We start from the raw sequence: 191,731 nt of genomic DNA on the forward strand, positions 1-191,731 counted from the left end.
TGGCCGGCAATCGTGGCGATAGCGCCTGCTCCAACGCACTCCACGGCAGCCGATGGCTTAGTTGAACCAGTGGATGGCGCAGGTCGATCTGGTTTTCCAGACGCGAACGAAACAACTCATCGGCAGGTAAGTGATCGGCAGCGGGACGGCGTGTGCGCATGGGCGAAAACTGCCAGAAACCAGTGCGTACATTAACGAAAACTGGCAGTTCCAGCACGCCGAAAACGCGGGGGACGCCCTGCAATGGATGTGGTTTGGGGGTTTTTCAGGGGCGACTAAAGACTGAGAGCAGCTAACGAAACATCGCGAGCGGTTGTCAGGTGGGTGCGGACGGCGCGCTCAGGACCGGAGTGGACACGTGTGGTACATGCCGATTCCGAGCCCCGACCGCGCGCGCCTGGCAGCTGAGTAGGCGTTTCTGTTAGCTGCTCTGAAGTCGCCTCGTCCGGGTGACGGATTGCCGTCGCCCGGACGAAAAGGTCTAGCGCTTCTCGAACACCGCAACGCTTTCCACGTGCGCGGTGTGCGGGAACATGTCCATCGCGCCGGCCGATACCAGCGTAAAGCCCTGCTCGTTGACCAGATAGCCGGCGTCGCGCGCCAACGAGCCCGGGTGGCAACTCACATAGACGATGCGCTCGAACGTTTTCAGCGGCAGTTGTTGCAGCACTTCCAGGGCGCCGGAACGCGGCGGATCCAGCAGCAACTTGTCGAAGCCCTGGCGCATCCAGGAAGCGTTGCGCTGATCCTGGGTCAGATCGGCAGCGTAGAACTGCGCATTGTCCAGACCATTGCGCCGGGCATTCTCTTTCGCCCGCGCCACCAGCCCGGCGTCGCCTTCCACCCCCACCACCTCGCGCACCACGCGCGCCAGCGGCAGGGTGAAGTTGCCCAGGCCACAGAACAGATCCAGCACACGGTCGTCGGGTTTGGTATCGAGCAAGGCCAGCGCGTGCGCGATCATCTTCTGATTGAGCGAGGCGTTGACCTGGATGAAGTCCAGCGGCCGGAACGCCAGCTCCACATCCCATTGCGGCAGGCGGAACGACAACGGCACGTCCTGCGGCCATAGCGGATGCACGCTGTCCACCCCGCCGGGCTGCAGAAAGATCGCAAACCCGTGCTCCTGGGCAAAGGCGATCCAGGCCTGTTGGTCGCGCTCGCTCAGCGGCTGCATGTGACGAATGGTCAACGCTACCGTTTCGTCGCCGGCGATGAATTCGATCTGCGGAATGTCGCGCTTGCCATCCATGCTCTCGACCAGCGCGGCCAGCAACGGAATCTTGTCGCCGATCTGCGGGATCACCGTGTAGCAGACCGACAGATCGGCCACGAAGCGCGGATCGAGTTCGCGGAAACCGACCAGCGTCTTGTCCTTCTTCTCAACCCGCCGCACCGAGAAGCGACCCTTGCGGCGATAGCCCCAGTTGTCGCCACTGAGCGCAGGCAGCACGGCCTGCGGGGTGACGTGCCCGATGCGCTCGAGGTTGTCCATCAGCACGCGCTGTTTGGCCACGATCTGCTGCGACTCGTCCAGATGCTGCAGCACGCAGCCGGCGCAGACGCCGAAATGCGGGCAGCGCGGGGTGACCCGTTGTGGGGATGCCTCCAGCACCTCCACCGTCTTGGCTTCATCGAAATGTCGGCTGCGGGCAGTGGGTTCGGCACGCACCAGCTCACCGGGCAGGGCGCCGCTGATGAAGGTGACCTTGCCGCCCTCGCCGTCGCGGCGCGCCACACCGCGGCCGTCATGGCTCAGGTCGGTAATCGCGGTCTGGAAGGGAGTACGGTCGAAACGGTTTCTGGTTCTGGCCACGTGGCGACAAGCTGCGGGCAAAAAGGGTGCGTATTGTCGCAGATGCGATCGACCGAGGCCGCGCCAGGCAGCGCAGCAATTGTCGCGCCCCACAAACCCAGGCAAACTCCGGGTGTGCGCGGCGAATCAGGACGCAGCATCGCTGACAAGGAGGCAGCATGAACATGGCCACACGCCAGGAATCCAACCCACGCATCTTGCTGGTGGAAGACGACCCGATCAGCCGAGGCTTCCTGCAGGCTGTGCTGGAAGGCCTCCCCGCGACGGTGGACTGCGCCGACTCTCTGTCTTCCGCACTCGACCGCGCGCGCGAACGTCGCCACGACCTGTGGCTGATCGACGTCAATCTTCCCGATGGCACCGGCAGCGGGTTGCTGCGTGCATTGCGCCTGCTGCACCCGGACGTGCCGGCCCTGGCGCACACCGCCGACATCACCATGGCGATGCAACGCGGCCTGCAGTCCGACGGATTTCTGGAAACCCTGGTCAAACCGCTGACCTCCGAACGCCTGCTGCAGGCAGTGCGGCGCGGCCTGGCGCGGGGCCGCTACAGCGTGGCGCCGGTGAGCGTGCTGGACATCGCCGCCAGCGATTGGGACGAGGCGGCCGCGCTCAGCGCGCTCAACGGCCAGCAGCACCATCTCAACGCGTTGCGCGAGCTGTTCCTGGCCGAACTCCCGGGCAGCCGCGATGCGGTGGATTCGGCCCTGCAGATCAGCGACGAGCAGGCACTGCGCAACCATCTGCATCGGCTGCAGGCCAGCTGCGGCTTCGTCGGCGCGGCGCGGCTCGCCGGTGCGGTACGCCTGCTGCGCGGCGACCCGCAATCGCGCACCGCGCGCACCCAGTTCCATGCAGCGGTGGCTGCGTTGCTGCATTGAAAGCACTACATCGGTGTTATTCGGGCTTGGCACAGCGTTCGATGCCGTGCATCGCAGTTGTTCGGATCGAGAGGTTTGCGGCTGGCAGCGCTGACGGCACTGGCGCACTCACAGCAGCATCGCGTGCATGCCCAAGGCTGATCCGATCAGCGCCGGCGTGCCAGGTCCTCAAGCATTTCCCAGGACTTCAGCCCGCGCCCGCCCAGATGATGCAGCAGCACACTGCGCATGCTACGCCGTAGACCAGGCATGTCGTCTGCGGCCGGCATGACATCCTCGCCCAGCGCCAGCAGCGCCGAACCGGTGACGGTTTCGCGGCGATCCTGCGCCAGGCGTTCGCTCAACACGCGCAATGCGCCTTCCTGCGGATCCAGGCGATACCGCGCTGCCGGATCGATCGGCTGCCCGTCGCTGTCGTGCTGCAGATCGAAGGCGAACCCCAGCCCTTCCAGCACATCGCGCTCGAACCGACGCAGCCCCCAGGCCAACGGCAGATCGGACGCGAGGTGCGCCCGCGCCTGCGCGTAGCAGGCATACAGTTCGGGCACCGGATCGTTACGCGGGGCGAGCCGCAGCAGCAACTCGCTGATGTAGAAACCGGCCAGCATGGTCTCGCCGATTAGACGCGGCGCAGTATCCAGCGCCTCGGCCTGGCGCAACTGGGCCAACTCGCCGCGCTGCACGGCGCTGAACTGAATCAGCTGCAATGGCTGCAAGGCAGCGCGCAACGCCTGCTTGCGCGGGCCATGCACACCGCGCGCCAATAGTCCCACCCGTCCGTGCTGCTCGGTCAGCACTTCCACCAGCAGACTGGTCTCGCGCCAGGCACGCACGTGCAGGACGAAGCCATGTTCGTGCTCGATCAGCATGTCCTGGGGAGCCGGAACCGGGGAACGGGGACCCGGGATCCTGGACAAGCCAGGACGAGCAGTGGCGGCTCACCACACCAGTGAAGATGCGCCACACCATCGCATCCGCCAAATCCGCGCGCCAGGCCGTCAGCATGGGGGGCGCCCCATAACGATGTTCCCCGCCTAGCTTGGGCGACCGGTCCAGCGCTCTTACCGGGTCCCCGGTCCCCGGCCCCCGGCCCCCGGTCCAGGATCCCCGGTCCCGCCCTCATTCGTACCCGAACGCCTTCAGCGCGGCCTCGTCGTCCGACCAGCCTTCGCGCACGCGCACCCAGGTTTCCAGGAACACCTTGGCACCGAACAGCCGCTCCATCTGCAGGCGCGCCTTGCCGCCGATTTCCTTCAGGCGGGTGCCGCCCTTGCCGATCACGATCGCCTTCTGGCCTTCGCGTTCGACCCAGATCACCGCACCAATGCGCAGCAACGCGCCGTCTTCGGCAAAGCGCTCGATCTCCACCGTGGTGGCGTACGGCAGTTCTTCGCCGAGCTGGCGCATCAACTGCTCGCGCACCAGTTCACCGGCCAGGAAGCGCTGGCTGCGGTCGGTGATCTCGTCTTCGCCGAACATTGCCTCGGCTTCGGGCACCAGCTTGAGCAGGTCACCGACCAGCGCTTCCAGGCCCTTGCGCTTGAGCGCCGACACCGGGTGCACGGCGGCAAACGTGCGGCCCTCGCTGACCTGGGCCAGAAACGGGAACAGTGCGGTCTTGTCCTTGAGCCGGTCGACCTTGTTGACCACCAGCACCACCGGCACGGCGGCATCGCTGAGCACGCGGAACGCCAGCGTGTCTTCCTCGTCCCAACGGCCAGCTTCGATCACCAGCACTGCCGCATCCACGCCTTCGAGCGAGCCGCGCGCGGCGCGATTCATCACCCGATTCATCGCGCGCTTCTGCTCGCGGTGCAAGCCGGGCGTATCGACCAGCACCAGCTGGCCTTCCGGGAAGGTGGCGATGCCCAGCAATCGATGACGCGTGGTCTGCGGCCGGTTGGACACGATGCTGACCTTCGCGCCCACCAGGGCGTTGGTCAGGGTGGACTTGCCGACGTTGGGCCGGCCGATCACCGCAACGCTACCGCTGCGGTGGGGAGAAGATGTTTCGCTCACGTGTTTGAATCCAGTTGTGCGATGACAAGAGTCGCCGCCTGTTGCTCGGCGAGGCGACGCGAGGTGCCCTGGCCCTCGGCGCGGGCGGTGGGCTGCTCCAGAATGCAGGCGACGTGGAACTGCTTGGCATGTTCGTCGCCGCTTTCGCTGATCAGAGCATAGTTGGGCAGCGGCAGCTGGCGCGCCTGCAGCCATTCCTGCAGCCGGGTCTTGGGATCTTTTTCTGCCTTGCCCACCGGCAATGCTGCCAGCGAGGCTTCGAACCAGGGCAGCACCACCGCACGGCAGCGCTCGAACCCACAGTCCAGGTAAATGGCTGCAACGATCGCTTCGACCGCATCGGCCAGGATCGAATCGCGCCTGTGACCACCGGACTTCAATTCGCCTGGCCCAAGCGTGAGGCGCTCGCCCAGACTGAGGGTACGCCCGATCACCGCCAGCGCCCCTTCGCGCACCAGCTCGGCGCGCGCGCGGGTCAATGCGCCTTCATCGGCCTTGGGCCAGCGCTGATACAGCGCCTCGGCAATCAGCAGATTGACAATGCCGTCGCCAAGAAACTCAAGCCGCTCGTTATGCGGTGTCCCGGCGCTGCGATGCCGTAGCGCCTGGGCGAGCAGAGCCGGATCGGCAAAGGCATGCCCGATCGGATCACCGCGCTGGAAGGTTCTATTCGACACCACGTCCAGTCATATCCTGCGACGTTTCGAATTTACCGACAATATCCAGATTGCCGATCAATTCGCGGCGCACTTCGTAGTTCACCTTCATGCGCCAGCCGCCATCGACACGCTCGAACTTGACGTCTTCTTTTTTGACGTTTTCCGAGTAGTTGATATAGAGCCGACGAAAGAACAGATCCTGCAACTTGGACGGATCCATGGTTGCGCTGCCGGGCTCCTTGGCCAGGCCCTTCATGGCAGTACGCACGGAGTAATACTCCTGATACATCGGGAACAGCTTCATCCCGATATACAGACCGAACCCCACCACCGCCAGCACCACCACGAACGACGTCAACGTCATACCGCTTTGCTTGCGCTTCATTGTGCTTCCCCTGGCACGCCGTGCGTGCATTTACTGGATTCCAGTCCCGATCCGCGATGGATCGAAACTCCCCCTGCAGAACCACCCTTCGCAATTGAGCCAGATCAAGAACGCCTTGCCGCGCAGATTGGCTTCCGGCAGGAAGTGCGTCTGGGTCCAGAACCGGCTGTCTTCGCTGTTGTCGCGATTATCCCCCATCACGAAATAGCTGGCGGCCGGCACGGTCCAGTCGCCCTGCCCGGCCGGCATGTTGCGGTCCACCCATTCCAGCACGGTGTGCGTGCGGCCCGGCAGGTCCTCGACCAGCAGCGTGGTGCCGGTCATCTCGGCGCCCTTGCCCTTGCCGATGTACTCGCCCTTGACCGTGTAGCGCATGGGCTTGTCGTTGATGTACAGCGTATCGCCGTGGAAGCCGATCTTGTCGCCCGGCAGGCCCACCACGCGCTTGATCCAGTTCTGGTCCGGCGCATGCGGCGGCTTGAACACCACCACGTCGCCGCGCTTGGGCTCGCCGGTGGGAATGAACTTGGTATTGGTGATCGGCAGGCGGAAGCCGTACGCGAACTTGTTGACCAGGATGAAATCGCCGATCAACAGATTGGGCATCATCGAACTGGACGGAATCTTGTACGGCTCGGCCACGAAGCTGCGCAGGATCAGCACCACCGCCAGCACCGGGAAAAAGGCGCGCGAGTAGTCGATGATCGCCGGCTCGCTGTCCAGCAACCCGGCACGCGCCGCTCGACGCCTGGCCAGGAACAGCTTGTCCAGCAGCCAGATGAAGCCGGAACCCAGCGTCAGGACAACCAGGATGATTTCAAACCATTTCATTGATGTTCCTTCGGAACGGGATTCGGGATTGGAGATCGGGGATTCGCAAAAACTCGGGAGCCGGCATGCTTTTACCAATCCCTAATCACGAATCCCGAATCCCTGCTACTTATCCATCTGCAGGACAGCCAGGAAGGCCTCCTGCGGAATCTCCACGCGGCCGACCTGCTTCATGCGCTTCTTGCCTTCTTTCTGCTTTTCCAGCAGCTTTTTCTTGCGCGAAACATCGCCACCATAGCACTTGGCCAACACGTTCTTGCGCATCGCCTTGACCGTGGAACGGGAGATGATCTGCGAGCCGACGGCGGCCTGGATCGCCACGTCGAACATCTGCCGCGGGATCAATTCCTTCATCTTTTCGCACAGTTCGCGGCCGCGCCTGTCAGCGTAGCTGCGGTGCACGATGATGCTCAACGCATCGACCTTGTCGCCGTTGATCAGCGTGTCCACGCGCACGAACGGGCCGGCATCGAAACGCAGGAAGTGATAGTCCAGCGAGGCGTAACCGCGCGAGACCGACTTGAGCTTGTCGAAGAAATCCAGCACCACTTCGGCCATCGGCAGCTCGTAGCTGATCTGCACCTGGCTGCCCAGGTAGTTGATGCCGATCTGGCTGCCGCGCTTTTCTTCGCACAAGGTGATGATGTTGCCGACGTAATCGGGCGGGGTGAGGATGTTGGCGCGAATGATCGGTTCGCGAATCTCTTCCACGTTGTTGAGCGGCGGCAGCTTGGACGGGTTGTCCATCGGGATAACGCTGCCGTCGGTCTTGAGCACCTCATAGACCACGGTGGGCGCGGTCGAGATCAGGTTGAGGTTGTACTCGCGCTCCAGCCGCTCCTGCACGATCTCCATGTGCAGCATGCCCAGGAAGCCGCAGCGGAAGCCGAAGCCCATCGCCTCGGAGCTTTCCGGCTCGAAGCGCAGCGCCGCGTCGTTCAAACGCAGCTTGTCCAGCGCTTCGCGCAGGTCCGGATAGTCTTCGGCATCGACCGGGAACAGGCCGGCGAACACGCGCGGCTGCATTTCCTGGAAGCCGGGCAGCGCATGCGGTGCCGGGTCGGCGGCCAGGGTCAGGGTGTCGCCGACCGGCGCGCCGTGCACGTCCTTGATCGAGGCGTTGATCCAGCCCACTTCGCCGGCACCCAGCGCAGGCAATTCCTTGCGCTTGGGCGTGAACACGCCGACCTTGTCGACCAGATGCGTGCGGCCGGTGGACATCACCAGGATCTTGCTGCCCGGCTTGATCTCGCCCTGCATCACGCGCACCAGCGAGACCACGCCCAGGTAGTTGTCGAACCAGGAATCGATGATCAGCGCCTGCAGCTTGTCGGTGTCGCGCGGCTTGGGCGGCGGGATGCGATGCACGATCGCCTCCAGCACCAGATCGATGTTCAGACCGGTCTTGGCGCTGACCGCCACCGCGTCTTCGGCGTCGATGCCGATCACCGCTTCGATCTCGGCCTTGGCGCGATCGACATCGGCGGTGGGCAGGTCGATCTTGTTGAGCACCGGCACCACTTCCAGCCCCTGCTCCACCGCGGTGTAGCAGTTGGCCACCGATTGCGCTTCCACGCCCTGGGCGGCATCCACCACCAGCAACGCGCCTTCGCACGCGGCCAGCGAGCGGCTGACTTCATACGAGAAGTCCACGTGCCCGGGGGTGTCGATGAAATTCAGGTGGTAGACCTGCCCGTCCTTTGCCGTGTACGGCAAGGACACCGACTGCGCCTTGATGGTGATGCCGCGTTCGCGCTCGATCGGGTTGGAGTCGAGCACCTGGGCCTCCATCTCGCGCGCCTGCAGGCCGCCGCACAGTTGGATGATCCGGTCGGCCAGGGTGGATTTCCCGTGGTCAACGTGGGCAATGATGGAGAAGTTGCGGATGTTCCGCATTGAATCAGAGGACATTGAGGTGGGCGCCGGCGGTGCCGTCGTCAGGGTAACGCAGCATTATCGCACGGCCGGCCCCCTTGGGGCCGGGGGATTGGGGAATCGGGATTCGGGAATCGCAAAAGCCAGGCGGGCTATCGCCTCGCGGAGCCGCTCTTGCCATTCCCGATTCCCGATTCCCTCCGTTAGCCGCCGGCCTTCAAGGCCACATAACTGGTCGCCTTGCCGTCGGTGACCAGCAGCATGACCACGTCGCCCTTCTTGTAGCTGGACAGGGCGCGGTTGAGCTCGGCGACGCTGCCGACCTTGGTACGGCCGACGCGGGCGATGATCAGGCCCGGCGACAGCGGCGGCTGGGTGCTGCGTGCTGCCGCACCGGTGACCGCGACAATTCGCACGCCCTCGCCCGCTTCCAGGCCCAGGCGGCTGCGTTCGGCAGCAGTCAGGTCGGCCACCTGCAGGCCGAGCAATTCCACGCTGGCCGGGGCGCTGGGCTTGGCCTCATCGGCGGCGGTGCGCGGCGCGGCGCTGCCGTCCGGAGTGTCCAGCGTTGCCAGGGTGACCGTCACCTTGCGCGGTTTGCCGTCGCGCAGGACATCCAGGCTCACCTTGGTGCCCGGCGCCATCAACCCGATCATCGGCGGCAGATCGCTGGCCACATCGATCGGCTTGCCGTTGACCGCGCGGATCACATCGCCCACTTCGATACCGGCCTTGGCTGCCGGGCTGTTGGCGGGAATATCGTTGACCAGCGCGCCGCGGGTATCCGGCAAGCCCAGGCCCTGCGCCTTCAGCGAGTCGATCGCACCAACCTGCACGCCCAGCATGCCGCGACGCACATGGCCGGTGGCCTTGATCTGCTCGGCGGCGCTGAAGGCCAGGTCGATCGGGATCGCAAAGCTAATGCCCATGTAGCCGCCGGAGGCGGAGAAGATCTGCGAATTGATGCCAACCACTTCGCCGCGCGTATTGAGCAGCGGGCCGCCGGAGTTGCCCTGGTTGATCGCCACGTCGGTCTGGATGAAGGGCACATAGCGCTGATCGGCATACGGATTGCTGCGCCCGGTGGCGCTGACGATGCCGGCGGTCACCGAGTGGTCCAGGCCGAACGGTGAACCGATCGCCACTACCCACTGGCCCGGCTTGAGCGTGTTGGAGTCGCCCAGGCGTACTGTCGGCAGACCCTTGGCCTCGATCTTCAGCAGCGCCACGTCGAATTGCTCGTCGCTGCCCACCACCTTGGCCTTGAACTCGCGGCGGTCGGTCAGCTTGACGGTGACTTCGCTGGCGCCATCGACCACGTGATGGTTGGTCAGCACATAGCCATCGGCCGAAATGATGAAGCCCGAACCCATCGACTTGCCGGCAATGCCGCCGTCGTCATCGCCCTGCCCCGGACCACCCGGCCCCTGACGCGGCCCACCCGGCATCTGGAAATCCGGACCGAAGAAACGCTTGAAGAATTCCGGCATCTCATCGTCGGGCATCGCACCGCCGCCACGCCCACCTGGGCCACTGCGCTGCTGACGCGCCATGGCGTCCTTGCGGGTGATGGTGGTTTCGATATTGACCACGCCCGGCCCAACCTGTTCGACCAGGTTGGTGAAGTCCGGCAGCCCCGCCACCAACTGCGGCGCCGGCGTGGCGCTACGGTTGGCCGCGATCGGCGCAACGTCTTTGGCAGCAGGTGCCGGCTGCTGCGCGCAGGCGGCCAGCGGCAGGGTCATGGCGATCAGGCCGAACATCTGGGTGCGGATGCGTTGGTTCATCAGGTTGCCTCCGATGGCAGGGCGACAGGAGCCGCAACCCGCGTCGCAACGCGGGCTTGGCACGATAACGAAAGGAAGGGGGCCGAAAGGATGAAGGTCGGCCGCCGGATCAGTCTTGCGGAACCTGCACCGGCAACGGCCGGTTCGGCGCCGGGCTGGCGACCGTCTGCGGCGCAGGCTCGAACGGATAGAACGTCGTGCCCGGGCGGCTCTGGCGGAAACTGGCATTGAGCGGACTGTCGCCAGCCCCGGACAAGGCCGCACGCGGCCACGGGCGGGCCTGCAGTGTGGTGTCCGGATGCGTGAACGGGTTGGACGGCGCTACCGCCACTGCGGCTGCAGCCGCCGCTGGCAACGGTGCCGGTGGTGCCGTGGCGACCATGCGGGTCGGCGCCTGTTGCTGGCGCGCGGCGGCGCTGCGTGCGACTTGCTGATGACGCGTTGCCGCGCCGCGGCGGGTGGAGGCCAGCGCAGCGGCAGGAACAGCGGCAGCCAGTGCAACGACCTCGTCAGGCGTGCCCGGAACCGGGGCGGCCGGCGCCTTCGGCGCAACGGGAGCCTGCGGTTGCTGCGAGGCCGGCGGACGCTGCGCCGCGCTGGCGTACACCGGCGCGTCGGCAGCAGGTGCGGGGGTTTCGGGTAGACGCTCGCGCGCCATGAACAATGCGATCGCCGCGACCGAGGCAGCAATCGCCGCGCCCCCCCCCCAGCGCCAGCGTGCGCCCGGGCGGGCCGCGGGCTGCGCTTGCGGAGCGGGCTCATCGGCAATCGCGCTGCGCACACGCGCCGCGAAATCCAGCGGTGCCGGCGCACTGGCCGCACCGCGCAGCACGTCGCCGCACAGCTGCCAGCGCTCGTGGCAGCCAGCCAGTTCTTCATCGTGGGCCAGACGGCGCAACAGGAAGCGCGACTCGTCTGCGCTCAATTCGCCGTCGACCAACGCAGACAGCTGCTGGCGATAGTGAAGTTCGAACTTGTCGGTGGTGGACATGGCAGGGTTATGGCTCATACACGGTGTCGCTCACGGGTGGCGCTTTCGGTCTCCAGCAGAGGCCGCAGCTCGATGTCGATGGCCTCGCGCGCCCGGAAGATGCGCGAGCGCACCGTTCCGACCGGACAATCCATCTTTCGCGCGATGTCCTCGTAACTCAGCCCCTCCACCTCGCGCAGGGTGATGGCCGACCGTAGTTCTTCCGGCAGGGCTTGGACCGCGCGCATCACCGTTTGTTCCAGCTCCTGTCGCATCAATTCGCGCTCCGGGGTGTCGTTGTCGCGCAAACGGGTCGCTCCATCGAACTGTTCGGCATCGCTGATCTCGATGTCGTCGGTGGGCGGGCGGCGGTTGTGCGCAACCAGATGGTTCTTGGCAGTGTTGACGGCAATACGGTGCAGCCACGTATAGAACTGGGAGTCGCCGCGGAAACTGTTGATCGCGCGGTACGCGCGCACAAAGGTGTCCTGGGCCACGTCCTGACATTCGCTCCAGTCGGCGATGTAGCGCCCGATCAACGCGACGATCCGGTGCTGGTATTTGCGCACCAGCACATCGAACGACGCGCTCTCGCCGCGCTGCACACGCCGGACCAGTTCCAGGTCCAGCTCCTGAGGTGTATCGACTTCGGCCATGTCGGGCCGCACTCCTGTCAGCCCACCGAAGTCGGGCAATGAGACCGCCATTGAAAAGAAAAGTTCATACCGATCCGCACGACCGTCACGCATCAGGGTAGCGGCACCGATGCGCCGCCGGCGAGGCCGCGCGCAAGGCGCGTATCCCCCTGTCGACAGGTATGGGTATTTGACGTGATGGAAACAACCTCTGGATGATAACGACCTTTCCTTCTATCGCCGGACGGCCAGACGCATGCTTCCAGGTTTCGACGGGCTCCGATTCAGCCATTGGCAGGCCGATGCGCGCGAGGACGGCGTGGTCGTGCTCAGCCTTGATCGCCAGGGCGCATCGGTCAACGCATTTTCGCAGGAGGTGCTGCTGGAGCTGGGCGCACTGGTCGAGCGGCTGGCGCTGGACCCGCCCAAGGGCGTGGTGCTGCGCTCGGCCAAGCCCAACGGCTTCATCGCCGGTGCCGACCTGAAGGAATTCCAGGAATTCGACCGCAAGGGCACGGTCAACGATGCGATCCATCGCGGCCAGCAGGTCTTCCAGAAACTGGCCGAACTGCCCTGCCCCACGGTGGCGGCGATCCACGGTTTCTGCATGGGCGGCGGCACCGAGATTGCCCTGGCATGCCGGTACCGCGTGGCGTCCGACGACGCCAGCACGCGCATCGGCCTGCCGGAAACCAAGCTCGGCATCTTCCCCGGCTGGGGCGGCAGCGCCCGCTTGCCGCGCCTGATCGGTGCGCCGGCAGCGATGGATCTGATGCTCACCGGCCGCACCGTTTCGGCCAAGGCCGCGCGGGCGATGGGGCTGATCGACAAGGTCGCCGCGGCGGCGGTACTGGTCGATGTCGCCGCTGCATTGGCCTTGAACGGCACCATGCGCCCGTTCAAGCAACGTGCGACCGCGTGGGCCACCAATACGCTACTGGCCCGCAAGCTGCTGGCGCCGCAGATGCGCAAACAGGTTGCACGCAAGGCGCGCAAGGAGCACTACCCGGCGCCATACGCCTTGATCAACGTGTGGGAACGTGCTGGCGGCAGCGGCATCCAGGCGCGCCTTGCGGCCGAGCGCAAGGCGGTGGTCAAACTCGCCAGTACACCGACCGCACGCAACCTGATCCGCATCTTCTTCCTCACCGAACGTTTGAAAGCGCTGGGCGGCAAGGATGCGGGCGCGAACGCTGCCCCGCCGATTCGCCATGTGCATGTGATCGGCGCCGGCGTGATGGGCGGTGACATCGCGGCGTGGGCGGCCTACAAGGGCTTTGAGGTCACCTTGCAGGATCGCGAGCAGCGCTTTATCGAGACCGCGCTCACGCGCGGCGGCGAGCTGTTCGCCAAGCGCGTCAAGGACGACGCCAAGCGGCCAGCGGTGGCGGCACGCTTGCGTGGCGATCTGCCCGGCGCGGGCGTGGCGCAGGCCGATCTGGTGATCGAGGCGATCATCGAGAACCCGCAGGCCAAGCGCGATCTGTATCAATCGATCGAGCCGCAGCTCAAGCCCGATGCATTGCTGACGACCAATACGTCTTCGATTCCGCTGACCGAGCTACGCGGGCATATCCAGCGCCCGGCGCAGTTCGCCGGCCTGCATTACTTCAACCCGGTGGCGATGATGCCGCTGGTGGAAATCGTGCAGCACGACGGCCTGGATGCGGCCAACGTGGCGCGCCTGGCGGCGTTCTGCAAGGCGCTGGACAAGTTCCCGGTCCCGGTGGCGGGCACGCCCGGGTTCCTGGTCAACCGCGTGCTGTTCCCTTACCTGCTCGAAGCGGCCACCGCGTATGCCGAAGGCATCCCCGGCCCGGTGCTGGACAAGACGGCGGTGAAGTTCGGCATGCCGATGGGGCCGATCGAGTTGATCGACACCGTTGGCCTGGATGTCGCCGCCGGTGTGGGCGCAGAGCTCGCACCGTTTCTGCACTTGCCGATTCCTGCCGCGTTGGCAACGGTGGAGCCCGGCAAGCGCGGCAAGAAAGACGGCCAGGGCCTGTACAAATGGGAGAATGGCCGCGCGGTCAAACCCGAGGTGGCCAGTGGCTACACCGCACCTGCGGATCTGGAAGACCGCCTGATCCTGCCGTTACTCAACGAAGCGGTGGCATGCCTGCACGACGGCGTGGTGGCCGACGCGGACCTGCTCGATGCCGGCGTGATCTTCGGCACCGGCTTTGCGCCCTTCCGTGGCGGCCCGATCCAGCACATCCGCAGCGTCGGCGCCGACGCGCTGCTGGAACGTCTGCAGGCGCTGCACGCACGCTACGGCGAGCGCTTCGCACCGCGCCCGGGCTGGGATTCACCGCTGTTGCGGGAAGCGGCGGTGTAAGGCGGCGGCTCCCGCACCCGGCAGCGTTTCGATCTCAGCAAAGACGCCGTTGGCAGCCTTCTTTTTGGATCAAGGCCCCAGCGTGCAGACGCCGGGAATCATCACTACGTCATTGCCAGCAGTCGCATCACTGCTGCGTGCGGACGCGGCCATCTTCATCGGTCGGTCCTGCAAGGCGAAGCCAAGTCAACCGATCACTTGCACCGAGAGACGTTAGTGGTGGGCATGCCCACCATGCGTATGCGCATGCCCGTGGTGGGTGTCATGTGCAGCCGCTGCAGTGGGCGTTGGGGTGCCGCAGGGCACGGTGCCACAGTCACCGCTTTCCACCTGCAGGGTGACGTGGGCGATGTCGAAGCGGTCGTGCAGCAAGGTGCCGAGCGCGTCGCGCAGGCGGTCGCGGTCGGTGGTTTCGTTGACCACGACGTGCGCGGTGAGCGCGGGTGTGCTGGAGGCCAATGCCCATACGTGCAGGTCGTGCACGTCTTCGACGCCTGGATGGCTGGCGAGTGCCTGCTGCACCTGGGCCAGGTCGATGCCTTTGGGGACGCCTTCGAGCAACACGTTGATCGCTTCGCGCAGCAGCACCCAGGTGCGCGGCAGCACCCACAGGCCGATCAGCACGGCCAGCACCGGGTCGATCCATTGCCAGCCTGTCCAGCGGATCAGCAGCGCGCCGATGATCACCGCCACCGAGCCGAGCATGTCGCTCCAGACTTCCAGATAGGCGCCCTTGACGTTGAGGCTTTCGCCGCTGCCGGCATGCAGCAGCTTCATCGCGATCAGATTGATCACCAGGCCGAAGCCGGCGATCAGCAGCATGCCGCTGGACGAAATATCCTGCGGTGCGCGGAAGCGCTGCGCGGCTTCCCACAGGATGTAGGCGCCAACCGCGAACAACAGCGCGCCATTGGCCAGCGCGCCAAGCGCTTCAAGCCGCACGTAGCCATAGGTGCGGCGCGCATCGGCCGGGCGCCGGCTCAGGCGCACCGCGACCAGCGCGATCATCAGGCCCACGGTGTCGGTAGCCATATGCGCGGCGTCGGACAGCAGCGCCAGGCTGTTGGTCACGAACGCGCCGATGACTTCCGCCAGCAGGAATGTCGCGGTCAAGCCGAGCGCCCACCACAACGGGGCTTCGTGGCGGATTTCGCTGGGTGCGTGGTTGTGATCGTGTCCCATGGATGTCGTGGTCTGCTGCGATGCGCGCACCTTATGCGCCCGCGATGGCGGAGACTATTACACCTGTGCGTGATGACATCACATCACGCGCGCCGTGCCATTGGCCGGAGACGCGCAGCGCTTGCGCGATTTGCGGGAAAAATGCCTACAGGCGCACCACTGGCCGACAACCAGCTACTTATGCATGGGGGGCTCGTTCCGGTGTTGATGAAGGCGCAGGCATAACGTGATCCGGCGCCTCTCACCATGCGCAACGCCGAACTCTGGATAAGCGGCGCGGCCCGGTTCGCCGCTCAGACCTTGGCGACCAGCTTGACCACGCTGGAAAAATCCAGTGCGCCATTGCCAGCGTGGCTGTTCATCGCATACAGGTTGCGCGCCAGTTCACCGAGCGGAATCGACACGCCGGCCTGCACCGCCGACTCGGCAACCAGACCCAGGTCCTTGAGCATCAGATCGTTACCGAAGCCACCGCTGTAGCCGCGCGATGCCGGGGCATTCGGCAGCACGCCGGGCCATGGGTTGCACACTTCCGTCGCCCAGCTGCGCCCGGTGCTGACCGCCATCATCTGCGACAACACCGCCGGGTCCAATCCCTGTGCGACGCCCAGCGCCAACGCTTCGCCGGTGGCGGCCATGATCACGCCCAAGGCCATGTTGTTGCACAGTTTGGCAACCTGCCCGGCGCCGTTGTCGCCGACATGAAAGATATTCTTGCCCATTGCCTGCAGCACCGGACGCGCGCGCTCCAATGCATCGGCGCCGCCACCGACGATGAAGGTCAGCGTGCCGGCGGCGGCGCCGGCGGTGCCGCCGGACACCGGGGCGTCCAGCATCGCCAGGCCGCGCGCCCTGGCCGCATCGGCCACCTTGCGCGCAGACAGCGGCGCGATGGTGCTGCAGTCGATGACCAGCGCACCGTGCGGAATCTGCGCCAGGATGCCGGATTCGCCCAGGTACAAGCCTTCGACGTGGCGACTCGCAGGCAGCATCGAAATGACGATCTCGGCATCGGCCAGGGTGTCGTGCGCGGCGCTGGCGGCGTGTGCGCCGGCAGCTGCGGCAGCGTCCAGCGCTGCGTGCGTTAGATCGAACACCCGCAGCTGATGCCCGGCCTTGATCAGGTTGGCGGCCATGGGCCCACCCATATTGCCCAGGCCGATAAATGCGATGTTGCTCATGGTGTCGGTTTCCAGGTTGGAACGATCAATAACAGGGTGTTGCGGTCACCACGGGCTGCTCAAGCGCATCGCTGTGGCCGCACATGTCAGCCGTGGCGACGTCGGCGTGTACATGGCAATCGCCGAGCAGGGTGCGCCAGCACTTGCCCGATCCCGCACCTTGCCACCACTCAGCGCGCCGCTCGCCCATCTGCCGCCAGATCGGCAAGCGGGTGCTGTGCCGGCGGCCAGGGCGCAACGAAATAGTCTGCAGCCCACTGCGCATCGGCCGCTTCCAGCGACGCTGGCTGCCACTGCGGTTGGCGATCCTTGTCGACCAACAGCGCGCGGATGCCTTCGGCAAAGTCACCGTGCGCCGCGACGTGCAGCGCAACCACATACTCGGTACGGAAGGCGTCGGCCAGCGTCGTGGTGCCCGGATGGCGCTGCAGCTCCCAGGCCAGCCGCGCCGAGCCCGGAGCGCCGGCCGCCAGGGTCGCGCGCGCGGCCTGCAGCCAGTTGTCTCCGCTGTGCAGGGCAGAAATCGCAGCAACCACTTGCTCCAGCGTGTCGCCGGATACCAGTTGCGCAATCAAAGCCGCATGCAGCTGCAGCGGGCCCGGCTCCAGCGGTTGCGCGATGCCATGCAGGAACGCACTGAATTGATGACGATCGTCTTCGGCATTGCCTGTCCAGGCGTGCGCGCTCAGCGCATCCAGCACGGCTGCATAGTGCGCGTGCTCCAGGCGCACGTCCGCCAGCCCTGCGTAGATCGCATCGCTGGCATCCAGCGACGCGCCAGTGAGCGCCAGAAACAGGCCGGCGCCATGCGGGACGCGACGCAGCAACCAACTACCGCCCACATCGGGAAACAAGCCGACGCTGATTTCCGGCATGGCCAGGCGCGAGCGCTCGGTGACCACGCGATGGCTGGCACCGGACATCAGGCCGATGCCACCGCCCATCACGATGCCGTGGCCCCAGCACAGCAGCGGCCTGGGGTAGGTGTGGATGCGGTGGTCGAGCCGGTATTCCTCTTCGAAGAACGCGCCAGCATGTGCATTGGCCTGCGGCTGGGCACGTCGCGTTGCAGCGTCGGGCACCGCATCGCGATGCGCACGCATGCTCTGGTACAGGCCATGCAAATCGCCACCGGCGCAGAATGCCTTGTCGCCGGCACCCCGCAACACCACGCAGGCGATATGCGCATCCTCGGCCCAGGTGCGCAGCTGCGCATCCAGCAGCCGCACCATCTGCAGCGACAGGCCATTGAGCGTCTTGGGCGCATTCAAAGTGGCGATGCCGATGCGATGCCCGTCGGCGCAATCGCGCTGCTCGAACAGCACCGGCGCCTCGTCGAAAGCGTTGACGTCCGCCATCAGCGATTGCTCCATTGCGGTGCGCGCTTTTCCAGAAATGCAGCCACGCCTTCGGCCTGATCGGCCTGATCGGCCTGCTCGAACAGGTCGACGAACGCTTCGCGCTCTGCAATCAGCGCAGCGGCATGGGTGCCGTGGCGCGTGGACTGCACCAGCCGTTTGCAGGCCGCCACACTGGCCGGGCTTTGCTTGCCGGCACGCTGCGCCCAGGCAACCGCCAGCGCACGCGATTCGCCCTTGCCGACCACCTCTTCCACCAGACCAATGCGCTGCGCGGTGGCGGCATCGACACGCTCGCCGAGCAGGATCATGCGCTTGGCCCAGCCCTCGCCAACCAGGCGCGGCAGGTTCTGGGTACCGCCCGCACACGGCAGCAGGCCGACGCTGGCCTCGGGCAAGGCGAGCTGTGCGTGTTGCTCGGCGATGCGCAGATCGCAGGCCAGGGCGCACTCCAACCCGCCGCCCATCGCATAGCCGTTGATGGCGGCGATCGAGACGCCGCGGAAGGCGCTCAAGGCTTCGAAGGCTTCGCCGAAGCGGCGCGCAGCTTCACGCGCGTTGGCCTTGTCGCCATCGGCAAATTGCTTGAGGTCGGCACCGGCGCTGAAGAATTTCTCGCCTTCGCCGGTGATCACCAGTGCGTAGATGCTGCGGTCGGCATCCAGTGCGCGCACCAGGTCGCGCAGGGCTGCCAGGCTGTGCACGGTCCAGGTGTTGGCCGGCGGGTTGCTCAAGGTGACGATGGCAACGTGGCCATCGCGCTCCACATGCAGGCCGGTATGCAGGCGGCCTTCCCAAGTGCCGGTTGCAGCGTGGCTCATCGCAGTTCCTCCTCGCCGTTGAGCAGGTGACGCGCCACGATCATGCGCATCACTTCGTTCGTGCCTTCCAGGATGCGATGCACGCGGCTGTCGCGCAGCAGGCGCTCGATCGGATATTCGCGGATGTAGCCGTAGCCACCATGGATCTGCAAGGCGTCGTCGCAAATGGCAAAGCCGGCGTCAGTGGCGAAGCGCTTGGCCATTGCGCACCACACCGTGGCATCGTGACTGCCGGCATCGAGCTTGCGTGCGGCGGTATGCACCATCTGTCGCGCGGCCACCAGTTGCGTGGCCATGTCGGCCAGCTTGAACTGCAGCGCCTGGAAATCGGCCAGTTTCTTGCCGAACTGGCGGCGCTCGCCCATGTAGCGCCGTGCAGCGTCCAGCGCGCCCTGGGCTGCGCCCAGCGAGCAGGCAGCGATATTGATACGGCCACCGTCCAGCGCCTTCATCGCCATCTTGAAGCCTTCGCCTTCCTTGCCGAGCAGATTTTCGGCCGGAATGCGCACATCGGTGAAGGTCACACCGCGCGTGGGCTGGCTGTTCCAGCCCATCTTTTCTTCCTTGCGGCCGTAGCTGATGCCGGGCGCATCGGCCGGCACCACGAAGGCACTGATGCCGCGCGCGCCGTCGTCGCCGGTGCGCGCCATCACCACCAGCACATCGGTGGCACCGGCGCCGGAAATGAAGGCCTTGCTGCCGTTGAGCACATAGCTGTCGCCATCGCGCTGCGCGCGCGATTTCAGCGATGCCGCGTCCGAGCCGCTGCCCGGCTCGGTCAGGCAGTACGAACCCAGCTTGGCGCCGCTGGTCATCGCCTCGCCCCACTGCGCGCGCACCGCATCGGTGCCGTAGCTGGCAATCAGCCAGGTGGCCATGTTGTGGATGCTGATGAAGGCCGAGGTGGACGGATCGACCGTGGCGAGCTCTTCGAACACCACCGCTGCATCGAGCCGGCGCATGCCCAGGCCGCCCACACCTTCATCGGTGTACAACCCGCAGAAACCGAGCTCTGCGGCCTTGGCGATCGCCTCGCGCGGGAAGTGGCTTTCTGCGTCCCATTGCGCCGCGTGCGGGGCAAGCTCCTTATCGGCGAAGTCGCGGGCGGCCGCGCGGAAGGCTTCCTGCTCGTCGTTCAGATCGGCCGCGTTGGGGTGTAGCTGGATGGCTGCATTCATGGCGATCGGGTCACTTGAGAGAAATGGTGGTGTTGACGCCGTGGCCCAGCGTTTCGTCGTCGAACCAGCGCGCGGTCACGGTCTTGGTCTGGGTGTAGAACATCACCACCTGCTTGCCGTACGGGCCCAGGTCACCGAGCTTGGACGCACGCGAACCGGTGAACGAAAACAGCGGCACCGGCACCGGAATCGGCACGTTGATGCCGACCTGGCCCACGTCGATGTCTTCCTGGAAACGCCGCGCGGCCGCACCGGATTGGGTGAACAACGCCGTGCCGTTGCCGTTGGGATTGGCGTTGACCAACGCGATGGCTTCGTCCAGCGTGGCGGCTTCCAGAATCACCAGCACCGGCCCGAAGATTTCTTCGTCATAGATGCGCATGCCGGGTTTGACGCCGGAGAAGATGGTCGGGCCGACAAAGTTGCCCTGCTCGAACCCCGGCACCTGTGGGGCGCGGCCGTCCAGCTCCAGTGTGGCGCCCTGCTCCACGCCGGAGGCGATCAAGCCTTCCACCCGCTCACGCGCAGCGCAGGAAATCAGCGGGCCAACCTCGGTGCCCGGCGCATTGCCGGCGCCGATCTTCAAGCCCTTGGCCTTGGCCACCAGCTGCGGAATCCACGCGCGCGCTTCACCCACCAGCACCAGCGTGGACGCGGCCATGCAGCGCTGGCCGGCAGCACCGAACGCGGCGCCGACCATCGCATTGAGGGTCTGCTCCTGGTTGGCGTCCGGCAGCACCACAGCATGATTCTTGGCGCCCATCATGCATTGCACGCGCTTGCCGGCCAGCGAGGCGCGGCGATAGACATGCGTGCCCACCTTGGTGGAGCCGACGAACGACAGCGCCTTGATGTCGGGGTGATCGCACAGCGCATTGACCACATCTTCGCCGCCATGCACGACGTTGAGCACCCCCTTGGGGATGCCCGCTTCCAGCGCAAGTTCCACCAAGCGCATGGTCACCATCGGGTCCTGCTCGGACGGCTTGAGCACGAAGGTGTTGCCGGTGGCGATGGCCATCGGGAACATCCACAGCGGAATCATCGCCGGGAAGTTGAACGGGGTGATGCCTGCGCACACGCCCAACGGCTGCACCAGGCTGTAGGTGTCCACGCCATTGGCGACGTTGTTGGCCAACTCGCCCAGCTGCAGGTTGCCGATCGCCGCGGCATGCTCCACCACTTCCAGCCCGCGGAATACATCGCCTTCGGCATCGGCCAGGGTCTTGCCCTGCTCGGCGCTCAGCAGCGCGGCCAGCTCGGGCAGGTGCTCGCGAATCAGCTGCTGGTACTTCAGAAAGATGCGCGCACGCGTGCCGATCGGCGTCTTGCGCCAGCTGACGAAGGCGCGGCTGGCCGCAGCCACTGCCGCGTCCACTTCGGCGGTGGTGGCGAACGGCACCTGCGCCAGCACCGATTGATCGGCCGGGTTGACCACGTCCTGCCACTGCGTGCTGGCGGACACCACCAACTCGCCATCGATCAACAGGCAGACGCGGGGGACGGATTCGCTCATTGCAGGGCTCGCTGATAGGAAGGACATCGGCCGTTGCAGGCCGGTACTTCGCATTGTTCGCATGGAACCTGAGCATTCCCAGCCTCGATTCGCTTAATTGCGCTAAGCTGGCGGCACAATTTTGCGAATCTTGCGAATGCCCCAGTCGCATCCCCTGCTCCGCCACCAGCTTGGCCTGCGCCTGCAGCGGCTGCGTCAGCGCCACGGCCTGACCCAGGCCGAACTGGCGCGCCGGCTTGGGCTCTCGCCCAGCTATCTCAACCAGATCGAGCGCAACCAGCGCCCGCTGACGCTGGCGATCCAGCAGCGGATCAAGGCCACGCTGGGCGATCTGGACGGCCTGCTGGAGCTGGACGACCCGGCCGCGCTGGTCGAGCCGCTGGACGAAGCGCTGCGCAGCCTGGGCCACACCCTGCTGCCGGCCGAGCTGCGTGCGCTCACCGGCAATCTGCCGCAGGTGGCGCAGGCGCTGCTGGACCTGCACCGCGCCCATCGGCACCTGCTCGAACGCAATGCCGCGCTGGAGCTGCAGATCGGGGTCGAGCACGCGGCGATACCGTCGCTATCGCCCGGCGAGCAGGTGCGCGACTACTTCAACCGCGCGCACAACTATCTGCCCGAACTGGACGAGCGCGCCGAAGCGCTCTACGCCGAACTCGGCCTGACCCCGGAAAACCTGCCGCTGCGGCTGCGCCAGCGCCTGGCCGACCGCCACGGCCTGCTGGTGCAGGAGGCCGCCGACCTGCACAGCGACAAACGCAGCGTGGACACCCAGGCGCGTGTGCTGTGGCTGCCCGCCCATCTGCGGCCCGGCCAGCAGGCGTTCCAGATGGCCGCGCATTTGGCCTTGCTGGAATGCGCCCCGCTGCTGGAGGCGCGCATCGCCGATGCCGGGTTCGAAGATGCCGAGCGCATCGCGCTGTCGCGCATTGGCCTGTCGAACTATTTCGCCGGCGCGCTGGTGATGCCGTACAGCGCGTTCCTGCACAGCGCGCAGGCCTCGCGCTACGACATCGAATGGCTGGCGGACCGCTTCGGGGTGGGCTTCGAGGCGGTGTGCCATCGCTTGAGCACCCTGCAGCGACGCGGTGCAGCCGGGTTGCCGATCTTCTTCATGCGGGTGGACCGCGCCGGCAATGTCTCCAAGCGCCACTCGGCCACCGATTTCCACTTTTCGCATGTCGGCGGCGCCTGCCCGCTGTGGATCGTGTACGAAGCGTTCAACCAGCCCGACCGCATCCTGACCCAGATCGCGCGCATGCCCGATGGCCGGCGCTATTTCTGGCTGGCCCGCCAGGTCAGCAGCGGCGCTCCCGGCTACGGCCGCCCGCGCAAGACCTTTGCGCTGGCGATGGGTTGCGACCTGCGCCATGCCAACCAGCTGGTGTATGCACGCGGCTGGGATCTGAATGCGGTGGACGATGCAGTGCCGATCGGCCCGGGCTGCCTGACCTGCGAGCGCAGCGACTGCGTGCAGCGCGCGTTTCCGGCGTTGCCGCGTCTGCCGGCGAGTGCGGGTTAGGTTGTTGGGGAATCGGGAATCGAGAGTCGGCGGTGCGCCGACCGACAATAGAAGCGACATACACGAGTGCTTCTTGCACATACTTGCACATACCAGTAGCCGATCTAACGCGCCCTCTCCGTGGGCACCGACGACACCAGTGACAACCGCTTCCGCCGAACCCAACCGTTCGCCAGCCCCAGCGCTACAACTCTCCGCGCGTGCGTCACCACTCACTCAACCACTGTGAACAAGCAGGCGCTATCGCTGCACCGCAGCATTCCAAGCCGAGATAGCTCCCGCAAAATGCTTCATTGGAATGGAATGGCTTGCGCTTCTACCCTGAAGCGGACACATGCAGGACAGGGGGACGCCAGCGCGCTCCATCGCGTTGCCAGCGCCACGCAAACGAACACACATCGCCTATAACGCCGCACCGCACCGCACCACCCGCCACGCCCGCGCGGAGGCGCCAGACCCGCTCCATGCCGGCTGGCCGCACCAGCAGCCACCACCTTATTCGGTCATTTTGTCCTGGGAGGGATCAACCGATGCCTGTTCACCACACCGGCCAACCGGCCAGCCGGCGCCTGCGCCGCACGCCTGTTCGCGACATCCTCTGCACCACCATTGCCTGCGTGCTGGCCACCGCGTTCAGCGCCCACGCCCAGGACAGCGCTCCCGCCGCGCCGCCGGCCGGCGACAGCAACACCGCTGCCACCAACGCGCCGGCACCGGTGACGCTGGACAACATCACCGTGATCGGCCAGCGCGCCAGCCTGAATCAGGCCGTGCAAGCCAAGCAGATGTCCGACCACGTCATGGAAGTGATTTCCGCAGACAACATGGGCCAGATGCCCAATGTCACCGTGGCCGAAGCGCTGGTGCGCCTGCCCGGCGTCAACGGCACCCGCGACCGCGGCAACGAGAGCCTGGCCACCGTGCGCGGCCTGGGCCCGCGCATGACCATGGGCACCGTCAACGGTCGCGAAATCGCCTCCTCCGAGCCCAATCGTGCGGTGCGCTGGGAAGTGTTCCCCACCGAGATCGTCTCCACCGTCAAGGTCTACAAGACCCAGTCGGCGGATCTGGTCGCCGGCGGTCTTGCTGCCACCGTGGACATCTCCACCATCAGCCCGCTCGACTACACCGGGCCGGGCTTTGTCGGCACTGCCGGCCCGGTGTTCTACGACCACGCCAAGGATGTGGACGGCTACACGCCGTGGGGCAGCCGCTTCGGCGCCAGCTGGGTGCACAAGATCAACGACAACCTCGCCGTTGCGCTGGGCGCCACCTACCAGAAGCAGAAGAACGCCAGTTCCTCGATCGGCAGCTGGGGCTATACCGATGCCACCACCTCGCGCGATGTGGATGGCGACGGCACCGTGGACCCGACCCCGTTCGGCGCGGCCGACCAGCTCAAGCTGATCGATCAGACCCGCACCGGCGCGATGGGCACCGTGCAGTGGCGCTCGGGCAATTTCGAACTGAAATTCGACGGCCTGTATTCGCGCATCGAAATCGACGAAGACCAGCTGCAGAACTGGTTCAACGACCTGGCCTTCAGCACGTTCTCTGGCAGCACCAACCCCTACACCACGCCCGGCTCGTCCTACACCATCGTCGATGGCGATGTGGTGGCCGGCACCCTGGCCAACTCGAACCTGCAGGTCGACCATGTGGTCAGCCACTACAACGAGGTCAAGACGCTGACCGCCGGCGGATTGAATGCCAAGTGGAACGGCGATGTGTGGACCCTGGGCAGCGACCTGTCGTTCTCGCAGGCCAAGCGCGACAACACCTGGCAGGCGGTGCGTTTCGGCAGCAATCCGGACACGGTGTCGTTCGATTTCCGTCGCAGCGTCACGCCCACCATCAGCACCAGCTCGGACACGCCCGAATACGGCATTGCCGGGCAGAACGAGCCGCAGGCACTGCGCGACAAGATCGCCGCGCTGGCACTCAATGCCAGCCGTGCGGTGGACGCCGGCCCGTTTACCTCGCTGGAATTGGGCGCACGCGCTGCGCGTCGCGAAAAGCAGAACCGTCGCTTCCTCAGCAACCAGTCCGGCTACGATCAGCCGATCTCGGCGTACCAGGGCCTGATCTACCCGGTCACCATGCCGGACTTGAACGTGCCCACGCTGACCGGCGGCAACATGGCCGAGATCGCGCGGGTTGGATTTGGCGGTTTCGATCCACGCACGCTCGACGAGCAACTGCTCGACCATTGGAACGTCAAGGAAGACGTGCGCGAAGCCTTCGCCAAAGCGGTCTTCAGCTCGCAGCTGTTCGGTACCGATGTCACCGGTAATGTCGGCGTACGCCTGGTCAACACCAAGACCACCAGCGACGGGTTCGATTCGATCGGCAACACCATCCAGGCCAGCACCGACAGCAAGGAATACACCGACGTCCTGCCCAGCGCCACGCTCAATTTCCTGATCGACGATCAGCGGATCTTGCGTTTCGCCGTGGCCAAGGTCATCGCGCGTCCGCCGCTGGACGAGCTGCGCACCGGCCGCCGCCTGGACGACCCCACCGTCACCGTCGGCCAGCTCACCGGCAGCGGCGGCAACCCGCAGCTGGACCCGTTCAAGGCCACCCAGGTCGACGTCTCTTACGAGTGGTACTTCCATAAGGAAGCGCTCGCCGCGCTGGCCGTGTACCGCAAGGAAGTGGATTCGAGCATCGGCTACCGCACCGACCGCGAAGTGATCAACGGCCTGGATTACCTGGTCAGCGCGCCGTTCAACGGCGGCGGCGGGCATATCAATGGCGTGGAGCTCACCTTCCAGACGCCGTTCTTCTTCATCCCGCACATGGAAAACTTCGGCGTCTACTCGAACTATTCGCTGGTGGATTCCAACCTCAAGGAATTCTCCCCGGAAGACAACCCGCTGCCGCTCAGCGGCCTGGCACGCAAGACCGGCACCTTCGACCTGTGGTACAGCAACGGCACCTTCGAAGCGCGCGTGGGCTACAAGTACCACAGCCCCTACACGGTGGTGTACGGCTGGAATGCCGCGCGTCTGGCACGCCTGCAGAGCGAAGGCACGGTGGATCTGAGCCTGAACTGGCAGTACAGCAAGCAGCTCGGCTTCCGCTTCCAGGCCGGCAACCTCACCAACGAGCCGCTGCGCGCCTACACCGACAACAAGCCCAACCGCCTGGCCAATCAGGACGATGGCGGCTACCAGCTGTTCGGCCGCCGTTACCAGCTGGAAGCCACCTACCGGTTCTAAGCGCAGCCAGCAAAACACCTGCACAACACCGCGGCCGCTGTGTGGAATCCAATCTGCAACCTAGGTTTGGATTCTGCACAGCCCCGCGCAGCAGCACGGCCGCCTGCGGCATGCTGTCACCCGCTCCACGTTTGATTTGTCGAGGAATTGCATGCGCTCACCAGGCCGTCTCTGGACGCCCGCGCTACTGGCGCTGGCCATCTCCACCTTCGCACACGCCGCGCCCGCTCCCGCCACGCTGTATCTCGGCGCGGACCTGTCCTACGTCAACGAGATGGAGGAATGCGGCGTGCACTACCGCGAGAACGGCGTGGTCACCGATCCGTTCGAACTCTTCCACGCACACGGCGCCAACCTGGTGCGTGTGCGCTTGTGGAACGATGCACGCTGGACCAAGTACAGCGACCTGTCCGACGTCAAGAAAACCATTGCGCGTGCACGCGCGCAAGGCATGCAGGTGCTGCTGGACCTGCACTACTCCGACGATTGGGCCGACGGCGAAAAACAGCTGATTCCCAAGGCCTGGGCCAGCATCACCGACACCGACGAGCTGGCGCGCACGCTCTACGGCTTCACCTACGACACGCTCAGCGCGCTCGACCGCGCCGGCCTGATGCCGGAGCTGGTGCAGGTGGGCAACGAAAGCAATTCCGACCTGATGGACAGCACGCCCTGGGACAAGAAGCGCCCGATCAACTGGCAGCGCAACGCCAAGCTGTTCAACGCCGGCATCAAGGCGGTGCGCGACATCGGCGCGCGCTCCGCGATCAAGCCGCGGGTGATGCTGCATATCGCCCAACCGGAAAATGTGGAGCCGTGGTTCGCCGCCGCCACCAAGGCCGGCGTCACCGATTTCGATCTGATCGGCATCAGCTACTACCGCAAGTGGTCCACGCACTCGATGGCCGAACTGGGCAAGACCATCAAGCGCCTGCGTGGCCGCTACGATGCAGACGTGGTGGTGGTGGAAACCGCGTATCCGTGGACGCTGGAATCCGGCGATACCTCGCTCAACCTGCTTGGCGAAGACTCGCTGATTGCCGGCTACCCGGCCACGCCGCAAGGGCAGTCCAAGTACATGATCGACCTGACCCAACTGGTCATCGATACCGGCGGTGCCGGCGTGGTGTATTGGGAGCCGGCATGGACCAGCAGCAGCTGCAAGACGCGCTGGGGCACTGGTTCGTCGTGGGAAAACGCCAGCTTCTTCGACTTCAAACACGGCAACGAGGTGTTGCCGGCAATCGACTTCATGCGCCACCCGTACACAGGTGTACCTGCGTCGCATAAATCCGACGCGAGCACGCGTGATGCGAGCACACCAGGCAGTTCTGCAGAGACCGGAAAGAGGACGCAGCCATGAGCGGCATCAATCGGCGCGAGTTACTGCGCGGCATGCTGGCCAGTGGCGTGAGCGCTGCATTGCCGGTGGGCGCAGCCGGCGCATTGGTCTCGGCGGGCGCTACAGCTGCCCCCGCTTCGGCGAAAAACAACTCAACGACAGCAGCACTGGGCGATGCAGCACTGGCGCCGCGTGAGCGCCTGCTGTTCGACTTCGGTTGGCGGTTCCATTTCGGCCACGCCAGCGACGCATCGCGCGACTTTGAGTTCGGCACCTTCCAGCGCACCTTCGCCAAGGCCGGCAAGGACACCGCAACTGCTGCGCAACTGGCGTTCGACGACAGTGCCTGGCAGCAGGTGGACTTGCCGCACGACTGGGCCGTCAGCCTGCCGTTTCGGCAGGAGCCGATCTCCGCCTTGATGACGGAGGAAGACCCGGCCGCCGCACACGGCTACAAGCCACTGGGCACCAGTTTCCCGGAGAACAGCGTGGGCTGGTACCGGCGCACGCTGCAGATTCCGGCAAGCGATCTGGGTAAGCGCATTTGCCTGGTGTTCGATGGCGTGTTCCGCGAGTGCGTTGTGTTCTGCAACGGCCATATCGTGGGCCGTAACGCGAGCGGCTACTGCGGCTTCGAGGTCGACCTCAGCGAAGTGCTCGACTACGGCAAGCCCAACCTCATCGCCCTTCGCGTGGATGCCACGCTGGGCGAAGGCTGGTTTTACGAAGGTGCCGGCATCTATCGGCATCTGTGGCTGCAGAAGACCGACCCGCTGCATCTGCCACAAGATGGCGTGTTCGTGCGCAGCACCGTGCAGGACGGCAATGCCACTGCGCAACTTTCCACCGAAGTGCGCAACGACGGCACCGCGCCGCGCCAGTGTGTGGTGCAGGCGCGCATCACCGCACCGGACGGACGCACCGTGGCGCAGGCGGCCAGCGCGGCAATCACGGTTGCGCCCGGCCAGGTGCAGGTGGTCGAACAGACCCTGCCACTTGGGCAGGCCGCACTGTGGTCGATCGACACCCCGCAGCTCTACAGCCTGACCACCAGCGTGCACAGCGACGGCAAGGCGGTCGATGCGCTGGTCACGCCATTCGGCGTGCGCAGCATCGCCTTCGATGCACAGCGTGGCTTTTTGTTGAATGGCGCACCGCTCAAGCTGCACGGCACCAACAATCACCAGGATCATGCCGGAGTCGGCACCGCCATTCCGGACGCCTTGCACGAATGGCGCCTGCGCCAGCTCAAGTCGATGGGCTGCAACGCCTATCGCAGTTCGCACAATCCCGCCACGCCGGAACTGCTCGCGCTGTGCGACCAACTGGGCATGTTCGTCATCGAAGAAACCCGGCGCATGTCCACCGACCCGGAGGCCATGGGCGAACTGGAGACGATGGTGCGGCGCGGCCGCAACCATCCCAGCGTCATCCTGTGGTCGCTGGGCAATGAAGAGCCGCAGCAGGTCACCGAGCGCGGCGCACGTATCGTCGCCCGCATGCAACAACGCGTGCGCCAGCTCGACCCCACCCGCCCCACCACCTTTGCCATGGATAAAGGCTTCGGCGATGGCGTGGGCCAGGTAGTCGATGTGGTCGGCTTCAATTACCGCACCAGCCAGATGGACGGCTTCCACGCGCAGTACCCCAACATTCCGATCTACGGCAGCGAAACCGGCAGCACCGTGTCGGTACGCGGCAACTATCAGCGCGACGAGAAGCGCGGCTACACCCGCGCCTACGACCTCGACCACCCCTGGTGGGCCAGCACCGCCGAAGCCTGGTGGAGCTATGTCGCGCAGCGCCCGTACATCGCCGGCGGCTTTATCTGGACCGGCTTCGACTACCGCGGCGAACCCACGCCGTATAACCGCTGGCCGAATGTCGCCTCGCAATTCGGCGTGCTCGACAGCTGCGGCTTTCCCAAGGACAACTACTGGTACTACCGCGCGCAATGGACCAGCGAACCGGTGCTGCACCTGTTCCCGCACTGGAACTGGGACGGTCTGCTGCAACCCGACGACAATGGCCGGATCGACGTCTGGTGCCACAGCAATCTCGAGGCGGTGGAACTGCTGGTCAACGGCGTCAGCCAGGGCCTGCAGCAGGTACCGGCCTACGGCCATGTCGAATGGCGCGTGGTCTATGCACCGGGCGTGATCGAAGCGCGCGGGTATCGCGGCGGCAAGCTGGTGCGTACCGAACGCCGTGAAACTGTCGGCAAGCCGGCGGCGCTCCGCTTGAGCTGCGACCGCAACGCGCTGCGTGCCGATGCCGAAGATGTCGCCGTGGTGAAGGTGGAGATTGTCGATGCACAAGGCCGCCTGGTACCAACCGCCGACAACCAGGTGCAGTTCACCCTACGCGGCCCCGCGCGGCTGATCGGCGTCGGCAACGGCGACCCCAGCAGCCACGAGGACGACAAGGTGCCACAACGCAAGGCGTTCAATGGCTTGTGTGCGGCTCTGTTGCAGACCACGCGCAACAGCGGCGACATCGTGTTTCAGGCAAGCGTGCCCGGACTGACCTCGGCCACGCTGCGCCTGCACGCGGATGCTGTGAAAGCACGTGCGGCGGTGGTTTAAAGACGCGGCAATTGTTACGCAATGCGATGGAAGCTATGGCATTGCCGGGGCCAGCCGCGGCATCGGCAGTGCGCTGACTTCAGACCTTGACCGAGCTCTTGCATCGGCATGTCGGCAATGCCTCTGCATCATCGAGTAGGTCACCCAGGTATAAGGATCGTGCGCAGAGTTTCATCTGCGTACGACATCCCTGGCATCCTCAAACAAACCCACTTACTCGATGCTCTTGCCACGCGGCACAGGGCCGCGCGGGAGTGCACTCTTTCATCGCAAGCGCGAGAAAGCACCGATCCCCGCAATCGCCAGCCGCTCGGCGGGCACTGCGGTTTCCGCGAACGACAGCCGCAGGTAGCGGATCTGGCGGACCTCGGGGAAATTCAGCCGCTGGGTAGAGAGCGCATAGGCGATATTGGACAGCTCGCCGGCGCCGGCCGGCTGCCAGTGCTGGCCATCTTCGCTGGTTTCGGCGCGATAGCCCTTCGGTGGCGCAGCACCGGTCATCACCGCGCGCGAGGGCGTGAGGCTGAAACCGGCAACCTGACGCAGCGCGCCGAGGTCGATGGTCGCCTGCACAGGATGACCAGGCGTAGGCGCGGGCGTGACCCAGATCGTGCTGGCATCGTCGTCGAGCAACTTGTCCGCTCCTGGCGCGCTGGCCTCGACGATGCGCCAGCCAGCGCTGGACAGCACGTCCGGCGCGGTCGCCGTCGGCCGCGCGACCGGCACTGGTGCCACGGCACGGAAGAGCGCGAATTCGCTGATCGCCGGGCACACCGGTGCATCCAGCACGACCAGGCGCACCCGGCGCGCGGCGATCGGTCGATCCAGCCGCAAGATGCGCTGCGCACCGATGCACTGCGCTTCTGCCAGCCGCCGCCATTGTCCATCGAGCTCGGCTTCGACCGCAAAGCGAGTGACGCGCAAGCCCAGCGGCAGGTGCTCGCGTAGCCGGATCAAGTCGAAGCTGTGCACCGCCGACAGCTCCAGCGTCAGCGTCGGCGTAGTGACCGCGTCCGGCGTGGACCAATAGCTGTCCGGCTGGCGGTCGAGCACGCGCGCCGGCTCGAACCCGGCACCACGCGACGCACTGGCGCTGGCCTTGGCACCCTTGGCCAGATCGATGGCGAAGCTGGCGCGGATCGCATCGCCAAAACTCTGCAGTACCGCCACATCGTGATCGGGAATGCGGCCGCGTCGGTCGGGCGGAAGATTGAGGTTCATGTTGGTGCCGCGCGCGACCGAGGTGTCGAAATAGCGCACCAGGTTTTCCGGGCTGCGCACCTTGCCGTCTTCGTCAGCATGGTAGAACCAGCCCGGGCGGATCGACGTATTGGTTTCGGCCGGCCACCACAGCGCCCCGCCGCGCACGCCCGAATTGCCGTTTTCCTGGGTGTACGGGGCATTGGGCATGGTCGGCCAGCTCGGATCGCCGGCGATGCCGTCCTCGTTGCCGCCCCAGCGGATATCGGCGCCGAGCGGGTCGAAGGTGCAGGACATCGGTTGGTGCTGGTGCACCAGCTCGATCATCCGTGGCCAGTTGTAGTAAGCGGGCGCGTCGATCTTGCGCGATTCGCGTGCGCCACCGTAGTAGCCGTCGCCGCCATTGGCGCCGTCGAACCAGAACTCGAACAGATCGCCATAGCCGGTGCAGAGTTCGACGATCTGCTTGCGGAAATAGTCGATATAGCCGGGGCGCCCGTACTCGGCGTGGTTACGATCCCAGGGGGAAAGATAGAGGCCGAACGCCAGGCCAGCGCGTCGACATGCCGCTGCCATCTCCCCGACGATGTCGCCCTTGCCGTTCTTGTAGGGCGAGTTGCGAATGCAATGCTCGGTCAAGCGGGTCGGCCACAGGCAGAACCCATCGTGGTGTTTGGCCGTGAAAATAAGCCCCTTCAAATTGCCGGCTTTGGCCGCGGCGACGATTTGATCGGGCGAAAAATCGCTGGGATCGAACTTGCGCGGATCCTCGTCGCCGTAGCCCCATTCCTTGTCGGTGAAGGTGTTCATCGCAAAATGCACGAAGGCGTATTGCTCCCACCGATGCCAGCGCAGCTGGCGCGCGCTGGGCAGCGCACCCCACGGCGCCGGCCCATTGGCGCGCGGCGTCTGCACGATCCGAGCCGCCGATGCACTGAAGCTGGCGGTAGCGGCAGCCACACCCGTGGCAAGAAAGGTACGACGATCGATCATTAGCGCTTCCCACTTTGCACAGACTTCGATCTTAGCTTTTCCAACAGCGAAAGAGTCCTAACTCCGAAGCAACGCATGGGTGTGCAATGCACTGCACGCACAAAGAGCCTGCGCGGCTGGCGTCGAACAGCGAGCGAAGTGAGCCGCCCGCATTCGTTAATGTATGGCTGATTGCCCCGTCCTACGCTGCGATGTAGCACCTGCATGGCGGTGCATCTTCCGCACGCGAAGTGAGCTTCGCGAGCAGGACAAAACAAGGGCTGGGTGACGACAACCAACATAGTCGGCACGACACTGTGGGCGGGCCACCACCAGCCAAGTCTTGGCATCACTATTGTCCGCAGACTCCTTATTTTGTCTGTCACTGACTTGATTCTGTCCACGGGTGGCTACGTCGCAGCAGTGCATTGACCGACGAGCCACACGCTCCGGTATCGAAACGCCCTGACCGGCAACCGTACGCGGTAGCGAGGCTGTTGCAGATTCATCTGCTGCAGCAGCGGTCTACGTTGAGCGATTCAAACAATGGAAGAAACACTGCACGAGATCCGCCTGCTGTGGCGTGCCCCCAAGCTCAAGGCCACTACGCGCGTTGTCCCGGCGGTGTCGATGAACCTCAAGAATCGTGGCCGCTTCTTCGTGCACCGCGTGCATCATCGGAACAAGCACGCACGCGTCGAGCAAATGCACTGCGCACCCTCGCTTGCTGTATTTTTTTTAACGACGGCGACAACGCTCGTTCGCGCACCTATCGCAGGTCCACATCGCGCGGAAAGTAGCGGCGGAACTTCTCTTCCCATGCCTGGAATTGTTCCAGCGTGTATTCGTCCATTGGCCGTTCCACCGCGGCGACTGCCTTGTTCTGTGCCACCACTGCGATGCGCTGGGACGACAGTTCGTCCCAGGCCTTTCTCAAGGCGACCGGGTCGGGATGCGAGACCAGCATGGCTTCCAGCAGCGTGGCTTGCGCAACGCGTGCAGCCAGCAGATCGCTGAGCGCATCGGTGACGGCGTGCATCCATTCCTGATTACGGTTATCCATGTGCGGCGTGTCGTAGCTACTGTGTGACCGGCGACTTTAGCGTGGCGGCCGCAACGACGCCGTGTAGCAGTCGGCGGCCTTGGTGAGCGCACCCGAGCCGCTCGTTTTCGCAGTCTGCGCGTGTTCGTGCAGCACGCGCCAGTCGGGCGATTCCCGACTGCTGCCGTTCACAACCTGGGCCTAAATCCGAGCGGTACCGTAGGGTCAAGTTTCCTATCGGTGCGTCGTTATCCACGGTGCCGGCCCGACACTCATGCGTTCTTCACGCAACTGCCCCGACGGCACCCTTCGACTTCGTATCCGGGATTGCCGCATGACTGCCTTACTCCAACGCTATTCCGTCGGCCATCGCCTGGGCGCCGCGTTCGGCTTGATGATTCTCCTGTCGGGTCTGCTTGTTGCCATCGGGCTGAGCTCGATGGTCAGCGCCAGAAAGCAGCTGGACTTCATCGTGCTGGACCGCATGGCCAAGATCCAGCTCGGCAACGGCATGCTGGATGCCAACTCCTCGATCATGATCGCGTTGGGCACCTACGCCATGGCCACCAGCGCCGAACTTGACGCACAGGCGTTGGCAGCGATCAAGGCGCAACGCCAGCGCTACAAGGAACTGCGCGAAAAGCTCGATACGCTGCCCAGCTCCGAAGAAGGCCGCAAGATTCGCGCAGAGATGGATGCGCGACGCGCCATTTCCGGCAAGATCAACGATGAAGTAATGGCACTCGCCGCCCATGACGACAACGGCCCGGCGCAGGCATTGCTCAACGAGAAGGGGAGCCAAGCCAACGCAGCCTGGCAGGACAAGATCCGTCAGCTGGTCAGCCGGCAGGAAGAACAGAGCCGGCAGGCCTACACCGAAGCAGTGCAGTCCATGACCCGCGCCAAGTTGGTGCTGCTGATCGGCGGCGTGGCCGTGGTCACCATCAGCGTCCTGCTCGCCTGGCTGATCACGCGCAGCCTGACCCACCCGCTCGCGCGCGCCACCAAGGCCGCCGAGGCCATCGCCAATGGCCAGCTGGATAACCAGGTGCAAACCGACGCGCAGGATGAAACCGGTCGCCTGCTGCGTGCCATGAGCGGCATGCAGACACAGTTGCAGTCGCTGTTGCGCGCGCAGGCCGACATGGCCAAGCGACATGACGAAGGGCAGACCAGTTTCCGGATCGACGCCAATGCATTCCCCGGCGACTACGGCCGCATGGCGCAGGACACCAACACGCTGGTCGCCTCACATCTTGAAGTGCAGACCACGCTGGCCCGCATCATGGGCCGCTACGCCATCGGCGATTTGAGCGTCAGCATGGACGTGTTGCCTGGCGAAAAGGCCGTGCTCACGCAGACCATGCACGAAGTCAAGGCCAATCTTTCGGCGATGAATGCGGAAATCAAGCAGCTGGCGCTGTCCGCAGCCAACGGCGACTTCAGCGCGCGTGGCGATGCCGACCGCTTCCAGTACGACTTCCACCTCATGGTCGACAGCCTCAACCAGCTGATGGCCACTGCAGACGGCAACCTGCAATCGCTGTCGGCACTGCTGCAGTCCATCGCCGCGGGCGACCTGACCGCGCGGATGACCGGCGACTTCAAGGGTGTGTTCGCGCAGATGCGCGACGACGCCAATGCCACCGCCACGCAGCTGGCCGAAATCGTCGGGCGCATCCAGCATTCGGCGGTATCGATCAATACCGCCGCCAGCGAGATTGCTGCCGGCAATCAGGACCTGTCGCAGCGCACCGAACAGCAGGCCGCCAACCTGGAAGAAACCGCCGCATCGATGGAAGAACTCACCTCCACCGTGCGCCAGAATGCCGAACACGCACGCCAGGCCAATCAACTGGCGATCGGTGCCGCCAGCGTGGCCTCGCAGGGCGGCGATATCGTCAGCAAGGTCGTGGGCACCATGAGCGGCATCGAGGCATCGTCGAAAAAGATCGCCGACATCATCAGCGTCATCGACGGCATCTCCTTCCAGACCAACATCCTGGCGCTCAACGCGGCGGTGGAAGCGGCGCGCGCGGGCGAGCAAGGCCGCGGCTTTGCCGTGGTGGCCAGCGAAGTACGCACGCTTGCGCAGCGCTCCACGGCAGCGGCCAAGGAGATCAAGCGCCTGATCGACGATTCGGTACAGCGTGTGACCGAAGGCTCCACCCTGGTGCACACCGCCGGCACCACCATGGCGGAAATCGTCGCCAGCGTGCAGCGCGTCACCGACATCATGGGCGAGATTTCCGCTGCCTCGCAGGAACAGTCGGCCGGCATCGAACAGGTCAACCTCACCGTCACCCAGATGGACGAAGCCACCCAGCAAAATGCCGCACTGGTGGAAGAAGCCACCGCCGCCGCACGTTCGATGGAAGAACAGGCCGGGGAACTCACGCAGGCGGTGTCGATCTTCAAGATCGAAGCCGAACGCCCTGCTGCCGTACGCACCGCAGCGCCGACCGTGCTGCGCCCCAAAGCCGCGCCTGCTGCAACGCCAACCCGCAGCGCGGCGAGCCCGTCCCGGCGCACTACCCGGCCGGCGGCCGCGGTAGCCACCGCAGCGAGCGACGGCGCGGACTGGCAAGAATTCTAAAAAATAGAAGGTGCAGCAGCAGCCGTTCCAGAACATCAGAACGCATGCTCACAAGGCCGGCTGTGCGAACAGCCGGCCTTCTTCGTGCACGGCTTACCATCCGGCCGCCCGGCTCAACGAACGGCGACGGCCAGCTGCAAGGTCGCTCGACAGCGCAGGCGCGGCCTGTTGCCCGCAGCGTTGCCTCCAAGGCACGACCATGCGACACCACGCCGGCGCGACGATTGGGGATTGAGCGCCGCTCGGCTTAAACTTGCCCTCCACCGCCATGCCCGCGCCGGTCATTGCGGCAATCCGGCCCATCCAGCCTGCGCGGCCGCTGCCGCAACCGCCGCATGCATGGGTCGCAGACCTGGCACACCAACACCCCCGCCACCGCAGTGCGCCACGCACCTGCGCAGCAGTCAGATTCCGGAAGGACGTTGCTTGCACACCGCCGACAGCAAAGACAAGACCAAGATCAGCACCGGTGCTCCCGAGCACACACCGCTCATGAAGCAATTCTTCGCGGCCAAGTCGGACTACCCCGACCTGCTGCTGTTCTTTCGTATGGGCGATTTCTACGAGCTGTTCTACGACGATGCGCGCAAGGCGGCGCGCCTGCTCGATATCACCCTGACCCAGCGCGGCAGCTCCGGCGGTGCGCCGATTCCGATGGCGGGCGTGCCGGTACACGCCTACGAAGGCTATCTGGCGCGACTGGTGGCATTGGGCGAGTCGGTGGCGATCTGCGAGCAAATCGGCGACCCGGCGCTGGCCAAGGGCCTGGTCGAGCGCAAGGTGGTACGCATCGTCACGCCGGGCACGGTCACCGACGAGGCATTGCTGGACGAGCGCCGCGACACCTTGCTGATGGCAATTTCGCGCAGCAAGCAAGGTTACGGCCTGGCCTGGGCCGATCTGGCCGGCGGGCGCTTCCTGGTCAACGAAGTGGACAGCGTGGATGCGCTGGAAGCGGAGATCGCGCGTCTGGAGCCGGCCGAGCTGCTGGTGCCCGACGAGGACAACTGGCCGGAATTCCTGCGCGGGCGCATCGGTGTGCGGCGTCGGCCGCCGTGGTTGTTCGATGCCGATAGCGGTCGTCGGCAGCTGCTGGCGTTCTTCAAACTGCACGATCTGTCCGGCTTCGGCATCGACGACAAACCCTGCGCCACCGCAGCGGCCGGCGCATTGCTTGGGTATGTCGAAGAGACCCAGAAACAACGTCTGCCGCACCTGACTTCCATTGCGATGGAAGTGGCCAGCGAGGCGATCTCGATGAACGCGGCCACGCGCCGGCATCTGGAGCTGGATACGCGCGTCGATGGCGACACGCGCAATACCTTGCTTGGCGTGTTGGACAGCACCGTCACGCCGATGGGCGGACGCCTGCTGCGGCGTTGGCTGCACCGCCCGCTGCGCCTGCGCGAGGTGCTGGTGCAACGCCACCATGCGGTCGGCACCTTGATCGACGCGGGCGCCGATGCCGACGTGCGCGAAGCCTTCCGCGCACTTGGCGATCTGGAACGCATTCTTACCCGCGTGGCATTGCGTTCGGCGCGCCCGCGCGACTTTTCCACCCTGCGCGACGGCCTGGCGCTGTTGCCGAAGGTGCGCGCGATCCTGGCACCGCTGGATTCGCCGCGACTGCAGACCTTGTTTGCCGAACTCGGCGAACACGATGCCACCGCGCATCTGTTGATCAGCGCCGTGGCCGAGCAACCGCCGCTCAAACTCAGCGACGGCGGCGTCATCGCCACCGGCTACGACGCCGATCTGGACGAGCTGCGCCGCCTGTCCACCAATGCCGATCAATTTTTGATCGACCTGGAACAACGCGAACGCGCCAGCAGTGGCATCGCCACGCTCAAGGTCGGCTACAACCGCGTGCACGGTTACTACATCGAGATCAGCAAGGGCCAGGCCGAGAAAGCCCCGTTGCACTACAGCCGCCGGCAGACGCTGACCAACGCCGAGCGCTACATCACCGAAGAACTCAAGAGTTTCGAAGACAAGGTGCTGTCGGCGCGCGAGCGTTCGCTATCGCGCGAAAAACTGTTGTACGAAGGCCTGCTGGATGCGCTAGGCACCGAACTGGAAGGCCTCAAGCGCTGCGCCGGCGCGCTCAGCGAACTGGACGTGCTGGCCGGCTTTGCCGAACGCGCGCAGGCGCTGGATTGGTCGCAGCCGGAACTCGGTAGCGCGCCGTGCCTGCGCATCGAACGCGGCCGTCACCCGGTCGTGGAAGCAGTACGCGACCAACCGTTCGAGCCCAACGATCTGGATCTGCACAGCGACCGCCGCATGCTGGTGATCACCGGCCCGAACATGGGCGGTAAGTCGACCTATATGCGCCAGAACGCCTTGATCGTGCTGTTGGCGCATATCGGCAGCTACGTGCCGGCCAGCCGCGCGGTGATCGGGCCGATTGACCGCATCCTCACCCGCATCGGCGCCGGCGACGACCTGGCGCGCGGGCAATCCACCTTCATGGTGGAAATGGCCGAAACCAGCTACATCCTGCATCACGCCACGCCGCACTCGCTGGTGCTGATGGACGAGATCGGCCGCGGCACCTCCACCTACGATGGCCTGGCACTGGCCGATGCGGTGGCGCGCCATCTGGCGCACACCAATCGCTGCTACACGCTGTTTGCCACGCATTATTTCGAACTCACCGCGCTGGCCGACGAGTCGCATGGCGGCGGCGCCAGCGGCATTGCGAATGTGCATCTGGATGCGGTCGAACACGGCGAGCGCCTGGTGTTCATGCATGCAGTGAAGGATGGCCCGGCCAATCGCAGCTTCGGCCTGCAGGTGGCCGCGTTGGCCGGCCTGCCGAAGGCGGCAGTGACCCAGGCGCGACGTCGCCTGGCGGAGCTGGAACAGCGCGGCGGCGAAAGCCATAGCGCGCAGATGGCCCCGGCCGCGCTGGATGCGCCGCAACAGTTCGGGCTGTTCACCGCGCCCTCTTCCGCCGCGCAGGAAGCGCTGCAGGCCCTGGATCCGGACGAGCTCACGCCCAAGCAGGCGCTGGAGGCGCTGTATCGGTTGAAGGCGTTGCTTTGAGGTGCCGGGATTGGGGAGTCGGGATTTGGGATTCGTAAGAGCGTAGTTGCCGTGATTGACGTTTGCTGCGCGTGCGGACGCATTGCGCTGCAGGAATCGGCGGCCGCAGAAGTGCAGTGCGTAACGGCTGACCTGCCGCAATGCCGCATGGATTGCTCTGTCGGCGCGACGGGCGCACCCTGCGGCAACGCTTCATCCAACAGGAAACCTTCCGATGACCACGTCCGCCTCATTGACCGATCAACTCGCCGCGCAATTGCAGGGCCCGCAGCTGCAGCAACTCGCCGGCCGCCTGGGCATTGCGCCCGAGCAGGCGCAATCGGCCGTGCAGACCGCGCTGCCGCTGTTGATGGGCGCGCTGGGCCGCAATAGCCCGCAGGCCGGCGGCACCGATGCCTTGCTGGGCGCCCTGCAACGCGACCACGCTGCCAGCCCGGACATCGGTAGCCTGCTGGGCTCGCTGCTCGGCGGCTCAGCCAGCGGTGCACAGGGCAACGGTGCCGGAATCGTCGGACACCTGTTCGGCGACAAGGCGCCGCAGGCCGCTGCCGGGCTGGGCCAGGCCACCGGGCTGGAAACCAGCAAGGCCAGCCAGCTGCTGCAGCTGCTCGCTCCTATCGTAATGGCGTATCTGGCCAAGCGCTTTCTGGGCGGCGAGACCGCAGCCAGCAGCCAGCTCGGCTCCGCGCTGGCGCAGGAACATCAGCAAGTGCGCAGCAACCCCGGCGCCGGTGGCCTGCTGACCAGCGTGCTGGATCAGGACGGCGACGGGCAGTTGGGCCTGGGCGATGTCATGAAGCTGGGCGGCAGCCTGTTCGGCAAGCGCTGAGCCGGCAGACCGTTCAACCGGTAACGCTGTTGCAGGCGCTCGGTGGCCGCCTGCAACCCCGACGCAATAGCGGGACGGCAGGCTGGTCGGGCACCAGCGTGCTATCCATAGCAACATCCTATCGATATGGTTGGATAATTCGAATTCACAAATCGATCGATGTTTTTTATCGTGTGCGCACGCCACCCTGATGCGTCCGCCTGATGCGCCTGCTCGCAATCCCCGCCAACCGCCCGTCGACCTATTCCGGGCCATCCTGGCAGGCGCTAGCATCGGCGAACCTTGTGAGCGCTCCAGATCGGCGTCGCTCGCAATCACCCTCATTCCCGCTGACCCAGCCGTAAGCACTGCCCGCCACGTCGATTCCACCAGCACGTGCCCGCAGCGTCGGCACGCAGCTCCCCAAGTGCACTCGCACACAGGTAAACGCCATGACCACCGAAGCAAAGTGCCCGTTCAACCACGCCGTCGTCGGTACCGGAACCACCAACCGCGATTGGTGGCCCAAGCAATTGCGCGTGGATCTGCTCAGCCAGCATTCGAGCAAATCCAATCCGTTGGGCCAGTCGTTCAACTATGCGGAAGCGTTCAAGCGCATCGATCTGCAAGCGCTCAAGCAGGAACTGCGCGCGTTGATGACCGATTCGCAGGACTGGTGGCCGGCCGACTTCGGTCACTACGGCCCGCTGTTCGTGCGCATGGCCTGGCATAGCGCCGGCACCTACCGCATCGGCGACGGACGTGGCGGCGGCGGCCGCGGGCAGCAGCGCTTCGCACCGCTCAACAGCTGGCCGGACAACGTCAGCCTGGACAAGGCGCGCCGCCTGCTGTGGCCGATCAAGCAGAAGTACGGCCAGGCGATTTCCTGGGCCGACCTGATGATCCTCACCGGCAATGTCGCGCTGGAGTCGATGGGCTTCAAGACCTTCGGCTTTGCCGGCGGCCGCGAAGACACCTGGGAACCGGATCAGGATCTGTACTGGGGCCGCGAAACCAAGTGGCTGGGGGGCGACGACCGCTATTCGCGCGGCTCGCCTGGCGTGGACGAAGCGCACGGCGTGCTGGTGAAGGACGACGACAGCCAGGTGCCGCATACCCGCGACCTGGAAAACCCGCTGGCGGCCGTGCAAATGGGCCTGATCTACGTCAATCCGGAAGGCCCGGACGGCAATCCCGACCCGATCGCCTCCGCGCGCGATATCCGCGACACCTTCGCGCGTATGGCCATGAACGATGAAGAGACCGTGGCGCTGATCGCCGGTGGCCACACCTTCGGCAAGACCCACGGTGCCGGCCCGGCCGACAACGTCGGCGCCGAACCGGAAGCCGGCGAGCTGGAAAGCCAGGGCTTTGGCTGGCACAACCGCTACGGTAGCGGCAAGGGCGCCGACACCATCACCAGCGGCCTGGAAGTCACCTGGACCACCACGCCGGCGCAGTGGAGCAACGACTACTTCGACCATCTGTTCGGCTTCGAGTGGGAGCTGAGCAAGAGCCCGGCCGGCGCGCACCAGTGGGTGGCCAAGAATGCCGACGCCATCATTCCCGATGCGCACGATGCGTCGAAGAAGCATCGCCCGACCATGCTGACCACCGATCTGGCGCTGCGCTTCGACCCGGCGTACGAAGCCATTTCGCGTCGCTTCCACCAACACCCCGAGCAGTTCGCCGATGCCTTCGCCCGCGCCTGGTTCAAGCTCACCCACCGCGACATGGGCCCGCGCTCGCGCTACCTGGGCACCGAGGTACCAAGCGAAGAACTGCTGTGGCAGGACCCGGTACCGGCGGTGGACCATGCACTGGTCGATGCGCAGGACGCGGCCGCACTGAAGCAGACCATCTTGGCCTCGGGCTTGAGCGTGGCGCAGCTGGTGTCCACCGCGTGGGCCTCGGCATCCACCTTCCGCGGCTCTGACAAGCGCGGCGGCGCCAACGGTGCACGCATCCGCTTGGCACCGCAAAAAGACTGGCAGGCCAACCAGCCCGAGCAGCTGGCCAAGGTGCTCGCCACGCTGGAGCGCATCCAGGCCGATTTCAACGCCGCGCAGTCGGGTGGCAAGAAGATTTCGCTGGCCGACCTGATCGTGCTGGCCGGTAACGCCGCGGTGGAACAGGCCGCGCAGGCCGCCGGCCACAGCGTCACCGTGCCGTTCGCGCCGGGCCGCACCGATGCCTCGCAGGAACAGACCGATGTCGAATCGTTCGCCGTGCTGGAACCGGTAGCCGATGGTTTCCGCAATTTCGCCAAGCGCAGCTATGCCGTGCCTGCCGAAGCGCTGTTGATCGACAAGGCCCAGTTGCTGACGTTGACCGCGCCCGAACTCACCGTCCTGGTCGGCGGCCTGCGCGTGCTGGGCGCCAATGTCGGCGGCACCCAGCATGGCGTGTTCACCACCCGGCCCGGCGTGCTGAGCAACGATTTCTTCGCCAACCTGCTCGACATGCGCACCGAATGGAAGGCCACGTCGGAGGCGAAGGAGACCTACGAAGGCCGCGACCGCAGCAGCGGCGAACTGCGCTGGACCGGCACGCGCGTGGATCTGGTGTTCGGCTCCAACTCCATCCTGCGTGCTGTTGCCGAGGTCTATGCCAGCAGCGATGCACAAGAGAAGTTCGTGCACGACTTCGTCGCCGCCTGGACCAAGGTGATGCAGCTGGATCGGTTCGACTTGGCGTAAGCGCCTTCACCCACGTGCATCCGCCGCCACCCATGTGAGCGAGCACCGCAACGCAAACGCCCCGGGTCACCGGGGCGTTTGCGTTTACAAGATTGCTGCACAGCGCCCTTCCGCGGCAATGCCTTACAACGCGTCGATATCGCCCAGCGCATTGATCAGCCGGCGCGCACGCTTGTCCGGTTTTCCTTCCGGCGCCCGATAGCCGGTGCGTTCGGCGGCGCGCTGCAGCCGCCATTGCGCACGCGCCTCACGCGAGGCATCGCTTTCTGCGTACAGCGCCTGGGCGACCGGTGCCGGGCCGCGCACATCGCTCAATGCAGCGACGGTGACCTCAAAAATTTCGCCGCCACGGTCGATGCGTAGGTGCTCGCCACTGCGCAGCGTGCGCGAGGGCTTGGGCCGCTGCCCAGCGACATCCACCTTGCCGTTGTCCACCGCCGTCTTGGCCAGGCTGCGCGTTTTGAAAAAGCGTGCTGCCCACAGCCAGACATCCAGCCTGACCGTTGCCGCTTGTTCCAGCTCAAGATTCATGCGTCTTGCGGTCTCGTGTGGTGCGTTGGCTCGCGCCCACATCGTGGATGCGCGCAAACACTGCGATCTCGGGAACGCCGGCGTGGCTGCCGGCGTGGTCGGCGACGATGGTTTGCGCCAAGCCCGATATTTGGGCAGTGGCTGCGGAACTCAAGCGGCCAGAACCAGGCGCGTCGCCGGGAAAGGCGCGGCAACACTGCGCTGCCCAGCTTCAGCCACAACATCCAGGCGAGCCGATCCTGACGCCGGTCCTCTCGCATCGCAGCCGCATGCAGCTTGCATCCGGGCTCACCCGCGCAATGCTAGTGTGCGCACCTTCTGCGCGACGATACGACTGCGATGCCCAAATCCGCTGTCCTGACCGAAGGCCCGATCGGCAAGAACCTGCTGTTGTTCGCACTGCCGATCATGGCCGGCAACATCGCCCAGTCGCTCAACGGCTCGGTCAACGCAATCTGGATCGGCCGCTATCTCGGCGAAGAAGCGCTGACCGCTGCGGCCAACGCCAACAGCATCATGTTCTTCCTGATCGGCTCGGTGTTCGGCATCGGCATGGCTTCCACCATCCTGATCGGCCAGGCCATGGGCGCGCGCGATATTGCCCAGGCACGCAAGGTGATGGGCACCAGCGCAAGCTTCTTCGGCGGGCTGTCGGCGCTGATTGCCGTGCTGGGCTGGTTCCTGGCACCGCATCTGCTCACCGCAATGGGCACGCCCGCTGCCTCGCAGACGCTGGCCGAAGACTATTTGCGCGTGATCTTCCTGGCGATGCCGACGCTGTACCTGTTCGCCTTTCTATCGGCAGCGCTGCGCGGTACCGGCGATGCGCGCACGCCGTTCCGTTTTCTACTGCTGTCGGTGCTGCTGGATATCGTGTTCAACCCGCTGCTGCTGTTCGGCATCGGCCCGTTCCCGGCGCTGGGCATTGCCGGTGCGGCCTGGGCCACGCTGATTGCACAGGTGGTTGCACTGGCCGGCCTGCTGATCTATCTGCGGCACAAAAAACATGTGCTGTGGCTGGGGCGACGCGACCTGCATCTGTTCCGCATCGATGCCGCCATCCTGCGCGCGCTCGTCGTCAAGGGCGTGCCGATGGGCTTGCAGATGGTGATGATCTCGCTGGCGATGATCGCGATGCTGTCGCTGGTCAATGGCTTCGGCACCGACACCGCCGCCGCGTTTGGTGCCGGGCTGCAGCTGTGGAACTACGTACAGATGCCGGCAATGGCGGTTGGTGCTGCCTGTTCGACCATGGCTGCCCAGAACGTGGGTGCCGGCCTGTGGTCGCGCGTGGATGCCGTTGCCCGCACCGGCATCGCCGCCAACTTCCTGATGACCGGCCTGCTGATCGTGCTGTTGATCCTGTTCGATCGCTGGACCCTGGCCCTGTTCCTGCCCGAAGGCAGCGCCACCCTGGAAATCGCGCGGCATCTCAACCACATCGCGATCTGGTCGTTCCTGTTGTTCGGCGTCAGCTTTGTGGTGTCTGGCGTGGTGCGCTCCACCGGTGCCGTGATCCCGCCGCTGTTGATTCTGGCGTTTTCGCTCTGGGGCGTGCGCGTGCCTCTCGCAAACATCCTGCTGCCGCATATGGGCGCAGACGCAGTGTGGTGGAGCTTTCCGATCAGTTCCACCTGCTCGATGCTGCTGTCGCTGGCGTATTACCGCTGGGGCGGCTGGCGCAAGGCGCGCATGCTGACCACACCGAACCACCCTTCCGCACTGGCGGCGGCAGCCGAGGTACCCGCACATCCTGCATCGCCGGTCGCCGATCCCGCCCCCATTGCCGAGCCGATCACCGAGCCAACCCGGACACGCTCGCGCTGATTCGTGCACGCTGATTCGTGCATGCCGGCCGCAGTCAAGCTACGAGATCGATGCAGATGCGCTGCATCAATCGGACTCAAGCTGCTACGTAAGACGGCTAACAAAACAAGGCGCGCGGTTGTCAGGTGGTTACGGGCATCGCGCCCAGAACCGCAGTGCGGGAGTGGCACATGCCGATTTCGAGCGCCGCCGCTATTCCCGTTCCACAAACGCAAACGACCGCCCAAGGGCGGCCGTCTGGCAGTGGCAGATCGATCAGACCTGCCAGCAGCGTGGCTTACTCGGCCTTGGCAGCAGCCTGGCGAGCGGCCTTGGCCTGTGCAGCGGCGGCCAGATCTTCCTTGATGCGGGCAGCCTTGCCTTCCAGGCCACGCAGGTAGTACAGCTTACCGGCGCGGACCTTACCGCGGCGCTTCACTTCGACCGAGTCGATGATGGCGCTGTGGGTCTGGAACACGCGCTCGACGCCGAAGCCGTGCGAGATCTTGCGCACGGTGAATGCGGAGTTCAGGCCGGCATTCTTGGTACCGATCACGACGCCCTCATAGGCCTGTACGCGCTCGCGGTTGCCTTCCTTCACCTTGACGTTCACCACGACGGTGTCGCCCTGGTTGAATTCCGGCAGCTGGCGCTGAATCTGGGCGGCTTCGAAGTCAGCCAGGATGGTCTTGTTGAGTTTGCTCATGATGGGCACCGCGTGTCTGGTGATATTGGACCGGCAGTCGCCGCACGGCGATTGCTCGAGGTTCGTAAGAGGGCCAGACGCAAGGCTGGCCAGCAAGCCGCACATTGTACCCCAACTCATCTTGCTAGAGCTAGGGGTGAGCCCTTATTTCTCGTCACCGGGTTTATCGTCGCCTGGGGCGCGTTCGCGGCGAAACTCGTCCAGCAGACGGCGATCGTGCTTCTCCAACCCGGCTTCGTCGAGCAGATCCGGACGACGTAGCCAGGTCCGGCCCAGCGACTGCTGCCGGCGCCAGCGCGCAATGGCGGCGTGGTTGCCCGAACGCAGCACATCCGGCACATCGCCCCATGCGTGGGTGGCCGGGTGGCTGTAATGCGGGCAATCGAGCAGCCCTTGCGGACCTTCGAAACTGTCCTGGGCGGCAGATTCGGCGTCGTTCAACACGCCGTCCTGCAACCGCGTCACCACATCCACCACCACCGCTGCGCCCAACTCGCCGCCGGACAACACGTAGTCGCCGATGGAGATTTCCATATCCACCGCCTGGGCCAGGAAGCGCTCGTCCACACCTTCATAGCGGCCGCACAACAACACCATGCGCGGCAGCTGTGCCAGCTCGCGGGCAAGCACCTGGGTGAGCGGGCGCCCCTGCGGGCTGAGGTAGATCACCGGTGCCGGCCGCGGATCGGCGGCTTGCACCGCGTCCAGACAGGCCCGCAGCGGCTCGATCAGCATCACCATGCCGGGCCCGCCACCGAATGGACGGTCGTCCACGCGGCGATAGTTGCCCTGCGCATGCTCGCGCGGATTCCAGCCCTGCAATTCCAGCAGGCCGCGCTCCTGCGAGCGCCCGACCACACCGAACGCCGCGCATTGCGCGATGAACTCCGGGAACAGGCTGATGACGTCGATGCGCACTGGAGAATCGGGAATCGGGAGTGGGGAATGGTGTAGAGCAAGAGCGAAGCCGAAGCACCGCCTTGATCAGAAATCCGGGTCCCAGTCGACCACGATCATATTGGCCTCGAAGTCCACCGATTTGACGAACTCCGGAAACACGAACGGGATCATCCGCTCGCGATCGCCGCGCACCACGACCACATCGTTGGAACCGGTAGAAAACAGATGCGACACCGTGCCGAGCTTGACGCCCCCGACGGTTTCCACCTGCAATTCTTCCAGATCCACCCAGTAGTATTCGTCGGGCTTGGGCGGCGGCAACGCGCTCCGGGCGACATAAATCTCGGTCCCGTGCATGGCCTCGACCGTATCGCGGTCGGTCACGTCCGGGAACACCGCAATCAGGTTCTTGCCCTGGTCGCGCCCACGTACGCCGCTCAGCACGGTTTCCTGCCCCGATGGCGAGCGCACGATCCACGGTTGATACCGGAAGATTGCGCTGCGCGGCTCGGTCCAGGATTCGAGCTTGAGCTCGCCCTTGACACCAAAAGCGCCGACAACCCTGCCTAACAGGATGCGGCGCTCGGTCTGCTTCATCTGCGTCGACTCTGGGCCAGGTGGCGACACCCGGCCCTCAAGATCAGGCCGCGACGGCCTGGGACTTGGCTTCGCGATACAGGTTGCGCACCTTGTCGGTCAGCTGCGCACCGTTGCCGACCCAATGGTCGACGCGTGCGGTGTCCAGCACGATGCGCGGCTCTGCGCCCTGGGCAACCGGGTTGTAGTAACCCAGACGCTCGATGTTGCGGCCGTCGCGCGCGCTGCGCACGTCGGTCACGATGATGTGGTAGAACGGACGCTTCTTGGCGCCGCCGCGGGTCAGTCGAATCTTGACCATGGTGTCGTTTTCCTGAGTTGCCCAGTCGCCAGAGTGGCGCGGTAAGCCGGCGATTATAGCGGGCTGCGGCGGCGAAGCCAAGTCAGCCGGCGCGGCAGCGCCAGAATGCTCAAATCGCTTGCCAGGCATGGGTTTGCAGGGCCCGCTCCAGCAGCGGCAGCTGCGCGGCATGCGCGCCCCAGCGGGCCGGCCCCAGCGCCACGATGGCCTGCTGACCACGCGCATTGCAGGCGAATGCCCCCTCGAACCGGTCCAGCTCGGTCAACTCCACCGGCCGACTGACCTGGGCAACGCCCAGCGTGTTCAGGCCTGACTGCAGCAACTGCTGCCGGGTTCCCCGCAGCGCCGGCCCCTGCGGCCAGACCACCCCGCCGCGCTCCCATAACCCCAGATTCCAGAACGCCCCCTCCAGTACCCTGCCCTGCCGGTCCTGCAACACCACATCGTCGTGGTCGGCCTGCATGGCCTGCCGGCGCAGATGCAGCAGCGGAAACGTGCCCACATGCTTGAGTTCCGGCCGCTCGCGCACGTAATCGGTCACCTGCACGCGCAGCCCGGTCTCGGGCATGTTGGCCGGCGGCGAAATGGCGACCAGTACGGCCAGTGCGACCTCGCGCAAGGGGTTTCGGAAATCGAAATCGGGCGCGAACACGGTGACCCGCAGGCTGGCATCGGCCATGGCCGATGCAGCCAGCGCAGCACGCAACTGCGCGCGTAGCTGGTCCGCGTCCAGTTCCTGGCCGAACAGCGCGCGACTGCCTTCCTGCAGGCGCTGCAGATGCAGGTCCAGCCCCAGCGCTGCGCCGTTGCGCACCTGCAGCGTGGTGAAGTGGCCGTAGTTGATCAGCGCAGCAGCGCCGAGCTGTTGCGCGCTTGCCGGCGCGCCATTGCAGAAGATCAGCGACACAGCAGTGCCTGCGCTTGATTCCACCACTGCGTTATGACGTGCGCGGCCGGTTGCGCCGGCGCCATCCAGGCGGACTGGCCGGCCCAGGCCTGCATCGCCGCCAGACGGTTGTCGCGCGCTGCCGCCTGGCGCATCGGTGCGGTGAGCCCGCGTTGCACCGGATAAGCCGCGGGCGGCGGCGCATCTGCAGCGCTTGCCGCATGCACGTAGGACGTGGCCAGCGCACGCCCCAGCCGACCGGAAAACGCACGGGTTGGCTGGGTGTGCTCCGGCTCGGCGGCGGCCAGCGCATCGGCCCAGGCGCTTGGGAGCGCCGCTTCGGGCGTGCGCAGCAACCCGGTGCCGATCTGCACCGCGCTTGCGCCCAAGGTCAGCGCTGCCGCAATGCCGCGCGCGTCGGCGATGCCGCCGGCAGCGATGACCGGGACATCAAGACGATCGACCAGGCGCGGCAACAGCGCGAACAACCCGGTCATCTGCTGCGCCGCGCGGCCGGCATCGAACGCGCCGCGATGGCCGCCGGCTTCGGCACCTTGCGCGACCACTGCATCGGCACCAGCTGCCTGCGCCGCAAGCGCTTCATCCAGGGTGGTGGCGCAGGCGAACCAGGCGATGCCCGCATGCTTGAGGCGCGCAACCTGATCGGGCCGGAACACGCCCATGATCGATGAGGCCACCGCCGGGCGCGCGTCCAGCAAGGCAGCGAATTGCGCGTCGAAATCGGCTGGTGTGGCATCGCCTGCCGCTTCCGGCACTGGCGGCCCCCACTGCGCAAGAAACACCCGCAGGCGCGCTTCGGCAGCGGCATCGCGCACAGGCGCCGGATCGGGAATCCACAGATTGATTTGCGCGGGCCCGGCACTTGCCTCACGCAATGCGGCCACCCACGTCACGATGTCCTGCGGCTGCGACAGCACCGCACCCATCGCGCCCATGCCACCGGCATTGGCGACCGCCGCCGACAGCGGCACCGGGCAGGCGCCGGCCATGGGGCTGAGCAGGATCGGCAGACGCAGGCCGAAGCGTCGCTGGAAGGCATCGACGTTGGAGAATCCGGTCATCCACCACCTCAGCGGCCATGAAACAACGCATGGTAACCGCGATGGACGGATGCCGATGCCGGCACGCGCGACACGGTCAGTCGCGTATGCACTGCATGCCGCACGTTGCGTTTGGAGTGGCCATCAACACGTGGCAACCGGGATCAGGTGAACATGAAGTTGCCGGTGGATACCGCTGCTACAGGCCGCACCGAACTCCGGCCGCGCCCATGTGGCGTGGAGCACAGTGGTTCGTTCGCCACTCTCTCAGTGCACCGGCATCACTTGCTGGTACCAGTCTTCGACCCAGACATCCTGCAACGCGAACGCACGCAAGCTCTGCGGACGCTGCAGGTAAGCGCCCCACAGGCGCAAATCGACAAACGACGAGACGGGCTGCGTGCGCCACGCCGGTGGCCCGAACAGCCGTAACTCCAGGCAGTAATCGCCATCGGCGGGACAGGTGAGCTGGGTGCAATCGGCCGGCGCTGCGCTCGCCCACACATGCGCCAGATCCGGCCCGCGTACCAGCTTGAACAAACGCACCTTGCGTGCGACCGATGCACTGGTCGGCCAATGGCAACGGGCAGTCGAAGTGCGTGCTGGCCCAGGCCAGCTCCAGCGTCAGTACATCGCCCTGGCTCAGATGCAGAAAGTAGCGATGCAGATGGGTATTTTCCGCGCGCCACGTCGTTGCGGGGTCGGCGCATGCGGACACGTCCCAGACATCGTCGGCACTGGCGAACAACAGCCGGCGTGGCGTGCACAGGCGAGCTGTCGAGACATGCGTGCGACGCCACATGCGCTTCGTTTTCGATATGCACGACCGCCGCACCTTCATCGCGACGTGCGTAGCGCAGGCTCGACCCGAACGCCGGCTTCAGCGACAACGCCAGACGGTCCGGCTCGGGCACGCGCAGCCACACCCCGATCACACCCGGGCAGTGCCCGTCGGCCTGGCCGATGCCGATCGAATACACCCCGGCATGCATCACCGGCACGTCCGCCTCACCCCTTGCGGGCACCTCCAGCCACTGCGATTGCGTGGCGCCTGGCGGCCACAGATCGCAGCGCCATGCGTGTGCATGGCGTACTGCCATGCGCGTCGGGATGAAACGCCAACACAAGCTGGTCGCCGGCGCGCAGGAACAACTCGACCGTGGTGCAGATGCCCTGCCGCGGATAGCGCTCTTCTTCGTAAGGCACCACGTCGGCGATGTGGCGCCGCCACTGCCGCACCGACGTGGCGCGGGCGCGGTTCTCGATGCCCCGCCTTGCTGCTGCCTCGAGCTTCGGCAGGCGAGGAAGCTCATGCGCCGAACCGGTGCTGTCCTTGGTGTTTTAAGCGGCGGGCGGTGCCGCCGGCACCTCCACCGGAGGCGAGGTAAACAGGCGATCGATGCCTGCAGCGACCAGTGCGATGCACAGCCAGACTACAAAGCCTGCCGGTGCGAGCGCCCACCCCGATGTGACCTGCCACGCCAGCACGAAAGGCCTGCGCCAGATGCACGCAGTGCGCGCCTGCCGATGCCCTCACGGCGTGCGCGGCCTGCGCAGGTGGTTCGCAGGTTGCTCAGCGGAACGGCATGCCGCCGCGGCCGCCCATGGCGCCCATCATGCCCTTCATGTTGCGCATCAGGCCCTTCATGCCGCCGCCGGCCAGCTTGCCCATCATCTTTTCCATCTGCTGGTACTGCTTCATCAGCTTGTTGACGTCGGCCGGCAGCATGCCCGAACCGCGGGCGATGCGGGCGCGGCGCGAGCCGTTGAGCAAAGCCGGGTTGCGGCGCTCTTTCTTGGTCATCGAATTGATGATCGCGATCATGCGCGGCACTTCCTTGCCGGTGACCTGCTGCTTGACGTTGTCCGGGATCTGCCCCATGCCCGGCAGCTTGTCCATCAGCCCATGGATGCCGCCCATGTTCTGCATCTGCTCGAGCTGCTCTTTCATGTCGTTGAGGTCGAACTTCTTGCCCTTGGCGACTTTGGCGGCCAGCTTGGCGGCCTTTTCCTGGTCGACGCTGTGCTCGACCTGCTCCACCAGCGACAGCACATCACCCATGTCCAGGATGCGGCTGGCGACGCGATCGGGATGGAATACATCCAGGCCGTCGGTCTTTTCGCCGGTACCGACGAACTTGATCGGCTTGCCGGTGATGTAGCGCACGCTCAGCGCGGCACCGCCGCGGGCGTCGCCGTCGGTCTTGGTCAGCACCACACCGGTCAGCGGCAGCGCCTCGCCGAACGCCTTGGCCGTGTTGGCCGCGTCCTGGCCGGTCATCGCATCGACCACGAACAGGGTTTCGGTGGGATTGACCGCGGCGTGCAGCGCCTTGATCTCGTCCATCATCGCCGCATCGATCGCCAGGCGACCGGCGGTGTCGACCAGCAGCACGTCGGCGAACGACTTGCGCGCATCGCTGATGGCCGCGCGCACGATGTCGACCGGCTTCTGCGAGGCGTCGGAGGGGAAGAACAGCACGCCGACCTGTTCGGCCAGGGTCTTGAGCTGCTCGATCGCGGCCGGGCGGTAGACGTCGGCCGAGACCACCATGACCTTTTTCTTGCGCTTTTCCTTCAGGTGCTTGGCAAGCTTGCCAACCGTGGTGGTCTTGCCCGCGCCCTGCAGGCCGGCCATCAGGATGATCGCCGGCGCCGGCACGTTGAGATTGAGGTCGGTGGCGGCCGCGCCCATCACGGCGGTGAGCTCGTCGCGCACGATCTTGATCAGCGCCTGGCCCGGCGTCAGCGACTTGAGCACTTCCTGGCCCACCGCGCGCACCTTGATGCGTTCGATCAGCGCCTGCACCACCGGCAACGCGACGTCGGCTTCGAGCAGCGCGATACGCACTTCACGGGTGGCTTCGCGGATGTTTTCCTCGGTCAGGCGGCCGCGGCCGCGCAGGCGCTCCATGGTGCCGGAGAGACGTTGGGTAAGGGACTCGAACATGCGCAAAGGACCGCGTGAGGGGAAACGGGTGCCGATTATAGCGGCACCGGCCAACGCCCCGACCCCGACCCGTCTAGCGCCTGAGAGGCGAACCGGCCCAGGGGGAGCTGAACCGGCGCGCGGCACCACGCGCGATCATCCAGGACAGCAGCGCTGCAACAGCCAGGAGGCATCACACCCAAGCCGGCAGGGATGTCCAGCCCTGCCCTGCTCGCAGGCATGCCCAGGTGCACTGCCTGCCCGCGCACTGCCTGCCCACCCCGAGCCCTGTAGCCCGAGCCCCTGCTTTCCCGATTCCCGATTCCCGATTCCCGATTCCCGATTCCCGATTCCCGAATCCCAAATCCCCGCCCCACCATGCGAAACTTCTACGATGACAATCGTTCTCATCGCGTTCGCCTTGTATCTATTGGCCACCGCGCTGCTCACCCGGGCGGTGCTGCGCGATGGCAACCAGGCGCCAGCACGCTGGTTGGCACCTGCGCTGGCAGCCGTAGCCTTGCATGCCGGTTACCACGTGCTGGTGGCCTTGCGGACCGCCGGCGGCCCGGACATGCATTTCTTCGCGGCGCTGTCGCTGTGCGGGCTGGGCATGGCCGCACTGACGGCGGTGTTCGGTGGCCGCGGGCGGATGGCGGCGGTGGGTGTGGTGGTGTTCCCGCTCTCGGCGATCCTGCTGGCCAGCTATCACGCTTACGGCCACGAGCCGAGCTCGGATCTGGGCTGGCGCCTGGAACTGCACGCGTGGATGGCACTGCTGGCCTATGCCACGTTGGGTATCGCCGCGCTACTGGCGATCATGCTGTGGCTGCAGGAGCGCGCACTGCGTCGGCGCGATTTCCATACCTGGTTGCGCGCACTACCGCCGTTGACCGAGCTGGAAACGCTGCTGTTCCGCACGATCACGGTGGGCTTTGTGCTGTTGAGCCTGACCCTGCTGACCGGCCTGCTGTTCGTGCAGGACTTTCTGGCACAGCGCCTGTTGCACAAGACCGTGCTCAGCATCCTGTCGTGGGTCGTGTTCGGCGCGCTGTTGATCGGCCGCTGGCGCAACGGTTGGCGCGGCAGCAAGGCGGTGCACTGGACGTTGACCGCGATGGCGCTGCTGGTGCTGTCGTTCTTCGGCAGCAAGTTCGTGATCGAACTGGTGCTGGGGCCACGCTGAGCGCGGTGTCAGCAAGCGATGCGGACACAGCAGATTCTGCTCGGCCTATCAGCCACGGTCGCAACATCGCGCCGCGGCATCGCGCGTTGCTACGGCAAGGCCCCTTGCTAGCCCGCACCTACCGCCGGCGCCAGCGCGCAACCCGCTGATGCGCGAAATCGCGAAGTTTGCATCGCCATCAACACAGCGCTGCGCGCCCTCACTGCATGGCCGCAGCCGGCGCCATGCCTGCAACGACACTCAGGCATCCAGCGCCGCTTGCACCGCTTCCCACGGCTGATCCGGGCCCACGCTGGCGAAGCGATAGCTGATGCGGCGGCGGTAGATCTCGCCGGGCCGCAGGATGGTCGACGGAAAGTTGGCGTGATTGGGCGCGTCCGGGTAGTCCTGCGGTTCCAGGCACACGCCGCGGCCCAGGCCGGGATGGTGGGCGTCCAGATGCTGGCCTTCGTACAGCTGCACCGCCGGTGCGTCGCTGCCGATGCGCAGCGCCACGCCACTGTGCGGCGAATACAGCTCGGCAATGCAATCCGCGTCGGCGGCCAGCACCAGACACTGGTCGTAGCCCTTGCCGAGCACCACCTGCGGATGCGCCGGGTCGGTGTTGTCGGCGAGCGCGGCAGGCTGGCGGAAATCGAATGGCGTGCCGGCGACCGGGGCGATCTCGCCGGTCGGAATCGATTCGGCATCCACCGGCAAATAGCGATCGGCCGGCACGCGCAGCACCTGCGCGGCGGCGCAGTGATGCGGGTCGCCGGAGAGATTGAAGTACGGGTGATGGGTGAGGTTCAACACAGTCGCGGCGTCGCACTTCGCCTCCAACTCCAGCTGCAGGCTCAGCCCCTGGAGTTGCAGGCGCGCACGCACCTGCAGATTGCCGGGGTAGCCTTCTTCACCATCCGGCGAGTCGTAGCCCAGCAGCACCTGATCCGGCGCCTGCTCCAGCACGCTCCACACGCGTCGCCCGAAGCCGCGCAGACCACCGTGCAACTGGTTGCGCCCTTCATTGGCCGCCAGCACGTGAGTGACACCATCCAGCGTGTAGCGCGCACCGGCGATGCGGTTGCCGAAGCGGCCCACCAGGATGTTGAGACTGTCGCCATCGGCGGCGTATGCATCCAGGTCCGGCAACGCCAGCAGCACTGGCACCACGCCTTGCGCCGTGGTCAAGCGCAGCGCGTGCAGGATGCCGCCGTAGGTGAGCACTTCCGCCTCGAGACCGGCCTCGCTGCGCAGCGTAAGCGCGTGAATCTCGACACCGTCTGGCAACTGCCCGAATACGCGCTGCATGGATCGTCCTGCCGATGAGGGAAGCCCGCGAGCATAGCCGCCTGACGTGGCCACCGACCATGCCGTTGCGCACATCCTGGCCTGCGAAGCGGCTGCCGCGTCGGCGAGGCGCTGCCGCGCTCGTCTGCGTTGGTCGCGCTGCAGCAATACAAACCGCTGCTGCGCGCACTACGCTAGCCCACGCTTTTTCCCTGGCAACGACGCCCACCCGACAGCCGACCGGCACAGGAGTACCAGCCCGATTACGCCGCCGATGTGTATCGGCGTTCCAGACATTCGACAAGGCGCCGGCCAACCAGAACATCCTGAAAATCGCGCCCGGTCCCAACAACGACGATCACCACTTGACCGAGGTGATGATGCGCGAGGCCGGTACGCTGATGGACGGCCTGAGCCTGCACTACTACACCGTGCCCGGTGGCTGGCCGCCACGCGCCTCGTCCACCAACTTCGATGAAGCCGCCTGGATCGATACGCTGTCGCGCACGCTGGTGATGGACGAGCTGATCAGCAAGCACAGCGCCATCATGGACAAGTACGACCCCAGCAAGAAAGTCGCGCTGGTGGTGGACGAATGGGGCACCTGGTGCGCCGGCCTGCCTGGCGCAAACCCGGGCTTTCTGCAGCTTCAAAACAGCCTGCGCGATGCGCTGGTCGCATCGTGAAATATCGCTATTTTCAGCAACCATGCCGAGCGCGTGCGCATGGCCAACATCGCGCAGATGGTCAACGTGCTGCAGGCGATGATCCTGACCGATGGCGACAAGATGGTGCTGCCGCCGACCTATCACGTGTTCGCGCTGTACAAGCCCTATCAGGACGCCACCCACCTGCCGCTGCACTTGCAGACCCCGGAGTACCGGCATGACGCTACGCATGTGCCGGCAGGCGGTCAGGGCCAAAGACGGCCACGTGTATGTCGCGCTGACCAATCTGGACGCGATCGTGCCGGCAACCGTCAGCGTGCAGGTGGAAGGGCTGCCGCTACGCACGGTGCAGGGACAGATCCTGACCGCACCGGCGATCACCACGCACAACACCTACGCGCAGCCACATGCGGTGGCACCGGAGGTATTCAAGGGCGCGCGCGTGCAGGGCAAGGCCTTGCAGGTGGCGTTGCCGGCGCACTCGATCGTGATGCTCGAACTGCAGTGAGTGGCCGCCTGCGGCAGTGGTGCGCGCCCGCAGACGCATCAATGGTCAAACAGACAATGGCGTTGTCTCGACGCTGCGCCACTGCGCGGGCAGGCGTTCGAGTACGTGGTCCATGAAGGCGCGCACCTTCGGGGTAAAGTCGCGGCGGTCGGAAACGCACAGGTAGAGCCGCAGCGGTTCCGGCGCGGCCCGGGCGGTGTCGTGCGCATCGGCCGCGAATAACGATTGCAACGCGCCGCGTTGCAGATAGGGCTGTACGACGAACGCTGCCAGCCGCGCGATGCCGCCACCGGCGGCCGCCATGCTGGCAAGTGCGTCGACGTCGTCGCTGACCATCGCCTGGCCGAGTTGCGGCTGGAAGCGCACCCCGTCGCGCACGAAGTTCCAGCGCAGGAAACGGCCGTCCACCGGATAGCGCAGCAACAGGCAATCGTGATATTTCAATTCATCCGGGCTCTGCGGGGTACCGCAACGGGCCAGATAGTCTGGCGCAGCGCACACCACGAACGGCACCTGCGCGATACAGCGCGCCACCAGCCCATCTTCCAGCTGCGCTTCGATGCGCAGGCTGACATCCACGCTTTCCTGCGCGTGCTGCACCACCCGGTCGGTGCACAACAATTCGATGTCCAGTTGCGGATACCGCTGGCGCAGCGCAGGCAGCATCGGTGCGAGCACATGCCGGGCGAACGCGGCGGTGCTGGCCACGCGCAAGCGCCCGGCAGGCGCCTGCTGCGGGCCGGCCACCAATTGCCGCGCGCGTTCCAGGTCGCGCTCCAGTTGTCGCACGTGTTCGAAGTACAGCGCGCCGCGCTCGGTCAGCGCCAGACTGCGGGTGGTCCGGTGCAGCAGGCGCACGCCCAGATGCTGCTCCAGGCGCGCGATGTTCTGGCTCACCGCGGCCGGACTGACCCCCAGCGACTTGGCCCCGCCGGCAATGCTGCCGGCATCGACGGTACTGACAAAGCTGCGAATCGACTGAATAATATTCATTTATTGAGCACATATTCCCGAGCGATTCGTAAGATTTACTTACGTAAGCCGCAAGGCTACGCGATCTACCGGGCCGGCGCAGGCGTGACTACAGTGCCGGCCATGTCGCTGTTTCGCGGCAGCCTCGAGACCTCCCCATGTCGTCACCACCCTCCTCCGCCTTGGCACGTTCGCGCTGGAAACTCGGCACGCGCGCCACCCCGTTCGTGTTCGCGTTCTACATGGCTGCGATCATGGCGTTGCTGATGTGCCTGGTCATCACCGGCGCCAACACCGGCCTGGCGCCGGGATATCTCTGGCGCGTACTGGATGCCTATCGCATTGCGATGCCGACCGCGTTCTGTTGCGTGCTGGTGGTGCGACCGTTGGTGATCCGGCTGGTAGCGTGGACGGTGCATGCGGCGCAGTGAGCACCGCCTGCGTGGGGATGCGGGTTGACGCTGGCAGCCCTGTGCGCATCGCTGCGCGCAGCAATGGTGATTTTTAGCGGTAATTGCCGCTGACACGGCCACAACCCAGCGCGCGTGGGCAGCCTGTGTCGCCGCTCCCATCCATGCGCAACCGATGCGCTTGCGTTTTGAACCGCGCACCGCAGCAGCACGCCACCGGCTGCTGCCGCGCAACATGCAGGCCGCGTCATTTGCGACCGGCGTCATGCCATTGATTGCTTATTCCGGAATGAACACCACGGATTTGAAACAGGGCCGACATTTGCTTTGACACTGAAGTTGCTGCTGCGCAGCGTCACGTCTCCATGGACGTTGGTCCACTTTTTGGAGAAGCACACAATGAACACGCTACGCAGTGTCTCGGTGCAGTTCGCCCTGCTATGCGCAGTGGCGATGCCACCAGGCGCGCACGCGCAAACCCTGGTCTGGGAAGACAACTTCAATGGCCCCGGCATCGATGGCAACAAGTGGACCTATGACGTCGGCAACGGCTGCCAGATCGGCCTGTGCGGCTGGGGCAACGGCGAGATGCAGTACTACACCAGCCGCGCCGAAAACGCGCGCATCGATAACGGCCGGCTGGTGATCGAAGCACGGCGCGAAGCGTTCCAGGGCATGCCGTTTACCTCGGCGCGTCTCAAGACCGAAGGCCGCATGCATTTCAAGTACGGCACGCTGGAAGCGCGCATCAAGACGCCGGTGGTGGGCAATGGGCTGTGGCCGGCGTACTGGATGCTGGGCACCATCGGCGTGTGGCCAGGTCGCGGCGAGATCGACCTGATGGAAGCCGGCATGGCCGCGGCGATCGCCAATGGCACCGCCAATCGCCGTATCGGCGCCGCGGTGCACTGGGACTACAACGGCCAGCAGGCCGACTACGACACCAGCTATACCAGCCCGGTGGATCTGCATGCCGACTTCCATGTGTACCGCATGACCTGGGACCCGCAGTTCATCCGCGTGTCGATCGACGGCCAGCAATACTTCGAGTTTGCGATCTCCAATATCGAAGGCGCCTCGCTGCACGAATTCCATCAGCAGCAGTATCTGCTGCTCAATCTCGCCGTGGGCGGCACCTATACCGGTATCACCTCACCCGCGGCGGTGACCGCGCCGTTGCCGGGCAGGATGGAGATCGATTACATCCGCCTGTATCAAAACCCCGGTTCGCAGCTGTACGTTGGCGCGCAACACGCAGCGCCCGCAGGGCGCTTTGGCGTGTTCACCGAGCAGGCCGATACCAGCGGGCGACTCAACTTCGGCCAGGATGCCGAGCTGTATCTGTGGAACAACCTCACCCCGATTGCACAGGCGCCGTTCGAAGGCAGCAACGTGATGGCCTACCGCGCCAACGCCGGTGCCTGGTATGGCCTGGGCATCCAGACCGACTATCGCAACATGGCCGCCTATGCCGGCGGCACGCTGAAGCTGCACCTGAAAACCACCACGCCGTCGACCTTCAAGATCGGCATCAACACCAGCTTCGGCGATAGTTGGGTGGATTTTGCCGCTGGCGGCAATCAATACGGGCTGGTGCGGGATGGCGCCTGGCACCAGGTCAGCATCCCGTTCAGTGCGTTCCACGACCTGGATCTGCAGGCGGTCAAACAGCCCTTCATGCTGGTGGCCGATCCGCCGGCCGCGCCGGTGGAGATCGCCATCGACAAGGTGTACTACCAGAGCCGTTGATGCGGCATGCGCCGCCATCGTCTAGGCGTTGGCGGCGGTGCTCTTGAGCATGTCGATAAGCTGGCGCAGACGATACGGCTTGGGCAGGAAATCGACATGCGCCGGCAGCGGCGGCAGCTGCGCCTTGGCAAAACCCGAGGCCAGAATGACGCGCGCCTGCGGCAACAGTTGCGCCACCTGCTCGCTCAATTCGATGCCCGACATGCCGTTGGGCATGCGGACATCGCTGAACACCACATCGTAGGGGCCGCTGTCGCGCAGCATGCGTAACGCGCTGTGGCCGTCGTCGGCGGTGTCGACGCTGATGCCTGCATCGCGCAGCGCTTCGCCGATCAATTCGCGCAGTTCTGCCTGGTCTTCCACCATCAACAGGCGCAGGGATTCAGTCATGCTCGGCTTCCTCGATGGCCGGGAGAAACAGGGTGACGGTGGTGCCGCGTCCGGGTGCGGTCTCAAGCTCGACGAAGCCGCCGGACTGGGAGGCAAAGCCGAACACCTGGCTCAACCCCAGGCCGGCGCCCTTGCCGACATCCTTGGTGGTAAAAAACGGTTCGCTGGCGCGTTGCGCGACATGCGCCGACATGCCGGGGCCATCATCGCGCACGGTCACGGTGACGTACTGGCGCCGCGCACCCTGCGGGGCAGACGGCGCAGCCCGATGCAGCGCGCCAGTGGTCAGCACAATCGCGCCGCCAGCAGGCATTGCATCGCAACTGTTGAAGACCAGATTGAGCAGCGCCGCCTCCAGTTGGCCCGGATCCACGCGCACATCCGGCAACACATCGGCGAACTGCAGCGATAACCCTACCGCTGGCGGGCAAGCGCGCCGCAACAGTTCCAGCGAACGCGTCACGACGGCAGTGACGGCGTGGCGCTCGGGGTTCAGGCGCTGCCCACGGGCAAATGCGAGCAGTTGCCGCGTCAACGAGGTACCGCGATCCACTGCGGTTTGCGCCGATTCGATCAGCATGCGGGTGCGTGCGTCCTCGCCTGCGCGCAGGGCGATCAGATCCAGGCTGGTCACCATCACGGTGAGCAGGTTGTTGAAGTCGTGTGCCATGCCCAGCGTCAGCCGCCCCAGCGCTTCGAGCTTCTGCGACTGCAACAAGGCGTGCTGTGCCTGCTCCAGCAGATGCTGCGCTTGCTGGCGCTCGGTCAGATCGCGGGTCACCTTGGCGAACCCCACCAGCACGCCGAATTCCAGCACCGGTTCGATCACCACACTGGCCCAGAACCGGCTGCCGTCCTTGCGCAGGCGCCAGCCTTCGACAGCGAAGCGCCCCTCGCGCTTGGCGATCTCCAGATTGCGGCCGGGTTCGTCGCGCTGCGCATCCTCGGGCAGGTAGAACCGCGAGAAATGCGTACCCAACACCTCGCTTGCGCGATAACCCTTGAGACGTTCGCCGCCGGGGTTCCAGCTGCAGATATGCCCAGCGATATCGAGCATGCAAATCGCACAATCGGACACGCTCTGCACCAACAGCTGACACTGCCGGCTGTCGTAAGAAAGCGGCCCTGCACTGTCGACGGCCGTTTCCGCATCCATCGCGCGGTGTTTCCCCCGGAAAAGCGCGCGACCTTAGTGAGGGTTGCGTGAAGGCTGCGTGCAAGCCAACCCGGCTGCAAAATGCGTCAAATTTCCGGCGATTTGCGCGTGAAACTTATCGGCTACCATGACCGCCCCCAGTTCGGTCCACGCTTCCTATGCACAGCATCTCGACCACACGCGACCGCTGGATCTGGGTGATCGCGGGGGCCTTGATGGCTGGCACGCTGGGCGTGGAGTTGGTCACCCCGCTCGGGTATGCGGTGTGGCTGACCTACTTCGTGGCGGTGGGCGTGACGGTGTTTCAGAACCGCCCGCAGGTGCCGCTGCTCGTGGGCGCGCTGTCGTGCGTCTTGCTGGCAATCGGCTTTCAGCTTGCGCCACCGAGCACCAATTCGAGTTTTTCGTCGGTCAACCGCGGCATCGGCGGCGTGTCGTTTCTGGCGATGGCGCTGGTGGTGATGCAGGCGATCCGCGCACGCCGCCAGGCCGAATTCGCACTGTGGCTGCAGCAGGCAGAAAACACCGTTGAAGCCAGTTTGCGCGGCGATCAGGCGCCCCAGGAGCTGGCCGACGCCGCAGTGCGCGCACTGTGCGAGACCTTGGATGCGCAGGTGGGCGCGCTCTATCGCATCGAAGGCGATCGCCTGCGGCTCACCGGTGGCGCGGCGTTGTCGCCCGATCTGCCACAGACGCTGCCAACCACTGCCGGGCAACTGGGCGAAGTGCTGCAACGTGGCACGGTGCGGCGCGTGCGCGGCGTGGACGCCGGGCACCTGCAGATTGCCTCGGGGCTTGGCAGCAGCGGTTGCCAGGAACTGCTGCTGGCGCCGGTCACTGCCGATGGCCGGGTGATCGGCATCATCGAACTTGGCCGCGTGACCGACCCACGCACTGCCGGATCGCGCGAAGAAGAACTGCTGGCGCGCTGCGGCGAAAACATCGGCCTGGCCCTGCGCACCGCATTGCTACGCGCGCAGCTGGTGGCCTTGCTGGAAGAAACCCAGCGCCAGAGCGAAGAACTGCAGACCCAGCAGGAAGAACTGCGCGTCGCCAACGAAGAACTGGAAGAACAGAGCCGCAGCCTGCAGCAATCGCAAAGCGATCTGGAGTTGCAGCAGGCAGAGCTGGAGCAGACCAACGTGCAACTGGAAGAACGCACCCAGGCCCTGGAAGCGCAGAAACAGGCATTGCTGGTGGCGCAAGATCAGCTGGTGCGCAACAGCAACGAGTTGTCCACCGCCTCGCGCTACAAGTCGGAATTTCTCGCGAACATGTCGCACGAGCTGCGCACCCCGCTCAACAGCGCGTTGATCCTGGCCAAGCTGCTGGCCGACAACAAGGACGGCACGCTCAGCGCCGAGCAGGTGAAGTACGCGCAGGCGATCCTGTCGTCCAACAACGACCTGCTGACGCTGATCAACGACATCCTGGACCTGTCCAAGATCGAAGCCGGGCACGTGGAGCTGGCCGACGAAACCGTCGCCACTACATCGGTGTTGCAACGCCTGCGCGAAACCTTCGAACCGCTGGCGCGGCAAAAAGGCCTGGCACTGGAGATTGCCGCCGATGCAGACGCGCCGACGCAGCTGGTGGTCGATAACCAGCGCCTGCAGCAAATCCTCAAGAACCTGCTGGCCAACGCAATCAAGTTCACCGAACACGGCAAGGTCAGCTTGTCGGTCCACGCGTATGCGCCAGGCCGCGTGCGCTTTGCAGTGACCGACACCGGCATCGGCATCGCGCGCGAACAGAACGAGGTGATCTTCGAAGCGTTCCGTCAGGCCGACGGCAGCACGCGTCGCCGCTATGGCGGCACCGGGCTGGGCTTGTCGATTTCGCGCGATCTGGCGCAGCGCATGGGCGGCAGCATCGGTGTCGACAGCGAACCCGGACGCGGCAGTTGCTTCACGCTGGAATTGCCCACCGACGGCGCACCGGCGGAAGCGATCCCCGCCGCCGCTGCCACTGCGCACGCCGCCGCGGCATCGGCCCCGGCTGCAGCCATCGCCGCGCAGCAACGCAATGGCACTGCGCTGGCTGTGCAACCCGGTGCGCATGGGCGCGCGGCCGCCCAGACAGCGCCGCTGCCGATTGCCTCACCGAGCGCAGCGCCGATCCCGCGTGCCGACGACGACCGCGACCAACGCAGCCGCCCGGGCCGCCTGATTCTGGCGGTGGAAGACGACACCCGGTTCGCGCAGGCGCTGGTGGACCTGGCACACGAGCTGGATTTCGATTGCGTGGTGGCTCCCAATGCCGAAGAAGCCTTGCGCCTGGCAGCCGAGCTACGTCCCAGCGGCATCCTGCTCGACATCGGCCTGCCGGATGCCTCCGGCCTGAGCGTGCTTGAGCGCCTCAAGCGCGACCCGGCCACACGCCACATCCCGGTGCACGTAGTGTCGGCGCTGGAGCGCAGCCAGATTGCGCTGGAACTGGGTGCGGTCGGTTACCTGATCAAGCCGGCCACGCGCGAGTTGCTGGCCGGCGCGATCCGCCAACTGGAAGAAACCAACGCGCGTGCGGTGCGGCGCCTGCTGATCGTCGAAGACGACAGTGCCTTGCGCGCCAATCTGGAACTGCTGCTGGCGCGCGACCAGCTGGAGATCGTCGCGGTGGGCAGCATTGCCGAGGCGATGCAGCAACTGGCCGGCTCCACCTTCGATTGCATGGTTACCGACCTGGCCTTGCCAGACGGTAGCGGCTACGACCTGCTCGAACGCATGGCCGGCAACGACGCGGTCGCGTTCCCGCCGGTGATCGTCTACACCGGGCGTGCGCTCACCCGCGATGAAGAACAGCGCCTGCGCCGGTATTCCAAGAGCATCATCATCAAGGGCGTGCGTTCGCCGGAGCGCCTGCTCGACGAAGTGACGCTGTTCCTGCACAGCGTGGAAGCCTCGCTGCCCAGCGACCAGCAACGCCTGCTGCGCGAAGCGCGCCGCCGCGATGCGGTGCTGGACGGCGCAACGGTGCTGCTGGCCGAAGACGATGTGCGCAACATCTTCGCGCTCTCCAGCGTGCTCGAACCGCTGGGCGTCACGCTGCAGATCGCACGCAATGGCCGCGAGGCATTGGAGCATCTGGCCAAGCACGACGTGGACCTGGTGCTGATGGACATCATGATGCCGGAGATGGACGGCATCACCGCGATGCGGCAGATCCGTGCCAACCGTCAGTGGCAGGATCTGCCCATCATCGCGCTGACCGCCAAGGCCATGGCCGACGACCGCGAACGCTGCCTGGAAGCCGGTGCCAACGACTACATCGCCAAGCCCATCGATGTGGACAAGCTGGTGTCGCTGTGCCGCGTGTGGTGCACGCGGCAATGAACCCGGTGGAGCTGTTCGACCTGGAACTGCGCGTGCTGCTGGAAGCGGTGTACCAGCGCTATCACTACGACTTCCGCGACTACGCGGTGTCGTCGTTGCGGCGGCGCATGCGCCACGCGATGGCGCGGTTCGAGTGCGCGCACGTGGCCGATCTGCAGCACCGCCTGCTGCACGAGCCCGACACCTTTGCGCAGGCGATGCAGTTCTTCACCGTGCAGGTCTCGGAGATGTTCCGCGACCCGGCGTATTTCCGGGTGCTGCGCGAACATGCAGTACCGGTGTTGCGCACCTATCCCTCGATCAAGCTGTGGGTAGCAGGCTGCAGCACCGGCGAAGAAGTCTGGTCGCTGGCCATCCTGCTGCACGAAGAAGGCCTGCTGGAAAAGGCGGTGATCTATGCCACCGACATCAATCCCGAAGCGCTGCACCTGGCCGAAGCCGGCGCCTACGGCATCGATCGCATTGCGCAGTTCAGCCGCAATTATCTGGACGCCGGCGGCCGCGCATCGCTGTCGGATTACTACACCACCGCCTACGACGGTGCGGTGTTCAACCGCCGCCTGAAGCGCAACATCGTGTTCGCCGACCACAGCCTGGCCACCGACACGGTGTTCTCCGAAGTGCACCTGGTGTCGTGCCGCAACGTGCTGATCTATTTCAACCGCACCTTGCAGGACCGTGCAGTGGGATTGTTCTTCGATGCGTTGGTGCATCGCGGGTTTCTTGGGCTGGGCAGCAAGGAATCGTTGCAGTTCGGCGCGCACGCACAGGCATTTGAAGCCTGCGCACGCGAGCAACGCTTATATCGGAAGGCTGCATGAGCGGCGTCTGCGCAGCGCAGGATTTCGACGCGATCGTGATCGGCGCCTCGGCCGGCGGCGTGATGGCCTTGCAGGCGTTGTTGTCCGGGCTGGCGGCAGATTTGCCGATGCCGGTGCTGGTCGTGCTGCATCTGCCGCGCGACCGCCCCAGCCAGATCGCCGAGCTGCTGGATGCGCGCTGCGCGTTGCCGGTACGCGAGGCCGAAGACAAGCAACCGCTGCTGGCCGGCAGCGTCACCGTCGCCCCACCCGATTACCACCTGCTGGTGGAAACCCGCGACAGCCTGGCGTTGTCGATGGATGCGCCGGTGCTGTTTTCGCGCCCGGCCATCGACCCGCTGTTCGAATCGGCTGCCGATGTTTTCGGCGCACGCCTGCTGGCGATCCTGCTCACCGGAGCCAGCAGCGACGGCAGTGCCGGCGTGGCGGCGGTGCGCACGGTGGGTGGCACCGCGTGGATCCAGCGCCCCGACGATGCTGCATCCCCCTTGATGCCGGCCTCTGCCCTCGCCCATGCCGGTGCGGATGCGGTGCTTACCCTGCAGGCAATCTGCACACGACTGGAAGCTTTTCACGCATGAACCTCACCGCGACCGGCCCGGCGACAAGCAGCGACAGCACCGAACCGGCCAAGATCCTGATCGTGGACGATGTGCCGCAGAATCTGGTGGCGATGGAAGCACTGCTGCAACGCGACGGCATCCGCGTGCTATGCGCCAACTCCGGTGCGCAGGCGCTGGAACTGCTGCTCGAACACGACGTGGCACTGGCGCTGCTGGACGTGCACATGCCGGAAATGGACGGTTTTTCGCTGGCCGAATTGATGCGCGGCTCGCAGCGCACCCGGCATGTGCCGATCATTTTCCTGACCGCCTCGCCGAACGATCCGGTGCGTGCCTTCCAGGGCTACGAAACCGGCGCGGTGGATTTTCTGCACAAGCCCATCGAGCCGCACGTGATCCTGAGCAAGGTCACCGTCTTCATCGAGTTGTACCAGCAACGGCGGCTGCTCAAGGCGCGTAACGCGTCGCTGGAGCGTGCGCTCACGCTCAACGAAACCATGATGGCGGTGCTGACCCACGACCTGCGCACACCGCTGTCGGTGATCCTGCTCTGCGCCGACAAACTCGGCCTGGATGTCGATGCCGGCAGCTCGGCCGCGCGCACGCTGGAACATCTGGAAAACAGCGCGCGCCGCATGGCACGCATGGTGGAGCAACTGCTGGATTTTTCGCGCCTGCGCAGCGATGGTCTGCCGATGCAGTTCGGCCCGTGCAACCTCGGCGAGGTGGTGCACAGCGTGGTGGGCGAAGTGGCGCAGGCCAATCCGCACACCACCATCGACCTGCGTACCGAAGGCGACCTGGATGGCGACGGCGATGGCGACCGGTTGGCGCAGGTCGTCTCCAATCTGGTTGGCAACGCCGTGCTGCACGGCGGCCGCCATCCGGTGCAGGTGCATCTGGACGGCCGCGAGCAGGATGCGTTGCGCCTGTCGGTGCGCAACGCCGGGCACATCCCGGACAGTTTGATGCCGCGTTTGTTCGAACCGTTCAAGGCCAGCTTCCACGCCAGCCAGGGGCTGGGGCTCGGGTTGTTCATTGCCGACCAGTTCGTCAAGGCGCACGGCGGCACGCTGCAGGCGCGCAACGAAGATGGCGACGTGGTGTTCGAAGCACGACTGCGCCGGCGCAACCTGGCGGCGTGACGACAGCGGGCATTGCGCTGAGCTAAGACGCACTCGCCTGCGCTATCGCACTGGCCAAAAACCGGGCCGCGCTCATGGCATTCCTGCGACAGCAACGCTGGCGGCCTGGCTGCCTGCTGCGTGGCTGTGCGCCGCCGCTAGCGGCCTGATCCCTGGCGCTTTTTTTGGCAGTGATTCGCAGGCAATCGCCCGCCCGGCGAGCTCAACGGCCGACATGCCTTATGCGAGCGCGAGCAGTGCTTGGCAGCGCAATGCACCGTATGCTCGCCGGCAGCGCAGCGGCGACTACAGCGGCTGCCCACTGTTTCATCAGCAGATCTGTTCGTCATCATCAGGCGCACGCCGTGCGCCATGTCATCAGCGGAGTTGTCATGTCGTATGTCGATGGTTTTGTGCTGGCAGTCCCCAGGGCAAACAAGGACGCATTCATCGAGCACGCCCACACGGGCGATGCAATCATCATGGAATACGGTGCACTGCGCGTGGTGGAGTGTTGGGGCGACGATGTGCAGCAGGGGCAATGGACCGACTTCCAGCGTGCGGTGGATGCCACCGACGACGAAACCGTGGTGTTTTCGTGGGTCGAATGGCCGGACAAGGCCACCCGCGATGCCGGCATGCGCAAGATGATGGACGACCCGCGCATGGACCCGGACGTCAACCCGATGCCGTTCGATGGCAAGCGCATGATCTATAGCGGCTTCGTGCCGGTGGTCGCCTTGGGCCACATGGCCTGAGCGATGCTGCGGAATGGCCTGCATGCCGCTATCCGCAGCGCGGGCTCGCTTGCGGTCTTCGGCACAAGCACTTGCAGCGTGATCGGTACACTGGCAGTGCGCAGCTGCGCTCGCCGCGATGGCGGCGCAGCTGCATTGCCCGACCACCGGAGATCACCGCATGACCGACGCACCGCTCCTGATCGCCTGCCCCAGTTGCGCTGCGATGAACCGCATCGCGTCCACCCGCCTGCACGATGCGCCCAACTGCGGCAGCTGCCACAGGCCACTGTTTCCGGGCACGCCGGTGGCGTTGTCGGCCGCCGATTTCGACAAGCACGCAGTGCGCAGCGCGTTGCCGCTGGTGGTGGATTTCTGGGCACCATGGTGCGGGCCTTGCCTGAGCATGGCGCCGCAATTTGCCGCCGCCGCCGCGGCACTGGAACCGCAGGTGCGCTTGGCCAAAGTCGATACCGACCTGCATCCGGCGCTGGGCACGCGCTTTGGCATCCGCAGCATTCCCACGTTGCTGGTCATCCAGGGCGGGCATGAGATCGGCCGGCATTCCGGGGCGGTGAGCAGTGCACAGATCGTCAGCTGGGTACGGTCGGTCTTGAGCAACCGGTGATGCAACAGAAAGGCCAGCTGCGCATGCACGCAGCTGGCCTACAAACACACGGCAAGCTTCACTGCGGTATATCCCCCGCAGTGACTGCACTCAACGCATCACCCCATTACTGCCAGTTGACGTTGACCGACACACCCACAATGCGCGGCTCGTTGTAGACCGCGGCCATGTAGTTTTCGATCACGCCCTTGACGTTCTTTTCGTTGATGATGTTGCGTGCGAATGCCGCCACTTCCCACGCACCGTAGCCACCGGTATAGCCCAGCTTGAGGCCGCCGTCGAAGTTGCCGTCGGCGCGAAACTCGGTGGAGTCGTACAGCACGAAGCTGGTCTGGCCCTGCTTGTTCCAGTCGGTGGAGACGAAGAACGCGCCATCGTTGCCCACCGAAATGTCGTAGCGCGCAGCCAGGTTGAGGTTGTACTTGGGCGCGTTGGGCAGCGGGTTGCCGTCGATCTGCGCGAAGGTGTTGGCCCCCACCCGGGTAGTCGGGTCGAACACATCGAAGGCCCGCATCTGTTCCGCCGCGATGGCTATTACTACCTCACCGCAGCCGAAGGCGGCACCGGCGAGCAGCACGCGCAGATGATCTACCGCAGCTGCCAGATCACCGGGCCCTACGAAACCTGGAGCGGCAATCCGGTGCTGACCCAGCGCGACCTGGATCCGTCTCGCAGTGCGCCGATCACCTCGGCCGGGCACGCGCAGTTCGTCGAACTCAAGGACGGCACATGGTGGGCGGTGTTCCTGGCCACGCGCCCGTACCAGGGCAACCACTACGCCCTGGACCGCGAAACCTTTCTGCTGCCGGTGCAGTGGCGCGATGGTTGGCCGGTGGTGCTGCCGCATGGCATCGCAGTGCCGGCAGTAGCCGCGCGCCCGCCCTTGCCGGCAGGCACGCAGACCATGCCGACAAGTGGGCCGATGCAGTGGAGCGAGCGCTTCGGGGATGCGCGTGTGCCGATGCAATGGATGACCATCCTCCACCCGCCGACGACGCCGTGGTATCTGCCCGGTGCGCAGGGCTTGCGCATGACGCCGGCGAAGCTTGCGCTGGGCGAAATCGGCCGTGGCCAGCCGGCCTATCTGGGCCACCGCCTGCAACATCACCACGCCACCTTGGTGGCCAGCGTGGACGGCAGTGCGCTGGCCACCGGCGAACAGGCGGGCCTGGCGATCGTGGCCAAGGAGAGCCACTTCCTGGCGGCCATGCTGGTGCGCGAGGACAGCGGCACCGCGATGGTGCTGTATCGCCGTGCGGGAACCCAGCAGCCGAGCACCGGCACCGAGCTGGCGCGCGCGCCGCTGCCCGATGCCACGCAACCGGTGAAACTGCGTTTCGCGCTGGACGCTGCGCGCGTGCATGTGGATTACGCCATCGGCGACGGGCAGTGGCAAACGCTGCTCGACCAGGGCGATGCTCGTGTGCTCAGCACCGAGTCGGCCGGCGGTTTTCTGGGCGCCACATTCGGGCCGTATGCGTATGCGCGCTGAGCGCCAGTAGCTGCATGGCTGCGCTGCGCTGCAGTCGAGCAAGGCAGCGGAGGCACGCGTTGCGATTCACCGCGGTGCGCGCAATCCTGAACCCTATGTCCGCGCCAGCACGCTGCTATCGAGCATCTGCCCTACCGTATTGAGCAGATCGTTGAGGCTGAAGGGCTTGGGCAGCAAGGCCATGCCTTCGGCCAGGAATTCCTGCCGCGTGGCCGCGTTTTCGGCGTAGCCGGTAATGAACAGAATCGGCAGCCCCGGGCGCAGCGTGCGCGCCACATCGGCCATGTCGCGCCCGTTCATGCCCGGCAGGCCGACATCGGACACCACCAGATCGATCTGCACCTCGGTGCGCAATTGCTCCAGCGCGCCGTTGGCATCTTCGGCTTCGATCACGTGGTAGCCGGCATCGCCGAGCACCTCGCTCACCATCATGCGCACCACATCGGTGTCGTCCACCAGCAGGATGCGCTCGTTACGCGCGCGCGGTGCGCTCGGCGCCGGTGCCGGCAGCACCTCGTTGGCCGAGAGCCCACGCGGCAACAGCAACGCCACCGTGGTGCCAAGGCCCACGGTACTGGTGATGCGCGCAGTGCCGCCGGATTGACGTGCAAACCCGTAGGTCATCGACAAGCCCAGGCCGGTGCCTTCGCCAATGGGCTTGGTCGTAAAAAACGGTTCGAACACCTGGTCGAGAATGGCCGGCGCGATGCCACTGCCGTTGTCGATCACCTTCACCGCGACGTAGTCGCCGTCATCCAGTTCCGGGTCGTTGTGCGCGGTGTAGGCCGCGCTCTGGATACGGATGGTGCCCTGCCCCTTCAATGCATCGCGCGCATTGATCACCAGGTTGAGCACCACGTTTTCGAGTTGGTTGGCATCGGCAATGGCCACCAACGGCATCGATGCAAGATCCAGTTCCAGCGCGATGTTTTCGCCGATCGACCGGTGCAGCATGTCTTCCAGCGAACGCACGCGGGTGTTGACGTCGAACGGTTGCGCGTCCAGCGACTGCTTGCGTGCGAACGCCAGCATGCGCTGGGTCAGCGCGGCAGCGCGGTGCGCCGAGCCGGTGGCGATCTCGGCCAGGCGCGGCACGCGTTCGATGCGATTGGATTCCACCGCCAGTTGGATCATGTCCAAGCCGGAAATGATGCTGGTCAGCAGGTTGTTGAAATCGTGCGCGATACCGCCGGTGAGCTTGCCCAGCGCGTCCATCTTTTGCGCCTGCAGCAGCTGGATTTCGGTGTGCTGGCGCTGCGCGATCTGGTGCGCCAGCTCGCTGGTGGCGGTGTCCAGCTCCTGGCGCTGCTCGCGCTCGCGCAGGCGCCGCTCGGTGACGTCTTCCACCATCAGCAAGCCCAGATCCGGCTCGCGGTACGGCGACACCCGCCATTCGGTTTCGCACAGCTTGCCATCGCGCAGCAGCGACAACGCACCGCTCCAACGCTCGCGCTGCGCCAGCGCAGTGGTCAGTGCGTGCACGGTAGCTGCCTGATCCAGCCCGGCGGCGTGGATTGCAGCGCCGGGCGTGGCACTGCCGATCAGGCGCTGAAACGCGGCATTGGCCTCGTGCGTGTGCAGATTGGCATCCACCACCGCGATCGGCGCGCTGATGTGTTCGAAGATCTCGCGGAAGCGCGCCTCGCTGACCCGCAATGCCTCTTCGGCATTGCGCGCACGCAACAGCGTGCGCAGCGTGGCGACCAGCACATTGGGATCGACCGGATGGATCAGGTACGCATCGGCGCCGGCTTCCAGCCCGGTGATCATGTCGCCGGTGGCAATCGAGGCGGCCGAGACATGCACCACCGGCAGCAGCGCGGTGCGCGGCTCGGCACGCAGTGCGCGCACGATGTCGAAGCCGCTCATGTCCGGCAGGTTGACGTCCAGCACCACCGCCGCAAACGTCTCGGTGGCCAGCCTGGCAAGACCCTCGGTGCCGGTGCCGGCCTCTTCGACCACGAACTGGTGATGTTCGAGCACGCGCCGCACCGAATAACGCGTCACCGCGTTGTCGTCGACGACCAGAATGTGCTGCTTACTGCCCACGTGCATCCTCCGCTGCCAGCGTTACCGGCAGCACCACGTAAAATTCCGAGCCCTGCCCGACCACGCTGTTGACCCCCACCCGGCCGCCCAACAGCTCGGCGAACCGCTTGCAGATCGACAACCCCAGGCCGGTGCCGGTCAGGCGTTTTTGCAGCGGCGAATCCACCTGTACAAAATCCTCGAACAAGGCTCCGTGAAGCTCGGCCGGAATGCCGATGCCGGTGTCCTGCACGCCAAAGCGCACGTGGGTGTCGCCTTCCAGCTGCGCGAACACGCGCACATGCCCGTGTGGGGTGAATTTGAGCGCATTGGAAATGAAGTTGCGCAGGATCTGCGCCAGCTTCTTGTCGTCGGTATAGAGCATCGGCAGCACCGGCGGATCGTCGAAGATCAACATGGTCTTGCCGGTATCGGTGAGCGGGCGGAACATGCCGCGCAAGGCGGCGAACAGGTCCATCAGGTCGAACCAGCCCGGCGAAATGGTGATGCGCCCGGCCTCGATCTTGGCCAGATCCAGCAGGTCGTCCACCATCTCGGTGAGCTCGCGCGCCGAGGCGCTGACAAAGCGCACCTGCCTGAGCTGCTCATCGTTGAGCGGCCCGTCCATGCCGTCCTCCAGCAGCCGGGTGATGCTCAGGATCGAACCCAGCGGGGTGCGGAACTCATGGCTCATGTACGACAGGAAACGGCTCTTGAGTTCGGAAACGTCGCGCAGCTGTTCGGCCTGCTGGTCGAGCTCGGCATACAGCGCCAGCACGCCCTGATTGGTTTCTTCCAACTCCTCGCGCAAGGCCTGATTCTGCTGGCGCAAACTTTCCAGCTCGGCCATCGCATCGACGGCCGGCACATCGGCGGTTGAATTCATTGCATGCCTCCTAGCCGCATGACGAACACACAACAATCGTCGCGGCCGCGCGCGTGATCGCGCAACAGCAGCGCCGCCACGATGCGCGGGTGGCGCGACAGAAGACCGGGATGATCGCGCAGGTTCCAGCGCGATTGCAGGCCATCGCTATGCATCACCAGCAACTTGCCGGCCGCATGCGGGAAGTCGAACGGCTGCGCCTTGCGAAACTGCACCCCGACGATGCCCGGGTGCGATGGCATGCCGCGCACGCCATCGCCATCGCAGAGCGAGGCGACGATATTGCCCACGCCGGCAAAGCGTACCTGGCAGGTGGTGCTGTCGAACTGCATCACCGCCGCCGCGCCGCCGCGCGTACCACTCATACCGGCGTGCAGGCGCGCGATGCGTTCGCCGGGTTCGCCGCTGGCAACCGCGGCTGCCCGCGTGCCGGCGTCGGCCGCGTCGGCCGCGCCCGGCCCGTGGCCCAGGCCGTCGATCATGCTGACAGTCACCCGTTGCGCATCGATCGCCAGGTGCCAGCCATCGCCGCATACCACTTCGTTGTGCAGCGGCACACGCAGCGCGCCGTAGGGCAGATCCAGCTCGACGCAAGACTGGGCGAACACACGTGCCAGCACGATCGCGCCCTTGGCATCGGAATACGCATCCAGCAGCTGCGCCTGGCGCTTGATCGCGCCCAGCCCGGTGCCCGGCGTGCCGGCGGTGGAATAACCATCGCGCACACCGTCTGCAAGCGCAAAGCCCGGGCCGTCATCGATAGCGCACAGCTCCACGCCCGTGCCGCCGTCGCGCGCAGCCACCGTGGACAGCTGCAGCCAGCCGCCACGCCCGTGCTTGACCATGTTGGTCGCCAGTTCGGTGGCCACCAGGGCCACCCGGCCACAGCCCGCCTCGTCGAAGGCCAGCGTCTGCGCCAACGCAGTTGCTTCGCGGCGCGCCTGCCCAACCTGGCTCGCCTCCTCGACACGCAACGCACGGGTCACCGCACCGGTGACAGTCACTTCCATTTGGTGATGGTGATACGCGTTCCTTGGCCGGGCGTGGTGTCGAGCACGAAGTCATCCACCAGCCGCCGGCTGCCGGACAGGCCCAACCCCAATCCGCCGCCGGAGGTCCAGCCGTCGGTCAGCGCCAGATCCAGATCGGGAATGCCGGGGCCTTCGTCGCGAAAGGTCAGCTGCACGCCCTTGCGGATGCCGCTTTCCACCAGCGCCCAGTCCATCTCGCCGCCGCCGCCGTAAATCACGGTGTTGCGCGCCAGTTCGCTGGCGGCAGTGACCAGCTTGGTCTGGTCGACCAGGCGCAGGCCGCACTGCACCACCAGCTTGCGCACCGTCTGCCGGGCCAGCACCACATCCTGTTCGGTGCGTACCGGTTGCGAACCGGCCGTCATGACTCGTTTTCGGGTTGCTGCAACAGGCGCATGCCGCGTTCGACGTTGAGTGCGGTGCGTACCGAGGGCAAGGTCAGTCCCAGCTCGACCAGGGTGATCGCCACGGCCGGCTGCATGCCCACCACCACGGTCTTGGCGTCCATGATCGCGGCCAGCCCGGAGATGGTGCTGATCATGCGGCCGATGAACGAATCGACGATATCCAGTGCGGAAATGTCGATCAGCACGCCACGCGCGGAGGTGGCGCTGATCTTTTCCGACAGGTCTTCCTGCAGCTGCAGCGCGAGCTGGTCGTGCATGTCTACCTGGATGGTGACCAGCAGCAGATCGCCCATCCGCAGGATCGGGATGCGCTCCATGTCAGCTCGCCTTGCTCACGCTCACGCCGGTGCGCTTGAGCGCCAGCGCCAGCGCATCGGCCAGGTTGGCCTTGGTCACGATGCCCTGCAGATCCAGCCCCAGGTGCACGATGGTCTGCGCAATCTGCGGGCGCACGCCGCTGATGATGGCATCGGCGCCCATCAGCCGGATGGCGGTGACGGTCTTGAGCAGGTGTTGCGCCACCAGCGTGTCCACGGTGGGCACGCCGGTGATGTCGATGATGGCGATTTCCGAACCGGTGTCGACGATCCGCTGCAACAGCGATTCCATCACCACCTGCGTGCGCTGCGAGTCCAGCGTGCCGATCATCGGCAGCGCCAGCACGCCATCCCACAATTTCACCACCGGCGTGGACAGCTCCAGCATCTCTTCCTGCTGGCGCACGATGATGTCTTCGCGCGTCTTCTGGAACGCCTTGACGGTGTACAGGCCCAGGCGGTCGAGCAGCTCGGACAGCGCCCACAACTGCTCGCCCAGGTCTTCCGGCGTGCTGGCGTATTCGCGCTGTACCATCGCAAACAGCACACGCTTGAGCGAGAAGATGAAGTTGGCGGTTTCCTGCGAATCGAAGCCGCGGGTGGCGCGGTCGCGCGAAAGGTTTTCCAGGAAGCGGCGCACTTCGCTCCACTCGGCGCTGTCCAGACTGCTGCCGTCGTCCTTCAACGAAGCGACCAGCAAGCGCAGGAATTCGGAACTTTGCGTTTCGAGTTCCTGCCGCGAAATCCGTCCATCATTGCTCAGGCTGGAACCCAGCCATGCACCCAACAACGCACTTTCCTGGCCACGAATCGCATCGATCGAGCGCTGCTGCAATGCCACCATGAGATCACCCACCGGAAAAAGAAAAGAGGCTGGGCATGCGGGCTGGACTGCGCCCTGACTGACGCGGCGCCCCCACGCCGATGCGCAGCAGAGTAAAGCAATTCAGATTCGGCAACCAGCAAGCCAACCTGTAGCAGTCATCGGACCACACCCGCTGCAGTTTGACATTGCAGCGCACACGTCGAACGTGCGCCTGTCCACGCCTGCGGACATGCGGTGGGCTGAAGCAATGCCGCTGGACGACATCGCACGCGTACGCGGTGATGTGGTCGCCGCCGTGCAGCGCGCCCGCGATGCCGGTTTCAGATGGCTGGAACTGCCTTGCGCGCACGGGTCTCTCGCGCAGAGCGTCTTCTCGGTGCACGTCAACCAGCGCCAGGACCAATACGGCGGCGACGCAAAGGGCCGCGCACCACACTTGAACCACGCCTGCCAATACCGAATTCCCGATCTCCAATCCCGGCGGCGGCCGCATCAACAACCGCCGCCAGGCAGCTTCGATCGCCACCTACAATCCGTAACGCTCCACCGCGGCCAGATGCGGCTGCGGATCCTGGTCGCAGGCCTCGGCCAGGCGCAGCCAGCACATCGGATGCGGCCACTGCGCTGTTGCGGCAAGCAAGGCGCGATGCAGCTCCAGCGGCGCGACCGCTTCCGGCAATGCCACGGTGAACAGCACGCCCGGCAACCCCGAACCTTCCTGTTCCGGATCGAAACCGTCCGGGTCTTCCGGGTCGATCAACCGATAGTCGTCGCGGCTGTGCAGCCACAACTTCCAACCGCGCGCTTCGATGTCTTCGCGCAACGCATCGATCGCCGCTTCGCCAGGATGCACGCCGTCCACCAGCCAGCTGTCCGTATAGCCGCCCGCCTGCAGCACATGCACCTGCGCATAGGTCGGCACGAAACGCTCGCGTTCGGCCTCGTCTTCCGGCGGCGGATACAGCAGTTCTGCGTCGAACACCACCCAGTCGCCGACATGCTGGCGCCGGTGCGCAGGTGCGTTTTCGACGATGCGCGCAGTCACCGGGCCGGTGCGGCGCGCGTAACAGTCGGCCACCTCGCCGTCGTCGATGCAGCGCACGATCACCCAGCCCCAGGTTTCTTCGACCACACCGCTGGTGCTGCTCAGTTCCATGCCGATCGCCTGCGCGGACGCACGCACCGCCTCCCAGTCCTGCGCCGCACTGGCCGCGGTCATATGGTCCCAATGCGCAGAACGCGGTTCTTCCAGCAACGCGGTGAGTTGCCGGTAGACCGCGGCAGCCTCGGCAAAACGGCCCGTGTTGAGATACATGCGCGCCAGCAGGCCGCGTGCGCCGTGCGAGCCCGGCGACAGCTCCAGCAGCGCGGTGCAGGCCTGTTCCAGCGCCGGCCAGTCGGCCAGCCGCTGGGCAAGCTGCGCCTCGCACCACAACGCGGCCACCGGCACCTGCGGGCGATACAGCTGCGCCAGCCGCCGCACGCCGGCTTCATCGCCACGGCCCAGCAACAGATTCATCAGCCGGAACGTTGGGCTGGTTTCGCGGTCGGCGTGCCGCTGCACGAACGACCACAGCAGTGTGATCGCTTCCTCGTCGGCCGCACAGGCGTTCAACGCCGACGCCGTGGCATCGACAAGCTCGGCATCGTCCGGGCACTCGGCCACCGCCTGCAGCAACCATTGCGCTTCGCGCTCGGGGTTGCGCACGACATCGTCGCCTTGCGCGTTCAACCATTCCAGCAAGTGCGCGGCCGCAACCGGCGCGGCCGCGCCCGTAGGCGCCGCATCGATACGTGCGGCCAAACCATCCAGCAACTGCGTAGCGCCACGGTCCTGGCGCAGCTTGGGCAGGCGCGTGCGCGCAAGCGCCAGATGCCGGCGCGCGGTCCATACCGCACCGCGCTGCAGTGCAAGCTCGATCGCCAACTCGGCCGCTTCGATCAGGATGCGATGCGCGCCGACCTGCGCGTAATGATCGAGCATCACCTGCAGGCGGCTACCCAGATCCCAACTGTTACGCTGGGGCGTGCGCGGCACCAGCACCGCCACTGCGCGCAACCAGTGCAGGCGGTAACGCGGCGCAACCTCGCGCCACGGCAGCAGCGCGTCCACCGCTTCGTCGTCGCGCTGCAACAGCGCCAGCGCGCGCGCTTTTTGCAAGCGCCGCGGCTGACTGCAGTTGGCCCACTCGGCGCCCTCGCGGGAGGCTTCGCGTTCGCGTTGTTCCACCAGTGCCAGCGCTTCCTGCGCACGGCCTAGCGCAAGCAGGATCGAGATGCGCATGTCCGGCACGCCGTCGTAGATGTCGCCGCCGTGCGCCAGGATGATCTGCGATTGCTGCTCCAGATAATCCAGTGCCGCCTCGCCGCGCCCGTCGTCGAGCAAGGCATCGGCCTTCTCGCAGCTCAGGCACTGGTAACACGACCAGCTCGGGTCGATGCGGCCCAGCGTTTCTTCGCACACCTCGATACGCTCTTCCACCCAGCCCGGGCCATCGATATTAGCGTAGCACGCAGCCAGATCCTGCGTCACGCACACCGATTGCGGGCACTCCACTGCGTCGGCGCGATGCGCACGTTCGAACAGTGCCACCGCATCGCCCAGCGCGCGTTCGCCCTCGCACAGATTGCCGACCCGGTTACGCATTTCCCAATGCCCGACGAACACCTCCAGCCACGGGTTTGCCAGCGTCTTGCCCAGCGCACGCGCCTCCGGCAGCAAGGCCTCGGCGCGGTCGATCTGCAGATCGCAGATATGGTCGGTCAGCCGCGTCAGCAGCTGCGCATTCTGCGGCTGGCCGGCTTCGCCCAGATCGTCCTGCAGTTTTTCCACCCAGCTCCAGATTTCCATCGTGTCGCTCCTGCGATGTGGCGGCGTTCAGCGCGCCAGCAATTGGGTCACGGCCTCGGCAAGATCGCCGAAGGCCTTGTTGAGATCGGAAACGCCCGATTCGCCATTGCCGGGCTGCGGCTGCGTGCGCCCCTGCGCCGAGACGATCACCTTGAGCGAGCGCAGCAAACGCGCTGCCACGGCTGCCTGCGGGTTGCGCGCACGTTGTGCGGCCAACAAGGCCTGCAGCGCGGGATTATCGAGATTCAGATACAACCGCTGGGTCTGCCGCGTTTCGATACGCGCAGTGAACTGCCGCGCCAGCCGCAACGCGGCAGTGGACACCCGCTTGTCGTTCTCGTCCTGCTCCAGGCGGCGTTTGAGTTCGGCCTCGCGATCAGGCACCACCACCAGCGGCAACTCCTGCGGTGCGAAACGCGCAGGCACCAGCGCTTCGCCATCGCCCAGATGCTGTTCCAGCCAGGTCAGTTCGTCGGCCGGCAACGTGTCCAGATGGAACAACTGGCGGTTGCCCTGTTCGGTGCCCAGCTCGACCAGGCGCACACCCTTTGCCTGCGCCCAGCGCCGCAGAAACGGCACCACCGCATAGCGGTTGCCGTAAGCCACCGGCACGCCCATCGCGCGGAACAGCATCTCTTCGAAACCGCTGTCGCTATCCAGGATCACATGCACCGCACCGCGCGCGGGCAATTGCTGCGCCGGCAGATCGCCTTGCGAAGTCGGCACCCGCACATGTTCCAGCAGCAAGTCGAACAGGCGCTCGTCGCACAGCGCCGCGCCCAGCAACGCTTCGTTGTGCCGCAGCAGGATGCGTCGCCAGGCCTCCGGCTGCTGGCGTGCGACATCGGCCAGGCCCTGCACCAAGGCCTCGGACAAGGCGTGCTGTACCGCGCTGTAGACCGTATCGCGCTGCAGATCCTCGCGGCTTGCGGTAGGCGTCAACCGGTTGGACTCGATCACCCCACCGATAAAACCTGCCCACGGCGGCAGCAGTTCGCGCGCGTTGTCGTCCAGCAACATGCCGCGCAGGAACACCGACAGATTGCGGTTGTCGCTGGTGCCGTAGGTCGCACCGTCCTGCACCCATAACAGGCCGACGGCATCGCTGCCCTCCTCCGCACGCACCGGCATGCAGCACAGCGGTTCGAAGTTGCGCTCGAAACGCGCGGCAAACTCGCGCTGACGGCGCCATGCCTGCACCGGATGCAGCGGCACCGCATCGTGCGTGCGCCACGGTGGCGGCTCGGGGTTGATCGGCCGCGTGTCGGCACCGATCCAGATCGGCTCGCGCAACAGCGCGCAGTAGCGCGACAGGATCTCGCGCAGCCGCCCTTCCTGTGCCAACGACAGATAATCGGCATGCAGTTCCAGCACCACCTCGGTGCCCACCTGCGCGCACGCCGGGATCGGGCTCACCGTGTACTGCTCGGCATTGCTGGAGACATAGCAATGTCCCAGCGTGGGGGTCTGGTACGAAGTGGTGCGCACGGTCACCCGCCGCGCCAGCACGAAGGCCGACAGAAAGCCCAACCCGAACATGCCGATCAGGCCGCTGTCCTCGTGCCCGCCCTGGCGCAACCCACGCGTATAGCCCACGCCCACGGTGGCCAGGTAATCATGAATTTCCTGCTGGGTCAGGCCGGCACCGGTATCGATGATGCGCACGATGCCCTGGGCAGGATCGGCGTGTACTTCGATGCGCGATCCGCCTTGCCAATCCGGTTGTTCCAGGCGGCGACGCAGGATGGAGTCGTGCGCGTTCTGCACCAGCTCGCGCAGTGCGACCATCGGTGTGGAATACAGATGCTTGCTCAGGACGGACATCAGTCCATTGAGATCGACGCCTGCGCGGCGGATCTGCGAGGCGTCGGTGGCCTCGGGGGTGTGATCTTGCATGATCGGTCGTCGTTTCCTTGGCGGCCGCGCCCATCCTCGGACGCGCCTCATGGGTGCCAGTGCCAGCCGGAAAGGATAGCCGCAAGCCACCTTGCACGCACGTCTCGGTTAGGCTCCTGCCCTCCGTTGCGTACAGCGACAACCGCCGCATCACCTACTGGAAACGACCGCCACGGCCTGATAGCGCTGCCAGGCCGTGGCGTGCAGAGATTAGCGCTGCAAGGTCTCCATCGGCGCCTCGTTGAAGTGCTGGCGATAGCCCTTGGCCAGCGCAGAGCGGCTGCCCACGCCCCAGCGGCTGGCCGCCTGCAATACGCTGCCGCAGCCGCCCTCGGCCAACAGTTCGTCGCGGATGCTCTGCATGCGGTAACGGCGCAGCACCTGGGTCGGCGACAACCCGGTGGCGGACTTGAACGCCTGCTGCAGCGCCCGCCCGGTGACCCCGATCTGTGCGGCCACCTCATTGATCGACAGATCCGAACGGTGCGCATTGGTGATCATGTAGCTGTAGGCACGCCGGTATTTGGCCGGCAACCGGGCGGAAATGTCGTCGCTCACATGCGCCGGCGTGCCGCTTTCCAGTAACCGTGGTGCCTGCACCTCGCTGCGCAGGCATTGCACCGCGCCCAGCGCATAGCGGTTGTAGAGCAGTAACGCTTGTTCGGTGCGCCCCAGCGCCTGGCTGATCTTGGCCTGGCAATACTCGAACTCCAGGTTCCAGCGCGGCGCATGATGACGGCCGGCACCGGCCAGCGCACGCTCGGCCAGATCGGCACGCCCCACCGCCAAGGCGGCCAGCGCCAGCTCCACCTGTGCGTCCTGACGGGCGCACGGCGGGCAGCCGGTGGCCGCGGCCGGCAACGCATCGATCTGCGCATCGAAGCCGAAGGTATCGCCGCCGGCGATCCGCAGCAGGTTGCGCACATGCCGCATGCGCTGTGCCAGCACCGGCATGCTTTCGGCCAGATCGGCGATGCACGCGCGCAGGTCGCCGGGCTCGAAGGCATGCGCGGCATCTTCCTGGCGCAGCGTGGCCTGCCAGAACACATGGTCACCCATGCGGTCGGAGCGGCGGATGCGCAGCTGCGCAATCATGTCCAGACGCAGCGCCGTGGCGATGCGCACCCAATCGGACGCACCCACCTCCAGCTCGGCCAGCACCTCGTTGGCGCGCTCCAGGGTCTGCAAGGCCAGTGTGCTCTGGCCCAGGTGGAAGTGGGTCAGCGCCTTGCCCAGCAGGCTCTCTCCGCACAGGGCAGGTGGCGTTTCGCGGTCCATCGCCAGCTGTGCAAAGCAGTTCAACGCCGCACTCAGGCGCCGCTGGCTCAGCATCAGCCAGGCCGTGTTCCGGCACGACAACAACCGCAACTGGCGCTGATGCCCGCGCATCGCCTTCAGCGCCTGCCGATAGGCGTCTTCGGCCTCTTCTTGATATTCCAGGATCAGCAGCGCATCGCCGCTGGCACCGAACAGACTGACTTCATCGTCGGTGCCATCGGCTGCACCCTGTCCGTCGCGTCGTTGCTGGAGATGTTGCAGTCCCTGTGGCCAAGCACCAACCAGCATCCTGCTCGTATAGATAGGAAGACGTTCTGCGTAAGACAACGCAGAGATCGCTGCGAAGTAGGTGGAAAGGATCATGCCGGTCTCTCTCATGGGGGGGCGGAGCAAAAGACAACAAAACGCCGGGCTCGCTGGCGCAAATGATTGTATGCAGCGGATCCAATGGAATTTCTCACCTGAAGACACTGAAAAAATCAAAAAATCTCACTCTGTAGTCAAACGTGTACGTCGTGCATTTCGCGAGATACGGTGACTTTTTGCATACCTGTAGCGTTGTCGTGCGCGGGACATTTGACGCCATTCGGCAGGGTATTGAGGGGGTTTGTCTGCGCCGATGCTGCGGCGCATTCTGGCAACGTCTGCGAACGGGTTGCTTCCACGCACATTGATCGATGTCGGCCGTTGTCATGCCGATGACCGTCCACTGCGTGCGCACGTGCGCCAACGTTTCTGTAAAGCGATGGCAGCAGGCATAGCGCGCTGCTGAATCGCTCCCGACATATTCCAGGCGGGCCAGTTCCTACGACGAATCGCAATACCTTGGTCTAGACCTTTGCAAACCAGACCGTGGGATCGAGCGCATCGGCTCATTGCTGCGCCGTCGTGCCGCTGCAACACGCAACGCGCGGCCCGGACTCAGACATGCCCTAGATGTAAGAGCTCCGTTACGTCTAGATGAGCGCAGGTTAAAGCTGCCCCCTACAAACCCGAAGAAACGTGCGCAACAGTGAAACTTTCTGCCTTTGCAATGGTACATACCATTCGTCCGGCCTCGGCTGGACCCTCCCCCCTGGCAGCCGAATGGTCCGACGATGCATCCATCTCTCCATCTGGGTTTTGCAGTGCCACCGGTCGCGCGGCATCGGCATCCGACCGGCTATGGGTCTGCGTGCCGGCATCGGACATCCGGCTAATGCATGACCATTCTTCTCACGCGCACGGATCGGCGTTCCTGTTGACGCAGGATGCGCGTCTGGCCTCCCAGGTCAACGCCAGTTTGGCGCCGCTTTCGTCCAATTTTTCGGTGTTTTCCGACGAATTGGAACTTTTGCGGTCGCTGCGGCATTCGCCCTGCGAGTTGCTGATCTTCGATGCCAGCTGCGTTACCTCCGACGACAGCTCGCTGCTGGCATGGCAGCGCTGCCACAGCGGTCATCCCACACCGCTGATCGTGGTGGGACGTTTCGATAGCGCCAACGACATTCTGGGCTGGTATCGCGCAGGCGCGCAGGACGTGCTCGCGCTGCCGTTCAATTCGCACGAATTACACGTCCGTGCGGCGCTGGCGATGTCGCCGGTGACCCAGGAATGCCCGGAAACGCAGCAACTCAGCGTTGGGCCATACCAGTTGATCCGCGACGAAAATACCGTGTATCTGCATGGCAAGCCGGTTGTGCTGACCGCACGCGAGTTCTCGATTGCCTGGCTGTTGTTTTCCAGCCCCGGTGTGTGTTTCCGGCGTTGCCAGTTAGCCAAGGCGGTCTGGGGCAGCCACACCGAATTCACCGACCGCACCATGGAGCAGCACATCTACAAGCTGCGCAAGAAACTGCAGCTGTGCAACCACAGCGGTGCAGTGCGCATCCGAACCGTGTATTCGCACGGCTACAAGCTGGAACTTGCGCTGCACGACAAGGATGCAACGACGATGAGCAAGGCGGTCAGCCCCAGTCTCAGCCCGGCCCATCGCGCCGCCGCCTGCTGAGCGAATGCGCGATGCAGTGCGCGGTCTGCAGTGCGCTGATCGCGCACTGCTGCAGAAGGTTTGATGATGCTGCGTGCCGCGGCACGCGATATTGATCGCAATGCTCGTTGCGCTGCATCTCAACCGCATCGACGCTGTGAATCAGCCAGTGCATCCGCAGTCGAGCGCTTGCAGATTCCAGCGTCCGTTGTCCAACGCGCTGCGCGCCTGGCCGGCATCGCGCGAAATCGATGCCTCATTGGACGCGTTGATCTGATCAAGGCACGCCACAAACGACAACGGCGCAGGGAGATCCCTGCGCCGTTGCCTGGTTCCAGCGAGTGCGTGAGTTACTGCTTGGGATTCTCGCCGTACTCGTTCGGGTTTGGCACGCCTTCAATGCACATGAAAACCAGCAGCACGAAAGCGCCCAAGTACGGCACCAGGCAAATCAGATAAAACCAGCCGGACTTACCCTGGTCGTGCAGACGGCGCACCGTCACCGCAATGCCCGGCACGATCAAAGCCAGCACAAAGATCACCATCACCGCGACAATCAGCCAGGCCACCGGGCCTGGATTATTCTCGCTGCCCATCACCGCCGCAGCCACGGCAAACAGGCCAGTCAGCACGATCAGCACCAAGGTCTGCATCAGCGCGAACATCCAATATTCCTTGCGACGCGAGCGACCATTGAAGTCGGCATAGCGCTTGAGCGGCAATAAAATCCATTCCATCGTGATTCTCCTGAAAGCGGCAGTGAGCGGTGTCTGTGATCCGGAGCACAGTGCAACGGGCCGCGCCTGTTGCCATAGCTGCAATCTTTCTGAAAACGCTTTCTCGAAAAGCAAATGCAATAATGGCGCTCGTCCGACAAACGGTTTGCAGGGGGTGCAGGCACAGCGCGATGAGCGCAGCCCACCGACTTGCTGCGCCTCGCAAGGCGCGCGACGGGCTTGCGCGTCTCTCGCATCCGAGCGTCGAGTCGATATCGCTGATCGGCGCCAAGCTGATCGCTCACCGGTGACCAGACGGCAATCGGCAGAAGCGATGGCAGCACCCAGCCGCCACCACGGCCGAGGCCGCGCATCCGGCGACGCACAACAACGTCGCCGCATGCACAGATCACTCCACCGGCAGGCCATGCGTAGACCTCAGTCGGCGGCCGCTTCCAGTGCCTGGCTCAATCGCTCCACCGCGATGATTTCCATGCCTTTGATGCTGGTCGTCTTGGGCGCGTTGGCGCGGGGCACGATCGCGCGCTTGAAGCCATGCGTGGCGGCTTCCTTCAGGCGGTCTTCGCCATTGGGCACCGGGCGGATTTCACCGGACAGTCCCACTTCGCCGAACGCGATGGTCTTTTCGGCCAACGGCCGGTCGCGTAGCGACGACAGCACTGCCAGCAGCACCGGCAAATCCGCCGCAGTTTCCTGCACGCGGATGCCGCCGACCACATTGACGAACACGTCCTGATCGCCCACCACGATGCCGCCGTGCCGATGCAGCACCGCCAGCAACATCGCCAGCCGGTTCTGCTCCAGCCCCACCGCAACCCGACGCGGGTTGGACAACGGCGAGGCATCCACCAATGCCTGCACCTCCACCATCAGCGGGCGGGTCCCTTCGCGGGTGACCATCACGCAACTGCCCGGCTGCTGGGTGCTGCCGCCGGACAGGAAGATGGCCGACGGATTGGAGACCTCCTTGAGGCCCTTCTCACCCATCGCGAACACGCCCAGCTCGTTGACCGCACCGAAGCGGTTCTTGAACGCGCGCAGCAAACGGAACCGGCTGCCGCTCTCGCCTTCGAAATACAGCACCGCATCGACCATGTGCTCGAGCACGCGCGGGCCGGCAATGCCGCCTTCCTTGGTCACATGGCCGACCAGAAACACGGCGGTGCCGGTTTCCTTGGCGTAACGCACCAGCCGCGCCGCGCTCTCGCGCACCTGGCTCACCGAGCCTGGTGCTGCGGTCAGCGATTCGGTCCACAAGGTCTGCACCGAATCGGCCACGATCAGCTTGGGCCGCGCCACGCTGGCGTGCTGCAGGATGTTTTCGATACCGGTTTCGGCCAGGGCGTTCAGGCCTTCCAGCGGCAGATCCAGCCGCACCGCGCGCCCGGCGACCTGCGCCAGAGACTCTTCGCCGGTGACATACAGCACCGGCAGCGTGGTAGCCATGCTGGCCAGCGCCTGCAGCAGCAACGTCGACTTGCCGATACCCGGGTCGCCGCCGATCAACACCACCGCTCCTTCCACCAGCCCGCCGCCCAGCACCCGGTCGAACTCGCCGATGCCGGTGGACACGCGCGCCTGCTCGGACTGCTGCACGTCCTTGAGCGCGGTGATCTTGGGCGCCTCGGCCTTGCCGGCCCAGCCGCTGCGCCGCGATGCCGCAGGCGAGGCCTTGCCGCCCGGCGTGGCGCTTTCGAGCACGATTTCGCTCAGCGTGTTCCAGACACCGCAGTCGGTGCACTGCCCCTGCCACTTGTTGTACTCGGCGCCGCACTCGCCGCAGACATAGGCCGTTTTCGCCTTCGCCATCGTTCCTGTCCGTCGTTGCTGAAGCATCAGGATAGTGGCTGACGGTCTCAACGTGCGCGACGCGAGCCTTGCGGGATTCGGGATTCGGGATTCGGGATTCGGGATTCGGGATTCGGGATTCGGGATTCGGGATGCGGGATGCGGGATGCGGGATGCGGGAATCGTCAGAGTCGAAGACGATCTGTTGCGCTATGCAATGACTTGCGTGCAGACGATGCACATGCGCTCGCCGATGTCTCGTTGCCGCCGGTCTCGGATCACATCGATGCGCCGAGGCATTGATGCATTGATGCACCTACAAAAAAGCTGCCTGACCGGCACGACCAGTCAGGCAGCTTTGGCTCCACCTCCCACGTTACGCAATGCCGTGGGAGTGCATCGCTTAGCGCGCCTTGTACAACTCGCTCAGGCGATCCGGTTTGCCGGCGATGCGTTCCAGATGCGGGTACAACAGGCCGCCGTGATAATCGATGCGCACGGTGTCGTAGCGGTCCAGGCGCTTGACCAGCAGTTCGATCGGCGCGGTGGCGCCCTTGGCCGCCTTGATGGCGTCCTTGATCACGTCTGCGCTGAAAGCGCGGCCATTGACCGCAATGATGGTGTTGCCGGTAATCAGGCCCGCATTGAACGCAGGGCCGTCCCACAGCACATCGCTGATTTCGCCCGAGGCTTTCAGGGACAGGCCAAGCGAATAAGTCAGGCTGGCGTCCTTGTCATCGCTCTCGTCGGCCTTTGTGGCCAGGTTCGGCTCTTCGGTGTAGACCAGCTTCCAGCCATTGGCTTCGATGCCGCCATTCAACGAGCCGTGCCCGTTCATGCGCTCGCGCAACAGGCTCGCCCAGTCGTACGCCGCCACGCCGTTGAGCGTGCTCACGATGTCGTCGAAGGTGTATGGGTTGACGTCCCAATCGCCGTTCTTCATACCGAAGAACGCCTTGCCGAAATCGTCGATGGAGCGCTTGTTGTTGGTCAACGCGCGCAGCTTGCTGTCCACTTCCAGCCACATCATCTGGCCGCCGGAATAGTAATCCTCGCTCATCTGATAGTTGCGGTACGCCTTCGGGCGGCGCATCGACATGGTCGGGTCGTTGGTGGTGTCCTGCACCGTGCGCCAGGCCATGCCGGGGCGACCACGCTCGTACTGGGCCGCCACGCCGGCCAGCATGTCGCGGGCCTGATCCTGCGTCCACAACCCGGACCGCGCAGCCATCACCTCGCCCCAGAACTGGGTCTGGCCTTCGTACAACCACAGCAGGCTGTCGCCCATCGGCACGTTGAAATTGGGCGTGGCCAGATCGGCGCCACGGCGATACTTGCCGTTCCAGGAATGGTTGAATTCGTGCGCGAGCAGGTCGCGCCCGGTCCAGCTCTTGTCCCACTCGGTGAAGTAGGTCGGCACGCCGCTGTTTTCGCTGGAACGGTGATGCTCCAGGCCGATGCCGCCCAACTTCTTGGTCAGCGCCAGCAGGAATTCGTAGTGATCGAAATGGCGCGCGCCATAGAGCTTGTCCATCTGCTGGACCAGCGCGGCATGCGCCTTGATCTGCTCCGGCTTGGCCTCCAGCGACTTGGCCTCGTCGGCAAACACATTGAGGTAAATCGGCTGCTTCCCGGTACTCAGCTCCAGGCGCTTGTAATACTTGCCGGCGAACATCGGTGAATCGACCAGATCGTCGAAATCGATCGGCTTGAAGCTCACCGTGTCGCCGACGCGGCGATCGGTTTCCAGCGCGGTGGCATAGCTCCAGCCGGCCGGCAGGGTGACGCTGGCCTGCGCCTTGATGTTGCGCGCGAAGTAACCGGCCGGATACAGCGCCGTAGTGTTCCATTGCAGGTTGAGCATTTCCGGGGTCATCATCACCCGGCCCTGGCTAGGGGCCTGCGGCGAGAGGAACTTGAACTCGGCGGTCAGCTCGGTGGCGCCCTGCGGCACGTCCACCTTGAACGCGTAGACGTCGAATTGATCGCGCGTCCATGGCACCACCTTCCCATCAACCTTGATCACCAGACCGGCCAGTTTGTCGATCGGGCCGGTCGGCGAGTGGTTGCCGGGGATCCACTGCGGATACAGCAGCGTCATTGGGCCCGGCTTGGCCGGCATGGTGGTCTTGACCTTGAAGATGCGGTGCGCCAGGTCGGTGGCATCCACGTCGATCTTCAAGGTGCCCTCGAACGGCACGTCCTGCGGCGGCGCGGTTTGCGCGGCAGCGGGCAACGACAGCGCTGCCAGCAGCGACACGAACAACAGGGTGGGCATTTTCATCGCAACTCCGCAGGTGACCTGGAACAGGCAAGCCCACGATGCTAAGCGCCTGCCTGAGCTTCCCCGTATGCCATTGGTCATGCTGCGGGCGATTGACGCTTAAAAAAAAGCCACCAATCACTTGGCGGCTTCTTCTTCAACGGTGCGTCGATCCGGCGGGTGCCGTCTCAATGCATCATGTTGACGTTCATGTTGTGAAGCACCCACAGCGAACCGACGATCACGATACCGATGATCAGCAACGAGAACAGGCCCACCTGCACGTTGGAACGCTGCTCGGGCGTGCGATCCATATGCAGGAAGTACACCATATGCACCAGCATCTGCACGGCGGCCATGACCGAAATCACGACGATGGTGACGCCCCTGGAGAACGCCCCGCTCATCACCATCGCAAACGGGATGACGGTGAGGATGACGGCCATGACAAAACCGATCAGGTAGGACTTCAGACCGCCGGCATGTGCATCGGCCGCGGTCTCGGTGTGGTGGTGATTGGCCATTACAGCGCTCCCAGCAGGTAGACGACGGTAAACACACCGATCCAGATGATGTCCAGGAAGTGCCAGAACAGGCTCAGGCACGCCAGACGCGTGCTGTTGCGCGCAGTCAGGCCGTTCTTGGAGATCTGGATCACCAGCACCGCCATCCACAGCAGGCCCGACGCCACGTGCAAGCCGTGGGTCCCGACCAGGGTGAAGAAAGCGGACAGGAACGCGCTGCGCCCCGGACCCGCACCCTCATGGATCAGGTGATTGAATTCCCAGACTTCCATGCACAGAAAGCCGATACCCAGCAGCGCGGTCACGCCCAACCAGCCATACAGCCCGGCCATGCTGCGCTTGTGCGCTGAAATCATCGCAAGGCCAAAACTCAAGCTACTGAACAACAGCACGAAGGTTTCCACCAACACGAACTTCAGATCGAACAGCTCTTTGGCGGTCGGCCCATCCACCGTGGCGCCCGAGAGCACCGCATAGGTCGCGAACAGACCAGCAAACAGCAGGCAGTCGCTCATCAGATAGACCCAGAACCCGAAGACGGTGTTGCCACCGCCGTCGTGATGCTCGTGGTCGTCGTGCCCGCCCGCATGGGCGGCGTGGTCAAGCGTGGTCGAGGAAGACATGGTCATACCACCTTCGCGGCCTGCGCCGCTTGTTGCTGTTCGAGCAAGGCGAAGCGCGCATTTTCGATGCGTTCCACTTCGTCGGCCGGCACCCAGTAATCGATGTCGTCGTCGAAGGTACGTACGATGAAGCTACCGATCATGCCGACCAGGCCGATGATGGCCAGCCACCAGATGTGCCAGATCAGACCGAAGCCCATCAACACGCTGAAGGCACCGATATACACGCCTGCACCCGTGTTGCGCGGCATGTGGATGGCCTCGTACTTGGACGGACGCACCCAACCCTTACCGTTCTGCTTGTCGGCCCAGAACTGGTCGCGGTCTTCGATGTGCGGCAGCACGGCGAAATTGTAGAAAGGCGGCGGCGAAGAGGTCGCCCACTCCAGCGTGCGGCCGTCCCACGGATCGCCCGTGTAGTCCATATGCTCCTTACGTTTCCAGACGCTGTAGGCGATCTGCAACAGGTTCAAGAAGATACCCATGCCGATGATTGCAGCGCCTACTGCAGCCACGTACAGCCACGGCGCCCACTCGGGGTGGTTATAGGTGCTCATGCGGCGTGTCATGCCCATGAAGCCGAGCACATACAGCGGCATGAAGGCCACGAAGAAACCGATGATCCAGCACCAGAACGAGGCCTTGCCGATCTTCTCGTTGAGCTTGAAGCCGAACGCCTTGGGGAACCAGTAGGTCAGACCCGCCAGGTAACCGAACACCACGCCGCCGATGATCACGTTATGGAAATGTGCGATCAGGAACAGGCTGTTGTGCAGCACGAAGTCCACGGCCGGAATCGCCAGCATCACGCCGGTCATGCCGCCGATGGTGAAGGTGATGATGAAGCCGATCGTCCACAGCACCGGCGAGGTCATGTGCACGCGACCGCGGAACATGGTGAACAGCCAGTTGAAGATCTTCACGCCGGTCGGGATCGAGATGATCATCGTCGTGATGCCGAAGAAGGCATTGACGTTGGCGCCCGAGCCCATGGTGAAGAAGTGGTGCAACCACACCACGAACGACAACACACCGATGCACGAGGTGGCGTACACCATCGAGGTGTAACCAAACAAACGCTTGCGGCTGTAGGTGGCGATCAACTCCGAGAAGATGCCGAACGCCGGCAGGATCAGGATGTAGACCTCCGGGTGACCCCAGATCCAGATCAGGTTGACGTACATCATGGCGTTGCCGCCACCGTCGTTGGTAAAGAAGTGCGTGCCCAGGTAACGGTCGGCACCCAGCAGCGCCAGTGCCACGGTCAGGATCGGGAACGCAGCGATGATCAGGATGTTGGTGATCAACGCCGTCCAGGTGAAGATCGGCATGCGCATCAGGGTCATACCCGGTGCGCGCATCCGCATGATCGTCACGAAGAAGTTGACGCCGGTCAGCAACGTGCCCAAGCCGGAGATCTGCAACGCCCAGATGTAGTAGTCGACACCGACCCCTGGACTGTATTCCAGCCCCGACAGCGGCGGATACGCCAGCCAGCCGGTCTGCGCGAACTCACCAACGCCCAGCGAAATGTTGATCAGCGCCGCACCGGCCACGAACAGCCAGAAGCTCAGCGAGTTGAGGAACGGAAACGCCACATCGCGCGCACCGATCTGCAGCGGCACGACCAGGTTCAACAACCCGGTCATCAACGGCATGGCCATGAAGAAGATCATGATCACGCCGTGCGCAGTAAAGATCTGGTCGTAATGGTGCGGCGGCAGCACGCCTTCGCCGCCGTTACCCGCCAGCGCCTGCTGGGTGCGCATCATCGCCGCATCGGCAAAACCGCGTAGCAGCATGACGAGCGCCACGATGATGTACATCACACCGATGCGCTTGTGATCCACGGAGGTGAACCACTCCGTCCAAAGGTAGCCCCACAGCTTGTACTTGGTGATGGCACCTGCGATGAGCAGGCCGAGCAGGCCCGCGCCACCGAGAGCAATCATGATGATCGGCTCATGGTACGGAACCGCCTCGATCGTCAGCTTACCTAACATCAGTTGTCTCCGAAGTACACATAGCAAACGGCTCTACGACCGTTGCCTTACCGCCGGCATGGCTTTCAGAATGATGGCTACCCATCATGTATTTATCGATCAGCGACCGGAACATGCCGTCTGGTACCGCAGAATAATAGGTAACCGGATACTGCTCCTTATCGTTGCGATTGGCGGCCAGCACCTGGTATTCAGCAGCGGTCAGCACTTTCGGCGACGCCTTGACCTTGGCCACCCACGCCTCGAAGCCGGCCTGATCTGTGGCACGCGCCACGAAGCTCATCTTCGAGAAACCATGACCACTGTAATTGCTGGACAGACCGAAATATTCGCCCGGCTCGTCAGCAATCAGGTGCAGCTTGGTCTCCATGCCTGCCATCGAATAGATCATGCTGCCCAGGTGTGGAATGAAGAAGGCATTCATCACCGTGTCGGAGGTGATCTTGAAGTTCAGCGGAGCATGCACAGGGAACACAATTTCGTTGACCGTGGCGATGCCCTGATCCGGGTAGATGAACATCCACTTCCAGTCCAGCGACACCGCCTCGATATTGATCGGCTTGACGTCCGAATCCAGCGGCCGGTAAGGATCCAGCGCGTGCGACGAGCGCCAGGTCAGCACCGCCAGGACCAGGATGATCACGCACGGGATCGACCAGACCACCACTTCGATGGCGGTGGAGTGCGACCAATCCGGCTCGTAGCGCGCCTTCGTATTGGATGCGCGGTATTTCCACGCGAACGCAATCGTCATCACGATCACCGGGATGACCACGATCAGCATCAACACCACAGAGGTGATCAGCAGTTGCTTCTCATCGTGGCCGATCTGGCCTTTCGGATTGAGGATGGCCGAGTTGCAACCTGCCAGCAGCAGGAACGGCAACATCAGACCTGGACGAAGTAAACGCCCGAGGTGGTTCAGCGGAATCATCGGTCGATCCAAGTGCGAAGGAACGCCAGCCGCGCTTCGCCTCCCGCTAAGGAGATATCCGACGGCGACCTTCCTTTTGAAGGCTGGCCCGCGCAGATCGAAGTCACGGAGTGACGCCTCAATTTTAATCTTTGCTGCACCTGCGCGAAACCCATCGGCGCTGGTCCGCCGCAATAAATTTGCGCAATACCGTGCGACATGTTGTCGCAGTGCAGCGCAACCGAAAAAAGATCATAACCACCGCCGCTGCAGCCCGCAGCCCGCAGCCTGCAGCCTGCAGCCGCACCGGATTGCATGCGAAAACTGGTTGAAATACGCCAAACGCAACTGGGCCGACCGAGGGCCGACCCAGCGCTGAAGCAATGGTGCCGGAAATAGGAATCGAACCTACGACCTACGCATTACGAATGCGCCGCTCTACCAACTGAGCTATTCCGGCTAGCCCTCCATTGTAGGAGCGGAGCCGGGGGCTGGTCAATCGCCGAGGCGGCCGTGCACTGCGTGGCTGGCGTCGGTTGCGGTGGATCCATACGCTGCCCACCCTGCCCGACCATTGTTGGCCGCCGTCGCACGATCAGCTGACCAGACGCAGCCGCAATTCCTTGGGCAGCGCGAACACCATCGATTCCGGTTCGCCCTCCAGCTCGGACACAGTGCCTGCGCCCAACTCGCGCAAGCGCGCCAGCACACCATCGACCAGCACCTGCGGCGCAGAAGCGCCGGCGGTCAGGCCGATCTGCTGCTTGCCCACAATCCAGGCCGGGTCGATCTCGCTGGCGTTGTCGATCAGGTAGGACTCCACCCCGTCGCGGCGGGCAAGCTCACTCAATCGGTTGGAATTGGAGCTATTGGGCGAACCGACCACCAATACCAGATCGCACTGGCGTGCCAGGTCGCGCACCGCGTCCTGGCGGTTCTGGGTGGCGTAGCAGATATCGTCGTGGCGCGGCCCCTGCATCGCCGGGTAGCGCGCGCGCAGGGCTTCGATAATCCCCATGGTGTCGTCGACCGACAGCGTGGTCTGGGTGGTGTAGGCCAGGTTGTCCGGCTGATTGATCTGCAGCGTGGCAACCTGCTCGATATCCTCGACCAGGTAGATCGCGCCCGGACCGCGCTCGCGACTCCACTGGCCCATCGTGCCTTCCACTTCCGGGTGCCCGGCATGGCCGATCAGCACTACGTCGCGCCCGGCCCGGCAGTGCCGTGCCACCTCGAAATGCACCTTGGTCACCAGCGGACAGGTGGCGTCGAACACCTTCAAGCCGCGGCGTTCAGCCTCCTGACGCACTGCCTGTGAGACGCCGTGGGCGCTGAAGATCACGGTGGCGTTATCGGGCACTTCGTCGAGCTCTTCGACGAAAATCGCGCCGCGCTGTTTGAGGTCGTCCACCACGAAGCGGTTGTGCACGACTTCGTGGCGCACATAGATCGGCGCGCCCAGCGTCTCGATCGCACGCTTGACGATCTCGATCGCACGGTCGACACCGGCACAAAAACCACGGGGATTGGCGAGCAGGACATCCATGGCGGGCATTCTACGGGAATGGAGAAAGAGGGGTCGGACCGGCGGGCATGCGTCTGCCGGGCTCGCTTCAGCGCGGATTCCCGGTTCCGGACTCGCGATTGCCGGATTTGTCGAACAGCCCGAACACGGCGATCCCGATCGCACCGCCCACAATGGCCGAATCGGCGATGTTGAACGACGGCCAGGTGTGGCTACCGATGTACCACTGGATGAAATCGACCACGTGGCCGTGCATCAGCCGGTCGATCACGTTGCCGATCGCCCCGCCGATCACCAGCGCGTATGGCAGCGCGCTGCGCCAGTGCCCGCGCGCGGTGCGCGACAGCCAGAACGCCAGCAGGCCGCTGATGCCCACTGCCAATGCGGTGAAGAACCACAGCTGCCAGCCGCCGGCATCGCTCAAGAAGCTGAATGCCGCGCCGGTGTTGTAGGTGCGATACCAGTTCCAGAACCCGTCGATCACCGGCACGGCGGTGTATTCGGGCAGGCTGGACAGCACCCAGGCCTTGCTCCACTGGTCGAGCCCGACCACGAGGGCGGACAGCAGCAGCCAGATCAGGGCGGAGGGGTTGGGTCGTTGACTCATGTTGGAAGGTCGCAGGTGATGGTGGCTTCTCCGACGCCGGAGAAGATGCCTGGATGGCGTGGGCGATGGCACAGATGAGAATTGCAGAGAACGAAGGCGAACACTGGATGACAGGCAGACGAGGATGGCATGCAGGCTTCGGTCAGCTGCCCTGCCCCGCGTTGTCGCATGCGCCACGCTTCAGCAAGCGGGCGCGACGATAGCGATGCGTGCGGCGCCAGGCGAACGTGCGGCGCTTCAATCCGCGTGACGCGGCAAGCTACTCCAGCAAAGCGCGTTGCAATGAAGGACCTCGGCAGCGTGTAGCGACATCTTCCGCCACACGCTGCCGACGTTGCCCTGCATCAGAACCAGCGACGCACCTCGCCGGGGCCTTCGATATTGCTGACGCAGCGGCTGCACAGTTCCGGGTGACGCGGGTCGCTGCCCACGCTGGCCTGGTGATGCCAGCAGCGCACGCACTTGGCCTTGGTCGTGGGCTGCGCGCTGACGAAGATGTCGTCGGTGCTGGCCGCGGTCACGGTGACATCGCCACTGATGAACAAAAAGCGCAGCTCCTCGGCCAGCGGCTGCCAGCGCGCGGCGGTCTGCGCATCGACGGCCACGGTGATCTCCGCTTCCAGTGCCGCACCGATCGCACCATTGGCACGCATCGGTTCCAGCACCTTGGCCACCTGCTCGCGCAGGGCCAGCAGCTTGTCGACGTCGGCACTGGTCAGCGCGGCATCGGCCGGCAATGGCGCCAGGCCGTCGTACCAGGTGGCGAACAGCACGTTGCCGACATGCGCGCCCGGCAGATACGCCCACAACTCTTCGGCAGTGAAGGTCAGCACCGGCGCCACCCAGCGCACGAACGCTTCGGCGACGTGATACATCGCGCTCTGCGCCGAACGCCGGCCGCGCGCGTCTTCGGCCATCGTGTACAGACGGTCCTTGGTGACATCCAGGTACAACGAGCCCAGATCCACGCTGCAGAAATTCAGCAGCGCCTGCACGATCTCGGCGAAGTCGTAACGGGCGTAGGCGGCCACGATCTTTTCCTGCAGCTCATGCGCGCGATGCACGATCCAGCGGTCCAGCAGCACCATGTCGTCCAACGCCACCAGATGCTGCAGCGGGTCGAAGCCATGCAGGTTGCCGAGCAGGAAACGCGCAGTGTTGCGCAGGCGGCGATAGGCATCGGCGTTGCGCTTGAGGATCTCCTGCGACAGCGACATCTCGTTGCTGTAGTCGGCCGATGCGATCCACAGGCGCAGGATGTCCGCGCCCAGGGTCTTCATGATGTCCTGCGGCTCGATGCCGTTGCCCAGCGACTTGGACATCTTGCGGCCGTGCTCGTCCACGGTGAAACCATGGGTAAGGCACTGCTTGTACGGCGCCGCCTTATTCATCGCCACGCCGGTCAGCAGCGAGGACTGGAACCAGCCGCGGTGCTGATCGGAGCCTTCCAGATACAGGTCGGCCGGCGTGGGCAGGCCGCGGTCCACCAGCACCGCCTCGTGGGTCACGCCCGAGTCGAACCACACATCCAGGATGTCGGTGATCTTGTCGTAATCGGCCGCTTCGTCGCCCAGCAGGTCGGCCGCTTCCAGCGTGTACCAGACGTCCACGCCGCCCTGCTCCACCCGGTCGGCCACCTGGCGCAGCAGCTCGGTGCTGCGCGGATGCGGCTCGCCGGTTTCGCGATGCACGAACAGGGCGATCGGCACGCCCCAGGTGCGCTGCCGCGAGATGGTCCAGTCCGGGCGGCCTTCGACCATGCCGGCGATACGTGCCTGGCCCCAGGCCGGATACCAGGTCACCTGTTCGATCGCCTTGAGCGCATCGGCGCGCAGATGCGCCTGCTCCATCGAAAAGAACCACTGCGGCGTGGCGCGGAAGGCGATCGGCGTTTTGTGGCGCCAGCAGTGCGGATAGCTGTGCTCCATCTTGCTGGCGGCCAGCAACACACCGGTGTCGCGCAGCGCGTCGATGATGACGTCGTTGGCCTTCCAGATATGCAGCCCGGCCAGCACGGTGTCGCCCAGCGGCGGGGTCGATGGCAGATAAACGCCGCGCCCGTCCACCGGGTTGATCTGCGCAGCGCCGTAGCGCTCCAGCAGCCCGTAGTGCTTGGAGACCTGGTAATCCTCCTGACCATGCCCTGGCGCGGTGTGCACCGCACCGGTACCGTCCTCGGCCGACACATGGTCGCCCAGCAGCAGCGGGATCTCACGTTCGGCATAGAACGGGTGGTTCAACAGCAGTTGCTCCAGCGCTGCGCCCTTGGCATGGCCATGCACCACCACCTCGTCCACGCCGTAGCGCGACAGTGCCTTGGCCGCCAATGCTTCGGCGATTACCAACCAACGCGGTTGGCCGCGCTCGGCCGGGCCTTCGACCAGCACGTAATCCAGTTCCGCACCCAGGCTGACCGCCAGCGAGGCCGGCAGCGTCCATGGCGTGGTGGTCCAGATCGGCACTGCTACGCCCACGCCCGCCGGTAGCGCCGCACCGAATGCGGCAGCGACAGCGCCCGGATCGCGCGCCGGATAGGCGATGTCCACCGTCGGCGACACCTTGTCGGCGTACTCGATCTCGGCTTCGGCCAGCGCCGAACCGCAGTCGAAGCACCAGTGCACCGGCTTGACGCCGCGGGTCAGATGGCCGTTGTCGACGATCTTGGCCAGCGCGCGCAGCTCGTTGGCTTCGAAGCGGAAATCCAGCGTCTTGTACGGGTTGTCCCAATCGCCGACCACGCCCAGGCGCTTGAAATCGCGGCGCTGCAGATCGATCTGCTCGGCCGCGTATTCGCGGCATTTCTGGCGGAACTGCGCTGCGTCGAGCTTGACGCCAACCTTGCCGTATTTCTTCTCGATCGCAATTTCGATCGGCAAGCCATGGCAATCCCAGCCGGGGATGTAAGGCGCATCGAAGCCAGCCAGATACTTCGACTTGACGATGATGTCCTTGAGGATCTTGTTGACCGCATGGCCGAGATGGATCTGGCCGTTGGCGTACGGCGGGCCGTCGTGCAGCACGAACAGCGGGCGCCCGGCCGCGTTTGCGCGCAGCTGCGCATACAGGCCCTCGCGCTCCCAGCGGTCCAGCATCGCCGGCTCGCGCTTGGGCAGGTCGCCGCGCATCGGAAATTCCGTCGCAGGCAGATGGAGAGTGGCTTTGTAGTCTTGGGTCACAGGAATCTACCGTTGCGCTGCGTGAGGTGATGTGCGGGGATCTTGCAAAGGCGTCGCATCCAGGGCATCTGCATCTGCAGCGCGCTGCGAAGAACTGCCATGTCGACCATCCAGGAAAGAACCGACGGAGCGGGCAAGGTCCCGGTCGGCGGCAAGCAATCGCGAAGGGCTAGCAGCGAGCACGGCACGCGCCTTGGCGGCATCGCGGTACATCTGCACGGTCAGCGCCTCAAGGCCATCGAACTTTTCTTCGTCGCGCAGCTTGGCGACGAATTCCACTTCGATGTGCCGGCCATACAGATCGCCCTGAAAATCGAACAGATGCGCTTCCAGCAGCGGCTCCACACCGGCCACCGTCGGCCGCGTGCCGAAGCTCGAGACAGATGGCCATGGCGTCTCGGCCACACCGTGCACCCAGGTCGCATAGATTCCCGACAACGCCGGCGTGCGCGGAAAGCGCAAGTTGGCCGTGGGATAACCCAAGGTGCGACCGAGCTGCTTGCCGCGCACCACCCGGCCACCGATGGCGTACGGGCGGCCCAGCAAGTCGCCGGCATGGGCGAATTCGCCGGTGCCGAGCAGTTCGCGAATGCGCGTTGCCGAAATCCGCTCGCCGTGCAGATGCACCGGTGCGATTTCGCCGGCCGCAAAGCCATGCTGTTCGCCGAGCGTACGCAGCAGGCCGATGTCACCACCGCGCCGATGACCAAAGCGGAATTCCGGGCCGATCCAGACCTCGCGCGCGCATAGCCGGCCAACCAGTGCCAGCCGCACGAAATCTTCCGCGCTCATCTTCGACAGACGACCGTCGAAACGGATCATGCCCACGCTGTCGGCGCCAAAACCGTACAGGCCTTCGATCTTGGCACGCGCCAGGGTCAGGCGCGGCGGCGGCGCAGCGGGCGCAAAAAATTCGCGCGGCAACGGCTCGAAGCTCACTGCCACTGCCGGCACGCCAAGGACGCGCGCACGCGCCACGGCGTGCTGCACCAGCGTCCGATGCCCAAGGTGCAGGCCATCGAAGGCACCGATGCAGACCACGCTTCCGCGCGGGAACAGCGTCCCGCCCTCGACGTCTCTAAACAGCCTGCTCATTCCTCGTTCCAAACAGATGCCGGCCTGGCGGCCGACCCTCGCTGATACATAACCTGCAAGTATAGCCGGGCCTGTCAAGCCGCATGGGTGCGCACTTGGGCGCGGCAGCGCCCGATTGATCGCAGTGCGATTGGTTGCCCGAAATACGCCACAGCCCAGGCGGCCTTGCAGCACACCCACTCACTTCGACAGTCGCCCTAGCCTTCGCGCAGATGCCGCGGCCGTAGCCCCAGTGCCAGCTGCGCGACCAGATAGGTCGCCCCGCCGCTGCCCACCAGCACTGCCAGCCAGCCAATGCGGCTCCACTTGTCCATCTGCGTAAACGACGGCAGCCACCACAGCAGGCTCAGCAGCACTGCCACCATGGCCGCACACGCCAGCAGCAGACGCAACGCATAGCTGCCCCACCCTGGCCGGCGCTGATACACGCCGGATTTGCCCAGCCAGTACCACAGCAATCCCAGGTTGAGATAACTCGACAACGCACTGGCGATGCCCAGCGCCAGGTGCAGGCCCGGCTGCTTGCCCAGCGCCTGCATCACGCCCTGCGCCTTGAGCTCGGGCGGTACCATGACCTGATACACCACTGCCAGCAGCGCGAAGTTGAACACCATGTTGGCGATCAGCGCCGCCACGCCGGCACGCACCGGGGTGCGGGTGTCCTGGCGCGCATAGAAGGCCGGCAGCAGCACCTTGAGCATGGCGTAAGCCGGCAGACCGAAGCTCAGGCCGTACACCGACATCGCGGTCATGCGCGTATCGAAGGCGGTGAACTGGCGGTACTGGAACAAGGTCGCCACCAGCGGCTCGGCCAGCAACAGCAAGCCCAGCATCGCCGGCATCGCGATCAGCAGCGTGGTGCGAAACCCCCAGTCCAACGCGCCGGAGAAGGCAGTGCGGTCGGTCTTGACGTGATGGCGGGCCAGCGCCGGCAGGATCACCGTACCCAGCGCCACCCCGAACACGCCCAGCGGCAGCTCCAGGAACCGGTCGGCCAACGACAGCCACGATTGCGAGCCATCGGCCAGGCGCGCGGCGATCACCGTATCCAGCATCAGGTTGATCTGCGCGATCGACGAGCCGAACAGGGTCGGGATCATCAAGGTCAGCACCTTGCGCACATCCGGGTGATTCCAGCCCCAGCGCGGCAGCGTCAGCAGGTCGATGCCCTTCAACGCCGGCAGCTGGAACAACAGCTGCAACGCGCCGGCGACCAGCACCGCCCAGCCCAGCGCCAGGATCGGCACTTCCAGCCGCGGCGCCAACCACAAGGCGCCGGCGATCATGCACAGGTTGAGGATCACCGGCGTCAGCGCCGGAATGGCGAAGCGCTGGAAGCTGTTGAGCGCGCCGCCGGCCAGCGCCGTCAACGAGACGAACAGCAGGAATGGGAAGGTCAGCCGCAGCAGATCGACCAATAAACCGTATTTTTCCGGATCGGTAGCCGCGCCATCGGAAAACACCGCGGCCAGCTGCGGGGTGAAGATCAATCCCAGCGCGGTGATCACCAGCAACATCCCGCCCAAGGTACCGGACACGCGCGCCATCAACTCGCGCAGATCGGCGTGCGGGCGGGTCTCCTTGACCTCGGTGAACACCGGCACGAACGCGGTGGCGAACGAGCCTTCGGCAAATAACCGGCGCAGGAAATTGGGAATCCGGAACGCCACCCAGAACGCGTCGGTCACCGCATTGGCGCCGAAGGTGGTGGAGATCGCCTGGTCGCGGATCAGGCCCAGCACCCGCGAGATCATGGTCATACTACTGAATGAGAGCAGGCCTCTCAACATGCCGGGCTTGCTCACGCTGCATCCCTCTTGACAACTGACTTGACGTACATATCTGGGTCCATCATACTTTCGCGCTTGCTTTTTCCACCATACCGATTTTTCAGGAACCCACCACCGTGGCCAATATCAAGTCCGCCAAGAAGCGCGCCAAGCAGACCATTGTGCGCAATGAGCGCAACACCGGTCAGCGTTCGATGCTGCGCACCGCCGTCAAGAAGGTGATCAAGGCCCTTGACGCCAACGATGCTGCAGGCGCCGAAGCCGCTTTCGCCGTTGCTCAGCCCATCCTCGACCGTTTCAGCGCCCGTGGCCTGATTCACAAGAACAAGGCTGCGCGTCACAAGAGCCGCCTGACCGCTCGCATCAAGGCCATCAAGGCCGCGTAAGCGATCAGTTGGTTCATTGCCGGGAGCCTGGCTTCCGGCAATACAGAAAAACCCGGCCTTGGCCGGGTTTTTGTGTGCCTGCGCCCGCACTCAGACCGCATTGCGCGCATCGAGCTCGTCTTCGCGCTGGCGGTCGAAGAACGCCATGACGTCTTTCATGATCGGGAAGGTGCCGTCGCGCCCGAGGGCGGACACCAGGTACCACGGCGCCGTCCAGCCCAGCTCGGCCACGATGGCTTCAGCGGCCGCACGCGCCTCGTCTTCGAACATCAGGTCGGCCTTGTTGAGCACCAGCCAGCGCGGCTTCTTCAGCAATTCGGGATCATGGCGTTCGAGCTCGCGCTCGAGGGTGCGCACCTGCTCGGCCGGCGATACACCGTCCACGCCACCATCCATCGGCGCCATATCCACCAGATGCAGCAACAGGCGGGTGCGCTGCAGATGGCGCAGGAACTGCGTACCCAGACCGGCGCCGTCGGCAGCACCTTCGATCAGGCCCGGCACATCGGCAATCACGAAGCTGCGGTACGCCTCGACGCTGACCACGCCCAGATTCGGATACAGGGTCGTAAACGGATAATCGGCCACCTTCGGCGTGGCCGACGACACCGCACGGATCAGGGTGCTCTTGCCGGCATTCGGGAAGCCCAGCAGGCCAACGTCGGCCAGCAGCTTCAGTTCCAGCTTGAGCAAGCGCTCCTCGCCCTCTTCACCAGTGGTGGACTGGCGCGGCGCGCGGTTGACCGAGCTTTTGAAATGCATGTTGCCCAGGCCGCCCTTGCCGCCCTTGGCCACCAGCAAGCGATCGCCATGCTGGGTGAGGTCGCCGATGACTTCGTCGGTCTGCACGTTCATCACCACGGTGCCGACCGGCACCACGATGATGCGGTCTTCGCCGCCCTTGCCGTAGGCCTGACGGCCCATGCCGTTCTCGCCGCGCTGCGCCTTGAAGGTGCGCTCATGGCGGAAATCGACCAGCGTATTGACGTTCTCGTCGGCCACGATCCAGACGCTGCCGCCACTACCGCCATCGCCACCATCGGGCCCACCCAGCGGAATGAACTTCTCGCGGCGAAAGCCGACACAGCCGTTGCCGCCATTACCGGCGGTGACCAGGATTTCTGCTTCGTCGACTAACTTCATGAGCTTGCAACCGGGAATTGAGAATGGGGAATAGGGAATCGGCACAGCGAGTGGCCGCTTCCTGCCAGCAAGAATGCTTGCCGGCACGGCCGCAGAATCCGGTCGGGGCGCAGAACCGCTTTTGCGATTCCCGATTCCCCATTCCCGACTCCCGGCCTTCAAACAAAAAACCCCGCCGAAGCGGGGCTTTCCGTTTCGTTCACAGCGCATTACTGCGCTGCGAACCGGCCTGCATGGAGCGGGCGATTACGCCTCGGCAACCACGCTGACGGTACGACGCTTCTTCGCACCCTTGACCGAGAACTCCACCTTGCCGTTCACCAGGGCGAACAGGGTGTGGTCACGGCCGAGGCCGACGCCGGCGCCCGGATGGAACTGGGTGCCGCGCTGACGCACGATGATGTTGCCGGCGTCGATGGCCTGGCCACCAAAGATCTTCACGCCGAGGTACTTCGGGTTCGAATCGCGACCGTTGCGCGAGGAACCTACGCCCTTTTTATGTGCCATGACTGGTTCTCCTTACTTCTTGTCGCCACCGGCAATGCCGGTGATCTCGATTTCGGTGTAGTACTGACGGTGTCCCTGACGCTTCATGTGGTGCTTGCGGCGACGGAACTTGATGATGCGCACCTTGTCGGCGCGGCCATGGGCCACGACCTTGGCGGTGACCGAGGCGCCCTTCAGCGCATCGCCCAGCTTGATGCCATCGCTATCGCCCAGCATCAGGACGGTGTCGAAGGTGATCTCGTTGCCAGCTTCGACTTCGAGCTTTTCCACGCGGAGCGTTTCGCCCTGCGCGACGCGGTATTGCTTACCGCCGGTTACCAGAACTGCGTACATGACCAGGTGTTCCTCTGTAGTTATTATGGTCGCATCTGACGTGCCCTGGGGCAGACAGGAGCGGGATTGTACTGGCCTAGCGGGTTTCGGGTCAACCCGCAAGCCGGATGCCGGCCGGTTTCCGACCGACGGCAAGCCGGCTCGCCGCAACCGAGCGCAATCGCGCCAATGCAACGCATCATCCGGCCGCCACAGCGGCCCGGTCAGACTGGCATTTGCGGCAATTGCCCTCACTTAGGTCGGCGGGTAGGCTGATCGACTGCCACTCATTCCTGCTGAGCACGCTCGCACCACTGCCGGTTCGCCGGCCCGACATCGGATCCCCCATGGCGATGGATTTCATCCGCATCCGCGGCGCGCGGACGCACAACCTCAAGAACATCGATCTCGACCTGCCTCGCGACAAATTGATCGTGATCACCGGCCTGTCCGGTTCGGGCAAGTCGTCGTTGGCGTTCGACACCATCTATGCAGAAGGCCAGCGCCGCTACGTCGAGTCGCTGTCGGCGTATGCGCGCCAGTTCCTCAGCGTGATGGAAAAGCCGGACCTGGACCACATCGAAGGCCTGTCCCCGGCCATCTCGATCGAGCAAAAGTCCACCTCGCACAACCCGCGTTCCACCGTCGGCACCATCACCGAGATCTACGACTACCTGCGCCTGCTCTACGCACGCGTGGGCCAGCCGCGCTGCCCTGATCATGGTTTTCCGCTGGAAGCGCAGACGGTCAGCCAGATGGTCGACCACATGCTCACCCAGGACCAGGAACAGCGTTACATGCTGCTGGCGCCGGTGATCCGCGATCGCAAGGGCGAACATGCGCAGGTCTTCGAACAACTGCGCGCGCAGGGGTTTGTGCGCGTGCGCGTGGACGGCGAGCTGTACGAGATCGATGCGGTGCCGGCACTGGCGCTGCGCCAGAAGCACACCATCGAGGCGGTGATCGACCGCTTCCGTCCGCGCGAGGACATCAAGCAGCGGCTGGCGGAAAGTTTCGAAACCGCGCTCAAGCTCGGCGAAGGCATGGTGGCGGTGCAGTCGCTGGACGACCCGGCCGCCGCGCCGCATCTGTTCTCGTCCAAGTACAGCTGCCCGGTGTGCGATTACTCGCTGCCGGAGCTGGAACCGCGCTTGTTTTCCTTCAACGCGCCGGTGGGTGCCTGCCCAAGCTGCGATGGCCTGGGCGTGGCCGAGTTCTTCGACCCGGACCGCGTGGTCGTGCACCCCGAGCTGTCGCTGTCGGCCGGCGCGGTACGTGGTTGGGATCGGCGCAATGCCTATTACTTTCAGTTGATCGCCTCGCTGGCCAAGCACTACAAGTTCGACGTGGATGCGGTGTGGAACACGCTGCCGGCCAAGGTGCGCCAGGCGGTGCTGTTCGGTAGTGGCGATGAGGTGATCAGCTTCACCTACTTCACCGATGCGGGCGGGCGCACCACGCGCAAGCACCGCTTCGAAGGCATTCTGCCGAACCTGGAACGCCGCTACCGAGAAACCGAATCGCCGGCCGTGCGCGAAGAGCTGACCAAGTACGTCAGCCAGCAACCCTGCCCGGCCTGTAACGGCACGCGCCTGAATCGCGCTGCGCGCAACGTGTTCGTGGCCGATCGCCCGCTGCCGGAACTGGTGGTGCTGCCGGTCAACGAGGCGCTGAGCTTTTTCCGTGGTTTGTCGCTGCCGGGTTGGCGCGGCGAGATCGCCAGCAAGATCGTCAAGGAAATCGGCGAGCGGCTGGGCTTTCTGGTCGATGTGGGCCTGGATTACCTGACCCTGGAACGCAAGGCCGACACCTTGTCTGGCGGCGAGGCGCAACGCATTCGCCTGGCCAGCCAGATCGGCGCCGGCCTGGTGGGCGTGATGTACGTGCTGGACGAGCCGTCGATCGGCCTGCATCAGCGCGACAACGAACGCCTGCTTGGCACACTGACGCGGCTGCGCGATCTGGGCAATACGGTGATCGTGGTCGAGCATGACGAAGACGCGATCCGCCTGGCCGACCATGTGCTGGACATCGGCCCGGGTGCCGGCGTGCATGGTGGTGAAATCTGCGCACAAGGCACGCTGCAGGACATCCTGGAATCGCCGCGTTCGCTGACCGGGCAATACCTGTCGGGCAAGCGCCGCATCGAGATTCCGAAGCAGCGCCACAAGCCCAACCCGAAGATGATGCTGCATCTGCGTGGGGCCACCGGCAACAACCTCAAGAACGTCGATCTGGACATTCCGGCCGGGCTGCTGACCTGCATTACCGGCGTGTCCGGCTCGGGCAAGTCGACACTGATCAACGATACCTTGTTCACGCTGGCGGCCAACGAAATCAACGGCGCCTCGCACACGGTGGCGCCGCATCGCGAGGTCGAAAATCTGGACCTGTTCGACAAGGTGGTGGATATCGACCAGTCGCCGATCGGGCGCACGCCGCGCTCGAATCCGGCCACCTACACCGGCATGTTCACGCCGTTGCGCGAGCTGTTTGCGCAGGTGCCGGAATCGCGTGCACGCGGTTATTCGCCTGGCCGTTTCAGCTTCAACGTGCGTGGCGGCCGCTGCGAGGCCTGCCAGGGCGACGGCATGATCAAGGTGGAGATGCACTTCCTGCCCGACGTGTACGTGCCATGCGATGTCTGCCATGGCAAGCGCTATAACCGCGAGACGCTGGAGATCCGTTACAAGGGTTTCAACATCAGCGACGTGCTGCAGATGACTGTTGAAGACGCGCTGCGCCTGTTCGAGCCGGTACCGTCGATTGCGCGCAAGCTGGAAACGCTGGTCGATGTCGGCTTGAGCTACATCAAGCTGGGCCAGAGCGCGACCACACTCTCCGGCGGTGAAGCGCAACGCGTCAAGTTGTCCAAGGAACTCTCGCGTCGCGATACCGGACGCACCTTGTACATCCTGGATGAACCGACCACCGGCCTGCACTTCCACGATATCGAAGCCTTGCTCGGCGTGTTGCACAAGCTGCGCGACGAAGGCAATACAGTGGTGGTGATCGAACACAATCTGGACGTGATCAAGACCGCCGACTGGATCGTGGATCTGGGCCCGGAAGGCGGCCACCGCGGCGGCACCATCCTGGTCTCCGGCACGCCGGAAGATGTGGCCGCGCACAAGGCGTCCTACACCGGGCAATTCCTGGCCAAGATGCTGCCGTCGGTGAAGGCGCGCGAGACGCGTCCGGCGGCGATGGCCAACAAGCCCGATGCGCGCCCGCCGCGCAAGGTCAAACCGGAGAAGGTGGCCAAGGTCGCCAAGTCCGCCACCAAGAAGACTGCGAAGAAGAAGGCAAGCTGATGAGCGAACACAAGATCCTGGCACGCATCCCGATCAGCGTGCGCTGGCGTGACATGGACAGCATGGGCCACGTCAACAACGCCAAGTACATTTCCTATCTGGAAGAAGCGCGCGTGCGCTGGATGCTGGGCGTGCAAGGCGTGTCAATGACCGACCGCATTGCGCCGGTGGTTGCGGCCACCAACGTCAATTACAAGCAGCCGCTGATCTGGCCCAACGACATCACCGTGGAGCTGTTCGTGGAGCGGCTGGGCAACAGCAGCGTGACCATCGGCCACCGCATCTTCGACCAGAAGGACGACAGCAAGCTGTACTCCGATGGCAACGTGGTGGTGGTGTGGATCGATACGCAGACCGGCAAGAGCGCCGTGCTGCCGGATGCGGTGCGCGCGGCCAGCAGCTGAGTTCCGATCGGCGCGGTCGTTGACTCCGTCATCGCAAAAAAACGGCGGCTCCGTGAGGAGCTGCCGTTTTCGTTTGAACGCTGGTGTGACTGCGCGACAGCGAACGAACGATCAGGACCCTGGCGCGCGTTTGCGTGCTTCCAGCGTGGCCTTGATCTGGCGACCATCCTGCAAGGTAAAGCTCACCGGCACCTGTGCACCTTCCTGCAGCGGCGCATTGGCATCCATCAACATCAGGTGCAGGCCGCCCGGCGCCAACGGCACCGACTTGCCGGCCGGCAATGCCAGTTCGGGCACTGCACGCATGCGGCTGACGCCGTTGGTCTGCGTGGTTTCGTGCAGCGACACATCGGCGAACACGCTGCTTGTGGCTGCCGTGATCTTCAGCGGCTGCGCACAGCCGTTTTGAAACTGCCCGAAGCCGGCCGCCATGCCCATGCCTCCGTGCGGCGGGATGCGGATCCAGCCGTTCTTGAATTCGGGCAGGCACTGCGCTGACACGCCCGCACTTGCCAGCACTGCCAACGCCGCGAGCAACACGCCGGCACGCATACGCCACCTGCTTCGACTGCCGTCTATCATGACCCGACCTCCAGGAGCCCCGAATGAGCATCCAGATCTTAGACCATGGCCGTCTTCGCGAAATCCGTCTGGCGCGTCCGCCGGTCAATGCGCTGGACAGCGCGCTGTGCCAGGCGTTGAGCGTTGCGGTGCAGCAGGCGGGCGACGAGGTCGATGGCATCGTGCTGTCGGGCAGCGAGCGGATTTTCTCCGGCGGCATGGATGTGCCGCATCTGCTGGCGCACGGCACCGACCGCGCCGCGCTGCTGGCCAGTTGGACCGCGTTCTTCGCTGCGGCGCAGGCGCTGGCCAACAGCCGCGTGCCGGTGGTGGCAGCCATCGGCGGGCATGCCCCGGCCGGCGGCTGCGTGCTGGCGTTGTGCTGCGACTACCGGGTGATGGCGCGCAGTGCCGATACCGCCAAACCCTATGCGATCGGTCTCAATGAAGTGCAAGTGGGCCTTGCCGCGCCGGAGGGCATCCAGCGCCTGTTGCGCCGCGTGGTCGGTGCGCACCGCGCCGAGCGCCTGCTGATCTCCGGGCAACTGCTGCCGGCCGAACAGGCGGTCACGATCGGCCTGGTGGACGAGCTGGTCGATGGCGAGTTGGTCACCGCGCGTGCGGTGGCATGGCTGCAGGAGCTGCAGCAGCTGCCGCGCCAACCGATGCTGACCACGCGTGCGATCGCGCGTGCCGATCTGCGCGCGGCCCTGGCGCCGGAATTGATCCAGCTGGAGCGCTTCATCGATGGCTGGTACGCAGCGGATGCGCAAACCGCGCTGCACGTCCTGGTCGCGCGCCTGCAAAAGGCCTGAGCCGCGCCCTCGCAGCGCCCCTTGGGCGGGCCGCTATAATCGCGGTCCGTCGCACGCCCAGGCCAGTCCCTTGTCCGCCACTGCCGAACCCGTCGTCTCCGAACTGATCAGCCTGCTGTCGCTGGAGCGCCTGGAGGACAACCTGTTTCGCGGCCAGAGCCGCGACATCGGCACCAAGTACGTCTTCGGCGGACAGGTACTGGGACAGGCATTGTCGGCAGCGCAGGCGACGGTCGAGAACGGGCGCCAGACGCATTCGCTGCACGCGTATTTCCTGCGTGCGGGCAATATCGACCACCCGATCGTCTACGACGTCGATCGCACCCGCGATGGCGGCAGCTTTTCGGTGCGCCGGGTCACGGCGATCCAGCACGGCAAGGTGATCTTTTTCTGCGCGGCCTCGTTTCAGGAACGCGAAGACGGCGCCGAGCATCAGTCGGCGATGCCGGTGGTGCCGCCACCGGAAGACATCGAACCGGCCGCGCCGCTGGCGCCGGAGGTGTTGGCGAAACTGCCGGCCAAGGTGCAGCGCTGGCTCTCGCGCGGCGGCCCGTTCGAGTTTCGCCATGTGCTTCCGCGCGACGAACTCAAGCCGCCCAAGCGCCCGCCGTTCCAGCAGATGTGGCTGCGCTTGAACGACCCGATCGGCGACGATGTGGGGCTGCATCAGGTGCTGCTGGCGTACGCGTCGGATTTCCAGTTGCTGGGCACCTCCACGTTTCCGCATGGCATCAGCTATTACACGCCGAATGTGCAGATGGCCTCGCTCGATCATGCGCTGTGGTTCCATCGCCCGTTCCGCACCGACGACTGGCTGCTGTATTCGCTGGACAGCCCCACTGCGCAAGGCGCGCGCGGCCTGGCGCGCGGGCAGTTCTTCACCCGCGACGGAGTGCTGGTGGCCAGCACCACGCAGGAAGGCTTGATCCGGGTGGTGCCCGAGGGCAGCGCGATTGCCGTGCCGGCCAGGGAGTAACCGCCGGAGCGCGGCAGCGCGTGTAGTCGATTGAAGTTTCGTACTGGCCCTGAGGTACGCGCCCAGGCACGTGCTCCCTGCGCGCCACAGGAGCGGCAAGCTGGCATGCTCCACCGCCGCGCGCCCACGCTCAGCTGACCGCGCACTCCGCATCCTGATGTTTCATCTTGAACCGGCGCCCCAGCGGCGCCATCTGTTCCGGACCCAACGGCGTTTTCCACCATGCGCAAGATCTTCAGCAGTCAACGTATCGAAACCGCCGAAGGCGTCGCCAATCTATTGCGCGATGCGGGCATCGAGATCCGCATCAGCAACGGCCGCTCTTACCAGAGCAAGCGCGGCGGCCAGTTCAGCTATCTGGAACAGAGCCACGCCCAGGCGCAGCCCACCGTGTGGATCGTGCATGCCAACGACCAGCCGCGCGCGCGCGAACTGCTGCGTGACGCCCGCCTGCTGGACACCACCCGCCGCGACCTGCCGAATGTGGAATACACCTTCCGCGAAGGCGAAAACGGCTCCAGCGCCAGCGCGCGCAGCTGGGCCTGGCGCATCCGCCTGGTGCTGCTGCTGGTGATCGGCGCCGTGGCCATGGTGGTGGTGGTGCGCCATCGCAGCGCACCTGCGCCACTGGCGCCGGCGGCACAGCCGGCGTCGCAACAGGCGCCGGCGCCAGACGCCGCCCAACCGGCAGCAGACGACGAAATGCGTGTGCGGATCCAGCCGGTGCGCTGAGCGCGGCCGGCCAGAGCGCGGCGCGCCCAATTGCAATTGATGGCGGGATAGCCGCGCGCACGTCATCAGCCCGGTCACATCCCTTGCCGGCATGCGTCATGCTGGCAACAGGACATGGATTGCGCCGATGAACGCCAACACGCTGGACCTGATGTTGCAACGCGAACTGCCCAACGCCGCGGCCGGCTGCCAGCAGGCGTACGGACGCATCGTGGGCGCCTGCCAGAACACGGTGACCGCCATCGCGCTGGCCATCACCCGCGACATCGCAGCCAGCGAAGACATCGCCCAGGAGGCCTTCCTGCGTGCCTGGCAGCGGTTGGCGCAGCTGCATCAGCCGGCAAGCTTTCTGCCCTGGCTTCGGCAGATCACCCGCAACCTGGCGCGCGACTGGCTGCGCGCCAACCGCCATCGTGCGCTCAGCGGCGAGGCCGCCGAACTCGCCATTGCAATGGCCGCCGACCCGGCGCCCTCCCCTGCCGACCAGCTGCTACAGGTGGAAGAAGAGATCGCCGCGCTCGATATCATTTCTGCACTGCCGGAAGAGAGCCGCGAAACGCTGCTGCTGTATTACCGCGAAGGCCAGAGCTCGCAACAGGTTGCCGCGCTGCTCGGGCTCAGCGACGCGGCGGTACGCAAACGGCTGTCGCGCGCCCGTGCCAGCGTGCGCAGCGAGTTGCTGCGCCGCTTGGGCGACTTCGCACGCGGTAGCGCGCCGAGTGTGGCGTTCGCCACCGCGGTGACCTCGGCCACGTTGCTTGCTGCGCCCGGCAGCGCAAGCGCAGCCATCGTGCTGACCGGCATGGGTGGCGCGGGCAAGCTAGGCGTGAGCGGATTGACCGGCTCGGCACTCGGCGGCGGTGGGGCCGCTGGCGCGCTCAGCCTCTGGCTCGGCATGCCGGCGCTGTTCGCCGCCGGCGCCGTGCTGGTTGCCGGATTCGGCACGTACTGGTCGTGCTGGTACCTGCTGCGCTTCGCGCAGACCGCCGCTGAGGCAGCCGCGATTCGGCGCTTCATGCACATCACCACCCTGACCTCGGTGCTTGTGGTTGGCAGCACGCTTGTGCTGAAACAGCTGGATGCCGACGCGTGGGCATCGCTGCTGATGCTGTGCGCGGGCATGGCGGTGATCAACTATCAATCCATCCGGGTGCTGCCACGCGTGATGCGCCCCATGCTGGAACGCGATGCGCGCAGGCGCGGCGCCACGCGTGCACCGCTGTTGTACCGCTGCATGTTCAGTCCGGGCGCGATGGTGGTGAGCACAGCGGCCGTCATTCTGCCGATCGTGCGGCACTACATGCAGCTGGGAATGTTCTGAGGCCGGCGTGACGTCACCGCAGTACCGGCAGTTGCAACCCGTTCCGAGACGAGGACATACGGCTGCGGATTCACCCGCGCTGGCGGCAGCACCGGCTTTGCGTCACGCAGGCTTGGCGACATGGTTGTCGCGACGCACACTGAAGTACGCCGCGGCGCAGCCTGCCTGCTTGCCTGCCTGCAACGGTGAACGCCGCGGGCAGCAACGTCGCATGGTCCGAAGTGATGCGTTCATACCCGACTTCAGTGGCCACCGGGTAGCGCCCACGCTGCTACAAGCAGGGAGAATTCGACCAGACCCCGGAGTCATGAAGTGAAGGCGAGTCTCTTCACCAGTCTGCTGATGATGGCCAGCAATGGTGCTGCTACGTGTTGCTGCTGGTTGCAGCGACCGACGCGCCTGTCACGCGCCGGCCGCTGCATCGGTGCGTCCTAACTGCTTAGTTGCCCGCAGCAGGCTTGGCCGGCATCGCAGGCTTGCCGTGGTCGCCACGCTCACCCGGACCGCGCGGGCCGTGGTCGCCACGCAACTTCGATGCCGCGTCGAACTCGGCCTTGCTCAACTTGCCGTCCTTGTCGGCGTCGGCCTTGGCGAACCATGCATCGCGATGCTGCTGCATGCGCGATTCGCGGTCGGCACGGTCGACGAAGCCGTCCTTGTTGACATCCATCTGGTCGAAGCGCGCAGCGAACTTGGGGTCGGCCTTGGCTTCTTCGCGGCTAATGCGGCCGTCCTTGTTGGTATCCAGCTTGGCCATCCATTCGCCACGTCCGCCGCGGCCATCACGGCCCGGGCCACGATGATGCGGGCGCTCGTCACGCGACAGCTTGCCGTCCTTGTTGGCGTCCAGCGTGTCGAATTGCGCGGCCAGTTTCGGGTCCGCGGCCGCTTCGCTGCGGTCGATCACGCCATCGCCGTTCTTGTCGAGCTTGGCAGGGCGCGGCGCATCGCCGGGGGCCGGCACGGTGGCGGCGAACGCGGTGCCGGTGGATAGCGCGGCCAGCACGGCCAGGGCGAGGAAAGGTTTGCGTGACGTCATGGGACACTCCTGGAAGATGGAAAGCACACGCGGCACCTGCATGGGCCGCATCGCGTGGGTGGTGCGTCCGGATCGTCCGTGCGCTGCCACCAACACCCACATCAACGAGCCGTCGGCGTGCGCGTTGACGTCCGGGCCGGGCGTATTCATCCGGCGGACAGTCGCCGCTGCTGCGACGCACAGGCGCTATCCTGCGGCCATGGCCATCCATGCCGACACTCACGACGACCTGCGCCTGTTCCAGACCGGCGTGCATGCCTGCGGCTATTGGTCCGACCGGCAAGCGCGCGACCTGGTGCTGGACCCACACGACCCGCATCTGGGTGCGATCTATCCGCAAGCCCTGGCATGGGGCTTCCGCCGCTCCGGCGATCTGGTCTACCGCCCGCATTGCGAACGGTGCCGTGCCTGCGTGCCGGTGCGCATTGCGGTGGATGCATTTCGTCCCGACCGCAGCCAACGCCGGTGCCTGGCACGTAATCAGGACCTGGTCGTGCGCGTGGTGGCTGCCGAACGCACCGAAGAACAACTCGCGCTCTATCGCCAGTACCTCAAGCACCGGCATCCCGGTGGCGGCATGGACGAGCATGGCGCCACCGAATTCGACCAGTTCCTGATCGGCGGTTGGTCGCACGGGCGCTTTCTGGAGATCCGCGAACCGGCCACTGCGCACCTGCCCGGCCGGCTGCTGGCCGTCGCAGTGACCGATGTCACCGAGCATGCGCTGTCGGCGGTGTACACGTTCTACGCGCCGGAGGCGGCCGCGCGCAGCCTGGGCACCTTCGCGATCCTGCAGCAGATCCACTGGGCACAACGCGAGCGGCGCGCGCATGTCTATCTGGGGTACTGGATCGACGGCCATGCAAAGATGAACTACAAGCGCCGCTTCACTGCACTGGAAGCCTACGACGGCCGCCAATGGCGCGGATTACCCGCGACCGCATCGGCGCCGTGAATCGCAGCGCGCGACATCGGGCTGTCGCATCGGGCATGCGAGAATCGCCCGATGATCAGACCTCTTCTTTTGCTTGCGCTGACCGCGCTATGCCCCGCCTGCACCCATCGCACGCCGGCATCGGCTGCTACCTCCGATAGCGCCACTGGCGGACCCGTGGCGACACAGCTACGCATCGCCACCTACAACACCTCGCTGTATTCGGACCAGGCCGGTGGCCTGATCCGCGAGTTGCAGGGCGACAGCGCACATGCGCGCAAGATCGCCGCCGTGCTGCAGCGGGTGCGCCCGGACCTGGTGTTGCTCAACGAATTCGATTTCGACCCGGACCACCGCGCTGCCGATCTGTTCCAGCAGCGCTATCTGCAGGTTGCCCAGCCGGGCGGCGGTGAGGCATTGCGTTATCCGTACCGCTATCTGGCGCCGGTCAATACCGGTGTGCCGAGCGGTCTGGATCTGGACAACAACGGCAGTAGCGGCGGTGAAGGCCGCTCGCGTGGCAACGATGCCTGGGGCTACGGCTTGCACCCCGGCCAGTACGGCATGCTGGTGTTGTCGCGCTACCCGATCGATGCGCAGGCCGTACGTAGTTTCCAGCTGCTGAAGTGGAGCGCATTACCGGGCGCGCTGCGGCCAATCGCCCCGGGCAGCAAGACCTCGTTCTACAGCGACGCCATCTGGGCGCAGCTTCGCCTGTCGTCCAAATCGCATTGGGATGTGCCGGTGCGCACGCCGCTGGGCGTGGTGCATGCATTGGTATCGCACCCCACCCCGCCGGTGTTCGACGGTGCCGAGAAACGTAACGCTGCACGCAACCACGACGAACTGCAGCTGTGGCGCGCCTATCTGGACAACGCCGCCGACAGCCAGCGCTGGCTCTGCGACGACAAGGGCGGCTGCGGTGGCCTGCCTGTCGACGCGCGCTTCGTCATCCTGGGCGATCTGAACAACGACCCGGTCGATGGCGCCGGCCGGCATGATGCGATCCGCGCCCTGATCAATCACCCGCGCGTGCTGCAGTACCCCACCCCGCAAAGCGACGGCGGCCCGGAAAAAACCGCCGAATATGCGACGCTAGGCATCGCCCATACCGGCGACCCGCAGCAAGTGACCGGCGACTTTGGCCCGCAGGCTGGCACCATGCGGCTGGACTACGTGCTGCCGTCGCGCCAGTTCACCCTGGTCGGCAGCGGCATTTTCTGGCCGGCCAGCGGCGCGCCGGACGCGGCGATTGCCGATGGCAGCGACCACCATGCGGTGTGGGTGGATGTTGTTTGGTAGCTGGGATTGGGGAGTCGGGATTTGGGATTGGGACGGGCGAGTTCCTGGTCCGTCTGCGTTTTTGCGCTTGTCTGGTCGGCGGATGCAGTCACATGCGTTAGCCGCGCTAGGGGCGCAGCTCTGCTGGCAGCGAGCCAACCGATGATGTCGCTTCACCTCCAGTGATCTGAGTCAAGCGGCACTACCGTGTTTGCTTCTCCCGCCGGGACGTTGTCCTCGCTTATGGGGGAAAAGGTGCCCCGACGGTGCGGATGAGGGTGCGTGCGAAGCCTCGTGCGGATCGCATGGGCCAAGGATGCCGGTCATGGTGACGCAGCGACGCCTGCAGCTTTGGCGGGTTGAAGCAGTGCAGCGGTGCGCTGCACTGCTCAGAACCTACGGCGATCAGCCCTGCAGCTGGATCGTCAGCGCCGCAGCCGCAACACGTGCTTTCTCGCGTGCAGCATCGATGCTGTCCGCGCGTGCCAGGGTGACACCGACGCGGCGATGGCCGTCCACGCGCGGTTTACCGAACAAGCGCAGTGCGGTGTCCGGGTCGCGCAGTGCATCGGCCACGTTGTCGAACACCGGCACGCCATTGCCGTGCGCCAGCAGCGCGCAGGATGCCGACGGGCCGCTCTGACGGATGACGCCGCCATCTTCTGCGCCCACCGGCAGGCCGATGATGGCGCGCGCATGCAGCGCGAATTCGCTCAACTCCTGCGACACCAGCGTGACCAGGCCGGTGTCGTGCGGGCGCGGCGAGACTTCGCTGAACCACACCTCGTCGCCCTTGACGAACAATTCCACCCCGAACAGGCCCCAGCCACCGAGGTCGTCGGTGATGGCCTTGGCGATCTCCTGCGAGCGGCGCAATGCAGCGGCCGACATTGGCTGCGGCTGCCAGCTTTCACGGTAGTCACCGTCCTGCTGCCAGTGGCCAATGGGGTCGCAGTACGAGGTGCCGCCGGCATGCCGCACGGTGAGCAAGGTGATTTCGTAATCGAAATCGATGAAGCCCTCGACGATGCAGCGACCGGCACCGGCACGCCCGCCGGTCTGCGCGTACTCCCATGCCGCGTCGATGTCGGCGTCGCTGCGCAGCGTGCTCTGGCCCTTGCCCGAGGACGACATCACCGGCTTGACCACGCACGGCAAGCCCACTGCGGCAATCGCATCGCGATATTCGGCGGCGGTGTCGACGAAGCGATACGGCGAGGTCGGCAGGCCCAGCGTTTCGGCGGCCAGGCGACGGATGCCTTCGCGGTCCATGGTCAGCCGCGCGGCACGCGCAGTCGGGATCACCTTCTGGCCCTGCTCGCGCTCCAGCGCCACCAGGGTTTCGGTATGGATCGCCTCGATCTCCGGCACGATCAGGTGCGGCCGCTCGCTGGCGATCAGCGCGCGCAAGGCAACGGGGTCGAGCATGTCCAGCACGTGCGAGCGGTGCGCCACCTGCATCGCCGGTGCGTTGGCATAGCGATCGGCAGCGATCACTTCCACGCCGAAACGCTGCAGTTCGATCGCCACTTCCTTACCCAGTTCGCCCGAGCCGAGCAACAACACGCGGGTGGCGGAAGGCGACAACGGCGTGCCGAAAGTGGTCATGAGCGCAGTCCAGATCGAGGGGGCCGCCATTCTAACGGCTGCCAACGGCTGCGCCGACGAATGGCCCTTGCCTGGGCTGATATCAAAACGATATCTTTTACTCACTCCACAAGGACTCGTCCTCATGAAAGAGAAGCAGATCGGTTCGTTGCCCGGCATTCCCGTCGTCCTGGTCGCAGGCGCCGGCCTGATCGGTGCGGCCTGGTCCGTGTTGACGATGATGGCCAGCACCAGCGCTACGCCAGTCGCCTTCATCGCCGCGGTGCTGGTCGCGGCGGCGGGCATTTTCATACTGGCCGGCCTGTACACGCTGGAGCCCAACCAGGCCGCGGTGTTGAGCCTGTTCGGCAAGTACGTCGGCACCGTCAAGGACGCCGGCCTGCGCTGGAATGTGCCCTTCTACGCCAAGCGACGCGTCAGCCAGCGCGTGCGCAATTTCGAAAGCGGACGGCTCAAGGTCAACGAGCTGGATGGCAGCCCGATCGAGATTGCCGCGGTGATCGTGTGGCAGGTGCTGGATGCCTCCGAGGCGGTCTACAACGTCGACGACTACGAGAGCTTCGTGCACATCCAGTCGGAAGCGGCGCTGCGCGCGATGGCCACCAGCTACCCGTACGACCAGCACGAAGACGACCAGATTTCGCTGCGCAGTCACCCGGCCGAGATCAGCGAACAGCTCAAGCGCCATCTGGACGAGCGCCTGACCCAGGCTGGCGTGGATGTGATCGAGGCGCGCATCAGCCACCTGGCCTATGCGCCGGAAATCGCCCAGGCCATGCTGCAGCGTCAGCAGGCCAATGCGGTGATCGCCGCACGCACGCGCATCGTTGCCGGCGCGGTGGGCATGGTCGAAATGGCGCTGTCGGAACTGCAGAAAAATAGCGTGGTGCAGCTGGACGAAGAGCGCAAGGCGCACATGGTCAGCAACCTGCTCACCGTGTTGTGTTCTGATCGCGGTATCCAACCGGTGGTCAATGCCGGCTCGTTGTATTGAGAGCAATTGAGAGCAATCGATGAATGTGATGGTGCCCCTGATTGTTGCGCTTTCCGGCCTGCCCGCGCTGGCGATTGCCGCGTCCATCGGCGCGGACGATGACGACCGCGCACGCGGCCTGGGCTTGCGCTGGGCGTTGATCAGCCTGGTCATCCTGATCGGCGCCGCGTGCCTGTACTGGGCCGGCGACAACCGCGCCGGCATCTATGCGGTGGTGATCGGCATGATCATCGGCGTCAACACGCTGATCGTGTCGATGGTGCTGCACCTGCGCCGGCACGGCAGCCGCAGAGACGGCCAATGAGCGAAAAAAAGGCCTACCCGCTGCGGATCAATGCCGACGTGTTGGCCGCCGTGCAGCGCTGGGCCGACGATGAGCTGCGCAGCCTCAACGCGCAGATCGAATACGTATTGCGCGATGCGCTGCGCAAGGCCGGCCGGCTGCCGAAGCCGCAGTGCGACACGGAATCCCAACCATGAGCACGCGCTGGACCTACCTGACCATCGAGCTGAAGCCATCGTTTGTGGGCACCATCAAGAGCGAAGACATCCAGTCCGAACTGCTGTAACAGGGCAACCTCGGCTGGGAACTGGTCAACATCCTCATGCAGACGCCACTGGGCGCGGCGCTGCTGGTCTTCAAGAAACAACGTTGACGCCCGCGCCGAGCACCGCTCGGCAACTGGAAAGCGGTGGGCGCTGCGCCGGTTGCAGAGATGCGCGCACTGCAGGCCAGTTCCTCGTAGCAGCAAGTACCACCGGGGCAAACCCTGATGCAGCTGGCCGAGCGCGCTGGCGAGGACTACCCTGTCGCCATGCCGACGCGCTCCGTTCCGACACGACTGCTCAATACCCGTTACATCGAACTGTTGCCCGCCGCGCTTCTGCGCGCACGCAGCAATGCCGACGCACGCGTGCTTGCGCAGGCGGATTGGTTATTGCGGCGCAAGCGCGACGGGCGTTATCTGGCTGCACAACTTGCGCACGGGGTCATGCCGCTGGTGCCGCGCCTGGCGCGCGAGCCAGGCCTGGATGAGGTATTCGATCGGCTGCAGGCGGCCGACATGCCCGGCATGTCGCCGGACGGCGTTGAACTCCCGGTCGATGGCCTGCAACGGCGTCTGGCACAACTGAACATCGCCGAAGACGCTTACGTCCGCCACACCGGACTGCGACTGATCGCCGAACCGGCAACGCTGCAGTTCGCCGGGCGCGATCGCTTCGGCCGGCCGCTGTGGCTCAGCGCAGGCGGTGCGCGCGCGTGGCGGCAGATGCATGCGGCCGCGCTGCGTGCGGACATCGTGCTCGATGCAATTTCCGGCTATCGCAGCCACGACTACCAACTGGGCATCTTCGAACGCAAGTTCGCGCGCGGGCTTACCCTGGAACAGATTCTGGCGGTCAACGCGGCGCCCGGCTTCAGCGAACACCATAGCGGCGACGCATTGGATATCGGCACCCCGGACGAACCGCCGGCCGAGGAATCCTTCGAAACCACGCCTGCATTCGCCTGGTTGCGCAGCAACGCGCAAGCGTTCGGCTTCCGGCTGAGTTATCCGCGCGACAACCCGCACGGCATCGTCTACGAGCCGTGGCACTGGCGTTGGTCGAGAGCGTAAGCCGCAGGAGCGTCATGCGCCATGCGACGTGGCTTGATAGAGCCACCCCATCGCGCCGACCACGCTTGCGAAGACATTACTCCTGCGAACGCGGCGTCGGCACCTTGGTCGCCACGCTGAAGTCGGCGATCTTCCACAGGTAGAACGCGGCGTAGGTGCGGTACGGGCCCCAGCGTTCGCCGCGTGCTGCCAGTTCCTTCGGGGTGGGCATCTGCGCCTGCTTGTCCACGCGCTGCGCGCCCTTGCGGACGCCCAGATCGTCGATGGGCAGCAGATCCGGGCGACCCAGGCGGAACATCAGCATCATTTCCACGGTCCAGCGCCCGATGCCGCGCACCGGCACCAGGGCGTCGACAATGGCGTCATCGTCCATGAAGGCGAGCCTGCGCAGCGAGGGAATCTCGCCGGCGCTTTCGCGGCGCGCCAGATCGCGCAAGGCCAGCGCCTTGTTGCCGGAGACGCCGCAGGAACGCAGCGCCGCATCGTCGATGCGACCGAGCGTGTCGGCATGCACCCGCTGCGCGCCGATCGCCACTTCCACCCGCGCCACAATGGTGGACGCCGCCTTGCCGCTGAGTTGCTGGAACAGGATGGCGCGCGCCAGCGCATCGACCGGGTCGAACGGTGTGCGCCACCCCGGCTGCGGGGCGACCGGGCCGATGCGCTTCATCCAGGCGCCCAATGCGCGATCGCGCCGGGACAACTGCGCGAACGCGGCCTCCACATCGAATCCGCGAGCGTGGCGCGGCATGCTCAGCGCCTCAATGCGCCGATGGCCAGCACCACCCAGCCCAGCATCAGGCCGCCCCCGCCCACCGGTGCCAGGCGGGTGGGCCACTGCAGCAAGGCACCGCCAACCAGGCTGCCGGCAAACAGCAAGGTGCCGAGCACGAGCAGGTACAAGCCCACCCGCCCGATCACCCGTGTCTCGGTGGTGCCCAGCACGGCCAGCACTGCGCCATGGCCGAAGGCATACAGCGCGGCCAACTGCAGCCGCGACTGCACCAGCGCATCACTCACGCCATGCGAGGCATAGGCCGATACGCCCACCGCGGTGGCCGCCAGCAAGGCGCCGCAAAACGCCAGCAGCGAAGGATGTTTCTTACGACGTTCGAGCAGAGGCATGAGGCGAGTTCCGTCACCGTGCGATAGGGCAAAAAAAAACGCGCCGCAAGCGAGCGGCGCGTTTTCGTCTGGATCACGTCATCGTGGTGAGACGATTACTTGATGGCCCAGTAGACGTCGTAGGTACCGTCCTGCGTAAACGACTTGTCCACGCCGCCCTTCCACGACTCGTACGGACGCTCGGTCACGTCGTTGCCGTTGGTGGCAGACCAGGCGCGCAGGGAACTGCGCACTGCGTCCAGGCCGGCCATGTGGCCTGCATAGGTCGCAAAGGCAGAACGGTGCGCCTTGGTACGCTCGTACTTCACCGGCGCTTCCGACGGGATGTTGAGCTTCAGCTCTTCGCCCGTTGCAGCGACCGGCGTTGCATCGACCGGTGCAGCGGCAGCCGCGTCGTCCTTCTTGGCGTCGGCCTTGGCGGTGTCTGCCTTGGCGTCGGTCTTCGGAGCACCGCCCGCGCGCTTGCGCACCGGCTGGACCACGTCGAAGGCGTACTTGTCGGTGGCGAAGTCGGTGGTGACGATGCGCACCGGACCAGCAGCTTCCAGACCATTGGCGTCCATGACGCGCTTGATCCACTCCTGGTTGTCCTTGATCGACTTCTTGATCGTCTCGTTGTCACGGTCGATGTTGCCCGCGGTGACGAACAACAGGTCTTCGGCCGGCACATCGACGATCTTGAGATCACTCAACACCGGCTTGCCATCCAGCTGTGCGCGGTAGTCGAAGTTCGGCACGGTGGCAAATACGGTTGCCAGGCGCGACAGACCCAACTTCAGGTCATCGCCCACATGGCGGCTAACGTACAAGCCGGCGTAACGACCGAACAGGTTCCAGCCGTACTTGACGCTGTAGTCCTGGGTGATCTTGACGTTCTTGTTGTTCTTGCCGGTCGGCACCAGGGTGAAATTGGTGACCTTGTCGTAGCCCTTGGTGGGATCTTCGATCGCGATCTCAACACGCTCGTTCTTGACGCTGTTGGTGATCTCCCAGCTGCCGTTGCCGATATAGCCCTCGGTGGAGCTGTATTCGACGCGTGCACCCTTGCCCTCTTGCGGGCCGGCCAGCTTCAGCTGGATCTTCGGGTCACGCAGCACAAGCGGGTTCCAATCCTTGAAACGACGGAAGCTGTTCACGGTGTCGTAAACAATCGTCATTCTGCGGTTGGTCTCAACACTCTCGGACATCTGCCGTTCCGAGGGCAACACCAAGCCCACCACGACAAACAAGCCAGCCACGATCCCCAAGGCGATCAGGAACTCGATAATACGGGTCATTCAGGAGGTCTCCGGGGCCGATCCCACGGCCGGGTTGAGTGAAGCGAAGCCACCATCCTAGCAGGCTTCGAGACAGATGTTCAGTTGTGCGACGGATAGCGCGGTCTTGCGGTGTCATTGACCGCGCAACACCGCGTGCGGGGGCGGCGCAATCCCAACCTGCACAAGGGTTTGGGCAATTGCGCGCCGCCATCATGCACATCGCGCGCTGCCTGCGTGTGATGTCGCAGTTGCCGTGCGGGATTGCATGGGCCGCTGCGGTTGTTCGACCGCAGGTGCGGCGCCGTGAATGCGACGCCCACCTTGCCGCCACCGGGCGCAGCGCCGAGGTCGGCGGCGCTGCACGGGGCTCACACCAGCTGCAATTCGAACGCCTTCAGCACCGCGCGGGTGCGGTCGCGTACGCCGAGCTTGGACAGAATGTTGGAGACGTGATTCTTGATGGTGCCTTCGGCCACACCGAGCGAATTGGCGATTTCCTTGTTGGAAAAGCCGCTTGCCATCAGCCGCAGGATCTCGGTCTCGCGGTCGGTGAGCGGATCGGGCCGGTCCAGGCTGACGAATTCGTTGCGCATGTGCTCCAGGCCCGACAGCAGGCGCTGGGTCACCGCCGGCTGCACCAGCGAGCCGCCATCGGCCACGGTGCGGATGGCGCCGACCAATTGTTCCAGCGAGACGTCCTTGAGCAGATAGCCCTTGGCACCGGCCTTGAGCCCGGCCAGCACCAGTTGGTCGTCGTCGAAGGTGGTCAGGATGATGGTCGGCGGCAGCGTGCCGTTGCGCGAGAGCATCTGCAGCGCTTCCAGCCCGGACATCACCGGCATGCGCATGTCCATCAGCACCACGTCCGGCTGGATCTGCGGAATCTGCTCCACCGCCTGCCTGCCGTCGGAGGCTTCGGCCACCACCTCGATGCCGTCGTCCAGCGCCAACAGCGAGCGGATCCCCTGGCGCACCAGGGTTTGGTCATCGACCAGGCACACACGGATCATCACAATACTCCTTGAGTCACGGCCGCAGGCATCAGTGCCGGCGCGCCTGGAACACAGATGCGCAGGCCGAAGCCGTCACCCCGCCGGGTTTGAATTTCGAGCTGCCCACCATACTGGTTCAACCGCTCGCGCATGCCGCGCAGCCCGTTGCCGGGCGCGACCGCATCGGCGCCGTGGCCGTCGTCGCGGGCGTCGATCAGCACGGTGTCGGCATCGCGGCGCACCTGGATCCACAGGTTGCGCGCGCCGGCATGGCGCACCGCATTGGTGATGATTTCCTGGGTACAGCGCAGCAGCACGTGGGCGCGCTCGGGGTCGTCCAGGGTCAGCGGCTGGGCAATATCCAGGTGGATGTCCAGCGACGGCACCTGGGTGACCAGCGGGCGCAGCGCCGCTTCCACGTCGATCGCGCCGCTGTCGCGCAGGTGGCTGACCGCCTCGCGCACATCGGTGAGCAACAACTTGGCCAGGATATGCGCCTGGCGCACGTGTTCCTGGGCCTGGCCCTCGGTGATGTGGCCGGCCACTTCCAGGTTGAGGCTGAGCGCGGTGAGGTGGTGGCCGAGCAGGTCGTGCAGCTCGCGCGAAATGCGGGTGCGCTCGTTGATGCGGGCGCTCTCGGCCAGCAACGCGCGGGTGGCGCGTAGTTCGGCGTTGAGCCGGCGCTGTTCTTCGCGGGCATCGGTCTGCTGGCGCGCGACCAGGCTGGTGACGAAGATGAACATCGAAAAGCCGCCGTACAACAGCGACTGCATCAGCGCAGCGAACAGGGTGAAGTCCGGGCGCAGGTAATAGAACACCGGCAGCACCGCCAGCTGGCTCAGCACCAGCCACAGCACGCCCACGCGCAGCGGCAGCAGCCACGGGATCACCCCGGCCGCCACCATCATCAGGATGCTGCCGAGCCCGGTTCCACTCAGATAGCTCACCGCCAGCGCGCAGACGGTGAGCAGCAACAGGATCAGTCGGTCGTACCAGTGCGCATGCCCGCCGCTGTTCAAACCGCGGGTCAACCAGAAGTAGCTGGCGCCGAAACCGATGAAGAACGCCGACATCATCACCGCCTCGGCCACGCTGCGGTGGTCGCCCTCTTCGGCCGGCGGCCAGTAGGTGTACACCAGGGGCATGACGATCATCGCCCAGGTGAACAGGCCGGCGAAGCGCAGGACGCGCGTATGACTGAGGTATCCCAACATGTCCACATCTTAGGCGGAACCGGCGGCGCTGACCTCTTGCCGGAAGTCATGCATGCGGCCGATGCGCACACGCGCAGGCAACCGCTGACAGGCAGCAAAGATGCCGGTGGCGATGTAACGATGCATGCGGGCGCCGGCCGCGCCGGGCCGATCGCGCGCTTCGGGTCGCCGCTTCAGGCCACGCATGTAATAATCCGGCGCAGATCCGATTTCGGGTCGACGCGTTACCCCACGGAGTCCCAATGTCGATCGTCATCCGCGACGTGCGCGAGCACGAGCTCGATTCCGTCCTGGCCCTGAACAACAATGCCGGACTGGCGATCCTGCCGCTGGATTCAACCAAGCTGCAACGTTTCTACGCGCAGGCCGAGTATTTCCGCGTCGCCGAGCGCGATGGCAACCTGGCCGGCTTTCTGGTCGGTTTCGGAAGCGGCAGTGCCCACGACAGCAGCAATTTCGCCTGGTTCAGGGACCGTCACCCGGAATTCTTCTATATCGACCGCATCGTGGTCGCCAGCCGCCGCCGCGGCGGTGGCGTCGGGCGGGCGTTCTATGCCGATGTGCAGAGCTATACCGAGCTGCGTTATCCGCAGCTGGCCTGCGAGGTGTTCCTGGACCACGGCGCCGATGCGGCCTTGCTGTTCCATGGCAGCTTCGGCTTCCGCGAGGTCGGCCAGAACACCATGGCCGATGTGGAAGTGCGCGCCAGCATGCTGATGAAAGACATGTGCAGCTATCCGTGGGTCAAGCAGACCTATGGCGGCAAGTTGCCCGACCACTTGCCGTGGGTGGGCCGGCCGCGTCATGCCGCCGCCACCGCCAAGCCATCGACGGGGAGCTGAGTTGTGTCGAGTGTGAATGTGGATTTTGAACAGGCCGGCGAACTGAAGATCGGCCAGGTGGGCATTGCCAACCTGCGCGTGCGCACGCTGGATGTGCCGCGGCTGGTACAGGAAATGCGCGAGCGCGTGACCCGTGCGCCCAAGTTGTTCGGCCGTGCAGCGGTGATCCTGGATTTCGGCGGGCTGTCGCAGGTGCCGGACGTGGCCACCGCCAAGGCGCTGCTGGACGGCCTGCGCGATGCCGGCGTGCTGCCGGTGGCGCTGGCCTACGGCACCAGCGAGATCGACCTGCTGTCCCAGCAGTTGGGAGTGCCGCTGCTGGCCAAGTTCCGTGCGCAGTACGAGCCGGTGGCGGTCAGCCCTCCGCCGCCACCGCCACCGCCCGCACGAGCCGAACCGGCACCGCCGGCCGCCCGGCCTGCACCGGGCCGGATGCAACGCACCGCGGTGCGTTCGGGCCAGCAGCTGTACGCGGAGAACTGCGACCTGACCGTACTCAGTACGGTGGGCGCCGGCGCCGAGGTCATCGCCGACGGCAGCATCCATATCTACGGTACCCTGCGTGGCCGCGCTCTGGCCGGCGCGCAGGGCAACCCCGACGCGCGCATCTTCTGCCGCGACTTCCACGCCGAACTGGTTGCCATCGCTGGCCACTACAAGGTGCTGGACGATGTTCCCATGGACCTGCGTGGCAAGGCCGTCCAGGTCTGGCTGGAGCAGGATCAGATCAAGATCGCTGCGCTTGATTGACGCGGCCCAACCACAGAAATATTCGGAGAAATCCTTTGGCTGAAATCATCGTAGTCACCTCCGGCAAGGGCGGCGTCGGCAAGACCACCACCAGCGCAAGCCTGGCCTGCGGGCTGGCCAAGCGCGGCAAGAAGGTCGCGGTCATCGACTTCGACGTCGGCCTGCGCAACCTGGACCTGATCATGGGCTGCGAGCGGCGCGTGGTGTACGACTTCGTCAACGTGGTGCATGGCGAAGCCACGCTCAAGCAGTCGCTGATCAAGGACAAGCGTTTCGACAACCTGTACGTGCTGGCTGCCTCGCAGACGCGCGACAAGGATGCGCTGACCCAGGAAGGCGTGGAGAAGGTGCTGAAGGATCTGGCCGCCGACGGCTTCGAGTACATCGTCTGCGATTCGCCGGCCGGCATCGAAAAAGGCGCATTCCTGGCGATGTATTTCGCCGACCGCGCGGTGGTGGTGGTCAACCCGGAAGTGTCGTCGGTGCGCGACTCGGACCGCATCATCGGCCTGCTCGACTCCAAGACCCGCAAGGCAGAAGAAGGCAAGAACGTGCCGGCCTTCCTGCTGCTGACCCGCTACAGCCCGGGCCGCGTGGAAGGCGGCGAGATGCTCAGCATCACCGACGTGGAAGAAGTGCTGGGGCTCAAGGCCATCGGCGTGATTCCCGAGTCCGGCGATGTGCTCAACGCCTCCAACAAGGGCGAGCCGGTGATCCTGGACGGCGAGTCCCCGGCCGGCCAGGCCTACGACGACGCGGTCGCCCGCATCATGGGCGAAGAGCGCCCGATGCGATTCACATCCGTGGAGAAGAAGGGCTTCTTCAGCAAGCTGTTCGGAGGGTGAGCATGGGACTATTCGACTTTCTCAAGGCCAAGAAAAACACCGCCGAGACCGCCAAGAACCGCCTGCAGATCATCATTGCGCAAGAGCGCAACCACCGCGGCGGGCCGGATTACCTGCCGCTGATGCAGCGCGAATTGCTGGAAGTGATCAAGAAGTACGTCAACATCGACGCCGATGCGGTGCGGGTCGACCTGGTCAAGGACGGCGAGCACGACGTGCTGGATATTTCCGTCGCGCTGCCGGAAGAAGGCGACAAGTAACGCGGCCATGGCCGCCAGCGTGCAGGCCATCGGCGCGCGCGCTGTGTGGCAGTCGCCGCACCATCATCACGACGGTACCGTGTTCGCACGGTACCGTTTTGGTATCTGCCCCATTGCGCGCCCTGGAGCGCGCCCGACCGCGAACGATTGCGCGTGACCTCCCATCCTGTTGCTACATCCGATGCGTCCGCGGTGCTGTGCGTGGCCGATATCGGCCTGGACGCCCCTGCCGCGCTGCTTGCGCGCTACGGCCTGCGCCTGCACCGTGTGGAGGCAGGCGCAGCGATCCCGGGCAGTTTCTGGGGCGAACCGGAAGCGGGCATCATCGGCTGCGATGTGTATGTCCGCGACGACACGCCGGTGCATTCGCTCCTGCATGAAGCCGGACATCTGATCGTGCTGCCGGCGCAAAAACGCGCCGCGGTGCATACCGACGCCACCGATTCGGTGGATGAAGAAGACGCCACCTGTTACCTGCAGATTCTGCTGGCCGAGCAGTTGCCCGGTGTGGGCAGCGCGCGCCTGATGGCCGATATGGACAGCTGGGGCTATACCTATCGCCTGGGTTCCACGCGCGCCTGGTTCGAGCAGGACGCGGAAAACGCGCGCAGCTGGCTGGATGCGCGCGGCTTGTTGCCGGCCTGATCCTGCGCTGCGCGTTACAGCGGCTATCAACCTGTTACGAGCAGTCGTCAGTCAGGCGTGGACGGCACGCAGCAAGCGCAGTGTTCGAGTGATACCTGCCGCAGCGGGTAGTGGCCGCGTACCGCCCGGCGGTGAACGCAGCCGTGGTGTGAGCCGCTGTCAGTGTGCGGCCGCAGTGGCACCGGAAAGATCCAGCGTGGCCACCGTGCCCTGCCCTGCGTTGGAATCCAGCTGCAGATGCCAGCCCAGGTGTTCGCACAAGCGCCCGATCAGTTCCAACCCGATGCCACTGCCCTGGCGTGCGTTGCCGCGTGCCAGACGCGTATAGATGGCACTGATCTCTTCCGGCGTCATGCCATGCCCAGGGTCGGCGATGCGCACCACGCCGGGTGCGGATAACGCGATGCGGATGATGCCGCGGTCGCTGTTTTCGATGGCGTTGCGCAGCAGGTTGCCGATGGCGGTCTGCACGATGGCGACCGGCGCGACCAGGCTGCACCGCGGCAGCGTGTCAATGACCAGTTGCAGGTCCTTGTCGGCGCACAGATGCGTGTGGTCGGCCACGATGTCCGGCAGCAACTGATCCAACCGCAACGTATCGCTGCTGCGCACCAGCCGGCCCGGATCCTTGGCCAGCACCAGCAGCAAGGTGATCAATTGTTCGACCGATGCACTGGTCTGCGCGATGCGCTGCAACTGATGGCGCACCGCCGGCGGCGTGCCGGGTTGTTCCAGCGCCAGTTCCACCGCATTGCCGATCACCGCGACGGGCGTGCGCAATTCGTGGCTGGTGTTGTCGATGAAGGCGCGCTCGCGCTCGACGAACTTGCTGTTGCGCGCGAGGTAATCGTTGAGCGCATCGGCGATCACGTACAGCTCTGCGCTGCCCTGCGGCCCCACTGCAATCTGCTGCGCACGCTGCTCCGGGCGCAGCGCGCCGATGTCGCGTGCCAGTTCGACCAGCGGGCGCACCAGCCGGGCCATCGCATAGGTGCCCATCAGCAGGGTGATGCCGATCAGCGCGATGCCGGCGGCCAGCATCCAGCGGGTCAGGAATTTTTCCAGCGCTTCGAAATCGGTGATGTCCAACACCAGGGCCAAACGGCCGGTCTGCGCGGTGTCGCGCACCATCACCGCACTCTGGCGGCCGGCGATCTCCAGTTCGTCGTGCAGGCCCGGATGCAGCGTGCGTAGTACCGGCGGCACGCCCGCGCTGCCATCGACGCGATACAGCCGCAAGGTGTCCGAGTCCTGCCAGTGATAATCCGGGTTCTGCGCGCCGCGATCGAGAATGCTGTCCAGTTCGGAATTCAATAGCGAGCGCCACACGCCGTGTTCGGCGCGTTCGTGCAAGTACTGCGCGGTGCCGAACACCGCCAGCGTCATCAACAGCGTGTAGCCGAACAACCACACCAGCACGCGGCGACCCAACGGGCGCTGTTCAGACATCGCTGCAGTCGCCTGCGCCCAGCGGCTCGGCCGCATCCAGCTGCGCCAGCCGGTAGCCGAGCCGCGGCAGGGTGTGGATCAGTTTTTGCGCGAACGGGCCATCCACGCTGCGACGCAACTCGTAGATATGCGAGCGAAGCATGTCGCCGTCGGGCGGGTCGTCGCCCCACAACGATTGCTCCAGGCGTTGCCGCGTCACCGCCGCCGGGCTGGCCTGCATCAGCACTTCGAGCAATTTGCGGCAGGCCGGATACAGGTGCAGTACCTGGCCGGCGCGGGTGGCTTCCAGCGTGGCCAGGTCCAGGCGCAGGTCGGCCACCTGCAGCAGCTTGCCGCGACGGCGGCCGTGCGCACGCGCCAGCAAGGCTTCGATGCGCACTTCCAGCTCGGGCAGCGCGAACGGTTTGGTCAGGTAGTCGTCGGCGCCGGCGCGGAAGCCGGCGATCTTGTCGGGCAGTTCGTCGCGCGCGGTGAGCATGATCACCGGCAACTCGGACTGGTGCTGCTCGCGCAGCCGGCGCAGCACTTCCGGCCCATCCATGCGCGGCATCATCCAGTCCAGAATCAGCGCGTCGTACTGCTGGGTGGTGGCCAGGTGCAGGCCGGTGACGCCATCGGGCGCCGCGTCCAGGGTATGGCCGCGCGCTTCGAAGTAGTCGAACAGGTTGGCAACCATGTTGCGGTTGTCTTCGATGACCAGCAGCCGCATGAGCGGGGTTCCAGGGCGGCCCGGCAGGGGCAGTGTGCGCATCCTAACCGAGGCCAGCCAAACGCGGCCGGTATCGCCGGAACCGTCTCGCAATCGGTTGCTCAAGCACCCATCACGCTGCAACGCCTGCACTGCGACGTGCGACCCGCTTGCGCGCTCCGACAAATTTCCGACCTACTTGCCAGATAGTGTGTGCCCCGCATTTACTCAGGGCGTGCGCGTGTCGGCTGCCATCTCTGCCTTCCCATCCCGCCAGCGCGCGCTGCTGGCCGCGTTGCTGTTGATCGTGATCAGCCTGCTGGCGGGGCTGGGCATGCGCCAGCCCAACCCGCCGGACGAACCGCGCTTCGTACTGGCCGCGCGCACCATGGTCGAGACCGGTCAGTGGCTGCTGCCGCACCGTGGCAGCGAGTTGTACGCAGAAAAGCCACCGGTGTTCATGTGGTTGCAGGCCGCGACCTACACGTTGATGCCGCACTGGCCGGTGGCATTCCTGCTGCCGTCGCTGCTGGCCGCGCTGGCCACGTTGTGGCTGACCTGGGACATCGCGCGCCGGCTGTGGAACCGGCGCGTGGCGGTGTATGCAGTGCTGGCCTTGTTCACGGTGCTGCAGTTCGGGCTGATGGCCAAGCGTGCGCAGATCGACATGGTGCTGGTGGCGCTGACCACGCTGTCGTTGTGGGGGCTGCTGCGGCATGTGCTGCGCGGGCCGGACTGGCACGCATGGACGCTGGGGTTGTTTGCCGCCGGTGTCGGCACGGTGACCAAGGGCGTCGGGTTTCTGCCGCTGCTGCTGTTGCTGCCGTGGATGGCGCTGCCGCGCACGCATGCGAGCGTGTTGCCGGCACGTGCGCAGGCAGGGCGCAGCTGGTTGCTGGTGCTGCCGGCGTTCGTGGCGGGCACTGCCGTGTGGCTGGGGCCGCTGTGCATTGCGCTGCTGCACCGCGACGACCCGCAACTGCATGCCTACGCGCACGAGCTGTTGTTCAAGCAGACCGGCACCCGCTACGCGCATGCCTGGCATCACGTCAAACCGTTCTGGTACTACCTGCAGGTGATTGCCACCTTGTGGCTGCCGGGCTGCCTGTTGTTGCCGTGGTTGCTGCCGGCCTGGTGGCGGCGGCTGCGGCGCGGCGACCCGCGTTATGTGCTGTTGCTTGCCTGGAGCGTGCTGGTGCTGCTGTTCTTCAGCGCCAGCCCGGGAAAGCGCGAGGTCTACATCTTTCCGATGCTGCCGGCGCTGTGCATTGCAGCGGCGCCGCTGCTGGCCGGGCTGTTGCGCCGACGCGGCGTGCGCGTGGTGCTGAGCGGCTATGTGGCACTGCTCGCGGTCGCCGGCCTGGTGCTGGGCGGCGGCATTGCGCTGCATCTGCACTGGGCCGAAAGCACCGCATTGAAGCGTGGGATGGAACTGGCCTCGCTGCAGTCGGTGGGGTTCTGGTTGATCGGCCTGGGCATGGTCGGCTTCGCCGCGGTTGCATGGTCGCGCGGCCAACGCGCCGGCACCGCATTGGTCGTGATGACCGCCGCGCTGTGGACGGTGTACGGACTGGGCTTGATGCCGGCGCTGGACCCGTACAGTTCGTCCGCGCGTTTGATGCAGCGCGTGGGCCAGCGCATCGGCCCGGACGCACAGCTGGGCATGCTGGCCTGGCGCGAGCAGAACCTGCTGCAGGCCGACCGCCCGGTCACCGACTTCGGCTTCAAGGCCAGTTGGGAACAGCAATGGACTCACGCTGGCCCATGGCTTGCGCAGGCGCCGCAAAAACGCTGGTTACTCGTGCTCAAGCAGGCGATACCGGCGTGCGTCGATCCGGCGCAACGCATCGATATCGGCGAGTCCAATCGCAATCAATGGCAGTTGGTGCCGGGCACGGCATGGCACGCCGGTTGCATCGCCACTGCGTCCGACAGCGAACAAACCGGGAGCGACAGCGAGACAGACTGAACGCTCGGTAGCGGGTTAACGACTGAGCAACTCCGGTCCGACCGCTTTCCGACATCCGGGTTTCGAAGATGCCGGGCATTGACACAGGCCGACATCTCGATGAGTTCTCTTCCTCTCCATGCGCCCAACGTGGCGCATACCGCCAGCGATGTGCAGGCGCAGTTTCTTGTTCGGCATCTGTGGCTACCGCTGGCCTGCGTGCTGTTGGCGAGTGCGCTGCTGATGGGCGCCGGTGGCGACCAGTGGATTGCCGACGCGCTGTATCGGCTGGAAGGCGGGCACTGGCTGCTCAAGGACCATTGGTTCACCAGTGGCGTGATCCACCGCGTGGGCAAATGGTTGAGCACGACTGCCGGTGTCAGCGCGTTGGTGCTGGCCAGCGTTGCGTGGTGCCGGCCGCGCCTGAACGCACTGCGCTGGCCGCTGACGTATCTGGCCGCATCGGTAGCACTGTCGACCTCGCTGGTGTCGCTGTTCAAGTCGTGGACGGCGATGGACTGCCCGTGGGATCTGAGCCGTTATGGCGGCACGCACGCAATGATCGGGCTGTTCGAATCGCGCAACGGCATTGCTGCGTCCGGTTGTTTTCCAGCAGGCCATGCCAGTGCCGGCTATGCGTGGGTGGCGCTGTATTTCTGTGCGCTGGCGCTCCGTCCTGCATGGCGCTTTGCAGGTTTGTTCGCAGGCTTGGCAGCAGGTCTCGTTTTCGGTGTTGCGCAACAACTGCGCGGTGCGCATTTCCTGTCGCACGATGTCTGGTCGTTGGCGGTGTGCTGGGTGAGCGCACTGGCACTGTACGGCGTGATGCTGCAACGGCCGCGTCGCGCGCTTGGCGTGATGTTGCTATCAAGGGACGCAGCATGAGTACCTGGTTACCGGAACCGCGCGGGCATAGTGGCCTGCGCGCGCTGACATGGAGTACGCGGCCGACGGTGTCGACCGAAGCACTGGTGCTGCTGTCGAGCCTGTTTTTCGCGCTGGTGTGCAACCAGCTGTTCTGGCGCACGGCGATGGCCACGCATCCGGGCAGCCTTGGATTTGCGATCTCGCTGATGGCACTACTGGTGGCGGTGCATGCGCTGCTGTTGGGCGTATTGGTCTGGCGCTGGAACGCAAAACCGCTGCTGACGCTATTGCTGTTCACTACCGCATTGGCCGCGCACTACATGGACAGCTACAACGTCTATCTGGATGCGGACATGCTCCGCAACGTGCTGCATACCGACCACAAGGAATCGCGCGAGCTGCTCACGCCCGGCCTGATCCTGCCGCTGGTGTGCTACTTCCTGATTCCGACCACGTTGCTGTGGCGCACGCGTCTGCGCGTGCGCAGCGTGGGCAAGGCATTCCTGGTGCGGGTGGGATTTTTGCTGGCGGTCGCGGTAGCGGGCGCTGCGGGCACCATGCTGTCGTCGCAGGACATTTCCGCATTGATGCGCAATCACCGCGAAGTGCGTTACCTGGCCACGCCGATCAACTACATCGTGGCGTTGCGGCAGAACCTCAAATCCGAATCGCCGATCAAGCATGCGCCCAAACAGCCGATCGAACACGACGCCATGGCCACGCCGCGCGCTGCGGGCAGCCGCCCACGTCTGTTGCTGCTGGTACTGGGCGAAACCGCACGCGCGCAGAACTGGGGACTCAATGGCTATGCGCGCCAGACCACGCCGGAGCTGGCGCAGGCCGGGGTGATCAACTTCCCCGACATGCATTCGTGCGGCACCAGCACCGAAGTTTCGGTGCCCTGCATGTTCTCGCCGTACGGCCGGCGCGATTACAACGAAGACATGATCCGCGGCCACCAATCGTTCCTGCACGTACTTGAACACGCCGGCATCTCCACGCTGTGGCGCGACAACCAGTCCGGCTGCAAGGGTGTCTGCGACGGGCTGGAGATCCAGAGGCTCGATGACGCCACTACGCCGGGCCTGTGTGCCGATGGCCGTTGCATGGACGAAATCCTGTTGCGCGATCTGGCGGCGCAGGTGCGTGCCAAACCCGGCGACCGCGTGGTGGTACTGCATCAGCTGGGAAGCCATGGGCCGAGCTACTTCGAACGTTACCCGGCGCATTTCGAACGCTTCAAGCCCGTCTGCAAGACCGCCGACCTGGGTAGCTGCAGCCGCCAGGACATCGTGAACGCTTACGACAATTCCATCCTGTACACCGACCATTTCCTTAACCAGGCCATCCACACCTTACGCGGGCTGCAGGACTACGACACGGCGATGATCTATCTCTCCGACCATGGCGAATCGCTCGGCGAAAAAGGCCTATACCTGCATGGCGTGCCGTATGCGATCGCGCCCAAGGAGCAGACCCGTGTGCCCATGGTGATGTGGTTCTCGCCGGAGTTCGCGCGCGACCGTGGCTTGGATGAAACCTGCCTGCGCCACCGTGCGGGCCAATACACCGACCAGGATGCGCTGTTCCCCTCGGTGCTGGGGCTGATGCAGGTCAAGACCAGCGTCTATGCACCCGAGCGCGACCTGTTCGCCAAGTGCACGGGGACGACGCTGCGCTGATCGGCAATGCCTGCCGCCAGGCTGCCGCACTGCCCACGTGGCACGCGCTGGCCCTTGCCCTGAAACCCGGCGCGCTCTAGCCTTCGCCGGACTTCACTGCAAGGACCACCCGTGAATCCTCGTTTGCTGTTGCTGGCGTTGGCTGTGGCTGCCGGCACCTTGAGCTTGTCGGCCTGCCGCCGGGATGCGGCACCGCCGGCCACACCCGCCGCGACCAACACCACGCCAGCCGAAAGCGCCGACCAGTTCGTTGCGCGCATCAGTGCCGAATACAAGGCGGCCTATCCGGAAACCACCGCGGCGCAGTGGCTGTCGTCCACCTATATCAACGGCGATTCGCAGCTGCTCGCGGCCAAGGCCAACGAGCGTTCGCTGGCGCAGCTGGATCGCTGGATCGAACAATCCAAGCAGTACGCCGGCACGCCGATGTCGGCCGACAGCGCGCGTGCGCTGCAGTTGCTCACATTGATGAGCGCCCTGCCCGCACCGCGCGATGCGGCCAAGCTGGCCGAACTCACCCGCATCGCCGCCAAGATGGAAGGCGATTACGGCGCCGGCAGTTACTGCGTGGGCGAAGGCGAGCAACGCCGCTGCCGCCAGCTCGGCGAACTGGAGCAGGTGCTGGCCAGCAGCCGCGACTACGCCGAACAACTGGACGCGTGGCAGGGCTGGCACAGCACCGCACAGCCCATGCGCAAGGACTACCAGCGCTTCGTCGAGCTTGCCAACGAGGGCGCACACGGGCTCGGCTTTGCCGATGTCGGGGTGTTGTGGCGCAGCGGTTACGACATGCCGCCGGCCCAACTGGCCAGCGAAACCGACCGCCTGTGGGAACAGGTCAAACCGCTGTACGCGCAGTTGCAGTGCTACGCGCGCGGCAAGCTCGACACGCAATACGGCAAGGACAAGGGCGAGCTCCCCGGCGGCCTGTTGCCGGCGCATCTGATGGGCAACATGTGGCAGCAGGACTGGAGCAATCTGTGGGATCTGCTGCAGCCCTACCCCGGCGCTGGCGACCTGGACATCACCTCTGCACTGGAAAAGCAGTATCAGGGCAACCTCACCGCCGTGCTGGCACGCAACACCGGTGGCGATGGTGGCGCTGCCGCACGCTTCAACGCCGAACGCGAAGCGCAACTGCGCACCGCCAAGCAGATGACCGAACGCGCGCAGGATTTCTACATCTCGCTCGGCATGCCCAAGCTGCCGGACACGTATTGGCAGCGCTCGCAGTTCATCAAGCCGCTGGATCGCGATGTGGTTTGCCATGCCAGCGCCTGGGACATGAATATGGGCGGCGAGCCGAATCAGAACATCGGCGCGGATGTGCGCACCAAGATGTGCATCAAACCCACCGAGGAAGACTTCACCACCATCTACCATGAGCTGGGCCACATCTATTACGACCTGGCCTACAACCCGTTGCCGCCGCTGTTCCAGAACGGCGCCAACGATGGGTTTCATGAAGCGATCGGCGACACCATCGTGCTGGCGATGACGCCCAAGTACCTGCAGTCGATCGGCATGGTGGGCGAACAACAGACCGGCCGCGAGTCGTTGATCAATTCGCAGATGCGCATGGCGCTGAGCAAGGTGGCGTTCCTGCCATTCGGCCTGATGATCGACCGTTGGCGCTGGGGTGTGTTCGACGGCTCCATCACGCCCGAGCATTACAACCAGGCCTGGTGGGAACTGAAAGCCAAATACCAGGGCGTGGCGCCGGTGAGCGCACGCGGCGAAGAATTCTTCGATGCCGGCGCCAAGTATCACGTGCCCGGCAATACGCCATATACGCGCTATTTCCTGGCGCATATCCTGCAATTCCAGTTCTACAAGGGGCTGTGCCAGGCCGCCGGCCATCAGGGCCCGCTGTACGCATGCAGCTTCTACGGCAACAAGGACGCCGGGCAGAAGTTCTGGTCGATGCTGCAGCGCGGCTCCAGTCAACCCTGGCAGACCACGTTGAAGGAACTCACCGGCAACGACAGACTCGACGCCGGCCCGATGCTGGAATATTTCGCGCCGATGAGCGAGTGGCTGAAGCAGCAAAATCAGGGGCAGATGTGCGGGTGGCAGGCGACTGCGCCTGCTGCCGCGAGCAACGCGCCTGCGCCTGCCGCGCTGCACTGACGCGCCGCTGCCGCTGCGGCATGCAGCATGCGGCGGCCGTCACCAGGGCCGCCGCCTAACGTTCCTTTGATAAACGCCTAAAACGCCGGCGATATACTGCGCGCCCGCTGCACAGGCGCAGCATGCAGGAAGCATTCTAATGAGCAACGCCTCCACCGGCCCGGACGCACGCGATGTGGACCGCAACACGCAGTTCATCGACGATGCGAACGATCGCGCATTCGACCCGACCTACAGCAGCTCCAACAGCGAATACGCGGTGAAGGTGGGAAGCGGCACCGTCTCGGTCACCCCGGCAGAGCAGTCGGCCAAATATTCGCAGACCAGCGAGCAAAGCAGCGGCAGCCCGACGCAGCCACTGGGCGAGGCCAGCCTGCGTCGCGGCGGCGCGCTGAGCGCAGGCATGCTCAGCGATGCCGATGCAAGGACCACCACCTTCAGCCTTGAGGCCGATGCACAGACCGGCCAGCACCAAAGCCTGCAATCCAAGCTGGGCGACAGCAAGCTGAGCATCGAGGCAGGCGCCAGTGCCGGGCAGCGCATGCGCTACGCAGTGACACTGCCCGGTGTCGATCAACCGCTGGAAGCCGCCAGGCGAGTCAATCCGCTGCAGCCGGAGAGCCTTCCGATCGGCGCACGCGCGGTGATGGACACCCAGACTTTTGTGCAGCGCGAATCCTCGGCAAGCCTGCGATCGCTGACCACGCAGAGCGAGATCACCGAAGCCAGCGGCCGCAGCTACATGATCGAACGCGTCGACGCGCGCCACGTGCGGGTGGTGACCGGGCCGAACGCGGCCATCGAGGCGGTGAATGCGTTGGGCATCAAGGCCGGACCGGCGCAGGCCCTGCTCGGGCGCGCCGACTCCCTGGGCCAGTCGCAGGTGCACAGCGCGCAATTCGACCTGGCCGATCCGCGTGCGCTTGCGGCCATGGGCGCGTTCGTGCGCGAGGGCAAGATTGCCCCGGGCGTTCCGGGCGTCGATGAGATGCAGACGCTGGAACGGATCAATTTCAGCTCGCAGCAGCGTCTGCAGCTGGAACTGGGCCCGCTCAGCGCCGATGTCGCCGGCAACCGCAACCAAGGCAGCCAGGTGCGCATCAGCACGCCGGGCCAGGACGGCTACACCGTGGTGCAACAGCTGCAGTACGGCGACAACGTGCCGCTGACGATCGTGCGCCAGTACGACGGCAACGATGCCGAACGCGTGGAGCAGCGCAGCTACCGTTTCCAGATCGATGGCGATGTGGCCGCGCCGGGCTTGTTGCAGCGCCTGGGCGGGCGCAACGAGGCCAGCGAGGAAAAGGCAATCGCGCAGACCCTCAACAGCGCGTTGAGCGGCGAGATGACGGGCACCGGCGCAATCGCGCCAGGGCAGAAGACCACGCTGGAATTCAGCCAGGTGCAGATGCAGGCGCTGCTGGAGCAGACCCGCGCCAGCGCCGACGCCGGCAAGATCGGCGGTAGTGCGTTGACGGCGCTGGTCGGCGACCGCAATGCTCCGTCGCAGTCGCCCGAGCAGTTCGCAATCGCGATGGCGCGCAATGTGGGTGGGTCGCCTTATGGGTTTGCCGAGCGGCTGCAGCGCATCGCCGACGGTGCCGACGGAACATACGACGGCCAGCTGCAGCGTGTGGATGCCAGCGTACTGCCGCGGCCGACGGACGCCACCCCAACGCTGCCGGACCCGCGCGATGCAACGCACCCGGATCATGCGTTGCTGCAGCAATGCATGGCGGCCGTGGAGCGCCTGCAGGCGGCACCCGGCCCCGCGACCGGGATGGACAGCGAACGCCTGGCCTTGGGGTCGGTGGTGGCCGCACGCGAGAATGGCTTGCAGCGGGTGGATCACGTGCTACTCGGCAACGATCCCGCGCGCGGGTTCGTGGTGCAGGGAGCGCTCGACTCGCCAGCGCATCTGCGGGGCAGCTTCGACGCCAAGGCTGTGCAGGAGGAGCCCATTGCCAACAGCCTGCAACGCCTGCAGGCGCTGGAACCCAGCACGGAGCGCGATGCTGCCACGCAGGCGCAGGCGTCGCAGCAGGAAACGCAGCGACAAGCGCAGGCGCGCTGAGACTGCGCGCTGGGGGCTGCAGCTGAATCCCCGATCGAAAGCGTTCGAAGACACGCATGGGGCCAACCACGATGTTGGCCCCATGCGCTGGACGGGAACAATGGTCTGCTGGCTGGCCGGCGATGCCGCGCGACACAGCTGCCAGGCAGCAGATCCAACACCGGCCAGCTGCACACCCTTGCAGCTGGCACGGCAAACCGGTGACCCGTTCTAAATGCCGCAGACCTCAAGGCGCCAGCGAAGGCACACGGCGAGCGTGGCTCAATTGAGCTTGGCGCCCCCCTGCAAGCGTTCGCTCAACTTGGTCTTGAATTGCTCGAACTCCATGCCGTCGGCCTGGGCCTCGGCGTGCGCGGCGTCTTTCAGCGCGTCCGAATAGGTCAGCCGCACCGGCGTGCCCTGGCGTTCGTGCAGTTCGGCGGCGCGCATGATCAGCGCCAATACCTGCGCAGCGCTGGTGCTTTCGCCGGCGATGCGGCCATCCATGCCCAGTACCCATTCGCCGTCGCGGCGGACGATGCCGGCCAGCAGCGTGCGTTGCTGGTCGCGCAGTTCGGCATGCGCCTCGATCGGGGAGACCGGCGCGGGATTGGCGGCGGCCTGGTTGCGCTGGCGCTCGGCGGCGCGCTTGCGGGCATCGCGGCGCAACTTGGAATCGGTGGACATGCAGGCTCCTGTGGGGTCAGAGGTGGTCGGCCGGCTCCAGAGGCACTGCCTCGGTGGCCTGGCGGTGCCGTAAACGGCGGCCGCTGCGGCGCTCCCAGCGCCAGAATAGCCAGCCCAGCAGGAAAAAACCGGTCATGCCGAGCGCCAGATGCCGCGGATGTTCACTCAGCAGCGGCGAGAGCACCCCGGCCACCACCGTATTGGTCATCAGCTGGGTGAACGCCTGCAGCGACGAGGCCAGGCCGCGCTGCTGCGGGTACATGTCCAGCACCGCCAGCGCGAGAATCGGGAAGATCAACGCCATGCCGACGCCGGCCAGGAAGATCGGCAGCACCGCCCAGGGCAGCGCGATCTGCGCCACCGCGAACGTATAGGCCAGGTTGACCAGCGCCGCCACGCCGCAGCAGATGAAGCCGATGCGGGTCTGCCGCACCGGGTTCATCTGGCCGGCCATGCGCCCGGACAGGAACGAACCCAGCGTCATGCCGCCGATGGTGGGAATGAACAGCCAGGCGAAGTCGCCTTCGCCCAGATGCAGGTGCTGCATGATCAGCACCGGCGCCGAGGCGATGTACAAGAAGATGCCTGCGAAATTGAACGACCCGGCCGCGGCCAGCCGCTGGAAGCGCGGATTGAAGCCGATGCGCACGTAGTCCTGCAGCAGGCGCTTGAACTGCAGCGGTGTGCGTGCTTCCACCGGATGGGTTTCCGGCAGCCAGGTCATGGTGGCCACCAGCAGCACCAGGCCGAACACCACCAGAAACCAGAAGATCAACGGCCAGCCGGCGCCGCTGAGCAGGATCCAGCCACCAATGATCGGCGCGATGGCCGGCGCGATGCCGAAGATCATCGAGACCTGGCTCATCAGCCGCTGCGCATCCGGGCCATGGAACAGGTCGCGGATCACCGCCCGCCCGACGATCATGCCCACGCCGGCCGACAGGCCCTGCAACGCGCGGAACGCCAGCAGCGTGGGCAGGTCCTGCGACAGCGCGCAGCCGATCGAGCCGGCGATGAACAGCACCAGCCCGCCCAGGATCACCCGCTTGCGGCCCCAGGCATCGGACAGAGGCCCGTGCGCAATGCTCATCACGCCATAGGCCAGCAGATAGACGCTGATGGTCTGCTGGATCGCCACCTGGTCCACCGCCAGGCTGCGGCTGAGCCGCGAGAACGCCGGGAAGATGGTGTCGATGGAAAACGGGCCGAACATCGCCAGCCCGGCGAGCAGCAGCGCCGTGCGACGGGTGGAAGGCGTGGTGGGGGGCATGCAGGAATCCGCAACGTGGTGCATCGGGGACGCACGCCGGCATCCGCCCAGCGCGCGCCGGAAAGAGCGTGAGGGCGCCGATGATAGGCGCTTGCGCCGACAAGGTTAAGCAAACCCAAGCAGATGGGCAGTGCCGATGACCCGCGCGGGCGCTGCAGCACGTGCGGCCACGCTATAATTGTGCGGCAACACGGTGGGAGAAGCGGCACTGCCGCTGCCGAAGGCGCAACAGCCCGTAATCGCTCAGGCCCGATACCATCCGCAGTACAACTCTGGAGAGACCGGCCGATGCCGGCGCCGAAGGGGCACGGAACGCAGGCAGGCCAGGCGCCAGGCCGCGTTTTTAAACTCTCAGGCAAAAGGACAGAGGGGCGCGAGGAAGACCGTCGCTGCGGCAGGTCGTGGTGCGCTCATGCGCGCCATGCCGGTTGCGGTGCGGGTCGACCATTCGTCTGCCCCTGCCCCGGATGCCCGCCATGTCCCAGCCCCCGTCTTCCCTGCGCGACCTCGAACACCACAGCGCGTTCGTCGAACGCCATATCGGCCCCAACGACGCAGAAATCGCGCAGATGCTGGCCGTGGTCGGCCATGCCTCGCTGGATGCGCTCACCGACGCCATCGTGCCGGGCAACATCAAATCGCCGGCCGCGCTGGCGCTGCCCGATGCGATGACCGAAGAAGAAGCGCTGGCCAAGATCCGCGCCATCGCCAGCAAGAACCAGGTGCAGCGCACCTTCATCGGCCAGGGCTATTACGGCACCCACACGCCGAAGGTGATCCTGCGCAACATCCTGGAAAACCCGGCCTGGTACACCGCGTATACGCCGTACCAGGCGGAGATTTCACAGGGCCGCATGGAAGCGCTGATCAATTTCCAGACCCTGTGCGCGGATCTGACCGGCATGCAGATCGCCAACGCCTCGCTGCTGGACGAAGCCACCGCCGCGGCCGAAGCGATGACGCTGGCCAAGCGCTCGGCCAAGTCGAAGTCCGACATCTTTTTCGTGCACGACGCAGTGCACCCGCAGACGCTGGAACTGCTGCGCACGCGCGCCGAGCCGCTGGGCATCGTGCTGCGCGTGGGCACGCCGCAAGAAGCGCTGCAGGCCGAGTGCTTCGGCGTGTTGCTGCAGTACCCGGACAGCTTCGGGCACATCGGCGATCACGCCGCGCTGGCCAATGCGGTGCATGCGCAGGGCGGCCTGGTCGCAGTGGCCACCGACCTGCTTGCGCTGACCCTGATCGCCGCACCCGGCGAATGGGGGGCGGACATCGTGGTCGGCAATTCGCAGCGCTTCGGCGTGCCGTTCGGCTTTGGTGGCCCGCATGCGGCGTTCATGGCCTGCCGCGATGCCTACAAGCGTTCGATGCCGGGCCGCCTGATCGGTGTGTCGATCGATGCCGCCGGCAACCCGGCGTATCGCTTGACCCTGCAGACCCGCGAGCAACATATCCGCCGCGAAAAGGCCACCTCCAACATCTGCACCGCGCAGGTGCTGCTGGCGGTGATGGCCTCGATGTATGCGGTCTACCACGGTCCCGATGGCCTGACCCGCATCGCGCGCCGCACCCATCGCCTGACGGCGATCCTGGCGGCCGCACTGCGCGGTGCCGGCGTCACTGTGGGCGAGCATTTCTTCGACACCCTGCACGTCAAGGCGGTCGATGCCGACGCCATCCACGCCCGCGCACGCGCGGCCGGCATCAACCTGCGCGCCATCGACAGCGAAGCGGTCGGCATCAGCCTGGACGAAACCAGCACGCGTGCCGATGTGGTTGCGCTGGCCGCTCTTTTCGGCGCCACGGCAGATGTGGATGCGCTCGATGCCGCCACCGCCGATGCGTTGCCGCAAGGCCTGCTGCGCACCAGTGCCTTCATGACGCACCCGGTGTTCAACACCCACCACAGCGAGCACGAACTGCTGCGCTACATGCGCTCGCTGGCCGACAAGGATCTGGCGATGGATCGCACCATGATCCCGCTGGGCAGCTGCACCATGAAGCTCAACGCCACCGCCGAAATGATCCCGGTGACCTGGCCGGAGTTCGGCGCGATCCATCCGCTGGCGCCGGCCGAACAGTCGGCCGGTTACGCGCAGCTGATCGACGAACTGGAAGCGATGCTGGTCGAATGCACCGGCTACGACGCGGTGAGCCTGCAGCCCAATTCCGGCGCGCAGGGCGAGTATGCCGGCCTGCTGGCGATCCGTGCCTATCACCGCTCGCGCGGCGAGGCGCATCGCGACATCTGCCTGATCCCGGAATCCGCGCACGGCACCAACCCGGCCTCCGCACAGATGTGCGGCATGACCGTGGTGGTCACCAAGTGCGATGCCAACGGCAATGTCGACGTCGAAGACATCCGCGCCAAGGCGGAGAAATACTCCGACCGCCTGGCCGCACTGATGATCACCTACCCCTCCACCCACGGCGTGTTCGAAGAAGACGTGGTGGCGATCTGCGAAGCCGTGCACGCGCATGGCGGCCAGGTCTATACCGACGGCGCCAACATGAACGCGCTGGTCGGCGTGGCCAAGCCCGGCAAGTGGGGCTCGGACGTGTCGCACCTGAACCTGCACAAGACCTTCTGCATTCCGCACGGCGGCGGCGGCCCGGGCGTGGGCCCGTGTGCAGTGAAGTCGCACCTCGCACCGTATCTCCCGAAGACGCTTCCTAGTGCCGGCATCCGTGCCGGCGAAAATCAAACAGCTGCCATCCATGGCAGCGGATTGAAGGGCGGCGAAGGCGATGTGGGCATGGTCAGCGCGGCCAGCTATGGCTCTGCCTCCATCCTGCCGATCAGCTGGATGTACGTGACCATGATGGGCAGCGCCGGCCTGCGCAAGGCCACGCAAGTGGCCTTGCTCAATGCCAACTACATCGCCAAGCGGCTGGCCCCGCATTACAAGACGCTGTACACCGGCCGCAACGGGTTGGTGGCGCACGAGTGCATCCTGGACGTGCGCCCGCTGGAGAAGACCAGCGGCATCGGCGCCGAAGACATCGCCAAGCGGTTGATCGACTTCGGCTTCCACGCGCCGACCTTGAGCTTCCCGGTGGCCGGCACCTTGATGGTGGAGCCGACCGAAAGCGAATCGCAGCATGAGCTGGACCGCTTCATCGACGCGATGATCCAGATCCGCGAAGAGATCCGCGCCATCGAAGACGGCCGCTTTGACCGCGACGACAACCCGCTCAAGCACGCACCGCATACCGCAACGCAGGTGTCGGCCAGCGAGTGGACCCATGCCTACCCGCGCGAACTGGCCGCCTTTCCGCTGCCCAGCCTCAAGCATCAGAAATACTGGCCGCCGGTGGCGCGCGTGGACAACGTCTATGGCGACAAGAACGTGATGTGCGCCTGCATCCCGGTGGATGCGTACAAGGAAGACGCCGAGGCCTGAGCGGCACACCAGCGACGGTGAAGAGAAAACCCGGCCGGTCACACGGCTGGGTTTTTTAATGCGCTGCGTATGGATGCCAATGCGCGGTGCGTACTTCGGCTGGCAGCCGCAGCACTGCGGTTTCGCTGCCGGCGGCGAGCATGCTGCGTTGGCAGATTGCCGGCGCAGCTCTCGCCCTGGATCTCATCGCCAACAGCATCCACGTCGGGCTGAAGCTCGACGCATGCCCGAAACAGCGCGATTGAACGGCCATGCAGCGCACGGGGCCGGCTCACTGTGCGATCCGCTGCGCGGCGCGCGCACCACTCTCTCGTTTGCCTGGCCTACACGTGCCATGCGGATGATGGCGAACGCTCTCACTCCACAGCGGACCCTAGCGCATGCGTGAACTGAACTCTCTTGCCGCCGTGCTGATGGCAGCTTGCCTGCTGGTCGGCTGCGCACCGCGTCGTCCTGGCGAGGTGCCGGCGCTGGTGCATGCGCCCGATGCGCGTGCCGAGGTGGTGCAGACCGCAACCGGCCCGGTGCGTGGCGTTACCAGTGCGCAAGGCCGGGCATTTTTGGGCGTGCCGTTTGCAGCGCCGCCGGTGGGCGCACTGCGCTTCCGCGCGCCGCAACCGTTGGCCGCATGGAGCCAGGTCCGCGATGCCACCCAGGCCGGGCCCGCCTGCTTGCCGCGCTATCGGTTCGGACAGAAGCATGTTTCCGAAGATTGCCTCACGCTCAATGTCTACGCGCCGCCCGGCCCCGTACCTGCGCATCCACGCGCGGTGATGGTGTGGATCTATGGTGGCGCGCTGGAGCTGGGCAGCAATGTCGACTACGACCTGAACGCGTTGGCCGCGCGGCAGGACGTCATCGTGGTGGCGCCCAATTACCGGCTGGGTGTGTTCGGGTTCTCCGCGCATCCAGGTCTGCGTGGCGAAGGCGAAGGCGCGTATGCATTGCTCGACCAGCAGGCGGCCTTGCGCTGGGTGCAACGCAATATCGCAGCGTTCGGCGGCGACGCGCACAACGTCACCGTGTTCGGCGAATCGGCCGGTGCGTGGAGCATCTGTTATCAACTTGCCTCGCCCAGTGCCGCCGGCTTGTTTCAACGCGCCATCCTGCAAAGCGGCAGTTGCCTGGCGAGCGATTCCAGCGTGCCGCAGCGCGAAGCAGAAAGCGGCGGCGTGCGTATGGCGCAGAGCGTGGGCTGCGCGCAGACCAGCGATATCGCCGCCTGCCTGCGCGCGCTTCCTGCCGACACGCTGGCCGATGCAAAACCACAACGACGCGGGCTCACCGGCAGCAATGCGTGGGCACCGATGTCCGGTGGTGAGGTGATGCCGCTGCCGCCAGCGGCCGCGATTGCCAGCGGCCAGCATGCGCAGGTGCCGGTACTGATCGGCAACAATCGCGACGAGGGACGTTTGTTTGCGCAGCTGCTGTCCTACATCGGCAAGCTCAACTTGCGCAGCGGCTATGCAGCGCGCGTGCAGCGCATGCATGCCTCGCCCGGCCCGATCCTTACGCAGTACGCCGATGTGGCTGCGCAATCGCGCTGGGAGGCATTCGCCGATATCGTCACCGATGGTGGCTTCGCCTGTCCCACGCGTCGGCTCGGGCAGGCCTTGCGTACCCATGCGCCGGTGTACGCGTACGAGTTCGACGACCCGCAGGCACCGTATGGCCTGTTGCGCCTGCCGTTTTCGCACGCTTTGGGTGCCTTTCATGCCTCCGAACTGGTGTATCTGTTTCAGCGCCCGTGGGTGCTCAGCGGCGATGCGCAGTTCAGTCCGGCGCAACAGGCGCTTGCCAATACGCTGCAGGATTACTGGGGTGCGTTTGCGCGCACCGGGGATCCCAATGGCGGTCAGCGGCCGCAGTGGCCGCGCTTCGACGGCGATTCACCGCTGACGCTGTCGCCGCACAGGATCGGCGCAACGCCGGACTTCGTGCAGCGTCATCGTTGCGCGTTCTGGGATGCGCATGCAGACACTGCGGCAACATCGCTGCCGCCATCGTCGCACTGACGCGGCGACATCGGTACGACGCAGCCGTCACTTTCATTCCAACGCGACAGGAGCCAGCCATGTCCGAAGCCTCTCCATCCACCTGCGCGCAAGTACGCCTGCGCAATGGGCGCAGCGTGTCGGCATTAGGGTTGGGCTCCTGGAACCTGGGCCAGGGCCGGCACGCACCGCAGCAGGAAATCGAAGCGCTGCAGCTCGGGCAGCAATTGGGCATGCAGCTGATCGACACCGCCGAGATGTATGGCAATGGCCGCTCGGAACAACTGATCGGCCAGGCCATCAGCAGCGCGCAGCCGCCCTACATGGTCTCCAAGGTGTTGCCCAGCAATGCCAGCGCACGCGGGATTGCGCGTGCCTGCGAAGCCAGCCTGCAACGGCTGGGGGTGAGGACGATGGACCTGTACCTGCTGCACTGGCGCGGCGGCAGCAACCTGGCCGAGGTGGTGGATGCGTTCGAAGCGCTGCGCGACGCCGGCAAGATCCGCGATTGGGGCGTGTCGAACTTCGATGTCGATGACATGGAAGAGTTGTGGGCGATCGACGGCGGCTCGCATTGCCTGGTCAACCAGGTGCTGTATCACGCTGGCAGCCGCGGCATCGAATTCGATCTGTTGCCGTGGTGCGCCGCGCACGACGTGACGGTGATGGCGTATTCGCCGCTTGGCAGCCGCGCGTTGCTGGATCACCCGGTCCTGCACGTCATCGGCCAGCGCCGCGGTGTAGCGGCAACGGCAGTGGCGCTTGCGTGGGCCATCCGCAGCGGCAGTGTCATCGCCATTCCCGAATCCGGAACGCCTGCACATGTGCGTGCCAACGCCGCCGCGTGCACGCTGCAGCTGCATGCAGAAGATCTTGCAGAGCTCGATCACGCCTTCGCGCCACCCACGCGCAAGCAGCCACTGGATCTGCTCTAAGAGCGGCGGACAAAGCGAGCGTGCTCGCTGCTTGCGGGCGCGCTCGGTGTTCGGTTCGGTGCGGCATGCACCACTCAACCACTGCGGCTCCTCCGCACGCTAGCATCCACTTGTACAGTGCTCACGACGTTTCGTCGTCGATCTGACAGCGCAATGGTCGCGTCCGCTGTTATGCAGCAACACGGCAACGCGCCTTGCGTGACCGATGCAGGATGCAAGTGCCACACAGTGCGATGTTCGCTGCACATGTGAGTATTCGTTCGCATGCAGACACATGCAATTAACAGCGCCACTCCCAGGCTTTATTGCTCAGCCCGCATCCCAGCCCGCCAGAGTGGAGTCCCCATGGCCAAGTCCCCCAGTAAATCCGCGCAGGCTCATGCCGTCGCACCTGCAAGCGCCACATCCAATGAGTCGCGCGGCACTGGCGATGAGTTGCACCAGAAGGCCGGCGGTAGCCATCCGCAACTGACCACCAACCAGGGCATCCCGGTTGGCGACAACCAGAACTCCCTGCGCGCAACGCCACGCGGACCGACGTTGCTGGAAGATTTCATCCTGCGCGAAAAAATCACCCACTTCGATCACGAGCGCATCCCCGAACGCATCGTGCATGCACGTGGCAGTGCCGCGCACGGCTATTTCGAGCTGACCAAGTCGTTGAGCCAATACACCACCGCCAAGATCTTTACCGAGGTCGGCGAAAAAACCCCGTTGTTCACGCGTTTTTCCACGGTCGCCGGTGGCGCCGGCTCGGTGGACACGCCGCGCGATGTGCGCGGGTTCGCGGTGAAGTTCTACACCAAGGAAGGCAATTGGGATCTGGTTGGCAACAACATCCCGGTGTTCTTCATCCAGGACGCGATGAAGTTCCCTGACCTGATTCATGCGGTGAAAATGGAGCCGGACCGCGGCTTCCCGCAGGCCGCCAGTGCGCACGACACCTTCTGGGACTTCATCTCGCTGACGCCCGAATCGATGCACATGATCATGTGGGCGATGAGCGACCGCACCATCCCGCGCTCGCTGCGCATGATCGAAGGCTTCGGCATCCATAGTTTTCGTTTTCTCAACGAAAACGGCGACAGCACCTTCGTCAAGTTCCACTGGCGCCCCAAGCTGGGCCTGCAGTCCACCATCTGGGACGAAGCGGTCAAGATTGCCGGTGCCGACCAGGATTTTCACCGTCGCGATCTGTTCGAAGCAATTCAGAACGGCGACTTCCCGGAATGGGAACTGGGCGTGCAGTTGTTCACAGAGGCGCAGGCTGAGGCATTCCCCTTCGATCATCTCGATTCGACCAAAGTCATTCCCGAAGAGTTGGTGCCATTGCAGATCGTCGGACGCATGGTGCTCGACCGCTGGCCGGATAACTTCTTTGCGGAAACCGAACAGGTTGCATACTGCCCGGCCAACATCGTGCCCGGCATCGATTTCAGCAACGACCCACTGCTGCAGGGCCGCCTGTTCTCGTATCTGGATACGCAGCTAAGCCGTCTGGGCGGTCCGAATTTCCACCAGATTCCGATCAACGCACCCAAGTGCCCGTTCGCCAACAATCAGCGCGACGGTCATATGCAGATGGGCGTGCCAAAGGGACGTGTTGCTTACGAACCCAGCTCGCTGCAGGCCGATGCGCCACGTGAGGCGCTGCGTGGATTTCCCAGCCATGCGACCCCGGCCGAAGAAGGTGCCAAGGGCCGCGTGCGTGCAGAGAGCTTTGCCGATCATTACAGCCAGGCACGGCTGTTCTTCCGCAGCCAGACCGCGCCGGAACAGGCACATATTGCGTCGGCATTGGTGTTTGAACTGTCGAAGGTGGAAACCGCACATGTGCGCGAAGCCATCGTGGGTCATCTGCGACACATCGACCCGGAGTTGGCGCAGCGTGTGGCCGATGGCATGGGCATGACCACCCTGCCGCCGGCACCTCCTGCAGCGGTTGCGCCCACCGACCTGCCGCTGTCGCCTGCCTTGCAGGTCATCGGCAAGATGAAAGACACCTTGAAGGGACGCACGGTCGGCATCCTGATTCACGATGGTTCGGATGCAGCGGCGATCAAGGCCGTGCGCAAGGCGGCAGAAGCTGCTGGCGCCACGGTCAAGATCGTCGCGCCCAAGCTGGGCGGCGCCAAGCTCAGCGACGGCAAGCAGCTGGCTGCCGATGGGCAGCTGGCAGGCACGCCTTCGGTGGTGTTCGATGCGGTGGCAGTGCTGCTGTCGTCGGAAGCAGCGAAGTTGCTGACACGCGAATCGGCGGCACTGGATTTCGTGAGCTTTGCCTGGGCGCATCTGAAGGCGATTGCGTTCGACGATGGCGCGCAATTGCTGCTGAAGGCAGGCAATGTCGGCAAGGATGCGGGCGTGGTCCCCGCGGCCGACACCACGGCATTCGTTAGCGCAGCAAAGACACGCCAATGGGCACGCGAGCCGAAGGTGCGCATGCTGGCGTAATCACACCTGGTTAGCGACTGAAGACTTGGGCGCGGGCGACTTTTCATGGGTCGTTTTGCGCCCAAGTTGTTTATGCAGGTAGCGATGAAGGTGCCGTAGCTAAGATGACGAGCTAGCTGTTGCTTACGTGACTAGCCGTTATTTACGTGAACCAAGAGCCACCCGCATTCGACCGACGGCGCTTGGTGTTAGCCAACAATGCGACGACGTGAATGCTGGTTGTCGTGGGTTGATTGGCGCAGTTCGCGAGATGCTGTGCACAGCGATGGGTCTGCGGTTTGGCTGCAGGGCCCTTGCCCGCCCACCATCGCGGGACACGCTGCAGGCAGCTACTTTCTACAACGCTTGGCCAGGAAACTGCTGGGCATTCGCCAACGCACGATACTCGCGTGGCGTCATGCCCACCGCCTGCTTGAATTGCCGCGCAAATGCGCTTTGGTCGCTGAAGCCGCAAGCGTGGCCGATTTCGGTAAGGCTCTTGTTTCCGTGCAGCAGATGCATCGCCATCTGCAGGCGCAGCTTGGCCAGCACTTGTTGCGGCGTCAGCTGGAACACCTTGCGGAAGGAGCGCTGCAGTTTGGACATCGAAAATCCGGTGATCTCCACCAGCGCCTGCATGCGCACGTTTTGCGCGTAGTTGGCGTTGAGATACGCCAGTGCAAGCCGCAGCTTTTCGTACTGCGATTCGTGCCCGTCCTGGGGGCCCAGATCGCGCGAGATGCCGATGATGCCCTGCACCTTGCCATCCACCAGCAGCGGCCGCTTGCAGGTGAGGCACCAGCCAGGCTCGCGGTTGGCGAACAGATGCAGCTCCAGCAGGTTGTCGATCACCTCGCCGGCCAGCACCTGCTCGTCCTGATTGGCGTAGTTGGCGCCCAGGCCACTTGGATAGACCTCGGCGACACGCTTGCCGATCAAGTCCTTGCGCTGCTTCAGCCCCAAGCGCCGCAGCATGGTCTGGTTGACGTGGGTGTAGCGGCCCTCGCGATCCTTGACGAAGAACAACACGTCCGGCACCGCATCGAACAACGCTTCCAGATCGGCAGGATCGATGCTCTTCATGCGAGAGGATTCATGCAGTGCCAGGGACTCGGGGCCAGGAGTGGCGCAGCGGTGCAGCAACGCACCGGCGTCTGCACACACCGGGTGCGCAGCGTCATGATACGCCGCGCCTATCGCACAGCTTGCAGGCGCTCAGCGCGGCTGTTCGGCCACCGTGCCGGCGACTGCAGCCGGAGCCTCCTTCGGGGCGTCGATCGACGCGCTGGTGGCGCCCATGCGATCGGCCGGCGTCCGCCGCGCTGTCCAGGCCTGCACGACTGCGGCCCCCGCTTGCGACCCCACCTGCACGCGCAGACGTGCGCCAGCGGTGGACGCTACAAATTCGATTTCGCAGTCGCCCGCGGCCATGCAGCTGTCCGCTGCCAGGCGGTCGACCGGCTGCCAGCCCTGCTCGGCAATCGCCTGCGAGAACGCGCGGTAGCTCATGCCCGGCTTGAGCGTCGCCGGCAACGGCACCAGCAGCTCGCTGTTGGCGGCGTCTGTGGCATTGGCAATGGCGGGCGCAGCGGTCACCGGCGCATGTACAGGCGCAGCCGCCGCAGGCCGCGGTGCGGCGCTCCAGGCAGGGCTGAAGATCAGGGCAAGCCCGAGGAAGGCGGGGCGGACGAACGTGCGCATGCGAAAGACCCTTGCGATCCTGGCAGGGATTGGAAAAGTTAAGGAAGCGCTATTTTGACATGCCGACATGACGACGGGGCGATGGTGCCCGCCCGCGATCAGCAGCCATTTCATCGCCGGTTATCCAACAGCGAGCAGCAAGCGCACTCGACTGCGAACATATCGGCGGCACAACGTATTGCTTGAGCGAGCGCTGCAACACCCCATATTTCCAGCTCTCTAACAACGGCCAACACACGTAACAGGCAGTCGTCAGGAGAGTGTAGACGGTGCGCAGGCACCGAGTGGACACGTGGGACATGCCGCACCTAGCCCCGGGCCGCGCCGGCCCGGCGGTGAGTGCCGGCATCGTGTCAGCTGCTCTGACGCGACACCACGCATTCCCTGGCAATACGCAGTGGCCGGCTCTTCGATCGCCAGCCGCACTCGCCTGCTGCAGGCTACCGCGACACAAAAAAAACCGGCACGCCGCGGCAAGGCGGCATGCCGGTTTTTTTTGAAGGTTTACTGGCCGATGTGCTGCTTCAGCCAGCCATTGACCGTGTCGTGCCACAGGATGCTGTTGTCCGGCTTGAGCACCCAGTGGTTCTCGTCCGGGAAGTACAGGAACTTGGAGTCGATGCCCTTGCGCTGCAGCGCAGTGAATGCGGCCAGGCCCTGCTCGACCGGGATGCGGAAATCCTGCTGGCCGTGGATGACCAGCATCGGCACCTTCCACTTGTCCACGTGCAACACCGGGTTGAACTTCTCGTAGCCGGCCGGGTTCTGCCACGGCGTGCCGCCGTTTTCCCACTCGCTGAACCACAGTTCCTCGGTGGCGTAGCCCATGGTGCGGTTGTCGAACACACCGTCGTGGTCGACCAGGCACTTCCATGGGTGGTTCCCATCTTTGTCAAGCCACGTCCCCGCCATCCAGTAGACCATGTAGCCGCCGTAACTGGCGCCCAATGCGCAGGCCTTGTCGCCATTGAGGAAGCCGTACTGCTTCTGCGCGGCGGCCCAGCCCTTTTGCAGGTCTTCCAGCGGGCGGTCGCCCCAATGCTGGCTGATGGCGTCAGTGAATTCCTGGCCGTAGCCGGTGGAGCCGTGGAAGTCGATCATGACCACCGCATAGCCCTGCCCGGCGTAGGTCTGCGGGTTCCAGCGGTTGCTCCAGCCATTGCCGAAGCTGCCCTGCGGGCCGCCGTGGATCAGGAACGCCACCGGGTAGGTTTTGCCTTCCTGGTAGTTGTACGGCTTGACCACATAGCCGTGCACCGTGTCGTTGTTCCAGCCCTTGAACTGGAACTGCTCGTAGTCGCCGAACTGCACCTGCGGCAGCAGCTCGCCGGCGCTCTGGGTGATCGCCCGCAGACCCTGGCCCTGCACGTCGCTCACGAAGATTTGGTCGCCGCTCTTGAGCGAGCTACGCGTAAACGCCAAGGTGTTACCGGCCAGCGTCGGTGCATGCACGCTGCCCTCGCCCACCAGCTTGGTCGCTTCGCCACTGGCGATGTCGATCTTGAACAACGGGTGCTCGCCCAGATTGTCGGCGCTGGTGTAGAGGCTGCTGCCGTCATCGCTCAGCACGATCTCGCCGGCCGAACGATCCCACTTCGGCGCAATCTCGCGCGTCTTGCCGCTGGCCACGTCCATCGCCATCAGGCCGAAGCGGTCGGCCTCGAAGCCGGGGCGCTTCATGGCGCGGTAGTACAGCGTCTTGCCGTCGGTGCTGAACACCGGGCCGGCGTCCCAGGCCGGGTTGGCCGCGGTGAGATTGACCGGCGCCGACTTGCCGGCCGCATCCAGGCGATACAGATCGAAGTTGGTCTGCCACGGCTCGTCGTTGCCGGTGGGCTTGCCAGCCGCCTTGCCGTTCTTGCCGGCTTCCGGGCCATGCGGCTGCGGAATGCGCACGCTGGCCACCACGCTGCTGCCGTCCGGCGACCAGGTGTAATCGTCGTTGCCACCGAACGGTTTGGAGGGCGCATCGCCGGCCAGGGTGGCGCTGATTGCCGAGGCACCGGCCACCGCCTTGGCGCCGGCTGCGGGCAATCCCGCCACGAACAAGGTATTGCGGCGGCCATCGTTCCAGGTGTCCCAGTGACGCACGAACAGCTGGTCGTACACCACGCCGCTGGCCTTGGCGTCCTTGACGCTGGCCAGCTTTTTCTTGGTGCACGCCAGATCCGAGCCGCAGTCCTGGAACACGCCGGCGCTGAAGACGATGCGCTTGCCATCGGGCGAGAGCTTGTAGCTGTCCACGTCCACCGCAAACGCGGTGAGCTGCTGCGGGGTGCCGCCAGCCAACGGCTGCGCATAGAGCTGCTGGCTGCCGGACTTGCTGCTGAGGAAGTACACCGCCTTGCCATCCGGCGACAGCGCCGGGCTGTTGACGTTCCAGCCTTCGGGCGTGAGTAGCTTGGGCGGCGACAGATCGCGGGTGCGCAGATTGCGTACCCACAGGCTGGTGGCCGGCTTGCCATTGGCGGTCTTGGCCTGGCGCTTGGCGAACAGCACCACGCTGCCATCCGGGCTGAGCGTGGGCGAGGAGACCCGGTCCAGCGCCACCATGTCGCGCACGTCGAAACCGCGCGCAGCGGCAAGGCTTGGCAAGGCGGCCAGCAAACACAAGGGCAATACGGCGTGACGCAGCTTCATCGACATCTCCGGCAACGGCAAAACGTCGATGGTAGGCGTTGCTGCGGCGCACGCGCAAAGGCAGGACGTCATGCGGCGTGAAAGGGTGCGGCACGCCGTCGCGCGCCATGCCCATGCCGCCTATGGGCGGCACGGGCGGCAGCGCATCAGAAGCGGTGCGACATGCCCACATACACCTGCGCGTCCGGGGTGCGCTCGTTGAGGCCGAAGTTGGTGCCCACGTCCAGCTGCAACAGCGGGTTGATCAGATACGCAGCGGCGATATCGGCCGAATATTGTTCGATGGTTTGAGCAGGGTCGCGGTTGATCGAGGACCACACCTCCACCGCCATCGACAGCTTCGGCGTGAGCGGATGAGCCAGGTTGATCGCATTGATCACTGCGATGTGCTTGCCGCTACCTTCGCTGTCGGCCAACCAGTCCATCTCCGGGCCGAAGGTCAACGAGAAGCTGTTGGGCAACGCAAAGTTGATCGGCAGAGCGACGCCGCCTTCCCACTCGTCGTTGCCCAGGCCGGTGCGGGCGGTCGGCGCCTTGACGAACGGCAGTACCGCCACGGTGGCGGTGTCGCTTTCGTAGAAACGCGCCTTCATGCGCAGATAGATATCGCCACCGCCGCTCAGGCTGCTGCGTGCGCCGGTGGTGCGATCGGTGGTCTTGACCTGCAGCTGTGGCGCCCAGTTGAGCTGCAGATCGATGCGGTCGCTGACGCCGTACTTGAGCGTGGGATTGGTAAACACCGAGGTTTCGATGCGTGTGCCGGGCTGGCTGTCGCGTGTATAGCTGCCGATGTCGGTTTCCAGCTGCCAGGCGCCGGTCGGCACGGTACAGGTGGAATTGGCCCTGGTCGGCCGGTCGGTGCAGAGCGCCGCTTCGGTGGCGTCTTGCGCCTGCGCTTGCGTGGCCAGGCCGCACAGCATGCCGGCCACGGCGATGGTCAGCAGCGAGATGCGGCGTGCGCGGGAAGAAGAACCGGAAATAACAGTCAGCATTGCAGTAACTCCATGGCAGGGCGCTGGGCCAAGACACAACAGGCCAGCAGTGAGTGGGGGAATGCGGGTGGAGAGGTAAGGCGACCGCACGACGCCCAAACGGCGGCGTCTGGTCGATCCTATCCAACTGTCGAGCTCGCCAGACAAAAAGCGGCCGCAACCGTGCCTTGGAAGAAGCGCAGTGTGATTGGGCTAACGTTTTTGTCGGCAGCAGCGGCGGCGCGATGGCCTATGGCGCGGAGATCAGCGGGGTCGATCCAGGCGTGCGGCAATGGCGGCGCATCATCCGTGCGGGAGACGGCACGATACGCAGCAGCGGCATAAAGGTGCTATGCACGAGTCCTGGACCTGGCATAAAGCTGACGCAAAGACAGGCTGCAGACGACGAGGTGCCCTCAGGGACGGGCGATAGTCTGCAGCCGCGGTGCATGGGGATGATGCAGATGATGGCAGCGGCATCCGCTGCAGGCAGGTCGCCTTGCGCGCCTGCCAGGACGGCGCATGCAGCGCATGCGCCGTGTTTGTCGCAGGCTCAGGCGGCTTGTTCGCCGCGCTTGCCGACGCGGTACAGCAGCCAACCGACCAGGGCGAGAATGGCCAGGCCGACCCATTGATTGAGCTGCAGGGCGGCCGGTAGCGCCAGCACATCCGCACGGCTGGACAGCACGATCGGCACCGCAATGGCGATGCCCATCAACGCCTCGCCGGTGATCAGGCCGGCGGCGAACAGCACGCCCGGGCGATGCACGCGGTCGCGGCCGTCTTCGTCGTCGGCGCGAATGTTGTGGAAGCGCTCCACCAGGTGCGCGATCAGGCCACCGATGAAGATCGGCACCATCAGTTCCAGCGGCAGATAGATACCGATGGCCGCGGCCAGCACCGGCACACGGAAGCGCTTGCCGGTGGCCTTCAACCATTCGTCCAGCGCGATGATCGCCGCGCCCACAGCAGCACCGATCGCAATCATCGACCACGGCAGCTGCCCGCCGAACAGGCCCTTGGCCACCGAGGCCATCAACGTGGCCTGCGGCGCGCCCAGCGAGTTGGGATGCTGCGGCGTGGCCGGGCCAATGCCGTACGCCTGCGCCAGCAGGTTCAACACCGGCGCCATGATCAATGCGCACGAGAACGCGCCGATCCCCAGCATCAACTGCTGCTTCCACGGCGTGGCACCGACCAGATAACCGGCCTTGAGGTCCTGCAGATTGTCGCCGCCCACCGCCGCCGCGCAGCACACCACCGCACCGATCATGATGGCCGCCACCGCGCCCAGCGGTGCGGCGCCGATGCCCACCGGCACCAGGCCGCTCTTGCCCAACAACAGCACCAGCACCGCCGAGGCGAACAGGATGGTGGAGATGGTGATACCCGACACCGGGTTGTTGGACGAACCGATCAACCCGGCCAGATAGCCGGACACCGACACGAACAGAAAGCCGGCCACGATCATGATGATGGTCATCGGGATCGACACGTGCCATTGCTGCACGATGGCCTGATACAGGCCCAGCAGCGGCAGGGTGCACAGCACCAGCGCCACCAGCATCCACTTCATCGGCAGGTCGCGCTCGGTCTCGGCGACCACGCCGCCACCGCTCTTGCGCGCGGCGGCAAAGCCGCTCTTGACGCCGGAAAACAGTGATTTACGCAGCGAGAACAAGGTCCACACGCCGCCGATCAACATCGCGCCGACGCCGAGGTAGCGGATCTTCGCGCCCCAGATGCCAAACGCCGTATCGGCAGCCGGGGCACCGACCAGACTCTGCGCCAGCGCCGGGTCCGAGCCCATGAAGAACTGCTGATACAGCGGAATGGCGATATGCCAGGACAGGATCGAACCGGACAACACCACGATGCCGACGTTCAAGCCGACGATGTAGCCCACGCCCAACAGTGCCGGCGACAGGTTGGTGCCCAGGTAACCCACCAGGCGGCTGCTGCCCAGGTAGGTGGCCTGCGCCCAGGTGTCCGGGATCACCCGCAAGCCACTGGCCGCAGCCAGCTTGACCAGCGCGCCGATGGCGCCGGAGGCGGCCAGGATCTTCAGGCCCGGGCCGGGGTTTTCGCCGGCCTTGAGCACCTCGGCCGCGGCCTTGCCTTCGGGGAACGGCAGCGGGTCTTCGACGATCATCGAGCGCCGCAACGGCACCGAGAACAGCACACCGAGCAGGCCGCCCATACCGGCGATGCCCAGCACCCACCAGTATTTGAAGTCCGGCCAGTAGCCCATGATCACCAGCGCCGGGATGGTGAAGATGACCCCGGCCGCGATCGACGAACCCGCCGAAGCGCCGGTCTGGACGATGTTGTTTTCCAGGATGGTGCCGCCGCCGAGCAGGCGCAGCACGCCCATCGACACCACCGCCGCCGGAATGGCGGTGGCGATGGTCAGGCCGGCAAACAGGCCGAGATAAGCATTGGCGGCCGAAAGCACCACCGCCAGCACGATGGCCAGCACGACGGCACGAAAAGTGAGCTGGCGCGGCTGCGCGTCATGGCGCATTGGGCATTCCCCTGTAGGCAAAAAATCCGCATCACGCTAGCGCCTGCGCCCAGCCGAGTCCAGCTGCGGCGCGGCGTGACAGTGTGCAAGGTATGGCGTGCGGCGCCAACGACATCGGCGGCGACGCCTTGCTTGGCGCGATGGAGACGCCAACCGGCGGCAGCATGTGTGGATCTGTGCGCCCAGGGCGCTACGCATTCGCACACGGCGCCGGCCAGGGCGTGGCGTTCGCTATTGTCCTGCACAGCAGCGCGTCGACAGGAGCCTGTGCGCCCCGCTGCGGCCGATGCGGCGTGCGCTGACCGCCAAGCCTGTTTCATCGGCCTTCCATCGCATACCGCAGCCACGTACCCAAAGGTCCGACACATGATCCGTCCGCTGACACCATTGATTCTTGCCGGCATGCTGCTGCCGCCGGCCGCCGCCGATGCAGCCGGCAAGCAGCCTGCGCAGGATGCGGCACAATGCCCGGCACCTGAAACGGTGCACTACGAGGCCGGACGCTATCGCGCCCCTGTCCGGCTCGACGTCGGCTCCGGAAGCGGCGTGTGGGCCAGTACGCTGCAGCCCAACGCGGGCAGTCCACGGCATCTGTCATCGGCGCTCTACTACGGCACTCGCGCCGCAGCGGCGCCCAGCACCGGAGTACTGGTCAATTGCAGCTACGCGTTACGCGGTGACACGGTGGTGGATCTGGCCTACTTCGATCGCCTGACGCCGAAAACGCAACGCAACCTGATCGTCACACTGCAGCACCCATCCCGCTGGCAGCTCGATCAAGCGCCAGCGCCTGGGCAGGATCAGTTCTATGCCTGTTCCCGGAGCGAGGACATCCGCAGCGCGGCGGACTGCGCGTTCGAGCCGCTGCGCCTGGAGTGACGCAGCGGCAACCACTGTTCAATTCAGCAACTCGGCAAACGTGCGGTCGGCCTCGATGACATCAGGCAGCGCGGCGAACAACGCGTCCAGATCCACGCCGTCCATCAGCGGCCCACGCACCGCCTCCAGTGCCGCCGCAGTGTCGCCACGATGGGCATGCAGGGCGTCGGAGACCTGCACGGCCTGGGCGACCAGCAACGGCATGCGCGCGCCGTCGGGTGCGGCGGCCGGGCGAACCTGGTAGGCGATGGCCTCCTGGATCACCACCGGCAACTGCCAGCGACGCACCAGCTCGGCGCCCACTTCCGGGTAGCCGAAGCCAAGTTGCAGCGTCTCTTCGGCGGCATGGCCGGCAGACGAGGTGTCGTGGTTGATGCGGCTGGCGTAATCCGGGGCGCCGGACTGGATCAGCAGCTCGCCGATGTTGTGCATCATGCCGCAGGTAAAGGCGGTTTCCGGGTCCAGGCCATGCTGGCGCGCCAGCAGGCGGGCGATGCCGGCCACTTCGAAACTGTGCCGCCAGAATGCCTTGAGGTCGAAACCCGGGCCGGCGCGAAAGGCGCCAGTCATCGCCGAGGGTGCGCAGCGTATTGAAGCCCAGGCGCATCGCGGCGTCTTCCACACTGGTGGAATCGCGCAGGCCGTGAAAGCGCGCCGAATTGGCCAGCCGCAGCACCTTGGCGGCGATCACCGGATCGCGCTCGATGCTGTGCGCCAGCGTATCGATATCGGTCTGCGGATCGTCGAATTGACGGATCAGGTCCTGCGCCACCTTGGGCACGGTGGGCAAGGTGGGCAACTGGTCGAACAACGCCTCCAACTTCATGATCGCCTCGTGGGTGAAAGACAAGCCAGCGCGGCCGCGCGGACCTGCATGGTGTAGCACAGACCGGTTTGCTGCCAGTGACCGGTGGCGGGATGGATTCACCTACGCCTGTGGTTTTGCGCTGGCGGCGGTATCTCGCACCCCGCCGGGCGATGAGCGTGGCCACGAGCGAACTCGACGGGATGTCACAAGCGATGGCGTGGATGCCGGCAGTGATGCGGTTTGGCTGTCGATGCGCGGGACAGCACGCAGTGATGCAGCGTTGTATGAGCACAGCCGCAGCATGCGCATGGACATGACGCATCGTTGCGTTGCCGGTATGTGCTCCTTCGGGCAGCGCTCAATGAAAATCGCGCGAGGGCAGCTGCATTCCGCCGAGCAGGTTGCTGAGGTCGTGCAGGTCGCCGGCGATCAGGTGTTCCACGCCGTCCACGCGTTCCCAGCGGCCACGCACGGCGAGCAGGCGCGATTCCAGCAGTGCGCGGCGGCGGCGCAGCGCCAGGTGCGACCAGACGATGACGTTGATCATGCCGTGCTCGTCTTCCAGGGTGACGAAGATGGTGCCCTTGGCAGTGGCCGGGCGCTGGCGCTGGGTGACCAGGCCGGCGACATGCACGCCGCTGCCGTGGCGGCGGCCTTGCAATTCGCGCAGGCCCAGGATGCGCCGCTGCCGCATCTGCGGGCGCAGCAGCGCCATCGGGTGCTGGCGCAGGCTCAGACCGACCGAGCGGTAATCGGCAAGAATCTCTTCGCCCGCACGCGGGGCTTCAAACTCCACCGGGCGCTCTTCCGGGCTGCCCGGCAGCAGCGGGCGGCGCGCCTCCACGCCGGCCATCGCCCAGCGCGCGGCATTGCGGTTGCCCACCATGCCCTGCAAGGCACCGGCTTCGGCCAGGGCCAGGCGCGCTTTTTCGTCGAGTGCAGCGCGCAGGCAGAGATCGCCGATATCGGTGAAAACCCGTTGCGTGCGTGCAGCGACAATGCGATTGGCCACCACCTCCGATAACCCGGCGACTTGCCGCATGCCCAGCCGGATCGCCGGTTGTTCGCCAGGGTCGGCAGCGCTGTGCCAAGGCCGGCCGCCGACCAGGGTGTTGTCCCAGTCGCTGTGCAACACATCCACTGGCAGCACCTCCACGCGCGCGCGCTCGGGGCTGCCGCGGCGCGCGTCCTGCACGATCTGGCTGGCCGAATAAAACCCCATCGGCTGCGCGTTGAGCAGCCCGCAGGCGAAGGCGGCCGGTTCGTGGCGTTTGAGCCAGCAGCTGGCATAGACGAGTTTGGCGAACGAGGCGGCGTGGCTTTGCGGAAACCCGTAGGAGCCGAAGCCCTTGATCTGCTCGAAGATCTGGTCGATGAAGGTGGAGGCGTAGCCTTTGCCCTGCATGCGCTCGCGCACGCGCGTGCGGTGTTGCTCCATGTCGCCGCCGCGCCGCCAGGCCGCCATGGAACGGCGCAGATTGTCCGCCTCGCTCTCGCTGTAATCGGCGGCATGCATCAGCAGTTCCATCACCTGCTCCTGGAACAACGGCACGCCCAGGGTCGGCTTGAGGATGTCTTCCACTTCCGGCGATGGATAGTTCACTTCTTCGCGGCCCTGTCGCCTGCGCAGATACGGGTGCACCATGTCGCCCTGGATCGGCCCGGGACGCACGATCGCCACTTCGATCACCAGGTCGTAGAACACCGCAGGTTTGAGCCGCGGCAGCATCGCCATCTGCGCGCGCGATTCGATCTGGAACACGCCCACCGTATCGGCGCGCTGGATCATCTTGTAGGTGGGCGCGTCGTCGCCGGGCAATGTCGCGATGCTGTAGTCGCGCCCGCGGTGGCCGCGCACCAACTCCAGCGTCTTGCGGATGCAGGTGAGCATGCCCAGGGCCAGGCAATCGACCTTGAGCAGCTTCATCGTTTCCAGATCGTCCTTGTCCCACTGGATGATGGTGCGCCCGGCCATGGCGGCGTTTTCCACCGGCACCAGCAGCGACAGCGGCTCGTTGGAGATGACGAAGCCGCCGACATGCTGGGAGAGATGCCGTGGGTGATCGCGCAGCTGCTCGGTCACTGCAAGGATCTTGTTGATCAGCGGGTTGGCCAGATCGAACCCGGCTTCTTCGATGCGCTGCTCCATCGGCGTTTCGCCATTGCCCCAGCCGTAGCAATTGGCCAGCAGCGCGATCTGGTCCGGCGGCAGGCCGAAGGCCTTGGCCACGTCGCGTACCGCACTCTTGCCGCGATAACAGATCACCGTTGCCGCCAGCGCCGCACGTTCGCGGCCGTACTTGCTGTAGACGTACTGCAGCACTTCCTCGCGGCGTTCGTGTTCGAAATCCACGTCGATGTCCGGCGGCTCGTCGCGTTTTTCGGAGAGAAAGCGCGCCATCAACAAACGTGTTTCGTCGGGATTGACTGCGGTGATGTCCAGCGCATAACACACCGCCGAATTGGCCGATGAGCCACGCCCCTGGCAGAGGATGTCCTGCTCGCGCGCGAAGCGCACCACATCCTGCACAGTGAGGAAAAATGCCTCGTACTTCTTGAGCGCGATCAGCGCCAACTCTTTCTCGATGTCCTCGCGCACCTTTGCCGAGATGCCGCCCGGCCAGCGTTTGCGAATGCCGGCTTCGGTAAGCTGACGTAGATAACTGGTTGGCGTATGCCCTTCCGGCACCAGCTCTTTGGGGTAGGTGTAGCTGATCTTGGAAATATCGAAGATGCAGCGTTGCGCCAACTCCACCGTGGCCTGCAACAGCGCATCCGGGTAGATATTGCCCAACGCACGCCGCGTACGCAGATGGCGTTCGCCATTGCGAAACAGATGCGCGCCGCATTCGGCCAGCGGGGTGGTGTGGCGGATGGCGGTCAAGGTGTCCTGCACGATGCGCTCGCGGCGCTGCGCCATGTGCACATCGCCGCTGGCCAACGCGGTCATGCCCAATTGCTGGGCAAGCAATTGCAGCGACTGCAGGCGTGCGGCATCGTCTTGTTCGCGATGCAGTTCCACCGCCAGGAACGCACGCTCGCCAAACACCTGTTGCAGCCAGGCGCCCTGCTCTGCCTGCGGCTGCACGCCAGGCAACCACAGTGCAAACACACCTGGTACAGCGTCGCGAAACTGTGCTTCCACGTCGGCACGTCCCAACCGATACGCGCCCTTGCTTGCGGCACGCCGCGCGCTGGTGATCAGCGCGCACAACTGCCGATAGCCCTGCGCGTTTTCCACCAGCAGCACCAAGCGCGTGCCATCGACCAGGGTGAATTCGCTGCCGACGATCAACCGCACGCCAGTGGCGCGCGACGCTTCCAGGCCACGCACGATGCCGGCCAGCGAGCATTCGTCGGTAATGGCCAAGGCGCTGTAGCCGCAGTGCTGTGCGCGCACGAACAACTGCTCTGCACTGGAGGCGCCGCGCAGAAACGAGAAATCCGACAGGCAATGCAGCTCGGCATACGCGGGCAAGCCATCGGCGACCTGCGCGTGGGTGATGTCGTCGTTTGCTGCGCGCAGCCGCGCGGCAACATTCCAGCCGCGCGGCATGCGCCCGCCGGGCGTGTCGCGGTCCACGCCATCGATGGCGTCATCCCAGCTCATGCACGGATGCCTTCAACTGTGTGCTACGCCCTGCAGATGCCCAGTGCGCAGCAGATCGCGCCGCCGCAGGTCCTGCCGCGTTTTGTCTGGAGCCGTGGCACCGGCCGCGTGCGCCAAACCGCAATGAGCAGCCAGGCAGCCCGTGCTCCGATATCGCGCAGGCGTGCGCGCTCACGCAAACCACCCATGCAGCATCCAGCCATCCAGCCGGCCAGGCGCGGCGAATGCCCAACCACGCCGGCCACGCGCGGTTTCCACCACGTAGTAATCGCGACGCGCGTCGTCGTCGTCCCACCAGCCGCTTTCCAGCCGTTCCGGGCCGGACACGATGCGCAGATGCGGGTCGTGCAGCGGCACCGGCTGCGGTAGCAGCCAGGTGGGGCGCGGCGGACGTGGCGGCGCAGCAGTTTCGCGCAGCGCATCGCCGATGGCGCGACGCCAGGCGCGCTCCGGGCGCGGGTCGTCGGCCGGCAGGATGCGATACACCGCGTCATCGCCCAACCGCGCACGCAGGCGTTCGCGCAGTTGCGGCCACTCCACCGATTGCTGCGCGCGTTGATCGAACAGGTCGCGCATGGCCGGCACGAACGGCGGCAGTTGCCGCGCCAGCAAGCGCATCGCCACCACCGGGCGCGGAATCTCCACCCGCTCCAGCCGGTTGCGCGCCAGCTCGAATAGCAACGTGGGCGCACGCTCCGGCGTCAGCAGGCCGATCTCGACATCGGTGGCGCCCTCTTCGTGTTCCAGGCGCAGCAAAAAACGCTGTACGCCGCCATCGCGAATGGACAGGTACGTGCACAGGTCGCCGATCAGCCGGCGCAACGGAAACAGCAGCGCCGGATGCGTTTCCACCTCGTAGCCCAGCTCCACGCGGTGGTCGAAATGGTCTGGCGGCGCGTAGCACTCCAGCGGATCGTCGACCTGGCCGTAGAGGCGATCCAGATGATCCAGCAGGCTGGCACCGAAGCGCCGGCGCAGCCCATCGCGCGGCAACCCGCGCAGCGCTGCGAGCGTGCGCACCCCCATGTGCTGCAGACGCTCGCCAACATCGCCGGGCAACGCGGCGCGGCGTACAGGCACCTTGTCGAGGGTGCTGTGCAAGGACGGCAATTCCGTCACCACCATGCCATCGCGCAGGCCGGCCAGCACGCGTGCGGCGCGCGGTGTCGGTGCCAGCGCAAGCCGGTGCTGGAAGCCCAGCGCCTGCAGCTCGTCACGCAGGCGCCGCTCGAACCGTGGCCAGGGGCCGAACAGGCGAAAGCTGGCGCCGGCTTCCAGCACGATGGCGCGCGACCACTGCTGGCTCACCAACGAACTATGCCGATATGCCCAGGCCGCAAGAAACCGCTGCGTGCGTGCTTCGCTCTGTGCGTCGTAATCGATGGTGCGTACCTGGGTCATCAACGCATGCGCCGCCGACAGCCGCATGCCGGCCTTCAGCCCGGCCGCGGCGGCCGCGGCATTGACCGAGTGCAGGCTGCGCAACTGCGCCGGACCTTCCACCAGCACCAGCGGTACGTCCGGCTCTTCCAGACGCCGAAGGACGGCATCCAGCGCCAGCTGCGGCAGCAATATGCAGGCCCACAACATGCGCGCGCCTCAATGCGCCAGCCGCAACGGCTGCGAGGGCACCTGCCCGCCGCGGCATTTGCGTACCTGCCAGGCATCGCGCTCGGGCAGAAATTCCAGCCGCAAGGCCGCCGGCGATGCATTCACCGCATGGCGGCGATCGCGCAGTGCGAAGGCGCAGCAGTTGCCGCTGTCGGCCGCCACCTGCAACCGGCGCAATGCACGCGCATCGCCGGTCTGCGGCCAGCCCAGCACTGCCGCGCATGCGCCGCTGCGCAGACATTGCTCGAAGGCCCACAAGGCCTCGCGCGGCTCGGCCTGCACCACTTCCAGATGCTCCAGCACCACCCCGCCCGCCTGCCAGGCCGGCGCATACGGAATGAACGGTGGCGCCACCAACACCACCCGGCTGCTGCTGGCGGTCATGCGTGCCAGCGTGGGCAACAGCAAGGCGATCTCACCGATGCCATGCGCAGGCAACAGCAACTCGGTCAACGCACGTCGCGGCCAGCCGCCGTCGGGCAGTACTGCATCCAGTGCGGCATGCCCGGTGGCTTGGCCACCATTGGCGGTGGCCGTGCCCTGGCCCGCACGCCAGACCGTGCGCGCGGCCAGCAGGGCGTCCAGCGGCAGTGCCACTGCCGGATTGCCGTCCTGTCCGATGCGCGCCGGCTGCTGGCTCATGTCAGCCCTGCCGGATCAGGCCGCAGTACAGTCCTTCGACTGCGAAGTCGGCATCGGCTGCCACCACGATCGGCGCATGCGCACGATTACGCGGCAGCAGGCGGATGCGCTCGGGCCCACGCTCCAGGCGTTTGATGGTGATTTCGCCATCCACCCGCGCCACAACGATCTGGCCATCGCGCGCCTCGTTGCTGCGGTGCACGCCCACCAGGTCGCCATCCAGGATGCCGTCGTCGATCATCGAATCGCCCTGCACTTTCAGCAGGTAATCCGGGCGCAGCGAGAACAGCGCGCGGTCCAGCCACAGTTGCCGCTCCAGGCCGATGTCCGCGCCGATCGGCACACCGGCCGCCACCCGCCCCAGCACCGGCAGAGCCAGCAACGCATCGCGCCCGGCCCCGCCGGGCATGCGGATGCCGCGCTTCTGGTTGGGCAACAGCTCGATCAACCCGGCCTCGGCCAGGGCCTGCACATGTTTTTGCGCCGCATTGCGCGAGGCAAACCCGAAGGCCTGCGCAATCTCGGCAAGACTGGGCGACACGCCGGCCTGGGCCTGCTCCTGCAGGAAGGCCAGCACCGCGGCGCGTTGGGGGGGCAGTGGGAGCATGAGCGTGCAGCAGCCGGGCGGGACAAGGTGTACATTTGTACACCCATCGGTCGCAGCAGACGAGACTGGCTTGCTGAGCCGATTCAGCACACCGCTTGCGGCTGGGCGATGCTGGAGTTATAACTTACGTACTAACGTGAGATGCCGTCATGAAACTCAAGATCACCGCCATCGGCAATTCCGCCGGCGTCATCCTGCCCAAGGAACTGCTGGCCCGCCTGCGCCTGGGCAAGGGCGACGAACTCTATGCACTGGAAACGCCCGACGGCATCAAGCTGACCGCCTTCGACCCGACGTTGGCAGCGCAGATGGATGTGGCCGAGCAGGTGATGCGCGAGGATCGCCAAGTGCTGAACAAGCTGGCCAAGTGAACACGCGCATGCTGGTCTGGATCACGCATGCGCTTGCGTTGGCGATCCACGAACGTCAATTGAGCGAGCACGGCGGCGCGAGTGGAGTGCGCGACGAGGCGCTACTGGCCTCGGCACTGGCACGCCCGCAACAGCTGTTCTCCTACGGTGATCCGCCGCCCGATCTGGTGGAGCTGACGGCCAGCCTGGCCTATGGGCTTGCGCGCAACCACCCGTTCGTCGATGGCAATAAACGCACTGCCCATGTGTGCTATCGGGTGTTTTTGCTGCTCAACGGCGCCGAGCTCATCGCTTCGCAGGAAGAGAAATACGTTGCCATGATGGGTCTGGCCAATGGCGCGTGGAGCGAAGCAACATTTGCGCAATGGCTACGGCCGCGCGTGCGTTTGCGCGCGGACACGCAAGTGCACGAACCGCAAGGCCATTACGGCTGAAAGCATGCCTGTGGCAGCAGCACGCTTGTGTTGGCACATGCATGCGCAAGTATCGACATGCCACAACTCGGTCGGCGTTGACGTCGCCACATGGCGCAGGCGCTTTTACTCCGCGCGCTTGCGCGTTGCAGCCGCCTTCTTCGCAGCCACCTTGCGCACTGCAGGGCCCTTGGTCTCTGCCGCTTTCTTCGCTGCTGTCGAGCGATCACTGGCCGTGCGCTTTTTTGCGGCGCCCGTGGTCTGCGTGGACAAGGCCTGTTTGCTTACCGTCTTCTTGGCGCTGGTGTTCTTGCTGGCGGTCTTCAAGGCTTTCTTGGTGCCGGCCGAGCGTGTGGGCGAAACCGGTTTGTCGGACGTTGCAGCTGCAGTGTCTTGCGCAGCTTTTTTCTTGGTGGCGTTGGATGCGGAACTGGGCGGTGCAACATCTACGCCATCGCGGCGCGCCTTGGACAGCCCGATCGCAATGGCCTGCTTGGTGCTGTTGACCCCATGCGCGCCTTCGCGCACCTGTTCGATTTCTTCTTTCACATATTCGCCGGCCTGGGTACTGGCCGCCTTTCCTTCCTGCTTGTCCTTGCTGGCAGCGCGGCGCGTTTGGGTCTGTGGCATGGCACTTCTCAGCTGTGGATGTCGGCTCGATGTAACAAGCGCAGCGTCAATGCGCAGTGGCCGCGATACTCACCTGGCGTTGAAGCGTGCCTGGCGCCCCGCCACCCCACGCGCTTGCACAGCAACTGACCGCATCCGCGTCTCCGGCACAGACCTGTGCAACCGCCCGGCGAACACGCTACGCCTCGCCCGCCGCACGTCAACATCTTGGCAACAGCGCTCAGGCGGTGCGGCAATACCAGGCCCAGAGGTGTTCGGGCAGATGCGCGTGCAGCGGCAGGTCCACGGCCTGATACCCATCGAGCACATCGCGCATGGCGGCATGCGGGGCATCCACAAAGCTGCTCAAACCTTCGGACAGCCAGTGATACCGGCGTGCCTGCTTGCGCTGCCCGTGCATGCCTTGCTGCACCACCACCCAGCGGCCGTCGTTGCTGACGATGAAGCCGTGCAGATACAGATCGAAGCCGTCTTGCACGGCCGCGCTGTCCACCTTGGCGACCAGCCGGCTGGCCTGCGCCAGTGCGGCGCCATCCAGTCCCACCGCATCGCCCACTGCCAGTAATTCCGCAGGCGTGGCACGCGAATGCCGGCCGCGGCCGCCACAGACATGGATGCCAAGTTCGCCGGACAGCGGCGTCAGCCCACGCTTGAGTGCGCCGATCACGCTGGTGGTGATACCGGACGAATGCCAATCCATCCCCATCACCGCACCGAACGACTGGAACCAGAACGGGTGCGCAAGCCGCCGCAACAATTCATCGCGCCCGTAGGTGTGCACGATGGCCTCGCACATCACCGCGCCAAGCCGCGTCATCCGCTGCCCCAACCATTGCGGAACGCGCCCGCCATGCAAGGGAAGATCTGCACTGCCGCCGCGCCGGCTCATTGCTGCCACCTCATCTTCTTGCCGCAAGGATAACGGCGCAGCGTCGCAGCAGCTGGGACGCAGGCGCTGCAGTACGCGCGCAACCTGACGAATTCAGCGCACAGCAGTGCACTGCACTCCGTCCTCACTTGCGCACACGCACTGCATGCAAGCGCAAGCGTACAGTGATCACACTGCTGCGCCTGAATGCGTTTGCGCAGCGGTGTATCGATGCGAGTCGCACGCGTGGTCACTTCGCGTTGACCACAGCGCGGTCAAGGTGGTGGCCCTCCTCAGCCATCGCCACGGGGTTCGCATGAATGCCACACCCGCCACTGCCCATGACACGGCGCCGGCAACTGCCACCACCAGCGCGCCGACCTACCCGGTCAACCTGCGCATCAACGGTCAGCCCTATCACCTGCAACTCGAAGCCTGGGTGAGCCTGCTCGATTTGCTGCGCGACCGCCTCGACCTGACCGGCACCAAGAAAGGCTGCGACCACGGTCAGTGCGGCGCCTGCACGGTGCTGGTCGATGGCCGCCGCATCAATAGCTGCCTGACCCTGGCCGTCATGCAGGACGGCGCCGACATCATCACCGTCGAAGGCCTGGCCGATGGCGACGAGCTGCATCCGCTGCAACGTGCCTTCATCGCCAACGACGCCTTCCAGTGCGGGTATTGCACACCGGGGCAGCTGTGCTCGGCAGTGGGCCTGATCAACGAAGGCAAGGCGCACGACCGCGACCAGGTGCGTGAATTGATGAGCGGCAACATCTGCCGTTGCGGCGCCTATCCGCAAATCACTGACGCCGTGATGGAGGTGATGGGCAAGCCCAGCGACAGCAGCGAAAGCGCGGCCACCCCATGGATTCCAGGGACGGTGCCGGCATGATTCCGCTCACCTATACGCGCCCGGACAGCGTCGATGCCGCCCTTGGCGCCATCGCAGTGCGTAGCGGCGATGCGCAGCCGGTGCCATCCGAGGCGCCGGTGCGGCTGATCGCCGGCGGCACCAATCTCACCGACCTGATGAAGCTGCAGGTGATGCGCCCCAGCCGCCTGGTCGACATCAACCGGTTGCCGCTGGACAGCATCAGCACCCAACCCGATGGCGGCCTGCGCCTGGGCGCGTTGGCACGCAATGCCGACACCGCTTACCACCCGGAAGTGGAAGCGCGTTACCCATTGCTGAGTGCGGCGATTCTGGCCGGCGCCTCGCCGCAGATCCGCAATATGGCCAGCAATGGCGGCAACCTGTTGCAGCGCACGCGCTGCATGTATTTCTACGACCATGCCACCCCATGCAATAAACGCGACCCGGGCACGGGCTGTTCGGCCATTGGCGGGTTGACCAAATACAACGCCATTCTCGGCGCCAGCGAACACTGCATCGCCACCCACCCCTCGGACATGTGCGTGGCATTGGCGGCGCTGGATGCGGTGGTGCATGTGCAAGGCGCCAACGGCGAGCGCGACATTGCGTTTGCGCAGTTTCACCGCCTGCCCGGCGCGCATCCGGAACTGGACAGCACCTTGGCGCCGGACGAGTTGATCGTGCATATCGACCTGCCCGACGCACAGCGCTTCGTCGCGCATAGTGCGTATCTCAAGATCCGCGAGCGCCTCTCGTATGCGTTTGCGCTGGTGTCGGTGGCGGCCGCATTGGAGTTGGCCGAAGACGGCAGCATCCGCCAGGTGCGCGTTGCCCTGGGCGGCGTGGCGCACAAGCCATGGCGCAATCCCGACGCAGAGGCGCAACTGGTCGGTCAACCGGCCAGCGACGACAGCTTCGGCCGCCTGGCCGATGCGCTGCTGCAGGGCGCGCAACCGCAGGGCGAAAACGCCTTCAAGCTGCCGCTGGCGCGCCGCGCCATCGTGCGTGCATTGGGCGTTGCACGCGAGGGCACCATCGACAACCGCGGGCGCACCACTGCGCTGGAGGAATCGCCATGAACGCACGCAGCACCGACCTGTCCGACAGCGAGCTGACCCCACCGGTTGCCGACATCGGCACCGGTTATCGTCCCACCGGCACCGGCGTCACGCGCATCGATGGACGCGCAAAGGTCACCGGCCAGGCGCGCTATGCCGCCGAATGGCCGGTCCCGGATCTGGCCTATGGCGTGGTGGTCAACAGCAGCATTGCCAAGGGCGAGATCGTCGCATTTCATCTGGATGCCGCACGCGCGGTACCCGGTGTGCTGGAGATCGTCACCCACGAAAACCGCCCGCATATGCGCGGCATGGATCTGTTCTACAAGGACATGACCGCGCCGGCCGGTTCGCCATTCCGTCCGTTGTACGACAACAAGATCCTGTACAGCGGCCAGCCCATTGCGCTGGTGGTCGCCAAGACCTTCGAAGCTGCGCGTCACGCTGCACATCTGGTGGAAGTGGAGTTGCTGCAGGACCCGCACGCCACCAACCTGATGACCAATCTGGACCGTGCACATACGCCCAAGCCCTTGAAGGCGGGTTTTTCCCCGCCTCCCAAGGACAAGGGCGAGCCGCAGAGCGCATTCGACAATGCCGCGTGCCAGGTACAGGGCGACTATTACAGCGGTGTGGAGCATCACAACCCGATGGAGTTGTTCGCTTCCACCGTGATCCGCGATGACGACGGTCACTTCACCATTTACGACAAGACCCAAGGCTCGCAGAACAGCCGTTGGTATGTGTCGCATGTGTTCGGCCTGAGCAAGCGCAAGGTAACGGTGCGCAACCCGTATGTGGGCGGCGCATTCGGCTCCGGGCTGCGCCCGCAGTATCAGTTGCCGCTTGCGGTGATGGCGTCGATCCTGCTGGATCGTTCGGTGCGCGTGGTGCTGACGCGGCAACAGATGTTCACCTTCGGCCACCGCCCCGAAACGCTGCAACGGCTCAAGCTCGGTGCCGACCGCGACGGCACCTTGCGCTCCATCTGGCACGAAGCCATCGCCGAGACCTCGCGCATCGAAGACTACGTGGAAGTGGTGGTCAACTGGAGCGGCCAGCTATACGCCTGCGACAACGTGCACCTGGGCTACAAGTTGGTGAGCCTGGACCAGTACAGCCCGATGGACATGCGTGCACCCGGTGCGGCGCATGGTGTGCATGCGCTGGAAGTGGCGATGGACGAATTGTCCTATGAGGTCGGTATCGACCCGCTGGCGCTGCGCTTGAAAAACTATGCCGAGGTCAATCCCGCCGACGACAAGCCCTACTCCAGCAAGGCGCTGCGCCAGTGTTACGCGCAAGGCGCCGAACGCTTCGGTTGGGCGCAACGGCCACTGCAGCCGCGCGCACGCAAGGAAGGCAGCGAATGGGTGGGCTGGGGCATGGCCACCGGGCAATGGGATGCGATGCAGATGTTTGCGCGTGCCCATGCGGTGCTGCATGCCGACGGGCGCCTGGTGGTCAGCAGCGCGGCCAGCGATATCGGCACCGGCACCTACACGGTGATGGCAATGATCGCTGCCGAAGCCTTGGGTTTGCCGCTGGAGCAAGTGACCTTTCAACTCGGCGATTCGACCTTGCCGGTTGCGCCGATCGAAGGCGGCTCTTCGCACGTCGCCACCGTGGGCTCGGCAGTGGATGGCGCTTGCGGCAAGCTGCGTGCGCGGTTATTGCGGCTGGCCCAGGCCCTGCCCGCCTCACGCTTCGCCAACGCCAAACCCGACGATGTGGTGTTCGCCGACGGCACACTTGCAGTGCGCGGCGATGCCGGCAGCGCCATCGGCCTGACCGACCTGTTGCGCACAGCAGGGCTGGAGCAGATCGAAGACAAGTTCCTGATGTTGCCCAACGTGTTGAAGCAGCGCAAATACACCCGTGCCACGCATGGTGCGGTGTTTGTGGAAGTGCGCGTGGACGAAGAACTGGGCACGGTGCGGGTGACGCGCGTGGTCAGCGCAATTGCCGCCGGGCGTATTCTCAACCCGATCACTGCACGCAGCCAGATCGTCGGTGGCGTGGTCTGGGGCATCGGCCAGGCATTGCACGAGCACACCCAGTCCGATCACCGCTTCGGCCGCTTCATGAATCACGATCTGGCGCTGTATCACGTCTGCGCCAATGCCGACATCCACGACATCGACGTGATCTTTGCCGACGAAGACGATCGCATCGTCAGCAGCCTGGGGGCCAAGGGTGTGGGTGAAATCGGTTTGGTTGGCGTGTCTGCGGCCATCTGCAATGCGATCTTCCATGCCACCGGCAAGCGCATCCGCAGTACCCCGATGACGCCGGACAAGGTGATGGCGGACTGACCTGCGTGGCACGTTGCGCCTGTATGAATGTATGGCGCAACGATACGATGGCTTACGAAAACGCAGCCCCTTTGCCGCTGCTCTCATGGGTCACGACGATGGGCCCAATGTATTCGGTGCACTGGGCCCATCGTGTTATCGCAGCGGTGCAGCGTCGAGTGTGAGCGGTGCTGTACATGTCAGTCGCCGCATCAGCGTCGCGCGGACTTCTTCTTGCCTGATGCCTCGCTAGCACCTATGCGCACCGTGGCCACAGCCATGGTGATCTGGCCGGCAACAGCCGTCTCAAGACCAACTCGTTGTTGGCCGACGCTTTCAGGCCGGTTGGTCGCAAACGCAGGATTTGGTCGAAATCTTCGGCCGACATTCCGCTGCCCCTGCACCCATGCGGGCGCAACAGCTGCAACAGCGTGTCTTCAAGCTGCCGGTAAAGTGCATCCAATGCTTCGGGCGCATGCACGCCGCAATTGCTGACCCGTACCGTTTTCCGAATCGACCGCCGCCGCTACGACTTCCACGACCCATATATCGAACAGATGCCGTAGTTCGGTCTGCAGGTCCTCCACGTCGCGCACGCGGTTTCGGCCACTTATCAGGTCCGCTGTTGCGCGACCAGTGGCGAAGAACGCCACCGAATGACAAACCCCGGCATGCCGCAGGTCGTGGAGCGCTGCACCTTCGCCCCCCCGCTATCCGAGCGCTGCAGACCACAGGTAGCAGCCGGGCGCCGTGCCGACGTGACGCTGCTGGCGCCCGGTGAGCCGCTGCCACACCGCCGACCTTGTAGCGGGGCCTGTTCGATGTGTGGGTGGCACGGCCGACCGACGCTACCGGTTGTGTCGGCCAGTTTTGAACAGCTGCGCTGATGCACGCTGCGATGACCAGCGTGCTGCGCGGGCCATCGGTACGGTCTGCCCATGTGGTCGCTGCGTCGCGATCACCCTCGGCTACACGCGCCTGATTGACGCTCCAACCCGCGGCGCACCGAAGCCGGTCTCGCGCCCTCCCGTCATGCAACACACCCGCGCACGTACGCCTGCGCGGTCAGGAAGGCATTCAAGTGTGCCCGGCGCATCAGGCTCCTTGCTCATCGGCCAGGGTGATGTCATCGCCAGCATCGGCCGCTGGCGCGGCATCGTCGCCGTAGCGTGCGCTCAACATCGCCAGCATGGCAGCCCGCGCCTTTTCACCGAGGTCGTGCGCACGTGTCATGGTTTGCCGTGCTGCACGTGTCAGTGCATCGATGTCGCCTAACGCATCGGCTTCTTCAGCCAGCCTGGCGCGCACGCCGTGCGCTAACGACACCAGCGCACCGATGCGATCGCGTGTCTCTGCCGATTGCTGCTGGACCCTGCTCAGCTTCGTTTGCGCTTCTTCGAGTGCCCGCACTGCCTCATCCTCGCTGGCGGTGTCGTTCGCCAACGCATCGGTGCTCGTGGCCTGCATGTGCAACACCCGCAGCGCTTGGCGTCGGATGTCGGCATCGCGCTCGGCATCTTCGACAGACTGACGCTCTAGCTCAGACACGCGGTGCAGATCCGCCAGACGCTGCAACAGGTCGTTCAACCTGTCGTCCAGGTCCCGCAGTTGCGCCTCTTGCGCGTCATACGCCTCCGCGGTCTGACGCAGAAGGTAGTCGATCGCTGCAATCAGGGACGACTCACTTTGTGCAGCCTGCCGCAGTAATTCGAACGCATGCTGAGCTACCGCAATCTCCTCCATTGCGCTGCGCCCGGCCATCAGTTGACTTAGGCGACCGTGCGCCTGGTCAAGCGTGTGCTCGGCCTGTGTCACCACATCCCTGCAGGCGTGCAACGACGCAAGCACTTGGCGCAAGCTCCACGGCGCGATCGCCGCTTCGGTGATGTCCTCGCCTGTTGGCGCAAGTCTGGCCAGCAAGCGGTCGATGCGTTCGCCTGCCTTGGCCTGTGCGAGCCCCACTGCCTCCATCAGCGCAGCGCAGTTGCGGCGCTGCGCATCAACTCCAAGCGTTTGCTCTTCCAGGCGTGCCAATTCGAGCGTCAGCGCGCGTAGATGAGGACCCTCCGGCGGCGTGCCCGTCTGCAGATACCGTTCAAATGCAAGCTCACGCGCCGCCTGTAACCCTGAGCGCTCGCCCCGCGGAGAGACCGTACCCGGTTGCGGCACTTGCGCACGCTGATGTTGCCCAAGCGCCTGCACGCCGGCCTGCTGCAGGCGGTCCAGCGGGCGGCGCAGCGCACGTGCACCGGCTTCGAGGACTTCCGCCCCTTCGATGCGGTCGTACAACCCGTAACGGAACTGAATCTCCGCCTGGAACAACTGGTGCGAGGCGACCGCCGTCGACGCCACATTGAGCAGCGGCAGACCGACACGGCTGGTGACCGGATTTTCGTCGGTATTGTGAACGGCGATGGCCGCAAGCCGGTACAGATCCGGCGATTGCTGCGCAGCAACGAGAACGTCCTGCCAGGACATCCCGTCGCTGGACGCCGGCAATCCCAGTGCCCCTGCTGCCTGCGCATGCTGCCTGGCGGCCAGCGCGTCGTTGATCACCACCATCGCCTGCGGCCGCATCTCAAACACGAAACGAACCTGATTGACATGCGGGATGTCCTTGAATCTGCGCAACACCTCATCCAGCCCGGGAATCTTGCGTCGTATCTCGGCAACGTCACGCATCTTCTCGCCCAGCGCGCAGTGGCCGATGGCATGACTGATTACCGCGTCGAGCGATTCGCGTCCGAACATGTTGATCTCTACGCGGGCGCCGGGAATCACGCGCGCCCGCTGCTGGATGGCTGCAGCATCCTCCTGCCGCAGCTGATGCAGCATGTCGACCACTGCCGCGCGCTCGGCTGCCGTACCGCCTTTCCATAGCGATACCGCCGCGGCACCAGTCGCTTGCGCGGCGAGCGTCCGCTGTCGCGCCAGGGCTGCTCCGCCGAGTGCCGCGCCAGCTTCGATGGCCAGCGCGTCGGGACCCTGAATACGTTCGAGCGCCTTGCGCAGCAGGACACTGCGCTCTTCCGGCGTGGACGGATGCTCCATCGCGCCCAGTTCGGCACTGCTTTCTGGAAAAACGGCCTTGAGCCGTGCGCGCAACGTGTCCCATCGATGCCGCGTCACCGGCTGCGCGGCATGCGTATCCAGGGTGCGCTTGTAGCTGGCAGTGCCCAATAACGGACCGGTGCGCGTATCGTCCAGTATTGCGTTGGTTGGCAACTGCACGTCGCTAGACGCCACCCGCACACCGGCCAGCTGCAGCGTGCCGGCACCGGTGACGGCATTGACCAGCCGTTTGAAATTGCGTCCCAGTACCGAAGTCAATGAGCCACCTAAATTGATGCCGGCATTGACCTCGGCATTAATGCCGATGCGACCCTGGAATTCCAGGCCGATGATGTCTTGCCAGGCGTGGTCCAGATGCAATTCCATCTGACTCCATTGCACACCGATCTGCGCCGTCATGCCGACCGGCACCGACACCGAAATCGCGCTGCGCGGACTGCCGGTGGCTGCGCCCTGTGCGGTGGGCTGTTTCGCGCCGAAGGGATGCCTGACTGCCAGTGGATGCACAGCCAGGTTGACGTTGAGCGACGCATTGATGTTGGTTTCGAACAGGTCCAGGCCGATTGCCCCATCATTCACGCCTGCGCGTAACAGGCCGGTGGTATCGCCGGCGTACCGGTCGAACAACAGTCTGGCAAATTCGGGGATGGTGTCCGGCGACAGGATGACTGCCGCGCCCACGCCATGTTGATAGCTCCCCCCCACGCCGAGATTGGCCGCGCCGCCCCAGGTTGCAGACACTGTTGGCCCCGGGGCGTCCACATACACATGTCCGCCGGTCCCCGGGCCCGTTTCAAGATCGATCCTCAGGCCTACGGTTGCGGACGCGGTCGCTTTTGCGTGGCGCACGAAGAAGGCCACCAAGCCCGCGTCGCCGTCCTTCGAATCGCCGATGCGCTCGACGCCCAGCGCATGGATGGCCTCCCCTCCCATACCGACATTGATCGGACTTACATGCATCCATTGCACCGACCCCAGCGAGCCGCGCAGCTCGGCCGAGCGCACCCGAGTTGAGAAGAAGGTGCTGCGATTGAACAGGTCCTGCAGCACATCGATCATGCGCGATGCCATTTCATCTGGGGCGCTCCACTGCGGCAGACCAAGACTCTTGAGCAGCTGCAGCTGGCGGGCGCTGCCGGGAGTAGTGACCTCCTGCCGAAAGGTCGACACCACGTCATCGAATGCCTCCAGTTCGCGCCAGGACGACAGCCCCAGCTTGGCCAGCGCATGCAGCCTTGACTGCCGCCGCCTGGCGTCGGCTGCCTCCAGCGCCTGCGCGTCGGCGACGCTCAGCAGCGCATCGTACTCAACCAAGCCTGCGAGCAGGCAGGCGCTGCGCAGCGCATTCGGCACATCTGCTGAGTTGCCGGCTTGATCCTGTTGGGCCGGCAAGGCGACCTGGGCGGTCTTGAGCCGATGGACGACCTCACGCAACTCGGCAAGCAGCGCATGCTCGATGTCGCTCAGTGCCTGCGGATGTAGCGCTGCGCCACCGGCCAGCGCAGCGATGCAACGGTCAAATGAGGGCATCAGGTCATCATCCTTTTGCACCACAGCGCGAGTGACCGCAGAACGCGCCCGCCGCCAAAGTTCGGCGACGCGATAGCTGGGATTCGAACTTGTCCGCTGGATGGAGGCCCCGTCCGCCATGGAAAAATCGGCGGCCAGCGCGCCATCGCGGAATCCGATCTTGCGCAGATCGCGCAACAGCCCGGCCAAGGCCGTTTCGCGCAACGCGACCAGTTGCGCATGCTGGTTGGGCGAAAGCCCATCAACCGGTTGGCGCTCAGACGCCGCAGCGGCAATACGCACCTCGGCCAGGACAGGCAAGCTGTCGAACAGTTCCAGCGCAAGCGACTGGGCCTGCATCGCCTCCTGGCGGACGCCGGCAAGTCGCTGTTGCTGCGGTGAGGGTGGCTGTCTCACGCCGGTCCATCCGGCCAGCGTGCGCACAGCACCTCCGACCATGTCTGTCATCACTTGCGCGAGCGCGCTGGCCTGAGCGCGCCCACTCTCGACCAGGACCTGCGCATTCGAGTTCAAACTTAACGGATCGGTGGACGTCGTGCCCAGCAAGGTCGTGCTGATCGCCGCGTCGTGGTCGGGAGTACTGATCCGACTTGCCTGCTGCTGGTTTATGTGGGCATTGGTACCGGACTGGGTACTGGCAGCGGCGACTTCCTCGGGTGACGGAGACGCGGCAACGCGTGCCGCCAGGAGGGTGCCATCTGCAGCCGTCATTGCCGGCAACACGGCGTGCCAGCGCGCGCCCAGCTGCACCTCGAGTCGCCCGGTGCGCGTACTGCGCAGCCCACGCGGTGGCGGTAGCGTCTGTGGCAAGGTGATCTGCACCGCATCCCACTGCCCGTGTTCTGCAAGCCGGTATAGCTGCGCAGGCCCTTGGTGAGGGTGGTCTAACGCATACAGCACATCGTCCAACCCGATCGCGATTGCCAGCGGGCGTTGCAGCGGGGGGATGCTGCCGCGGTTGCCTTCCGCATCCACCTTGAGCAACGTTCCCGACGCCGTCATCACTACCGCGCTGCGATCTGCATGCACTGCCGCCTGGACGAGCTCTTCGTCGAAACGGGCGATTGGCTTGCAGCGCACCTCCACCACATCCGGCACCACGATGAGCGGCCCACCGGAAGGCGTGGTGGGCAACCCATCGGCCGCCAGCCAGGTGGTCCGACCGGGAAGCGTGATGTAGACCAGTTGCGGCGGCGAAGCCAGCAGCGCAAACACTGGCCGACGGTCGACGAAGCCCCGCGCTCCGGTATGCAACGAGACAACGCCGGTGAGTGGAGCGCCATCGGCAAGCTTTAGCCGCTCCCATGGCTGGTCTGGCGCGGGCGAGTAGTGCAGCACCCCGTCCAGATGCCCCAGCCGGGCATGTCCATCCAGCACCACCGGCGACTGTATCGCCTCATCGGCGGGCAGCTGCAGCCCTTCGCTGCGCATCAGCAGAAGCGGACGGTCGAGCATGAACGCCGGCTGGAATCTCGCTTGTCCTGCCGGCCGTTGCAACGCGATGCGGTGCCCGGTGCTATCTTCCAGCACAAGATGCGCACTGTTGTCGTTGGCCAACCCCATAGACGTGACCGCCCATCCTTGTGAGGGCTCCAGCCGATCCGGCAGGGTCAGGCGCCGTGAAGCGATCGGCCCGGTGCCGCGCAGATCCGCCTCATACACATGCCCCTTGTCATCGCGCATCAACGCGATGCCGGCGTCTGGATGCGCCAGCGGCAGCAGATCGACCGGCACCGCAGGCGTCGGCTCGAAGCCTGGGCCGCCAGACACCGGACGCAACAACTCCACCACCCGGTCGGGCCTATCCTCATCGCAACGCCGGAACAGGCCATCCTGCAGCAGGCATGGCCTGCCATCGGCATCGAAACGAAGCACGGCGCCGTCCGGTAGATCGCCGACGCTGACGGATATCTGGTCACTGCCGGCGCGCCAGCAGTGAGCCCCTGCCTGCAGATATACAGCGCCATCGGCCTGCAGGCCGAGCATGCGGATATCGGCCGCTGCACCGCACGCGGCAGGCAGCGGAACCGGTACCCAGCGTCCACGCACATCGGCGCGATGCAGCTTGTTAGCACGACAGGTGAAACACTGACCATCGGTCGCCTGCCAGATACCGGTCAGCAGACCAATCGGCGGCTCGGCAAGCTGGCTGGCGATCTGGTCGGCGGTCGGCGCTGTGCCGGTACGGCGTTCGACGTCCGGATGCACGGTCAAGCCTGCGATCAGTAACCCTGGCGTTGTGGTGAAGAACGCCTCGTTGCGTGGCATCCGCGGGTCCTTGGGATCGGCCACATAGCGCAGCAGACGTCCACCGCCGCCTAGCGGCGATTCGCTCTGGACCGCCGGCCGACGCGCAAGACAAGCGTCAATTATGCGAGCGACCTCGCTATCCGACGCGGAGGCGCCGTCGAGCTGCACGCTGGCACGGCGGCCGTGCTGCGACGGGGAACTGCGCAGGCGGACCGCGGTGGTTGATGTGCTGGATGCGCGTCGACTTACCGGCAAGGCGCCCAGCGCATGCGCCGGAGGCTCAGGGAAAGGCGGCCGCGGCGAGACTGTGGTCGGCACCGCTACGTCGGCCGAATCTGGTGCCGGCAGCGACCGAGGCGCACTTGAGGAAGCGATGGAATGTGATGTAGTCATCGAACTATCCAAAAAAGATGGGATGCTCGGCGCGACGTCTGCAGGGCGACGCCTCACACGGCGTGAAGTACCGCAGATGTGCGTTCCCGATCAGGCAGGCCCACGGATGCCTGACAGTGCGCGAAGCATGCGTAGGCAATCCGCTCGGCTTGATCGACAACACTCAATGGGCGCGGGCAACGCCCAGGCGTTCTATTGACGCACTGACGCATAGCCAGTTGAGGCCAGACGGCGAGCCTGCCAGAGACGCGAGCTCACGCGGACATGGCAAACTCAGGGTGTGCACGCAATTGAACACGCTCACGCCCCGAGCGTAACGCTGTTGCCTTGCTGTGATTAAGCGCATGTCGTCCTTCCTCCCAGAAGAAATGACATCCGTCAGGATGTATCGCTGCGGACACGTCGGGCATCCAACGTCCCGCTGCTCCCCTCCTAAAGTAGTGCGCTGAGCACCGCGCGGAATGTCGAATGCGAAGCGCCGCGCGCGATGGCGAAACGTGGCGCACTCGAATTCCGACCGTATCGATCAGTTGCGACCTGCGTCGCCTAAACGATCAACGGTGCAAGAAATGCAGCTGTTCGGCTATTGACGTGTTGAGCTACCGCCGCCGGCGTGCCTGCGACAACCACGTTGCCGCCTGCACCGCCTGCACCCGGCCCCATATCCAGCACCCAGTCGCTGCTGGCGGCCACGCGCATATCGTGCTCGACCACGATCACCGTGTTGCCCGCGTCGACCAGCCCTTGCAGCTGCGCCATCAAGGTATCCACGTCGGCCGGATGCAGCCCGGTGGTCGGTTCGTCCAGCACGTAAACGGTGTCGCGTCTTTGGGCGCGTTGCAGTTCGGTGGCGAGCTTGATGCGCTGCGCTTCGCCGCCGGAGAGTTCGGTAGCCGGCTGGCCCAGGCGTAGATAGCCCAGCCCCACTTCGCGCAATACCTGCAGTGGGCGCAGCACGCTGGCATCGTCGGGGAAGAACAGCGCCGCCTGATCCACCGTCATTTCCAGCACCTGGGCGATGTTGCTGCCGCGCAATTCAATCTCCAGCGTCTTGGCGTTGTAGCGCGCACCGTGGCAGGTGGGGCACGGTGCATAGACGCTGGGCATGAACAGCAATTCGACGTAGACCGAGCCTTCGCCCTCGCAGGTGGCGCAGCGGCCTTTGGCGACATTGAACGAAAACTGCCCCGGGTCGTAGCGGCGCCGGCGGGCGGCGGGCGTGGCGGCAAACAGCTTGCGCACCGGGTCGAACAGGCCGGTATAGGTCGCCAGGTTTGAACGCGGCGTGCGGCCGATCGGCTTTTGATCCACACGCACCAGCCGGCGCACCTGCTCCAGCCCGGCCACAATGGCGCCGCCCAGCGGCACCTGCGTGCCGCGCTCCAGCGGATCCGGTGCTTCGTCTTCTTCTGCCTGCGTCTGCCCCAGGTGGGCCGCCAGCAATTCCACCAGCGCCTGGCTCACCAACGACGACTTGCCCGAGCCGGACATACCGGTGACGGTGGTGAACACACCCAGCGGCAGGTCAACATCCAACGCACGCACGTTGTTGCGGGTGATGCCGCGCAACTGCAGCCACCCACTCGCTGCGCGTGCATGGCTGTGCACGGGCGGCGGTGCGCCGAACAGATAGCGCCGCGTGGACGAGGCCTGCACCTGTTCCAATCCCGCAGGCGGGCCGCTGTAGAGCACTTGCCCGCCATGCACGCCGGCGGCCGGGCCCACATCCACAATCCAGTCTGCGTGGCGGATCACGTCCACTTCGTGTTCGACCACGAATACCGAATTGCCGGCCGCCTTGAGTTGATCCAAGGCGCCCAGCAATGCCTGCGCATCGGCCGGATGCAACCCGGCCGATGGTTCGTCCATCACGTACACCACGCCGAACAATTGCGAGCGGATCTGCGTGGCAAGCCGCAGCCGTTGCAACTCGCCCGGCGACAAGGTGGGCGTGCTGCGCTCCAGGCTGAGGTAGCCCAGGCCCAGCGCCTGCACCACGGCGATCCGTGCGCGCAGATCTGCAGCGATGCGTTGCGCGGCGATCACCTTTTCCGGATGTTGGCTTGCGCCCTTGCGCGCGTTCTTGAACGGCCTGGCATCGGCCGCCGGGCGCAGCAACTCGGCCACCTCATCCAGTGGCCGACGCGACAGCTCACCGATATCCAGCCCGGCGAACGTCACCGACAGTGCCTCGCGGCGCAAACGCTTGCCATCGCACTGCGGGCATTGCGTGCTGAGCAGATACTGCGCCACGCGCTTTTTCATCTGCGCGCTTTGCGTGGTGGCAAAGGTGTGCAGCACGTAACGCCGCGCACTGGTGAAGGTGCCCATGTAGCTGGGGTCTTCCTTGCGCTTGAGGGCGCGCTTGACCTCTTCCAGGCTGTAACCGGCATACACCGGCACCACCGGTTGTTCGTCGGTGAACAGGATCCAGTCGCGGGTTTTCTTGGGCAACGTGTGCCACGGCACATCCACATCGTGGCCCAGCGTGGTCAGGATGTCGCGCTGGTTCTGCCCATGCCAGGCGCCCGGCCAGGCGGCGACCGCGCGGTCGCGAATGCTCAGGCTGCGGTCGAGCACCATGGTCGCTTCGGTCGCGTCGTAGATGCGCCCCAGGCCGTGACAGGTGGGGCAGGCGCCGGCCGGTGTGTTGGGCGAAAAGCCATCGGCATAGATGATCTCCTGCCCCGGCGGATATTGGCCCGCACGCGAATACAACATGCGCAATGCGTTGGAGATGGTGGTGACGCTGCCCACCGACGAACGCGCACTCGGCGCGCCGCGCGCCTGCTGCAAGGCCACCGCCGGCGGCAGGCCGTCGATGGAATCCACTTCCGGCACGCCCACCTGGTCGATCAGGCGCCGCGCATACGGGGAGATCGAATCCAGATACCGCCGCTGCGCCTCGGCAAAGATGGTGCCGAACGCCAACGACGATTTGCCCGACCCGGACACCCCGGTGAACACCACCAGCGCATCGCGCGGGACATCCACGTCCACATTCTTGAGGTTGTGCTCGCGCGCCCCGCGCACGCGCACCAGGCCGGTAGAAGAGGACGTTGCGTTTGACATGACCACCAGACCGCCGTTCGACAACGCATCAGCCTAGCGCGGGACGCATGCAGCCGATGTCGTCGTCGCATCGTTTAGGTGCAGTCGAGTGCTCTAGGTCAACAGTCAACAGCCTGGTCGGTCGAGTGCGCGGTGCCCTCGCCGCTCGCGGGACACGCCGCAAGTACGTCCATGTAGGCTCGGTGGCGGCATCCATGCCGCCACACGGTCCCGCAATCGGTGAGGACACCGCACCAGACAGTTTGCTGGCTGCTTTGCTGAAAGCCTTTCTGTCACTCGGCTTGCCTTGGGAAGCTGATCGGACGCGCTGTTACCCAAACGACGCACGTCATGCATGGCTTGCACCATGCGCAGCGACCATCCCAACTGGTCCTTGCCCGCCCACCGTCGCGGGACCTTACGCGGCATGGATGCCGCGTAAGAGCCTACAAGGAGGTACTTGCGGCGTGTCCCGCGACGGTGGGCGGGCAAGGGCCCTGCAGCAAACCCGCAGATCAGCCGCTCTAAAACGCGATCAGCCCAGCGCGTGCGCCGGCGCAACTTGCTCGCCAGTCTCGGCCAGTGCCTGCATGCGCGTCACCACGCCACTGAACAGCCGCGCGGTGGCGGCATCGCGCGTGCGGAATATTTCCTCCAGCGCGGCGTAATACCACAGCGTGCCTTCGCGCCCGGCAGTGAAGACGTTGAAGATGTCCTGGCCGACAGCGGGGTTTTCCAGGTCCTGCACGATGCTGCGCGCGTTATAGAGCTTGTCGCAGCCAGACACCAGCAATGCGCGCTCGGGGGTTTTGCGCAGGTGCTCGAGATAGGCCTGCTTGCGCTCGCGCCAATCGCGTTTGCGTGCGCGCTGGCTGTTGTCCACCTCGGCCTTGTCTTCGGCGGTGGCATCGGTGCAGGCCATCACGATGTCGGCCACTGCATCGCCGAATTGCGCACGGATCGAAGCCTGGTGCCCGCCACCGCAGTCTTCCACCACGTCGTGCAGCAGCCCGGCGATGGCCTGCTCTTCATCGCCACCGCATTCCAGTATCAGCGTGGAAACGCCCAGCAAATGACTCAGGTACGGCACCTGCGTACCCTTGCGCAGTTGCCCGGCGTGGGCGATGCGCGCGTAGTCAACGGCCAGGGCGTAACGTTCTGTGAGAGCAGTCATGGGGCGTCCGATGCAAGCGATGCGCGTAGTATCGCCTCACCCGGCTGCCACCGGGTGAGGGCGCTGCGATGAGCGATTCAGGCTCAATGACGCGCGCTTGCGGCCGATAGGGCTAGGCTCCACTGACGCCGCACGATGGACCTGCCATGACCCAGATTCCTGTTTGCACTGCCTGCCGCGATGGCCAGGAATTTCCGACCGCCATCACCATGGCGTTCCAACCCATCGTCGATGTCGCCACGCGCAGCATCTACGCGGGCGAGGCGCTGGTACGCGGCATCAACGGCGAATCGGCCGGCAGCATCCTGGCCGCGGTGGACGAGCGCAACCGCTATGCCTTCGACCAGGCCTGCCGCATCAAGGCCATCGAATGCGCCGCGCAGATCGCACTGCCCGCGCTGCTGTCGATCAATTTCATGCCCAACGCGGTCTACAACCCCGAGCACTGCCTGCGCGCCACGCTCTCGGCCACCGAGCAATACGGCTGGCCGCTCAATGCCATCATCTTCGAGGTCAGCGAGCAGGAACATCTCGTCGACCCGGCGCATCTGCTCGAGATCCTGCGCACTTACCAGGCGCGCGGCATGAAAACCGCCATCGACGACTTCGGCGCCGGCTACGCCGGGCTCGGCCTGCTGGCCGAGTTTCAGCCGGATCTGCTCAAGCTGGATATCGCCCTGGTCCGCGGCATCGACACCGACCGCAGCCGCCAGGCCATCGTGCGCCACGTCACCCGCATGTGCGAAGAACTCGGCGTCGCGGTGATCGCCGAAGGCATCGAACAACCCGACCAATACCGCATCCTGCGCGACATGGGCATCCACCTGCAGCAAGGCTATCTGTTCGCCAGACCGCAGATCGGCGCGCTACCGCAGGTGCACTGGCCGCAGTAAGCAGTCGCATGCCAATCGCGCCCCATCGGCACAAGCGCAATCGCCCGACACACCACCCGCACCCGAAGCCATCACCCGGCACGCAAGCCACTTAACGATTCCCGATTCCCTATTCCCCAGCGCTGGCAAGTTCAGAGGCCGGCACCGGGTTGGCCTGATGCGCGAGGTATTGGTGGACCTGCGCCACCACCGCCGCGCCCTCGCCCACCGCGGCGGCCACGCGCTTGACCGAGCCGGCACGCACATCGCCGATGGCGAACACGCCGGGGCGATTGGTTTCCAGCGGCAGGCAGGCTGGCACGCCATCGCCACGCGCAGTGCCGGTGATGACAAAGCCGCGCTTGTCGGTGTGCACGCAATCCTGCAGCCAACCGGTATTGGGGTCGGCACCGACGAACAGGAACAGGTGGCGCAACTCCACGCGCGTGGTTGCACCGTCTGCGCGCGTACGCAGCACTGCAGCCTGCAGGCCGCGCTCGGGGTCGCCCTCCAGCGCAGACACTTCGGTGCCGGTATGCAGCTGCACATTGGGCAATGCCGCGATGCGCTCGATCAGGTATTGCGACATCGATGCTTCCAGCCCATCGCCGCGAATGATCAGGTGCAACTCCTTGACCCGCGGCGCCAGAAACGCCACCGCCTGCCCTGCAGAATTACCCCCACCGACCAGCGCCACCACGCCGCCCTCGCACAGGCGCGCTTCCACCGGCGATGCCCAGTACGACACGCCGTGGCCTTCGAAGCGCTCCAATCCTTCGATGTCGGGGCGTCGATAGCGCGCACCCGACGCAATCACCACGGTACTGGCCAGCACCTGTTTGCCATCGGCCAGGTCCAGATGCAGCGCACCATCGTCGCGCCCGCATTCCAGCGTGGCCGCTTCGAGCGGGATGGCCAGCTCCGCGCCGAATTTCAGCGCCTGGTTATAGGCGCGGCCAGCCAGCGCCTGCCCGGAAATCCCGGTCGGAAAGCCCAGATAATTTTCGATGCGTGCCGAGGCGCCGGCCTGCCCGCCAATGGCGCGCTGGTCCATCACCAGCACCGACAAGCCTTCGGAGGCGGCATACACCGCTGTCGCCAGACCGGCCGGGCCGGCGCCCACAATCGCCACGTCGTAGCGCTTGTCCGGGTCGATGTCCGGGGTCATGCCCAGGCAATGCGCGGCTTCGGCATCGCTGGGCTGGCGCAGCACGCGGCCGCTGGGGCACACCATCACCGGCAGGTCGTGCTCCTGGATACCCAGCCGCTCGACCAGCGCGCGGCCTTCGTCGTCGGAGACATCGATCACCGTGTTGGGGTAGCCATTGCGGGTCAAAAAGCCCTGCAAACGGGTCAGATGCGGGTCGTCCGGCTCGCCGATCAACACCGAGCCGGAGGCATCGCCTTCGATCAACCCGACCCGGCGCAGGATCAGCGCGCGCATCACCACTTCGCCCACTTCGGCCGAACTGATCATCAGCGCGCGCAGATGTGCGGTGTCGAACGGCAGCGCCAGGCAACCGTCCGGCCCGGCGCGCCCGGCCGCCAGCGATGCGCGCCCGGCCAGCTGACTCACCTCGCCGGTGAACTGGCCGGGCGTGTGCCGGGTGATCGGTTTTTCATTGCCCAGGCCGTCGCGGCGTACCACCTCGATGGCGCCTTCCAGCACCACCCACACCGGCGCGTGCGCATCGCCCACTTTGAACACGGCCTCGCCGGCGCCAAACCGCTGCGCCGGCCCGCTGGCAAAGCGCCGCGTGATCGCCAACTGGCCCGCGTCCAGCTCGGGGAACATCTGATGGTGGCGGGTCTCGTCCAAAGGCATGGATCGGCAGCGTTTGAGGGAGATTGCATGCAAGCATGCGCAGTGGTGATGGCAATGGCAATCACGCGATATAGGCAATGCCCACAACGACAGCGTGCAGACACACGGCAAGCGCACGCGAGCGGATGCGGCAGGCGAATCTACGTTCGCCAGCGCTTGAAACCGGCGCGCGCAGAGCAGCGCCAGCCATCCATCAACCAATCAAGCCCAAGCGTGCGCGTTACAGCTGCGCAGGTTCCCAGTGCGGGCCATGCTGCCCGGCGGCCATGCGCTAGGCCGGGCGCACGCGAAACACCGCACTGATGCGCTCGCCCACTGCGCGCGTGGTTTTGGCAATGCCGTGCGTATGCGTGCGCTGCGAGGCGTGGCTCATCGCCAGCAGGCTCCCCGGTGCCAACTCCAGCGTGATCGCGCGCGTGCCGGCGTCGTTGGCGCGCAGCTGCATCCGGCGCGGCGCGCCCAGCGACAGCGACGCAATCGGGTACGGCGCCACCAGCGTATGCAATGCATCGTGATGCATCGCCACGCTGTCGCGCCCATCGCGATACAGATTCATGCCCACCGCGTTGTACGGTGCCGGAAGCACCGCCTGCACGGCATCGAGCAAGCGCTGCAGCGGCAGGCCGGCAGGCAATGCGCCGTCCAGACGGTACGACGCCAGCAGACGCGGCACGTCCACCACCCGGTCGTACATTTCACGGCGCTGGCTGCGCCAGTGCGCGCCATCGCGTAGCGCCGTGAACGCGTCCTGTGCCAGCGCAGGTGACAGCAGCTGCGGCCAGTAGCGCACGCCACCTTCGCGATCGTCGAGCAGCTGCAGCGGTGCGATGGGCGCGTCGAATAAATCCATCGCCGCGATATGCGGGCGCGTGCAGCCGATTTCATCACCACGATTCCGTCGTGCGCCGCGCGAGGCCGACCAGTTCAGTTTTACGCCGCGCACGCCCAGCCAGCGAACCCAACCATGACACCACTGCCATCACGTGGCGCACGTAGGTGGCGTGCCCGCGGCGCTGTGCTACGGTCCGGCGCTGCACCCGCTGGAGCACTCTGCATGTCGTCTCGGTTGATCGCCCCACGTCGGGCTCATTGGCTGGCAGTGCTTGCCGCCGTCGTCGCAGTTTCCAGCAACGCTGCGCCACGCGCGCCCGCGACGGCCTTCGATGCGGTAGACCCGTTTGTCGGCACCGGTGGCGAAGGCCACACCTATCCCGGCGCCACGGTCCCGTTCGGCATGGTGCAGCTGAGCCCCGACACCCAGATCAAACCGCGCAAGGAAGCCTATGGCTGGGCTGCGGGTTACCGGCATAGCGACACCACCATTGTCGGCTTTTCGCATACGCATTTTTCCGGCTCCGGGCATTCGGACCTGGGCGACATTCTGCTGATGCCGCAGGTGGGCGAGATCAAGCGCGAACGTGGCGACGCGAACACGCCCGGCAGCGGCTACACCGCGCAGTTCGATCACAGCAGCGAACAGGCGCAGCCCGGCTATTACGCGGTAACCCTGAAAGACAGCAACATCCGCGCCGAGCTCACCGCCAGCGCGCGCGTGGGCGTGCATCGCTATCACTTTCCGAGAGGCGCGCCGGCGCATGTGCTGGTCGATTTGCGCACCAGCCTGTACGACTACCCGGGCAAGGTGCAGTGGTCGCGGCTGCGCGTGCACAGCGATGACACCGTCACCGGCTTTCGCGAAACGCGCGGTTGGGCGCCCGGCCGGCAACTGTATTTCGCCATGCGGTTTTCGCGCCCGCTCACCGCCACGCAACTGCACGACACCGAGCAGGACATCCCATACACGGGCTTCCCACCGCCCGGCGCGAACAACCCGGCGCAGCGCGCGCAGATCGAAGGCCGGCAACTGGTGGGCGTGTTCGATGTGGCCAACGACGGCACCCCGCTGGTGGTGACCGTCGCGCTATCGCCGGTCAGCGAAGCCGGCGCCATCGCCAATCTCGATGCGGAAGTACCGGGCTTCGATTTCGACCGCGTGCGCGCCGATGCACGCACGCAATGGACGCAGGCGCTGGCGGCGATCGATGCACAAGGCACGCCGCAACAACGCACCCAGCTCTACACCGCGCTGTATCACACGCTGCTCGGCCCCACATTGTTCATGGACAGCGATGGGCACTATCGCGGGCCGGACAACGCCGTGCATCAAGCCAGCAGCTGGACCAACTATTCCACCTTCTCGTTGTGGGATACCTATCGTGCCCTGCACCCGTTATTGACACTGGTGCAGCAGCCACAACGCAGCAGCGACATGGTCAACTCGCTGCTCGCCGCACGCCGCGACAGTCCGTACGGCATCCTTCCGGTGTGGGCATTCCACGGCCTGGAAACCTGGTGCATGATCGGCTACCACGCGGTGCCGGTGATTGCCGATGCGTACATGAAGGGCATCGGCGGCTTCGACGCCGACGAGGCCTTGCAGGCAATGGTGGCCAGCGCCGACTACGGTCCGTACGACGGCATCGCGCAATACCGCGAGCTCGGCTATGTGCCCATCGACGAAGAAGGCGAAGCGGCGTCCAAGACGCTGGAATACGCCTTCGACGACTGGACCATCGCACGCATGGCCCAGGCGCTCGGCAAGCCAGAGATCGCCGCCGAATTCAACAAGCGCGCCGGCAATTGGAAACACGCCTTCGACCCGGCCACTGGCTACATGCGCGCACGCACGCGCGCCGGCAATTTTCGCGAACCGTTCGACCCTTCGGCCAGCGGCTACGGCAGCGACTACACCGAAGGCAATGCATGGCAATACTCGTGGTACGTGCCGCAAGATGTGGCCGGGCTGGCCGCCGCGCATGGCGGCGAAGACAAACTCCTCGCGCGCCTGGATGCGGTGTTCGATGCCAAGGTCGACCCCAAGGTGTTCGAACACATGGAAGACATCACCGGGCTGATCGGCTGGTATGCGCATGGCAACGAACCCAGCCACCACGTGGCCTATCTCTACGCCTACGCCGGCCAGCCGTGGCGCACGCAGGCGCGCCTGACCCAGATCATCGGTAGCCAGTACCACGCCGGCCCCGAAGGCCTGGCCGGCAACGACGACCTTGGCCAGATGTCGGCCTGGTATGTATTCACCACGCTGGGCTTTTATCCGGTGGCGCCGGGCAGCAATCAATACATCATCGGCCGCCCGTTCCTGCCGCGCGCCACGCTCAATCTGCCCAATGGCAAGCGCTTCAGCATCGTCGCCGATGGCTTGAACGCGTCACGCCCGTATATCGGCAGCGCCACGCTCAATGGCCAGGCCTTGAACCGCGCCTACCTGACGCATCAGGAGATTCAGGCCGGCGGCGAGCTGCGTTTCCGCATGCAGGCCACGCCGAACCAGCAGTGGGCAACGGACCCGACGCAGCGGCCGTATTCGATGTCGGCGCAGCCCCGCTGAGTCAGAAGTAGATGCCCATGCGCAGGCCGCAGGCGTCGCGCTCGACCACCGCCGGCAGGCTGCCGGCGGTGCCTGCCGCGATCCGCTGCGCGCTCCAGCAGGCCGCCAGGGCGTCCAGCACATCGTCTGGCTGCGCGCAGGCACGCGGCACGCGCTCCAGCAGCGAGGCAACGCGCGCCGCGCCGTAGTGGCCGCCTAACAACCGGCAGCGTTGCCGCTGCCCTTCGGTGCTTTTCTTTGCTGCAGCCAGGCCCGGCCCGCCGGCAAGCGCCGCAAACGATACCTCCGGATGCACCTCGAACACACGTGCTGCCCATGCGGGGTCTGCCCGCAGGGCGTCGTCCCAATCGCGGATCTTGGGCAGCAACACAAACGACTGCACGCCAAAACCACGCTGCTTCTCATGATCCAGCACGCGATGCAGCGCAGAGGCTTCCGCTTGCGTGCGTGCCTGCAAGATGCCACGCAGCGGCGCAGCAAAGATGCTGCACGCACGCCGCCCGCCCACGAATTGGCGCGCCTGCGCATCCGCCGCGCGCGGTGCGTGCTCGCTCAGCCCGATTGGGACATCCACGCCCAGCACGTCCACCGCATGCAGGGCCACTGCCAGTGCAGCCACGGTTGGGTAGTAGGCAAATGCCAGTACGTCGCCGTTGTCCCACACGGCGATCCAGCCACTGCGCGCGCCATCGACGCCGACACACCAAGCTTGTTGCACGGTTACAGATTCTCTTGCGTAAAGAATGGACGAGGTGACCCTGGAGTGACGCACGCGCAGCGTCGTCGCGTCACGCGTTCACATGATGCACAAGTTTTTTTCACCCGTGCACAGCAGGGGCGTTTCCACACTGGGCGGCATCGGTGCGCTGTGTCCGCGCGTACCGCGCCATCCCCCACTGCAGGAGTCCGTGCATGTCCAGCGCGAAGAACCAGTACGAAATGCAAAACCCCCTGACCCAATTCCCGCAGCCGCAGTTCCCGGAGCAAACCCAGGACGCACCCGGCACCATCCATGCGCTGCAACCCAAGGCCGACCACGGCGAGCAGAGCTATAAAGGCTTTGGACGCCTGCTCGGCCGCAAGGCGCTGATCACCGGCGCAGATTCCGGCATCGGCCGTGCCACCGCCATTGCCTATGCACGCGAAGGCGCCGACATCGTGCTCAATTATCTGCCCGAAGAAGAACAGGATGCCGCAGAAGTAGTCGAACTGATCAAGGCCGAAGGCCGCAAGGCGATCCCCATCCCCGGCGACCTCAAGGACGAAGCGTTCTGCAACGAACTGGTGGCGCGTGCGGTCACCGAACTGGGCGGGCTCGATCTGCTGGTCAATATCGCCGGCAAGCAGACCGCCATCAAGGACATTGCCGACATCACCACCGAACAGTTCGATGCAACCTTCAAGACCAACGTGTACGCGATGTTCTGGTTATGCAAGGCGGCCATTCCGCATCTGCCGCCGGGCGCGTCCATCATCAACACCGGCTCGATCCAGTCTTACCAGCCCTCGCCCACCCTGCTCGACTACGCCTCCACCAAGGCGGCCATCGTGAACTTCACCAAGGGCCTGGCCCAGCAGGTTGCGGACAAAGGCATCCGCGTCAACGCGGTCGCGCCCGGCCCGGTGTGGACGCCGTTACAGCCCAGCGGTGGCCAGCCGCCGGAAAAGATCCCGGATTTCGGCTCGGAAACGCCGCTCAAGCGGGCCGGCCAACCGGTGGAAATGGCGCCGCTCTACGTAATCCTGGCTTCGCAAGAGTCGAGCTACGTCACTGGCGAAGTGTTCGGCGCCACCGGTGGCCTGCTGCTGTCTTGAGCCAACAGGCTGTCCTGAGCCAGCAGAAAGCGGGCTTTCGCCCTAGCGCCACGACAACCTTGCCGATTGCTGCGCGCAGCGATCAGCAAGAGCTGTCTAGTGGCGCTTTGGTGCTGACGGCTGCATCAACTGGTGATGTGTCCAGAAGACGGACGCGCAACGTAGATCGACCAGTGAATCGCCGCCAGCTTCAACCAAACAAAAGGTTCCCTTCTCCCACCGGGAGAAGGTGCCCGAAGGGCGGATGAGGGTACGCTTGCTCGCGATCCAAACCGGCCATCGACGCCCCATCTACCGCATCATCACCACCGTCTGGATCGCATGCGCCGGGATCTCCAACTCGCTCGACGCTTCCCCCACATACAGGTTGTAGCGAATCGCCACGTCGGTGGCATTCATCACCACCGTCGCCAGTGACCCATCGCGGTTCGCAAATGCGGTTGTCATCAAATTACTACGGCTGCTGGCCGCACTCACCCGCCGCGCACCCGGCCGGATGAACCTGGAAAAGTGGCCGATATACCAATAGCTCGGCGTATACGTCAGCTCGCCGGTGCGCGTATCTGCATGCACCGGCGCAAAGCAGTAATTGCCCACGTGATTGGGCCCGCCGTGCTGGTCGAGCAGGATGTTCCAGTCGGTCCAGCCCACCGCGCCGTGATTGAGGTCGTTGATGATGGCGGTGCCGTAGCGTTCGCCATTAGGCCAATACTGCAACTTGGCGGCATCGAACTTTTCCACCGCCGCCTCGGTCAGCAGCAGATGCTTGTCCGGGTAGGCCTGCGCCACTGCCGCCACGTTTTCCACCATCGGCTCGAATCCGGCCCAGGTTTCGTACCAGTGGAAGCCCATGCCCCAGGCATATTTGGCCGCTTCCGGGTCGTCGAAGATCACATGCGCGCGGTGCACCATCATGTCGCGGTTGTGGTCCCACACGATGATCTTGCGATCGCCGTAGCCGGCGCTGGCCATGGTCGGCCCCAGATGGTTTTTCAGGAAGTCGCGTTCTTCTTCGGCAGAAAACAGCATCGACTCCCAGGTCTGCACCGCCATCGGTTCGTTCTGCAGGCTGATGCCCCAGATCGGGATACCCGCCTTCTCGTACGCCGCAATAAACCGCGTGTAGTAACGCGCCCAGGCCTGCGCATACTCCGGCAATAGCTTGCCGCCCTTGAGCATGGTCTTGCTGTCTTTCATAAAGGCCGGCGCGCTCCACGGGCTGGCAAACGTGGTGAGCGTGCCACCTGCAGCGGCAATGGCCTGGCGCAACATCGAGATGCGGTACCTGGCATCGTGCTTGACCGAAAAACTCTTCAGCGCCGCATCGCCTTCCTTGATGTAGGTGTAGCTGCCGCTACTGAAGTCCGAACTGTGGATGGTGGTGCGCGCCAACGTATAGCCAATGCCGTTTTGCGGGTCGTAGTAGGCGGTGAGCAGCGCGCGTTGCGCACGCTTGGGCAGCTTGGCAAAGGTCTCGGCGCTGGAATCGGTGATGGCCCCGCCAATGCCCAGCAGTTCCTGAAACTGCCGCTGCGGATTGACGAAGATGGAGTTCTCTTTATCGGTCAAGGCATGCCCGGCGACAGGAGCGGCCGCTGTGCTGGCGCGCAACTGTTGCATGGCGCCTTGAGAGCTGGTGTAGATGCGCAACGCGCCATCGCTGCGCGTCGCTGGCGAGGTCGCATCTAACGCTGCTGGGGTCGCCGCGAGCGCCGCGGCCGCGGTTACGGCACTCGCGCTGCTCATCGTGCCCAGTCCCATCCCCAGCATTCCCACCACCGACCACGTCATCGCTCGCTTCACCGCGCACCCTCCCAGGTAGATCGCGCCAGCCTAACCGAGCAGCGCGCCGCACCATGGCACAGCAAACGAGCGCAAGCGTTCCCTTCTCCCTTCGGGAGAAGGTGGCGCGCAGCGCCGGATGAGGGTACGTGCGCACGCGGCGGTGCCGGCAGCGCGTAATGCATCACAAACAGCGAGAAATACAAGACTTCAATCCGCACCAATCCCAACAGCCGTACCCTCACCCCACCCCCTTATCTCTTGGCGATCTGCCAGATTAGGTGTCGAGAGCCGGCGTGGTCGACCGATAACCCACAGGTCTAAACAACCGCGGGAGAGCGAGGTCGCCACGCCGGGATCTCCTGGCAAACGCCCGAACAGTTGCTGGAGTTGGCACTCGTAACGATCAGGCTGGGCAGCCCAGGAGAGCTCTCGACCCTTGGAGCATAGCGGAGTTTTTCCATGGCATACGGCGTAGGTATCGATGTCAGCAAGCAGTGGTTGGATGTGCATGTGCATGGCTGCAAAGGCGAGCGGCGCTTCCCCAACACGGCGGCAGGTCTGCGCCAGCTGCGCAGCTGGCTGGGACACATGGAGCTGCACCAAGTGGTACTGGAAGCCACGGGCGGCTACGAACTGGCAGCGTTGGATGCGCTGCATGCGGCCGGCCTGCCGGTGGCGCGTGTGAACCCTCGCCAGGCGCGTGACTTTGCCAAGGCCATCGGCCAACTGGCCAAGACCGACACCTTGGATGCGCGCGTGCTGGCGCAGATGGCGATGGTGGTATCACTCACGCCCTACCAGCCGCTGGAAGGCTGGCGCCGTCAGCTGCGCGAGTACCAGCAGCGCCGCACGCAGGTGTTGGCGACGGTGCAGCAGGAGCGCCAGCGGCTGTCTCAACTGACCGATGT

At 65.2% G+C, this 191,731-nt stretch carries 148 protein-coding genes, 1 tRNA gene, 4 other RNA genes, 7 pseudogenes and 1 riboswitch; of the genes and pseudogenes, 65 read left to right on the forward strand and 95 right to left on the reverse strand.

The window, feature by feature from the left end; all coding sequences use genetic code 11:
• The 3 genes and pseudogenes from A7D16_RS21495 to rlmD all read right to left on the reverse strand — a co-directional run.
• A pseudogene (locus A7D16_RS21495) lies at positions 1-160 on the reverse strand (IS5/IS1182 family transposase); the annotation flags it as partial.
• 130 nt (positions 161-290) lie between these two features.
• A non-coding RNA gene (locus tag A7D16_RS09740) (sX9 sRNA) lies at positions 291-369 on the reverse strand.
• Positions 370-481: 112 nt separating this feature from the next.
• On the reverse strand, positions 482-1,816 hold the full coding sequence (rlmD, locus tag A7D16_RS09745; protein WP_064632131.1) for a 23S rRNA (uracil(1939)-C(5))-methyltransferase RlmD: 1,335 nt from the start codon (positions 1,814-1,816) through the stop codon (positions 482-484).
• 158 nt (positions 1,817-1,974) lie between these two features.
• Here rlmD and A7D16_RS09750 point away from each other — a divergent pair, with 158 nt between their 5' ends.
• Entirely contained in the window at positions 1,975-2,697 is a 723-nt protein-coding gene (locus A7D16_RS09750; protein WP_064632134.1) for a response regulator, read from the forward strand.
• A gap of 146 nt (positions 2,698-2,843) precedes the next feature.
• On the opposite strand, the gene recO is transcribed toward A7D16_RS09750, so the two are convergent.
• From recO to rpoE, 9 genes are all read right to left on the reverse strand, one after another.
• Positions 2,844-3,566, reverse strand: coding sequence for a DNA repair protein RecO (gene recO / locus A7D16_RS09755; RefSeq protein ID WP_064632137.1), 723 nt, complete (start codon positions 3,564-3,566; stop codon positions 2,844-2,846).
• 250 nt (positions 3,567-3,816) lie between these two features.
• Positions 3,817-4,716: a GTPase Era gene (gene era / locus A7D16_RS09760; RefSeq protein WP_064632140.1), complete on the reverse strand. Its 900-nt coding sequence runs from the start codon at positions 4,714-4,716 to the stop codon at positions 3,817-3,819.
• Positions 4,713-5,393, reverse strand: a complete 681-nt coding sequence (gene rnc / locus A7D16_RS09765; RefSeq protein ID WP_064632387.1) for a ribonuclease III — start codon at positions 5,391-5,393, stop codon at positions 4,713-4,715. The genes era and rnc overlap by 4 nt, the downstream gene beginning before the upstream one ends.
• On the reverse strand, positions 5,383-5,790 hold the full coding sequence (locus tag A7D16_RS09770; protein ID WP_095522339.1) for a DUF4845 domain-containing protein: 408 nt from the start codon (positions 5,788-5,790) through the stop codon (positions 5,383-5,385). Before A7D16_RS09770 ends, rnc begins: the two co-directional genes overlap by 11 nt.
• Positions 5,791-6,591 carry a signal peptidase I gene (gene lepB, locus A7D16_RS09775; protein ID WP_064632146.1) on the reverse strand — a complete coding sequence of 267 codons (801 nt, stop codon included), beginning with the start codon at positions 6,589-6,591 and terminating at the stop codon, positions 5,791-5,793. It lies immediately after the preceding gene.
• Positions 6,592-6,696: 105 nt separating this feature from the next.
• Complete coding sequence (lepA, locus tag A7D16_RS09780) at positions 6,697-8,487, reverse strand: translation elongation factor 4 (protein WP_064632148.1); 1,791 nt, start codon at positions 8,485-8,487, stop codon at positions 6,697-6,699.
• 182 nt (positions 8,488-8,669) lie between these two features.
• Entirely contained in the window at positions 8,670-10,253 is a 1,584-nt protein-coding gene (locus tag A7D16_RS09785) for a DegQ family serine endoprotease (RefSeq protein ID WP_064632150.1), read from the reverse strand.
• 109 nt (positions 10,254-10,362) lie between these two features.
• Positions 10,363-11,262 carry a sigma-E factor negative regulatory protein gene (locus tag A7D16_RS09790; protein WP_064632152.1) on the reverse strand — a complete coding sequence of 300 codons (900 nt, stop codon included), beginning with the start codon at positions 11,260-11,262 and terminating at the stop codon, positions 10,363-10,365.
• Positions 11,259-11,879: an RNA polymerase sigma factor RpoE gene (gene rpoE, locus A7D16_RS09795; protein ID WP_064632154.1), complete on the reverse strand. Its 621-nt coding sequence runs from the start codon at positions 11,877-11,879 to the stop codon at positions 11,259-11,261. Before rpoE ends, A7D16_RS09790 begins: the two co-directional genes overlap by 4 nt.
• A 235-nt stretch (positions 11,880-12,114) precedes the next feature.
• Between rpoE and A7D16_RS09800 the strand changes: the two genes are divergently transcribed.
• Complete coding sequence (locus A7D16_RS09800; RefSeq protein WP_064632156.1) at positions 12,115-14,196, forward strand: 3-hydroxyacyl-CoA dehydrogenase NAD-binding domain-containing protein; 2,082 nt, start codon at positions 12,115-12,117, stop codon at positions 14,194-14,196.
• Positions 14,197-14,409: 213 nt separating this feature from the next.
• Here A7D16_RS09800 and A7D16_RS09805 read toward each other — a convergent pair whose 3' ends face one another.
• The 6 genes from A7D16_RS09805 to A7D16_RS09830 all read right to left on the reverse strand — a co-directional run bounded on the left by A7D16_RS09805 (position 14,410) and on the right by A7D16_RS09830 (position 21,432).
• On the reverse strand, positions 14,410-15,378 hold the full coding sequence (locus A7D16_RS09805; protein WP_064632158.1) for a cation diffusion facilitator family transporter: 969 nt from the start codon (positions 15,376-15,378) through the stop codon (positions 14,410-14,412).
• A 293-nt stretch (positions 15,379-15,671) separates the two neighbouring features.
• Positions 15,672-16,574, reverse strand: a complete 903-nt coding sequence (gene mmsB / locus A7D16_RS09810) for a 3-hydroxyisobutyrate dehydrogenase (RefSeq protein WP_193395456.1) — start codon at positions 16,572-16,574, stop codon at positions 15,672-15,674.
• 155 nt (positions 16,575-16,729) lie between these two features.
• Complete coding sequence (locus A7D16_RS09815; RefSeq protein WP_064632389.1) at positions 16,730-17,917, reverse strand: enoyl-CoA hydratase/isomerase family protein; 1,188 nt, start codon at positions 17,915-17,917, stop codon at positions 16,730-16,732.
• On the reverse strand, positions 17,917-18,738 hold the full coding sequence (locus A7D16_RS09820) for an enoyl-CoA hydratase (RefSeq protein WP_064632162.1): 822 nt from the start codon (positions 18,736-18,738) through the stop codon (positions 17,917-17,919). Before A7D16_RS09820 ends, A7D16_RS09815 begins: the two co-directional genes overlap by 1 nt.
• Positions 18,735-19,916: an acyl-CoA dehydrogenase family protein gene (locus A7D16_RS09825; protein WP_064632164.1), complete on the reverse strand. Its 1,182-nt coding sequence runs from the start codon at positions 19,914-19,916 to the stop codon at positions 18,735-18,737. Before A7D16_RS09825 ends, A7D16_RS09820 begins: the two co-directional genes overlap by 4 nt.
• Positions 19,917-19,926: 10 nt before the next feature.
• Positions 19,927-21,432 carry a CoA-acylating methylmalonate-semialdehyde dehydrogenase gene (locus tag A7D16_RS09830; RefSeq protein ID WP_064632166.1) on the reverse strand — a complete coding sequence of 502 codons (1,506 nt, stop codon included), beginning with the start codon at positions 21,430-21,432 and terminating at the stop codon, positions 19,927-19,929.
• 136 nt (positions 21,433-21,568) lie between these two features.
• On the opposite strand from A7D16_RS09830, the gene A7D16_RS09835 reads away from it, so the two are divergent.
• The 4 genes from A7D16_RS09835 (at position 21,569) to galA (ending at position 30,105) form a co-directional block, all read left to right on the forward strand.
• Positions 21,569-22,954, forward strand: coding sequence for a helix-turn-helix domain-containing protein (locus A7D16_RS09835; RefSeq protein ID WP_064632168.1), 1,386 nt, complete (start codon positions 21,569-21,571; stop codon positions 22,952-22,954).
• A gap of 530 nt (positions 22,955-23,484) precedes the next feature.
• Positions 23,485-26,178 (forward strand): TonB-dependent receptor, encoded by a 2,694-nt coding sequence (locus A7D16_RS09840; protein WP_064632170.1) that lies wholly within the window; start codon positions 23,485-23,487, stop codon positions 26,176-26,178.
• 151 nt (positions 26,179-26,329) lie between these two features.
• The gene (locus A7D16_RS09845) at positions 26,330-27,541 is read left to right on the forward strand and encodes a glycoside hydrolase family 53 protein (RefSeq protein WP_064632173.1); all 1,212 of its coding nucleotides are present in this window, start codon (positions 26,330-26,332) and stop codon (positions 27,539-27,541) included.
• Positions 27,538-30,105, forward strand: coding sequence for a beta-galactosidase GalA (gene galA / locus A7D16_RS09850; protein WP_064632175.1), 2,568 nt, complete (start codon positions 27,538-27,540; stop codon positions 30,103-30,105). Before A7D16_RS09845 ends, galA begins: the two co-directional genes overlap by 4 nt.
• A gap of 264 nt (positions 30,106-30,369) precedes the next feature.
• On the opposite strand, the gene A7D16_RS09855 is transcribed toward galA, so the two are convergent.
• Complete coding sequence (locus A7D16_RS09855; RefSeq protein WP_064632177.1) at positions 30,370-32,298, reverse strand: alpha-L-fucosidase; 1,929 nt, start codon at positions 32,296-32,298, stop codon at positions 30,370-30,372.
• A gap of 416 nt (positions 32,299-32,714) precedes the next feature.
• Between A7D16_RS09855 and A7D16_RS22485 the strand changes: the two are divergent.
• Positions 32,715-32,874 (forward strand): annotated as a pseudogene (locus A7D16_RS22485) (IS5/IS1182 family transposase); the annotation flags it as partial.
• A 172-nt stretch (positions 32,875-33,046) separates the two neighbouring features.
• Here the strand turns inward: A7D16_RS22485 and A7D16_RS09860 are convergent.
• Positions 33,047-33,340, reverse strand: a complete 294-nt coding sequence (locus A7D16_RS09860; RefSeq protein WP_064632179.1) for a hypothetical protein — start codon at positions 33,338-33,340, stop codon at positions 33,047-33,049.
• Positions 33,341-33,653: 313 nt separating this feature from the next.
• Here A7D16_RS09860 and A7D16_RS09865 point away from each other — a divergent pair, with 313 nt between their 5' ends.
• From A7D16_RS09865 to katG, 4 genes are all read left to right on the forward strand, one after another.
• On the forward strand, positions 33,654-35,915 hold the full coding sequence (locus tag A7D16_RS09865) for a methyl-accepting chemotaxis protein (protein WP_064632181.1): 2,262 nt from the start codon (positions 33,654-33,656) through the stop codon (positions 35,913-35,915).
• 492 nt (positions 35,916-36,407) lie between these two features.
• Positions 36,408-38,963: a DNA mismatch repair protein MutS gene (mutS, locus tag A7D16_RS09870; RefSeq protein WP_374053777.1), complete on the forward strand. Its 2,556-nt coding sequence runs from the start codon at positions 36,408-36,410 to the stop codon at positions 38,961-38,963.
• Positions 38,964-39,177: 214 nt separating this feature from the next.
• Positions 39,178-39,792 carry a DUF937 domain-containing protein gene (locus A7D16_RS09875; protein ID WP_064632185.1) on the forward strand — a complete coding sequence of 205 codons (615 nt, stop codon included), beginning with the start codon at positions 39,178-39,180 and terminating at the stop codon, positions 39,790-39,792.
• Between the two features lie 431 nt (positions 39,793-40,223).
• A complete protein-coding gene (gene katG / locus A7D16_RS09880; RefSeq protein ID WP_064632187.1) occupies positions 40,224-42,470 on the forward strand; it encodes a catalase/peroxidase HPI in 2,247 nt (748 codons plus the stop codon).
• Positions 42,471-42,593: 123 nt separating this feature from the next.
• Here the strand turns inward: katG and A7D16_RS09885 are convergent, their stop codons facing one another.
• Together A7D16_RS09885 and A7D16_RS24245 are read right to left on the reverse strand one after the other, a co-directional pair.
• Positions 42,594-43,001, reverse strand: a complete 408-nt coding sequence (locus tag A7D16_RS09885; RefSeq protein WP_064632189.1) for an RNA-binding S4 domain-containing protein — start codon at positions 42,999-43,001, stop codon at positions 42,594-42,596.
• Positions 42,991-43,122 (reverse strand): hypothetical protein, encoded by a 132-nt coding sequence (locus tag A7D16_RS24245; RefSeq protein WP_275655044.1) that lies wholly within the window; start codon positions 43,120-43,122, stop codon positions 42,991-42,993. The genes A7D16_RS09885 and A7D16_RS24245 overlap by 11 nt, the downstream gene beginning before the upstream one ends.
• 218 nt (positions 43,123-43,340) lie before the next feature.
• On the opposite strand from A7D16_RS24245, the gene A7D16_RS09890 reads away from it, so the two are divergent.
• Positions 43,341-44,828: an MATE family efflux transporter gene (locus A7D16_RS09890; protein ID WP_064632191.1), complete on the forward strand. Its 1,488-nt coding sequence runs from the start codon at positions 43,341-43,343 to the stop codon at positions 44,826-44,828.
• Between the two features lie 95 nt (positions 44,829-44,923).
• On the opposite strand, the gene A7D16_RS09895 is transcribed toward A7D16_RS09890, so the two are convergent.
• The 9 genes from A7D16_RS09895 to ffh form a co-directional block, all read right to left on the reverse strand.
• A non-coding RNA gene (locus A7D16_RS09895) (sX9 sRNA) lies at positions 44,924-45,000 on the reverse strand.
• A gap of 105 nt (positions 45,001-45,105) precedes the next feature.
• Positions 45,106-45,513: a 50S ribosomal protein L19 gene (rplS, locus tag A7D16_RS09900; protein WP_011036399.1), complete on the reverse strand. Its 408-nt coding sequence runs from the start codon at positions 45,511-45,513 to the stop codon at positions 45,106-45,108.
• 144 nt (positions 45,514-45,657) lie between these two features.
• Positions 45,658-46,431: a tRNA (guanosine(37)-N1)-methyltransferase TrmD gene (gene trmD, locus A7D16_RS09905; protein ID WP_064632193.1), complete on the reverse strand. Its 774-nt coding sequence runs from the start codon at positions 46,429-46,431 to the stop codon at positions 45,658-45,660.
• Between the two features lie 66 nt (positions 46,432-46,497).
• Entirely contained in the window at positions 46,498-47,010 is a 513-nt protein-coding gene (gene rimM / locus A7D16_RS09910) for a ribosome maturation factor RimM (RefSeq protein WP_064632195.1), read from the reverse strand.
• Positions 47,011-47,053: 43 nt separating this feature from the next.
• The gene (rpsP, locus tag A7D16_RS09915; RefSeq protein ID WP_064632197.1) at positions 47,054-47,311 is read right to left on the reverse strand and encodes a 30S ribosomal protein S16; all 258 of its coding nucleotides are present in this window, start codon (positions 47,309-47,311) and stop codon (positions 47,054-47,056) included.
• A gap of 109 nt (positions 47,312-47,420) precedes the next feature.
• Positions 47,421-48,218, reverse strand: coding sequence for an aminotransferase class IV family protein (locus tag A7D16_RS09920; protein ID WP_064632199.1), 798 nt, complete (start codon positions 48,216-48,218; stop codon positions 47,421-47,423).
• On the reverse strand, positions 48,209-49,279 hold the full coding sequence (locus tag A7D16_RS09925; RefSeq protein WP_064632201.1) for an NAD(P)H-dependent flavin oxidoreductase: 1,071 nt from the start codon (positions 49,277-49,279) through the stop codon (positions 48,209-48,211). Before A7D16_RS09925 ends, A7D16_RS09920 begins: the two co-directional genes overlap by 10 nt.
• Before the next feature lie 246 nt (positions 49,280-49,525).
• Positions 49,526-49,798 carry a hypothetical protein gene (locus A7D16_RS24080; protein ID WP_239686981.1) on the reverse strand — a complete coding sequence of 91 codons (273 nt, stop codon included), beginning with the start codon at positions 49,796-49,798 and terminating at the stop codon, positions 49,526-49,528.
• Positions 49,799-50,831: 1,033 nt separating this feature from the next.
• Positions 50,832-52,208 (reverse strand): signal recognition particle protein, encoded by a 1,377-nt coding sequence (gene ffh, locus A7D16_RS09935; RefSeq protein WP_064632203.1) that lies wholly within the window; start codon positions 52,206-52,208, stop codon positions 50,832-50,834.
• Between the two features lie 373 nt (positions 52,209-52,581).
• Here ffh and A7D16_RS09940 point away from each other — a divergent pair, with 373 nt between their 5' ends.
• Positions 52,582-53,373 (forward strand): cytochrome C assembly family protein, encoded by a 792-nt coding sequence (locus A7D16_RS09940; protein WP_064632205.1) that lies wholly within the window; start codon positions 52,582-52,584, stop codon positions 53,371-53,373.
• A gap of 240 nt (positions 53,374-53,613) precedes the next feature.
• On the opposite strand, the gene A7D16_RS09945 is transcribed toward A7D16_RS09940, so the two are convergent.
• Positions 53,614-54,663 (reverse strand): aldose epimerase family protein, encoded by a 1,050-nt coding sequence (locus A7D16_RS09945; RefSeq protein WP_064632206.1) that lies wholly within the window; start codon positions 54,661-54,663, stop codon positions 53,614-53,616.
• A 344-nt stretch (positions 54,664-55,007) separates the two neighbouring features.
• On the opposite strand from A7D16_RS09945, the gene A7D16_RS24455 reads away from it, so the two are divergent.
• Both A7D16_RS24455 and A7D16_RS24460 read left to right on the forward strand, forming a co-directional pair.
• Positions 55,008-55,328, forward strand: a complete 321-nt coding sequence (locus tag A7D16_RS24455) for a hypothetical protein (RefSeq protein WP_372366480.1) — start codon at positions 55,008-55,010, stop codon at positions 55,326-55,328.
• Between the two features lie 57 nt (positions 55,329-55,385).
• A pseudogene (locus A7D16_RS24460) lies at positions 55,386-55,818 on the forward strand (alpha-L-arabinofuranosidase C-terminal domain-containing protein).
• Positions 55,819-55,863: 45 nt separating this feature from the next.
• Here the strand turns inward: A7D16_RS24460 and A7D16_RS09960 are convergent.
• Positions 55,864-56,811: a LysR family transcriptional regulator gene (locus A7D16_RS09960; protein WP_064632208.1), complete on the reverse strand. Its 948-nt coding sequence runs from the start codon at positions 56,809-56,811 to the stop codon at positions 55,864-55,866.
• A gap of 137 nt (positions 56,812-56,948) precedes the next feature.
• On the opposite strand from A7D16_RS09960, the gene A7D16_RS09965 reads away from it, so the two are divergent.
• The 3 genes from A7D16_RS09965 (at position 56,949) to A7D16_RS09970 (ending at position 58,949) form a co-directional block, all read left to right on the forward strand.
• Positions 56,949-57,221, forward strand: coding sequence for a DUF2798 domain-containing protein (locus A7D16_RS09965; RefSeq protein ID WP_064632211.1), 273 nt, complete (start codon positions 56,949-56,951; stop codon positions 57,219-57,221).
• 154 nt (positions 57,222-57,375) lie between these two features.
• Positions 57,376-57,531: a hypothetical protein gene (locus tag A7D16_RS23735; RefSeq protein ID WP_162841560.1), complete on the forward strand. Its 156-nt coding sequence runs from the start codon at positions 57,376-57,378 to the stop codon at positions 57,529-57,531.
• Positions 57,532-57,599: 68 nt separating this feature from the next.
• A complete protein-coding gene (locus tag A7D16_RS09970; protein WP_064632213.1) occupies positions 57,600-58,949 on the forward strand; it encodes a glycoside hydrolase family 16 protein in 1,350 nt (449 codons plus the stop codon).
• 21 nt (positions 58,950-58,970) lie between these two features.
• Here the strand turns inward: A7D16_RS09970 and A7D16_RS09975 are convergent, their stop codons facing one another.
• Together A7D16_RS09975 and A7D16_RS09980 are read right to left on the reverse strand one after the other, a co-directional pair.
• Positions 58,971-59,339 (reverse strand): response regulator, encoded by a 369-nt coding sequence (locus A7D16_RS09975; protein WP_064632216.1) that lies wholly within the window; start codon positions 59,337-59,339, stop codon positions 58,971-58,973.
• Positions 59,332-60,495, reverse strand: a complete 1,164-nt coding sequence (locus tag A7D16_RS09980; protein ID WP_064632218.1) for a PAS domain-containing sensor histidine kinase — start codon at positions 60,493-60,495, stop codon at positions 59,332-59,334. Before A7D16_RS09980 ends, A7D16_RS09975 begins: the two co-directional genes overlap by 8 nt.
• A gap of 158 nt (positions 60,496-60,653) precedes the next feature.
• On the opposite strand from A7D16_RS09980, the gene A7D16_RS09985 reads away from it, so the two are divergent.
• The 6 genes from A7D16_RS09985 to trxC all read left to right on the forward strand — a co-directional run bounded on the left by A7D16_RS09985 (position 60,654) and on the right by trxC (position 67,700).
• Positions 60,654-63,827, forward strand: coding sequence for a response regulator (locus A7D16_RS09985; RefSeq protein WP_064632221.1), 3,174 nt, complete (start codon positions 60,654-60,656; stop codon positions 63,825-63,827).
• Positions 63,800-64,648, forward strand: a complete 849-nt coding sequence (locus tag A7D16_RS09990) for a CheR family methyltransferase (protein ID WP_181920391.1) — start codon at positions 63,800-63,802, stop codon at positions 64,646-64,648. The genes A7D16_RS09985 and A7D16_RS09990 overlap by 28 nt, the downstream gene beginning before the upstream one ends.
• Positions 64,645-65,229 carry a chemotaxis protein CheB gene (locus tag A7D16_RS09995; RefSeq protein ID WP_064632223.1) on the forward strand — a complete coding sequence of 195 codons (585 nt, stop codon included), beginning with the start codon at positions 64,645-64,647 and terminating at the stop codon, positions 65,227-65,229. The genes A7D16_RS09990 and A7D16_RS09995 overlap by 4 nt, the downstream gene beginning before the upstream one ends.
• A complete protein-coding gene (locus tag A7D16_RS10000) occupies positions 65,226-66,356 on the forward strand; it encodes a hybrid sensor histidine kinase/response regulator (protein WP_064632225.1) in 1,131 nt (376 codons plus the stop codon). The genes A7D16_RS09995 and A7D16_RS10000 overlap by 4 nt, the downstream gene beginning before the upstream one ends.
• Positions 66,357-66,727: 371 nt before the next feature.
• Positions 66,728-67,093, forward strand: coding sequence for a DUF1428 domain-containing protein (locus A7D16_RS10005; protein WP_064632227.1), 366 nt, complete (start codon positions 66,728-66,730; stop codon positions 67,091-67,093).
• Between the two features lie 160 nt (positions 67,094-67,253).
• Positions 67,254-67,700, forward strand: coding sequence for a thioredoxin TrxC (gene trxC / locus A7D16_RS10010; protein ID WP_064632393.1), 447 nt, complete (start codon positions 67,254-67,256; stop codon positions 67,698-67,700).
• A 106-nt stretch (positions 67,701-67,806) separates the two neighbouring features.
• On the opposite strand, the pseudogene A7D16_RS10015 reads toward trxC, so the two are convergent.
• Positions 67,807-68,199, reverse strand: a pseudogene (locus A7D16_RS10015) (TonB-dependent receptor); the annotation flags it as partial.
• On the opposite strand from A7D16_RS10015, the pseudogene A7D16_RS10020 reads away from it, so the two are divergent.
• Positions 68,188-69,192 (forward strand): annotated as a pseudogene (locus A7D16_RS10020) (family 43 glycosylhydrolase); the annotation flags it as partial. The pseudogenes A7D16_RS10015 and A7D16_RS10020 sit on opposite strands and share 12 nt — an antisense overlap.
• A 93-nt stretch (positions 69,193-69,285) precedes the next feature.
• Here A7D16_RS10020 and A7D16_RS10025 read toward each other — a convergent pair.
• The 6 genes from A7D16_RS10025 to A7D16_RS10050 are packed head-to-tail and all read right to left on the reverse strand — an operon-like array spanning position 69,286 to position 74,705.
• Positions 69,286-71,241: a response regulator gene (locus A7D16_RS10025; RefSeq protein ID WP_193395455.1), complete on the reverse strand. Its 1,956-nt coding sequence runs from the start codon at positions 71,239-71,241 to the stop codon at positions 69,286-69,288.
• Positions 71,231-72,106, reverse strand: coding sequence for a sensor histidine kinase (locus A7D16_RS10030; RefSeq protein ID WP_064632234.1), 876 nt, complete (start codon positions 72,104-72,106; stop codon positions 71,231-71,233). The genes A7D16_RS10025 and A7D16_RS10030 overlap by 11 nt, the downstream gene beginning before the upstream one ends.
• Positions 72,103-73,116 (reverse strand): ATP-binding protein, encoded by a 1,014-nt coding sequence (locus A7D16_RS10035; RefSeq protein WP_064632236.1) that lies wholly within the window; start codon positions 73,114-73,116, stop codon positions 72,103-72,105. Before A7D16_RS10035 ends, A7D16_RS10030 begins: the two co-directional genes overlap by 4 nt.
• A complete protein-coding gene (locus tag A7D16_RS10040; protein ID WP_064632239.1) occupies positions 73,107-73,502 on the reverse strand; it encodes an anti-sigma regulatory factor in 396 nt (131 codons plus the stop codon). Before A7D16_RS10040 ends, A7D16_RS10035 begins: the two co-directional genes overlap by 10 nt.
• Entirely contained in the window at positions 73,499-73,861 is a 363-nt protein-coding gene (locus tag A7D16_RS10045; protein ID WP_064632241.1) for an STAS domain-containing protein, read from the reverse strand. Before A7D16_RS10045 ends, A7D16_RS10040 begins: the two co-directional genes overlap by 4 nt.
• Before the next feature lies 1 nt (position 73,862).
• Positions 73,863-74,705: an STAS domain-containing protein gene (locus A7D16_RS10050; protein WP_064632243.1), complete on the reverse strand. Its 843-nt coding sequence runs from the start codon at positions 74,703-74,705 to the stop codon at positions 73,863-73,865.
• 229 nt (positions 74,706-74,934) lie between these two features.
• Between A7D16_RS10050 and A7D16_RS22490 the strand changes: the two are divergent.
• Positions 74,935-75,057: pseudogene (locus A7D16_RS22490) on the forward strand (NADH:flavin oxidoreductase/NADH oxidase); the annotation flags it as partial.
• A gap of 156 nt (positions 75,058-75,213) precedes the next feature.
• Here the strand turns inward: A7D16_RS22490 and A7D16_RS10055 are convergent.
• The 3 genes from A7D16_RS10055 to A7D16_RS10065 form a co-directional block, all read right to left on the reverse strand.
• Positions 75,214-77,538 carry a tetratricopeptide repeat protein gene (locus A7D16_RS10055; RefSeq protein WP_064632245.1) on the reverse strand — a complete coding sequence of 775 codons (2,325 nt, stop codon included), beginning with the start codon at positions 77,536-77,538 and terminating at the stop codon, positions 75,214-75,216.
• Positions 77,539-77,565: 27 nt separating this feature from the next.
• The gene (locus A7D16_RS10060; protein WP_064632247.1) at positions 77,566-79,434 is read right to left on the reverse strand and encodes an ATP-binding protein; all 1,869 of its coding nucleotides are present in this window, start codon (positions 79,432-79,434) and stop codon (positions 77,566-77,568) included.
• Positions 79,435-79,644: 210 nt separating this feature from the next.
• Positions 79,645-81,000, reverse strand: a complete 1,356-nt coding sequence (locus A7D16_RS10065) for a helix-turn-helix transcriptional regulator (RefSeq protein WP_181920393.1) — start codon at positions 80,998-81,000, stop codon at positions 79,645-79,647.
• Between the two features lie 910 nt (positions 81,001-81,910).
• Between A7D16_RS10065 and A7D16_RS10070 the strand changes: the two genes are divergently transcribed.
• Entirely contained in the window at positions 81,911-82,702 is a 792-nt protein-coding gene (locus tag A7D16_RS10070) for a winged helix-turn-helix domain-containing protein (RefSeq protein WP_064632251.1), read from the forward strand.
• 329 nt (positions 82,703-83,031) lie between these two features.
• Here A7D16_RS10070 and A7D16_RS10075 read toward each other — a convergent pair whose 3' ends face one another.
• The 13 genes from A7D16_RS10075 to murJ all read right to left on the reverse strand — a co-directional run bounded on the left by A7D16_RS10075 (position 83,032) and on the right by murJ (position 99,725).
• Positions 83,032-83,418, reverse strand: coding sequence for a DUF805 domain-containing protein (locus tag A7D16_RS10075; RefSeq protein WP_064632253.1), 387 nt, complete (start codon positions 83,416-83,418; stop codon positions 83,032-83,034).
• Between the two features lie 417 nt (positions 83,419-83,835).
• Positions 83,836-85,227: a DNA repair protein RadA gene (gene radA / locus A7D16_RS10080; RefSeq protein WP_064632255.1), complete on the reverse strand. Its 1,392-nt coding sequence runs from the start codon at positions 85,225-85,227 to the stop codon at positions 83,836-83,838.
• A gap of 382 nt (positions 85,228-85,609) precedes the next feature.
• On the reverse strand, positions 85,610-87,490 hold the full coding sequence (locus A7D16_RS10085; protein WP_161945031.1) for a M61 family metallopeptidase: 1,881 nt from the start codon (positions 87,488-87,490) through the stop codon (positions 85,610-85,612).
• A gap of 167 nt (positions 87,491-87,657) precedes the next feature.
• Positions 87,658-87,993 (reverse strand): cytochrome o ubiquinol oxidase subunit IV, encoded by a 336-nt coding sequence (gene cyoD, locus A7D16_RS10090; protein ID WP_064632257.1) that lies wholly within the window; start codon positions 87,991-87,993, stop codon positions 87,658-87,660.
• A complete protein-coding gene (gene cyoC, locus A7D16_RS10095; protein WP_181920389.1) occupies positions 87,993-88,622 on the reverse strand; it encodes a cytochrome o ubiquinol oxidase subunit III in 630 nt (209 codons plus the stop codon). The genes cyoD and cyoC overlap by 1 nt, the downstream gene beginning before the upstream one ends.
• Complete coding sequence (cyoB, locus tag A7D16_RS10100; protein WP_064632259.1) at positions 88,619-90,619, reverse strand: cytochrome o ubiquinol oxidase subunit I; 2,001 nt, start codon at positions 90,617-90,619, stop codon at positions 88,619-88,621. The genes cyoC and cyoB overlap by 4 nt, the downstream gene beginning before the upstream one ends.
• Entirely contained in the window at positions 90,609-91,553 is a 945-nt protein-coding gene (gene cyoA, locus A7D16_RS10105; RefSeq protein ID WP_064632261.1) for a ubiquinol oxidase subunit II, read from the reverse strand. Before cyoA ends, cyoB begins: the two co-directional genes overlap by 11 nt.
• A 363-nt stretch (positions 91,554-91,916) precedes the next feature.
• Positions 91,917-91,992: transfer RNA gene (locus tag A7D16_RS10110), tRNA-Thr, on the reverse strand.
• Between the two features lie 135 nt (positions 91,993-92,127).
• Positions 92,128-93,078, reverse strand: a complete 951-nt coding sequence (ispH, locus tag A7D16_RS10115; protein WP_064632263.1) for a 4-hydroxy-3-methylbut-2-enyl diphosphate reductase — start codon at positions 93,076-93,078, stop codon at positions 92,128-92,130.
• Positions 93,079-93,145: 67 nt separating this feature from the next.
• Entirely contained in the window at positions 93,146-93,664 is a 519-nt protein-coding gene (gene lspA, locus A7D16_RS10120; RefSeq protein WP_064632265.1) for a signal peptidase II, read from the reverse strand.
• A gap of 344 nt (positions 93,665-94,008) precedes the next feature.
• On the reverse strand, positions 94,009-96,840 hold the full coding sequence (ileS, locus tag A7D16_RS10125; protein ID WP_064632267.1) for an isoleucine--tRNA ligase: 2,832 nt from the start codon (positions 96,838-96,840) through the stop codon (positions 94,009-94,011).
• Between the two features lie 6 nt (positions 96,841-96,846).
• A complete protein-coding gene (locus A7D16_RS10130; protein ID WP_082925779.1) occupies positions 96,847-97,935 on the reverse strand; it encodes a bifunctional riboflavin kinase/FAD synthetase in 1,089 nt (362 codons plus the stop codon).
• A 197-nt stretch (positions 97,936-98,132) separates the two neighbouring features.
• Entirely contained in the window at positions 98,133-99,725 is a 1,593-nt protein-coding gene (gene murJ / locus A7D16_RS10135) for a murein biosynthesis integral membrane protein MurJ (RefSeq protein WP_064632400.1), read from the reverse strand.
• 116 nt (positions 99,726-99,841) lie between these two features.
• On the opposite strand from murJ, the gene rpsT reads away from it, so the two are divergent.
• Entirely contained in the window at positions 99,842-100,111 is a 270-nt protein-coding gene (gene rpsT / locus A7D16_RS10140) for a 30S ribosomal protein S20 (protein WP_003484323.1), read from the forward strand.
• Between the two features lie 90 nt (positions 100,112-100,201).
• Here the strand turns inward: rpsT and obgE are convergent, their stop codons facing one another.
• The 3 genes from obgE to rplU form a co-directional block, all read right to left on the reverse strand.
• The gene (gene obgE / locus A7D16_RS10145) at positions 100,202-101,254 is read right to left on the reverse strand and encodes a GTPase ObgE (protein WP_064632272.1); all 1,053 of its coding nucleotides are present in this window, start codon (positions 101,252-101,254) and stop codon (positions 100,202-100,204) included.
• A 246-nt stretch (positions 101,255-101,500) separates the two neighbouring features.
• Positions 101,501-101,761 (reverse strand): 50S ribosomal protein L27, encoded by a 261-nt coding sequence (gene rpmA / locus A7D16_RS10150; RefSeq protein ID WP_002807880.1) that lies wholly within the window; start codon positions 101,759-101,761, stop codon positions 101,501-101,503.
• A 12-nt stretch (positions 101,762-101,773) separates the two neighbouring features.
• Complete coding sequence (rplU, locus tag A7D16_RS10155) at positions 101,774-102,094, reverse strand: 50S ribosomal protein L21 (protein WP_064632274.1); 321 nt, start codon at positions 102,092-102,094, stop codon at positions 101,774-101,776.
• Positions 102,095-102,420: 326 nt separating this feature from the next.
• Between rplU and uvrA the strand changes: the two genes are divergently transcribed.
• Together uvrA and A7D16_RS10165 are read left to right on the forward strand one after the other, a co-directional pair.
• Positions 102,421-105,387 carry an excinuclease ABC subunit UvrA gene (uvrA, locus tag A7D16_RS10160; protein ID WP_064632277.1) on the forward strand — a complete coding sequence of 989 codons (2,967 nt, stop codon included), beginning with the start codon at positions 102,421-102,423 and terminating at the stop codon, positions 105,385-105,387.
• Positions 105,387-105,791 carry an acyl-CoA thioesterase gene (locus tag A7D16_RS10165; protein WP_064632279.1) on the forward strand — a complete coding sequence of 135 codons (405 nt, stop codon included), beginning with the start codon at positions 105,387-105,389 and terminating at the stop codon, positions 105,789-105,791. The genes uvrA and A7D16_RS10165 overlap by 1 nt, the downstream gene beginning before the upstream one ends.
• A gap of 111 nt (positions 105,792-105,902) precedes the next feature.
• On the opposite strand, the gene A7D16_RS10170 is transcribed toward A7D16_RS10165, so the two are convergent.
• Positions 105,903-106,331 (reverse strand): copper chaperone PCu(A)C, encoded by a 429-nt coding sequence (locus A7D16_RS10170; RefSeq protein ID WP_064632402.1) that lies wholly within the window; start codon positions 106,329-106,331, stop codon positions 105,903-105,905.
• A gap of 65 nt (positions 106,332-106,396) precedes the next feature.
• On the opposite strand from A7D16_RS10170, the gene A7D16_RS10175 reads away from it, so the two are divergent.
• The 4 genes from A7D16_RS10175 to A7D16_RS10190 all read left to right on the forward strand — a co-directional run bounded on the left by A7D16_RS10175 (position 106,397) and on the right by A7D16_RS10190 (position 110,196).
• Complete coding sequence (locus A7D16_RS10175) at positions 106,397-107,167, forward strand: enoyl-CoA hydratase/isomerase family protein (protein ID WP_064632281.1); 771 nt, start codon at positions 106,397-106,399, stop codon at positions 107,165-107,167.
• 70 nt (positions 107,168-107,237) lie between these two features.
• Positions 107,238-108,143, forward strand: coding sequence for an acyl-CoA thioesterase II (gene tesB / locus A7D16_RS10180; RefSeq protein WP_064632283.1), 906 nt, complete (start codon positions 107,238-107,240; stop codon positions 108,141-108,143).
• 222 nt (positions 108,144-108,365) lie between these two features.
• Complete coding sequence (locus A7D16_RS10185) at positions 108,366-108,875, forward strand: putative signal transducing protein (protein WP_064632285.1); 510 nt, start codon at positions 108,366-108,368, stop codon at positions 108,873-108,875.
• A 127-nt stretch (positions 108,876-109,002) separates the two neighbouring features.
• A complete protein-coding gene (locus A7D16_RS10190; RefSeq protein WP_064632287.1) occupies positions 109,003-110,196 on the forward strand; it encodes an RNA polymerase sigma factor in 1,194 nt (397 codons plus the stop codon).
• Positions 110,197-110,635: 439 nt separating this feature from the next.
• Here the strand turns inward: A7D16_RS10190 and A7D16_RS10195 are convergent, their stop codons facing one another.
• A complete protein-coding gene (locus A7D16_RS10195) occupies positions 110,636-111,235 on the reverse strand; it encodes an EF-hand domain-containing protein (protein ID WP_064632289.1) in 600 nt (199 codons plus the stop codon).
• 40 nt (positions 111,236-111,275) lie between these two features.
• Between A7D16_RS10195 and A7D16_RS10200 the strand changes: the two genes are divergently transcribed.
• Both A7D16_RS10200 and A7D16_RS10205 read left to right on the forward strand, forming a co-directional pair.
• Complete coding sequence (locus tag A7D16_RS10200) at positions 111,276-112,190, forward strand: arginyltransferase (RefSeq protein WP_064632405.1); 915 nt, start codon at positions 111,276-111,278, stop codon at positions 112,188-112,190.
• Between the two features lie 51 nt (positions 112,191-112,241).
• The gene (locus A7D16_RS10205; RefSeq protein WP_082925780.1) at positions 112,242-113,471 is read left to right on the forward strand and encodes an endonuclease/exonuclease/phosphatase family protein; all 1,230 of its coding nucleotides are present in this window, start codon (positions 112,242-112,244) and stop codon (positions 113,469-113,471) included.
• A gap of 384 nt (positions 113,472-113,855) precedes the next feature.
• On the opposite strand, the gene purT is transcribed toward A7D16_RS10205, so the two are convergent.
• A complete protein-coding gene (gene purT, locus A7D16_RS10210; protein WP_064632407.1) occupies positions 113,856-115,058 on the reverse strand; it encodes a formate-dependent phosphoribosylglycinamide formyltransferase in 1,203 nt (400 codons plus the stop codon).
• A 124-nt stretch (positions 115,059-115,182) separates the two neighbouring features.
• Here purT and A7D16_RS10215 point away from each other — a divergent pair, with 124 nt between their 5' ends.
• From A7D16_RS10215 to A7D16_RS10235, 4 genes are all read left to right on the forward strand, one after another.
• Complete coding sequence (locus tag A7D16_RS10215; protein ID WP_064632294.1) at positions 115,183-116,052, forward strand: SPFH domain-containing protein; 870 nt, start codon at positions 115,183-115,185, stop codon at positions 116,050-116,052.
• 19 nt (positions 116,053-116,071) lie between these two features.
• Entirely contained in the window at positions 116,072-116,356 is a 285-nt protein-coding gene (locus A7D16_RS10220; RefSeq protein ID WP_064632296.1) for a hypothetical protein, read from the forward strand.
• Positions 116,353-116,532 carry a type II toxin-antitoxin system antitoxin gene (locus A7D16_RS10225; protein ID WP_064632298.1) on the forward strand — a complete coding sequence of 60 codons (180 nt, stop codon included), beginning with the start codon at positions 116,353-116,355 and terminating at the stop codon, positions 116,530-116,532. The genes A7D16_RS10220 and A7D16_RS10225 overlap by 4 nt, the downstream gene beginning before the upstream one ends.
• A gap of 335 nt (positions 116,533-116,867) precedes the next feature.
• Entirely contained in the window at positions 116,868-117,671 is an 804-nt protein-coding gene (locus A7D16_RS10235; RefSeq protein ID WP_064632409.1) for a M15 family metallopeptidase, read from the forward strand.
• Between the two features lie 76 nt (positions 117,672-117,747).
• Here the strand turns inward: A7D16_RS10235 and A7D16_RS10240 are convergent, their stop codons facing one another.
• The 6 genes from A7D16_RS10240 to A7D16_RS23520 all read right to left on the reverse strand — a co-directional run bounded on the left by A7D16_RS10240 (position 117,748) and on the right by A7D16_RS23520 (position 122,447).
• On the reverse strand, positions 117,748-118,422 hold the full coding sequence (locus A7D16_RS10240; protein ID WP_064632300.1) for a DNA-3-methyladenine glycosylase family protein: 675 nt from the start codon (positions 118,420-118,422) through the stop codon (positions 117,748-117,750).
• A gap of 2 nt (positions 118,423-118,424) precedes the next feature.
• Positions 118,425-118,796, reverse strand: coding sequence for a DUF423 domain-containing protein (locus tag A7D16_RS10245; protein WP_064632302.1), 372 nt, complete (start codon positions 118,794-118,796; stop codon positions 118,425-118,427).
• A gap of 95 nt (positions 118,797-118,891) precedes the next feature.
• Positions 118,892-120,073, reverse strand: coding sequence for a polyketide cyclase (locus A7D16_RS10250; protein WP_064632304.1), 1,182 nt, complete (start codon positions 120,071-120,073; stop codon positions 118,892-118,894).
• A gap of 350 nt (positions 120,074-120,423) precedes the next feature.
• Positions 120,424-121,065, reverse strand: a complete 642-nt coding sequence (locus A7D16_RS10255; RefSeq protein WP_064632306.1) for a response regulator — start codon at positions 121,063-121,065, stop codon at positions 120,424-120,426.
• A complete protein-coding gene (locus tag A7D16_RS10260; RefSeq protein ID WP_064632308.1) occupies positions 121,065-122,261 on the reverse strand; it encodes a sensor histidine kinase in 1,197 nt (398 codons plus the stop codon). The genes A7D16_RS10255 and A7D16_RS10260 overlap by 1 nt, the downstream gene beginning before the upstream one ends.
• A 9-nt stretch (positions 122,262-122,270) precedes the next feature.
• Complete coding sequence (locus A7D16_RS23520; RefSeq protein WP_161945032.1) at positions 122,271-122,447, reverse strand: hypothetical protein; 177 nt, start codon at positions 122,445-122,447, stop codon at positions 122,271-122,273.
• 56 nt (positions 122,448-122,503) lie between these two features.
• On the opposite strand from A7D16_RS23520, the gene A7D16_RS10265 reads away from it, so the two are divergent.
• The 5 genes from A7D16_RS10265 (at position 122,504) to A7D16_RS10285 (ending at position 125,603) form a co-directional block, all read left to right on the forward strand.
• Positions 122,504-123,103: a GNAT family N-acetyltransferase gene (locus tag A7D16_RS10265; RefSeq protein ID WP_064632310.1), complete on the forward strand. Its 600-nt coding sequence runs from the start codon at positions 122,504-122,506 to the stop codon at positions 123,101-123,103.
• Positions 123,104-123,106: 3 nt separating this feature from the next.
• On the forward strand, positions 123,107-123,853 hold the full coding sequence (gene minC / locus A7D16_RS10270) for a septum site-determining protein MinC (RefSeq protein ID WP_064632312.1): 747 nt from the start codon (positions 123,107-123,109) through the stop codon (positions 123,851-123,853).
• Positions 123,854-123,888: 35 nt separating this feature from the next.
• Complete coding sequence (gene minD / locus A7D16_RS10275) at positions 123,889-124,698, forward strand: septum site-determining protein MinD (protein WP_064632313.1); 810 nt, start codon at positions 123,889-123,891, stop codon at positions 124,696-124,698.
• 2 nt (positions 124,699-124,700) lie between these two features.
• The gene (gene minE, locus A7D16_RS10280; protein WP_064632314.1) at positions 124,701-124,958 is read left to right on the forward strand and encodes a cell division topological specificity factor MinE; all 258 of its coding nucleotides are present in this window, start codon (positions 124,701-124,703) and stop codon (positions 124,956-124,958) included.
• A 147-nt stretch (positions 124,959-125,105) separates the two neighbouring features.
• Complete coding sequence (locus A7D16_RS10285; RefSeq protein ID WP_095522341.1) at positions 125,106-125,603, forward strand: hypothetical protein; 498 nt, start codon at positions 125,106-125,108, stop codon at positions 125,601-125,603.
• Positions 125,604-125,624: 21 nt separating this feature from the next.
• Here the strand turns inward: A7D16_RS10285 and A7D16_RS10290 are convergent.
• From A7D16_RS10290 to A7D16_RS10300, 3 genes are all read right to left on the reverse strand, one after another.
• Positions 125,625-125,700, reverse strand: a non-coding RNA gene (locus A7D16_RS10290) — sX9 sRNA.
• Positions 125,701-125,762: 62 nt separating this feature from the next.
• Positions 125,763-127,052 (reverse strand): sensor histidine kinase, encoded by a 1,290-nt coding sequence (locus A7D16_RS10295; protein WP_064632316.1) that lies wholly within the window; start codon positions 127,050-127,052, stop codon positions 125,763-125,765.
• Complete coding sequence (locus A7D16_RS10300) at positions 127,045-127,761, reverse strand: response regulator transcription factor (RefSeq protein ID WP_064632318.1); 717 nt, start codon at positions 127,759-127,761, stop codon at positions 127,045-127,047. Before A7D16_RS10300 ends, A7D16_RS10295 begins: the two co-directional genes overlap by 8 nt.
• A gap of 214 nt (positions 127,762-127,975) precedes the next feature.
• Between A7D16_RS10300 and A7D16_RS10305 the strand changes: the two genes are divergently transcribed.
• The 5 genes from A7D16_RS10305 (at position 127,976) to A7D16_RS10325 (ending at position 136,441) form a co-directional block, all read left to right on the forward strand.
• A complete protein-coding gene (locus tag A7D16_RS10305) occupies positions 127,976-129,709 on the forward strand; it encodes an ArnT family glycosyltransferase (RefSeq protein ID WP_064632321.1) in 1,734 nt (577 codons plus the stop codon).
• Between the two features lie 99 nt (positions 129,710-129,808).
• Positions 129,809-130,573: a phosphatase PAP2 family protein gene (locus A7D16_RS10310; RefSeq protein ID WP_064632413.1), complete on the forward strand. Its 765-nt coding sequence runs from the start codon at positions 129,809-129,811 to the stop codon at positions 130,571-130,573.
• Entirely contained in the window at positions 130,570-132,237 is a 1,668-nt protein-coding gene (locus A7D16_RS10315; RefSeq protein ID WP_064632323.1) for a phosphoethanolamine transferase, read from the forward strand. The genes A7D16_RS10310 and A7D16_RS10315 overlap by 4 nt, the downstream gene beginning before the upstream one ends.
• Positions 132,238-132,348: 111 nt before the next feature.
• Positions 132,349-134,367 carry a M2 family metallopeptidase gene (locus A7D16_RS10320; protein ID WP_064632325.1) on the forward strand — a complete coding sequence of 673 codons (2,019 nt, stop codon included), beginning with the start codon at positions 132,349-132,351 and terminating at the stop codon, positions 134,365-134,367.
• Positions 134,368-134,506: 139 nt separating this feature from the next.
• Entirely contained in the window at positions 134,507-136,441 is a 1,935-nt protein-coding gene (locus A7D16_RS10325) for an XVIPCD domain-containing protein (protein WP_064632327.1), read from the forward strand.
• A gap of 261 nt (positions 136,442-136,702) precedes the next feature.
• Here the strand turns inward: A7D16_RS10325 and A7D16_RS10330 are convergent, their stop codons facing one another.
• Together A7D16_RS10330 and A7D16_RS10335 are read right to left on the reverse strand one after the other, a co-directional pair.
• A complete protein-coding gene (locus tag A7D16_RS10330; protein WP_064632329.1) occupies positions 136,703-137,107 on the reverse strand; it encodes a hypothetical protein in 405 nt (134 codons plus the stop codon).
• Positions 137,108-137,123: 16 nt separating this feature from the next.
• Entirely contained in the window at positions 137,124-138,377 is a 1,254-nt protein-coding gene (locus A7D16_RS10335; protein WP_064632331.1) for a multidrug effflux MFS transporter, read from the reverse strand.
• Positions 138,378-138,639: 262 nt separating this feature from the next.
• Positions 138,640-138,754, forward strand: a riboswitch (glycine riboswitch).
• 99 nt (positions 138,755-138,853) lie between these two features.
• On the opposite strand from A7D16_RS10335, the gene gcvP reads away from it, so the two are divergent.
• From gcvP to A7D16_RS10355, 4 genes are all read left to right on the forward strand, one after another.
• Complete coding sequence (gene gcvP, locus A7D16_RS10340) at positions 138,854-141,781, forward strand: aminomethyl-transferring glycine dehydrogenase (protein WP_064632333.1); 2,928 nt, start codon at positions 138,854-138,856, stop codon at positions 141,779-141,781.
• A gap of 380 nt (positions 141,782-142,161) precedes the next feature.
• Positions 142,162-143,796 (forward strand): carboxylesterase/lipase family protein, encoded by a 1,635-nt coding sequence (locus tag A7D16_RS10345; protein ID WP_064632335.1) that lies wholly within the window; start codon positions 142,162-142,164, stop codon positions 143,794-143,796.
• A gap of 59 nt (positions 143,797-143,855) precedes the next feature.
• Positions 143,856-144,710, forward strand: a complete 855-nt coding sequence (locus A7D16_RS10350; RefSeq protein WP_064632337.1) for an aldo/keto reductase — start codon at positions 143,856-143,858, stop codon at positions 144,708-144,710.
• A gap of 345 nt (positions 144,711-145,055) precedes the next feature.
• Positions 145,056-147,164, forward strand: coding sequence for a catalase (locus tag A7D16_RS10355; protein WP_064632339.1), 2,109 nt, complete (start codon positions 145,056-145,058; stop codon positions 147,162-147,164).
• Positions 147,165-147,500: 336 nt separating this feature from the next.
• On the opposite strand, the gene A7D16_RS10360 is transcribed toward A7D16_RS10355, so the two are convergent.
• The 6 genes from A7D16_RS10360 to A7D16_RS10390 all read right to left on the reverse strand — a co-directional run bounded on the left by A7D16_RS10360 (position 147,501) and on the right by A7D16_RS10390 (position 154,979).
• On the reverse strand, positions 147,501-148,226 hold the full coding sequence (locus tag A7D16_RS10360) for an AraC family transcriptional regulator (protein WP_064632341.1): 726 nt from the start codon (positions 148,224-148,226) through the stop codon (positions 147,501-147,503).
• Between the two features lie 132 nt (positions 148,227-148,358).
• Complete coding sequence (locus A7D16_RS10365) at positions 148,359-148,844, reverse strand: hypothetical protein (protein WP_064632343.1); 486 nt, start codon at positions 148,842-148,844, stop codon at positions 148,359-148,361.
• Positions 148,845-149,071: 227 nt separating this feature from the next.
• Positions 149,072-149,145, reverse strand: a non-coding RNA gene (locus A7D16_RS10370) — sX9 sRNA.
• 203 nt (positions 149,146-149,348) lie between these two features.
• A complete protein-coding gene (locus A7D16_RS10375) occupies positions 149,349-151,484 on the reverse strand; it encodes an alpha/beta hydrolase family protein (protein ID WP_064632345.1) in 2,136 nt (711 codons plus the stop codon).
• Between the two features lie 146 nt (positions 151,485-151,630).
• A complete protein-coding gene (locus A7D16_RS10385; protein WP_064632348.1) occupies positions 151,631-152,476 on the reverse strand; it encodes a transporter in 846 nt (281 codons plus the stop codon).
• A 532-nt stretch (positions 152,477-153,008) separates the two neighbouring features.
• Entirely contained in the window at positions 153,009-154,979 is a 1,971-nt protein-coding gene (locus tag A7D16_RS10390) for an OPT family oligopeptide transporter (protein ID WP_064632350.1), read from the reverse strand.
• Positions 154,980-155,381: 402 nt separating this feature from the next.
• Between A7D16_RS10390 and A7D16_RS10395 the strand changes: the two genes are divergently transcribed.
• The gene (locus A7D16_RS10395) at positions 155,382-155,858 is read left to right on the forward strand and encodes a DUF3757 domain-containing protein (protein WP_239686982.1); all 477 of its coding nucleotides are present in this window, start codon (positions 155,382-155,384) and stop codon (positions 155,856-155,858) included.
• Between the two features lie 18 nt (positions 155,859-155,876).
• Here A7D16_RS10395 and A7D16_RS10400 read toward each other — a convergent pair.
• Positions 155,877-156,618: pseudogene (locus A7D16_RS10400) on the reverse strand (HDOD domain-containing protein).
• On the opposite strand from A7D16_RS10400, the gene A7D16_RS24085 reads away from it, so the two are divergent.
• Entirely contained in the window at positions 156,502-156,741 is a 240-nt protein-coding gene (locus A7D16_RS24085; RefSeq protein WP_239686983.1) for a hypothetical protein, read from the forward strand. The pseudogene A7D16_RS10400 and the gene A7D16_RS24085 overlap by 117 nt on opposite strands.
• Before the next feature lie 283 nt (positions 156,742-157,024).
• Here A7D16_RS24085 and A7D16_RS10405 read toward each other — a convergent pair whose 3' ends face one another.
• The 4 genes from A7D16_RS10405 to lexA form a co-directional block, all read right to left on the reverse strand.
• Positions 157,025-160,276, reverse strand: coding sequence for an error-prone DNA polymerase (locus A7D16_RS10405; RefSeq protein ID WP_064632354.1), 3,252 nt, complete (start codon positions 160,274-160,276; stop codon positions 157,025-157,027).
• Between the two features lie 171 nt (positions 160,277-160,447).
• Positions 160,448-161,866: a Y-family DNA polymerase gene (locus A7D16_RS10410; protein WP_064632356.1), complete on the reverse strand. Its 1,419-nt coding sequence runs from the start codon at positions 161,864-161,866 to the stop codon at positions 160,448-160,450.
• Between the two features lie 9 nt (positions 161,867-161,875).
• Positions 161,876-162,529, reverse strand: coding sequence for a translesion DNA synthesis-associated protein ImuA (gene imuA, locus A7D16_RS10415; RefSeq protein WP_064632358.1), 654 nt, complete (start codon positions 162,527-162,529; stop codon positions 161,876-161,878).
• A gap of 1 nt (position 162,530) precedes the next feature.
• Positions 162,531-163,136, reverse strand: a complete 606-nt coding sequence (gene lexA / locus A7D16_RS10420; protein ID WP_064632361.1) for a transcriptional repressor LexA — start codon at positions 163,134-163,136, stop codon at positions 162,531-162,533.
• Positions 163,137-163,285: 149 nt separating this feature from the next.
• Between lexA and A7D16_RS10425 the strand changes: the two genes are divergently transcribed.
• Together A7D16_RS10425 and A7D16_RS10430 are read left to right on the forward strand one after the other, a co-directional pair.
• Positions 163,286-163,507 carry an AbrB/MazE/SpoVT family DNA-binding domain-containing protein gene (locus A7D16_RS10425; RefSeq protein ID WP_003490241.1) on the forward strand — a complete coding sequence of 74 codons (222 nt, stop codon included), beginning with the start codon at positions 163,286-163,288 and terminating at the stop codon, positions 163,505-163,507.
• 8 nt (positions 163,508-163,515) lie between these two features.
• Positions 163,516-163,941: a type II toxin-antitoxin system death-on-curing family toxin gene (locus A7D16_RS10430; protein WP_064632414.1), complete on the forward strand. Its 426-nt coding sequence runs from the start codon at positions 163,516-163,518 to the stop codon at positions 163,939-163,941.
• A gap of 105 nt (positions 163,942-164,046) precedes the next feature.
• Here A7D16_RS10430 and A7D16_RS10435 read toward each other — a convergent pair whose 3' ends face one another.
• Together A7D16_RS10435 and A7D16_RS10440 are read right to left on the reverse strand one after the other, a co-directional pair.
• Complete coding sequence (locus tag A7D16_RS10435; RefSeq protein WP_064632363.1) at positions 164,047-164,550, reverse strand: DUF6496 domain-containing protein; 504 nt, start codon at positions 164,548-164,550, stop codon at positions 164,047-164,049.
• A 220-nt stretch (positions 164,551-164,770) separates the two neighbouring features.
• A complete protein-coding gene (locus A7D16_RS10440; RefSeq protein ID WP_167350642.1) occupies positions 164,771-165,439 on the reverse strand; it encodes a DUF763 domain-containing protein in 669 nt (222 codons plus the stop codon).
• A gap of 295 nt (positions 165,440-165,734) precedes the next feature.
• On the opposite strand from A7D16_RS10440, the gene A7D16_RS10445 reads away from it, so the two are divergent.
• Genes A7D16_RS10445 through A7D16_RS10455 form a run of 3 tightly spaced genes read left to right on the forward strand, consistent with a single transcriptional unit; the run spans position 165,735 to position 169,668 of the window.
• Entirely contained in the window at positions 165,735-166,313 is a 579-nt protein-coding gene (locus A7D16_RS10445; protein ID WP_064632365.1) for a (2Fe-2S)-binding protein, read from the forward strand.
• Positions 166,286-167,374, forward strand: a complete 1,089-nt coding sequence (locus A7D16_RS10450; protein WP_064632367.1) for an FAD binding domain-containing protein — start codon at positions 166,286-166,288, stop codon at positions 167,372-167,374. The genes A7D16_RS10445 and A7D16_RS10450 overlap by 28 nt, the downstream gene beginning before the upstream one ends.
• On the forward strand, positions 167,371-169,668 hold the full coding sequence (locus A7D16_RS10455; protein WP_064632369.1) for a xanthine dehydrogenase family protein molybdopterin-binding subunit: 2,298 nt from the start codon (positions 167,371-167,373) through the stop codon (positions 169,666-169,668). The genes A7D16_RS10450 and A7D16_RS10455 overlap by 4 nt, the downstream gene beginning before the upstream one ends.
• A 1,074-nt stretch (positions 169,669-170,742) precedes the next feature.
• On the opposite strand, the gene A7D16_RS10460 is transcribed toward A7D16_RS10455, so the two are convergent.
• From A7D16_RS10460 to A7D16_RS10470, 3 genes are all read right to left on the reverse strand, one after another.
• Complete coding sequence (locus A7D16_RS10460; protein ID WP_064632370.1) at positions 170,743-176,754, reverse strand: coiled-coil domain-containing protein; 6,012 nt, start codon at positions 176,752-176,754, stop codon at positions 170,743-170,745.
• A gap of 684 nt (positions 176,755-177,438) precedes the next feature.
• The gene (locus A7D16_RS10465; RefSeq protein ID WP_064632416.1) at positions 177,439-179,964 is read right to left on the reverse strand and encodes an excinuclease ABC subunit UvrA; all 2,526 of its coding nucleotides are present in this window, start codon (positions 179,962-179,964) and stop codon (positions 177,439-177,441) included.
• A gap of 514 nt (positions 179,965-180,478) precedes the next feature.
• On the reverse strand, positions 180,479-181,117 hold the full coding sequence (locus A7D16_RS10470) for an HD domain-containing protein (protein ID WP_064632372.1): 639 nt from the start codon (positions 181,115-181,117) through the stop codon (positions 180,479-180,481).
• A 146-nt stretch (positions 181,118-181,263) separates the two neighbouring features.
• On the opposite strand from A7D16_RS10470, the gene A7D16_RS10475 reads away from it, so the two are divergent.
• Positions 181,264-182,010 (forward strand): EAL domain-containing protein, encoded by a 747-nt coding sequence (locus tag A7D16_RS10475; protein WP_064632374.1) that lies wholly within the window; start codon positions 181,264-181,266, stop codon positions 182,008-182,010.
• 109 nt (positions 182,011-182,119) lie between these two features.
• Here A7D16_RS10475 and A7D16_RS10480 read toward each other — a convergent pair whose 3' ends face one another.
• Together A7D16_RS10480 and A7D16_RS10485 are read right to left on the reverse strand one after the other, a co-directional pair.
• Positions 182,120-183,814, reverse strand: a complete 1,695-nt coding sequence (locus tag A7D16_RS10480; protein ID WP_064632375.1) for an FAD-dependent oxidoreductase — start codon at positions 183,812-183,814, stop codon at positions 182,120-182,122.
• Between the two features lie 271 nt (positions 183,815-184,085).
• Entirely contained in the window at positions 184,086-184,664 is a 579-nt protein-coding gene (locus tag A7D16_RS10485; RefSeq protein WP_064632377.1) for an alpha-ketoglutarate-dependent dioxygenase AlkB, read from the reverse strand.
• 204 nt (positions 184,665-184,868) lie between these two features.
• Here A7D16_RS10485 and A7D16_RS10490 point away from each other — a divergent pair, with 204 nt between their 5' ends.
• The gene (locus A7D16_RS10490; RefSeq protein WP_064632380.1) at positions 184,869-187,223 is read left to right on the forward strand and encodes a GH92 family glycosyl hydrolase; all 2,355 of its coding nucleotides are present in this window, start codon (positions 184,869-184,871) and stop codon (positions 187,221-187,223) included.
• Between the two features lies 1 nt (position 187,224).
• Here the strand turns inward: A7D16_RS10490 and A7D16_RS10495 are convergent, their stop codons facing one another.
• Positions 187,225-187,941 carry a DUF429 domain-containing protein gene (locus A7D16_RS10495; protein WP_064632381.1) on the reverse strand — a complete coding sequence of 239 codons (717 nt, stop codon included), beginning with the start codon at positions 187,939-187,941 and terminating at the stop codon, positions 187,225-187,227.
• 194 nt (positions 187,942-188,135) lie between these two features.
• Between A7D16_RS10495 and A7D16_RS10500 the strand changes: the two genes are divergently transcribed.
• Complete coding sequence (locus tag A7D16_RS10500; RefSeq protein WP_064632382.1) at positions 188,136-189,038, forward strand: SDR family oxidoreductase; 903 nt, start codon at positions 188,136-188,138, stop codon at positions 189,036-189,038.
• A 291-nt stretch (positions 189,039-189,329) separates the two neighbouring features.
• Here A7D16_RS10500 and A7D16_RS10505 read toward each other — a convergent pair whose 3' ends face one another.
• On the reverse strand, positions 189,330-190,808 hold the full coding sequence (locus tag A7D16_RS10505) for a glycoside hydrolase family 30 protein (RefSeq protein ID WP_064632384.1): 1,479 nt from the start codon (positions 190,806-190,808) through the stop codon (positions 189,330-189,332).
• Positions 190,809-191,282: 474 nt separating this feature from the next.
• Between A7D16_RS10505 and A7D16_RS10510 the strand changes: the two genes are divergently transcribed.
• Positions 191,283-191,731 (forward strand): IS110 family transposase (locus A7D16_RS10510; RefSeq protein WP_153043145.1); only part of this gene is annotated, 449 nt, incomplete at its 3' end.

This window comes from Xanthomonas nasturtii (assembly GCF_001660815.1).
GTDB lineage: Bacteria > Pseudomonadota > Gammaproteobacteria > Xanthomonadales > Xanthomonadaceae > Xanthomonas > Xanthomonas nasturtii.

Coding starts and splice junctions, on each gene's coding strand:
- A7D16_RS09750 (WP_064632134.1), top strand. CDS start 1,975: ATGAACATGGCCACACGCCAGGAATCCAACCCACGCATCTTGCTGGTG.
- recO (WP_064632137.1), bottom strand. CDS start 3,566: ATGCTGATCGAGCACGAACATGGCTTCGTCCTGCACGTGCGTGCCTGG.
- A7D16_RS09770 (WP_095522339.1), bottom strand. CDS start 5,790: ATGCACGCACGGCGTGCCAGGGGAAGCACAATGAAGCGCAAGCAAAGC.
- lepB (WP_064632146.1), bottom strand. CDS start 6,591: ATGAAATGGTTTGAAATCATCCTGGTTGTCCTGACGCTGGGTTCCGGC.
- lepA (WP_064632148.1), bottom strand. CDS start 8,487: ATGCGGAACATCCGCAACTTCTCCATCATTGCCCACGTTGACCACGGG.
- A7D16_RS09785 (WP_064632150.1), bottom strand. CDS start 10,253: ATGAACCAACGCATCCGCACCCAGATGTTCGGCCTGATCGCCATGACC.
- A7D16_RS09790 (WP_064632152.1), bottom strand. CDS start 11,262: ATGAGCCATAACCCTGCCATGTCCACCACCGACAAGTTCGAACTTCAC.
- rpoE (WP_064632154.1), bottom strand. CDS start 11,879: ATGGCCGAAGTCGATACACCTCAGGAGCTGGACCTGGAACTGGTCCGG.
- A7D16_RS09800 (WP_064632156.1), top strand. CDS start 12,115: ATGCTTCCAGGTTTCGACGGGCTCCGATTCAGCCATTGGCAGGCCGAT.
- A7D16_RS09805 (WP_064632158.1), bottom strand. CDS start 15,378: ATGGGACACGATCACAACCACGCACCCAGCGAAATCCGCCACGAAGCC.
- A7D16_RS09815 (WP_064632389.1), bottom strand. CDS start 17,917: ATGGCGGACGTCAACGCTTTCGACGAGGCGCCGGTGCTGTTCGAGCAG.
- A7D16_RS09820 (WP_064632162.1), bottom strand. CDS start 18,738: ATGAGCCACGCTGCAACCGGCACTTGGGAAGGCCGCCTGCATACCGGC.
- A7D16_RS09825 (WP_064632164.1), bottom strand. CDS start 19,916: ATGAATGCAGCCATCCAGCTACACCCCAACGCGGCCGATCTGAACGAC.
- A7D16_RS09830 (WP_064632166.1), bottom strand. CDS start 21,432: ATGAGCGAATCCGTCCCCCGCGTCTGCCTGTTGATCGATGGCGAGTTG.
- A7D16_RS09835 (WP_064632168.1), top strand. CDS start 21,569: ATGCCCCAGTCGCATCCCCTGCTCCGCCACCAGCTTGGCCTGCGCCTG.
- A7D16_RS09840 (WP_064632170.1), top strand. CDS start 23,485: ATGCCTGTTCACCACACCGGCCAACCGGCCAGCCGGCGCCTGCGCCGC.
- A7D16_RS09845 (WP_064632173.1), top strand. CDS start 26,330: ATGCGCTCACCAGGCCGTCTCTGGACGCCCGCGCTACTGGCGCTGGCC.
- galA (WP_064632175.1), top strand. CDS start 27,538: ATGAGCGGCATCAATCGGCGCGAGTTACTGCGCGGCATGCTGGCCAGT.
- A7D16_RS09855 (WP_064632177.1), bottom strand. CDS start 32,298: ATGATCGATCGTCGTACCTTTCTTGCCACGGGTGTGGCTGCCGCTACC.
- A7D16_RS09860 (WP_064632179.1), bottom strand. CDS start 33,340: ATGGATAACCGTAATCAGGAATGGATGCACGCCGTCACCGATGCGCTC.
- A7D16_RS09865 (WP_064632181.1), top strand. CDS start 33,654: ATGACTGCCTTACTCCAACGCTATTCCGTCGGCCATCGCCTGGGCGCC.
- mutS (WP_374053777.1), top strand. CDS start 36,408: ATGAAGCAATTCTTCGCGGCCAAGTCGGACTACCCCGACCTGCTGCTG.
- A7D16_RS09875 (WP_064632185.1), top strand. CDS start 39,178: ATGACCACGTCCGCCTCATTGACCGATCAACTCGCCGCGCAATTGCAG.
- katG (WP_064632187.1), top strand. CDS start 40,224: ATGACCACCGAAGCAAAGTGCCCGTTCAACCACGCCGTCGTCGGTACC.
- A7D16_RS09885 (WP_064632189.1), bottom strand. CDS start 43,001: ATGAATCTTGAGCTGGAACAAGCGGCAACGGTCAGGCTGGATGTCTGG.
- A7D16_RS09890 (WP_064632191.1), top strand. CDS start 43,341: ATGCCCAAATCCGCTGTCCTGACCGAAGGCCCGATCGGCAAGAACCTG.
- rplS (WP_011036399.1), bottom strand. CDS start 45,513: ATGAGCAAACTCAACAAGACCATCCTGGCTGACTTCGAAGCCGCCCAG.
- rimM (WP_064632195.1), bottom strand. CDS start 47,010: ATGAAGCAGACCGAGCGCCGCATCCTGTTAGGCAGGGTTGTCGGCGCT.
- rpsP (WP_064632197.1), bottom strand. CDS start 47,311: ATGGTCAAGATTCGACTGACCCGCGGCGGCGCCAAGAAGCGTCCGTTC.
- A7D16_RS09925 (WP_064632201.1), bottom strand. CDS start 49,279: ATGACCGGATTCTCCAACGTCGATGCCTTCCAGCGACGCTTCGGCCTG.
- ffh (WP_064632203.1), bottom strand. CDS start 52,208: ATGTTCGAGTCCCTTACCCAACGTCTCTCCGGCACCATGGAGCGCCTG.
- A7D16_RS09940 (WP_064632205.1), top strand. CDS start 52,582: ATGACAATCGTTCTCATCGCGTTCGCCTTGTATCTATTGGCCACCGCG.
- A7D16_RS09945 (WP_064632206.1), bottom strand. CDS start 54,663: ATGCAGCGCGTATTCGGGCAGTTGCCAGACGGTGTCGAGATTCACGCG.
- A7D16_RS09960 (WP_064632208.1), bottom strand. CDS start 56,811: ATGAATATTATTCAGTCGATTCGCAGCTTTGTCAGTACCGTCGATGCC.
- A7D16_RS09965 (WP_064632211.1), top strand. CDS start 56,949: ATGTCGTCACCACCCTCCTCCGCCTTGGCACGTTCGCGCTGGAAACTC.
- A7D16_RS23735 (WP_162841560.1), top strand. CDS start 57,376: ATGCGCTTGCGTTTTGAACCGCGCACCGCAGCAGCACGCCACCGGCTG.
- A7D16_RS09970 (WP_064632213.1), top strand. CDS start 57,600: ATGAACACGCTACGCAGTGTCTCGGTGCAGTTCGCCCTGCTATGCGCA.
- A7D16_RS09975 (WP_064632216.1), bottom strand. CDS start 59,339: ATGACTGAATCCCTGCGCCTGTTGATGGTGGAAGACCAGGCAGAACTG.
- A7D16_RS09980 (WP_064632218.1), bottom strand. CDS start 60,495: ATGGATGCGGAAACGGCCGTCGACAGTGCAGGGCCGCTTTCTTACGAC.
- A7D16_RS09985 (WP_064632221.1), top strand. CDS start 60,654: ATGCACAGCATCTCGACCACACGCGACCGCTGGATCTGGGTGATCGCG.
- A7D16_RS09995 (WP_064632223.1), top strand. CDS start 64,645: ATGAGCGGCGTCTGCGCAGCGCAGGATTTCGACGCGATCGTGATCGGC.
- A7D16_RS10000 (WP_064632225.1), top strand. CDS start 65,226: ATGAACCTCACCGCGACCGGCCCGGCGACAAGCAGCGACAGCACCGAA.
- A7D16_RS10005 (WP_064632227.1), top strand. CDS start 66,728: ATGTCGTATGTCGATGGTTTTGTGCTGGCAGTCCCCAGGGCAAACAAG.
- trxC (WP_064632393.1), top strand. CDS start 67,254: ATGACCGACGCACCGCTCCTGATCGCCTGCCCCAGTTGCGCTGCGATG.
- A7D16_RS10030 (WP_064632234.1), bottom strand. CDS start 72,106: ATGAATTCAACCGCCGATGTGCCGGCCGTCGATGCGATGGCCGAGCTG.
- A7D16_RS10035 (WP_064632236.1), bottom strand. CDS start 73,116: ATGGAAGTGACTGTCACCGGTGCGGTGACCCGTGCGTTGCGTGTCGAG.
- A7D16_RS10040 (WP_064632239.1), bottom strand. CDS start 73,502: ATGACGGCCGGTTCGCAACCGGTACGCACCGAACAGGATGTGGTGCTG.
- A7D16_RS10045 (WP_064632241.1), bottom strand. CDS start 73,861: ATGGAGCGCATCCCGATCCTGCGGATGGGCGATCTGCTGCTGGTCACC.
- A7D16_RS10050 (WP_064632243.1), bottom strand. CDS start 74,705: ATGGTGGCATTGCAGCAGCGCTCGATCGATGCGATTCGTGGCCAGGAA.
- A7D16_RS10055 (WP_064632245.1), bottom strand. CDS start 77,538: ATGGAAATCTGGAGCTGGGTGGAAAAACTGCAGGACGATCTGGGCGAA.
- A7D16_RS10060 (WP_064632247.1), bottom strand. CDS start 79,434: ATGCAAGATCACACCCCCGAGGCCACCGACGCCTCGCAGATCCGCCGC.
- A7D16_RS10065 (WP_181920393.1), bottom strand. CDS start 81,000: ATGCTGGTTGGTGCTTGGCCACAGGGACTGCAACATCTCCAGCAACGA.
- A7D16_RS10070 (WP_064632251.1), top strand. CDS start 81,911: ATGCATGACCATTCTTCTCACGCGCACGGATCGGCGTTCCTGTTGACG.
- A7D16_RS10075 (WP_064632253.1), bottom strand. CDS start 83,418: ATGGAATGGATTTTATTGCCGCTCAAGCGCTATGCCGACTTCAATGGT.
- radA (WP_064632255.1), bottom strand. CDS start 85,227: ATGGCGAAGGCGAAAACGGCCTATGTCTGCGGCGAGTGCGGCGCCGAG.
- A7D16_RS10085 (WP_161945031.1), bottom strand. CDS start 87,490: ATGAAAATGCCCACCCTGTTGTTCGTGTCGCTGCTGGCAGCGCTGTCG.
- cyoD (WP_064632257.1), bottom strand. CDS start 87,993: ATGGCCAATCACCACCACACCGAGACCGCGGCCGATGCACATGCCGGC.
- cyoC (WP_181920389.1), bottom strand. CDS start 88,622: ATGACCATGTCTTCCTCGACCACGCTTGACCACGCCGCCCATGCGGGC.
- cyoB (WP_064632259.1), bottom strand. CDS start 90,619: ATGTTAGGTAAGCTGACGATCGAGGCGGTTCCGTACCATGAGCCGATC.
- cyoA (WP_064632261.1), bottom strand. CDS start 91,553: ATGATTCCGCTGAACCACCTCGGGCGTTTACTTCGTCCAGGTCTGATG.
- ispH (WP_064632263.1), bottom strand. CDS start 93,078: ATGGATGTCCTGCTCGCCAATCCCCGTGGTTTTTGTGCCGGTGTCGAC.
- lspA (WP_064632265.1), bottom strand. CDS start 93,664: ATGAGTCAACGACCCAACCCCTCCGCCCTGATCTGGCTGCTGCTGTCC.
- A7D16_RS10130 (WP_082925779.1), bottom strand. CDS start 97,935: ATGAGCAGGCTGTTTAGAGACGTCGAGGGCGGGACGCTGTTCCCGCGC.
- murJ (WP_064632400.1), bottom strand. CDS start 99,725: ATGTTGAGAGGCCTGCTCTCATTCAGTAGTATGACCATGATCTCGCGG.
- obgE (WP_064632272.1), bottom strand. CDS start 101,254: ATGAAGTTAGTCGACGAAGCAGAAATCCTGGTCACCGCCGGTAATGGC.
- rpmA (WP_002807880.1), bottom strand. CDS start 101,761: ATGGCACATAAAAAGGGCGTAGGTTCCTCGCGCAACGGTCGCGATTCG.
- rplU (WP_064632274.1), bottom strand. CDS start 102,094: ATGTACGCAGTTCTGGTAACCGGCGGTAAGCAATACCGCGTCGCGCAG.
- uvrA (WP_064632277.1), top strand. CDS start 102,421: ATGGCGATGGATTTCATCCGCATCCGCGGCGCGCGGACGCACAACCTC.
- A7D16_RS10165 (WP_064632279.1), top strand. CDS start 105,387: ATGAGCGAACACAAGATCCTGGCACGCATCCCGATCAGCGTGCGCTGG.
- A7D16_RS10175 (WP_064632281.1), top strand. CDS start 106,397: ATGAGCATCCAGATCTTAGACCATGGCCGTCTTCGCGAAATCCGTCTG.
- A7D16_RS10185 (WP_064632285.1), top strand. CDS start 108,366: ATGCGCAAGATCTTCAGCAGTCAACGTATCGAAACCGCCGAAGGCGTC.
- A7D16_RS10190 (WP_064632287.1), top strand. CDS start 109,003: ATGAACGCCAACACGCTGGACCTGATGTTGCAACGCGAACTGCCCAAC.
- A7D16_RS10195 (WP_064632289.1), bottom strand. CDS start 111,235: ATGACGTCACGCAAACCTTTCCTCGCCCTGGCCGTGCTGGCCGCGCTA.
- A7D16_RS10200 (WP_064632405.1), top strand. CDS start 111,276: ATGGGCCGCATCGCGTGGGTGGTGCGTCCGGATCGTCCGTGCGCTGCC.
- A7D16_RS10205 (WP_082925780.1), top strand. CDS start 112,242: ATGATCAGACCTCTTCTTTTGCTTGCGCTGACCGCGCTATGCCCCGCC.
- purT (WP_064632407.1), bottom strand. CDS start 115,058: ATGACCACTTTCGGCACGCCGTTGTCGCCTTCCGCCACCCGCGTGTTG.
- A7D16_RS10215 (WP_064632294.1), top strand. CDS start 115,183: ATGAAAGAGAAGCAGATCGGTTCGTTGCCCGGCATTCCCGTCGTCCTG.
- A7D16_RS10220 (WP_064632296.1), top strand. CDS start 116,072: ATGAATGTGATGGTGCCCCTGATTGTTGCGCTTTCCGGCCTGCCCGCG.
- A7D16_RS10225 (WP_064632298.1), top strand. CDS start 116,353: ATGAGCGAAAAAAAGGCCTACCCGCTGCGGATCAATGCCGACGTGTTG.
- A7D16_RS10235 (WP_064632409.1), top strand. CDS start 116,868: ATGCCGACGCGCTCCGTTCCGACACGACTGCTCAATACCCGTTACATC.
- A7D16_RS10240 (WP_064632300.1), bottom strand. CDS start 118,422: ATGCCGCGCCACGCTCGCGGATTCGATGTGGAGGCCGCGTTCGCGCAG.
- A7D16_RS10245 (WP_064632302.1), bottom strand. CDS start 118,796: ATGCCTCTGCTCGAACGTCGTAAGAAACATCCTTCGCTGCTGGCGTTT.
- A7D16_RS10250 (WP_064632304.1), bottom strand. CDS start 120,073: ATGACCCGTATTATCGAGTTCCTGATCGCCTTGGGGATCGTGGCTGGC.
- A7D16_RS10255 (WP_064632306.1), bottom strand. CDS start 121,065: ATGATCCGTGTGTGCCTGGTCGATGACCAAACCCTGGTGCGCCAGGGG.
- A7D16_RS10260 (WP_064632308.1), bottom strand. CDS start 122,261: ATGTTGGGATACCTCAGTCATACGCGCGTCCTGCGCTTCGCCGGCCTG.
- A7D16_RS23520 (WP_161945032.1), bottom strand. CDS start 122,447: ATGCGTGGCCTGAAGCGGCGACCCGAAGCGCGCGATCGGCCCGGCGCG.
- A7D16_RS10265 (WP_064632310.1), top strand. CDS start 122,504: ATGTCGATCGTCATCCGCGACGTGCGCGAGCACGAGCTCGATTCCGTC.
- minE (WP_064632314.1), top strand. CDS start 124,701: ATGGGACTATTCGACTTTCTCAAGGCCAAGAAAAACACCGCCGAGACC.
- A7D16_RS10295 (WP_064632316.1), bottom strand. CDS start 127,052: ATGTCTGAACAGCGCCCGTTGGGTCGCCGCGTGCTGGTGTGGTTGTTC.
- A7D16_RS10300 (WP_064632318.1), bottom strand. CDS start 127,761: ATGCGGCTGCTGGTCATCGAAGACAACCGCAACATGGTTGCCAACCTG.
- A7D16_RS10310 (WP_064632413.1), top strand. CDS start 129,809: ATGAGTTCTCTTCCTCTCCATGCGCCCAACGTGGCGCATACCGCCAGC.
- A7D16_RS10315 (WP_064632323.1), top strand. CDS start 130,570: ATGAGTACCTGGTTACCGGAACCGCGCGGGCATAGTGGCCTGCGCGCG.
- A7D16_RS10325 (WP_064632327.1), top strand. CDS start 134,507: ATGAGCAACGCCTCCACCGGCCCGGACGCACGCGATGTGGACCGCAAC.
- A7D16_RS10330 (WP_064632329.1), bottom strand. CDS start 137,107: ATGTCCACCGATTCCAAGTTGCGCCGCGATGCCCGCAAGCGCGCCGCC.
- A7D16_RS10335 (WP_064632331.1), bottom strand. CDS start 138,377: ATGCCCCCCACCACGCCTTCCACCCGTCGCACGGCGCTGCTGCTCGCC.
- gcvP (WP_064632333.1), top strand. CDS start 138,854: ATGTCCCAGCCCCCGTCTTCCCTGCGCGACCTCGAACACCACAGCGCG.
- A7D16_RS10345 (WP_064632335.1), top strand. CDS start 142,162: ATGCGTGAACTGAACTCTCTTGCCGCCGTGCTGATGGCAGCTTGCCTG.
- A7D16_RS10350 (WP_064632337.1), top strand. CDS start 143,856: ATGTCCGAAGCCTCTCCATCCACCTGCGCGCAAGTACGCCTGCGCAAT.
- A7D16_RS10355 (WP_064632339.1), top strand. CDS start 145,056: ATGGCCAAGTCCCCCAGTAAATCCGCGCAGGCTCATGCCGTCGCACCT.
- A7D16_RS10360 (WP_064632341.1), bottom strand. CDS start 148,226: ATGAAGAGCATCGATCCTGCCGATCTGGAAGCGTTGTTCGATGCGGTG.
- A7D16_RS10365 (WP_064632343.1), bottom strand. CDS start 148,844: ATGCGCACGTTCGTCCGCCCCGCCTTCCTCGGGCTTGCCCTGATCTTC.
- A7D16_RS10375 (WP_064632345.1), bottom strand. CDS start 151,484: ATGAAGCTGCGTCACGCCGTATTGCCCTTGTGTTTGCTGGCCGCCTTG.
- A7D16_RS10385 (WP_064632348.1), bottom strand. CDS start 152,476: ATGCTGACTGTTATTTCCGGTTCTTCTTCCCGCGCACGCCGCATCTCG.
- A7D16_RS10390 (WP_064632350.1), bottom strand. CDS start 154,979: ATGCGCCATGACGCGCAGCCGCGCCAGCTCACTTTTCGTGCCGTCGTG.
- A7D16_RS10395 (WP_239686982.1), top strand. CDS start 155,382: ATGCTGCTGCCGCCGGCCGCCGCCGATGCAGCCGGCAAGCAGCCTGCG.
- A7D16_RS10405 (WP_064632354.1), bottom strand. CDS start 160,276: ATGAGCTGGGATGACGCCATCGATGGCGTGGACCGCGACACGCCCGGC.
- A7D16_RS10410 (WP_064632356.1), bottom strand. CDS start 161,866: ATGTTGTGGGCCTGCATATTGCTGCCGCAGCTGGCGCTGGATGCCGTC.
- imuA (WP_064632358.1), bottom strand. CDS start 162,529: ATGAGCCAGCAGCCGGCGCGCATCGGACAGGACGGCAATCCGGCAGTG.
- lexA (WP_064632361.1), bottom strand. CDS start 163,136: ATGCTCCCACTGCCCCCCCAACGCGCCGCGGTGCTGGCCTTCCTGCAG.
- A7D16_RS10425 (WP_003490241.1), top strand. CDS start 163,286: ATGAAACTCAAGATCACCGCCATCGGCAATTCCGCCGGCGTCATCCTG.
- A7D16_RS10430 (WP_064632414.1), top strand. CDS start 163,516: ATGCTGGTCTGGATCACGCATGCGCTTGCGTTGGCGATCCACGAACGT.
- A7D16_RS10435 (WP_064632363.1), bottom strand. CDS start 164,550: ATGCCACAGACCCAAACGCGCCGCGCTGCCAGCAAGGACAAGCAGGAA.
- A7D16_RS10440 (WP_167350642.1), bottom strand. CDS start 165,439: ATGAGCCGGCGCGGCGGCAGTGCAGATCTTCCCTTGCATGGCGGGCGC.
- A7D16_RS10445 (WP_064632365.1), top strand. CDS start 165,735: ATGAATGCCACACCCGCCACTGCCCATGACACGGCGCCGGCAACTGCC.
- A7D16_RS10450 (WP_064632367.1), top strand. CDS start 166,286: ATGGATTCCAGGGACGGTGCCGGCATGATTCCGCTCACCTATACGCGC.
- A7D16_RS10455 (WP_064632369.1), top strand. CDS start 167,371: ATGAACGCACGCAGCACCGACCTGTCCGACAGCGAGCTGACCCCACCG.
- A7D16_RS10465 (WP_064632416.1), bottom strand. CDS start 179,964: ATGTCAAACGCAACGTCCTCTTCTACCGGCCTGGTGCGCGTGCGCGGG.
- A7D16_RS10470 (WP_064632372.1), bottom strand. CDS start 181,117: ATGACTGCTCTCACAGAACGTTACGCCCTGGCCGTTGACTACGCGCGC.
- A7D16_RS10475 (WP_064632374.1), top strand. CDS start 181,264: ATGACCCAGATTCCTGTTTGCACTGCCTGCCGCGATGGCCAGGAATTT.
- A7D16_RS10480 (WP_064632375.1), bottom strand. CDS start 183,814: ATGCCTTTGGACGAGACCCGCCACCATCAGATGTTCCCCGAGCTGGAC.
- A7D16_RS10485 (WP_064632377.1), bottom strand. CDS start 184,664: ATGGATTTATTCGACGCGCCCATCGCACCGCTGCAGCTGCTCGACGAT.
- A7D16_RS10490 (WP_064632380.1), top strand. CDS start 184,869: ATGTCGTCTCGGTTGATCGCCCCACGTCGGGCTCATTGGCTGGCAGTG.
- A7D16_RS10500 (WP_064632382.1), top strand. CDS start 188,136: ATGTCCAGCGCGAAGAACCAGTACGAAATGCAAAACCCCCTGACCCAA.
- A7D16_RS10505 (WP_064632384.1), bottom strand. CDS start 190,808: ATGCTGGGGATGGGACTGGGCACGATGAGCAGCGCGAGTGCCGTAACC.